Annotated in this window: 209 protein-coding genes, 1 tRNA gene, 2 pseudogenes and 3 riboswitches (1 of these 215 cut by a window edge); of the genes and pseudogenes, 121 read left to right on the forward strand and 91 right to left on the reverse strand. The window is 62.6% G+C overall.

The features are described 5' to 3' along the window. The 5 genes from ACR30Z_RS04705 to ACR30Z_RS04725 all read left to right on the forward strand — a co-directional run. On the forward strand, window positions 1-357 hold a 357-nt coding region (locus tag ACR30Z_RS04705), incomplete at its 5' end, for an L-serine ammonia-lyase, iron-sulfur-dependent, subunit alpha (RefSeq protein ID WP_434371395.1). Between the two features lie 38 nt (window positions 358-395). Then, window positions 396-1217 carry a DNA/RNA non-specific endonuclease gene (locus ACR30Z_RS04710; protein WP_144648061.1) on the forward strand — a complete coding sequence of 274 codons (822 nt, stop codon included), beginning with the start codon at window positions 396-398 and terminating at the stop codon, window positions 1215-1217. Between the two features lie 118 nt (window positions 1218-1335). After that, window positions 1336-2424, forward strand: a complete 1089-nt coding sequence (locus ACR30Z_RS04715) for a lipid II:glycine glycyltransferase FemX (protein ID WP_434371396.1) — start codon at window positions 1336-1338, stop codon at window positions 2422-2424. Window positions 2425-2534: 110 nt separating this feature from the next. After that, window positions 2535-3851 carry a peptidoglycan bridge formation glycyltransferase FemA/FemB family protein gene (locus ACR30Z_RS04720; RefSeq protein ID WP_434371397.1) on the forward strand — a complete coding sequence of 439 codons (1317 nt, stop codon included), beginning with the start codon at window positions 2535-2537 and terminating at the stop codon, window positions 3849-3851. Window positions 3852-3878: 27 nt separating this feature from the next. Next, window positions 3879-5366, forward strand: a complete 1488-nt coding sequence (locus ACR30Z_RS04725) for a threonine/serine ThrE exporter family protein (protein ID WP_144648059.1) — start codon at window positions 3879-3881, stop codon at window positions 5364-5366. 60 nt (window positions 5367-5426) lie between these two features. On the opposite strand, the gene ACR30Z_RS04730 is transcribed toward ACR30Z_RS04725, so the two are convergent. Together ACR30Z_RS04730 and ACR30Z_RS04735 are read right to left on the reverse strand one after the other, a co-directional pair. Then, window positions 5427-6266, reverse strand: coding sequence for a siderophore-interacting protein (locus tag ACR30Z_RS04730; protein WP_434371398.1), 840 nt, complete (start codon window positions 6264-6266; stop codon window positions 5427-5429). A 65-nt stretch (window positions 6267-6331) separates the two neighbouring features. Then, window positions 6332-7102 (reverse strand): uracil-DNA glycosylase, encoded by a 771-nt coding sequence (locus ACR30Z_RS04735; RefSeq protein WP_434371399.1) that lies wholly within the window; start codon window positions 7100-7102, stop codon window positions 6332-6334. 106 nt (window positions 7103-7208) lie between these two features. Between ACR30Z_RS04735 and ACR30Z_RS04740 the strand changes: the two genes are divergently transcribed. The 5 genes from ACR30Z_RS04740 (at window position 7209) to ACR30Z_RS04760 (ending at window position 11811) form a co-directional block, all read left to right on the forward strand. Then, window positions 7209-7544 carry a DUF3263 domain-containing protein gene (locus ACR30Z_RS04740; RefSeq protein WP_434371400.1) on the forward strand — a complete coding sequence of 112 codons (336 nt, stop codon included), beginning with the start codon at window positions 7209-7211 and terminating at the stop codon, window positions 7542-7544. Window positions 7545-7593: 49 nt separating this feature from the next. Beyond that, window positions 7594-8214 carry a LytR C-terminal domain-containing protein gene (locus ACR30Z_RS04745; RefSeq protein WP_434371401.1) on the forward strand — a complete coding sequence of 207 codons (621 nt, stop codon included), beginning with the start codon at window positions 7594-7596 and terminating at the stop codon, window positions 8212-8214. A 164-nt stretch (window positions 8215-8378) separates the two neighbouring features. Beyond that, complete coding sequence (locus ACR30Z_RS04750; protein WP_011773737.1) at window positions 8379-8582, forward strand: cold-shock protein; 204 nt, start codon at window positions 8379-8381, stop codon at window positions 8580-8582. A gap of 320 nt (window positions 8583-8902) precedes the next feature. Continuing rightward, window positions 8903-10528 (forward strand): chaperonin GroEL, encoded by a 1626-nt coding sequence (gene groL / locus ACR30Z_RS04755; protein WP_144648054.1) that lies wholly within the window; start codon window positions 8903-8905, stop codon window positions 10526-10528. Window positions 10529-10752: 224 nt separating this feature from the next. Further along, the gene (locus ACR30Z_RS04760; RefSeq protein ID WP_434371402.1) at window positions 10753-11811 is read left to right on the forward strand and encodes an RNase H family protein; all 1059 of its coding nucleotides are present in this window, start codon (window positions 10753-10755) and stop codon (window positions 11809-11811) included. Window positions 11812-11971: 160 nt separating this feature from the next. On the opposite strand, the gene ACR30Z_RS04765 is transcribed toward ACR30Z_RS04760, so the two are convergent. The 4 genes from ACR30Z_RS04765 to ACR30Z_RS04780 all read right to left on the reverse strand — a co-directional run bounded on the left by ACR30Z_RS04765 (window position 11972) and on the right by ACR30Z_RS04780 (window position 15354). After that, complete coding sequence (locus tag ACR30Z_RS04765; protein WP_144648052.1) at window positions 11972-12262, reverse strand: WXG100 family type VII secretion target; 291 nt, start codon at window positions 12260-12262, stop codon at window positions 11972-11974. Between the two features lie 155 nt (window positions 12263-12417). After that, window positions 12418-13908, reverse strand: a complete 1491-nt coding sequence (locus ACR30Z_RS04770; RefSeq protein ID WP_434371403.1) for an ATP-binding protein — start codon at window positions 13906-13908, stop codon at window positions 12418-12420. Between the two features lie 2 nt (window positions 13909-13910). Beyond that, the gene (locus tag ACR30Z_RS04775) at window positions 13911-14621 is read right to left on the reverse strand and encodes a response regulator transcription factor (protein ID WP_026543233.1); all 711 of its coding nucleotides are present in this window, start codon (window positions 14619-14621) and stop codon (window positions 13911-13913) included. Between the two features lie 100 nt (window positions 14622-14721). Next, window positions 14722-15354 (reverse strand): LysE/ArgO family amino acid transporter, encoded by a 633-nt coding sequence (locus ACR30Z_RS04780; protein WP_144648050.1) that lies wholly within the window; start codon window positions 15352-15354, stop codon window positions 14722-14724. Between the two features lie 68 nt (window positions 15355-15422). On the opposite strand from ACR30Z_RS04780, the gene ACR30Z_RS04785 reads away from it, so the two are divergent. Then, window positions 15423-16346, forward strand: coding sequence for a LysR family transcriptional regulator ArgP (locus tag ACR30Z_RS04785; protein ID WP_434371404.1), 924 nt, complete (start codon window positions 15423-15425; stop codon window positions 16344-16346). A 69-nt stretch (window positions 16347-16415) separates the two neighbouring features. Then, window positions 16416-16640: a hypothetical protein gene (locus ACR30Z_RS04790; RefSeq protein WP_434371405.1), complete on the forward strand. Its 225-nt coding sequence runs from the start codon at window positions 16416-16418 to the stop codon at window positions 16638-16640. A 5-nt stretch (window positions 16641-16645) separates the two neighbouring features. On the opposite strand, the gene ACR30Z_RS04795 is transcribed toward ACR30Z_RS04790, so the two are convergent. The 5 genes from ACR30Z_RS04795 to ACR30Z_RS04815 all read right to left on the reverse strand — a co-directional run bounded on the left by ACR30Z_RS04795 (window position 16646) and on the right by ACR30Z_RS04815 (window position 23864). Continuing rightward, a complete protein-coding gene (locus tag ACR30Z_RS04795; RefSeq protein ID WP_434371406.1) occupies window positions 16646-18736 on the reverse strand; it encodes a multicopper oxidase family protein in 2091 nt (696 codons plus the stop codon). 12 nt (window positions 18737-18748) lie between these two features. Further along, window positions 18749-19222 (reverse strand): hypothetical protein, encoded by a 474-nt coding sequence (locus tag ACR30Z_RS04800; protein ID WP_144648046.1) that lies wholly within the window; start codon window positions 19220-19222, stop codon window positions 18749-18751. 210 nt (window positions 19223-19432) lie between these two features. Beyond that, entirely contained in the window at window positions 19433-21091 is a 1659-nt protein-coding gene (locus ACR30Z_RS04805) for a DNA repair helicase XPB (protein WP_144648045.1), read from the reverse strand. Between the two features lie 38 nt (window positions 21092-21129). Further along, the gene (locus tag ACR30Z_RS04810) at window positions 21130-23595 is read right to left on the reverse strand and encodes a helicase-associated domain-containing protein (RefSeq protein WP_434371407.1); all 2466 of its coding nucleotides are present in this window, start codon (window positions 23593-23595) and stop codon (window positions 21130-21132) included. Between the two features lie 53 nt (window positions 23596-23648). Then, the gene (locus ACR30Z_RS04815; RefSeq protein WP_144648043.1) at window positions 23649-23864 is read right to left on the reverse strand and encodes a hypothetical protein; all 216 of its coding nucleotides are present in this window, start codon (window positions 23862-23864) and stop codon (window positions 23649-23651) included. Between the two features lie 215 nt (window positions 23865-24079). Here ACR30Z_RS04815 and ACR30Z_RS04820 point away from each other — a divergent pair, with 215 nt between their 5' ends. Next, window positions 24080-24463, forward strand: coding sequence for a cold-shock protein (locus tag ACR30Z_RS04820; RefSeq protein WP_011773749.1), 384 nt, complete (start codon window positions 24080-24082; stop codon window positions 24461-24463). Window positions 24464-24471: 8 nt separating this feature from the next. After that, entirely contained in the window at window positions 24472-25110 is a 639-nt protein-coding gene (locus ACR30Z_RS04825) for a DUF3027 domain-containing protein (RefSeq protein ID WP_434371408.1), read from the forward strand. 204 nt (window positions 25111-25314) lie between these two features. On the opposite strand, the gene serC is transcribed toward ACR30Z_RS04825, so the two are convergent. Continuing rightward, window positions 25315-26445, reverse strand: a complete 1131-nt coding sequence (serC, locus tag ACR30Z_RS04830; RefSeq protein ID WP_144648041.1) for a phosphoserine transaminase — start codon at window positions 26443-26445, stop codon at window positions 25315-25317. A 293-nt stretch (window positions 26446-26738) separates the two neighbouring features. On the opposite strand from serC, the gene ACR30Z_RS04835 reads away from it, so the two are divergent. From ACR30Z_RS04835 to ACR30Z_RS04880, 10 genes are all read left to right on the forward strand, one after another. Next, the gene (locus ACR30Z_RS04835) at window positions 26739-27434 is read left to right on the forward strand and encodes a metal-dependent transcriptional regulator (RefSeq protein ID WP_144648040.1); all 696 of its coding nucleotides are present in this window, start codon (window positions 26739-26741) and stop codon (window positions 27432-27434) included. A 230-nt stretch (window positions 27435-27664) separates the two neighbouring features. Continuing rightward, window positions 27665-27876, forward strand: a riboswitch (cyclic di-AMP (ydaO/yuaA leader). Between the two features lie 4 nt (window positions 27877-27880). After that, window positions 27881-28711, forward strand: a complete 831-nt coding sequence (locus ACR30Z_RS04840) for a M23 family metallopeptidase (protein WP_434371409.1) — start codon at window positions 27881-27883, stop codon at window positions 28709-28711. 145 nt (window positions 28712-28856) lie between these two features. Continuing rightward, window positions 28857-29018, forward strand: a riboswitch (cyclic di-AMP (ydaO/yuaA leader). Between the two features lie 4 nt (window positions 29019-29022). Next, on the forward strand, window positions 29023-29769 hold the full coding sequence (locus ACR30Z_RS04845; protein ID WP_434371410.1) for a C40 family peptidase: 747 nt from the start codon (window positions 29023-29025) through the stop codon (window positions 29767-29769). Window positions 29770-29868: 99 nt separating this feature from the next. Next, window positions 29869-30642, forward strand: a complete 774-nt coding sequence (locus tag ACR30Z_RS04850) for an NlpC/P60 family protein (protein WP_144648037.1) — start codon at window positions 29869-29871, stop codon at window positions 30640-30642. Between the two features lie 397 nt (window positions 30643-31039). Beyond that, on the forward strand, window positions 31040-31540 hold the full coding sequence (locus tag ACR30Z_RS04855; RefSeq protein ID WP_014920921.1) for an HNH endonuclease: 501 nt from the start codon (window positions 31040-31042) through the stop codon (window positions 31538-31540). A 42-nt stretch (window positions 31541-31582) separates the two neighbouring features. Continuing rightward, window positions 31583-32473: an NTP transferase domain-containing protein gene (locus ACR30Z_RS04860; RefSeq protein WP_434371411.1), complete on the forward strand. Its 891-nt coding sequence runs from the start codon at window positions 31583-31585 to the stop codon at window positions 32471-32473. Continuing rightward, on the forward strand, window positions 32470-33807 hold the full coding sequence (locus ACR30Z_RS04865) for a molybdopterin molybdotransferase MoeA (protein ID WP_434371412.1): 1338 nt from the start codon (window positions 32470-32472) through the stop codon (window positions 33805-33807). Before ACR30Z_RS04860 ends, ACR30Z_RS04865 begins: the two co-directional genes overlap by 4 nt. Before the next feature lie 52 nt (window positions 33808-33859). After that, complete coding sequence (locus ACR30Z_RS04870; RefSeq protein ID WP_144648034.1) at window positions 33860-36184, forward strand: FdhF/YdeP family oxidoreductase; 2325 nt, start codon at window positions 33860-33862, stop codon at window positions 36182-36184. Between the two features lies 1 nt (window position 36185). Further along, window positions 36186-37097 (forward strand): formate dehydrogenase accessory sulfurtransferase FdhD, encoded by a 912-nt coding sequence (fdhD, locus tag ACR30Z_RS04875; protein WP_434371413.1) that lies wholly within the window; start codon window positions 36186-36188, stop codon window positions 37095-37097. Between the two features lie 127 nt (window positions 37098-37224). Beyond that, complete coding sequence (locus ACR30Z_RS04880; RefSeq protein WP_434371414.1) at window positions 37225-40254, forward strand: alpha-mannosidase; 3030 nt, start codon at window positions 37225-37227, stop codon at window positions 40252-40254. A gap of 76 nt (window positions 40255-40330) precedes the next feature. Here the strand turns inward: ACR30Z_RS04880 and ACR30Z_RS04885 are convergent, their stop codons facing one another. The 7 genes from ACR30Z_RS04885 to ACR30Z_RS04915 form a co-directional block, all read right to left on the reverse strand. Then, the gene (locus ACR30Z_RS04885) at window positions 40331-41362 is read right to left on the reverse strand and encodes a hypothetical protein (protein WP_434371415.1); all 1032 of its coding nucleotides are present in this window, start codon (window positions 41360-41362) and stop codon (window positions 40331-40333) included. Between the two features lie 3 nt (window positions 41363-41365). Further along, the gene (locus ACR30Z_RS04890; protein WP_434371416.1) at window positions 41366-42262 is read right to left on the reverse strand and encodes a hypothetical protein; all 897 of its coding nucleotides are present in this window, start codon (window positions 42260-42262) and stop codon (window positions 41366-41368) included. A gap of 30 nt (window positions 42263-42292) precedes the next feature. Then, window positions 42293-43105, reverse strand: a complete 813-nt coding sequence (locus ACR30Z_RS04895) for an amino acid ABC transporter ATP-binding protein (protein WP_434371417.1) — start codon at window positions 43103-43105, stop codon at window positions 42293-42295. Further along, window positions 43092-43751, reverse strand: coding sequence for an amino acid ABC transporter permease (locus tag ACR30Z_RS04900; protein ID WP_090820407.1), 660 nt, complete (start codon window positions 43749-43751; stop codon window positions 43092-43094). The genes ACR30Z_RS04895 and ACR30Z_RS04900 overlap by 14 nt, the downstream gene beginning before the upstream one ends. Further along, a complete protein-coding gene (locus ACR30Z_RS04905) occupies window positions 43752-44567 on the reverse strand; it encodes an amino acid ABC transporter substrate-binding protein (protein ID WP_434371418.1) in 816 nt (271 codons plus the stop codon). 237 nt (window positions 44568-44804) lie between these two features. Further along, window positions 44805-45512 (reverse strand): hypothetical protein, encoded by a 708-nt coding sequence (locus ACR30Z_RS04910; RefSeq protein WP_434371419.1) that lies wholly within the window; start codon window positions 45510-45512, stop codon window positions 44805-44807. Continuing rightward, window positions 45509-46231, reverse strand: coding sequence for a hypothetical protein (locus ACR30Z_RS04915; protein WP_434371420.1), 723 nt, complete (start codon window positions 46229-46231; stop codon window positions 45509-45511). Before ACR30Z_RS04915 ends, ACR30Z_RS04910 begins: the two co-directional genes overlap by 4 nt. Before the next feature lie 208 nt (window positions 46232-46439). On the opposite strand from ACR30Z_RS04915, the gene ACR30Z_RS04920 reads away from it, so the two are divergent. Further along, window positions 46440-48101, forward strand: coding sequence for an ABC-F family ATP-binding cassette domain-containing protein (locus ACR30Z_RS04920; RefSeq protein ID WP_434371421.1), 1662 nt, complete (start codon window positions 46440-46442; stop codon window positions 48099-48101). 3 nt (window positions 48102-48104) lie between these two features. Beyond that, window positions 48105-50018 carry an ABC transporter ATP-binding protein gene (locus tag ACR30Z_RS04925; RefSeq protein WP_434371422.1) on the forward strand — a complete coding sequence of 638 codons (1914 nt, stop codon included), beginning with the start codon at window positions 48105-48107 and terminating at the stop codon, window positions 50016-50018. A gap of 2 nt (window positions 50019-50020) precedes the next feature. On the opposite strand, the gene ACR30Z_RS04930 is transcribed toward ACR30Z_RS04925, so the two are convergent. The 3 genes from ACR30Z_RS04930 to ACR30Z_RS04940 all read right to left on the reverse strand — a co-directional run bounded on the left by ACR30Z_RS04930 (window position 50021) and on the right by ACR30Z_RS04940 (window position 50948). After that, entirely contained in the window at window positions 50021-50419 is a 399-nt protein-coding gene (locus tag ACR30Z_RS04930) for an NUDIX hydrolase (protein ID WP_144648023.1), read from the reverse strand. Then, window positions 50416-50874, reverse strand: coding sequence for a DUF6314 family protein (locus ACR30Z_RS04935; protein WP_144648022.1), 459 nt, complete (start codon window positions 50872-50874; stop codon window positions 50416-50418). The genes ACR30Z_RS04930 and ACR30Z_RS04935 overlap by 4 nt, the downstream gene beginning before the upstream one ends. 1 nt (window position 50875) lies before the next feature. Next, window positions 50876-50948: transfer RNA gene (locus ACR30Z_RS04940), tRNA-Arg, on the reverse strand. A gap of 108 nt (window positions 50949-51056) precedes the next feature. Here ACR30Z_RS04940 and ACR30Z_RS04945 point away from each other — a divergent pair. Beyond that, window positions 51057-51842, forward strand: coding sequence for a DUF998 domain-containing protein (locus ACR30Z_RS04945; protein WP_144648021.1), 786 nt, complete (start codon window positions 51057-51059; stop codon window positions 51840-51842). Here the strand turns inward: ACR30Z_RS04945 and ACR30Z_RS04950 are convergent. The 4 genes from ACR30Z_RS04950 to ACR30Z_RS04965 all read right to left on the reverse strand — a co-directional run bounded on the left by ACR30Z_RS04950 (window position 51829) and on the right by ACR30Z_RS04965 (window position 55236). Next, window positions 51829-52119: a hypothetical protein gene (locus ACR30Z_RS04950; protein WP_244296432.1), complete on the reverse strand. Its 291-nt coding sequence runs from the start codon at window positions 52117-52119 to the stop codon at window positions 51829-51831. The genes ACR30Z_RS04945 and ACR30Z_RS04950 overlap by 14 nt on opposite strands. Before the next feature lie 131 nt (window positions 52120-52250). Next, a complete protein-coding gene (locus tag ACR30Z_RS04955) occupies window positions 52251-53717 on the reverse strand; it encodes a hypothetical protein (RefSeq protein WP_434371423.1) in 1467 nt (488 codons plus the stop codon). Beyond that, a complete protein-coding gene (locus ACR30Z_RS04960) occupies window positions 53714-54493 on the reverse strand; it encodes a hypothetical protein (protein ID WP_434371424.1) in 780 nt (259 codons plus the stop codon). Before ACR30Z_RS04960 ends, ACR30Z_RS04955 begins: the two co-directional genes overlap by 4 nt. Window positions 54494-54615: 122 nt before the next feature. Beyond that, entirely contained in the window at window positions 54616-55236 is a 621-nt protein-coding gene (locus ACR30Z_RS04965; RefSeq protein ID WP_144648017.1) for a hypothetical protein, read from the reverse strand. A 33-nt stretch (window positions 55237-55269) separates the two neighbouring features. On the opposite strand from ACR30Z_RS04965, the gene ACR30Z_RS04970 reads away from it, so the two are divergent. The 15 genes from ACR30Z_RS04970 to ACR30Z_RS05040 all read left to right on the forward strand — a co-directional run bounded on the left by ACR30Z_RS04970 (window position 55270) and on the right by ACR30Z_RS05040 (window position 74527). Further along, window positions 55270-56115, forward strand: coding sequence for an inositol monophosphatase family protein (locus ACR30Z_RS04970; RefSeq protein WP_434371425.1), 846 nt, complete (start codon window positions 55270-55272; stop codon window positions 56113-56115). Between the two features lie 64 nt (window positions 56116-56179). Next, window positions 56180-58723, forward strand: a complete 2544-nt coding sequence (gene pcrA / locus ACR30Z_RS04975; protein ID WP_144648015.1) for a DNA helicase PcrA — start codon at window positions 56180-56182, stop codon at window positions 58721-58723. A 203-nt stretch (window positions 58724-58926) separates the two neighbouring features. Then, complete coding sequence (locus tag ACR30Z_RS04980; protein WP_434371426.1) at window positions 58927-60276, forward strand: putative Ig domain-containing protein; 1350 nt, start codon at window positions 58927-58929, stop codon at window positions 60274-60276. 22 nt (window positions 60277-60298) lie between these two features. Continuing rightward, window positions 60299-60988, forward strand: coding sequence for a hypothetical protein (locus tag ACR30Z_RS04985; RefSeq protein WP_144648013.1), 690 nt, complete (start codon window positions 60299-60301; stop codon window positions 60986-60988). A 265-nt stretch (window positions 60989-61253) separates the two neighbouring features. Continuing rightward, window positions 61254-62423 carry an ADP-forming succinate--CoA ligase subunit beta gene (sucC, locus tag ACR30Z_RS04990; protein ID WP_089593935.1) on the forward strand — a complete coding sequence of 390 codons (1170 nt, stop codon included), beginning with the start codon at window positions 61254-61256 and terminating at the stop codon, window positions 62421-62423. Between the two features lie 12 nt (window positions 62424-62435). Then, window positions 62436-63338, forward strand: a complete 903-nt coding sequence (gene sucD, locus ACR30Z_RS04995; protein ID WP_144648012.1) for a succinate--CoA ligase subunit alpha — start codon at window positions 62436-62438, stop codon at window positions 63336-63338. 685 nt (window positions 63339-64023) lie between these two features. Further along, window positions 64024-64428: a tautomerase family protein gene (locus ACR30Z_RS05000; protein WP_434371427.1), complete on the forward strand. Its 405-nt coding sequence runs from the start codon at window positions 64024-64026 to the stop codon at window positions 64426-64428. Between the two features lie 162 nt (window positions 64429-64590). Then, complete coding sequence (gene iolC / locus ACR30Z_RS05005; protein ID WP_434371428.1) at window positions 64591-65667, forward strand: 5-dehydro-2-deoxygluconokinase; 1077 nt, start codon at window positions 64591-64593, stop codon at window positions 65665-65667. Beyond that, window positions 65664-66638: a Cgl0159 family (beta/alpha)8-fold protein gene (locus ACR30Z_RS05010; protein WP_144648009.1), complete on the forward strand. Its 975-nt coding sequence runs from the start codon at window positions 65664-65666 to the stop codon at window positions 66636-66638. The genes iolC and ACR30Z_RS05010 overlap by 4 nt, the downstream gene beginning before the upstream one ends. Window positions 66639-66646: 8 nt before the next feature. Further along, window positions 66647-68593, forward strand: coding sequence for a 3D-(3,5/4)-trihydroxycyclohexane-1,2-dione acylhydrolase (decyclizing) (gene iolD / locus ACR30Z_RS05015; RefSeq protein WP_208759907.1), 1947 nt, complete (start codon window positions 66647-66649; stop codon window positions 68591-68593). A gap of 46 nt (window positions 68594-68639) precedes the next feature. After that, entirely contained in the window at window positions 68640-70151 is a 1512-nt protein-coding gene (locus ACR30Z_RS05020; RefSeq protein WP_434371429.1) for a CoA-acylating methylmalonate-semialdehyde dehydrogenase, read from the forward strand. Between the two features lie 38 nt (window positions 70152-70189). Next, window positions 70190-71107, forward strand: a complete 918-nt coding sequence (locus ACR30Z_RS05025) for a sugar phosphate isomerase/epimerase family protein (protein WP_144648007.1) — start codon at window positions 70190-70192, stop codon at window positions 71105-71107. A gap of 49 nt (window positions 71108-71156) precedes the next feature. After that, window positions 71157-72170, forward strand: coding sequence for a Gfo/Idh/MocA family protein (locus tag ACR30Z_RS05030; RefSeq protein ID WP_434371430.1), 1014 nt, complete (start codon window positions 71157-71159; stop codon window positions 72168-72170). A gap of 10 nt (window positions 72171-72180) precedes the next feature. After that, window positions 72181-73053 (forward strand): sugar phosphate isomerase/epimerase family protein, encoded by an 873-nt coding sequence (locus tag ACR30Z_RS05035; protein ID WP_144648005.1) that lies wholly within the window; start codon window positions 72181-72183, stop codon window positions 73051-73053. A 25-nt stretch (window positions 73054-73078) separates the two neighbouring features. Continuing rightward, window positions 73079-74527 (forward strand): sugar porter family MFS transporter, encoded by a 1449-nt coding sequence (locus ACR30Z_RS05040; RefSeq protein WP_434371431.1) that lies wholly within the window; start codon window positions 73079-73081, stop codon window positions 74525-74527. An 84-nt stretch (window positions 74528-74611) separates the two neighbouring features. Here ACR30Z_RS05040 and iolB read toward each other — a convergent pair whose 3' ends face one another. Further along, complete coding sequence (gene iolB / locus ACR30Z_RS05045) at window positions 74612-75505, reverse strand: 5-deoxy-glucuronate isomerase (RefSeq protein WP_144648003.1); 894 nt, start codon at window positions 75503-75505, stop codon at window positions 74612-74614. A 17-nt stretch (window positions 75506-75522) separates the two neighbouring features. Next, window positions 75523-76263: a GntR family transcriptional regulator gene (locus tag ACR30Z_RS05050; RefSeq protein ID WP_144648002.1), complete on the reverse strand. Its 741-nt coding sequence runs from the start codon at window positions 76261-76263 to the stop codon at window positions 75523-75525. A gap of 319 nt (window positions 76264-76582) precedes the next feature. Between ACR30Z_RS05050 and ACR30Z_RS05055 the strand changes: the two genes are divergently transcribed. From ACR30Z_RS05055 to ACR30Z_RS05065, 3 genes are read left to right on the forward strand one after another with little or no spacing between them, the layout of a single operon-like run. Continuing rightward, window positions 76583-77578 (forward strand): substrate-binding domain-containing protein, encoded by a 996-nt coding sequence (locus ACR30Z_RS05055; RefSeq protein WP_144648001.1) that lies wholly within the window; start codon window positions 76583-76585, stop codon window positions 77576-77578. Between the two features lie 53 nt (window positions 77579-77631). Beyond that, entirely contained in the window at window positions 77632-78681 is a 1050-nt protein-coding gene (locus ACR30Z_RS05060; RefSeq protein ID WP_144648000.1) for an ABC transporter permease, read from the forward strand. A gap of 12 nt (window positions 78682-78693) precedes the next feature. Further along, on the forward strand, window positions 78694-79620 hold the full coding sequence (locus ACR30Z_RS05065; RefSeq protein WP_144647999.1) for an ATP-binding cassette domain-containing protein: 927 nt from the start codon (window positions 78694-78696) through the stop codon (window positions 79618-79620). Window positions 79621-79675: 55 nt separating this feature from the next. On the opposite strand, the gene ACR30Z_RS05070 is transcribed toward ACR30Z_RS05065, so the two are convergent. Further along, window positions 79676-80695, reverse strand: coding sequence for a LacI family DNA-binding transcriptional regulator (locus ACR30Z_RS05070; RefSeq protein WP_244296430.1), 1020 nt, complete (start codon window positions 80693-80695; stop codon window positions 79676-79678). A gap of 160 nt (window positions 80696-80855) precedes the next feature. Between ACR30Z_RS05070 and ACR30Z_RS05075 the strand changes: the two genes are divergently transcribed. The 3 genes from ACR30Z_RS05075 to ACR30Z_RS05085 all read left to right on the forward strand — a co-directional run bounded on the left by ACR30Z_RS05075 (window position 80856) and on the right by ACR30Z_RS05085 (window position 84290). After that, a complete protein-coding gene (locus ACR30Z_RS05075) occupies window positions 80856-82043 on the forward strand; it encodes a Gfo/Idh/MocA family protein (protein WP_144647997.1) in 1188 nt (395 codons plus the stop codon). After that, on the forward strand, window positions 82040-83062 hold the full coding sequence (locus ACR30Z_RS05080; RefSeq protein ID WP_144647996.1) for a sugar phosphate isomerase/epimerase family protein: 1023 nt from the start codon (window positions 82040-82042) through the stop codon (window positions 83060-83062). Before ACR30Z_RS05075 ends, ACR30Z_RS05080 begins: the two co-directional genes overlap by 4 nt. A 202-nt stretch (window positions 83063-83264) precedes the next feature. Beyond that, on the forward strand, window positions 83265-84290 hold the full coding sequence (locus ACR30Z_RS05085) for a Gfo/Idh/MocA family protein (protein ID WP_434371432.1): 1026 nt from the start codon (window positions 83265-83267) through the stop codon (window positions 84288-84290). A 76-nt stretch (window positions 84291-84366) separates the two neighbouring features. Here ACR30Z_RS05085 and ACR30Z_RS05090 read toward each other — a convergent pair whose 3' ends face one another. Next, a complete protein-coding gene (locus ACR30Z_RS05090; RefSeq protein ID WP_434371433.1) occupies window positions 84367-87306 on the reverse strand; it encodes a chitobiase/beta-hexosaminidase C-terminal domain-containing protein in 2940 nt (979 codons plus the stop codon). Between the two features lie 119 nt (window positions 87307-87425). Then, a complete protein-coding gene (locus ACR30Z_RS05095) occupies window positions 87426-88217 on the reverse strand; it encodes a gamma-glutamyl-gamma-aminobutyrate hydrolase family protein (RefSeq protein ID WP_434371434.1) in 792 nt (263 codons plus the stop codon). Window positions 88218-88278: 61 nt separating this feature from the next. Here ACR30Z_RS05095 and ACR30Z_RS05100 point away from each other — a divergent pair, with 61 nt between their 5' ends. Next, window positions 88279-89412, forward strand: a complete 1134-nt coding sequence (locus ACR30Z_RS05100) for an LOG family protein (protein ID WP_434371435.1) — start codon at window positions 88279-88281, stop codon at window positions 89410-89412. A gap of 11 nt (window positions 89413-89423) precedes the next feature. Here the strand turns inward: ACR30Z_RS05100 and ACR30Z_RS05105 are convergent, their stop codons facing one another. The 3 genes from ACR30Z_RS05105 to ACR30Z_RS05115 all read right to left on the reverse strand — a co-directional run bounded on the left by ACR30Z_RS05105 (window position 89424) and on the right by ACR30Z_RS05115 (window position 92629). Next, the gene (locus tag ACR30Z_RS05105; RefSeq protein WP_434371436.1) at window positions 89424-90425 is read right to left on the reverse strand and encodes a matrixin family metalloprotease; all 1002 of its coding nucleotides are present in this window, start codon (window positions 90423-90425) and stop codon (window positions 89424-89426) included. 67 nt (window positions 90426-90492) lie between these two features. Continuing rightward, on the reverse strand, window positions 90493-91386 hold the full coding sequence (locus ACR30Z_RS05110) for a matrixin family metalloprotease (RefSeq protein ID WP_434371437.1): 894 nt from the start codon (window positions 91384-91386) through the stop codon (window positions 90493-90495). Window positions 91387-91471: 85 nt separating this feature from the next. After that, complete coding sequence (locus ACR30Z_RS05115) at window positions 91472-92629, reverse strand: VIT1/CCC1 transporter family protein (RefSeq protein ID WP_144648082.1); 1158 nt, start codon at window positions 92627-92629, stop codon at window positions 91472-91474. A gap of 238 nt (window positions 92630-92867) precedes the next feature. Here ACR30Z_RS05115 and ACR30Z_RS05120 point away from each other — a divergent pair, with 238 nt between their 5' ends. Further along, complete coding sequence (locus tag ACR30Z_RS05120) at window positions 92868-93059, forward strand: hypothetical protein (protein WP_144647990.1); 192 nt, start codon at window positions 92868-92870, stop codon at window positions 93057-93059. Here the strand turns inward: ACR30Z_RS05120 and ACR30Z_RS05125 are convergent. Both ACR30Z_RS05125 and ACR30Z_RS05130 read right to left on the reverse strand, forming a co-directional pair. After that, a complete protein-coding gene (locus tag ACR30Z_RS05125) occupies window positions 93056-93391 on the reverse strand; it encodes a hypothetical protein (protein ID WP_434371438.1) in 336 nt (111 codons plus the stop codon). The genes ACR30Z_RS05120 and ACR30Z_RS05125 overlap by 4 nt on opposite strands. 16 nt (window positions 93392-93407) lie before the next feature. Continuing rightward, window positions 93408-93527: riboswitch (SAM riboswitch) on the reverse strand. A gap of 143 nt (window positions 93528-93670) precedes the next feature. Then, window positions 93671-95188, reverse strand: coding sequence for a sodium:solute symporter (locus ACR30Z_RS05130; RefSeq protein WP_434371439.1), 1518 nt, complete (start codon window positions 95186-95188; stop codon window positions 93671-93673). Window positions 95189-95454: 266 nt separating this feature from the next. On the opposite strand from ACR30Z_RS05130, the gene ACR30Z_RS05135 reads away from it, so the two are divergent. Next, window positions 95455-96030 carry a helix-turn-helix domain-containing protein gene (locus ACR30Z_RS05135; protein ID WP_024819844.1) on the forward strand — a complete coding sequence of 192 codons (576 nt, stop codon included), beginning with the start codon at window positions 95455-95457 and terminating at the stop codon, window positions 96028-96030. A gap of 76 nt (window positions 96031-96106) precedes the next feature. Here the strand turns inward: ACR30Z_RS05135 and ACR30Z_RS05140 are convergent, their stop codons facing one another. Beyond that, window positions 96107-98080: an amino acid transporter gene (locus tag ACR30Z_RS05140; protein ID WP_434371440.1), complete on the reverse strand. Its 1974-nt coding sequence runs from the start codon at window positions 98078-98080 to the stop codon at window positions 96107-96109. A 229-nt stretch (window positions 98081-98309) separates the two neighbouring features. On the opposite strand from ACR30Z_RS05140, the gene speB reads away from it, so the two are divergent. Together speB and ACR30Z_RS05150 are read left to right on the forward strand one after the other, a co-directional pair. Beyond that, on the forward strand, window positions 98310-99371 hold the full coding sequence (speB, locus tag ACR30Z_RS05145) for an agmatinase (protein WP_434371441.1): 1062 nt from the start codon (window positions 98310-98312) through the stop codon (window positions 99369-99371). Beyond that, window positions 99368-101068, forward strand: coding sequence for a thiamine pyrophosphate-binding protein (locus ACR30Z_RS05150; protein ID WP_434371442.1), 1701 nt, complete (start codon window positions 99368-99370; stop codon window positions 101066-101068). Before speB ends, ACR30Z_RS05150 begins: the two co-directional genes overlap by 4 nt. 59 nt (window positions 101069-101127) lie before the next feature. Here ACR30Z_RS05150 and ACR30Z_RS05155 read toward each other — a convergent pair whose 3' ends face one another. After that, on the reverse strand, window positions 101128-102456 hold the full coding sequence (locus ACR30Z_RS05155) for an MFS transporter (protein ID WP_434371443.1): 1329 nt from the start codon (window positions 102454-102456) through the stop codon (window positions 101128-101130). Between the two features lie 27 nt (window positions 102457-102483). Beyond that, window positions 102484-103512 carry an MBL fold metallo-hydrolase gene (locus tag ACR30Z_RS05160; RefSeq protein WP_434371444.1) on the reverse strand — a complete coding sequence of 343 codons (1029 nt, stop codon included), beginning with the start codon at window positions 103510-103512 and terminating at the stop codon, window positions 102484-102486. 95 nt (window positions 103513-103607) lie between these two features. Between ACR30Z_RS05160 and ACR30Z_RS05165 the strand changes: the two genes are divergently transcribed. The 13 genes from ACR30Z_RS05165 (at window position 103608) to ACR30Z_RS05225 (ending at window position 122212) form a co-directional block, all read left to right on the forward strand. Beyond that, on the forward strand, window positions 103608-104513 hold the full coding sequence (locus ACR30Z_RS05165) for a LysR family transcriptional regulator (RefSeq protein ID WP_434371445.1): 906 nt from the start codon (window positions 103608-103610) through the stop codon (window positions 104511-104513). A 74-nt stretch (window positions 104514-104587) separates the two neighbouring features. Further along, on the forward strand, window positions 104588-105070 hold the full coding sequence (locus tag ACR30Z_RS05170; RefSeq protein ID WP_144647981.1) for a MarR family winged helix-turn-helix transcriptional regulator: 483 nt from the start codon (window positions 104588-104590) through the stop codon (window positions 105068-105070). Between the two features lie 10 nt (window positions 105071-105080). Further along, entirely contained in the window at window positions 105081-107126 is a 2046-nt protein-coding gene (locus tag ACR30Z_RS05175; protein ID WP_144647980.1) for an MFS transporter, read from the forward strand. A 236-nt stretch (window positions 107127-107362) separates the two neighbouring features. Next, complete coding sequence (locus ACR30Z_RS05180) at window positions 107363-109096, forward strand: ABC transporter ATP-binding protein (protein WP_144647979.1); 1734 nt, start codon at window positions 107363-107365, stop codon at window positions 109094-109096. Continuing rightward, window positions 109093-111171 (forward strand): ABC transporter ATP-binding protein, encoded by a 2079-nt coding sequence (locus tag ACR30Z_RS05185; RefSeq protein WP_434371446.1) that lies wholly within the window; start codon window positions 109093-109095, stop codon window positions 111169-111171. The genes ACR30Z_RS05180 and ACR30Z_RS05185 overlap by 4 nt, the downstream gene beginning before the upstream one ends. 74 nt (window positions 111172-111245) lie before the next feature. After that, window positions 111246-111662 (forward strand): acyl-CoA thioesterase, encoded by a 417-nt coding sequence (locus ACR30Z_RS05190; RefSeq protein ID WP_434371740.1) that lies wholly within the window; start codon window positions 111246-111248, stop codon window positions 111660-111662. 80 nt (window positions 111663-111742) lie between these two features. Continuing rightward, entirely contained in the window at window positions 111743-112507 is a 765-nt protein-coding gene (locus ACR30Z_RS05195) for a copper homeostasis protein CutC (RefSeq protein WP_434371447.1), read from the forward strand. A 142-nt stretch (window positions 112508-112649) separates the two neighbouring features. Next, complete coding sequence (locus ACR30Z_RS05200; protein ID WP_434371448.1) at window positions 112650-115700, forward strand: glycoside hydrolase domain-containing protein; 3051 nt, start codon at window positions 112650-112652, stop codon at window positions 115698-115700. Window position 115701: 1 nt separating this feature from the next. Next, on the forward strand, window positions 115702-117639 hold the full coding sequence (locus ACR30Z_RS05205; RefSeq protein WP_434371449.1) for a DUF5107 domain-containing protein: 1938 nt from the start codon (window positions 115702-115704) through the stop codon (window positions 117637-117639). An 88-nt stretch (window positions 117640-117727) separates the two neighbouring features. Next, window positions 117728-118330: a DUF1349 domain-containing protein gene (locus ACR30Z_RS05210; protein ID WP_434371450.1), complete on the forward strand. Its 603-nt coding sequence runs from the start codon at window positions 117728-117730 to the stop codon at window positions 118328-118330. Window positions 118331-118405: 75 nt separating this feature from the next. Next, window positions 118406-120640 (forward strand): McrB family protein, encoded by a 2235-nt coding sequence (locus ACR30Z_RS05215; protein ID WP_434371451.1) that lies wholly within the window; start codon window positions 118406-118408, stop codon window positions 120638-120640. Window positions 120641-120713: 73 nt separating this feature from the next. After that, window positions 120714-121922 carry a 5-methylcytosine restriction system specificity protein McrC gene (locus tag ACR30Z_RS05220; protein ID WP_144648077.1) on the forward strand — a complete coding sequence of 403 codons (1209 nt, stop codon included), beginning with the start codon at window positions 120714-120716 and terminating at the stop codon, window positions 121920-121922. Window positions 121923-121957: 35 nt separating this feature from the next. Beyond that, window positions 121958-122212 carry a PLD nuclease N-terminal domain-containing protein gene (locus ACR30Z_RS05225; RefSeq protein WP_144647970.1) on the forward strand — a complete coding sequence of 85 codons (255 nt, stop codon included), beginning with the start codon at window positions 121958-121960 and terminating at the stop codon, window positions 122210-122212. A gap of 3 nt (window positions 122213-122215) precedes the next feature. On the opposite strand, the gene ACR30Z_RS05230 is transcribed toward ACR30Z_RS05225, so the two are convergent. Beyond that, window positions 122216-123886, reverse strand: coding sequence for a sensor histidine kinase (locus ACR30Z_RS05230; protein ID WP_434371452.1), 1671 nt, complete (start codon window positions 123884-123886; stop codon window positions 122216-122218). 99 nt (window positions 123887-123985) lie between these two features. On the opposite strand from ACR30Z_RS05230, the gene ACR30Z_RS05235 reads away from it, so the two are divergent. After that, window positions 123986-124723, forward strand: a complete 738-nt coding sequence (locus tag ACR30Z_RS05235; protein WP_144647968.1) for a response regulator transcription factor — start codon at window positions 123986-123988, stop codon at window positions 124721-124723. On the opposite strand, the gene fdxA is transcribed toward ACR30Z_RS05235, so the two are convergent. From fdxA to ACR30Z_RS05285, 10 genes are all read right to left on the reverse strand, one after another. Continuing rightward, window positions 124720-125004 (reverse strand): ferredoxin, encoded by a 285-nt coding sequence (fdxA, locus tag ACR30Z_RS05240; RefSeq protein WP_144647967.1) that lies wholly within the window; start codon window positions 125002-125004, stop codon window positions 124720-124722. The genes ACR30Z_RS05235 and fdxA overlap by 4 nt on opposite strands. Before the next feature lie 6 nt (window positions 125005-125010). Continuing rightward, entirely contained in the window at window positions 125011-126495 is a 1485-nt protein-coding gene (locus ACR30Z_RS05245) for an aldehyde dehydrogenase family protein (RefSeq protein ID WP_434371453.1), read from the reverse strand. 27 nt (window positions 126496-126522) lie between these two features. Further along, window positions 126523-127326: an SDR family oxidoreductase gene (locus tag ACR30Z_RS05250; protein ID WP_144647965.1), complete on the reverse strand. Its 804-nt coding sequence runs from the start codon at window positions 127324-127326 to the stop codon at window positions 126523-126525. After that, entirely contained in the window at window positions 127326-128294 is a 969-nt protein-coding gene (locus ACR30Z_RS05255) for a dihydrodipicolinate synthase family protein (protein ID WP_434371454.1), read from the reverse strand. The genes ACR30Z_RS05250 and ACR30Z_RS05255 overlap by 1 nt, the downstream gene beginning before the upstream one ends. After that, the gene (locus ACR30Z_RS05260; RefSeq protein WP_434371455.1) at window positions 128294-129100 is read right to left on the reverse strand and encodes an enoyl-CoA hydratase-related protein; all 807 of its coding nucleotides are present in this window, start codon (window positions 129098-129100) and stop codon (window positions 128294-128296) included. The genes ACR30Z_RS05255 and ACR30Z_RS05260 overlap by 1 nt, the downstream gene beginning before the upstream one ends. After that, window positions 129097-130365 carry a CaiB/BaiF CoA transferase family protein gene (locus ACR30Z_RS05265; protein WP_434371456.1) on the reverse strand — a complete coding sequence of 423 codons (1269 nt, stop codon included), beginning with the start codon at window positions 130363-130365 and terminating at the stop codon, window positions 129097-129099. Before ACR30Z_RS05265 ends, ACR30Z_RS05260 begins: the two co-directional genes overlap by 4 nt. After that, a complete protein-coding gene (locus ACR30Z_RS05270; protein ID WP_434371457.1) occupies window positions 130362-131744 on the reverse strand; it encodes an FAD-dependent oxidoreductase in 1383 nt (460 codons plus the stop codon). The genes ACR30Z_RS05265 and ACR30Z_RS05270 overlap by 4 nt, the downstream gene beginning before the upstream one ends. 9 nt (window positions 131745-131753) lie before the next feature. Beyond that, window positions 131754-133082 (reverse strand): MFS transporter, encoded by a 1329-nt coding sequence (locus ACR30Z_RS05275; RefSeq protein ID WP_144647958.1) that lies wholly within the window; start codon window positions 133080-133082, stop codon window positions 131754-131756. Window positions 133083-133246: 164 nt separating this feature from the next. Further along, entirely contained in the window at window positions 133247-133846 is a 600-nt protein-coding gene (locus ACR30Z_RS05280) for a helix-turn-helix domain-containing protein (protein ID WP_018777107.1), read from the reverse strand. A 90-nt stretch (window positions 133847-133936) separates the two neighbouring features. Next, window positions 133937-134317, reverse strand: coding sequence for an Hpt domain-containing protein (locus ACR30Z_RS05285; protein ID WP_144647957.1), 381 nt, complete (start codon window positions 134315-134317; stop codon window positions 133937-133939). A gap of 205 nt (window positions 134318-134522) precedes the next feature. Between ACR30Z_RS05285 and ACR30Z_RS05290 the strand changes: the two genes are divergently transcribed. Beyond that, window positions 134523-134690 carry a hypothetical protein gene (locus ACR30Z_RS05290; protein WP_167510391.1) on the forward strand — a complete coding sequence of 56 codons (168 nt, stop codon included), beginning with the start codon at window positions 134523-134525 and terminating at the stop codon, window positions 134688-134690. On the opposite strand, the gene ACR30Z_RS05295 is transcribed toward ACR30Z_RS05290, so the two are convergent. Then, complete coding sequence (locus tag ACR30Z_RS05295; RefSeq protein WP_144647955.1) at window positions 134654-135139, reverse strand: very short patch repair endonuclease; 486 nt, start codon at window positions 135137-135139, stop codon at window positions 134654-134656. The genes ACR30Z_RS05290 and ACR30Z_RS05295 overlap by 37 nt on opposite strands. A gap of 268 nt (window positions 135140-135407) precedes the next feature. Beyond that, window positions 135408-136442: a biotin synthase BioB gene (gene bioB / locus ACR30Z_RS05300; protein WP_434371458.1), complete on the reverse strand. Its 1035-nt coding sequence runs from the start codon at window positions 136440-136442 to the stop codon at window positions 135408-135410. 195 nt (window positions 136443-136637) lie between these two features. Between bioB and ACR30Z_RS05305 the strand changes: the two genes are divergently transcribed. Next, window positions 136638-138365, forward strand: coding sequence for a purine-cytosine permease family protein (locus ACR30Z_RS05305; protein ID WP_144647951.1), 1728 nt, complete (start codon window positions 136638-136640; stop codon window positions 138363-138365). An 82-nt stretch (window positions 138366-138447) separates the two neighbouring features. Here ACR30Z_RS05305 and ACR30Z_RS05310 read toward each other — a convergent pair whose 3' ends face one another. Beyond that, entirely contained in the window at window positions 138448-138633 is a 186-nt protein-coding gene (locus ACR30Z_RS05310; RefSeq protein ID WP_018777112.1) for a CsbD family protein, read from the reverse strand. A 122-nt stretch (window positions 138634-138755) separates the two neighbouring features. Here ACR30Z_RS05310 and ACR30Z_RS05315 point away from each other — a divergent pair, with 122 nt between their 5' ends. Beyond that, window positions 138756-139700 carry an SDR family oxidoreductase gene (locus tag ACR30Z_RS05315; protein ID WP_434371459.1) on the forward strand — a complete coding sequence of 315 codons (945 nt, stop codon included), beginning with the start codon at window positions 138756-138758 and terminating at the stop codon, window positions 139698-139700. 15 nt (window positions 139701-139715) lie between these two features. Here ACR30Z_RS05315 and ACR30Z_RS05320 read toward each other — a convergent pair. Beyond that, window positions 139716-140820: pseudogene (locus ACR30Z_RS05320) on the reverse strand (alcohol dehydrogenase catalytic domain-containing protein). 346 nt (window positions 140821-141166) lie between these two features. On the opposite strand from ACR30Z_RS05320, the gene ACR30Z_RS05325 reads away from it, so the two are divergent. From ACR30Z_RS05325 to ACR30Z_RS05380, 12 genes are all read left to right on the forward strand, one after another. Further along, complete coding sequence (locus tag ACR30Z_RS05325) at window positions 141167-141499, forward strand: hypothetical protein (RefSeq protein ID WP_434371460.1); 333 nt, start codon at window positions 141167-141169, stop codon at window positions 141497-141499. 110 nt (window positions 141500-141609) lie between these two features. Continuing rightward, entirely contained in the window at window positions 141610-142116 is a 507-nt protein-coding gene (locus tag ACR30Z_RS05330; RefSeq protein ID WP_434371461.1) for a hypothetical protein, read from the forward strand. 18 nt (window positions 142117-142134) lie between these two features. Beyond that, window positions 142135-142758 (forward strand): SIS domain-containing protein, encoded by a 624-nt coding sequence (locus tag ACR30Z_RS05335; protein WP_244296421.1) that lies wholly within the window; start codon window positions 142135-142137, stop codon window positions 142756-142758. Between the two features lie 176 nt (window positions 142759-142934). Next, on the forward strand, window positions 142935-144005 hold the full coding sequence (locus tag ACR30Z_RS05340) for an alkene reductase (RefSeq protein WP_144647941.1): 1071 nt from the start codon (window positions 142935-142937) through the stop codon (window positions 144003-144005). 196 nt (window positions 144006-144201) lie between these two features. Then, a complete protein-coding gene (locus tag ACR30Z_RS05345) occupies window positions 144202-144900 on the forward strand; it encodes a GntR family transcriptional regulator (protein WP_434371462.1) in 699 nt (232 codons plus the stop codon). A gap of 180 nt (window positions 144901-145080) precedes the next feature. Next, window positions 145081-146082 carry a sugar phosphate isomerase/epimerase family protein gene (locus ACR30Z_RS05350; RefSeq protein WP_434371463.1) on the forward strand — a complete coding sequence of 334 codons (1002 nt, stop codon included), beginning with the start codon at window positions 145081-145083 and terminating at the stop codon, window positions 146080-146082. Between the two features lie 3 nt (window positions 146083-146085). Further along, window positions 146086-147834 (forward strand): dihydroxyacetone kinase subunit DhaL, encoded by a 1749-nt coding sequence (gene dhaL / locus ACR30Z_RS05355; RefSeq protein ID WP_434371464.1) that lies wholly within the window; start codon window positions 146086-146088, stop codon window positions 147832-147834. A gap of 2 nt (window positions 147835-147836) precedes the next feature. Next, window positions 147837-148319: a ribose-5-phosphate isomerase gene (locus ACR30Z_RS05360; protein WP_434371465.1), complete on the forward strand. Its 483-nt coding sequence runs from the start codon at window positions 147837-147839 to the stop codon at window positions 148317-148319. A 2-nt stretch (window positions 148320-148321) separates the two neighbouring features. Beyond that, window positions 148322-149311, forward strand: a complete 990-nt coding sequence (locus ACR30Z_RS05365) for a 3-hydroxyacyl-CoA dehydrogenase family protein (protein WP_434371466.1) — start codon at window positions 148322-148324, stop codon at window positions 149309-149311. 20 nt (window positions 149312-149331) lie between these two features. Next, window positions 149332-150096: an SDR family NAD(P)-dependent oxidoreductase gene (locus ACR30Z_RS05370; protein ID WP_144647929.1), complete on the forward strand. Its 765-nt coding sequence runs from the start codon at window positions 149332-149334 to the stop codon at window positions 150094-150096. 144 nt (window positions 150097-150240) lie between these two features. Further along, window positions 150241-151590 (forward strand): MFS transporter, encoded by a 1350-nt coding sequence (locus ACR30Z_RS05375; protein ID WP_144647927.1) that lies wholly within the window; start codon window positions 150241-150243, stop codon window positions 151588-151590. 6 nt (window positions 151591-151596) lie between these two features. After that, on the forward strand, window positions 151597-152379 hold the full coding sequence (locus ACR30Z_RS05380; protein ID WP_434371467.1) for a triose-phosphate isomerase family protein: 783 nt from the start codon (window positions 151597-151599) through the stop codon (window positions 152377-152379). On the opposite strand, the gene ACR30Z_RS05385 is transcribed toward ACR30Z_RS05380, so the two are convergent. Next, complete coding sequence (locus ACR30Z_RS05385) at window positions 152376-155951, reverse strand: TM0106 family RecB-like putative nuclease (protein WP_434371742.1); 3576 nt, start codon at window positions 155949-155951, stop codon at window positions 152376-152378. The two genes, ACR30Z_RS05380 and ACR30Z_RS05385, sit on opposite strands and share 4 nt — an antisense overlap. Window positions 155952-156065: 114 nt before the next feature. Between ACR30Z_RS05385 and ACR30Z_RS05390 the strand changes: the two genes are divergently transcribed. Then, complete coding sequence (locus ACR30Z_RS05390) at window positions 156066-156518, forward strand: nucleoside deaminase (RefSeq protein ID WP_144647923.1); 453 nt, start codon at window positions 156066-156068, stop codon at window positions 156516-156518. Between the two features lie 76 nt (window positions 156519-156594). Here the strand turns inward: ACR30Z_RS05390 and ACR30Z_RS05395 are convergent, their stop codons facing one another. Continuing rightward, on the reverse strand, window positions 156595-158883 hold the full coding sequence (locus ACR30Z_RS05395; RefSeq protein ID WP_434371468.1) for a hypothetical protein: 2289 nt from the start codon (window positions 158881-158883) through the stop codon (window positions 156595-156597). A 326-nt stretch (window positions 158884-159209) separates the two neighbouring features. On the opposite strand from ACR30Z_RS05395, the gene ACR30Z_RS05400 reads away from it, so the two are divergent. Beyond that, a complete protein-coding gene (locus ACR30Z_RS05400) occupies window positions 159210-159644 on the forward strand; it encodes a CBS domain-containing protein (RefSeq protein ID WP_144647919.1) in 435 nt (144 codons plus the stop codon). 43 nt (window positions 159645-159687) lie between these two features. Here ACR30Z_RS05400 and ACR30Z_RS05405 read toward each other — a convergent pair whose 3' ends face one another. Further along, on the reverse strand, window positions 159688-159984 hold the full coding sequence (locus ACR30Z_RS05405; RefSeq protein WP_144647917.1) for a hypothetical protein: 297 nt from the start codon (window positions 159982-159984) through the stop codon (window positions 159688-159690). Window positions 159985-160071: 87 nt separating this feature from the next. On the opposite strand from ACR30Z_RS05405, the gene ACR30Z_RS05410 reads away from it, so the two are divergent. Then, window positions 160072-162468 (forward strand): Tex family protein, encoded by a 2397-nt coding sequence (locus tag ACR30Z_RS05410; protein WP_434371469.1) that lies wholly within the window; start codon window positions 160072-160074, stop codon window positions 162466-162468. A 3-nt stretch (window positions 162469-162471) separates the two neighbouring features. Here the strand turns inward: ACR30Z_RS05410 and ACR30Z_RS05415 are convergent, their stop codons facing one another. From ACR30Z_RS05415 to ACR30Z_RS05425, 3 genes are all read right to left on the reverse strand, one after another. Continuing rightward, window positions 162472-163491 (reverse strand): alpha/beta hydrolase, encoded by a 1020-nt coding sequence (locus tag ACR30Z_RS05415; RefSeq protein WP_144647912.1) that lies wholly within the window; start codon window positions 163489-163491, stop codon window positions 162472-162474. Further along, the gene (locus ACR30Z_RS05420; RefSeq protein WP_434371470.1) at window positions 163488-163880 is read right to left on the reverse strand and encodes a DUF1622 domain-containing protein; all 393 of its coding nucleotides are present in this window, start codon (window positions 163878-163880) and stop codon (window positions 163488-163490) included. Before ACR30Z_RS05420 ends, ACR30Z_RS05415 begins: the two co-directional genes overlap by 4 nt. 117 nt (window positions 163881-163997) lie before the next feature. Next, window positions 163998-164912, reverse strand: a complete 915-nt coding sequence (locus tag ACR30Z_RS05425; protein WP_144647909.1) for an MSMEG_6728 family protein — start codon at window positions 164910-164912, stop codon at window positions 163998-164000. Between the two features lie 82 nt (window positions 164913-164994). Here ACR30Z_RS05425 and ACR30Z_RS05430 point away from each other — a divergent pair, with 82 nt between their 5' ends. From ACR30Z_RS05430 to ACR30Z_RS05440, 3 genes are all read left to right on the forward strand, one after another. Beyond that, the gene (locus tag ACR30Z_RS05430; protein WP_144647907.1) at window positions 164995-166026 is read left to right on the forward strand and encodes an adenosine deaminase; all 1032 of its coding nucleotides are present in this window, start codon (window positions 164995-164997) and stop codon (window positions 166024-166026) included. 144 nt (window positions 166027-166170) lie between these two features. Continuing rightward, entirely contained in the window at window positions 166171-166974 is an 804-nt protein-coding gene (locus tag ACR30Z_RS05435; protein WP_434371471.1) for a pullulanase X25 domain-containing protein, read from the forward strand. A gap of 17 nt (window positions 166975-166991) precedes the next feature. Beyond that, window positions 166992-167276 carry an acylphosphatase gene (locus ACR30Z_RS05440; RefSeq protein WP_144647903.1) on the forward strand — a complete coding sequence of 95 codons (285 nt, stop codon included), beginning with the start codon at window positions 166992-166994 and terminating at the stop codon, window positions 167274-167276. On the opposite strand, the gene ACR30Z_RS05445 is transcribed toward ACR30Z_RS05440, so the two are convergent. Then, complete coding sequence (locus ACR30Z_RS05445; RefSeq protein ID WP_434371472.1) at window positions 167273-167674, reverse strand: type II toxin-antitoxin system VapC family toxin; 402 nt, start codon at window positions 167672-167674, stop codon at window positions 167273-167275. The genes ACR30Z_RS05440 and ACR30Z_RS05445 overlap by 4 nt on opposite strands. Next, window positions 167671-167937: a type II toxin-antitoxin system Phd/YefM family antitoxin gene (locus ACR30Z_RS05450; protein WP_434371473.1), complete on the reverse strand. Its 267-nt coding sequence runs from the start codon at window positions 167935-167937 to the stop codon at window positions 167671-167673. The genes ACR30Z_RS05445 and ACR30Z_RS05450 overlap by 4 nt, the downstream gene beginning before the upstream one ends. Before the next feature lie 83 nt (window positions 167938-168020). Here ACR30Z_RS05450 and ACR30Z_RS05455 point away from each other — a divergent pair, with 83 nt between their 5' ends. Together ACR30Z_RS05455 and ACR30Z_RS05460 are read left to right on the forward strand one after the other, a co-directional pair. Next, entirely contained in the window at window positions 168021-168623 is a 603-nt protein-coding gene (locus ACR30Z_RS05455; RefSeq protein ID WP_434371474.1) for a TetR/AcrR family transcriptional regulator, read from the forward strand. Beyond that, window positions 168620-169681 carry an SDR family oxidoreductase gene (locus ACR30Z_RS05460; RefSeq protein WP_434371475.1) on the forward strand — a complete coding sequence of 354 codons (1062 nt, stop codon included), beginning with the start codon at window positions 168620-168622 and terminating at the stop codon, window positions 169679-169681. The genes ACR30Z_RS05455 and ACR30Z_RS05460 overlap by 4 nt, the downstream gene beginning before the upstream one ends. Here ACR30Z_RS05460 and ACR30Z_RS05465 read toward each other — a convergent pair. Both ACR30Z_RS05465 and ACR30Z_RS05470 read right to left on the reverse strand, forming a co-directional pair. Further along, window positions 169627-170535, reverse strand: a complete 909-nt coding sequence (locus ACR30Z_RS05465; RefSeq protein WP_434371476.1) for a ribokinase — start codon at window positions 170533-170535, stop codon at window positions 169627-169629. The genes ACR30Z_RS05460 and ACR30Z_RS05465 overlap by 55 nt on opposite strands. 33 nt (window positions 170536-170568) lie before the next feature. Next, on the reverse strand, window positions 170569-171342 hold the full coding sequence (locus tag ACR30Z_RS05470; protein ID WP_434371477.1) for a GntR family transcriptional regulator: 774 nt from the start codon (window positions 171340-171342) through the stop codon (window positions 170569-170571). A gap of 135 nt (window positions 171343-171477) precedes the next feature. Between ACR30Z_RS05470 and ACR30Z_RS05475 the strand changes: the two genes are divergently transcribed. Both ACR30Z_RS05475 and ACR30Z_RS05480 read left to right on the forward strand, forming a co-directional pair. Beyond that, on the forward strand, window positions 171478-172938 hold the full coding sequence (locus ACR30Z_RS05475) for an MFS transporter (protein WP_434371478.1): 1461 nt from the start codon (window positions 171478-171480) through the stop codon (window positions 172936-172938). Window positions 172939-173031: 93 nt separating this feature from the next. After that, complete coding sequence (locus ACR30Z_RS05480; RefSeq protein ID WP_144647887.1) at window positions 173032-174030, forward strand: nucleoside hydrolase; 999 nt, start codon at window positions 173032-173034, stop codon at window positions 174028-174030. 70 nt (window positions 174031-174100) lie between these two features. Here ACR30Z_RS05480 and ACR30Z_RS05485 read toward each other — a convergent pair whose 3' ends face one another. After that, window positions 174101-174853: an ArsR/SmtB family transcription factor gene (locus tag ACR30Z_RS05485; protein ID WP_144647885.1), complete on the reverse strand. Its 753-nt coding sequence runs from the start codon at window positions 174851-174853 to the stop codon at window positions 174101-174103. A gap of 399 nt (window positions 174854-175252) precedes the next feature. Between ACR30Z_RS05485 and ACR30Z_RS05490 the strand changes: the two genes are divergently transcribed. Genes ACR30Z_RS05490 through ACR30Z_RS05510 form a run of 5 tightly spaced genes read left to right on the forward strand, consistent with a single transcriptional unit; the run spans window position 175253 to window position 181594 of the window. Beyond that, window positions 175253-177316 carry a beta-galactosidase gene (locus ACR30Z_RS05490; RefSeq protein ID WP_434371479.1) on the forward strand — a complete coding sequence of 688 codons (2064 nt, stop codon included), beginning with the start codon at window positions 175253-175255 and terminating at the stop codon, window positions 177314-177316. A gap of 9 nt (window positions 177317-177325) precedes the next feature. After that, the gene (locus ACR30Z_RS05495) at window positions 177326-178306 is read left to right on the forward strand and encodes an ABC transporter permease (protein ID WP_144647881.1); all 981 of its coding nucleotides are present in this window, start codon (window positions 177326-177328) and stop codon (window positions 178304-178306) included. Beyond that, entirely contained in the window at window positions 178300-179232 is a 933-nt protein-coding gene (locus ACR30Z_RS05500; protein ID WP_244296419.1) for a carbohydrate ABC transporter permease, read from the forward strand. Before ACR30Z_RS05495 ends, ACR30Z_RS05500 begins: the two co-directional genes overlap by 7 nt. A gap of 5 nt (window positions 179233-179237) precedes the next feature. Next, window positions 179238-180887, forward strand: coding sequence for an ABC transporter substrate-binding protein (locus ACR30Z_RS05505; RefSeq protein WP_434371480.1), 1650 nt, complete (start codon window positions 179238-179240; stop codon window positions 180885-180887). A 5-nt stretch (window positions 180888-180892) separates the two neighbouring features. Next, complete coding sequence (locus ACR30Z_RS05510; RefSeq protein ID WP_434371481.1) at window positions 180893-181594, forward strand: YesL family protein; 702 nt, start codon at window positions 180893-180895, stop codon at window positions 181592-181594. On the opposite strand, the gene ACR30Z_RS05515 is transcribed toward ACR30Z_RS05510, so the two are convergent. The 4 genes from ACR30Z_RS05515 to ACR30Z_RS05530 all read right to left on the reverse strand — a co-directional run bounded on the left by ACR30Z_RS05515 (window position 181591) and on the right by ACR30Z_RS05530 (window position 184810). Further along, window positions 181591-182928 (reverse strand): amidohydrolase family protein, encoded by a 1338-nt coding sequence (locus ACR30Z_RS05515; RefSeq protein ID WP_434371482.1) that lies wholly within the window; start codon window positions 182926-182928, stop codon window positions 181591-181593. The two genes, ACR30Z_RS05510 and ACR30Z_RS05515, sit on opposite strands and share 4 nt — an antisense overlap. Before the next feature lie 143 nt (window positions 182929-183071). Next, window positions 183072-183575: a DinB family protein gene (locus ACR30Z_RS05520; protein WP_434371483.1), complete on the reverse strand. Its 504-nt coding sequence runs from the start codon at window positions 183573-183575 to the stop codon at window positions 183072-183074. After that, window positions 183572-184003: a VOC family protein gene (locus ACR30Z_RS05525; protein WP_144647871.1), complete on the reverse strand. Its 432-nt coding sequence runs from the start codon at window positions 184001-184003 to the stop codon at window positions 183572-183574. The genes ACR30Z_RS05520 and ACR30Z_RS05525 overlap by 4 nt, the downstream gene beginning before the upstream one ends. A gap of 36 nt (window positions 184004-184039) precedes the next feature. After that, window positions 184040-184810: an SDR family oxidoreductase gene (locus tag ACR30Z_RS05530; RefSeq protein ID WP_434371484.1), complete on the reverse strand. Its 771-nt coding sequence runs from the start codon at window positions 184808-184810 to the stop codon at window positions 184040-184042. A gap of 160 nt (window positions 184811-184970) precedes the next feature. On the opposite strand from ACR30Z_RS05530, the gene ACR30Z_RS05535 reads away from it, so the two are divergent. Continuing rightward, a complete protein-coding gene (locus ACR30Z_RS05535) occupies window positions 184971-185660 on the forward strand; it encodes a hypothetical protein (RefSeq protein ID WP_144647867.1) in 690 nt (229 codons plus the stop codon). Window positions 185661-185709: 49 nt separating this feature from the next. Here the strand turns inward: ACR30Z_RS05535 and ACR30Z_RS05540 are convergent, their stop codons facing one another. Together ACR30Z_RS05540 and ACR30Z_RS05545 are read right to left on the reverse strand one after the other, a co-directional pair. After that, window positions 185710-186210 (reverse strand): GNAT family N-acetyltransferase, encoded by a 501-nt coding sequence (locus ACR30Z_RS05540; RefSeq protein ID WP_434371485.1) that lies wholly within the window; start codon window positions 186208-186210, stop codon window positions 185710-185712. Window positions 186211-186344: 134 nt separating this feature from the next. Beyond that, window positions 186345-188690: a glycoside hydrolase family 3 N-terminal domain-containing protein gene (locus tag ACR30Z_RS05545; protein ID WP_434371486.1), complete on the reverse strand. Its 2346-nt coding sequence runs from the start codon at window positions 188688-188690 to the stop codon at window positions 186345-186347. A 200-nt stretch (window positions 188691-188890) separates the two neighbouring features. On the opposite strand from ACR30Z_RS05545, the gene ACR30Z_RS05550 reads away from it, so the two are divergent. The 4 genes from ACR30Z_RS05550 to ACR30Z_RS05565 are packed head-to-tail and all read left to right on the forward strand — an operon-like array spanning window position 188891 to window position 192781. Further along, window positions 188891-189997 carry a Gfo/Idh/MocA family protein gene (locus ACR30Z_RS05550; RefSeq protein ID WP_434371487.1) on the forward strand — a complete coding sequence of 369 codons (1107 nt, stop codon included), beginning with the start codon at window positions 188891-188893 and terminating at the stop codon, window positions 189995-189997. 25 nt (window positions 189998-190022) lie between these two features. Continuing rightward, window positions 190023-190985, forward strand: a complete 963-nt coding sequence (locus tag ACR30Z_RS05555; protein ID WP_434371488.1) for a PmoA family protein — start codon at window positions 190023-190025, stop codon at window positions 190983-190985. Between the two features lies 1 nt (window position 190986). After that, window positions 190987-191733 (forward strand): cupin domain-containing protein, encoded by a 747-nt coding sequence (locus ACR30Z_RS05560; protein ID WP_434371489.1) that lies wholly within the window; start codon window positions 190987-190989, stop codon window positions 191731-191733. A 25-nt stretch (window positions 191734-191758) separates the two neighbouring features. Then, window positions 191759-192781: a LacI family DNA-binding transcriptional regulator gene (locus ACR30Z_RS05565; protein ID WP_434371490.1), complete on the forward strand. Its 1023-nt coding sequence runs from the start codon at window positions 191759-191761 to the stop codon at window positions 192779-192781. 18 nt (window positions 192782-192799) lie between these two features. Here ACR30Z_RS05565 and ACR30Z_RS05570 read toward each other — a convergent pair whose 3' ends face one another. Continuing rightward, window positions 192800-193207 carry a hypothetical protein gene (locus ACR30Z_RS05570; RefSeq protein ID WP_434371491.1) on the reverse strand — a complete coding sequence of 136 codons (408 nt, stop codon included), beginning with the start codon at window positions 193205-193207 and terminating at the stop codon, window positions 192800-192802. Window positions 193208-193474: 267 nt separating this feature from the next. On the opposite strand from ACR30Z_RS05570, the gene ACR30Z_RS05575 reads away from it, so the two are divergent. Beyond that, window positions 193475-194212: a GAF and ANTAR domain-containing protein gene (locus tag ACR30Z_RS05575; RefSeq protein WP_144647853.1), complete on the forward strand. Its 738-nt coding sequence runs from the start codon at window positions 193475-193477 to the stop codon at window positions 194210-194212. Window positions 194213-194302: 90 nt separating this feature from the next. Here the strand turns inward: ACR30Z_RS05575 and ACR30Z_RS05580 are convergent, their stop codons facing one another. Further along, window positions 194303-194908, reverse strand: a complete 606-nt coding sequence (locus ACR30Z_RS05580) for a hypothetical protein (RefSeq protein ID WP_434371492.1) — start codon at window positions 194906-194908, stop codon at window positions 194303-194305. 494 nt (window positions 194909-195402) lie between these two features. Here ACR30Z_RS05580 and ACR30Z_RS05585 point away from each other — a divergent pair, with 494 nt between their 5' ends. Continuing rightward, window positions 195403-196155, forward strand: a complete 753-nt coding sequence (locus tag ACR30Z_RS05585; RefSeq protein WP_434371493.1) for a hypothetical protein — start codon at window positions 195403-195405, stop codon at window positions 196153-196155. A 94-nt stretch (window positions 196156-196249) separates the two neighbouring features. Here the strand turns inward: ACR30Z_RS05585 and ACR30Z_RS05590 are convergent, their stop codons facing one another. Next, window positions 196250-196924 carry a TetR/AcrR family transcriptional regulator gene (locus tag ACR30Z_RS05590; protein ID WP_434371494.1) on the reverse strand — a complete coding sequence of 225 codons (675 nt, stop codon included), beginning with the start codon at window positions 196922-196924 and terminating at the stop codon, window positions 196250-196252. Between the two features lie 146 nt (window positions 196925-197070). Between ACR30Z_RS05590 and ACR30Z_RS05595 the strand changes: the two genes are divergently transcribed. From ACR30Z_RS05595 to ACR30Z_RS05610, 4 genes are all read left to right on the forward strand, one after another. Further along, on the forward strand, window positions 197071-198435 hold the full coding sequence (locus tag ACR30Z_RS05595; RefSeq protein ID WP_434371495.1) for an MFS transporter: 1365 nt from the start codon (window positions 197071-197073) through the stop codon (window positions 198433-198435). Window positions 198436-198697: 262 nt separating this feature from the next. Beyond that, window positions 198698-199693 (forward strand): NADP-dependent oxidoreductase, encoded by a 996-nt coding sequence (locus tag ACR30Z_RS05600; protein WP_434371496.1) that lies wholly within the window; start codon window positions 198698-198700, stop codon window positions 199691-199693. A 29-nt stretch (window positions 199694-199722) separates the two neighbouring features. Then, entirely contained in the window at window positions 199723-200577 is an 855-nt protein-coding gene (locus ACR30Z_RS05605; RefSeq protein ID WP_144647845.1) for an alpha/beta fold hydrolase, read from the forward strand. A gap of 12 nt (window positions 200578-200589) precedes the next feature. Further along, a complete protein-coding gene (locus ACR30Z_RS05610) occupies window positions 200590-201192 on the forward strand; it encodes a TetR/AcrR family transcriptional regulator (RefSeq protein WP_434371497.1) in 603 nt (200 codons plus the stop codon). Window positions 201193-201205: 13 nt separating this feature from the next. Here the strand turns inward: ACR30Z_RS05610 and ACR30Z_RS05615 are convergent, their stop codons facing one another. Then, window positions 201206-202393 carry a TerC family protein gene (locus tag ACR30Z_RS05615; protein ID WP_144647841.1) on the reverse strand — a complete coding sequence of 396 codons (1188 nt, stop codon included), beginning with the start codon at window positions 202391-202393 and terminating at the stop codon, window positions 201206-201208. A 182-nt stretch (window positions 202394-202575) separates the two neighbouring features. Here ACR30Z_RS05615 and ACR30Z_RS05620 point away from each other — a divergent pair, with 182 nt between their 5' ends. Further along, on the forward strand, window positions 202576-203019 hold the full coding sequence (locus tag ACR30Z_RS05620; protein ID WP_144647839.1) for a hypothetical protein: 444 nt from the start codon (window positions 202576-202578) through the stop codon (window positions 203017-203019). Next, window positions 203016-203321, forward strand: a complete 306-nt coding sequence (locus tag ACR30Z_RS05625) for a winged helix-turn-helix domain-containing protein (RefSeq protein WP_144647837.1) — start codon at window positions 203016-203018, stop codon at window positions 203319-203321. The genes ACR30Z_RS05620 and ACR30Z_RS05625 overlap by 4 nt, the downstream gene beginning before the upstream one ends. Before the next feature lie 52 nt (window positions 203322-203373). Here ACR30Z_RS05625 and ACR30Z_RS05630 read toward each other — a convergent pair whose 3' ends face one another. The 6 genes from ACR30Z_RS05630 to ACR30Z_RS05655 form a co-directional block, all read right to left on the reverse strand. After that, window positions 203374-204444 carry a hypothetical protein gene (locus tag ACR30Z_RS05630; RefSeq protein ID WP_434371498.1) on the reverse strand — a complete coding sequence of 357 codons (1071 nt, stop codon included), beginning with the start codon at window positions 204442-204444 and terminating at the stop codon, window positions 203374-203376. Window positions 204445-204547: 103 nt separating this feature from the next. Continuing rightward, window positions 204548-204952 carry a DUF6188 family protein gene (locus ACR30Z_RS05635; RefSeq protein ID WP_434371499.1) on the reverse strand — a complete coding sequence of 135 codons (405 nt, stop codon included), beginning with the start codon at window positions 204950-204952 and terminating at the stop codon, window positions 204548-204550. Next, a complete protein-coding gene (locus ACR30Z_RS05640) occupies window positions 204949-205230 on the reverse strand; it encodes a hypothetical protein (RefSeq protein WP_434371500.1) in 282 nt (93 codons plus the stop codon). The genes ACR30Z_RS05635 and ACR30Z_RS05640 overlap by 4 nt, the downstream gene beginning before the upstream one ends. Then, window positions 205227-205454, reverse strand: a complete 228-nt coding sequence (locus tag ACR30Z_RS05645; protein WP_434371501.1) for a hypothetical protein — start codon at window positions 205452-205454, stop codon at window positions 205227-205229. Before ACR30Z_RS05645 ends, ACR30Z_RS05640 begins: the two co-directional genes overlap by 4 nt. Further along, window positions 205455-205637: a PLD nuclease N-terminal domain-containing protein gene (locus ACR30Z_RS05650; protein WP_434371502.1), complete on the reverse strand. Its 183-nt coding sequence runs from the start codon at window positions 205635-205637 to the stop codon at window positions 205455-205457. It abuts the gene before it with no gap. Window positions 205638-205804: 167 nt separating this feature from the next. Further along, entirely contained in the window at window positions 205805-206671 is an 867-nt protein-coding gene (locus ACR30Z_RS05655) for a hypothetical protein (RefSeq protein WP_434371503.1), read from the reverse strand. 292 nt (window positions 206672-206963) lie between these two features. Between ACR30Z_RS05655 and ACR30Z_RS05660 the strand changes: the two genes are divergently transcribed. The 3 genes from ACR30Z_RS05660 to ACR30Z_RS05670 all read left to right on the forward strand — a co-directional run bounded on the left by ACR30Z_RS05660 (window position 206964) and on the right by ACR30Z_RS05670 (window position 210787). Beyond that, complete coding sequence (locus tag ACR30Z_RS05660) at window positions 206964-209858, forward strand: NPCBM/NEW2 domain-containing protein (protein WP_434371504.1); 2895 nt, start codon at window positions 206964-206966, stop codon at window positions 209856-209858. A 243-nt stretch (window positions 209859-210101) separates the two neighbouring features. Next, window positions 210102-210551 carry a hypothetical protein gene (locus tag ACR30Z_RS05665; RefSeq protein ID WP_434371505.1) on the forward strand — a complete coding sequence of 150 codons (450 nt, stop codon included), beginning with the start codon at window positions 210102-210104 and terminating at the stop codon, window positions 210549-210551. Window positions 210552-210589: 38 nt separating this feature from the next. Next, the gene (locus tag ACR30Z_RS05670; RefSeq protein WP_434371506.1) at window positions 210590-210787 is read left to right on the forward strand and encodes a hypothetical protein; all 198 of its coding nucleotides are present in this window, start codon (window positions 210590-210592) and stop codon (window positions 210785-210787) included. A 160-nt stretch (window positions 210788-210947) separates the two neighbouring features. Here ACR30Z_RS05670 and ACR30Z_RS05675 read toward each other — a convergent pair whose 3' ends face one another. Next, window positions 210948-211355 (reverse strand): very short patch repair endonuclease, encoded by a 408-nt coding sequence (locus ACR30Z_RS05675; RefSeq protein WP_434371507.1) that lies wholly within the window; start codon window positions 211353-211355, stop codon window positions 210948-210950. Between the two features lie 234 nt (window positions 211356-211589). On the opposite strand from ACR30Z_RS05675, the gene ACR30Z_RS05680 reads away from it, so the two are divergent. Together ACR30Z_RS05680 and ACR30Z_RS05685 are read left to right on the forward strand one after the other, a co-directional pair. Then, complete coding sequence (locus ACR30Z_RS05680) at window positions 211590-213023, forward strand: DNA cytosine methyltransferase (protein WP_434371743.1); 1434 nt, start codon at window positions 211590-211592, stop codon at window positions 213021-213023. Continuing rightward, a complete protein-coding gene (locus ACR30Z_RS05685) occupies window positions 212992-214134 on the forward strand; it encodes an MvaI/BcnI family restriction endonuclease (RefSeq protein ID WP_434371508.1) in 1143 nt (380 codons plus the stop codon). The genes ACR30Z_RS05680 and ACR30Z_RS05685 overlap by 32 nt, the downstream gene beginning before the upstream one ends. Before the next feature lie 923 nt (window positions 214135-215057). On the opposite strand, the gene ACR30Z_RS05690 is transcribed toward ACR30Z_RS05685, so the two are convergent. Further along, the gene (locus ACR30Z_RS05690; protein ID WP_434371509.1) at window positions 215058-215258 is read right to left on the reverse strand and encodes a hypothetical protein; all 201 of its coding nucleotides are present in this window, start codon (window positions 215256-215258) and stop codon (window positions 215058-215060) included. 892 nt (window positions 215259-216150) lie between these two features. On the opposite strand from ACR30Z_RS05690, the gene ACR30Z_RS05695 reads away from it, so the two are divergent. Together ACR30Z_RS05695 and ACR30Z_RS05700 are read left to right on the forward strand one after the other, a co-directional pair. After that, entirely contained in the window at window positions 216151-218238 is a 2088-nt protein-coding gene (locus tag ACR30Z_RS05695) for a hypothetical protein (RefSeq protein ID WP_434371510.1), read from the forward strand. Window positions 218239-218716: 478 nt separating this feature from the next. Beyond that, on the forward strand, window positions 218717-219277 hold the full coding sequence (locus ACR30Z_RS05700; protein ID WP_434371511.1) for a toll/interleukin-1 receptor domain-containing protein: 561 nt from the start codon (window positions 218717-218719) through the stop codon (window positions 219275-219277). 321 nt (window positions 219278-219598) lie between these two features. On the opposite strand, the gene ACR30Z_RS05705 is transcribed toward ACR30Z_RS05700, so the two are convergent. The 3 genes and pseudogenes from ACR30Z_RS05705 to ACR30Z_RS05715 form a co-directional block, all read right to left on the reverse strand. Beyond that, window positions 219599-219892: a hypothetical protein gene (locus ACR30Z_RS05705; RefSeq protein ID WP_434371512.1), complete on the reverse strand. Its 294-nt coding sequence runs from the start codon at window positions 219890-219892 to the stop codon at window positions 219599-219601. Window positions 219893-220040: 148 nt separating this feature from the next. Continuing rightward, window positions 220041-220202: pseudogene (locus ACR30Z_RS05710) on the reverse strand (IS3 family transposase); the annotation flags it as partial. A gap of 214 nt (window positions 220203-220416) precedes the next feature. Next, a complete protein-coding gene (locus tag ACR30Z_RS05715; protein ID WP_434371513.1) occupies window positions 220417-221211 on the reverse strand; it encodes a hypothetical protein in 795 nt (264 codons plus the stop codon). Between the two features lie 160 nt (window positions 221212-221371). Between ACR30Z_RS05715 and ACR30Z_RS05720 the strand changes: the two genes are divergently transcribed. Beyond that, a complete protein-coding gene (locus ACR30Z_RS05720; protein ID WP_434371514.1) occupies window positions 221372-222022 on the forward strand; it encodes a DUF6308 family protein in 651 nt (216 codons plus the stop codon). Window positions 222023-222215: 193 nt separating this feature from the next. Here the strand turns inward: ACR30Z_RS05720 and ACR30Z_RS05725 are convergent, their stop codons facing one another. The 3 genes from ACR30Z_RS05725 to ACR30Z_RS05735 all read right to left on the reverse strand — a co-directional run bounded on the left by ACR30Z_RS05725 (window position 222216) and on the right by ACR30Z_RS05735 (window position 224096). Continuing rightward, window positions 222216-223460: a flavin-containing monooxygenase gene (locus ACR30Z_RS05725; protein WP_434371515.1), complete on the reverse strand. Its 1245-nt coding sequence runs from the start codon at window positions 223458-223460 to the stop codon at window positions 222216-222218. 41 nt (window positions 223461-223501) lie between these two features. Further along, the gene (locus ACR30Z_RS05730; RefSeq protein WP_434371516.1) at window positions 223502-223657 is read right to left on the reverse strand and encodes a hypothetical protein; all 156 of its coding nucleotides are present in this window, start codon (window positions 223655-223657) and stop codon (window positions 223502-223504) included. A 94-nt stretch (window positions 223658-223751) separates the two neighbouring features. Next, window positions 223752-224096 (reverse strand): hypothetical protein, encoded by a 345-nt coding sequence (locus ACR30Z_RS05735; protein ID WP_434371517.1) that lies wholly within the window; start codon window positions 224094-224096, stop codon window positions 223752-223754. 63 nt (window positions 224097-224159) lie between these two features. Between ACR30Z_RS05735 and ACR30Z_RS05740 the strand changes: the two genes are divergently transcribed. Next, window positions 224160-224783: a hypothetical protein gene (locus ACR30Z_RS05740; protein WP_434371518.1), complete on the forward strand. Its 624-nt coding sequence runs from the start codon at window positions 224160-224162 to the stop codon at window positions 224781-224783. A gap of 257 nt (window positions 224784-225040) precedes the next feature. Then, complete coding sequence (cspE, locus tag ACR30Z_RS05745; protein ID WP_011773907.1) at window positions 225041-225244, forward strand: transcription antiterminator/RNA stability regulator CspE; 204 nt, start codon at window positions 225041-225043, stop codon at window positions 225242-225244. A 70-nt stretch (window positions 225245-225314) separates the two neighbouring features. On the opposite strand, the gene ACR30Z_RS05750 is transcribed toward cspE, so the two are convergent. Both ACR30Z_RS05750 and ACR30Z_RS05755 read right to left on the reverse strand, forming a co-directional pair. Next, window positions 225315-226118, reverse strand: coding sequence for a hypothetical protein (locus ACR30Z_RS05750; RefSeq protein ID WP_434371519.1), 804 nt, complete (start codon window positions 226116-226118; stop codon window positions 225315-225317). Between the two features lie 168 nt (window positions 226119-226286). Beyond that, window positions 226287-226886, reverse strand: coding sequence for an ABC transporter ATP-binding protein (locus tag ACR30Z_RS05755; RefSeq protein ID WP_434371520.1), 600 nt, complete (start codon window positions 226884-226886; stop codon window positions 226287-226289). 1372 nt (window positions 226887-228258) lie between these two features. Here ACR30Z_RS05755 and ACR30Z_RS05760 point away from each other — a divergent pair. Next, window positions 228259-229936, forward strand: partial view of a LuxR C-terminal-related transcriptional regulator gene (locus ACR30Z_RS05760; protein ID WP_434371521.1) — the 5' portion only. 881 nt of this gene lie beyond the right edge of the window; the window shows 1678 of its 2559 coding nt (coding positions 1-1678); its start codon is at window positions 228259-228261; its stop codon lies off the right edge, out of view.

Here is a 229936-nt window from a genome sequence, read left to right on the forward strand (position 1 = left end):
GTGGGGTGTCAGGGGGAGGTTGGTTCGGCGTCGTCGATGGCTGCTGCGGGGTTGGCTGAGGTGATGGGTGGTACGCCGGGTCAGGTGGAGAACGCTGCGGAGATCGCGATGGAACATAACCTGGGTTTGACGTGTGATCCGATCGGGGGGTTGGTGCAGATTCCGTGTATTGAGCGGAACGCGATCGCGGCGGCGAAGGCGATCAACGCGGCGAAGATGGCGTTGTGGGGCGACGGGACGCACCGGGTCTCCCTCGATGAGGTGATCGTGACCATGCGTGAGACGGGCAAGGACATGTCCGATAAGTACAAGGAAACCGCGATGGGCGGCCTCGCCGTCAACGTCGTCGAATGCTGAGTCTTTTTACTGTCTGTGCCTAGTGCCATGCTGTATCCATGAGCGGGGGATACGACAGGGATTTTTTGCGGGCACGCCTTGAACTGCCCAGTCCGTCGGCAACGACGATTCTTTTGGACTACATCCACTTCTCCGTGCGTTTCCGGGCTGCCCGGAAGCTCGCGGCGATCGTGGGGGTCAATATCAGCGGCGCGGAACTGAACCCACTGGCCCGCGAGGGGACCTGGCATTTCGATGACAGGATTCCGCGGGAACAGCAGGCAGGCCCGGACGTCTACAAGAACAACGCGTTCGACCGCGGACACTTGGTCAGGCGCCTTGACCCCGTCTGGGGTGATGCTGCCACGGCCAAGAAAGCCAATCAAGACACCTTTGCGTTCACCAACGCAGCACCGCAGGTTGATGACTTCAACCAAGGCAAGGAATTGTGGGTGGGGCTCGAGGACCATGTACTGGGGCATGCGGATGCCCATGACGCGAAGCTCAGCGTCTTTACGGGACCCGTCTTCCTTGATGACGACCAGCCATACCGTGGCGTGCAGATTCCGCGGAAGTTCTGGAAGATCGCCGCGTGGACCAATGATGCCAAGCTGGCCGCCGTCGGATTCGTCCTGGACCAGTCGCCGCTGTTGGGCAAGGTTGAACTGAAGAAAGCAATCGATCAACGGCTGCTGGAAGGCGAACCACCGCCGCTCGGGCCGTTCAGGACGTTCCAGGTTCCCATTGGGCAAATCGCGGACCTCACGGGATTAAGCCTCAGCAGGCTCACTACCGCGGATCGCCTTGTCAGCGGGCAGCGCGAACTCGGGAAACAACCGAAGGCCATCCAGCTGGAGAGCATGCAACAGATCCGTTTGTAGGATCCCGGAAGAGCGCGTTTCTGCTCGGAAACCAGCAGATTTTTCTCGGCCCGATAGACTTGGGGCTGCATGTCCGCATGCGCACCACGCTTTTGAACACTGCACCAAAACCCTGAGATTGGACACGGCCACCTTGCGAGAATTTACCGCCCGCTTTGCCACCGCCGAGGAAATCGATAACTGGGACAAACACGTCACGGCTAATCCGAACGGCGGCAACATGCTGCAGTCGGACGCCTACGCGGCAGTCAAGGACGGCAACGGTTGGTTGGTCCGCCGCTTGGTGGTGGAGACCGCCGATTACGCCAGCTACAACTTGCTCCTGGAGAAGAAGTTCCCAGTGATGGGCCGCCTCTGGTATCTCATCAAAGGCCCCGATGCCGCCGTCGTCGAAGACATCAGCCCCATGCTCAAGGCGATCGCCGCATTGGCCAAGGAACAGAAGATGAACGTCTTCACCATCAAGATCGAACCCGACGTAGTGGAGTCTGCCGAGGCAACGTCCCAGTTGACGGCTGCCGGTTTGGTGAAGGCCCCCAACATCCAGTCCAACGACTCCACCGCGCTACTGGACATCTCCGCGCCAGCCAATGAAGTGCTCCGCAGTATCTCCTCACGGGCCCGGAACGCGGTCCGCAGGGCAGAGCGGGAGGGGTGCGAGGTTCTCCCGGCTGAGCCCGGCGAAGACAGTTACCGCAAGCTCTACGCGCTCATGCAGAACACTGTAAACGCCAAGGGTGCCATGCCGCTGCGGAGCTACGAGTACTACTCGAAGTTCTGGGAAGAGTTCTGCAGCCGCGGCCAGGGGCATTTCTTCTTCGTCCACGAGGACGGCGCACCCAGCGTTGGCGCTTTCGTCATCAACTACGGTTCCAAGGCCACGTACAAGGACGGCGGTTCCACCCAGAACCGCAAGCAGTACGGTGACTCGCACCTCGCCCAGTGGGCGGCAATACAGCGCATGCAGGAACTTGGCTGCGTGGAGTACGACTTCTGCGGCACACCGCCTGCCGCGAGGATCAAGGACAAAACCCACCCCCTCTATGGAATGGGCCTGTTCAAGACGAGCTTCACCAAGACCGTCACGGACTTCGTGGGCTGCTACGACCTCGTGCTGGGGCCTGTCCGGCACAAGTTGTGGCTCAAAGGTGCGGAGCGCATCTTCCGTCGACTCGAGACCATGCGCACAGGCGGCCAGTTCTACTGACGGTCAACCACAGCCAGAACGCCAACTTCAGGCCCGCCCCGGCCACCAACGGGTGCAAATCTACTTTAGGTGAGGTATTTTCTTTGACTCCGATTGAGGCTGGAACCGACATGGAATTCGTGATTCTCAGTGACGCTGATTTCGAGACCTTCGCCAAGGGCCATCCGCAAGGCAGCTTCATCCAGTCCATGGACCTGACGCGGTTCCAGCGCGCCCGCGGGCAGGAAGTCGAGCTCTTCGGCGTGACCCGCAGCGGCACCCTGATTGCCGCAGGGAAGCTCGTCTACACTGCCAATCGCTTTGGCTACAAAGTGTGTGACTGCGCCAAGGGACCACTGATGGACTACAGCGACGCCGCCGCGGTGCGCTTCGTCGTCGAGCAGTTGAAGAAGCGCGCGGCCTCGAAAAAGGCCGCTGAGCTGCGCATCTCGCCCAACATCCGGTACATCGCGCGCGACGAAGAAGGCGCCGAGCACCCGGAGGTTGAGGACAATCGTCCGCTGCTGAAGGAGTTCGAAGGCCTGGGCTTCAGGCACCAGGGCTTCGACATGAACTTCGCGAACATCAACTGGATGTTCATCAAGCAGCTCGACGGGATTGCCGATTCCGAAGAGCTGATCATGGGCATGAACTACCGCACCCGCAAGGCCATCCGGAAAGCCGAGAAGAACGGCGTGTACCTGGAGCAGGCCACGCTGGAAACACTGGACGATTTCTACAGGGCGTTGAGCACCGCCGGCGACGAGAAGGGCTTCACGTACCGCGAGCGCGAGTACTACGAGCAACTTCTCCGCAACACCTCCGCTGAGTTCACCAAGCTCATGATGGCCAAGATCAACATCCCTGAGTACCGCGCGTCCATCACTGAGCGCCTGGATGCCGAGTCCAAGACCCTCGCGGACCTCAAACGGGAGGTAGAGGAGACTGGCAGCAAGAAGAAGGCCAACCGCGTCAAGGTGGTCCAGGACCTCGTCGACAGCTACGAGCGCAGCCTCAAGGACATCGAACGGTTCCCCGATTCCGTGGGCGTCGCGACTGTGGCAGCCATCCACTTCGCCTGCTCGGGCGACGAACTGGTGTGTGTCATTGGCGGCACCGTGCAGGACTACATCTACTTCAACGGCGCCACGTCCCTTTATTGGGGCATGATGCTGCACGCGCTCAACAACGGGTATTCCCGCTACAACTTCTACGGCACGTTCGGCATCCAGGGCCAGGACGAGACCGGACATGGCGGCTATGAGTTCAAGAAGGGCTTCGGAGGCGAGGTAGTGCAGTTGCTCGGCGACTTCGTCGCCCCCGTGAACCCCTTGGTGTTCAACGCCTACCGCGTGGTCAGGGAGCTCGCAGGAGCCGCCCAGACAGTACTGGGACGATTGCCACTTGAGAAATTGCCAGTAGTGCGAAAGCTTCGGGGGAACCGCTAATCAAACAAGCCAAAGGAGGATCACCGCGTGACTGAACGCCCCGAGGGGTCCGCCAGCCGGCCCCACACCGACGGTTTGCCCAAGACCCAACCGTTGCGTCCGTCGCAGGTCCGGCAGAACGTCAACGCCAAGCGCATGCTCATGCGCCTGGTCCAAGGTGATAGTCCGCCCACCGCCCCCATGAACATCGTGGACCGGCTTGCGGGGAGTCCTTACGCCAACCCCACCATCCAGGTGGTGGGGGTGGATGCCTCGGCCCGGAAGACCATCGACTTCGCCCTTCATCTGGCAGAGGTCATGTTCCGATACGGCGCTGGGGCCTTGGAAGTTGAAACCAGCATGATTGCGGTCACTGCTGCGCTTGGCCTGAAGAACATTGAAGTGGACATCACCAACCAGTCGGTGGCCATCAACTATGCTCCCAAGGACCAGACTCCCATCACGCTGCTTCGCGTGGTGCGCTCCTGGACCAACAACTACGCAGGCTTGGCTCAGGTGCACCAACTGGTCACGGACATCGTGGCCGGCGGAGTGGGCCGCGACGAAGCCGTACGCAGGTTGAACGAGATCATTCGCAGCGCCAAACCGTTCCCGCGGTGGATGGTCACCATGGCCTTCGGCATCTTTTCGGCGGTCTTTGTGGGCGTCCTGGGTGGCGGGCTGGGTGCATCGGCCGTGGCTTTTGGCTCTAACATCCTGATCAGCCTGCTCTCCCGTCAACTTGCCAGATGGCGGACGGCGGACTTCTTCAACACCATGGCGTGCGCGTTTCTGGTCACCTTCATCGCCCTGATGCTCGGCTGGGCGGGTGTGGACATCCCTCCGTCCATTGTGGTGGCGGGCGGGATCCTGCTGTTGCTCCCAACGGGCCGCCTCGTTTCGTCAGTGCAGGATGCCATCAACGGCTTCCCGGTCACAGCGGCCGGCCGGTTCCTCTCCACGGCGCTCACCTTCGGAGCCATCGTCGCGGGTATCGGCGTCGCCGTCGTGGTCGGAACGCTGATGGGCAGCGAAGTCCTGGACGTCACGCGAACATTCCCCGACGCGTATCCGCTGTGGGGCCAAGCGGTCCTGATCGCGATCGCGGTGGTGGCCATCGGAGTCACCGAACAAACGCAGATGCGTCTGTTACTTCCGACGGCGGCAGTCGGCATCGTGGGCTTCTTCGTTTTGTGGGGTGCCGGGGCAGCTGGTCTCGGCGATCGCCTGTCGCCGGCCGTCGCGGCGGTGGTGATCGGTCTCCTGGGCCGGGTTGTGGCGCTCAAGCTGGGTGCTCCGCAGCTGGTGGTGGCCGTCCCGGCGGCCCTGATCCTATTGCCCGGCCTCACTATATTCCGGTCGATGTATGTTTTGACCGTGGAAGAGGGAGACATCCTTGTGGGTGCTGGCGGCATGCTCAACGCCGCGGCCATCGTCATGGGGGTGGCAGCGGGCATCGTGCTCGGCGACAACCTCGCCAGGCCGCTGACCAAGGGCCTGTCCAGCAATGAACGTCGCCGGGTCAGGCGCCGCTAGGCATATCAGAGCAAACAGAAAGGGCGCCGCATCTTCGCGGCGCCCTTTCTGCACTAAAAGCTAGATCTGTCCTACGGGAAGTTTCTTCTCTGCCTGGAAGACTTCCTCAACGCGGCCTTGGGCCCAGTAACCGGACAGGGAGACCTGCGAACGCTCCAGCCCGCGCTGTGCGAAGAAGATCTCGCGCAGGCCCCTCATATAGCCACGCTCGCCGTGGGCGAAGACGTCGACCCGCCCGGGCAGCCATTCTGTGGTGCGCAGTGCCTCAAGCAGGAGATCGCTGGATCCGGCGGGAGTTCCCTTGCGGAGCAGCCAGTGCAGTTCCACGCCGGCCGGTGCTGAGATCGGCAGAATGTCGGCCTCGCTGTCCACCTCAAGGTAGGCCGTTCCACGGGCGTTAGCACCCAAAGCTTCAACGCAGGCGGCGATGGCCGGGATAGCGGCGTCGTCTCCGGCGAACAGGTACCAGTCCGCGTCAGGGGCGGGCTTGTAGGCCCCGCCCGGGCCTGTGAAGATCATGGAGTCGCCTGGTTCGGCTGCGGCTGCCCAGGGCCCGGCGAGACCTTCGTCGCCATGCACCACGAAGTCGATGGCCAGTTGCTGGGCTTCGAGGTCCACCCAACGGATGGTGTAGGTCCGGGTGTGCGGCCACTGCTCACGCGGCATGGTGTCCCGGATGGTCCATAGGTCCAGCGGATATTCGTAATCGACACCCGGCTGCGGGAAGACGATTTTCACGTAACGGTCCACGTACTCGTTGTTCGCGTAGTCGCTGAATCCTGGCCCGCCGGCAACGATCCGCACCATGTGCGGCGAAAGTCGTTCCTTCCGCAAGACGGTCAGATTGACCTGGGGGCGGGTTTTGCGTGAGGCGGACGAGGTGACGGGGAGAGCAGTCATGAAGGTAAGCCTAAGCTAATTCACTGAACGCCTGCTGGGTATGAGTCGAAGGTTACAGTTCCGGGCTAGAGCACGGGCAGTTCCCACTTGATGGGGTCGGCGCCCTGCGCCCGCAAAAGGTCATTCGTGCGGCTGAAGGGCTTGGAGCCGAAGAAGCCCCTGGACGCCGACAGGGGACTCGGATGTACCGAGACAACCGACGGCGCTCCCGCCAGCAGCGGCGCAACTCCTTCGGCATCCTTTCCCCACAAGATCGCCACCAGTGGCCTCTGTCGACCAGTCGCGTCGGTTCGATTGGCCACAGCGGTGACGGCCGCCGTCGTCAGGGCCTCCCAACCTTTGTTGCGGTGTGAGCCGGCATTCCGCGCTTCGACGCTGAGGACGCGGTTCAGCAGCAGGACGCCTTGGTCCGTCCAGGCGCTGAGGTCGCCGTGGACCCGGGGTGGCAGGCCGAGGTCGTCATGAAGTTCCCGGTAGATGTTGGCAAGGCTGCGGGGGATGGGGCGCGTTTGCCGTGACACGGCAAAGGAAAGCCCGACGGCGTGTCCCGGCGTCGGGTACGGGTCTTGGCCCAGAATGAGTACTTTGACGTCAGTAAGCGGCTGGCGAAAGGCGCGCAACAGATTGTCGGCGGCAGGAAGGACCTCGGCGCCGTTCCGGGCCTGGCGGGCCACGAAGGCCAGCGCGTCCCGGAGTTGTGGTTCAACAGGCCGCAAGGCCTCTGCCCAGTCGGGGGCCATCAGCTCCTCAAGCGGCAGATCAACCAGCGCGTCAAATCCGGGATCCGCCACGCCCGTGGGTTCAAGGTCAAACAGTGCATCCTCGCCAGTCACCACGCCATTGTCTCCCGCCTGGCGCCGGCAGGGCGAATGACAGCGTTGTTATTCGCCCGTAACATAGGGGTAGGACATTTTCACCCAACAAGCGTCGAAGGAGTGTGCCGTGGCAGAACCAGCACCGGAACCGATGGCGCCGCAGGCTACCGGGTTGGCCCTTGAAGATCTCGCGGCCGGGACCCGCAGCGACTCCCCGCTCAGTGAACGGGACCAGCAGATGCTGGCCCTGGAACGGCAGTGGTGGAAGTACGCCGGCGCCAAGGAACAGGCTATCCGCGAACTGTTCGATCTCTCCGCCACACACTATTACCAGATCCTGAACGCCTTGATCGATACCGAGGATGCGTTGGCCCACGATCCCATGCTGGTCAAGAGATTGCGTAGACTACGTACGTCCCGCCAACGTGCGCGGACGGCACGTCGCTTGGGGTCCGACGCGTAAATCGCCAGGCTGATCTGTCAGCAGCAACCAGCAAGGACAACGCTTCACCATGACCAAATTTGCCAGGGACGAATTCGACCAGGTCCCACAGAACACCAACCGGCAGGGCGTGCACCGCGACGCCCAGGAGACCGCCCGCCCCACCCTGTGGCCGGTCCTGACCGTAGGAGCCGTAGCTTTGGTGCTCGGCCTGGTGGCCTTCCTGATCCTTCCGAACCTCGGCTTGGTGGCCCCGAGCGCGTCCTCAAACGTTTCGACGCCGGCTCCCCAGCAAACTGGTGCCTCACCATCTGCCGAGCCCACCGAGGCAAGCAGCGACCCCGCCGCCTCCGGCGAACCCAGCCCGGAAACGACGCCATCGGACGTTCCGTCCGAGACGGCGTCCGCAGCGCCGGTGGACAAGACCACCCCGGTGGCGGTTTACAACGGGGCCGGTACCGCGGGCCTGGCCGGCCGAGTGGCAGGCTTGGTCGAAGGTGACGGCTGGACGTTAAGCACCGTAGGCAACTGGGGCGGCGTACCCCAGCAGACGTCCGTCATCTTCTTCAATGCTCCTGCGCAGAAGGCCAACGCCGAAGCCCTTGGCGCACTCCTGGGCATCCAGGCGATTGTGGAAACCCCCGACGTCCAGCAGCCCTTGGTGGTCGTGGCGGGACCCGGCTACCAGTAGCCGCGAAACGGTCCGAAAAGGCCCAACTCGGTTAAGCCTCAATAACAAAAGTGATGCCCTCCCCGTTCATGGCAGCGCCGGCATAGTGACAGTGGTTACAGTGGATTAATTCCGGTACGGAGATCCCGGCAACCGGTCTTGGCTACTGCGAAAGTGTGGGCATCATGGCATTGGGAACCGTCAAATGGTTCAACGCCGAAAAAGGCTACGGCTTCATCACTGTGGATGAATCCGGGGACGACGTCTTTGTACACTGGTCCGCCATCCAAATGGACGGCTTCCGCGCCCTGGAGGAGGGGCAGCGGGTGGAGTTCGAACTGGGGGAGGGCCAGAAGGGGCCGCAGGCCGAAGGGGTCCGGGTCGCGTAGCTCGCCGCGAGTTCAGCAGTTCCCGTCAGCTCATGGCTGAAACCCCTTTGTTTATAGCGTAAATTGGCATCCCTGCTTGCACTCTCCCCCGCCGAGTGCTAATTATTGATTTAGCACTCCTACGGTTCGACTGCTAAGTCCGGCCCGGTTAATCCCGGTGGCGGATGGCTTTGGGCCGCTGGAGGATCAAGAAAAAACCTTGGTGGGGTGAGGTTCGGAGCGCGGGGCATACATAGGCCGCAAGCAAAGGACCGTCCGTCGCGGGCACCCCATCTGACAGGTACCTTCTTAACGACTGTCCCGAAAGGACTACCGCCGTTATGGCCAAGATCATTGCATTTGATGAAGAGGCACGCCGCGGCCTCGAGCGGGGCCTGAACATCCTCGCTGACGCCGTCAAGGTTACCCTCGGCCCGCGTGGACGCAACGTCGTCCTCGAAAAGAAGTGGGGCGCCCCCACGATCACTAACGATGGCGTTTCCATCGCCAAGGAGATCGAGCTGGACGATCCTTACGAGAAGATCGGTGCAGAACTGGTCAAGGAAGTTGCCAAGAAGACGGATGACGTCGCTGGCGACGGTACTACCACTGCAACCGTGCTCGCCCAGGCACTGGTGAAGGAAGGCCTGCGCAACGTTGCCGCCGGCGCCGACCCGCTGTCCCTCAAGCGCGGTATCGAGAAGGCTGTCGAGGCAGTCATCAGCGAACTGCTGGCCTCCGCCAAGGAAATCGAAACCAAGGAAGAGATCGCAGCTACGGCTTCCATCTCCGCCGGTGACCCGGAAATCGGCAGCCTGATCGCCGAAGCCCTGGACAAGGTGGGCAAGGAAGGCGTCATCACTGTCGAGGAGTCCAACACCTTCGGCCTGGAGCTCGAGCTCACCGAGGGCATGCGCTTCGACAAGGGTTACATCTCCGCTTACTTCGTCACGGATGCTGAGCGCCAGGAAACGGTTCTCGAAGACCCGTACATCCTGATCGTCAACTCCAAGATCTCCAACGTGAAGGAACTCGTCACGGTTCTGGAGAAGGTCATGCAGTCCAACAAGCCGCTGCTGATCATCGCCGAAGACATCGAGGGCGAGGCTCTGGCCACCCTGATCGTCAACAAGATCCGTGGCACCTTCAAGTCCGTTGCCGTCAAGGCTCCGGGCTTCGGTGACCGCCGCAAGGCTCAGCTCGCCGACATCGCCATCCTCACCGGTGGCCAGGTCATCTCCGAAGAAGTTGGCCTCAAGCTCGAAAACGCTGGCCTGGAACTCCTCGGCACCGCCCGCAAGGTTGTTGTCACCAAGGACGAGACCACCATCGTTGAAGGTGCCGGCGACGCCGAGCAGATCGCCGGCCGTGTGGCCCAGATCCGCGCCGAGATCGAAAACTCCGACTCCGACTACGACCGCGAGAAGCTGCAGGAACGCCTGGCCAAGCTGGCCGGCGGCGTTGCAGTGATCAAGGCCGGTGCCGCAACCGAAGTTGAGCTCAAGGAACGCAAGCACCGCATTGAGGACGCAGTCCGCAACGCCAAGGCTGCTGTTGAAGAAGGCATCGTTGCCGGTGGTGGCGTTGCCCTCATCCAGGCCGGCGCCAAGGCATTCGCCAACCTCACCCTCCAGGGTGACGAGGCAACGGGTGCCAACATCGTCAAGGTTGCCATCGACGCTCCGCTGAAGCAGATCGCCTTCAACGCAGGCCTCGAGCCGGGCGTTGTTGTAGATAAGGTTCGCGGCCTGCCTTCCGGCCACGGCCTGAACGCTGCCACGGGCGTCTACGAAGACCTTCTGGCTGCCGGCGTCAACGACCCCGTAAAGGTCACCCGCTCGGCTCTCCAGAACGCTGCCTCCATCGCTGGTCTGTTCCTGACCACCGAGGCTGTAGTTGCCGACAAGCCTGAGAAGAACGCTCCGGCTGCCGGTGGCGACGAGATGGGCGGCATGGGCGGCTTCTAAGCCCCTAAGCTGTAGCGATACAGCGCCAAGCATCACGCTTTAGAGCAAACGACGGCGGTCCTCACCTACTGGTGGGGGCCGCCGTTTTGTGTTGGCTCCCGAGGGCCGGCTCCCCAAGGAGGTAGCAGCAGGGGCCCTTATGAACGCTCAAAACGGCATCCCGTGCTGCTTAGTGGAGTAATAGCACGGAATAAGTGTCAGTGCGTTCTGGCAGGATTAACGCTATGACGATTATTGCTGCCGCCGATGGGTCCGCCCTCGGTAATCCTGGACCGGCCGGCTGGGCCTGGTACGTTGATGACTCCTGTTGGCGCGCAGGAGGGTGGCCGCACGGCACCAACAACCAGGGCGAACTAATGGCTGTCCTGGACCTGTTCAGGTCCACTGCCCATGTACCCCAGGAAGAACTGCTGATCCTGTGCGACAGCCAGTACGTTATCAACTGCGTCACCAAGTGGATGCCGGGCTGGAAGCGGAAAGGCTGGCGGAAGGCCGACGGCAAGCCTGTGCTGAACGTGGACCTGCTCAAGGACATCGATCAAGCAATCGTTGGCCGGAAGTACACGTTCGAATGGGTCAAAGGCCACGCCGGCCACGACCTGAACGAAGCCGCGGACGAGCGCGCACGCGCCGTTGCCACGGCCTACCAGCAGGGCGTGGCGCCGAAGGTGGGTCCCGGCTTCCCTGGCGCTGGGCAAGGGGCGCAGGCCCAGCAGGAGAGCCATGTCCAGGCCGCCGAGCCGGTTGCTGCAGCAGCATCCGCCAGTGCTGGCATTCCTGCCGGTGCCAGCGCAGCAGCGGCAGTGAACGCAGCTTCGACGCTTGCCAAGGCGGGCCGGGCCATGAGGCCGCATTTCGAGCCAACCCTCTTTGGAGAGTCGGGCATCTTTGGCCAAGCAGATCTTTTCAGCGAGCTCGACGACGACGCTTCCGCTCAGGAGCTGTCCGCGGAAGATACAGTGCTCGCCCTGGAGCGTGAACTCCTCAGGCCTGATGTGCGGGCGGACATCGGCCGGATCGGCATCCTGTTGCACCCCGATTTCGCGGAAATCGGCAGCTCCGGACGGTTCTGGACACGGGATGCCATGATGATGGCGCTGGAAGAGGATCCGGGCGAACCTACCGAGTTGGAGCTTCTCAGTGCCGACCGTCTCAGCGACAACGCCATCCTGCTGAACTACCGCAGCTTCGCCCATACGGGCTCAGCGCTCCGGAGTTCCGTCTGGATCCTGGACCGCGGCCAATGGCGGCTGAGATTCCACCAAGGGACTGTAGAAAACTAAAGCAGCCATCGAAAACTAAAGCAGCCATCGAAAACTAAAGCAGCCGTCGAAAACTAAAGCAGCCGAGCTTCAGGGCCGTGGACTATCGACCTGCGAGGCCGGATGTACAAGGGGGAAGACACCCGGCCCCGCAGGAGTTCATTGGTGCGGGCGCCGGTCGCTAGTACATAAAGCGCTGGGTGTTGCCCTGCTCCACTTCCGAATAGCTGGTTGCTGCAGAGGCCAAAGCCATAGTGATGGACGCCAGTGAGGCTTCAACTTTGCTTTGAGTCGTTGACCACTCCAGGACGAGAGCCTGGAAGTTGGTGGCCGCTGTCCCTTTCCATGTGGCCTCGAGTTCCTCGAGGCCGCGTCTCATGGTCTGCACATCCGAACTGATGCGATCAACAGTTCCTTTGACGTTCGCAGACTTGAGCTGGAGCAACTCGGTGTCGACGGAGATGACGCTCATGGGTAATGCCTTTCGATGAGATGTTCCGCAGGTTGCGGCGGGAAGCGTGGGCCACAACAACGAGCCTAGGAAGCCGCGTGAAACCACGAAACAGAACATCGACGCTATGTGGACAACAGCGCTATGTGGACGAAAGCGCTATGTGAATGAAAGCGCTAGGTGGAGAGCAACTCGGCCGCTTCTTCGTGGAACGGCAGGCTGACCACCAAGGTGGCCCCGCCGCCGTCGGTCTCTGTGACCCTGACTGAACCACCGTGGGAGCCAACAATTGCGGCAACAATCGCGAGTCCGAGGCCGCTGCCGCCTGTTTCGCGGGTGCGCGAGGTGTCGGCCCGATAGAAGCGTTCGAAGATCTTGTTGGTTTCAGCGTCAGGGATGCCGGGCCCGTGATCGCGGATCTCGATGACCGAGACCGAGCCGGCAGGCGTCGTCCGGACACCCACGGCGAGTTCGATCGGACTTCCCTCGGGCGTGTACCGCAAGGCGTTGCCCACCAGGTTCCCGATGACCTGCCGAAGCTTGGCTTCATCTCCCTGGACGGGCGCAGCGGCGGGGGAGCCGCCGTCGAGTCCTGTGAGCGTAATGGTGCGGTCACCCGAAGAGGCTTTGGTGTCCACCATGGCGTCGTGCGCCAGAAGGTGGAGGTCAACGGGTTTGAGTTGGAGCGGCCGTTGCTCGTCCAAGCGGGCCAGCAGCAACAAGTCCTCCACCATGGAGCCCATGCGTTTGGCTTCGCTTTCGATCCTGCCCATGGCCATCGCGATGTCTTCCTCAGTGGTGAGGGCGCCGTGGCGGTAGAGCTCCGAGAATCCGCGAATGGTGACCAAGGGCGTACGGAGTTCGTGGGAAGCGTCGGCCGCGAAGCGCCGCATGCGCCCTTCTGAAGCAGCGCGTGCTGCGAAGGAAGCTTCAATGTGCGCAAGCATGGCGTTCAGCGAACCACCAAGACGCCCCACTTCGGTATGCGGGTTGTCGATTTCCACGCGTCGCGACAGGTCTCCCGCGGCGATGGCAGCAGCCGTCTTTTCCACCTTCGCCAAGGGGCGGAAGGACCGAGCCACCGTCCAGGTGGCGATGAAGAAGGCCAATACGAGGGTCAATAAGCCCACGCCGACCACCACCAAGACGGCATGCTCCATGACTTTGTCCACCGGTGTCAGCGGCAGACCGATGATGACCACGCCGTTTTGTCCATTGGCAACGACGCCCACGGCAACGACGCGCCAGTTGGTGCCTGCGGTGCCCCTGACCTGGAAGGGAGTGTTGCCGCGCTGCTTGGCCTCTGCTGCGGTGATGTTCGTGATCGCTGGACGATCGGTTTGGCTTCCGCCGAACGTGTAGGGTTCCAGCCCGGGAACGTACAGTGTCAGCGAGTAATCCGTGGGCACTGCAGAGTCGGAAGGGGCAGCATCGTTGGGGGCAGAGCCGGAAGGGGCGGAGTTGGGCCTGGTGAGGTCGTCGAAACCCTGCTGTTCCTGTGCCAAGGCGACGGCGGCCTTGAGTTTATCGTCCACTTGGCCCTGCAGGTAGCTCTTGACGAGCGTCAACGTGCCGGAGCCCGTCGCGGCCAGGGCCAGTAGGAGAAGGCCCATGATGATGGCGACGAGTTGCGACCGCAGGGACGCCGATTTCCAGCGTTGCAGCAAGGTCAGCGCTTCTCTGCCGTCCGCAGCACGTAGCCCACGCCGCGCTTGGTCTGGATGAGGGCTGCGGCATCGGGGTCGATATCCACTTTGCGGCGCAGGTAGGAAATGTAGGACTCCACGATCGAGGCATCACCGTTGAAGTCGTACTCCCACACGTGGTCCAGGATTTGGGCCTTGGACAAGACGCGGTTGGGGTTCAGCATGAGGTAGCGCAGGAGCTTGAACTCGGTGGGGGACAGCTCGATCACGGTGCCGCCGCGGCGGACCTCGTGGGCGTCGTCGTCGAGTTCAAGATCGTCAACACGGATCACGGCGTCGTCGTCTTCCAGCGGCTGGGTGCGGCGCAACACGGCGCGGATGCGGGCCACGACCTCGTCGAGACTGAACGGCTTGGTGACGTAGTCGTCGCCACCCACGGTGAGGCCGGTGACTTTGTCCTCGGTGTCGTCCTTCGCGGTGAGGAACAGGACGGGGAAATGCTTGCCGGCCGCACGGAGTCGGCGGGTGACCGTGAAGCCATCCATGTCCGGCAGCATCACGTCCAGGACAGCGAGGTCCGGGGCATGGAGATCGGCCGCGGCGAGGGCTTCGCGACCATTGGACGCGGCCACGACCTCGAACCCTGCGAAGCGCAGGGACGTGGAGAGCAGCTCGCGGATGTTGGGTTCGTCATCGACGACAAGGAGCTTGGCTTCGGGGCCGTTCTTTTTCATGACATCCATGATGCTCCCAGAAACTGGGAGTTGTCTGGATGCTGCATGTGAGCGAACTGCGCGGCCCGACCAAGCCTCCTGCCAAGAGCCACGAGGTCGCTCAGGCACCCAGCACCAAACCGGCCCCCAGCGCGATCATGGTCACGGCTATGCCGCCGTCCAGGAAGCGCCATGACAGTGGCTTGGCGAAGAAGCCCCGAAGGAAACGTGCCCCAAAGCCCAAAGAGCAGAACCAGAGAATACTGCCCAGCATGGCCCCGGCGCCGAACCACCACTGCAAGGGAGTGCCCTGCGCGCTGGCAAGCGAACCGATCAGCGCGATGTCCAGGTAGACATGCGGATTGAGCCAGGTCAGGGCCAGGACAGTGGTGACCGAGGCTGCGAGGCCCCGCTTCGCGCCGCCGTCGTTCCGGGGGCCTTCAGCCGTCAACGCCTGGGGCCGCAGCGCGCGCCGGGCGGCCATGACACCGTAGGTCACCAGGAATGCCGCGCCCACATAGCGGAGGACCACGACGGCGGCAGGGGCTGCCGTTATCAGGGCACCGGTGCCAAGGACACCGGCACCAATCAATACAGCATCGGACAGCGCGCACACTGCCACGATGGGGCCAATGTGCTCTCCGCGGATTCCCTGGCGGAGAACGAAGGCGTTTTGTGCCCCGATCGCGACGATCAGTGCGAGGCCTGTGGCAAGGCCGAGGCCCGTGGAATGGAAGAAGTCAGTAAAAGTCACTCTTTGAAACTACGGAGGGGAATATCTTTAGACCAGCTAAAGTTTCTCATGCCACGTAAGATCTGCTTATGCCACAGTTCCCCTCCGAGCAACTGCTCACCTTCGCCACCGTCCTCTCCGAAGGAACACTGGATGCCGCCGCGCGCCTGCTGCACATCACGCCGTCGGCGGTTTCGCAACGGCTGAAAGCGCTGGAACAATCGGCCGGCAGGGTGTTGCTGCAGCGAAGCAATCCTGCTCAACCCACCGAGGCGGGCGAGGTGGTGCTGCGACTGGCACGCCAGGTGGCACAGTTGGAGGCCGATGCGGGCAGGGAGCTTGGCTTGGGTTCCGATGGGGCGCAGCTTGCCGTCCCGATCGTGGTCAACGCGGATTCCCTGGCGGTGTGGTTCCTGCAAGCGCTGTCCCAGGTTCCCGTGGACCTCAATGTCACCTTCGATCTCCACCGCGACGACGAACAGCATTCCACCTCGCTGCTGCGCTCCGGTACCGTTATGGCCGCCGTCACCGCTACACCGGAGCCGGTGCAGGGGTGCCGGGTGGAAAGCCTCGGGGTCATGCGCTACCTGGCCGTTGCGGCGCCCCACTTTGTGGACCGCTGGTTCCCGGGCTTGCCGGATGGCTTGGAAGCGAAGGTGCTCAATGCAGCCCCCACCGTGGATTTCGACCGCAAGGACACGTATCAGTGGGCCTTCGTGCAGTCGCGTTCCCGCACCGGCGGAGAACCGCTCCCCGTACGGAAGGGCCCGCGCCACTATGTTCCGGCCTCACAGGACTTCGGCGATGCCATACGGTTGGGCCTCGGCTGGGGACTCATCCCGGAAGTCCAATGCGGGCCGGACATCGCTGATGGCCGGCTGATTGAGCTTGCCCCTGAACGGCCCTTCGACGTGCCACTGTACTGGCAGCGGTGGCGGACAGCATCAAGGGTGTTGGACGTGCTCAGCGAGACCGTTCGCAACGTATCGGGGCAGTACCTCAGGAAGCCTTAAGGGCTCCGAAATCCGAACACGCCCACGGATGCTTCCTAAATTGTCAGTGCCCCGTTCCACACTTGAAACATGGCAAATACAGCAGCTCCAGTCAGCATTCACCAGCACCGCAGCAGTGACGACGTCGAGTTCCATGTGACGTACTTGGATACGGATACAGGCCGGGTTCGGCGCGAAGACTTCCATGACCTCGCGGCGGCCGAACGCTTCGCCAGTGCCCAACTCCGCGATGAAGATTCCTGGGCCGTAGTGGATCAAGTCAAGGCCCACCACACCAGCCGCATGGTTGCCTGAGAGGGTCACTCCGGCCGGTTGTGGGAGTGACCGCCGTGGACGAACGGTGATGACACCCCTTCGTACTTCAACAGCATCATCATTCCCTCGGCTGCATGATCCAGGTTGTGGCAGTGGTCCATCCAGATGCCGGGGTTGTCGGCATGCAGCAGCAACTCCCACACTTCGCCCGGCAACACGTCCACCGTGTCCAGTACCAAGGGTGAACCGCTGGGTGCCACACCGTTCCGGCTGAGCACCTGCACGTGATGTCCGTGTGGATGCATTGGATGCGGCTCGGCTGTGCGGTTCACCACCGTTACTTTTACGGTGTCGCCCTCAGCCACGTCCATGGAGGGAACCAGCGGATACGCGGCCCCATTCACAGTGAACGCGTAACGCGGAATCCCATCCACAAAGCGGAACTGCCGGTCCAAAACCACCACCTCTTCCCGGGTGATCCTGCGGCTCCCCGCAGCAGCGCCCGTAGAGCCACCGGATGGTCCGACCAGGGGCTTGCCATACTCCAACAGGTCGAGCACGGGGGTGGTGGCGAACGCGCCCGCAGGGGCCTTTTCGGGGATCCCGGGCTCAGCGACGCCCGAACGTGACGGAGAGACCACCACTGCGGCGCTGGCAGCGGCGTCGGACCGCACGGTCACGGGCGCATCCGGCATGATGAAGGCGATGTCCACCCGGCCCCCTGCACCAAGACGGACCAGCTTGCCGTTCACTTCTTCGGGCTGGTTCACGTCGGTTCCGTCCACAGCCACAGCCTTGAAGGCAGTGCCCTCCACCAAGTAGCGCTGCGGCAGGGAATCGGTGTTGATGAGCCGCGCCCGCACCATCGAACCAGGTACGGCGGAGTGGCCACTTACACGGTCTGAGGAGCCCAGCAACCCCAGACCGCTAAGGTCGTGTCCGGCCACCACGATGTCCGTTTCAGCACGGGGCAACGAGGGGTGGTGCACGACGAATGTGCCGTAGAGGCCTTTGCGGACCCCTTCGGCCGAATCCTGATGAGTGTGGTACCAGTAGGTGCCCGCTTGGGCAGCAGTAAAGCGATAGGTCATGGACTGTCCGGGCATCACGGCATCCTGCGTGGCGCCGGCCACTCCGTCCATGGCATTGGGAACGTCGTACCCGTGCCAGTGCAGCGTCACGCCCGCAGTGACGTCGCGGTTCTTCAAAACCACCTCCATGACTTCACCCAGTTGAGCTTCCAACGCTGGGCCCGGAAGGCTGCCGAAGGTCCAGGCCTCCGTTGCCTGCCCGGATGGCAGCGTCACCTGTTCCACGCGGGCGGTCAGTTCGTAGTGCCGCACCACGGCGTCGGCGGGAGGGTCGCCCAGCAAGCTGGTCACCGGCGTCGGGTCCGTCACTGTGGTGGCTGTGCCGCCGTTGTGGTGGCCGACGGCGGCACTAATCACGGTGCCGTCGGCGGACCGGCTCCCAAGCCAAGCGAAGACTCCCGAGCCCAGAGCGGTGCATGCCATGAGGCCGGCAACCGCGGCAGCCGCCGTCGGACGCCTTCCTGCGGGGGAGGCGCCGCGTGTTCCTGTATGTCCTGCCTTTACGCCGCGCCCCGGTGTTAACAGGGCGAGCCGTGCCAGCAGCACCGTTCCGGCCACCATCAACAGCAGTAGCGCAATGCTCCACGGTGCCGGAAACGGACCAAGGATGAAGGTCAGTGCGAGTGATGCCACCGACGACGCTGCCGCGGCCACCATGGTGAGTACGGCCCATTCACGGGATCGACCACCACGTTCCCGGTCCTCTTCGGCAGGTTGTGAGCCGGTGTTCCGCCTCCTCAGCAAGTACGGAACACCGGCCATCGCGGCCCAAGCCGCGGGGATGGCGGTCAGGGGCAGGTTGATGGTTGTGCGTTCGCTTGCAAACCACCAACTGCCGGCCACCAAAGCAGGGAGTAACGCGTAGCGCGCCGCCGTCGCTACAACGGCGACACCGACGAAAAGGATCGCCAAGTGGATGTTTCCAGTCTTGGTTGTCCGCCCGTCACTACTCAATGAAACGGTCTTCCAGACGGCGGCGATCCAGGCGCCGGCCGCCAGGACGGACAGCACCAAGTCCACCGCCAGCAGCTGTGAGATGGTCACAGCTGCGGGTGGTCAGGCTGCGCTGGACGAGGCCGAAGCATCCGATGCCGCGGCCTTGGGAGGCAACGGTTGCGGGTTGAGTGCCGCAGCACGTGCACGGTTGAACAGCCAGTACGACATGAAAATCATCAGCACGCCAACGATCGGGTGGATGGAGACCACCCACGATCCCGCCGGGGTGATGAACTCCGGCGAAGAACCGGTGAGCATGCCGCCGATGATGAAGATGAACAGTTGCAGCCAGGTCAGCAGGAAGATGCCTGCGGCCAGCCAGATGGTGCGGGAGCCAACTTTGGCAATCGCCGCTACGATGGCAGCCAACAGGGCCCCGTACCGCAAGACGTACTGGCCGTTTACTGCATGGAAGACGCCCGCTTCACGCTGGGCTTCGATGGTGTTCTGGAAGTGGAAGTAGCCGGCAAAGAACAACTGGGCCAGTGCTGACAGCAGGACGATCGCCGACAGGACCAGGAGGGTCTTACGCATAGGGAATCCTCTGGTAAAAAATTCACAGATTCTTCAAGGCCTTCAAACCGTCGGCTCCCTGGCTGCGGGCTTCCCCCACCGCCGACGGCTGGCCGCCAAGTTGCCTGGACCAGGGGCAACCAAAAGGGCGGAGAGCTTCACTAGGAATCGTAAAGTCGCTGGAGATGATTGGCAAGGGGCCTGAGGTTCTTTGGTTCCATGGCCTGCTGCCTATTGTTCCTGTCCGACGTCCTTACCCACATCCTTGGCGTCCATGATCCGGTAGGCGTAGCCCTGTTCGGCAAGGAAGCGTTGGCGTTTGGCTGCGAAATCCTGGTCCAGTGTGTCCCTGGCAACCAGGGAGTAGAAGCGGGCGGCCCGGCCGTCCTGCTTGGGTCGCAGGAGACGTCCCAGCCGCTGGGCTTCCTCCTGACGCGATCCGAAGGAGCCTGAGACCTGGATGGCCACGGATGCTTCCGGAAGGTCGATGGAGAAGTTGGCCACTTTGGACACCACCAACGTGTGGATCTCGCCTTTACGGAAGGCATCGAAGAGTTTCTGCCGCGCCTTGACGCTGGTTTCGCCCTTGATCAAAGGAGCGTCCAACCGCTCGGCAATCTCGTCCAGCTGGTCGATGTACTGGCCGATCACCAACAGTTGCTCGCCCCTGTGAGCGGCCACGAGTTGCTCCACCAGCTGGGTCTTGGTTTCCGACGTTGCGCAGAGCCGGTACTTGTCAGCGTCATCGGCCATGGCATAGGCCACCCGTTCGTCCCGGGGGAGATCCACGCGCACCTCCACACAGTCGGCCGGCGCTATGTAGCCCTGTGCTTCGATGTCCTTCCACGGAGCGTCATACCGTTTAGGACCGATCAGGCTGAACACCTCGCCTTCGCGGCCATCCTCGCGGACAAGTGTTGCCGTCAGGCCAAGCCTGCGCCGTGCCTGCAGGTCCGCTGTCATTCGGAAGATCGGGGCAGGCAACAGGTGGACCTCGTCATAGATGATAAGTCCCCAGTCGTGGCCGTCCACGAGTTCCAAATGCGGGTAGAGGCCGCCGCGCTTGGTGGTGAGGACCTGGTAGGTGGCGATGGTAACGGGCCGGACTTCCTTGACCGCACCGGAGTATTCGCCGATTTCGTCCTCAGTCAGCGACGTCCGTTTGAGGAGTTCGTCCTTCCACTGCCGCGCCGACACAGTGTTGGTGACAAGGATCAGCGTGGTGGTGGATGATGTTGCCATCGCAGCAGCCCCCACCAACGTCTTTCCCGCACCACACGGAAGCACGACGACGCCGCTGCCGCCGGCCCAGAAGTTCTCCGTGGCCACCTTCTGGTATGGACGAAGCTGCCAGTCGCTTTCGTCCAGCATGATGAGGTGGGGCTGCCCGTCCACATAGCCGGCCAGGTCTTCCGCGGGCCACCCCAGCTTGAGCAACAGCTGCTTCAACTGTCCCCGCTGCGACGAGTGCACCACCACGGTCTCGCCGTCGATCCTTGGACCCAGCAACGGGGCGATCTTCTTGGCCCGGATGACTTCTTCCAGCACGGGGTAGTCATCAGTCCGCATCACCAGGCCATGTTGTGCGTCCTTCTCAAGCCGCAGGCGTCCGTAACGGGACATGGTCTCTTCGATGTCGATCAGCAGCGCATGCGGCACGGGGAAACGCGAATACTTCAGCAGGGTGTCCAACACCTGCTCGGCGTCCAGGCCGGCGGCGCGGGCGTTCCACAGGCCCAGCGGCGTGAGCCTGTAACTGTGCATGTGCTCGGGGGCGCGTTCCAGCTCAGCGAAGGCGGCGATGGCGTGCCGTGCCTCGGTAGCGAGTTCGTGGTCGACCTCAAGCAGTATGGTTTTGTCGCTTTGTACGATCAGCGGACCGTCGGTCACTGTTGAATCCTCACTTGCGCAGTTTCACGGCGCGGTTTTCATGAACGCAGTTCACCTGCGGGTTCCACATCGATGATCCGGTGGATGGACAACACCCGTTCGGTGTCCTTGGCGGGATCGAACACCCGGACGCGTCCCCCGGAGACGGAGACAGGAACAACGGTTTCGGTGTTGGCATTCCCCAGGCTGTCCACCACGTTCATGGTGACTGCCTGTTTGAGCCTTATTGCCGTCTGCAATGTCTCCAAGCCAAGCTGTGTGGACGCTTCGCCCGTCCCGCCGGCGGGAACCCCGCGGTGCTGCCGCAAGACCGAAAGCTGCGCCTCGACGTCGTCGTCCGGCGGAGCGGTCCGCGGTGCCGTGTAGACGGGCCGGGCGCTGCCCGGCACCGCTGTGGTCCGCTTGAAACGCACGACGGCGGGTTCGGCCTCCTGCACCGCCGGCGAAAGTCCCAGCTCGCGCAGGACACGGGCCGTTTCGCGGGGGCTCGCCGAGGAGGTCAGGACAGTCGGAGCGATGCGCACCAAGCTCAAGGCCGACGTCCGGGCCTCCTGCAGGAGATCGGTAATGGCGGTCTCGTCATCGCTCTGGATGAAGCTGGCACTCGTGCCGATCCGCAGGCGGCCATGCCTGGACGCCGTGTCCTGGATGAGGTACGCCAGCGGCTGGGGCACGTCCGTCGCGGAGTGCTCACGGAGGAACGCCAACAGCGACTCCGCATCCTGTCCGGCGTCGAGCGCCCTGCGGATGGTGACGGCAGAGAACCGGTAGATGGACGCCGGACCTTGCCCCTCGGCGTCGGCCATCAACAGCAGCGTTTCGCTGAGTTCGGGCGCAAGGTACCCAGGTGCCACGGCCGTCAGGTCCGCCTGCAGGAGGATGTGGTTCACGGCAGCGGGCAGGTGCTCGCCCAGAATAGTCATGGCCTGCTCAGGCTGGCCATCGGCAATGGCCGAACCCAGCTGGGTCAAAGCACCGGAGCCCATCAGTCCCAGAAGGGCGGCTTCTTCGAGGATCCCGCGGACCAGGGAACTGAAACGACGGGACATCCTCGGCTGGGACCACTCGGCGCGTTGAAGTACGGCACGGGCGTCCAGCACGGGAGCCTTGCCGTCCGGCGCTGCGGCCTCCACCGTAAGCTCATTCAGGATTTCCAGGACCCTCCGCCGAACCACTGGGGCGTCGGGCCGTTGGGCCTCCGCGGACAAAGCATTGATGGTGGTGCCGGCCGCCCCCTGATGGGATGCGGTGGATGAGGGACCCGTGAGCGGTTGCCCCACCAGCGACGGGGCGCGCTCGCTGGCCAGCCAGGCGTTGACCAGCCAAAGCCATTGCTCCTGCCGGGGCAGGTTGAGCCATTCCAGCGACGGCGGCTGGACCCAGGTGGAACTGTCCACATCCAGCCGCAGCAGTCCGGCCATGGCACATAGCTCAAGGAAAATGGCGGTCTCGTGCACGCCGCAGCGGATGGACTCGGCCAGGCGCCGGAGTTCCCGGACGCCCACCCCGCCGCTTCGGAGCGTCGCCAGGGGTTGCTCACGAACGGCGAACAACAGCTCGCCGGCCAGCCGCAAGGTTTCGGCGATTGCGCCCATGGCCGCATTGCGCCGCAAAGCAGCACTGGTATGGCCCAGCTCCGGGACGGGTGGGGCCAGCGTAAAGTCATCCACGATCGCCCCGCCACGGAGGGCGATACCCACGCTGTGGGGCAGTTCCACGTGGCCGGCGTCCAGGGGGACCAGTAGACCGCGCGCCAACAGCCAGTCGATAGGCCCGACGTCGGCGCTTTCGTGGGTGACGGACGCACGGCGTTGGGCTTGGGGTACGGCGCCCATGGCCCAGCTGCCGAACTTGTCCAGCAATCCAAGGGTGCGCTCCGGTGCTGTCGCCAGGATGGTGCGCAGGTTCTCCGGACTGGACGTCCACCGCTGCAGCGCGAGCGCCGCATCCATGGGAGTGCTGGCCAAGTGGATGCCCAGGCCACTGTGGTGGAGTTCGGCTACCAATTGCACCACGCGCTGGGCAAAAGCCGGCTGCAACCGGACGAGTTCCGTATAGCTCCTGCCCAGGCCTGCTGGATAGATGCCAATGACGTCCTTGAGGCTTCCCACGGGAAGGTAGAAACGTTGCCGTGAGCTGGTGGCCGGTGTTCCGGCGGGCGGATCGGCCCGATGGACCAAGGCAAGTTCCTGCAACTTGGCGAGGATGGGGTCCAGTGCTGAGAGCGTTGAGCCGGCAATGACCTTCTTCAGCCCGGCGGCGGAAACGCTGTGGCCGGTGTCGGCATTGGTGCAGAGGTGGAGAGTCTCCAGGACCTGCATCTCGGGCTTGTTCAAGCGTTCCAAAGCCCTCTGGACACTGACCCGGGCACTGGCTCGTGCGGCCAAGGCCGGGAAGTCCGGCGCCATGGGGGAGATCAGGTCCGGTCGCGCGGCAAACAAGGCCCGCAGCGAGTTGTCGCTGCGCGCTTCCAGTTCCTTGCTGAGCGCGCGAATAAGGGACATCAATCCAACGTTACCGCCCCCGGGCCGCTCGTGCCCGCCGACGGCGCCGATGGTTACTGTCGGCGGCGCTGGCGAACGGCGTCGAGGACCAGGATGACGGCCAGCATGAAGGCCACGGGAAGTCCATAGAGTGCGGTGGAGGTGACCCAGACCGGCGCCACGCCGCCGTTGTACGCCACTGCCATGACTGCGCCAACCGCGGCCAGGGAAACGATTGCGATGACGGCGGCGATGATCATGAGGGGGCGACGGTAACCCGGGGAAGTCATGCCATCAACGCTAGCAGCAGCATCCGTTCGGGATGGATTGCTGCTGATCGGGTACGGCGTGGACGCGACAAAGCGGGATTAGGGGGCTGGGCAGGATAACCTTGAAGGAACAGACCAACACGGACCGGGCTGCCACCCTCGATCCCGCAGAACCCTGCGGATGCGGTGTTTGGCCCGACGTGTCTCCCAAAGCAAGAACGAAGAAGGTTGATTACGTGCCTACCGGCAAGGTCAAGTGGTATGACAAGGAAAAAGGCTTCGGATTCCTCGCGGCTGAAGATGGCCAGGAAGTATTCCTGCCCAAGACGTCCCTGCCCGCGGGCGTGACGGAGCTCAAAGCCGGAACCCGCGTGGAGTTCGGTGTGGCCGACGGCCGCCGTGGAGCACAGGCTCTGGGACTGCGTGTCCTGGAGAAGACTCCGTCCATCGCCAAAGCCAAGCGGATGAACGCCAGGGACCTCGCACCGATGGTGCAGGACCTCGTCACGGTGCTGGACAACCTCTCCGGTTCCTTGTCATCCGGCAAGTACCCCGACGGCAACAAGGCCAAGGCCATCTCCATGGCGCTGCGCAAGGTTGCCGACGAGCTGGAAGCCTAGGACCCGCCATGACATCGGAATCCGCACAGGACACAAAGGCCGGAAGGGACGAACAGGCAAACCCTGTGGCCGGCCCTGACGCTGCCAAGGCTCCTGGAAACGGGGATGCCCCCGGGCGGAAGCCGGTTGCGGCGAAGTCGCGCGCCGGCTTGCCCGTGTGGCGCACCGGCAAGCCGGACGCATTCCTTGCCGCCGCCGTCGATACTGCCCGCGAAGCAGTAGAGAGCATTGCCAACCCTGGCGAAGTAGGGGCGCACCTCGGCGCGAAGTCGGAGGGTGACCGCGTGGTCACCCACCTGTTCGAATCCAAGCTTGCCGGCTATGGCGGCTGGCAGTGGTACGCCGTGGTGACCCGTAACTCACGTTCCAAGATCGTGACTGTGAGCGAGCTCGGGCTGCTGCCCTCCGAGGATTCCATCCTGGCACCCGAGTGGGTCCCGTGGGCCAAGCGTGTCCGTCCCGAGGACGAGACGCCCCTGGTGGAGGAGACCGTGGAGGACGTCACGGAGGAGTCGGTGCAGGCGGCCGAAGACGAAGCAACCGAACCCGCTGACTCGGATGCCGATTCGGACGAACCCGACGCCGATGCGTCGGATTCATCCGACGACGATGCGTCGGATGAATCCGACGACGTCGACCCTGAATAAGGGCTGTTGTCACCGGAACAAACAGAGCTAAAGGTGGACACTGATGTCCACCTTTAGCTGTTTAATCAGAGCCCGTCGTTAATCGGAGCCCCGTCGCCGTAACGTGGGAGCGCCTTCAACGGCGGCCCCTTAAACGGCGGCGGCGCCGTCCGGGAAATACCGGAACGACGCCGACCCTCACGTTGCGCGGAAACCGCGCCCGGGTTACTTCTTCAGTTCGCCCACCACATAGTCGATGCTGGCAAGCAGCGCTGAGATGTCGTCCGGCTCGATCGCCACGAACGTGGCAATGCGCAGCTGGTTGCGGCCGAGCTTGCGGTAAGGCTCGGTGTCCACAATGCCGTTGGCGCGCAGGATCTTGGCGATTGCCGCAGCGTCAATCGAATCGTCGAAATCGATGGTGGCGATGACGTTGGAGCGGTCTTCGGCGTTCGCGACGAACGGCGTGGCGTACTCGGAGGCTTCGGCCCAGGAGTAGATGCGGTTGGCTGAATCCGCCGTGCGCTTGCTGGCGAAGTCCAGGCCACCGTTGCTGTTGAGCCACTGCACCTGCGCGTCCAGGGTCACCAAGGTGGACAGTGACGGCGTGTTGTACGTCTGGTTCAGCTTGGAGTTGTCAATGGCGGTCTGAAGGTCCAGGAAGTCCGGGATCCAGCGGCCACTGGCCTTGATGCGAGCGGCGCGCTCCAACGCGGCGGGGGAGAACAGGCCAAGCCACAGGCCGCCGTCGGAGGCGAAGTTCTTCTGCGGGGCGAAGTAGTAGACATCCGACTCGGCGACATCCACGTCCAAACCGCCGGCTGCTGAAGTGGCGTCCACCAGTACCAGTGAGCCCTCGTCCGCGCCTTGGACGCGCTTGACGGGAGCGGCCACGCCGGTGGAGGTCTCATTCTGGGGCCAGGCGTAAACATCCACGCCTGCTTCCGCCTGTGACACCGGACGAGTGCCGGGTTCGGACTTAATGATGGAAGAAGCATCGAGGAACGGTGCCTTGTTGGTGGCCGCTGCGAACTTGGAGCCGAACTCACCGAACGAAAGGTGCTGTGCCTTCTTCTCAACCAGGCCAAACGCAGCAACGTCCCAGAACGCGGTGGAGCCGCCAACGCCGAGGACAACCTCGTAGCCTTCAGGAGCGCGGAAGAAGGAGCTGAGCCCTTCGCGGACCGAACCCACGAGGTTCTTGACTGGAGCCTGTCGGTGGGACGTGCCGAGGATGGTGGCCGATGCGGCAGACAACGCCTCGATCTGTTCCGGGCGGACCTTGGATGGTCCTGCACCGAAGCGTCCGTCCTTGGGGAGGAGGTCGGCGGGGATGGTGATGCTGTTGTCGCTCACGTGTGGCTCCAATGGGTATCGGCTCGAGATGGGTCGTGGCAGGTGGCATCAACTGCCCCTTCGACACCCCAATTCTGCCTGACGCCGCCCGGGCGCAGGAACCTGCGGTCGTCATAGTCCGCCACGTGGAATGCCGAGGAACCATATGCGACCGGAATTATCCAGAGTAATTCCAAATAAGCTAGGCTGGGGGTTGGCGTCCATGGGGCGGCAGAGCACACCGCACGCCCTGGCAGGGGACGCTGTACGGTGGAGATTACGCAAGAAACTGCGTTCGAGGAGAGCTGAGCTGGATGACGGATCTGATCGATACCACTGAGATGTATCTTCGGACCATTTTGGAGCTTGAAGAAGAGAACATTGTGGCTCTCAGGGCCCGCATCGCGGAGCGACTGCGGCACTCCGGGCCCACAGTCTCCCAAACCATCGGACGCATGGAGCGCGATGGCCTGGTGATCGTTTCCAACGACCGGCACCTGGAGTTGACCGAGGTCGGGCGGAAGCGCGCCACCGAGGTCATGCGCAAGCACCGCCTTGCCGAGCGCCTCCTGGCGGACGTGATCGGTCTTGACTGGGCCTACGTGCACGACGAAGCGTGCCGCTGGGAACATGTCATGAGTGAGCGCGTTGAGCGTCGGTTGTACGAGCTCCTGGAGCACCCCACCGAGTCTCCCTACGGCAACCCGATTCCAGGACTGGAAGCACTTGGCGGCCTGGCCGGCCAACCCCTCCCGCGGCTTGACGTCAACCTCCTGCAGGCCATGGACGGGTACGCTTCCGATTCCCGCGTCGTGGTCAGCCGCCTTGCTGAGCCCATCCAGGTGGAGCCCGAACTGCTCACCCAGCTGGACGAGGGCGGAATCCGTCCGGGGGCCTCGGTGTCCTTGGAGCGTGTGGGCGAGTACATCTCCGTCCGCGTGCCCGGGATCGAGGGCGCCTTGGAGCTGCCTCCCGAAGTTGCCGCGCACGTCTTTGTCTCCCTCAGCTGATCGCTGTCTCCCTTAGCTGATCGCTATCGGTTCCAGGTGTCAAACCTCACTTTCGCACGTTTCGCGGGCGTGTGACCTGCGGTTTTCCGCTATTGATGATAAGGGCCTCCCGGAACACGCGCGTTTCTGTTGATAACGAATTTATTACTACGGCGTTTAATCCCCTATAGTTATCTACTAGCGCTGATACCAAAGCGTTACCTGATCCGGAGCCGAGCTCTGCCAGCGGATCAGGTGTGTCACCCACCACTGGCAGAGGCGGGGGAACCACAAGCGGCTGTCTAAAGAAGCAGCCTTGGGGTGAAGTCCGCAGCAGAAGTGCCCACTTACGCAAGTCCCTCCGGGGATACCTGTGTGCCGTGAGCGCCTCGTGCGGGCCGGGTCTTGAAACTCTCTGACCCGAATCCGACAGCTAACTTCGCAGGCTTTTTAGAGAGGAACAGAGTTTGACATCGCAGAACGTCAGGGGCCGCCGCCGCGCGTCCGGCCCCGCTGTTGAGCTGCGGCCAGCCCGCGCCACTATGGACATCCGGCCCCGCGACACTGAGCGTCAGGTCCGCCGCCGTAAGAGCCCGTTGCGCCAGGTAGCCGATTTTGCCGCAGCCAGTGGCGTCGGGCAGAAAGCCGGTGTAGCGCTTGCCGCCACCGGACTTGCCCTGACTGTCGGTCTGCCGGCCACCAGCCCGGTCATGGCCACCTCGGAGTCCGGCCAGACTGAGGCCGCCCTCGCCGTCACCGGCGGGAGCCAGCCCGAGGTTTCCGCAGCCGCATCCGCCAAAATCGACTTCAGCCGCGCCGCCGTTGCCACTGCCGCGGATCCCGACGGAAAGCTGAAGCAGCTCCTCAGCGCCCAGTCCGCCGGAAGCATCCAGCGCGCCTCGTCCGTTGGCACCATGGCCAGCCCCTTGGATACGCTCACCACGGCGTCACCCTTTGGTTACCGCATCAGCCCCCTCACGGGCGGTTCCGGTGACTTCCACCGCGGCCAGGACTTCGTAGCCCAGTGCGGCACAGCCGTCCATGCTGCGGCCACCGGCAAGGTCACTTTCGCAGGTTGGCACGAGTACGGCGGAGGCAACCGCGTGGTAGTGGACCACGGCAACGGCCTTGAGACCACGTACAACCACCTGTCGTCCTTCACTGTCAAGGTGGGCCAGACGGTCAACCGTGGCGACACCGTAGCCCTGAGCGGCACCACAGGCGCTTCCACCGGATGCCACCTCCACTTCGAGGTTCAGGTCAACGGCGAAGTTGTCGACCCCATGGGCTGGCTCTGAGCTAGTTGATGGTTGTCTCTCGCATTCGTGACACGCCCCGTGACCTGAATGTGACATTCGCGTTCAACTGTTGTACCGTACAAAGCGCATCGGCTTTTTAGGGGGCCGGTGCACTTGAGTGGATTGCCTAGCTCTGCCACCACTCGAGGTCCGTTCGCATAAATCGTCTGGCAGGGGCGGGGGAACCACTTCTGGTCTTCGAGAGAAGGCCTTGGGGTTAAGTCGCAAAAGCTTCCTTGAAGCGGCGCGGCCGGATGACTCCCATCCGAATCCGACAGCTCACCTCGCAGGCATTGGGAGAGGCTACCTTCGTGTCATCACGCACTACCCCTGCGCGCCACCGCGCCGAATCGGTTCGAACGAACCCTTTGAACAACCTTTCCAAGGCTGTTTCATCCAACGCCGGAACTGTTGGTCGCCAGGCCGCCGTATGGGCAGCAGCCTCGGGCCTCGTCCTTAGCGTCGGCCTGCCGGCACAGGCAGCGGACACCGACGTCACCAAGTCGGAAGCCTCCAGCACCCAGCAGCTGGTCGCCACGGCAGTCGTCACCGCAGAGCCCACCGCCACCGTTTCCTTTGAGAGCCCCGTTGTGGTCACCAAGGAAGCCCCCAAGGTAGTCCAGCGTGCTTCGCAGACCACCCAGCGCACGGCGGCAAACAGCACACAGGAAACCGCGGGTGCCGTCACCGCGAAGTCCTCCGAAGCCAAGGACGCTGCTTCCAGCGCCGCCGCTTCCGGTCTCGCCGCTATTGCCTACACCGGCATTGGCCACCCCTATGTTTGGGGCGGCACCACTCCCAACGGCTGGGATTGCTCAGGCTTCACCCAGTGGGTTTACGCGCAGGCCGGCATCAGCATCCCCCGCGTCAACGCCTGGACGGCCATGAAGCCCACCAGCACCCCTGCTCCCGGCGACCTCGTCATGCAGAACGGCGGAGCCCACGTGGGCATCTACGTCGGCAACGGCATGATGATCAGCGCCTTGAACCCGGGCCAGGGCACGCTGCTGCACTCAGCGGCTTCCACAGGTACGTCCTCCTTCTTCACCCTCCGCTAGAAATCATCCGGTTCGGGGTAAGCCAGCATGCCCCCAAGTGCTGGCCTGCCCACTACCCGCGTGTACCCCAACTGCCCGCGGATACGAAAAGAGAAAATCATGACCAGTGCAAACAAGGTTGCACGGCATCGCGCTGAGGCCCCCAAGACCAGCTCGCTTGCCGTTATCGCCAAGGCCGTCAGCGACAACGCCGGTGGCGTTGGCCGCCAGGCAGCAGTTATTGCCGCAGCATCAGGCCTGGTCCTGACCAGCGGTGTGGCAGCCAACGCTGCCGACACCAATGTCGATCGCGAATCCACGTCGACGTCCACCCTTGACGTCCAGTCAGTGGTCCAGGCCACCATCGCTGCGGATTCCACGGTCGCCATCTCCTACGAGCGCCCCGTGGTCACCACGGTGGAAGCTCCGGCTCCGGTCGAGAAGAAGGCGCCCGCCAAGGCGGAGACCAAGAAGGCTGCGGAAAGCACGGCTACAGCCGGTAACGCTACCCTCGCGGTCAACACCGCAGCCCCGGCCGCCAAGGCTCCTGCAGCCTCGAGCGGGCTCGGTGCGGCTATTGCCGCCGCTGCCTACGCACAGCTCGGCGTGACCCAGGACTGCACCATGCTGGTGACCAACTCCCTGGCAGCCGTCGGCATCAACTTCCACGACTGGCCGGCCGGTTACCTCTCCCTGGGCCGCACCGTCAGTGCAGCAGAAGCCCAGCCGGGCGACCTCGCCTACTACGCCAATGGCGGCTTGGCCGGACAGGCCCACATCGCTGTATACGTCGGTAACGGCATGGCAGTCCACGGTGGATGGAACGGATCCACTACGGCACTGTTCAGCGCCAACGTTGGCTCCGGACCGGTTTTCATCCGCGTCAACGGCTGATCCAAGCACCTCCAAGAACACCCCGCAGGCTGAGGCCGGCGGGGTGTTCTGCTTTTAAGAGCAGCCCGATCCAGCGACCAGCATTGATGCGTCGGGCGGCCCGTACCGTCCGCACCAACTCTCAGCCTGCGGGTCACCCGACACGCCGTCATCCTTGGTGTGTCCTCTTCGGTCGCCGGTCAAAGTGGGTGGTGGAGGCCCGCCTTCGCAGCCCGGCGATGCCGCACATCCCTTAACCACGCATGAATTTTTGCCGACACCGCACGCGAAACGACAGAAAAATTCGTTGATACGGCATATAAGTGCTTACCCTTATGGTGTCGATCCACAGCCCGTACAAGCAGAGGGCAGCCGGCCCTCGTGCCCCTGACGGGTGCGGCCGTGAAGAGGTACGTGCATGCGCACACTCGTTCTGAATGCTGGATATGAACCGCTGGCGGTAATAACATTCCGCCGGGCGCTGGTCCTTGTGCTGACTGGGAAAGCAAGCGTAGTGGCCGAAGGCGACGAGCCTGTCGTCGGGCCACAGGAGATTCTTGGACGCCCCTCCGTGATCCTCCTTAACCGCTACATCCGCCCCAGGTACAACAGGATTACCGCCGTGAGTCGCCGCGGGGTCCTTCGCCGCGACGGTCACCGCTGCGCCTATTGCGGGAAAACAGCCCACACCATAGACCACGTCCACCCCAAATCCAGGGGCGGCGCGGATTCCTGGGAAAACCTGGTTGCGGCGTGCTTGAAATGCAACAACGCCAAGAGCGACCATACGTTGGCTGAAATGGGATGGAAGCTCCGTTTCAAGCCAGGCGTGCCCCAGGGAACCATGTGGCAGATCAAAGAACTCGAGAAACCTGCGCCGGACTGGGACCCGTTCCTGTTGCCGGAATCCGCTGCCTGATCGATTTCTGCTGAACTCCGCCCGCCCGGGTACTCTGGGCGGATGGAATTCAACGCCGTGATTCTGGCGGGTGGCAAGGCCACCCGCCTCGGGGGCGTGCCCAAGCCGGCGCTGAAGTACGACGGCGCCACTCTCCTTACGCATGCGCTGCAGGCGGCCCGGGGTGCTTCTGCCGTGGTGGTCGTAGGACCGGAGGCGGAGGCGTTGCCGGGAGAGATCCTGCGGGCACGCGAGGAGCCCGTGTTCGCAGGCCCTGCAGCTGCAATCGCCGCCGGCCTGGCCGCGCTGAAGACGAGCGCTTCGAGCCAGGCATGGACGCTGGTGCTGGCATGCGACATGCCACACGCTTCCCGTGGTGTCGAGCTCCTTTGGGCTGCGCTGGCGTCACATCCCGGCGTTGAAGGGGCCATGGCGGTCTCCACTGATGGCCGGAAGCAGCCTCTCCTGGGGGCCTACAGGACCGCCGCCCTGGAACGGGAAGTGGCGGCAGCTTCCGAGGGAGACGGGTTAACGAACTCTTCAGTGTTCCGACTGCTTGCTAGGCTGAACCTGCTGGACGTTGACGTCCCCGCGGGGTCCACTGATGACGTGGATACGTGGGAGGACGCTGCGGCCTTGGGCATTGACTACGAGTTGGAGGCGGACGTGAAGAGCCAGGAAGAGACGCTCGAGGAATGGTGCCGCACACTGCTGCAGGCGTTTGAGCTTGAGGGCGTTGACGTGGACGTCAACGAGGTCCTCGCGGTTGCAGGAGTCGCCGCGCATTCAGTGGTGCGCCCCGCAGCACCCCTGACTACGTTCATCGCCGGGTACGCCGCCGGCATGGCCCGGGGCATCGGCCAGGCCAGCGACGACGCGTCCATGAAGGCTGCCTTGGAGTTGGCCCGTAAAGTTGCCAAGGAATACGCGGAGCCAGGGACTGACACCGAATGACAGGGGCCCCCACCGAGGGCCACCACGCGGCACACACTTGGCATGAGGCCCGGCAACGCGCGTTTGATGTTGCCACTCCCATCCCGCCCGGGCCCGTGCCCCTCAGGTCCGCCCTTGGTCGCACACTCGCGTCGAATGCGCTGGCGCTTCAGGACATGCCGCACTATGCGTCCTCGGCCATGGACGGGTGGGCCGTTAATGGAAGCGGCCCCTGGATCCTCAGCGAACCAGGGCAGAGGCTGGCCCCGCATCAAGCCAGCCCCATCGTCACCGGCGGGCTGATACCCCCGGGTGCCAAAGCGGTGCTGCGCAGCGAGAGCGGCGTCATCTCCACGGACGACGACGGACTGCCGATCCTTGCCCTGGGCGGCGCGGCCAAACCAGGGGAGCCCCGCAACGGCCAACACATCCGCAAGGCTGCCGAGGAGGCAGCCGAGGGGGACATCCTGCTCAAGGCCGGAACGCTGCTGAACCCGGCCCATGTAGCACTCGCCGCGCTTGCCGGGTTGGACCACTTGGAGGTTCTGGGTAAGCCCCTGGTCAGGTTCCTTCTGACGGGATCCGAAGTCATAGCGCAGGGGGTTCCCCAGCCAGGACAGGTCCGTGACACGTTTGGTCCTCAATTGGGCGCCGTCGTGGAGCTTCTGGGCGGCATCGCAGGAGAACAACTCCGGGTAGGCGATAGCTACGAGGAGTGGGTTGCCGCGCTCCAGGATACAGAGCCCCTGCCTGGCGAACCGGAGACGGAAGCCCCTGCCGACGTCGTGATCACCACCGGAGGGACGGGACGGTCGGGGACGGACCATTTCCGCAAAGCGGTGGCAGAGCTGGGCGGCCGGTTGCTGATCGACGGCATTGCTATGCGCCCGGGCCACCCGGCAGTGTTGGCCGAGTTGCCCGATGGGCGCTTCGTTCTGGGACTGCCCGGAAATCCACTGGCGGCGATGATGGCCCTCTTCACCGTGGGGTCGCCGTTGCTTGCCGCTTTGGGGAACGGACAGCTGCAGGATGTGGCTGAAGTTCCCTGCGGAGCGATGATTGATGCGGATCCCGGACGAACCCGCCTGATGCCGTTCACGCTGGTGTACGGTCTGGCATCTCCGGCACAGCACACCGGCCCGGGAATGATGCGAGGGCTGGCCGGCGCCGACGGGGTCATGGTGGTGCCGCCGCACGGGGTCCAGTTGGGTGAGTTGGTGCCCGCTTTCGCGTTGCCGTGGGGCAAGCCCCTGCCAGCGCCCAAGAGCGCCGAGGACAAGCCCCGGAAGGCGACGGTGCGGCCACAGAAGAAGTCTCCGTCAGGGCCAGTGGACTGGAGCGCCCTGGACGCCTGAGGGCGGCGCCCCTGGCCGGTGGTCAGCGGCCACAAAGTGCAATGATGGACTCATGAACAGGCATGCTCCAGAACAGGACATCAACGAAGATGACCTGCAAGTCCACCCGCCCAAACGCGCCGCTGCAGGAGTCAAGGCCGTCACCGTCGCCCTGGAACGTGGCTACGCCCAGGCTGGCGTGGCCCGGACGGTCCGCTCCATGCTCAGGGTCAACCAGCACGATGGCTTTGACTGCCCGGGATGCGCGTGGCCGGAATCCATTACAGGACGGCGAAGCCCCGCAGAGTTTTGTGAGAACGGTGCCAAAGCGATCGCCGAGGAAAGCACCACCAGGACCGTAGGTGCAGAGTTCTGGGCGAAGCATTCGCTGGCCGACCTGGACCACAAGACCGAGTACTGGTTGGGAAGCCAGGGGAGGATCTCCGAGCCTGTGGTCGTCAGGCCGGGCGACACCCACTATTCACCGATCAGCTGGTCTGAGGCATTCGCCCTGATCGGGCAACACATCAACGCCACTACACCTGACAAGTGCGTCTTCTACACCTCCGGCCGGACAGCCAATGAGACGGCTTTCATGTATCAGTTGTTTGCCAGGAGCCTCGGCACCAACAACCTTCCGGACTGCTCCAACATGTGCCATGAATCCTCCGGCAGCGCCCTTAACCCCACCATTGGCATCGGCAAGGGCACTGTATCCCTGGAGGACATCCACCACGCCGAGCTTGTCCTGGTGGTGGGCCAGAACCCGGGAACCAACCACCCGCGCATGCTGTCCGCCCTGCGCGACTGCAAGAACAACGGCGGAAAGATCGTTGCCGTCAATCCCCTTCCCGAAGCCGGACTCTTGAACTTCAAGGACCCGCAGTCCCTTAACGGCGTCATCGGAGGCGGTACAACCATTGCCGACGAGTTCCTGCAGATCAAAGTGGGCGGCGACCTCGCACTGTTCCAGGCGCTGGGCCACCTCCTCCTGGAGGAAGAGCAGCGCAACCCGGGGACCGTCGTCGACCATTCCTTCATAGAGCAGCAGACCGAAGGGTTTGCTGCCTACAAAGAAGCACGTTCGGTACTGGACTGGGACGAAACCGAGCGGGCCACCGGCCTGACGCGTGAGGAAATCACCAAGGCGGCCGGGATGATGGCTGAGTCGAAGGCAACCATCATCTGCTGGGCGCTCGGACTGACGCAACAGCCGCACTCGGTGGATACCCTCCGGGAGATCATCAACCTGCTGCTGCTCCAAGGCAACTTCGGTAAGCGTGGGGCAGGGGCCTGCCCGGTCCGAGGTCACTCGAATGTTCAGGGCGACCGCACCATGGGCATCTGGGAGAAGCCCAAGGAGCAGTTCCTGGCCGCTTTGGACAAGGAATTCGGTTTCCACATGCCCCGTGACCACGGCTACGACTCCGTGGAAACCCAGCACGCCCTGGAAAAGGGTGACGTGGATGTTTTCGTATCCATGGGCGGAAACTTTGCTGCTGCGGGATCGGACACGGCAGCCCTTGAGGCAGGCCTGAAAAGGGCGGGTTTGACCGTCCATATTTCCACCAAGCCCAACCGCGCCCACATTGTGCACGGCAAGACATCGCTGATCCTGCCCACGCTCGGCCGGACAGACACCGACGACAAGCACCCCAAGGGCAAACAGTTCCTCTCTGTCGAAGACTCGATGTCCGTCATCCATAAAACGCAGGGAAGGCTGGAACCGGTCTCCGAACACCTGCTGAGTGAACCGGTGATCGTGGCCCGCATGGCGCAGGCAACGTTCGGTGACGACCATAGCGTGGACTGGCGGGCCATGGCCGAGGACTATGACGTGATCCGGGACCACATCTCCCGCGTGATTCCAGGATTCGAGGACTTCAATGCCAGGGTCCGCACCAAGAACGGCTTCGTGTTGCCCAACCCGCCACGCGATACCCGCACCTTCGCCACGGACATAGGCAAGGGACGGTTCTCTGTGCGTCCCTTGGAATATCTGGAAGCACCGGAGGGCCACCTGATCCTGCAGACAGTCCGCAGCCACGACCAATACAACACCACGTTCTACGGCTTGGACGACAGGTATCGCGGCGTCTCCGATGGGCGCCGGGTGATCCTGGTGCACCCTGAAGACCTTGAGGAGCTGGGCTTCCAGGACCGGGACCTGGTGGACGTTGTCTCCACGTTCTCAGGCACCGAACGGCGTGCCAACAAATTCAGGCTCATCGGCTACCCGACGGCCAAGGGATGTGCGGCAGCCTACTTCCCGGAAGCCAACGCCTTGGTGCACCGCGAGCTGGTGGCCCGCGAATCCAACACCCCTGGCTACAAGGCCATGATGGTGCGCTTCGTGAAGCATGACGATGCAAACCCCAACCAGACGAAGGGATCCTGACGTGGGACGCGTGACGCAACGCCGAAAGGTGCACAAGTTTGTCCTGGATGGTTCACCGCAGGCATTGGAACATCCCGTCCGGTTCAAGGAGGACGTGCTGGCCGTGGAGGAGCCTCTGGAGATCCGCCTGGGGGACATGTCCTTTTCAGTGACCATGCGTACCCCGGGAGACGACTTCGACCTCGTGGCGGGATTCCTTGTCTCGGAGGGGATCATCTGGGAGCCGTCCCAGCTGATTTCGGAGCGTTTCTGCTCGGGGGAGGACGAGAACGGCGTGCAGACCTTCAACGTGGTGGATGCGCAGCTTCGTCCGGATGTTGAACGCCCTGACACCGGGCGGAACGTCTACACGTCCAGTTCATGCGGGATCTGTGGAACGGACTCCATTGAGGCCGTCCGCAAGTCGTCCCGGCACAGCCCCAGGGAGGACGACGTCACCATCCCGGTGGGGGCGCTCGCAGCCCTGCCGGATCGCCTGCGGGAGGAGCAGGCGGTCTTCGCCAAGACGGGGGGCGTCCATGCTGCCGGACTCTTCAGGATTCACGACGACGGCACTGCGGAACTGCTCTGCCTCCGAGAGGATGTGGGGAGGCACAACGCGGTAGACAAAGTGGTGGGCTGGGCCTTGCGGGCCGGAATGCTGCCGCTGAAGGGCACGGTGCTGCAGGTTTCGGGCAGGGCATCGTTCGAGCTTGTCCAGAAGGCGGCAATGGCTGGAATCCCCGTGCTGGCCGCCGTCAGCGCGCCCTCCAGCCTGGCGGCGGAGTTGGCCGAGGAATCAGGCATCACGCTGGCTGGGTTCAGTCGTGGGTTGAGTCTCAACGTGTACGCGGGACGGGAAAGGATCGTGGCGGATCCTGCTGGCCAGGACTCGCAGACCGCCGGAGATAGCATCCAATCACTTGGCTATTGAGCTGGAACAACGTAGATTTTATCCATCGATTGGAAGCACGGTGATCCTGGAACCACCGTCCTCTCCCAGCACGATGAGGCCCGGCTCCCTGGCCTTATCACCCAGCCGAAGCCCAAAGGGGAATTAATTGCACGACGACCGCCGGATCACTGAACAGCGTCTCGATCGATTCGTTCGGGAACGACTTCTTCCGGCCATTTACGGCAGGGCAATCCCACTCCAGCTCAGCAGCTGGGAAGCTCCGGGCGAGCCGGTACCGGCCGCCGAAGCCCTGCGCCAGCTCTTCACCCCGCAGGAGCCAGGAGCACTTTGGGGGAAGGCCTGGAGCACCAAGTGGTTGCGCCTGCAGGGCGAAGTGCCCCAGGACTGGGGCATGGCCGATAACACCGCAGTGGAAATCATCGTTGATCTCGGGTTCAACAGTGACGTGCCGGGATTCCAGTGCGAAGGCACCGCTTGGCGTGCAGATGGCAGCATCATCAAGGCGATCTCGCCGAGGAACTACCATGTGCCACTCAAGCTTCTGGGTGGCGGGCTCTCCGTGGATTTCTACGTGGAGGCCGCAGCCAACCCTGACGTTGCCCAAGGCTGGTCGTTCGCCCCCACTCCGCTGGGAGATAAGGCCACCTCCGGAGAAGAACCCCGGTATCGCTTGGGCCGCATCGCCATAGCAGAGCTGAACGAAACGGTCTGGGAGCTCAACCAGGACATTTGGACCCTCACCGGCCTCATGCACGAGCTACCCACGGAGCTGCCTCGGCGCCACGAGATCCTGCGGGCGCTGGAACGCATGCTGGACATCATGGACCCGGACGACGTCGCTGGAACCGCCGCAGCGGGCCGTGAAGCCCTCAAGGAGGTGCTGAACCGCCCTGCGTACGCCTCTGCCCATGAGCTTCTGGCTACTGGTCACGCCCACATCGACTCGGCGTGGTTGTGGCCGGTTCGCGAGACCATCCGGAAATGCGCCCGTACATTTTCGAATGTGGTGGCCCTCATGGACGAGGACCCGGATTTCGTTTTCTCCTGTTCCTCAGCCCAACAGATGGCGTGGATCAAGGAGTACTTCCCGGAGCTTTTTGTCCGGATCAGGGAGAAGGTCAAAGCCGGCCAGTTCGTCCCCGTAGGCGGCATGTGGGTGGAATCCGACACCAACATGCCCGGCGGCGAGGCCATGGCCCGGCAGTTCGTGGAAGGAAAGAGCTTCTTCCTCAAGGAGTTCGACGTCGAATGCCAGGAAGCCTGGCTGCCCGATTCCTTCGGCTATTCCGGTGCCATCCCGCAGATCGTCAAGGAAGCCGGTTCCCGCTGGTTCCTCACGCAGAAGATTTCCTGGAACAAAGTCAACCGGATGCCGCACCACACCTTTACGTGGGAGGGCATCGACGGCACGCGGCTGTTTACGCACTTCCCGCCAGTGGACACCTACAACGCCGAATTGCACGGCCGCGAACTGGCCCACGCGGAGCGTAATTACCGCGACCATGGCCGCGGCACCATGTCGCTTGTGCCGTTCGGCTATGGCGACGGCGGTGGCGGACCTACGCGGGAAATGGTGGCTGCCGCGCACCGCACGGCAGACCTGGAAGGCTCGCCGAAGGTCCGTATGGGCACGGCCAAGGACTTCTTTACCAAGGCCGAGGCGGAGTACGCCAACCTGCCGGTCTGGGTGGGGGAGATGTACCTGGAGATGCACCGCGGTACTTATACCAGCCAGGCCAAGACCAAGAAGGGCAACCGACGCAGCGAACACCTCCTCCGCGAGGCAGAGCTGTGGTGCTCAACGGCCGCTGTCCGGCTGGGTGCGGACTACGCGTATCCCCAGGACGAACTCAAACGGCTCTGGCAGCTGGTCTTGCTCCAGCAGTTCCACGACATCCTGCCTGGCAGTTCCATTGCGTGGGTCCACCAGGATGCCGAGCGGAACTACGAGGCCATAGCCCGCGATGTGGAAGCGATCATCCAGGAGGCCTCCAGTGCCCTGGTGGGCTCCGGCGACAAGCAACTGCTGCTCAATGCCGCACCCCATGGGCGCGAGGGGGTACCGGCTTTGGGTATCGCCGAGCCCCGTGCAACGGCCTCCGGCGTCCAGGTGGACGATTCCGGCGATGGTTTCGTGCTGGACAATGGCGTCATCCGCGCGGTCCTGAACTCGGACGGGCTGGTGACGTCTTTGGTGGACCACGCCAGTGGCCGTGATGCCATTGCTCCGGGACACGCCGGCAACCTTCTGGAGTTGTTCCGGGATACCCCCAATGAGTGGGACGCCTGGGACATCGAAGAGTTCTATCGCAGGAACGTCACCCAGCTGACCCAGGCGGACGCCATCGACGTCGAGCGCACGCCGGCGGGCGCCGTCGTGGTGGTCAAACGCAAGGTTGGCGCTTCCACCATCACGCAGCGAATAACGCTCGACGCCGGTGCCAAGTCACTGGGCATCGCCACCACGGTGGACTGGCAGGAACGCGAGAAGATGCTGAAGATCGCCTTCCCGCTGGACGTGCGGGCAGACCGTTCAGCGTCGGAGACACAATTTGGCCATGTGTTCCGGCCGACCCACACCAACACGTCCTGGGAAGTGGCCAAGTTCGAAATTTGCGCGCACCGATGGATCCACGTCGCCGAACCCGGTTACGGCGTGGCAGTGAGCAACTCCTCCAGCTACGGGCACGATGTCACCAGGGCGGTCCGCGAAGACGGCGGAACCACGACGACGGTCCGCACCTCGCTGCTGCGTTCCGCCAGGTTCCCGGATCCGGAAGCGGATCGCGGTGAGCATACCCTGGAGCTGTCCATCAGGCCCGGCGCCGGTATTGCTGATGCCGTGGAGGAGGGCTACCGTACCAACCTGAAGCCGAGGTTCGTCACGGGTGGTCACGCAGTGGAACCGCTGCTGTCCGTGTCCAACCCCGCGATTGTGGTGGAAGCGGTGAAGCTGGCCGAGGACGGTTCCGGGGACGTCATTGTCCGGCTCTACGAATCATTGGGCCAGCGCTCAGCCGGTTCTGTAGCGGCCGGGTTCAAGGCCACCGGCGCCATGGCCACGGACCTGCTCGAACGCCCTGTGGAGGCGCCTGGGGTGGCTGTGGAGGAAGACTCCACCGTGAACCTCGTGCTCCGTCCGTTCCAGTTGGTCACGCTGCGCTTCTCCAGATAGTCCGGAGAGCCCAGGTTTGAGGGTCCTGCACAGGGTTGAGGGTCCTGCACAGAAGTGCGGGACCCTCAACCGTGAGCTAGTTAGCGGTCAGCTCCACGTCGATCGTGTCCTTGAGGATCTGTTCCCTGGCAGGGATCACTGAGTCGAAGTGCTTGATGTCGGCTGAGATTTCCTTGGCAAAGACGTTCTCCACCAGCGACGGCATTTCCTTCACTCCGGCCAGGTAGCGCTTGGCTGCGAAGTCGAACTCGGAGCGGTTGGCACGTATTTGGGCGTTGACGGCCTTGGCGTCGTCGGCAATTTTCTGCACTTCCGCGTCGGGGGCGTTGCGGGCTTCAGCATCGTCTGCTCTTTTGACGAAGTCATCCTTGAGCCGAACGAATTCAGCGTACTTTTCCTCGCCTTTGGCCGTGACCTCGGCGCGTTCCTCCAGCTCAGCCACCTTGTTGTTGAAGCTTCGAGCGAACTCCACGTAGGCATTGTTCTTTGACTGCAACAGCTCGCTTGCCGCTTTTCGGCACGGAGCAGCAGCCTGGGCCAGCAGGGTTTGGCGCTCCCGCAGACTGGCAGCTTTAGAGCCGACGAAAAGTCCGTTGCATCCGGCCGCATCATCACCGCGGAAGAGGCCCTCAAATTGAGGGTAGGACTCCACCAGGCCTTCCATGTAGTCGAAGTAGTCCTCATGGGATTCGACCAGCTGCTGAACTGCCACTCCTACGGGGTTGTCGCCGGAGTCATTCCCTGACTTCAGCTCCTGCAGGGCAGACCGGGCGGAGTTCGAGGCCTGCTGGAATTCTTCTTTTTCTTTTTGGCTGTCCTTCTGGGCCTGGTCCCGCGAGGCAGGGGCGTTCCGGGCCTTCTTGTAGGCGGCCAGGTACGCGTTGGCTGCCGGCTGGACCTTGCCCCTGGCATCGCCCAGTGCGTTGAGGCGGTCCCCCTTCAACGCGGAGAGGCTTTCAGACTTCTGCTGCCCGGCGAAGTTGTTGACGGCCACAACGGCACCGATGGCAATCACCAGAACGGCAAGGACGATGCTGGCCACCAGGATGACGGGGCGGCGCCGCGGGCGGGCAGCGGCGGGGGTGCTGCCGGGGTTCTCGTTGGTCATGGCTTATTTCCCCTCCTGGCCGGCGGCCCCAAATTGGTCCAGCCGTGATTTCAGGACACGTTCGAGCTCGGCATTGGAGGCATTCGCGTCATCGACGAGCTTGGTTGAGCTGGCCTTCACGGCGTCCTCATACGTGGTTCGAACCTTGTCCAGGGCATCGTTGATGTCCAGCATGGCAACCCCTGCCGTCGTGCGTTTGGCAAGGCGTGCGAGGTCGTCCGTGGTATCCAGGACTTCCTGCTGTTTGTCACGCTGTCCTCTGACGACGCCTTCGATACCCTCCAGGAGTTGCACGGTGTCCGCATCCGCCTTGTCCTTGGCGCTTGCCAGGGCCAGCAGGCAGGAATCAGCCGTCTCGACGTACTCCTGCGCATAGTTCTCGCCGCCGACATTCAGGTCTTTGTGGAGAGGGGCGCAAGGGCCGCCCATCGAACGGGTGATGTTGGCCGTATTGATGAGCCGCTGGTCGTTGTAGGCGATCACGGCCCCATAGTGTTCCTTGAACCGCCGGAACGCCTCAGCGATCTCCGCCTCCTGCGTCACAGGGGACTGGGCCATGGCATCGAGCCTGCCGGTGTTTACGTCCGACTCGCGTTTGATCAGATCGCTTTCCTGGTTGAACACCTGCTCTTTTTGCTGGTCCCCTTCCTCCTCTGCGACCACGTTCGTGTATCGTGCCGTGAACTCCTCCAGCAACGGGTCGTAGAGGTTCATGGACCGATCCACAATGCCCCGCTGCTTGTCCAGGCTCTCCACGTCCGCACGCTGCACTCCAGCCGGGCGGAAAAAGGCGAACCAGGCGCCGAAACCACCGGCAACCAACGCAATGACGACTGCCACCACAATGATTCCGGTACGCCGGGAGCTGCCCCGCCCGGATTCCTTGCTTGTCTCTTCCAAAGTCTGATCCCCCAAAGTTTTTCTGAAAGGCTAAACGTCGTGCTGCAACCGCTTGACGAAGAGCTTGGTCCGTTCCTGCCGGGGTGCTCGCAGCACTTCGGCGGCGGGCCCCCGCTCCACCACAACGCCGCCGTCCATGAAGATGACTTCGTCAGCCACGTGCTGGGCGAAGGCGAGCTCATGGGTCACGATGACCATGGTCCAGCCCTCTTCCGCGAGCTCCTTGATGACCCCCAGGACGTCTCCCACCAGTTCCGGATCCAAGGCGGACGTGGGCTCGTCGAACAGGAGCAACTGTGGCTTGAGGGCCAGTGCCCGCACGATTCCCACACGCTGCTGCTGGCCGCCTGAGAGCTCGAAGGGATAGGCATCGCGTTTGTCGGCCAGGCCCACCCGCTCCAGCAGGCGTTCGGCCTCTGCGATGGCCTCGGCCTTGGGGCGCTTCTGCACCTGCACCGGACCTTCGATGATGTTCTTGAGCACTGTCATGTGCGGGAACAGGTTGTAGTGCTGGAAGACCATGGCACTGCGGTCGCGCAGGGCGGCAATGTCCTTCTTCCCAACCTTGCTTCCGAAATCGATGGACAGGCCTCCGGAAGTGTCGCCATTGGTGCCGGTACCGCCAAAGGTGACCGTGCCGCCGTCGGGAACTTCAAGTCCGTTGAGTGAGCGCAGGACGGTGGTCTTGCCCGAACCCGAAGGCCCGATCAGGGCCACCACCTGGCCGCGGCGGATATCGATGTCGATGTCCCGCAGCACCTTGTTGCTGCCAAAGGCCTTGGCGAGATTCCTTGCCTTCAGGACCGAAGCTGCGCGGGGTTCCGGTTTGTTAGTGGGCGACATAGCGGTCCAATCTCCTCTCCACGGCGGACTGCGCTGTGGACAGGACGAGGCAGATGACCCAGTAGACCAAAGCTGCCTGCAGGTACAGGGCCATGAACTCCTGGCTGAACGCAGCGATCTGCTGGGCGTTACGGAACAGTTCGGTGACCAGGATGAGCGAAGCGAGGGAGGTGTCCTTCACCAGCGAGATAAACGTGTTGGACAGTGGAGGAACAGAGACGCGGGCGGCCTGGGGCAGGATGATGCGCACCAGCGTCTGCGGGCGGGACATGCCAATGGTGTGGCCCGCCTCCCACTGACCCTTGGGCACCGAAAGGATGGCAGCGCGGATGATCTCGGCCGCGTAGCCACCCACGTTCAGTGAAAAAGCAATGATGGCACTGGGCCACGGATCAAGCCGGATCCCGATGCTGGGAAGGCCGAAGAAGATCACGAACAACTGCACCAGCAGGGGAGTGCCGCGAATGACCGAGACGTAGAAACGGCCGATGCCCGAGAGCAGCCAGTTTGAACTGAGCCTCATCAAGGCAACCACCAGGGCCAGGATCAGGCCAAAGGCGAAGGAAGCGAGCGTCAGGGGGATGGTCCCCGTGACGGCCCCTGTGATGAGCGGTCCGAAGGAACTCCAGATGAGGTCCCAGTTCATCTACTTGGTGACGTCCGCGCCGAAGTACTTGTCCGAGATTTTTGCCAGGGTTCCATCCGCCTGGAGGTCGGCCAACGCCTTGTCCACGGCCGCTGTGAGCTCCGTGGAGCCCTTCCGGAACACCAGGGCACTCTCAGTCTTGTCCGGTGCCTCTGCAGCCACCTTCAAGCCCGAATCCGGGGTGGTCTTGGCGTAGTCGAGGTACGTGAGTTTGTCGTTCACGGTGGCATCCACGCGCCCCTGCTGCACCAAGGTGGCGGACTGGGCCCAGCCTTCGACGGCCTGGACGTTGGCGCCGGCTTCCACGGCCATCTTGTAGAAGTTGCTGGTCAGCGACTGGGCAGTGGTCTTGCCCTTGAGGTCGGCGAAGCTGTTGATGCTGCTGTTGTCCGACTTGGTGACCACGACGCCGGTGGAGATGGTGTACGGCGAGGAGAAATCGTACTTGGCCTTGCGCTCGTCATTGATGGAAATCTGATTGGCGATGGCATCGAAGCGCTTGGCGTCCAGGCCGGCAAAGATGCCATCGAACTGCGTTTCCTGGAAGGTTGCTTTGACGCCAAGTTTTCCGGCTACGGCCTGCGCAATCTCAACGTCGAATCCGGTGAGTTCCCCGGCCCCGTCTGCATGGAAACTGAAGGGGCGGTACGTGCCCTCAGTGGCGACGACCAGCTCACCCTTGGATTTCACCTCCGACAGGGAGGTGTCTCCGCCGGACTGCGCCGGTGCTGAGCCGCCGCCGCACGCAGAGAGGGCGAGGGCAGCGGAAGCCAAGGTGGCGGCAAGGATGGAACGTCGGGTGCGGAGGCTGTTCATGGAGCCATCTTAGTCACCGGAGGGAACGGGCACGGCGGTGGACACCGGCACCGGGTAAAGGTGCGTTAAAAAGGCTGAGTGGGGGCGGTCCCCAACAGCCCGCCACCACTCATCCCCCCAATTGTGATCCCGTGGGCGCCACATCCACCGGAAACCCGTTCTCTGATTCCGGTGTCAGGCTGCAGCCGCGTTCACACATTCATGATTGTGCCACGGTCTAATGGTTTTGTGAAAGTCTTACGCTGAAAGTCGTCGTTTTCGTCTCGCATAGGCCTTGGAGAACCAAATCCCGGCCAGACCGATGCATGTGGACATGGCGGCCGAATAATTGATGAGGACCCGAAGCCACGCCTCCGAAAAAGGGATCAAGGGGAAGAATTGGGACAGCAGGAGCAGGCACAGCCCCAAAAGCAGCAAGGCTGAAGCAACGCGGAGCAACACGGGTGCCGGGCTCACCACGGTGCGCCAGATGGCAGGCACCAGGCAAGCTGCAACGAAGCCTGGGTAGAAGCGGCCCATGAACGCATAGGCCTCCAAGGATGGCCCCCATCTCAATCCGCTCATGCCGGCCGATGAACCTTGTGTGTCCGTGATGACGAAGAAGTACACGGTCAGGACTGCCACGATTGCCGCCACGGTCAGACCGACAGGTCCTCGGATGGCTCGGACGGCTGATGGCGAGCCGAACGCGGTGGCGATCTTGATGCCCATCAGGAAGAACGTGGTGTACAGCAGGAAGCGCAGGATCAGGTTGCCGATGTTCATCCCACCCAGCCAGCTGTCCAGGACCAGGTACGGCGCCTCGATGCTGATGAAGATGCTGAGGGAGATCAGCGAGAAGATGTAGAACACCACCCGGTTCTCTCCGCGCAGTGCACTGGGGATCCGTGCAACGGTGACAGCAAGGCAAACAACCAGAGTTACCCAAGGCAGGACGGCCGTCATCCGAGGTTCTCCCAAATTCTTTCAGTTCGTTCGTGGTCTTGTTCCTGGCGGCGCAGCGTCTTTCCCAACGCCAGGAGCCGTTCGCCTGCCAGGGTTACCAGCGCGCTCTGGGACATCCTGTCGAGGGCTTCCTGACGGGCATTCGGTGGCCAACCGGCTTCGGCTTCTGTAATGAGTCCTCCGGCCACCAGGCCTCCTGCAGGGCCGACGCCGGCTGCACGGGAGGTGGCGATCGCCAGTTCGGGGGGGAGCCTGTTGGCGGTCAGGTGGGCCGAAAAGTTTTGGGGCGCGATCCCGGTGGCGCCACTGACCCGGTGCCGCAACTCGCCGTCGTCGATCGCGTCCACCCAGTTCCGCACAGACGTAGGGTGCGGTGGCTCGGAGAGGGGTGCAGCAGCGGCGGAACCGGGCTCGCTGCGTTCAACCACTGCCCGCAGCAGGTCGATGGTGGCGACCTGGCTCACCAGTTCGCAGCCTGTGGGTGGGACGGGGTCGCCGCGGAGTTCGGAGTAGAGATCGAAAGTGGAGAGGGCTTGGACGGGATTGATGTGGAAGCCCCGGCTGATGCTCACCAAGGTGGACTCGGCTACCTTGCCGCGGACCAGTTGCTGGGCCAGGGTTGTTCGTTTGATGCCCGCGATCCTGCAGACGTCAGCGGTGCTGGCATCGGGCGCAACGCCATGAAGCCAGCGCTGGAACGCCTTGGATTGCAAGGGCATGTGGAACCTTCTGGGACGGAGCACGGGGCAGGGCAGTGGTAGGCCGCAAGTGGGAGTACGAATCGATTTTACGCCGACGCCACATTGAATTATGCTTGATGCTTGAACCCGTTGGTCCGTACACCCCCCAAGTCCGGACCAACGGGTTTTTCCATGCCCGCGGGAATCGCGGCCTGATTTTCCGCGTTTCCCTGCTGGAGGATACACAATGACCGCAACCTTGGTGGCCAAGGATCTTGCCGGCGGCCACGGCCATCGCACTCTTTTTTCGGGCCTCTCCGTGACCGTGTCGCCCGGCGATGTGGTGGGCGTGGTGGGCGCCAACGGCGCGGGCAAATCAACGCTGCTCCGCATCCTGGCCGGCGTCGACCAGCCGCAGGAGGGAACCGTCAGCCTGGCTCCATCGGATGCTTTTGTGGGCTGGTTGCCGCAGGAACACGAGCGCAGGCCGGGCGAGACCATCGCAGCCTACATCGCACGCCGCACCGGCTGTGCTCAGGCAACATCGGAGATGGAGTCCACCGCCGAAGCCCTCGGCTCCGGGGCCCCGGGAGCGGATGACGCCTACTCCCTGGCTTTCGACCGCTGGATGGCGTCCGGCGCGGCGGACCTTGAGGAACGTGTTCCCGCTGTCCTGGCCGATCTCGGGTTGGACCTGGGCGCTGATGCGTTGATGACGGGACTCTCCGGCGGGCAGGCCGCGCGGGTGGCTTTGGCCGCGCTGCTGCTCAGCCGCTTCGACGTGGTTCTCCTTGACGAACCCACCAACGACCTTGACCTCGAGGGGCTGGCGCGCCTTGAGGCGTTCGTCCAGGGCCTGCGCGGCGGGGTGGTCCTGGTGTCCCACGACCGCGAGTTCCTGGCCCGCTGCGTCACCACAGTGGTGGAGTTGGACCTCGCCCAGAACTCCGTGGCCGTTTACGACGGCGGTTACGAGGCCTTCCTGGAAGAACGCGCGGTGGCCAAGCGGCATGCCCGGGAACGCTACGAAGAATTCGCCAACACCAAGGCCGACCTGGTGTCCCGTGCGCGCACCCAGCGGGAGTGGAGCTCCCAGGGTGTCCGGAACGCCATGAAGAAGAACCCGGACAACGACAAGATCCGTCGCGCTGCCAGCACCGAATCGTCCGAGAAACAGGCACAGAAAGTCCGCCAGATGGAGTCCCGCATTGCCCGGCTCACGGAGGTGGAGGAGCCCCGCAAGGAATGGCAGCTGCAGTTCAGCATCGGCCAGGCGCCGCGCTCAAGTGCCGTCGTCGCGACCTTGCGTGACGTCGTCGCGCGCCAGGGCGGCTTCACACTGGGACCGGTCAACCTCCAACTCAACGGGGGCGAGCGCATCGGCATCACCGGACCCAACGGCGCCGGCAAGTCGACGCTCCTGCGTCTGTTGTTGGGGACGCAGGAACCGGACGACGGCGAGGCTTCCATGGGTGCCTCCGTTGCCATTGGCGAAATAGACCAGGCGCGCGGACTGCTCGACGGCGGGCGGCAGCTTGGTGACGCAGTGGAAGCTGTGCTGGTGGACTGGAACAGCGCGGATGTCCGCACCCTCTTGGCCAAGTTCGGACTCAAGGCAGACCACACGTCGCGCACCGTGGATTCCTTGTCCCCGGGGGAGCGGACCCGGGCCGCACTCGCACTGCTGCAGGCCCGGGGCGTCAACCTGCTGGTGCTGGACGAGCCCACCAACCACTTGGACCTCCCGGCTATTGAACAACTGGAAGAAGCCCTGGAGAGCTACGAGGGCGCACTGTTGCTGGTCACCCACGACCGCCGACTGCTTGAAAACGTTCGTCTCGATTCGCGCTGGCACCTGGAAAACGGCCAGGTCCAGGAACTGCATCACACCCCAAGCCAGGAGAAGTAACGCATGAGCATGGACCGCGTGGCCTGGAGCTCGCTGTACAACATCACCACCGCCAAGAGCGGGTCGAAGCCGTTCTCCAAGGAGACGCTGAAACGCGTCATGGCCTTCGCGGCCCCGCACAAGGGCAAGTTGATTGCCTTCGTCATTGCTTCCATCGCGGGTGCATTCCTGGCTGTTGCCACGCCCGTGCTCGCAGGCCAGGTGGTTGACGCCATCATTGCCAACGCAGGTGTGGGCACGGTCATTTGGTTGGCCGTCCTGATCGCCATCGTGGCCGTAGGTGAAGCAGGCGTGGGCCTCGTGACGCGTTGGCTGTCCTCCATCATTGGTGAAGGCGTCATTGTGGACCTGCGGACCCGCGTGTTCGATCACGTGCAGCGCATGCCCATCGCCTTCTTCACCAGGACCCGGACGGGTGCCTTGGTCAGCCGCTTGAACAACGACGTCATCGGGGCACAGTCCGCGTTCGCCGGCACCTTGTCCGGTGTCGTCAGCAACGTGGTGGCCTTGGCCCTCACGCTGGTCGTCATGCTTAATACGTCCTGGCTGGTGACCGTCCTGGCCATGGTGCTGCTGCCGATCTTCCTGATACCAGCGAGGCGGATGGGCTCCAAGCTGGCGGACCTCCGCCGTGAAGCCGCGGCCCACAACGCCGCCATGGGCACGCAGATGACAGAGCGGTTCTCCGCGCCGGGTGCCACGCTGGTGAAGCTGTTCGGCCGCCCGGATGAGGAATCGCGTGAATTCGCGGCCCGCGCGGGCCGTGTCCGGGATATCGGAATCCGGACCGCCATGCTGCAGTTCACGTTCGTCACTGCCCTGACGCTGGTGTCGGCCCTGGCCCTCGCCTTGGTGTATGGATTGGGTGGTTGGCTGGCCATTGGCGGTCAACTTGCTCCGGGCGATGTAGTGGTGCTGGCGCTCCTGCTGACCCGCCTCTACGCGCCATTGACTGCGTTGTCCAACGCCCGCGTGGAGATCATGAGCGCGCTGGTCAGCTTCGAGCGCGTGTTTGAGATCCTGGACCTCAAGCCCCTCATTACGGAGAAGCCTGATGCGGCAGTTGTTCCTTCCGGTCCCGTGGCCGTTGAGTTCGACGACGTCCGTTTCTCGTACCCCTCGGCGGAAAAGGTATCGCTGGCTTCCTTGGAGGACGTAGCCACCTTGGACACCCGCGGTGGGGAGGAAGTCCTCCACGGGGTCAGTTTCCGGGTGGAACCCGGACAGACGGTTGCCCTGGTGGGCTCTTCCGGTGCGGGCAAGTCCACCGTGGCGCAGCTGCTTTCCCGTTTGTACGATGTTGATTCCGGAGCGGTGCGCCTTGGCGGCGACGGCCCTGGTGCAGGTACTGATGTACGTGATGTCAGCTTCGACTCACTGCGGGAGACGTTGGGCATGGTGACCCAGGACGGCCACCTGTTCCACGAAACCATCGCATCCAACCTGCGGCTGGCCCGGCCCGAAGCCACCGAAGAGGACATGTGGGATGTTCTCCGGCGGGCTCGCTTGGAGCCGATGATCCGGTCCTTGCCCGACGGCCTGGAAACTGTGGTGGGCGAGCGCGGTTACCGGCTTTCGGGTGGTGAACGCCAGCGGCTCACCATTGCGCGTTTGTTGATCAAGCAGCCGAAGGTGGTGATCCTCGACGAGGCGACGGCCGCGCTTGACTCCACCAACGAGGCCGCCGTCCAGGCGGCCTTGGGGGAGGCGCTCGAGGGGCGTACCGCCGTCGTGATTGCGCACCGGCTGTCAACCATCCGTGCCGCTGACGCCATTTTGGTGGTGGAGGACGGGCGGATCGTGGAGCGAGGCACGCATACCGAGCTGCTGGCCGCGGAGGGCCGCTACGCCGAGTTGTACCAAACCCAGTTCGCTGAAGCCACGGCTGTGGCGCAGGAAGCTGTCCCGGAGCTGTAGCGCTACTTGAGCGCTGGAAGGACGTGGTCCGTCAGTAGCGGCGCCAGGTCTGTGGGCAACGGCGCTTCAAGGTCCAGCCAGCGGATTTCCGCGATCTCGGCCGAAGGGTGCGCTTCCCAGGTTCCGGGCGCGGTGAAGACAGTTGCTTCGATGGTGGTGGCCGCTTCGTTGGCGGCCACGGCGAGCCAGACACCCAGTGGCTCCAGATGCTCCGGCGATACCTCGATGCCGACTTCCTCGGACAGCTCCCGTGCAGCAGCTTGGGCCGCGGTTTCGCCGGGTTCGGGTTTGCCGCCGGGGTGCATGAATTTGTCTGTGCCGCGCTTGCGGACGGTCAGGAGGTGCCCGTCGTTGTTGTAGACGCAGACGGCGCTGACCACAATAAGGTGCGTGGCTGTCACTCTTGCCTCCCGGCGTTGATTCGGACAAGGTGCGATTCAAGCAACAGATCCTTGGCGGGTCCACGGACATCCCAGGTGAAGCTGAATGAATCCGGGCCGTTGTACGTGTAGGTGACCCGGTAGTCGTCGGGATCGCACCAGTGCTTGTCCTCGTGGCCCTTTTCGGAGAAGGCCATGACGTGGAAAGGCCGGCCGTCGGGGAAAAACACCTCCAGGGAATCCGGCGCAGCACCCGGCGCGAGCACGTACTCGCGGAACGCCGGGCCTGTATGAGTAGGCCAATGCATGGTGCCGTCTTCGCGGTAGTCCAGGCCGCCGTCGGGGTTTTCGGTGTACAGCACGACGCCGGAAAAGCTTCCGCGGGTGCCTGAGGCCCGATCCAGGAGGGTTCGCTCCACAGCCCAGCTGCCGGCCAGATAGGCCCGCAAGTCCTGGATGGGCTGCTGGTGGTTCAAGTGCCCTCGATTGGAATCGAACCAACGACACCGGCTTTAGGAGAGCCGTGCTCTATCCACTGAGCTACGAGGGCCTGTGTGTCCATGGCTCAGAATCCCACTGCTGGAGCTCAAGGGCCCGGACACGACTACAAGCATACAAGCTGCCGGGGCGCTGCCCGAACACGGCTAGGCTGGCGATCATGAAAGGGCATTCAGCGGCGGCGGTTCAGGCCGGATCCTTCTTTCCCGATGTCCGCAGCGTCCGGGCAAACATTGGCGGCTGGGCGCAACTGAGCGTGGTCCAGTACTTCGTGGCGGAGGCCGCCGTCATCGAGGCATGGGCTGGGCCGGAACCCTATAGCAGGGCTACCGGATACATCAGCGACCTCGGAGCGGTGTCCTGCGGTGTGTACGAGGACAGGGCCGTTTGTTCGCCTTTGCATTGGCTGATGAACGCCTCGTTTGTGGTCCAGGGTCTGGGCATCCTCCTGGGCGCCGTATTCCTGACCGCGGGTCTCCTGTGCGTCGCGGCACGGCCGGGCGTGGCGGCCAGGCGTTTCCGCGCTGTAGCCCATGATTCGTTGCCCACCCGAGTGCTGACAGCGCCTTGGATGGTAGCGGTTGCCATCCGCATCCTTACCGCAGTGGCCGGCATTGGGACGGTCATTGTGGGGTTGGTGCCTGAAGACCTGGACTCACCCTGGCATTTTGCAGGAGCGCTGATGTTCTTCATCGGCGGAGGGTTTGCCCTGCTCCTGTTGGGCATCCTGTGGTTCCGTCAGACGCCCGTTAGCTGGTTCCTTTTTGCCTGCGGACTGAGCTGCCTCGTGGCGCTGGTGATCGGTGGCGCTACCGGAATGGACGTGCCCCAGCCGGGCACCTTGGAGCGGTTCATGGGATACCCGGTGACAATTGGGCTGGCAGCTGCGGGACTGGTGATTGCCCAGAGGCTCTACACAGAACGGAAGGGACTCAGGAACCGCTGAGGAAGTAATCGCGGAAGTTGCTCAGCGATTTTCCGCCGGTATAGCCAAGCGCGGATGCCCCTGCCGAGACTGAATCGTCCGGGGAGAAGATGCTGATGGCGAAGGACCCCGATTCCACGTCCTTGGTTTTCTCCAACATAGGTGGCAGGGCATTGCCCAGTACGTCCGCAAGGGCGGTTTGATCTGTGCTGTTCCCCACCAATTTGACGCTGATGAAGTTCCCGGACGTGTTCATATTGACGTTCACGCTGGCCGACTCCACACCAGGGACTGACATCGCTGCGTCCTTTATGTCCTTACCAAGACGTTCAGCTTTGGAAGCGCCTCCGGGTCCGCAAGCGCAAAGGCCAACAAGGAGCAGCCCCGCGAAAGCGGCAGACAGGACCGCCGTGAAGAGTGTGCGCACGTTTACTGCTTTCGGGAGATATTGGACACCGTGGAGGTGACCTGGCTGGCATTGCTGGTCAGAAATTGTTGTGTGGATTCTTGTTGACTGTACTGGGCAATCGGACCCCCGGCCTCCTGCTCCGCCACGGAGGCAACGTAACGATAGGAGTCGTGGTAGCTGATCCCGGCGATTCCCGGTTGGATGTCCGGATTGGGCAACGTCACGACCGTGGCGTTGTTGTCCCGGCTGGCAGTGACGCCTACGCCCGGCACCACGGTGGCATCTTCCAAATCCACCCGCGGAACAGGATCCCCACTGTGCTGGAGGGCCAGGACGTCGATGGACGGCGGAATCGGTGTGGAGTCAACGGGGGAGCCGAACGTGACCACGTTGGTGACATTAAACCGATCAGTGAAGCCACTGTCCGCCGCCAGGGCTGTGGCGATCATGCCACCTTGGGAGTGCCCGGACAACATGACGGGAGCGTCCTGGGGGATGCCGGCTTTCTCCATGGCAAGTTGAACGGCCTCGGCGGCGGTGGATAAGTTGCCGCCCGCAAGTTCGAGGTTCCCGGTGAGGTCGGTGGGATTTGCCGCACCGTCCGGCAACCATCGAGTGGTCCCGGGAATGCTGACGATGTAGGCGGGTGGCTCGCCTGGTTTCTCGACGGTGGTGATCCGGATGCCGGTATCCGGCGTCCCCGCCATTCCGGGGTCGCTGTAGGCGGCGTCGGTGGCGGCAAGGATGGCGCTGATGCTGGAAGGGGCGGGTGTGACTGTTCGCCCGTTCTGGTCTGTTTCGTCCTGGTTTCCTACACCCACGGGGATTGGCTCTCCGGCGACCGGCCTGCCGTCATCGAACAGGTGGGGGTTGAGGAAACCGAAACTGCCGGCAGTGGCGGCGGTGTTCCAGGTAGCAGCCAGGAACAGGACGCCGTTGGAAAAGAGTTCGGTGACGGACGGCGGTTCGCCCGTTGCGAGCCAACCCCACCCCATATTCACAAAATCACCGAACCGGGAGGCATGGTTCTCGCCGGCATCCATCAGGTTCCCCAACGGACCGGGCATCGCATCCTGGACCACGTGCCACGCGTTCAGCGCTGAATCCTCGAGCACTGACGTGACCACTCCGGCGGAGTCCCACAGGTCCTCCGCCGCGTCCGCTGCGGAGTCGAAGAGCCGATCAAGCAGTGATGTGCCGCTGGACCGGCCGGCGCCAGCAGACGTGCTGCTGCTGACAGTTGCCTGCTCCTCAACGTTCCGTTTCACAGCCTCGGACGCCGCAGCGAGGGCATGGGCCGCGGCGACCAGCTGGCGGCGGTACCCCATCCAGTCATTCGTGAAACGCTGACCGTCCTCGCCCCGCCATTCGACATTGCTGATGATGGGTGTCAGGTTGCCGCTCAGATCCAGGAGCCGATTGCTGCTGCGGGCAAACTCGTCGCTGAGGCGACGCCCACTTTCCACATCCATACCGTAGAGGCTCATGCGCGGGCCTTCCCGTCCGCAGCGCTGGCCAAGTACTCGCGGGCGCCCAGCAGGCGCCAAGCAAACTCGCGGCCGATGTCAGTGCCGGGAACGGCAGTCAAGGTGGGCGTGTTTCCGTCTGCCGGATCGGTTCCCACAGAATAGAGTCGGTCCGTCATTGACCACATGTGCCGGCTGGCAAAGGGGTGCCCGTTCCACCCTGGCCCTGCCTGGCTGGCCGAAACTTCAAGATGGATGGTGGTGCCGGTGGCAACGGCGTCGTGCGGCACCGTGCGATGTTCCGAGAGGTCGGGGAAATGGCGGCAAAGGGCCGCCCAGGCGTCTTCCTCCTGGAAGAAGGAAACCTCCACGGCGTTGCGGACTCCCGTCACCGCTGAACCGTCCGGCTGGTGCCGGATCCGGCGCCGATAGGTGACGCCGACACCCCGCCCTCCCGCCAGTCCTATTTCCGTATGGATGGACCGGTCCGGCCACTGCACCACGGTGGCGGCCTTCACGGGAGCCGTGGCGGCGATGCCCACGGCCAGAATCCACTGGGGTACGAGGACCCCTTGGGAGTCTACGATTCCAGCCCGGCGCAGTTCGGCCCTGACGTCCCGGTGATCCACGCCATCCAGTTCCCGGCCGATCCGGACCTGCGCCGACGCCCAGAGCCTGGACACGTCGGCATCCGGTTCAAACGGCATCGACTCCATGGCTCGGCGGACCGTTTCGGCCCAAGCGAGTCCGCTGACCTCAAGGATGTTGAGCGCTGCATCCGCCCGTGGTGCCCCCATGATTTCCCCCAATGTCGATTCGCCGGCACGCGACGCCGACGAGCTTCACCCTACTCAGGGGGTCGACGCGGGAGGAATGGGGAGATGTGCCCTTGGCGGAACCGCCCTGGGCAGCCGGCGGTTCAGCTGCGGTTTTTCCTCCCCAGGAACACAGCCACTACTCCGCAGACGAGGCTAAGCAGGAACAGCACCCACGACGCAACGGTGAGGCCGGAAGCCAAGGCCACCGAGCCGGCGTCGGGCGTTTCCGCTGCCAGCATCGAATCGATGGCGACGTTGGACCAGAGGTGGGCCACGGCGAACAGCAGGGGCGCCGCCCACATGGCCCAGCGCCAGGACTTCCGCGCTACGTTGGTGCCGATCAGCAGCAGCCAGCTGAACCCGAAGATCAACGGGAACAGCGTGCCGGCGGTCTTATGGACATAGTTCAGTTGGCCGCGCGCCGACTCGTCCATCGCATCGCGAAGCTGGGCCACGTAATCCTGCGAGAATCCGCCGATCAGCGAGTCCGGCATGGCCAAGCCGCCGGAGAGCTGAGTCATCTGATTCAGGGTCAGCAGGTGCAGATACCAAAAAAGGAACAGGCTGGCCACGACGCCGGCGATCACGATGAGCTTGGAGTTGCTCTGCGCCTTCTCAGGTGTGCGCTGCGTGGTGTTGTTGATCACGGGAGGCAGCGAGTGGTCCGGAACCACTGCCTTGGATCCGTGCTTCTTGATGCGCTGGGCTGGTGTCTTGGCCATGTCATTCATTATCCCGCCACCTAAGCTGGAACCATGACCACCGGCAGGCACACCGCAACTGAACTCGATCCTTCCCTTGATGACTACCAATTGGCCAGTGCGCTGGTCCGTGAAGCAGGCCAGCTGGCGCTGCTCATGCGGATGGGCGGCCTCCAGGGCGAACGCAAGACGTCCATTTCCGACGTCGTCACGGCCGCGGACCACGCGGCAGAGGCTTACGTCCTGGACCAGTTGCGGCGCTGCCGCCCGGAAGACGGCATCCTCGGCGAAGAAGGCGCCTCGGTGGCGGGCACCAGCGGACGCACCTGGGTGATCGATCCTGTTGACGGCACCTATAACTTCCTGCACGGCTCCACATACTGGTGCTCGGCCATCGCCCTCAAACGTGACGATTCCGACCACGGCGGCAACCCGGTGGTGGACCCTTCGGTGCTGTTGGGGGCCATCTACCAGCCTGAACTGGACAAGCTTTGGCTGGGTGGTGAGGACCATCCGGCCACTCTCAACGGCGACCCCATTTCCGGCGCGGGCGATGCTTCTGTTGCCGAAATCTGCGCTGCCACCTACATCCACCCCACCTGGCTTGCGGACCCTCGCACTGCCATGCCGTGGCACGCAGCGGCAGTCTCCGCCGCATCCCTGCGGATGTTTGGTTCCGGTTCCTGCGACCTCGGCCGCGTCGCCGACGGCGAACTCGGTTGCTGGTTCCAGCACAGCTGCCCTGAATGGGACTGGCTCCCGGGTAAGGCGATCGTCCGAGCGGCAGGCGGGGACACCGCCGTCGTCAAGGTCAACGGGATGAACTGGTTCGTGGCAGGAGGCCCGACGGCGGTCCGCGAGTTGAGTGCGGCCCTAACCTCCGTGCCCCAATTTGCCTAGGAGCCGCCGCGGCTGACCACCGCGCCCTATAGTGTCGGGGGCACCGCCTAGACTGGTAGGCACCATGGATATGTTGTTTGACCCCTACGCAGACGGACCCTTCAAAGCTGGCACCAAAGCCGCAGTCAAGGCTGCCCCGGAGCTTTCCCACTCCGGCGGTGGCGCGTCCGGCGCCCGGCTCCAGGACGGAAACGGCGCGTCTCCGGACAGTCCGCAGAGCCCGGCGTCGGGAGGGTGGGGCAACCAAGGTGGCTCCGGACTGCCAACTGCCGACGCCTTGCTTCAGGGGCTGAATCCACAGCAGGAAGAGGCAGTCAAGCACGCAGGCAGCCCCCTGCTGATCGTGGCCGGGGCCGGCTCCGGCAAGACCCGTGTGCTGAGTAACAGGATCGCCTACCTCATCGCTACCAAGCGGGCACACCACGGCGAAATCCTGGCCATTACCTTCACCAACAAGGCAGCGGCAGAAATGCGGGAACGCATCGAAGCCCTGGTGGGGGCCCGGGCCAAGGGTATGTGGATCTCCACCTTCCACTCCTCCTGCGTCCGGATTCTCCGCCGGGAAGCAGCCAACGTTGGACTCAACTCCAACTTCTCCATCTACGACTCCGCGGACTCGCTGCGCCTCATCACCTTGGTGGCCAAGAACCTGGACCTTGATCCCAAGAAGTTCGCGCCCAAGGCCATTCAACACAAGATTTCGGCCCTCAAGAACGAACTGATCGACGCCGATTCCTACGCTTCTTCCGCCAATTACAACGACCCCTTTGAAACCGCCGTGGCCGAGGTCTTCAAGGGCTACACGCAGCGACTCCGCCAGGCGAACGCCATGGACTTCGACGACCTCATTGCGGAAACCGTGTACATGTTCAGGGCTTTCCCGGCGCTCGCAGAGTCCTACCGCCGGCGTTTCCGGCACGTTCTGGTGGACGAGTACCAGGACACCAACCACGCCCAGTACGCCTTGGTCAGGGAAATCGTGGGCCTGGGGACGGATACGGACGTCCAACCCAGCGAACTGACGGTGGTGGGCGACTCCGACCAGTCCATCTATGCCTTCCGCGGGGCGGACATCCGCAACATCGTGGAGTTCGAGGCCGACTACCCCAACGCCCGCACCATCAAACTGGAGCAGAACTACCGGTCCACGCAGAACATCCTCAGCGCGGCCAACTCGGTGATTTCCCGCAACCCCAACCGCCAGGAAAAGCGATTGTGGACCGCGGAGGGCGACGGCGAGAAGATCGTCGGCTACGTGGGTGAGAACGAGCACGACGAAGCCCAGTTCATCGCCAAGGAGATTGACCGCCTGCAGGACGAGGAAGGCCTGCGTCCCGGCGATGTCGCCATCTTCTACCGGACCAACGCACAATCCCGATCCATCGAAGATGTCCTGGTCCGGGTTGGCCTGCCGTACAAAGTTGTTGGCGGCACCCGCTTCTACGAACGCAAGGAAATCAAGGATGCGCTGGCGTACCTGCGCGTCTTGGTGAACCCGGACGACGACGTCAACCTCCGCCGCGTGTTGAACGAACCCAAGCGGGGGATCGGCGACCGCGCCGAGGGAGCAGTAGCTGCCCTCGCGGAGCGTGAGCGCACATCCTTCATGGCTGCTGCGCGCCGGGCGGACCAGGCGCCTGGCATGGCTACGCGCTCGGTCAACGCTGTTTTGGGCTTCGTGAAGCTGCTCGACGACCTCGCTGAGGTAGCGTCCGGCTCGGGAGCCGCAGCGGCGCTCGAAGCCGTGCTGGAGCAAACCGGGTACCTTGCAGGATTGCGAGCGAGCAATGATCCGCAGGATGAATCCCGTGTGGAGAACCTTGCCGAATTGGTGGCCGTAGTCCGTGAGTATGAGCGCGACAACCCGGACGGATCGTTGGGCGAGTTCCTGGAACAGGTTTCGTTGGTGGCAGACGCCGACCAGATCCCCGACGCTCCCGGCGCGGACATTGATGCCGCGGTGGCAGAAGCCAAGCGCATGGGAGTCGTCACGCTCATGACGCTTCACACCGCAAAGGGCCTGGAGTTCCCTGTGGTCTTCTTGACCGGTATGGAGCACGGAATCTTCCCGCACCAACGCTCGGCCACGGATCCCAAGGAACTCGCAGAGGAACGTCGGCTGGCTTACGTTGGCCTGACGCGTGCACGCAAGCGTCTGTACGTCACCCGCTCGGAGGTCCGCAGCATGTGGGGCCAAAGCCAGTACAACCCTGCCAGCCAGTTCCTCGAAGAAATACCCTCCGAACTGGTGGAGTGGAAGCGCGAAGGCATGAGTCGCCAGGCGGGAGGCTGGGGCAGCGCACCCATAGGTTCCAACCGCTATGGCGGTTCCTTCTGGGGTGCGGGCACCTCCCGCGGAGTTGCCGCCAGCCCCACAGCAGGGTTCGACGCCGACGTTCCTGCCGCCGTCGCACGCAACAGGGTCCAGCCGCAGAAGGAAGTCATTTCCGTGGTGGTGGGGGACAAAGTCAACCACACGAGCTTTGGCAATGGCGTAGTGCTGGGCGTCGAGGGCGCTGGCGACAAGACAGTTGCCAAGGTGAAGTTCGACGTCGGCGAGAAGCGTCTGCTGTTGCGGTATGCGCCCCTGACCAAACTGGATGCTTGATCTTCGCCGGCATCCGTAGCCATTGTCCTGCTTTCCCTCCCGGCTTAGACTGACCGGGCGTTGCACAGGGGACGACGATTGTTTGCTGTCCCACCCTGCAACGCCCAAAGGTTGTATTCCTGTGGGGGAGGACGCGCGTGGGCGCTTTTGTGGGGGAACGTCGATTATTTGGTAAGGCCGCGAGGCTGCTGTTGGTTGGGGTCGTGGCGAGCGCCCTTGCGCTCCAGTTCGCTCCGCCTGGGATCGCCGATGCGGAGCCGTCAGCGTCGTCCAACGAGCCTGCAGCAACCGCGAGCCCGACGCCGACGGCCGGCGCCATCTCCGGGGCGCCCCAGCCGGCCGTCGTCGAACCAGTGGTGACCGAACCGCCCGCCACGAAACCCCCGACGAATCCGGCCGCCGAGACGCGGCACGAGGCCCGTGCACAAGCCGATGCGGACCTCTCTGATCCCTTGGCTGTGCGGTCTTACGTGGACAGGGGATACCTCACCAAGGCGTACGATGCACCGCTGGTGATCTCCGGCGGAACTGCTCCGTACACTGCTACTGTCAGTGACGTCCCGCCCGGTCTGACGTTTGACCCCGCGAGCCTCAGGTTCACCGGCATGCCCACTCAAGAGGGCTACTTCCGGATGAGCGTCACGGTGTCGGATTCGTCAGACCCCGCGCAAGCACTGGTCCAAGAGGTCACCGTGGACTTCTACGACTATGCACCTCCCCAATTCAGAACCGCGACAGGCACGGAGAAGTTCACTGACGGCGTCGTTGGAGCCTGGTACAGCGAGAGCATCCTGGTCTGGACAGTGGGTGCCCAGCCATACAGCACGGCTGTGGTTGCAGGTGCTCTTCCGCCGGGGATGTCGTGGGGGCAGAACGCCGCTTCCGGCACTCCGACTGCCGCGGGAACATACAAGTTCACCGTGCGGTTCTCCGATCTCCATGAATCCGTCGATGCGGAGTTTACGTTGACTGTTCGGGCCTCGAGGCCACAGCCGATGGGCTTCGCCGTTCCGCCGGCAGTCTTGGGTGAACCGTATTCGGCGAAGATCGCTTCCGTTACCGGGGGCGTGGCACCATATGATTTTTGGTGGGCGACGCCACGCCATATGGCTGGTAGTTTGTCGTGGCACGATCCGGGGCCGGACGGGCTCACCATTGATGACAACGGTGTGTTGCAGGGCATCCCTACCAGAGCTGGGTCTTTCCAGATCTTTGTGTACTTCAGTGACTCCGGTCTGTACAAACAGTGGGTCTTCTCTACAGTCGTGACCGTCCTCGAAAGCCGGCCACCCGTCGTTGCACAGCCTCCGGCGGCGAACACAACCGCGGCCCTGGAAGTTCCGGACGCCCCAGCACCTCCAACGACGGTGACTCCGGCAGGAGCAGTGGTCCCGGCGTCGGGCGCTGAACTTACCAGCGCTGAACTTGCGGCGACCGGTTCGGAGTCCGGAAGGCTGCACACCATGCTGTGGGCTGCCGCGGGTCTGCTGACCGCGGGCGCCACACTGGTGGTCTTGAACGGCCTCCGGCGCCGCCGAGGCAGTCCGGCATGAGGGTACCGGCATAATTAGTGGCATGCGACGGACTGTTCTGGGGATTTTTGCTGCCGCGCTCTTGGTCTTGACCACAGGGTGCTCCTTCGCCACCGAGGACCCGGACTACGTTCCGCCGGCCCCCCTGGCGCCCCTGGAGCAGTTGCAACAGGTTCCCGTCACCGAGCAGACTACCTTGTCCGCCGGCGAGGATGTCACCGCCTTCGTCACCACGGACCGGACCATCGTGTGCGCCCTGACATCCTCCAAGGGTGGACACCTGAACCTGCCCTACGAGGCCAACTCCTACTCGGACGCCGCCAACAACAAGTTCGCCGTGGTCCCGGTGGCTCATTGCGAACTGGCCAAGTATGCCAAGCCGGAGTTGGCCGACATTGCCGATGATTGTGCCGGAACGGGCCTGGGCTATCTCGGCGGCACAGTTCTCCTCTCACCGGACAAGGCCGTCTACGGCTCATGTCGTTCCGGCGTAACACAAATGGAGTCGGAGTTTGGGCCCAAAGGCAGCCGCAACGGGCCCATCTCCAAGCTGCGGGAGTTGGCCGAGGGGCAGAATATTGAGCGGAACGGTTTGCGCTGCTCTGCGTATAACGGCGGTGTTGCCTGCGGAAACGTCTCCGGTGGGGTGGCCTTCTTCGTGACTCCCGAGGGGTACCAGCTGATTTCCGACGGCGGCAAAACGGTCCGCGGGAGCCTGAAACAAGCGTCCTGATCGCCTCCGGACAGCCGTCGAAGAGCCCAAAAACCGCGTCATTATGCGGTTTTTCTACATCCGATAGAAGTGTAAGGTTACTCACTTAACAGGTAGTGTGTAGCTGGCGGGACTCCTCAAAGGGCTAAAGTTCCGAGAGGACCTTACGCAATGTGACCGGCTTCAATCCCGGTTGTTTACCGCGTACTTTCCGCAGCTGGCTATCGCGGTCATCGCGGTTCCCGGCTGAACAGAAAACTACTTCGACGTAGAAGGACACTAAACCGTGGACCTGTTTGAATATCAGGCGCGCGATATGTTCGAAGCGCACGGTGTACCCGTGCTCGCCGGCATCGTGGCGCACACTCCTGAAGAAGCGAAGGCAGCTGCCGAGAAGATCGGTGGCGTAACTGTCGTAAAGGCACAGGTTAAGGTTGGTGGCCGCGGCAAGGCTGGCGGCGTCAAGGTTGCCAAGACTGCCGAAGAGGCGCTTGAGCACTCCACCAACATCCTGGGCATGGACATCAAGGGCCACACCGTCAACAAGGTGATGATCGCCCAGGGTGCAGACATCGCCGAGGAATTCTACTTCTCGGTCCTCCTGGACCGTGCAAACCGCAACTACCTGGCCATGTGCTCGGTTGAAGGCGGCATGGAGATCGAGCAGCTTGCCGTTGAGCGTCCCGAGGCCTTGGCCAAGATCGCCATCGATCCCGCTGTGGGCATCGACCAGGCCAAGGCTGACGAGATCGTCGCAGCTGCAGGTTTCGCTGAAGAACTGCGCGGCAAGGTGGCCGACGTCATTCTGAAGCTCTGGGACGTCTTCAAGAAGGAAGACGCAACCCTGGTTGAGGTCAACCCGCTGGTCCGCACCGGCGCAGGCGAGATCGTTGCCCTCGACGGCAAGGTTTCCCTGGACGAGAACGCTGACTTCCGCCACGTGCACCACGCAACGTTGGAAGACAAGGACGCAGCTGACCCGCTCGAGGCCAAGGCCAAGGCGCAGGACCTCAACTACGTCAAGCTGGACGGCGAAGTGGGCATCATCGGCAACGGCGCCGGTCTTGTGATGTCGACGCTCGACGTCGTTGCTTACGCTGGCGAGAACCACGGCAACGTCAAGCCCGCCAACTTCCTGGACATCGGCGGTGGAGCTTCCGCTGAGGTCATGGCCAATGGCCTTGACGTCATCCTGGGCGACTCCCAGGTCAAGAGCGTGTTCGTGAACGTCTTCGGCGGCATCACCGCATGTGACGCCGTTGCCAAGGGCATCGTCGGTGCACTGGCTGAGCTGGGTTCCTCCGCGAACAAGCCGCTGGTGGTTCGCCTCGACGGTAACAACGTTGAGGAAGGCCGCCGCATCCTGACCGAGGCCAACCACCCGCTGGTTACCCTGGCCGCCACCATGGACGAGGGCGCCGACAAGGCCGCCGAGCTCGCCAACGCAGCTAAGTAAAGGGACGCGACAATGTCTATCTACCTCAACAAGGACTCCAAGGTCATCGTTCAGGGCATTACCGGCGGCGAGGGCACCAAGCACACCGCCCTGATGCTCAAGGCCGGCACCAACATTGTTGGTGGCGTCAACGCCCGCAAGGCCGGCACCACGGTCCTTCACGGCGACAAGGAGATCAACGTCTTCGGCACCGTCAAGGAAGCCATCGCTGAAACCGGCGCAGACGTTTCCATCGTCTTCGTTCCGCCTGCATTCACCAAGGACGCCGTGGTTGAAGCCATCGAAGCCGGCATCGGCCTCGTTGTGGTCATCACGGAAGGCGTGCCGGTTCAGGACTCCGCCGAATTCTGGGCCCTCGCCCAGTCCAAGGTGGACGCAGACGGCAAGCAGATCACCCGCATCATCGGCCCGAACTGCCCCGGCATCATCACCCCGGGCGAGGCCCTGGTTGGCATCACCCCGGCAAACATCACGGGCAAGGGCCCCATCGGCCTCGTGTCCAAGTCCGGTACCTTGACCTACCAGATGATGTACGAACTCCGTGACCTCGGCTTCTCCACCGCGATCGGCATCGGTGGCGACCCCATCATCGGCACCACGCACATCGACGCCCTGGCTGCGTTCGAAGCTGACCCCGAGACCAAGGCAATCGTCATGATCGGTGAAATCGGTGGCGACGCTGAAGAGCGCGCAGCCGACTTCATCAAGGCCAACGTCACCAAGCCGGTTGTCGGCTACGTTGCTGGCTTCACGGCTCCTGAGGGCAAGACCATGGGCCACGCAGGCGCCATTGTTTCCGGCTCCGCAGGTACGGCCCAGGCCAAGAAGGAAGCCCTCGAAGCCGCAGGCGTGAAGGTCGGCAAGACGCCGTCCGAGACCGCCACGCTGCTGCGCGAAGTTTTCGCAACGCTCTAGGGTTTACAAACAGTACGACGGCGGCCCGGTGCCTTCCCCACGGAAGGCGCCGGGCCGTCGTCGTTCTTTAAGCCAGTCCTCAGTGACGCGCATGTTCGCTGGTGACGCCCGGATGTGGGTGTCCTGTGTCGGGTTGGGTGTCGCGTACGTGTTTGTGTGTCATTTACGACGGCGGCACGGTGCCTTCCCGCGGAAGGTGCCGGGCCGCCGTCGTACTTTAAGCGTTCGTTGTGGGGCCGGCTGTGCGGGGTATTCGCGTGTTTTGGGGCGCAGAGCGGGCCTAGCAACGTGAGGTTCCCCGTTGTGGGGCCCACTGTGCGGGGTATTCGCGTGTTTGGGGGCGCAGCGCGGGGACGAGTGACGCGCAGGTTCGCTGGGGACGCGGATGTTCGCTGGTGACGCCCGGATGTGGGTGTCCTGTGTCGGGTTGGGTGTCGGGTAGGAGTTTGTGTGTCATTCTCGACGGCGGCACGGTGCCTTCCCGCGGAAGGTGCCGGGCCGCCGTCGTGCTTTGAGTGTTCGTTGTGGGGCCCGTTTTACGTGCTACTCGCGTTTTTTGGGGCGCAGAGTGGGCCTCGCAACGCTCGAGCAAAGTCCCGTTGGGTGTTTCCGATGGGACTTTGTTGTTTCGCCGAGCAAGTATATTTGTTAGTATGTCAGGACAAACTATTTCAGGAGGGTGACAATGCCACTTGTTCGAATCGACATCAACCAAGGCCGCTCGTCTGAGGAGCTGGCAGCCCTGAGTCGCGCCATCCACGACGCGATTCTTGCCGAGTACCAGATTCCCGAGCGGGACTACTTCCACATCCTCACCGAACATCCTCAGGGCCAGATTGTGGCGCAGGATGCAGGGCTCGGCTTTGAGCGCACGTCCGGCGTTGTGATGATCCAGATCTTCACTCAGGGCGGTCGCAGCCAGATGGCCAAAAGCTCGCTGTTCGAGGCCATTGCGAGCAGCCTGGCAGAACTGGGGATCGCCGGGGAGGACGTCTTCGTGGGATACGTGGAGAACACTCCAGGGGACTGGTCGTTCGGCTTCGGGCGCAGCCAGTATGTCACCGGAGAACTGGCTGTGCCACGCAAGTAATTGCTGTCCGTGTCATGTTGTAAATATGTCAGTACAAACCTTTGACAGGACATGAAATCTGGTGCAAAGTAGTCATGTGGCCCCGCTCACTGAGGGGTGGCAAGGCATTGGGGCCCAGCGCTCAAAGGTTCAGAGTTCACAAGAGAAAGGTCAACGATCACCGTGACCCACGAACTACTCACGATCGGGCGCATCAGCGTTGATATCTACCCGAATGACATCGGAGTGGACCTGGAGGACGTTACGTCCTTCGGCAAATACCTGGGAGGCTCGCCCTCCAACGTGGCTGTTGCGGCAGCCCGCCACGGCCGCCGCACCGGTGTCATCACCCGCACCGGCGATGACGCCTTTGGGAAGTACCTGCACCGCGAACTTCACAAGTTCAACGTTGACGATTCGTTCGTTTCTCCGGTTACGGAATACCCCACGGCAGTGACGTTCTGTGCGATCAAGCCCGCAACGGACGAGTTCCCGCTGTACTTCTACGGCCGCTTCCCCACGGCGCCTGACCTGCAGATCAAAGCCGAAGAGCTTGATCTGGAAGCCGTCCGCGAAGCAGGAATCTTCTGGTCCACCGTCACCGGCCTGTGCCAGGAGCCCAGCCGCAGCGCACACATCGCCGCACACCAGGCCCGTCCCCGGACCGGCTTGAAGCCGGGCCAATTCACCATTTTGGACCTGGATTACCGCCCCATGTTCTGGGCCTCGGAAGCCGAAGCCCGCGCCGAGGTTGCCAAGATCCTCCCGCACGTCACCGTCGCGATCGGCAACGACAAGGAATGCGCTGTGGCCGTCGGTGAGGGAACACCCGACGAGCAGGCAGACCGCCTACTGGCGGCCGGCGTTGAAATCGCCGTTGTGAAGCTTGGCGCTGAAGGCGTGATGGCCAAGACCCGCACGGAACGCGTGGTCTCGGCGCCTGTCCCGGTGGAAACCGTCAACGGCCTGGGCGCCGGCGACTCCTTCGGCGGCGCTTTCTGTCACGGACTGCTGTCCGGCTGGCCGCTGTCGGAAGTCCTCGACTACGCCAACGCTTCGGGCGCGATTGTCGCCTCCCGTGTGTCGTGCGCGGATGCGATGCCGACGCCGGACGAGGTCACCTCGCTGCTCGCGGAACGCGGCCGGCCCATCCCTGGTGCCACTCTCGCAGCCTCCTCGACTCTCGCAGCCTCCTCCACCCTCGCAGCCTCCTCCACCCTCGCAGCCTCCTCCACCCTCGCAGAAGGAGCAGTGCGTTGAGCCTCAACGATGACCCACGCCGTTATGAGCACCTGAGCCGGATCAGGCTCGAAGACCCCGAGGCTGTTGCCCGCGCTGCGGCCACCCGCCGCAAGCACCCGGGCTTGAAGCACGACACCCAGAACTTCATCGTCGCTGCCGACCACCCCGCCCGCGGCGCCCTTGCAGTTGGCACGGAGCCGATGGCCATGGCTGATCGCCGGGACCTCCTGGACCGCCTCCAGATTGCGTTGGCCAACCCCGCCGTGGACGGCATCCTTGCCTCGCCGGATATCATGGATGACCTTCTGCTCTTGGGGGCGTTGGACGGCAAACTCATCTTCGGCTCCATGAACCGCGGCGGCCTGGCCGGTTTGGTCAACGAGTTCGACGACCGCTTCACCGGGCACACCGCCGAAGCCCTGGAAGCACTCGGCGCTGATGGCGGCAAGATGCTGACCCGTATCTGCCTTGGCGATCCGGACACGGTGGCCACGCTTGAAGCCACAGCCAAGGCCATCGATTCGCTGGCCGCACGCAAGCTGATCGCCATGGTTGAACCCTTCCTGTCCGTTCGTGATGCGCACGGCAAGGTCCGCAACGACCTCCGCGCAGACGCTGTGATCAAGTCCGTTGGCATCGCCGAGGGCCTCGGCTCCACCAGCGCCTACACGTGGATGAAACTGCCGGTTGTAGCGGAGATGGAACGTGTCATGGCCTCCACCACGCTGCCCACGGTTTTGTTGGGCGGAGACCCCGATGGAACCCAGGACGAGGTGTTCGCCAGCTGGCAAGCGGCGCTGGCGCTTCCCGGTGTTCGCGGCCTGACTGTCGGCCGGACCCTTTTGTACCCGCACGACGGCGACGTTGCAGGCGCCGTTGCGACGGCCGCCTCGCTGCTGAACAACAGCGGGCCCGTCCCGGCAGTCGTCGAACCGGCCGCTGCAGAGCGCTCATCGTCCAACCGCATCCCCGTGAAAGTATCGGAGTAAAGAAAACCATGGGAACAGCAACCCGTCGGATGACCGTGGCGCAGGCCGTGGTCGAGTTCCTTTCCAAGCAGTACACCGTGGATTCCATTAATGGTGCGGAGTACCGTGAGCGCCTGATTCCGGGCACCTTCGGCATCTTCGGACACGGCAATGTTGCTGGTGTGGGACAGGCCTTGAAGCAGTATCAAGCCGCGGACCCCGCCATCATGCCGTACTACCAGGGTCGCAATGAGCAGGCCCAGGTGCACCAGGCTGTGGGCTACGCACGGCACACGCGTCGCCGCCAGACGTTCGCGATCAGCACTTCCATCGGCCCGGGTTCCTCGAACCTGCTGACCGGTGCTGCGTTGGCCACCACCAACCGCCTTCCCGTGCTGCTGCTGCCGAGTGACACCTTCGCCACCCGGGCTGCTGACCCTGTGCTCCAGCAGTTGGAACTCCCGTACGCCTACGACATCACGGTCAACGATGCTTTCCGTCCGTTGTCCAAGTTCTTCGACCGGGTCTCGCGTCCGGAACAGTTGTTCTCCGCGTTCCACCACGGGTTGCGTGTCCTGACGGATCCGGCCGAAACCGGCGCAGTCACCATTTCACTGCCGCAGGATGTCCAGGCAGAGGCCTTCGACGTCCCGGAAGAGTTCCTGGCCGAACGTGAATGGCGGATCCGCCGTCCCGAGGCCGAGGATGACGACATCCGCCGCGCCGTGGAGGCCATCCGCGCGGCCAAGCGCCCGCTGATCATCGCCGGCGGTGGAGTCCTCTACGCCTACGCCAACGAGGAACTCGCCACGTTCGCCGAACTAACCGGCATCCCGGTAGGCAACACTCAGGCTGGCGTCGGCGTCCTGCCGTGGGACCACAAGTTCTCCCTGGGTGCCATCGGTTCAACCGGCACGACGGCGGCCAACGCCATCGCTGCCGAAGCTGACCTCATCATCGGCATCGGGACCCGCTACGAGGACTTCACCACGGCGTCCCGCACGGCGTTCCAGAACCCTGACGTGAAGTTCGTGAACATCAACGTGGCTGCGATCGATGCCTACAAGCACGGCACCACACTGCCGATCGTCGCCGATGCGCGCAAGGCGCTGGTGAAACTCAACCAGGCCCTGGGTGGCTACCGCGTCGGTGCTGACCTCGAGGAGAAGGTCGCGGCGGAGAAGAAGCGCTGGAACGCGATCGTGGACGAGGCTTTCGAGACCCGTTACACACCGCTCCCGGCCCAGAACGAGATCATCGGCGCCACCAACAAGGCCATGGATGACCAGGACGTCGTCATCTGTGCCGCCGGTTCCCTGCCCGGTGACCTGCACAAGATGTGGCGTGTCCGTGACCCCTTCGGTTACCACGTGGAATACGCGTACTCCTGCATGGGCTACGAAATCCCCGGAGGGCTGGGCGTGAAGCGCGCAGCACTGGCCGAAGCCGCAGCAGGCGGCCCGGAACGGGATGTGGTGGTCATGGTGGGGGACGGCTCCTACCTGATGATGCACACCGAACTGGTCACCGCCGTCGCCGAACGCATCAAGCTGATCGTGGTCCTGATCCAGAACCACGGCTACGCCTCCATCGGTTCCCTGTCCGAATCCCTCGGCTCGCAGCGCTTCGGTACGCAGTACCGCGTCCTGGACAAGGAACAGCACAGCTTCGACGCCGGTGAAAACCTTCCCATCGACCTCGCCACCAACGCAGAATCCCTGGGCGCCAAGGTCATCCGGATCGAACCGGGGGAGAACGTCATCGAAGCCCTCGGCGCGGCCATCAAGGAAGCCAAGGCAGCCCCGGAGACCGGACCGATCGTGATTCATGTCGAGTCCGATCCTCTGCTGGACGCACCGAGTTCCGAGTCCTGGTGGGACGTTCCCGTCTCACAGGTCTCCGACCTCGAATCAACCCAGCAGGCCTACAAGACCTATACAGACCACAAGAACCGCCAGCGCAAGCTGCTCGGCTAGTCACAGCCCCGCCCTAAAAGCCACAGACCAAAAAGGAAGTCCGCACATGTCGACGACGACCACACTGACCACCATTCACCACTTCATTGACGGCGCTGAAACCACTGGTGAGGGCGACCGCACCCAGTCGGTGTACAACCCGGCCACCGGGCAGGTTTCGGCGGAGCTGCGCCTGGCCAGCGAAGCCGATTTGAACACCACGGTTGCTGCCGCGAAGAAGGCCGCCGAGTCCTGGGGCGATATTTCCCTGGCCAAACGCACTGCGGTGTTGTTCAAGTTCCGTGAGCTCGTCGCCGCCCATGTCGATGACCTCGCCGAGCTGATCACCGCCGAGCACGGCAAGGTCCTCTCCGATGCGAAGGGCGAGATCGGCCGTGGCCTGGAGGTCATCGAGTTCGCCTGTGGCATCCCGCAGCTGCTCAAGGGCGACTACTCGGACCAGGTCTCCACCGGCATCGATGTGTTCTCCTTCCGCGAACCCCTGGGCGTCGTTGCCGGGATCACCCCGTTCAACTTCCCGGTCATGGTGCCGCTGTGGATGGCCCCGATGGCCATCGCCACCGGCAACGCGTTCATCCTCAAGCCCTCCGAGCGTGACCCGTCCGCGCCGATGCTGCTGGCCAAGCTCTGGAAGCAGGCCGGCCTGCCCGATGGCGTGTTCCAGGTCCTGCACGGCGGCAAGGAAACCGTGGACGGGCTGCTGACCCACCCGGACGTGGACGGGATCTCCTTCGTCGGCTCCACCCCGATCGCCCAGTACGTCCACGAGACCGCCACCAAGCATGGCAAAAGGGTCCAGGCCCTGGGCGGGGCGAAGAACCACGCCATCGTGATGCCCGACGCCGACCTGGACAACGCCGCCGATCACCTCGCCGCCGCCGCGTTCGGTTCCGCCGGTGAGCGCTGCATGGCCATCTCCGTCGCCGTTGCCGTCGGTGACGCTGCGGACCTGATCGTCAAAAAGGTCCAAGAACGCGCCCTGGCCGTGAAGGTCAAGAACGGCACCGAACCCGACGCCGAGATGGGCCCGGTCATCACCCCGGCGTCCAAGGAACGCATTGTCAAGATCGTCACCGAAGCCGAAACCGCGGGAGCTGCCATGGTGGTGGACGGCCGCGATCTGGTGGTCCCCGGCCACGAAGACGGTTTCTGGGTGGGCCCCACCGTGATCGACCACGTCACAGCCGAAATGACCGCCTACACCGAGGAAATCTTCGGACCCGTCCTGGTGGTGGTCCGCGTGGCCGACCTAGAAGAAGGCATCGCCCTGATCAACTCCAACCCGTACGGCAACGGAACCGCGATCTTCACCTCCTCCGGCGCGAACGCCAGGAAGTTCCAGCGCTCGGTGACCGTGGGCATGGTAGGCATCAACGTGCCCCTGCCCGTCCCGGTGGCCTACCACTCCTTCGGCGGCTGGAAGAACTCCCTCTTCGGCGACAAGCACATCTACGGCCCCGAAGGCGTCTCTTTCTACACCCGGGGCAAGGTCATCACCTCCCGCTGGCCCGAGCCCACCCACGCCTCCGGCGCCTCCTACAACTTCCCCTCCAACTAACCGCCCGCTACACCGTCGCAAAGGAAGACAACGCTGTCATGACTGATGTCGAGAACAAGCTGATCATCGGCACCGCCCCCGACTCCTGGGGCGTGTGGTTTGCCGACGACCCCCAGCAGACCCCGTGGGAACGGTTCCTGGACGAAGTTGCTGAATCCGGCTACAAGTGGATCGAACTGGGTCCGTACGGTTACCTGCCGAACGACCCCACGCGCTTGGCCGAGGAACTAAAGCAGCGCGACCTCAAGGTCACCGCGGGAACGGTGTTCACGGCTTTCCACCGCGGCGCCAAGCAGTACGACGAGGCGTGGGAACCGGCCCGCAAGGTAGCCGAGCTGACCGCAGCCATGGGCGGCGAACACATCGTGGTCATCCCGGCGATGTGGCGTGACGACGTCACTGGAGAAGCCGTCGAAAACGGTGAACTCAGCGACGAGCAGTGGGCCGACCTCTTCGCCGGCCACAATCGCATGGGCAAGGTCCTGCTGGAGGACTTCGGTCTGCACCAGCAGTTCCACTCGCACGCCGACTCGCATGTCGGGGCGCAGCAGGACATTGAAACCCTCCTGGCCGCCACGGATCCGCAGTACTTGAACCTTTGTTTGGACACAGGGCACGCAGAATACTGCGGCGCTTCCAGCTTGGAGCTCATCAAGAACTATCCGGACCGCATCGGCTACCTGCACCTGAAGCAGATCAATCCCGAGGTGCTGGCTGAGGTCAACGAGAAGAACATGACCTGGGCTGCCGCCAACCTGGCCGGCGTCATGACCGAGCCGCCGAACGGCCTCCCGGATCTGCGCGCTGTGATCGAAGCGGTGGAAGCCCTCAACCGACCCATCTTCGGCATCGTGGAACAGGACATGTACCCGGTAGCGTTCGATGTGCCGATGCCTATCGCCAAGCGAACCCGCAACTACTTGCTTTCCTGCGGCTCCCGTACGCGAATCCAGTAGCAGCTCCCCGACACAGCACCCCAGAAGAACCTCACGAAGGACAGATACAGTGACACAGACTCTCCGCGTTGCCGTCATCGGCGCAGGCCGCATGGGTGCGGACCACATCAAACGCCTCAGTACCCGCATTCACGGCGCTGAGGTGGCCGCCGTCGTAGACGTTGACCTGGCCCGCGCGCAAGCCGCCATCGAGGGCATCGATGGCGCCGTGGCGCTGGCCAGTGCCGATGAGGCACTCAACAACGGTGACGTGAACGCCGTCCTGATCGCCACTCCGGGTTTCCTCCACGAGGAAATCCTTTACAAGGCGCTGGAGAAGGACTTCCCGATCCTCTGCGAGAAGCCGCTGACGCCGGACGCCGACAGCGCCTGGAAGGTTGTCCAGGCTGAACAATCGCTGGGCCATAAGCGCATCCAGGTGGGCTTTATGCGTCGCTTCGACGCCGAGTACTCGGCGTTGGGGGCAATCATCCGCAACAGCGAATTGGGGGAGCTGTTGATGTTGCACCACCAGCACCGCAACCCGACCACGCCCGAGGGCTTCACCAACGAGATGCTGATCAACGACTCCGTGGTCCATGAGTTCGACGCGATCCGCTACTTCGCGGGTGAGGAAATCACCTCAGTGCAGGTCCGCCTGGGCAAGCCCACACGCAGTGCGCCCAACGGCCAGCACGATCCCCAGCATGTACTGCTGGAGACCGAATCAGGTGTGCTGGCCGACGTCGAAATCTACGTCAATGCCAAGTTTGGCTATCAGGTGGCCACGCAGGCGTCCTTCGAGGACGGCATCGTGAGCATCGGCGGGGACAACGGCCCGTACGTCCAGTCCGCGGGCAAGTGGGGCGGCAACGTCACCCCCGGCTTTGAGGAGCGTTTCGGAGCGGCGTACGACGTCGAGGTGCAGGCTTGGGTGGACGCCGCCCTTCGCGGCGAAATTGGCGGTCCCACCGCGTGGGACGGTTACGCCACCGCAGCTTGTTGCGAGGCAGGCGTCGAGGCCCAGAAGTTCGGCGAGAAGGTCAAAGTCCAGCTGAACACCAAGCCGGATCTCTACAAGTAGGGGGTTGACCATGAAGATCGCACTTGATCCCACACCGTTCCACCACAGCCACAGCCTGCTGGAGTTCCCGCGTGTTGCGGCAGATCTCGGCTACAAGTACCTGCAGATGACCCCGCACGCGGACCTCATTCCGTTCTTCAACCACCCCAAGGCCGACGACGAGCTGGTGGGGAAGTTGAAGGCCGCGTGCAAGGACGCCGGCGTTGAAATCGCGTCGGTCCTGCCGGTCCTTCGCTGGTCAGGTCCGGACGAGGATGCCCGCGAGGCCGCTGTCCGCTACTGGAAGCGTGCCATCCAGATCGCGGTGGACCTGGGTGTCCAGACCATGAACACGGAGTTCAGCGGCCGCCCCGAGAAGGCAGAAGAGTCGGAGCGGGCGTTCTACCGCTCCATGGAAGAACTCCTGCCCATCATCGAACGTGAAGACATGGACGTGCTGATCGACCCGCACCCGGACGATTTCGTGGAGGATGGCCTGGCTGCACTGCGCGTCATCAGGGGCATCAACTCGCCCAACATCGGCATGGTCTATGTCGCTTCGCACACGTTCCACATGGGCAACAAACCCTTGGAGATCATGCGGGCAGCGGGAGACAAGCTCCGGCTGGTGCACGTCTCGGACACCATGAACCACCATGCTTCGCACGGCCTGCGCTACATCACCAATCCGCCCGGCAACGCCGTCCGCGTCCACCAACACCTGAAGATTGGCGACGGCGACGTCAACTGGGACGAGTTCTTCGGCGGACTGAAGGAGATCGGCTTCCTGGACAAGGCGAACACCGTGATGGTGTCGTCCGTGTTCGCCGAAGACGACAACGCGGAAGAAGTCTCCCGGTACCAGCTCAAGACGATGACCGACTACGTCGCCCGGACAAAGTAAGGACAGGTAGCGAGAAAAGGTACCTATGACAAAGTCTCCTTCATTCGAGACCGAAACCGGCCGGCTCCCAGCTCCACCTGCACCTTCCGGGAAACCCAGCAAGCCGGTCAATCCCAAGAAATTCCTCCGCAAAGTCGCGTTGTTCTCCACGTTCGGTGGGCTGCTGTTCGGCTATGACACCGGCGTGATCAACGGTGCCCTGCCGTTCATGCAGAAGGACCTTGGCCTGACGCCATTGACCGAAGGCCTGGTGACCTCCACCCTGCTCTTCGGCGCGGCATTCGGCGCGATCAGCGCAGGGCGGCTGTCCGACCGTTTCGGTCGCCGCAAGACCATCATGGGCCTCGCCCTGGTCTTCGCTTTTGCAACCATCGGCTGCTCCTTGGCGCCGACCACTGAGCTTCTGGTCCTTGCCCGCACAGTCCTGGGTCTCGCCGTCGGCGGTGCCTCGGTGATTGTTCCCGTGTACCTGGCGGAAATGTCTCCGGCGGCGCAGCGCGGCAGGATCGTCACGCAGAACGAACTCATGATCGTCACCGGGCAGTTCCTTGCCTTCACGTTCAACGCCGTGTTGGGCAACCTCTTCCCGGAGGAGCTGCACGTGTGGCGCTGGATGCTGGTGATTGCCACGCTTCCAGCCGTAATCCTATGGTTTGGCATGCTGATCCTCCCGGAGAGTCCGCGGTGGCTCGCGTCTTCAGGGCGATTCGGCGAAGTCATGGAGGTCCTGCGGCGCACCCGCGCTGCGGGCGAAGTTTCCGAGGAGTTCGACGACGTCCGGCGCGCCGCCCGCGAAGATTACCAATCCAAGATGGGGACGTTCAAGGACCTGACCGTTCCGTGGATTCGCAGGATCTTCGTGGTGGGACTGGGGCTTGCCGTGATCAACCAGATCAGCGGCGTGAACGCCATCATGTACTACGGCACATCCATCCTGTCTTCGTCCGGCTTCGGCGACCAAGGTGCATTGCTGGCCAATGTAGTCAATGGCGTGACGTCCGTGGTCGCCGTGATCGTGGGTATGTGGATGATGACCAGGCTTCCCCGTAAAGCCATGCTGATCGGTGGCCTGTGTGGCACGGCCGTGTCCCTTACCGCCATATCGGTGATCTCGTTCGCCGTGCCGGAAGGGACGCTCAGGGCCTACCTTGTGCTGCTGTTCATGGTGACGTTCCTGGCGTCCATGCAGTCGTGCATCGGCACTGTCACCTGGTTGACGTTGTCCGAGATCTTCCCCATGCATGTCCGCGGCGTGGGCATGGGTATCTGCGTGTTCGTGCTGTGGATCTTCAACTTCATGGTGGGCTTCTTCTTCCCGCAGATGGTGGCCTGGATGGGTGTTTCCGCCACGTTCCTGGTGTTTGTCGCGCTGCAGTTGGTGGCCATCGCCTGGGTGAAGCGCTCCATGCCGGAAACCAAGGGCAAGAGCCTGGAGGAACTGGAAACGTTCTTCAAAGCCCGCGCCAAGGCGTAGTCGCCCCCAGTTCAAGAGCAGACAGCGAAGGCCCCCTGGAAACCGCCGAAATCCAGGGGGCCTTCGCTGTTGGGGCTGTTGGGCTTATGCACCGAACGGGAGCCGCGGATCGATGTCCTGGTCCTCCCACGTCCGGCGGATCCAGCCGTGGTGGGGGTCGTCGCTGATCAGCCACTCGCGGACCCGGCCGGGGCCGGCCATCACGTTGAGGTAGTAGAGGTCGTAGCCGGGGGCTGCCATGGCCGGACCGTGCCAACCGTAGGGGACCAGGACGACGTCGCCCGTACGGACTTCGGCGGAGACGTCGATGGGCCGCTCGTCGGAGGCGTAGACGCGGGCGTAGCCGATGGCGTCGGAGTCTTCGGGGGCCGGGGATTCAGGCGTGACGCGGGTTTCGAAGTAGTAGATCTCCTCGAGACTGGTCTCGCCGTCTTTCTCCTCATCGTGCTTATGGGGAGGGTAGGAGGACCAGTTGCCGCCCGGCGTGATGACTTCGCACACGATAAAGCGGTCCGCTTCCAGCGCTGCAGGGGTGCCGAAGTTGTGCACTTGGCGTGAGCAGTTGCCTGCCCCGCGCAGTTCAACGGGAGTTTCCGCGGCCGTGACCAGCCTGGTGGGGTACCCGGCCTTTGCCGGTGCGGTAGCAACCGCAACCCTTCCGCCGTCGTTTGAACTGATGGTGACGGCCTTATCGATTCCCGTATACAGGACGTCGCTTGGCCCGTGGAAAACCGACTGCCGCCCCGCGAGGCTGTACTCGCCGTCGTCGACCGTTACGGTGAACGAGCCGCTCAGCGGCACCACGATCCGCTCTTCCGCAGCGGCGGGAAGCTCGACGGCGGCACCTGCGGCGAGCGTCGCGACCTTCAGGCCCGTATGGGCCCAGCCGTCGATGGCCAGGGTGGAATCGGAGGTCCCCAGCGAGATGTCCCATTTACCGTCATTGGCTGTTCCCAGTGGGTATACCCAGTTGGCCATAAGTGTTTGTCCTTGCGTTAGCGCTGTACGAGTGTCATTTCAAAGCTGTAGGAATCGGCGCGGTAGACGTGGTGGCCGGTTTCCACCATGCGTCCGGTGTCGTCCACCGCCGTGCGTTCCATGGTGACCAGTGCCGACCCCGCCTCGGTTTCCAAGAGGGGAGCCTGGTAGTCGTTGGCGATCATGGCGCCGATACGTTGGGATGCCAGCCTGAAGTTCACGCCACCCCGCCTAAGGATGGCGTAGAGGCCTTCGTTGGCAAGCTGGGCTTCATCCATGCTGGTGATGTCATCGCGGACCCAGTTCTCCATGAGCGCCAGCGGCTTGCCGCCCACTTTGCGCAGGCGCGTGAAGTGGTAGACCTTGGAGCCGGTGGGCAGCTGGAGGGCTGCGAGGGTGAGGGCGTCTGCCTCGACGTGGGAGAAGCTCAGGACCTCGGTGGTGGGCTTTTTGCCGTTGTTGCTGAGGTCGTCGTAGAGGCTGGACAGTTCCAGGGGGCGGCGGACCTGGCTGGAGACCACTTGGGTGCCCACGCCGCGTTTGCGGACCAGGAGTCCGGCACGGACAAGCTCGTCCATCGCCTTGCGCATGGTGGGACGGGACAGATTCAGCTGTGCTGCGAGGTCGATCTCGTTGTCCAAGCGGCTGCCGGGTTCAAGGATGCCGCTGTGAATCGCGGCCTCGATGCCTTGAACCACCTGGTGGTAAAGGGGCACAGGGGACGAACGATCGATGCTGAGACTGAGTTGGTTCGCCACTGGATTCTCCTAGACGCCTGCTGAAGGCCGGCCGGGGGAGCGGGTTGCGGCTCCTCTGCCGGATGGGATGGGTATGTCCGTTCATGTTCTCTTGATAGGACATACTGCCTATTTCCGATAATAGCAGCCGGGTTGCGACGGTCAAGGAAACCTCCTCGGGCCGAGTCGCCAAGCCTTCCACTCGAGGAGATTACGTAAAAACATCCTAATGTCAGGACAAACTATTGACAAAGTGTGAGGCGAGTCACCATGATCTGAGTAGTAGGTCATCCGGATACGAGTCTCCGGAGGCCCGAAGCTGAAATCAAAGGAGATAACGGTGGCAAAATTCTCATGGCGCACAGCGGCGGTCGTCGCAGCAGTGGTTCCCCTCGTGGCACTGAGCGCCTGTTCCAGCCAAGGTGGCAAGCCGGCAGATTCCGGCGGGGGAGCCGCTGCCGGCCAAGTGGCGAGCACCGACCGCATCAAGATCGCGCTGATCACCCACGCCCCTCCCGGTGACACCTTCTGGGACACCGTACGCAAGGGTGCGGAAGAAGCCGCGGCCAAGGACAACGTGGAGCTGCTGTACACCAGCGATGCCGAAGCGGGACGCCAGGCCCAGTTGATCCAGCAAGCGGTGGACCAAAAGGTTGATGGCATCGCGGTCACGCTGGCGACTCCCGACGCACTCAAGGATTCGCTCAAGAAGGCCACCGAAGCCGGAATCCCCATTGTCAGCCTGAATGCAGGCGAGTCCGTCTCCAAGCAGCTTGGCGCTTTCACGCACTTCGGTTCCAACGAGAAGCTTGCCGGCGAAGCTGTGGGTGAGCGGCTGGCCGCGGAAAACTTCAAGCACCCCATCTGCGTCATCCAGGCTCAAGGGCACGTAGGCCTGGAAGCCCGGTGCGCCGGTGTTAAGGCGAAGGTTCCTGGAACGGAAATCCTCTACGTCAACGGCGCGGACATGACCTCCGTGGAATCGACAGCAACCGCGAAGTTGCAGGCTTCCAAGGATGCCGACGTGATCATTGGCCTGGGTGCCCCGATCACCCTCACGCTCATCAAGTCCGTGTCCACCGCCGGAAGCTCCGCCAAGGTGGCCAGCTTCGACCTGAACAAGGAACTGGCGCAAAAGATCGCGGACGGCGGAGTGCTGTTCACCGTGGACCAGCAGCCGTGGCTGCAGGGCTACGGCGCCATCGATGCCATTTGGCAGAACAAGCGCGGTGGTTTCACCATCGGCGGCGGCCAGTCCGTCCTGACGGGCCCGGCCATCATCGACAAGGCCAATGCCACCGACGTCCTGAAGTTCGCTGAGCAGGGTATCCGCTAGCACTGACTCGCCGGGCCCGGTGGAAACCGGGCCCGGCAGCAAGGAACACCATCATGACTATGACCCCCACCGCCGCAAAACCAATCGCAGCTGACGAGCGCGTCGGACAACGCAACCCGCTCCAGAAGCTCCTTGGCCGTCCGGAAGTCGGCGCCCTCGTTGGTGCCGTCGTCCTCTTCATCTTCTTCGCATCCGTCTCGCAGACGTTCATCCAGCCGAACGCTTTCGCCACGGTCCTCTACGGAAGCTCCACCATCGGCATCATGGCTGTTGGCGTGTCCCTGCTGATGATCGGCGGTGAGTTCGACCTTTCCACGGGCGTTGCCGTCATCTCCTCGGCGCTCACGGCCTCGCTCTTCAGCTGGTACTTCACCACCAATGTCTGGGTGGGGGTCATCCTGGCCTTGGCCGTTTCGCTGGGGATCGGCCTGATCAACGGCTGGATCCTGGTCAAGACAAAACTGCCCAGTTTCATCGTCACCCTGGCGTCCTTCCTCATGCTCACCGGCCTCAACCTCGGCCTCACGCGACTCATCGGCGGATCCGTATCGTCGCCGTCGATCTCGAACATGGACGGCTTCGACTCGGCGCAGGCCGTGTTCGCCTCATCGGTGTCCATTGGCGGCGTGGACGTCAAGATCACGGTCTTCATTTGGATCGCCCTGGTGGCGGTAGCCTCTTGGATCCTGCTCCGCACTCGGGTAGGCAACTGGATCTTCGCAGTAGGCGGCGATGCCAACGCGGCCCGCGCAGTAGGCGTCCCGGTCACGAAGACCAAAATCGGCCTCTTCATGGCCGTTGGTTTCTGCGGCTGGATCCTGGGCATGCACAATCTCTTCGCCTTCGATTCGGTGCAGTCCGGTGAAGGCGTCGGCAACGAGTTCCTGTACATCATCGCTGCGGTCATCGGTGGCTGCCTCCTGACCGGCGGCTACGGCTCGGCAGTGGGTGGCGCGATCGGTGCCTTCATCTTCGGCATGGCCAACAAGGGCATCGTGTACGCACAATGGAATCCGGACTGGTTCAAGTTCTTCCTGGGCTTGATGCTCCTGCTGGCCACCATCGTGAACCTGATCGTCAAGCGCCGGGCAGAGCTCAAGTAAAGGACCCGAACCATGAATGCACAACAGATTGACCAACAGACCCTGCTAAAGGATGAGAAGGACCCGTTGACGCACACACCAGTGCACCTGCTCTCCCTGGAGAACGTGGGTAAGCACTACGGCAATATCATCGCCCTGCGCGATGTCACCATGGCCGTGGACAACGGCCGCGTCACCTGCGTCCTGGGCGACAACGGCGCCGGCAAGTCCACCCTGATCAAGATCATCGCCGGGCTCCACCAGCATGACGAAGGCACTTTGCATGTGATGGGCGATGCCAGGAAGTTCTCGTCGCCCAGGGAAGCCCTGGACGCCGGCATCGCCACGGTCTACCAGGACCTGGCCGTCGTCCCCTTGATGCCCATTTGGCGCAACTTCTTCCTTGGCTCTGAGCTGACCAGCGGGTTTGGCCCGTTCAAGAGCATGGATGTCCAGAAGATGAAGGACATCACCAAGAAGGAACTCGCGGACATGGGCATCGACCTCCGGGACGTAGAGCAGCCCATCGGCCAGCTCTCCGGTGGTGAACGCCAGTGTGTGGCGATTGCCCGCGCGGTGTACTTCGGCGCGAAGGTGCTGATCCTGGACGAGCCCACGGCTGCGCTGGGTGTCAAGCAGTCCGGCGTCGTGCTCCGCTACATCCTGCAGGCCCGAGACCGTGGACTCGGAGTCATTTTCATCACCCACAACCCGCACCATGCCTTCCCCGTGGGCGACCGGTTCCTGCTGCTCAAACGCGGCAAGTCAATCGGCTACTACGACAAGAAGGACATCACCCTGGATGAGCTGACGGCCCAGATGGCCGGCGGTGCCGAACTGGCTGAACTGGCCCACGAGCTGGAGCAGCTCGGTGGCCACTCCGACGCCCTTGAGGAAGTGAAGGCCGAAGTGGCGGGTGTGGCTGACGCTGCCCCCGAGAGCCCCAGCAAGAAACACTAGGCTTTCGCTGAAAGTACTCTGCCCGGAGCCCTGGTGGCTTCGGGCAGAGTCGTTTTTACCGGAGGGCGGACGTCGTGCCACGCAGGACCAGCGTCGGCTCGATCAGCTTCCGCTCCGGTTGCAGCGACGGGTCCTCGATCCGTGCCAACAGCCTGTGTGCTGCGTCGATCCCCACGACGTCGCTTCGGTTGTCCACGGACGTGAGGTCCAGGTAGCGAGACTTTGCCAAGGGGGAGTTGTCATAGCCGATCACCGAAACATCATGAGGCACTGAGAGCCCGCGGGCCTTGAGCGCAGCAAAGGCCCCCAGCGCCATGGTGTCGTTGGCCGCAAAGATCGCAGTAGTGTCCGGGTGGTGCTCCAGCAGCCAGCAGGCTGCCGTATAGCCGTCTTCTTCCGAGGTTCCGTCGGACTCGCTGATGATGGACTCGACGCCGGCCGTCTCCACAGCGCGGCGGAAACCCGCCCGCCGGTGTGCGGAGGCGCCGTCGGCACCGGAGAGGTGGCCTACGCGGACGTGCCCCAACTCCAGCAAGTGGCTGGCGGCCATGGCGCCCCCGCCGTCGTCGTCGTTGGTGATCAGGTCGGCACCTGCCGGGACACCCTTGCGCCAGCCGGCAACCACGGTAGGAACCCATGTTGTGGACAGCATGGCTTCGCTGGGCTCGGCTGCGAGCACCAGGGCGTCCACGTGCATGGCGAGCAGGCCGTCCGTGGCTTCCTTGATGCGGTTCTTGCCGGGCCGCGAGTCCGCGAGCATCACTTGGTAGCCGAGGTTTGAAAGGACAGATTCCATGCCGCGGAGGAGATCGACGAACCAGAGGTTCCGGTAGTCGTCGATGACCAGGCCGATGCTTTTGGTTCGGGTGCTGGCCAGTGTGGTGGCGGCGCGGCTGGGCCGGTAGCCCAACTCGGAGATGGCTTTTTGCACGGCTCCCCGCCGCTTTTCGCTGATCCTTTCCGGGTCCTTGAGAAACAGGGAAACCAGCGACGGCGAAACTCCGGCATGGGTGGCGACGTCGTACAGGGTGGGACGTCGGCCGAGGGGACTGTTCTGCGTTTCGGGGCTGTTCAAGGGGATCTTCGGTGCCTTTCGTATCTCTTCTTGAGGATAGTCGGTCTGCCATTGACAGGACATATAGACATAGTTACGATCAAACCCAGCGTAAAAATTGTAGCGCTACAAAATGCCGCACAGCGCCCCACGCGGCGGCGAAATTTCGAAGGAGAAATCAATGGCTGAAAGCCTCGGCGTCGCCGTCATCGGTGCAGGTATGGCCGGCAAGGCCCACGCTGCCGCATACCGCACGGCATCTGCCCTCTACAGCCCCGTCCTGCCCCCAGTCCGCCTGGTCTCCATTGGCGACGTCAATGCCGAATTCGGTTCGCTGGCCGCGCGCCGTTTCGGGTATGAGCGCAACGACACGTCCTGGCAGGCCATTGCCGAAGCTGACGACATTGACGTGGTCAGCGTGGTCATCGCCAACTCGCTGCACCGCGAAGTGGTTGAAGGATTGCTGGCGGCCGGCAAGCATGTCCTGTGCGAAAAGCCGCTCAGCGATACCCTGGACGATGCCCGCGCCATGGCCGACGCCGCCCGTGCGGCGGAGGCCCGGGGAACGCTCGCCCGCATCGGCTTCACGTTCCGCCGCACCCCGGGCATCGCCTACATCCGCGACCTGATCGGCAACGGCACGCTGGGCAACGTACTGCACTTCAGTGGCCGTTACTGGACCGACTATGGCTTCAGCCCCGCCGCACCCATGAGCTGGCGCTACAAGGGCGGGCCCGGCTCCGGTGCGCTGGCCGACGTCGGAAGCCATCTGACGTACGTCTCCGAATTCCTCTGCGGCGACATCAAGTCCATCAGCGGCGGCCGCCTGACCACCGCGATCGACAAGCGGCCCCTGCCGCTCAGCGCTGTCATGGGCCACGACCACGTGGCTGTCAGCGACACCTACGAGGCTGTGGAGAACGACGACTACGCGGCCTTCAACGCAGAATTCGCCAGCGGCGCGGGCAGCTTCGAAGTCTCCCGTGTTGCCGCTGGTCACGCCAACAGCCTCCAGTTCGAGGTCTTCTGCGAGAACGGTGCGGCCAAGTTCGACCAGCGCCGCCCGTCCGAGATCCAGTTGTTCCTGAACGACGGATCCGGGAACGACAACGGCTACCGCCAGGTCATCCTTGGCCCGGGCCACCCCTACATCGCCGGCGGACTCGCCATGGATGCCCCCGAAGTTGGGTTCGGCCAGAATGACGCGTTCGGCTACCAGGCGCGGGCATTCCTCGAAGAGGTCGCAGGCCTCGGCGCGGAGTCTTCCCTGCCTCGATGTGCCACGTTCGACGAAGGCGTCCGCAACATGGAGCTCCTCGGTGCCGTCACCGAGTCCGCCCTCAACAACGGAAAGAAGATCACGCTATGAAGCTCGGCGTCTACAACGCGATCCTGCACGACCGCCCGTTGCCCGAAGCGCTGAAGGTCATTGCCGACCTGGGGCTGACGGGCATTGAGATCAACACGGGCGGCTTCCTCCCGGCCGTGCACGTGCCCACCTTTGACCAGATCCTGGAAAGCGACGCGGCCCGCGATGACTACCTGGGAATCTTCGAGGGCACCGGCGTTTCCATCGCCGGGCTGAACTGCAACGGCAACCCGCTGCACCCCAAGCGTGAAATCGGTGAAAAGCATGCGGAGGACATTCGCCGCTCCATTCGCCTGGCCAGCCGCCTGGGCCAGAACCGTGTGGTCACCATGTCCGGCCTGCCCGGTGGTGAACCGGGCGCCACCACCGTCAACTGGGTGGTCAACGCCTGGAACTCGGCAGCATTGGACGTCCTGGATTACCAGTGGGGAGTGGCCGCGGAATTCTGGAAGGAAACCGACCGCCTCGCTGCTGATCACGGCGTCAAGGTGGCGCTGGAGCTGCACCCGCAGAACATCGTCTTCAACACGGCGGACGTCTACAAACTCATCGAGCTCACCGGCGCCACGCATGTGGGAGTGGAGCTGGACGCCTCCCACCTGTTCTGGCAGCAGATGGACCCGGTAGCCGTGGTCCGCGAACTGGGACCCCTGGTCTTCCAGGCGGCCGCCAAGGACGTGCGCGTCAACACGGAGAATGCCGCGCTCTACGGCGTGCTGGACAACAGTTTCCGCAGGCTCTCGGCCGACGAAAACCGCACCAATCTGGGCGGCGACGAATGGGCCAACGAGTGGCCCAGGAACTCAGCCTGGGACTTCGTTGCGCTCGGCCGAGGGCACGATACCGCCTTTTGGACCGAGTTCCTCCGGGCTCTCCACGAGGTGGATCCGAACATGTTGGTCAACATCGAGCATGAGGACGTGTCCCTGGGGCGCATCGAAGGGCTTGAGGTTGCCGCCCAGGTCCTGCGGGATGCCGACGCAGCATTGGAAGCGTCCCTGAACGTCACTGCTCGATAAAGGCGGCGTGAGGCAAGGCGGCGGCATTGGGCCGCCGCCTTGCTGTGTAGGAAGACCATTTGCGAAGGGGACCGTGGAACCCCCGGGCTGCCGGTATATGGCAAAGTTGACGGTGTTTGACAGGACAAACTAACAAGGTCTAGTCTCGCCTGAGGAATCCCTCCTATGAGACAACCTTCTGCTGCACTGACGGAGACAGAACATGACGAAGCACGTGACCCTCGGCCTGGTGGGTGTTGGCCGGATCGGCGTGATGCACGCGAACAACATCAGCGCGCTCAACAAAGCCTTGGACCAGGACGGTGTGCAGGTCCGGCTAAGGCTCACGGACGTGGCGGAGGAACACGCACGTTCGGTAGCCAGCGATCTCGGAGCTGAGTTCCTGGGCTCCGTGGACGAGCTGATCGCCTCCGGAGTGGACGGATTGGTGATCGCTACGGGCACGGCAACCCACCCGGACCTCATCCGGGCCGGCGTGGATGCGGGCATCCCTGTCTTCTGCGAAAAGCCAGTGGCCGTGAACGTGGCGGAGTCACTCCCTGTCCTTGAGTACATCCGCGAGAAAGCCGGTGTGGTGCAGATCGGCCATCAGCGCCGTTTTGATGCCGGCTACCTGGAGGCCAAGCGCGCCTATGAGGCCGGGGAACTTGGGTGGATTCACTCCTTGCGGGCAGTCACCTGCGACATGGCCCCGCCACCGGTACAGTTCCTCGCGACATCCGGTGGGTTGTTCCGTGACTGCTCCGTCCACGACTTCGATATCCTCCGCTGGCTCACCGGCAAGGAGATCGTGGAAGTCTACGCAAAGGGCTCCAATAACGGCGACCCCGCCATCGGCGAGGTGGGCGACGTCGATACCGCTTTGGCTTTGGTCACGTTCGACGACGGCACGGTGGGAACAGTGTCGGCCAGCCGATACAACGGGGCAGGGCACGATGTCCGGCTGGAACTCCAAGGCTCGGAGCGTTCTGTGCTGGTGGGAATGGACCAGCAGATGGCCTTGCGTTCGGCGGAGCCCGGAGTCGCCTTCCCCACCGGAACCGCGCACGCGACCTTTGCCGAGCGCTTCGATCAGGCATACCGCTCCGAGATGGCCGCCTTCGTGGAACTCGTGCTGGGCCAGCGCAAGAACCCTTGCACTCCCGAAGACGCCGTGGCGGCATCCAAGGTGGCGGATGCGGCTCAGGAATCTCTGGAGACGGGCGTACCCGTAAGGGTTGCCAAGTAGAAGAGGGTGGACATAGCTGACGCGGGCCGAAGAGTCTGGGGGAAAACTCCGACCCGCGCCAGGTCCTTGGGGCTGGCTAGCCGATGACTTTCATGGCCTGCCAGCCGGTGCCGAGGCTGATCGGCGGCACGTTGGTGAGCGTTCCGCCTCCCGATCCGGGATACAGCCACAAAGTGTCTCCGATGCGGCCCACGACGTCGTTCTTACCGTCGCCGTCAAGGTCCCGTGGTCCGGCGAGCGCAGTCCGGGTTCCCCAGCCCGCCCCAATCTGCGTCCACTGCAGCCAGCCCCCGGTTCCATTGCCCGGATATAGCCATAATGCGCCTGTGTCCGTACGCCGCGCCAGTACATCTCCCTTGCCGTCACCGTTGAAATCGCCGGTGCTGAAGATGGCGTTCATGACGTCCCAACCCCACCCCACCGTGTACGGCGTACGCTGCCCTCCGGTGCCGTTGCCTTCATACAATCGGAGCTCGCCATTGCTTCGGCGGCCGATGAAGTCAGGGATGCCGTCACCGCTGAAGTCGCCCGGGGAGAAGAGCTGTGTCATGGTGCTCCAGCCGGTGCTGACCTGTGTCCGCGCACCGAAGCTGCCGGCACCGTCACCAGGGTAGAACCACAGGATGTCGCCCGCCCGGGCCAACAGATCAGGCTTGCCGTCCCTGTTGAAGTCCCCGGGAGTAACTGTGTCCGTGATGGTTGACCAGGCCGGAGCGGCCAGGGCTACTTGGCGTGGAAGGAGCCCGCCCGTGCCGTTGCCGGGGTACAAGTACAGGTTGCCTGCCGTATCGGCCGCCAAGACATCAGCGCGGCCGTCCCCGTTGAAGTCATGGGCCGACGGCGGTCCGGCTGCGGGCACGGTATAGGTCTGGGTGCCTACGGCCGATGTGTTGCCGGCAGTATCCACGCCGATGTACTTGAGCACCAAGGTGGAGCTGCCCATGGTGATGGGTGCGGCAGCGTTGTACTTGAAGTTGGTGGCCGACTCCGTGGCCGTCGGTGCACTGCCGTTAGTGGTGTAGTAAATGGCGGCAGGTTCGTTGGCGGACAATGCAATGGTGGCGCCGCTGGCCAAGGCACGGCCAGTGGGGTTGGCCGTGACCGTGGGAGCAGCCGTATCCGGCGGGACGGTATAGGTCTGCGTCGCAACCTCGGAAACGTTTCCTGCAGTGTCCCGGGCAAAGTACTTCAACGTCATGGGTCCGGGACCGTTGAACGGTATGGCCGTGCTGTAAAGAAGGCCGGCGGTCAACGGGTCGGTGCCATCCGTGGTGTAGCGGATTTCCGCCGGTTCGTTGGCAGTCAACGTGATAGTGGTGCCGGGTGTATAGGCGCCGCTGACTGGATTGGCTGTGACCACGGGCTTGGTGACGTCCGGACCCGTGGAATAGGTCTGGGTGACCACGGAGGACGAGTTGTTCGCGGCGTCCACGGCGAAGTACTTCAGGGTCAGCGGACCGCTCAGGGTCAGTGGAGCGGTGTACTTGCTGCTGGCCGTGGTTGGAGTGCTGCCGTTGGTGGTGTAGTAGATCGTCGCGGTCTCGTTGGCTGTGAGGGTGACGGTCTGACCCACGGCGTAGGTTCCGCCTGGAGGAGCGGGCGTGACCACCGGTGCCACGTTATCCGTTCCGAGGTAGGCCTCGAACTCGGCCAAGCCCGCATTGGTGGTGCTGGAACTCACCGACGTGATGTTGAGCCTGACGGAGCTGACTGTCTTGGCAGGGAAGTTGATAGTGAGGCCGGAGCCGTTGTTGGGCAGGGCGGGCACGGGCACCGTGCTGCCATCGGAGAACTGCAGGTTGCCACCGGTGATCTGATCGGTGAGGAGCGGGCGATCGGACAGCGTGACGGCGTTGATGGTTCGTGTGGGGGAGAAGGTGTACTGGATCCAGCTTCCTGCTTTCTCGCCGGCTGAAACCCACTCACGGGTGGCGTCCATGGGAGCGCCCCAGTGGTAACCGTCCCGGACCTTCTCCGGACTCTGGGCTGTTGCCTTCTGCGATGATGCCGTGACGGTGGTGCCTGCCGATTTGGCGGCATTTCCCACCCATTCGATGGCTGTGATGTATTGCCGTTTCAGCCATTCGTCGTAGGGCGAATCAGGGCACCCTTCGCCCGGGCTGCTGCAAACGTACATGTCGAAATCGGCGAACCGGACAAACGTGTCCACTTTGGCCGTGAGTTCGGCCCCGGTCACGTTCTGGGCATACTCGTCAATGACGTAGGCGTCGTAGGCCAGGGACGTGTGGGGACCGGTGTAGCTGCGCGTCGCAAGCTGGGCGAACTTGGCGGTGGCCCAGTGGTCGCTGTGGTCGTAGGGGGTGTTGAAGTTGCCGGTCCAATCCTGGGTGCGGAACGTCGTTGGCTGGAAGTTGGCCACCAGGCGGTTGAGCGCGGACTGGAACTGGGATTTGGTGAACGTTGCTGCGTTATCCACCGGGCGGATGGAGGACAGGCGTCCGTCCCACAGCTTGAGGATGCTCTGGCTGTTGTAGGCGGCGCTGCCCAAGCCGTTGGGGAAGCCGTCCGGCAGTCGCATGTACACCACCGAAACGTTGGGGGCGCCCGTCAGTGTGCGCATGGTCAAGGGACGGCCCGGGACCCCGGCATCGGACGTCGTCCACGTATTGGCGACACCGGCCATTTTGGCGTAGCTGGCCTGGATTCCGGATTCAAGGCTCCGCCAGTAGGTGGCTCCCTCACCGGCCTCGCCCGCCGTAGCGAACACCGTTTGGACGCAGCGCTTGGCTTGGATGTCCCTCATGAAGTCCGGACTGAGGAAGAGCAGGTCATCATCCGTGTGGGCCACGATCTGCATGGCCCCGCCGGTTCCGGCGCAGGGCGGAACTGCGGCCGCTGCAGGGATTGCCGTAGAAGTGATGAGTCCGCCGGAAACCAAAGCTGTCCCAAGGAGAATGCCAAGGACGCGTTTGGAGAAGGATCGGATGCTGAAGAGCGGGGATCGGGTCTTATGACGAGGATGACGACGAACGTATTTTGGACGGTCCACAACCATGCTCCTTGAGCAGATGTTGGGCCCCCCAGCCGGCAAACTTACGACGCCCCCCGGACGTCATTTTGGAAAGAGTGATGCCCTGCAGTACTCCCAGACGGCTGAAAGCGATGCAGTGAGCGCTACTGTACTCCTCGGCCCACATCCTGGGTAGGGGGCTGGCACGCATTCACGAAATTCTTGAACGGCATCAACCGCTCGGAATCAGGAAGCTGGGCCGCCTCCGGATGCCACTGCACGGACACCACCCACCGCGAGGGGTCTTCCAGCGCCTCCACGGTCCCATCATCGGCAAGTGCAGTGACCCTGAGTCCTTCGCCCACCCTGGCCACTGCCTGATGGTGTCCCGAAGCGATCTTGATGGTGGTCCCGGCCGGCGAGTCGTACAGCGCGGCGGTCTTGGAACCGGCAGAGAGGAGCACGTCATGCCAGGCCCATTCGCTGGCGTTGGGGCGGTGCGGATCCAAGCCATTGTGGTTCACCACGGACGGTTGCATATCCTGGATCAGCGTTCCGCCGTACAGCACATTCAACAGTTGGTGGCCACGGCAGACGCCCAATAGCGGCAACCCGGCATCGATGGTTGCGCGGGCAACGTCCATGTCCAGGTGATCCTGCTCCGGGTTCACGTCGTACAGTGATTCGTCCGGGTCCTGCCCGTAGAGGCGGGGATCGAGGTCGCCTCCTCCCGGAAGCAGCACGCCGTCGAGCGCTTTCATCTCAGTGGCCAGCCGCCCGGCACTGTCCGCAGAAACCGGGGTCAGCAGCACTGGCCGCGCACCCGCTTCGCGGAGCAGGTCCACGATGAAGGTGAAGAGCTCGTTGGCTTCACCCACCCGGGCGTCCGGGGTATCCGAACTGCTCAGGCGGACCGGGACACCGATGCGCGGGCGTACATCATCTGAACTCTTCATGCTTCATGATGCACCGCTCCGATGCCCCGCACACAAACGGCCGCGCTACTACGCTGAAACCATGAATCGCACCGGAGCCTTGAACCCGAGTCCGCGGACGCTCGACGTCGAAACCGTGGTCCACTTTGACCAGCTGGTCACCGCCGGCGCCGATTCCATGAACGGGTGGCGTGCCCAGTCCCTGGACCTTCGCGGCCACTCAAGGGAACTGAAGGCCTTGGACGCCCAGGGTGCCATCTTCCTGGGGTGCACGTTCGACGACGGCGTGGAAGAGAGCCTGCGCCGCCGTGGTGCGCTCCTCTTTCCCACGCTGCACGGAATTCCCTTCAACCCGTACCGGGGCAGCCTGTACACCGCCGCCGAACTCTACCCGGACATCACTTCTACGGAGTACGAATCCACCCTCGACGCACAGGTCTACCAGTGGAGCATCCTGCCCGGCCAACGGGGCAACCTGGATGCCACCCTCGCAGCTGCGCTGCACGATCACGCAATCGGCGATGCCCTGGACGAACTGCTGGACCACGGCGCGCTCGCCGGGACAAAGATAGTGGGCGTCATGGGCGGACATGCCGCCCAGCGCGGTACACGAGAGTTCGCGGACGCCGCGCGCCTGGGCCGGTTGTTGGCGCGGTCCGGCTTCGCCGTAGCCACGGGCGGCGGACCAGGAGCCATGGAAGCGGCCAACATGGGCGCCTACTTAAGCGGACTGCCCGACGCCGGCTCCGCAGCCGCGCTGGAAGCGCTCGCCGCAGTGCCGGGGTTCAGGCCTTCGGTGACGGCCTGGGCGCGCCAGGCGGCGGCCGTCGTCGAAAGCCATCCGGAGGGTACCCCGACGCTCGGCATTCCCACGTGGTTCTACGGACACGAACCGCCCAACCTGTTCGCCACCCACATCGCCAAGTACTTCGCCAACGCCACCAGGGAAGCCATCCTGCTGGAGCTCTGCAAGGGCGGGATCGTCTTCCTGCCGGGTGCCGCCGGTACGGTGCAGGAGATCTTCCAGGACGCCTGCGAGAACTACTACGGGGCGCCTGAGACGATCACTCCCATGGTGTTGGTGGGGCGGGAACATTGGGAGCGGACGTTCCCGGCCTGGCCCATGCTGCAAAGCCTCGCCGCAGGAAAGCCCATGGCGGACAGGATTTTCCTGGTGGACAGTGTGGAGGAAGCGCTCGCTGTAGTGTCAGGGTAGTCCGGCGGCCGTCAGAAGTCCTTGCTGCAGGGACCCATGCCCAGCTGGGCCAGGCCGGTTCTGTCGCCGGCTGCGTATTCGCGGACCCATGAGGCTTCGCCGAACATCAGCTGCCGCGGATCATCCACATGGTCCAGGCCCAAGAGATGCCCCAACTCATGCATGATGACAGCCACGCCTACCTCTTCGCCGCTGGAGGTATCCACAATCCCGGCGAACTGGGGAGCATCCAAGGACACGGTGCCGGTCACGTAGGCCTTGTAGCCATTGCTCAGGCCAATCGAGGAGCTTCCACCCAGGCCCACGGTCTGGCCGGTCAAGCGGGGCACTTGTTCGGGGGTGCTCCAGGCTATGAGGACTGGAGCCCATCGATCCCCGTATCTGTCGGGTTGATAGCCGGACCTGTTGGTGGAGGGCACCTCGGACGTGGGTCCGTCATAGATGAACCTCAACCCCGTGGCCACGCTGGCCCGCCTGATGGCTTCGTCCACCAGGGGCTGCCATGACGGGGGAGCCAGATCCGAATTCACGACGTAGTGGATGGGCCTGCAAGGCGAGTACGCCAGCGGGGTTCCATCTTCCTTGACGGCAAGGAACTTGTACGAGCCACTGGTCCGGTTCAAAGGTGCCGGGGTTCCCAGTGGCGCGTCAGCTTCTTCAAGTCCGGGCAAGGGGTCCTGGCGCTGGCCGAACGGCACCAGCCCAGGCCGGGCCGGCTGGCTCTGTGCGGCCGATGATCCGGACATAAATTGTTGCAGTTCACCGCTGAAGTAGGCTCCGGCGCAGACCAGGCCAAGGATTCCCAGCAGGAACACGATGGCTGCGATGCTGCTGTGCTTGATGGGCTCCCGGGTGGGCGGGGGATCCGGTGGACGGGGGACGGCAGGCAGGTAATGAGGCCGAGGGGGATCAGGGTCTGGCCACTTGGACGACCCATAAGGTTCCATGGAACCCCCTGACGTGGCGGCTGCGACGGGAGGTGGGGCGCCGCCGTCGGCCGTATTCGCCAGCATAGGTCCGTCGCCGCTGCGAGTCCATGGCGCAACTGCTGGAAGGTGGGACTACCGGAAAGGGACGCGCCTAGATGTCTTTGCGGCAGGGCGCCGCGGAGAGGAGGTGCAGGCCGTTCAGGTCTCCCGCAGCGAGTCCGTCCGGCGCGCCAATTTCCGGATACATGAGTTGGACGGGGTCATCCACATGGTCCAATCCCATGACGTGTCCTAGCTCGTGCTGGATGACTGCCAGGACGTAGTCGGCGCCTTCCTCGTTGGCGAGCAACTCGGCCACCTGCGGGGTGTCGAGTTCCAGGCTGCCGCTGATGTAGCTTTTGGGCCCGTTGTTGAGGGAGTACATGGTGCTGCCGCCGGTACCGATCACCGAGTCGGCCAGCGCCGGGACTGCTTCCGGCGTGGTCCAGGAAATCAGCAACGGAGCCCAGCGGTCGCCGTACTTGGACGGTTGGTACGGCTCGCGCCTGTCCACGGGCAGCTCGTCCGTGGTGCCGTCGTCAACAAACTGGATTCCCGAAGCGGCGGAGACGTTGGCGATCGCCGTGGCCAGCAGGGCATCTGAACCTTCGGGCGCGGACGCTTTGTTCACCACGTAGTGAAGCGGCCGGCAAGGGGAGTACCCCACGGGAGTGCCGTCGTCGTTCGTGGCCAGGAACTTGTACGAATCGTTGGTTACCGTGGGAGCGGGCGGTGAGGCCAACGGGGCATCGGCTTCCTCCAGGCCCGGGGGTGGGGCGTCAGTGGCGCGCGCAGGTACCGGTTGGGGCTGCCCGCCCTGCGGGAGGCCCGGCGCGCTGACGCCCGGGAAGAGTGCGGTGATGCGAGGGTCGCCGTGCAGGAAACCGCTCACCAGGACGGCGATCACCGCAGCGATGCCGGCCATGAGGACGCCGCGGAGGACGCGCCAAGCGAATCCTGTGCGCCGGTGCTTTGGCGCACGCGTTGCTTCCCGCTCCGAGTCCACGGTTCTCCATTCCTCATGCCCCGGTCACGCGGGGCAGCGCGGAGGACGAACCAACATTACGGTCTGCGGACTGAGCCGACCAAACTCAGACGATTGCTGCGCCGAACGCCAGCCCAAGCCCATACGTGGCAGCGGCGGCTCCCAGCCCAATGGCCAGCTGCCGCAACCCGCGGCTCAGCGGTGAAGTTCCGGACAACAAGCCAACGACGGCGCCGGTCGCCAGCAGCGCGATTCCCACCAGAACGCCTGCCACCAGCAAGGCGGCCACACCCGTCATGCCGAAAATGAAGGGAAGGATGGGCACAATGGCGCCCGAGGCAAAGAAGCAGAAGCTGGACAGCGCAGCGCCCCACGCCGAGCCCACGGATTCGTGCTCATCGGCAGGCGGCTTCTCGGGCTGCAGGGAGAGGCTCGGGTCGCAGTCGCAGCTGAACAAGCCCATGCGCTCCGCGGCTCGGTGTTCGGCGGCTTCCCGGGTCATGCCGCGGGCCAGGTACACCAGGACCAGTTCGTTGTGTTCGATGTCCAGGGACGGCGCAGCCGTAAGAGTGGCCTGCGTGGGCAACGTGGCGTTCAGCAATTCCCTCTGCGAGCGGACGGAAACGTACTCGCCGGCGCCCATGGACAATGCACCCGCCAGGAGTCCTGCCACGCCACTCATGAGGACTACGGGGCTGGGTACGCCGGTTGCGGCCATGCCCATGACCAGCGACAGGTTGCTCACCAGGCCGTCGTTGGCACCGAAGACAGCTGCCCGGAAGGTGCCGGACAATCTGTTGCGTCCACGCGTGGCCAGGCCCCGGACTACTTCCTCATGGATTTGCTCATCGGCCACCATGGCCGGGGTTGCGGCAGGCTCGGTGCCGTAAGGGGAGCGGCCTTCGGCGCGCTGGGCCAACGCGAGGACAAAGACGGAGCCGAAGTTCCGGGCCAGGAACCCCAGGAATTGGCTGCGCGCAGAAGCTGCCTTGGGCATCCCGGCGTGTTCCCCCAGGAGCTTGAGCCAGTGGGCCTCGTGCCTGCCTTCGGCCTCGGCCAAGGCAAGCAGGATCTGGCGTTCTTCGCCGTCACGTCGCTGGGCGAGTTCGCGGTACACGGCGGCCTCGGCGCGCTCATCGGCAAGGTACTGCCGCCAGCGCCTGATGTCCGATGCCGTTGGTGAAGCTGCGGTGTTTTCGGGGGCTGCCGATTCAGGGGTGGGGTCCGGAGCGGGGCTCGACGAGTTATGGGATTCCTGGTGCATCTGCACTTTGTCTCCTGTGCTGGGTGGGGTAGTTACGGCCCCATTGCACGCCCCACACTACCGCTTATTGACGGGGATTTTCGGCTGGTATTCCTTAGCTGGAATGTTCGGTGCACCGTAATTTCAACCCCTCCTTGACCCTCGCGTGGGCCGGTGCTCAGATGGAAGGACAGGGGCGGGGACCCTCCCCGCAATCGGTTATCGGGCTTTCACCGGCCCACGAGACGGAGGTTGCACCATGGACACCACCGAATCACACGCCAAGCACCCGGAACGGACAACCATCGAGTCAGACCCGGCCTACGACTACGCCGAAGACCAGGAAGTAGATGAAGCCTGGGTGGAGGAAGTGGACGCCCCCGAAGACGACGAACGTGTGGTCCCGCTCGATGAAACCGAGGAATTCCGTGAGGAGGACGAGGAAATCTAGGCCTGACCGTCCTGGCGGAAGATGAAGTGCCGTTGCTGGCCTTCGCGTTTACCGACCGCGGCCACGGTCACCGTCAGCGTCCCTGACGCCTCACACCATTGTGTTGGTCGTACTGCCTGGGCAAGCGCCCGGGCGATGAGTCGTGCCTCCGGATGCCGGAACCGTGCCGTGCCCAGCTTGGACAGGATCGTCACCGTGCCGAGGTAAAGGTCGACGGCGGGAATCACCGTAACGGAGCGGGCGGCAGTTTGGGGTTGGGTGCCTTGGGCTTGGGCTTGGGCGTTGTGGGTTTGGGCGCTGTGGGTTTGGGCGGGATCGCCTTGGTACGGCAAGGGACTGCTCCTTGGGAGAGTGCTCTTGCCCGCTCGGTTGTCTCTGGTCCGGGGCGGGCCGCTTCCTCATCCGAACCACCCGTGAACATGGGGTTGGTGTGTGGCCAGTCGGAGCTTGGCACCACATCTCTTGAAGCTGGCACCACCCTACCCGACATTGCCTTACCCGACACATCCTTGTCGGATACATCGTTTCGTTGCCGGAAACAGCGCAACGGCGGCGCTGCCCCGGAAAGGGGGAGCGCCGCCGTCGACCATTGCTCGGTTCTTGATACCCGACTAGGAGGCGGGTGTGGTGAGCTCTTCCTCAGCCACGCGGGTGCCGGCCACGCGGTCGGTCCAAGCCTTCATGACTGCCGGATCGGTGGGCTTGCTCGCCAGCGAGACCACAATGTACACCAACGCCGAAGCGATCAAACCGAAGTAGATGGGCTCGTTGGCGTAGATGCCGTCGAGGGGAACCTCGGCATTGATCTCGAGGATGATCATGGTGCCGAGGGTTATCACTGAACCGGCCGCCATGGACCATGCTGCGGCGATGCCTGTTCCGCGCTTCCACACCAGGCCGCCGATGATGGCTACCAGCAGGCCACCCACCAGGATGTCGTAGGCGATGGTCAACGCGGCCACAACGTCCTTGGTGGAGATGGCGATGATGATGGCCACGATCCCCAGTCCCAGGACCCAGTAGCGGTTGGCCTTGACGTCGTGCTCCGGGTTGTCGGAATCGGACGTGTCCACCTTCTTGCCGAACCAGCTGGCAACGAAGGGCATGACGTCTGCACGGGCCACCGTGGCGGCAGCAATGAGCGCGCCGGAAGCCGTGGACATCATGGCGGCGACCGCAGCTGCGAGCACCAGGCCGCCGATGCCGATGGGCAGGAGGCGGGTAGCAACCTCTGCGTACACGTCGTCCTTCGCAGCGATCTCGACACCGGAGAGGGCAACGCTGGCGGCCATGCCGATCAGCGCACCGGCGAAACCGTAGAGGATGCAGTAGACGCCTGCAGTAGCGCCACCCCAACGGGCAACGGTGGGGGTCTTGGCGGTGAAGACACGCTGCCAAATGTCCTGGCCGATCAGGAGGCCAAGCGTGTACACCACGAAGTAGGTGATGATCGTCTGGAGGCCGATGCCGCCAATGTCAAAGAAGCTTTCGTCGACGCGGGCGCGGATACCGTCCAGGCCACCGGCAGCGTTCAGGGCGAACGGGAGCATCAGGAAGAAGATACCAACGGTCTTGATGACGAACTGGACCTGGTCGGCCAGGGTGATGGACCACATGCCGCCAATGGTGGAGTAGACCAGGACGATCGCGCCGCCGATCGCGATGGCGAGCCAGCGCTCCCAGCCGAAGAGGACCACGAAGATGGTGGCGTAGGCGCCCGTGGAGGTGGCGCACAGCATCAGCGTGTAGGCCAGCATGACGATGCCCGAGGTCTGCGTTGCCGTGCTGCCATAGCGAAGGGTCAGCATCTGCGAGACGGTGTAGATCTTAAGTTTCTGAATGGTCCCGGCAAACAGGAGGCTAAGGAGCAGCACACCGGATCCGATGGCCACAACCAGCCACATGCCTGAAATGCCGAACTTATAACCGAGGCCTACGCCGCCCACGGTGGATGCTCCACCGAGGACCACTGCAGCCATGGTTCCGGTGTAGAGGAACGGTCCCAGGCGGCGGCCGGCCACCAGGAAGTCGCTGTTGTTCTTGGTGCGGGACTTGCCCCACCAGCCGAATGCCAGCATGGCGAGCAGGTACACCACCACGATTGCGATGTTAATAGCCGAAGATTCCATGAACGGTCCTTGGAGCTGATGCACGGAGGTTGGGGGTTTCGACGATACTCCTGCGAAGCGTCGAAGTCTCTGTGCTGATGATTGGAGATTGGGGATGTGTTGTGTGCCTCACAGACAACACTTGTTGCCTATGAGGATATGTTGTGATCGGAGTAACAGTCAAGGCGCTTTGGTCATGGTTCGGCGGATTCTGGCCCTGTTGGCCTGTCTCCCGGCTACTATTGCTCCAATGACAGGGCCACATGACAGGCCTGAAAGGTTCGTGAATGAAGGCTCTCCCCGTTGAACCGAGCAATGTTCCCGTTGCCATCGGTTCCAGAATCCGCGCGGCCCGGCAGGCGCAGCGCCTCACCATCGAGCAAGTGGCGGACGCTACCGGGCTGACCAAAGGCTTCCTCAGCCGTGTCGAGAGGGACCTGACATCGCCGTCGGTCGCCTCGTTGGTCACTCTGTGCCAGGTCCTGTCCGTTTCGGTGGGCGACTTGTTTGCTGCACCTGAGACTCACCTGACCAAGCGTGACGACGGCCCCCGCATTTCCTTGGGTGGCCAAGGCATTGTGGAGCGATTGTTGACCGCGCGCTCGGAGCGTCGCCTGCAGATCCTCCAGGCCACCATCGAGCCCCGGGGCCGTGGTGAGAACGAGCTCTACGCCGTGGATTGCGATGTAGACGTCCTGCACGTCGTGAAGGGCCGCATCAAGCTCATCTTGACCAACGAGGAGTATGACCTTGAGGAGGGGGACACCCTTTCCTTCCCGGGGCGTGAACCCCATACCTGGATCAACCCCACGGATGAAACCGTAGAGGTGCTCTGGGTGCTGGTGCCCGCAGCGAGCCGGTAATTTGCCCCGCCGAAGTGACAGATAATGCCGATGTTTCGAGGAAACATCGGCATTATCTGTCACTTCGCGCAGGGTATCAGCCCACGTGGACCCAAGGGCGCCGGGTGATGTCGGGTTCGGCTTCCCGGAGCACTTCGCGGGTGACGGGTGCGATCTCCCCTTCGCCGAAGAACAGGAAGCGGCTCAGGTTCGAAATCGGGTTGCCTTCGGTCCAACGGAAGTAGATGTGCGGCATGAAGCCAGTGACGTCGCGGATGTGGAGGAGAACTGCGGCCAAGGTGTTCGGCACGTTATTGCTGTGCACTTCCAGGATCTTGAAACCATGCCTGAGCTTGCCCACTACGTGGAGTTCCTGCTCAAAGTCTGAGCTGTCGTCCACGATGATCTCGATGAACACGGCATCGCAGTCCACGGGCAAGTGGTTGGCCTGCTGGGCGTGCTGCAGCTTCTCCCGGTAGCGGCTGGCACTGAGGTGTTTAGGCTCATGGGCGATGATCCGGACCGGACCGTCCGTGTTGTCCGCCGTGAATTCCAAAGCTTTCTGGTCCATCTTGATGTGCGTGGCCCTCAGTTCGAAGGCTCTTCCCATGCGCGAGATGAAGCTGACCACCATGATCCCGAGGATGAAGAGCCCAGCGATCTTGAGGCCGTCCGGTCGCTCGATGGAATTGACCACAGTGGTGAAGATGAACACGACCGAGACAAGGCCGAAGGCAAGGACCTGCTTCCTTTGCTTCTTCCGGCGTGCTGAAAGGGTTACGGCGATCGATGCCGAAGTGATCAGGACAAGCACGCCTGTGGCATAGGCGCCGCTCTGGGCGGTGACATCGGCCTGGAAGATGATGGTGATGGCAAAGGCTATGACTGTGAAGACGAGGACCAAGGGTCGCAAGGCGCGGGCCCACGCGGGTGCCATACCGTAACGGGGCAGATACCTCGGGACGAGGTTCAGGAGGCCAGCCATGGCAGAAGCGCCGGCGAACCACAGGATGGCAATGGTGCTGATGTCATAGACCGTGCCGAATCCATCGCCCAGGAACTGGTGCGCCAGGTAGGCGAGCGCGCGGCCCTCTGCTTTACCGCCTGATTGGAATTCTGCGGCGGGGATCAGCATCACCGTGGCGAAGCTTGAAGTGATGAGGAAGGAACTCATGATGATGGCTGCGGTGGTCAGGAGCTTGTGGGCGCCCTTGATGCGTCCCGCAGGGTTGGCGTCCGTATCTGAGGGGTGGCCTTTGATTTGGGGCATGACCGCCACGCCCGTCTCGAAGCCAGAAAGGCCAAGGGCCAGTCGCGGGAAGACGATGAGTGCCACAGCGACCATGAGGAAAGGGTCGCCGTAGGAGGTGGTGAGTGCGGTCCACCAGTCGGAGATGACGCGGGCTTCAGTGAACAGGTGGCTGACGGATACCACCACCACCACGAGGTTCAATGCAAGGAAGGCACCAACCAGCACAACGGCCACATTGATGGCCTCCTTGAAGCCGCGAAGGAACACGATGCCCAGGCCTGCGATCAGGGCCAGGGTGATGACTACCTGTTGGCCTTCCAGGAAGTGGGGAGCGAAGGGGTTTTCAATGACGTGGGCGGTGGCGTCGGCTGCGGAGAGCGTCATGGTGATCATGAAGTCGGTAGCAGCGAAACCCAGGAGGGCAAGAACAAAGAGTTTGCCGCCCCAGCGCGGAAGCAGTCGTTCCAGCATGGCGATGGAGCCTTCGCCGCGAGGGCTCTCCTTGGCCACCCGGCGGTAGACCGGCAAGGCGCCGGCGAGCGTGACGATCACCAGCAGCAGCGTGGCCAGGGGAGACAACAGGCCTGCCGCTAGCGCTGCGATGGCGGGTTGGTATCCGAGTGTGGAGAAGTAGTCCAGCCCGGTCAAGCACATGACTTTCCACCACGCCTGCGGTTTGTGGGAGTCCGAGGGGCGTCCGTGGGGACCTTGCCTCTTGCCTGAAGTGTCCGGCATTCCTTCCAGCAACCAAGGTTTGAGCTTGAAAGAATTCTTTGGCCGGTTGGCCGGGTCGGCCGGAGGCCTCGACAGGGTGGTCACGGTGTCCTTTCGCGCAGCACGGTACTGCTTCCGCAAGGAGCGTATGGCGGCTTTCGACGCCGGGACCCCGGTTTTTATGGAATCTTTACGCCTGCTGTGACCGGCATCTCATGCGCGGAACCTCAAACCATACTTGTAAACAGGTGATGCATATTAGACAACTTCGAGTGTATGATGGGTGTCACAGCTAGTGATCCAATCCCCCAATGATGTTAAGGAGTGGCACATTTTGGAAGAGCTCCGTATTGAAGCCAACGGGAACCTCGGCCCCATCGACTCGTCCCGCATCCCGCGCTACGCCGGTGCCGCCACGTACGCCCGGCTGCCCCGTCTGGACCAGGTCTCCAGGGCCGACGTCACGGTAGTGGGCGTCCCCTTCGACTCCGGCGTTTCGTACCGTCCCGGCGCCCGCTTCGGCGCAAACCACGTGCGTGAGGCCAGCCGTCTGCTGCGCCCGTACAACCCGGCCTGGGATGTCAGCCCGTTCGAGAACATCCAGGTGGCCGACGCCGGCGACATGGCCGTGAACCCGTTCAACATCAATGAGGCCATTGAGACCATTCAGCAGAACGCGCTGGATCTTACGGCCAACGGCAGCAAGCTGGTCACCCTCGGTGGCGACCACACCATTGCCCTTCCGCTGCTCCGCGCTGCAGCTGAGCGCGCCGGTGAACCCATCGCCATGCTCCACTTTGACGCCCACCTGGACACCTGGGACACCTACTTCGGCGCCGAGTACACGCACGGCACCCCGTTCCGCCGGGCAGTCGAAGAGGGCATCCTGGATACGGAAGCCATCAGCCACGTAGGTACCCGCGGTCCGCTGTACGGCAAGAAAGACCTCGACGACGACCACCGCTTCGGCTTCGGAATCGTCACCTCCGCTGACGTCTACTACCAGGGCGTCCTGGAGACGGTGGCGAAGATTCGTGACCGCATCGGCAACCGCCCGCTGTACATCTCGGTGGACATCGACGTCCTGGATCCGGCCCACGCGCCCGGCACCGGCACCCCCGAAGCCGGCGGCATCACCAGCCGTGAACTCCTGGAGATCATCCGTGGCTTCCGCGGCATGAACCTCGTGGGCGCGGACGTGGTGGAAGTCGCCCCGGCCTACGACCACGCCGAAATCACCGGCGTCGCAGGCAGCCACGTGGCCTACGAACTGGTGACCCTCATGGCAGACAACGCCGTGGAAGGCGACCGTCTCGGCGCCCCGAACGGCTACGCTCAGCAGGCCCTCGGTGCCCGCATCCAGGAAGTCGCACAGGCAATCGGAGACCGGCGATGATCGATTTCGATCCCGGCACAGCAGCCCCCACCAAAGGGACCAACCAGCGCAACGGCGGGGACCTCGTCGTCGAGACCCTTGAAGCGCTGGGCGCGAAGACCGTCTTCGGTATCCCGGGCCAGCACGCCCTGGGTCTCTTCGATGCCATGGGTCGCGGCAACCTGCACTTCGTTTCCTCCCGTGTGGAGAACAACTCGGCCTTCGCAGCCGACGGCTACTCGCGCGCCACCGGCGAGGTGGGGGTTCTGTTCCTGTCCACCGGTCCCGGTGCGCTGACGTCCCTGGCGGGTTTGCAGGAGGCTTACGCTACGGGTGTTCCCATGGTGGTTGTCGCCAGCCAGATCCCGCTCGATGGCCTGGGTGCCCGCCGCAAGGGCATGTTGCACCAGCTTGATGACCAGAAGGCTTCGGCCGCGAACGTCACCAAGAGCCAGCGGCTGATCCAGCACGCCTCGGGCATCCCGTCGGCCATCCAGGACGCCTGGACCGAAGCTATCTCCTCGCCGCAAGGCCCGGTGTGGATCGAAATCCCGCAGAACGTCCTGCTGGATCCCATCATGGTCCCGCCGGTTGAAGACGCCCTCGCCGAAGCATTCGACAACCCCCCGCGTGTCGAGCTGATCCGCGAGGCCGTGAAGTGGCTTTCGACGGCGGAACGTCCGGCGATCATCGCAGGCGGCGGTACCCGCCGTGGCCGGGCCGAGAAGTCGCTGCTCTCGATTGCAGAGCAGCTGCGCGCGCCGGTTATTTGCACTCCCGGTGGAAACGGCGCGTTCCCGTGGACGCACGAGCTTTCCCTGCAGTCGTGGATCGAGGACCGGTATATGACCGATGTCCTCGAAGACGCCGACGTCCTGATCGTGATCGGATCGTCCCTGGGTGAGGTGACCTCCAACTACTTCACCTTCGAACCGCGGGGTCGGATCATCCAGATCGATGCCGAACCCCGTGTCCTTGAGTCCAACCGGCCGGGCCTGGGCATCCGTGCCGACGCCGGACAGGCACTCGCAGCCTTGGACGAAGCCCTCGCAGCAGCAGGTGCCGCGGACACAGTGACACGGTCCTGGCACGGCACCACTCCGGAGGACCTGGTCAAGGACTCCCTGGCCAAGGTCAAGGACCGCCTGGAGTCACAGGACCTCGCCAAGGAACTGAAGTTCATGGCCGACATCCGCGAGGCTGTCCCGGCTGACATGCAGACGTTCTGGGACATGACCATCTCCGCGTACTGGGGCTGGAGCTGCTGGGACGCCCGGCAGGGCCAGTTCCACTCAGCCCAGGGAGCCGGCGGCCTCGGCTACGGCTTCCCGGCGGCGATCGGCGGCGCCGTGGGATTGGAAACCACCGGAAAGCCCGGCAGAGTGCTCGCAGTTTCCGGTGACGGTTCCTCCATGTACTCCATCTCCGAACTCGCCACCGCAAAGCAGCACAACGTCCCGGTCACCTGGCTGATCGTGGACGACGGCGGCTACGGCATCCTGCGCGAATACATGGTGGGTGCTTTCGGCAAGGCCACGGCCACCGAACTCGCCCGCCCGGACTTCGTGAAGCTCGCTGAATCCTTTGGTGTCCCGGCCCGCCGGGTCGCCCCCGAGGAAGTGGGGGACGCACTCAAGGCGTCCTTCGAAGCGGACGGACCCAACGTCGTCGTGGTTGAAACGCTGCTCAAGATGTTCGGCCCAACGCACCTGGACTAGATCAAAAGCAGTCAGCCCCCGCACGGAAGACCGTGCGAGGGCTGACTGCTTTCAGGGCCTTAGTCGAGCTCTCGTTGGGTACCTTCCGGTGTGAGCCTCACGGCGACGGTCGAGGCCAAGAGCGCAACAATCCAGAAGATGGCGATCAACCACAATCCTCCGCCGGCGGCGAGGCTCAGTCCGGCGACGATCATGGGCGTGAAGCCGGCACCGATCATGGAAGCTCCCTGGTACGCCAAGGATGCGCCGGTGTAGCGGTTGCGGGTAGGGAACTGCTCGGCAACATACGCGGCAATGGGTCCATACAGGAATCCCTGGACCAGGCCATTGCCCAGGATGATGGCCATGGCAAAGCCCCACAGTTCCCCGTTGGTCATCAGCACCAAAATCGGGTAAACCAGCACGGCCCCCATGAGTGATGCGCCCATAAGGACACGACCGCGACCGATCCGGTCGCTGAGGCGGGCGGAGTAGAAGCAGATCACCAAGGTCAACAGTGCAGCGAGGGCCTTGATGTTCAGGACACCGTTCTTGTCCGCGCCGCTTTCAACAGCTACGGAAACACCCCACACCGTGGTCATCGACTGGCAGACGTAGAAAGAAGTAGTGGCCAGCAAGCCCAGGACCACAGCCTTGGGGTTGTTCTTCAGGACATCCAGCAAGGGCACCCGGCGCTTTTCGCCCGCAGCCTCAAGGCGCTGGAACGAAGGAGTCTCGGCCACCTTCAAACGGATCACCATGCCAACCACAATGAGCAAGGCGCTCAGCAGGAAGGGTACCCGCCAGCCCCACACCAGGAAGTCATCGCCGGAAACGGCGGCGAACAAGGACAAGGCGAGCGTGCCAAGGATGGCGCCCGCCGGTCCGCCGGCGTTGGCGAAGGCGGCTGCGAAGCCGCGGTGCTTCTTGGGAGCATGCTCGATGGCCATGAGTGCGGCGCCGCCCCACTCTCCGCCGACCGCAACGCCTTGGACCAGCCGGAGTACCACCAGCGCAATCGGTGCGGCCATGCCAATCTGGGCCGTGGGAGGAAGCAGCCCGATCGCGGTGGTACCGAGTCCCATGATCAACATGGACAGGACCAACATCTTCTTGCGGCCCAGGCGATCGCCGAAGTGCCCGAAGATGAGCCCGCCCAAGGGCCTGGCAAGGTAACCCACGGCGAGGGTGACAAACGAGGCGAACAGATCGAATCCGGGGCCAAGATTGGCGAAAAAGACCTTGTTGAAGACCAGGCTCGCCGCTGTGGCGTACAGGACAAAATCGTAATACTCGATGGCGCTGCCCACGAAGCTGGAGGCAAGAATGCGCCGCATGTCCTTGGTGTTCAGGGACGGTTCCGCAGTGGCCACGGCGCCTTTGTCCGCGGCTGTTGGTGCTGAGCTCATATGCTTCCTCGGTTGTTTCGGGCCTCGTCAGCGCTGACGGGCGAAGTTGATGGTGTCCAGATCGTTCGGGACGGTGAACTTTCCTGTGAAGTGTTCTCCGGCTTCCTCCCACACGGCTGCGGAGGCGGAACCGGGGACAAGGTGGTGCAGGGCGAGGTGGCCGACGCCTGCCGCTTCCGCCAATTTGGCAGCATCCCGGACACTCGTGTGGGACTTGTAATGGTGGTCCCGGGAGGCCCGGCTGGATTCATCCGTCTTGTCTGCGTACAGCGACTCCACCCAGCCGAAATCGATCGCTTCATGCAGGAGGAGGTCGGTGTCCTGCGCCAACGTGATCATGTTCTGCGTGTAGGCGGTGTCGCCGGAGATCGTCACTGAACCCTCGGCGGTGTCAAAACGGAAGGCGAAAGCCGGGGCCACGGGAGGGTGCTCCACCAGGATGGCCGTTACGGTCACCAGTTCGTCACGGTAAACCTCGAACGGCTCCATGTCCGGCGTCGGGTTGTTGTTGGGGTGGTAGCCGGTTTCGTCGGGAATCCGGATGTCCTCAGCCTTGAAGATGTCCAGCGGGTTGGGCCGGAGGCTGTCAAGGATGCGGTCGTTGAGGTCGGTCGCGTGCGCCTTCATGAGCTGTTCGAACATTTGGCGCGTGCCCGGCGTCGGATTCTCCGGCGCCAGCGGTTGGGGCTCGACGACGGCGCGGGGCGAGACCGCGGGCAGGTCGCCACGGTTACCCGGGCCAAGGATGCGGACGGGATTCTCTGTGCGGTCACTGAGGGCGTAAAGCCCGAAGATCCCCAGTCCAGCGAGGTCGTACACGTGGTCCGAATGCAGATGGGTGATGAAGAGCGCTCGCAGGTCCTTGAGTTGCAGCCCGGACTGGCTCAGGCGGCGTCCGGCACCTTGGCCGAAATCAACCAGGTAGAAGGCATCCCCGACCACTACGGCGGTTGCGATGCCGGTACGCTCGCCGCTGTCTGCCGCCGCCCACCATCGAGGTCCACCGGCTGTGCCCAGGGTGACGATGTGGGGTGTGAGGGATGACGTCGGCGTCATGGTGCTCCTTGGTCGGGATTGGCTTTCTTCCAGTGTGGTCCGCAGCACTTCACTTGTATAATCAATCAATTCAAAGAAGTTCATAAGGAGAACTGATGGGTGAGTTCACGCTGAGGCAACTGGAGTACTTTGTGGCCGTCCTGGATCACGGATCACTGACCAAAGCGGCCAGCGAGAGCAATATCTCCCAGGCTGCTGCCTCCATGGCCGTCGCCCAATTGGAAAAAAGCCTCGGCCTCGATTTGCTGATCCGAACGCGGGCCAAGCGCGTGGAGCCCACCCCGGCAGGCGTGGAATTGGGTGTTCGAGCCCGCCGGATCCTGAGGGAAACGGCCGAGCTGCAGGGCGCACTCCATGGGTCCCATGATGAGATGCGCGGCCGAGTATCGATCGGGTGCATGATCGCGATCTCGCCCCGGCTGATCCCCGAACTGATACGGCTCTTCGCCGCGATGTGGCCCGAGGTGGAGCTCGACTTCGTGGAAGGAAATGCGGAGCAACTGCAGCGGGCCGTGGGGGAGGGGGAGCTGGACATCGCGTTCATCTATTCCCTCCAGGCACTGCCCGGCGTCGAAGTTGTCACGGTGGCCGCATCCCGGCCGCAGTTCATGCTCTCCGCGGACCATCCACTGGCAGGCAGGGCGTCGCTGAGATTTGCCGACCTCGCCGAAGAGGACGTTGTTTTGTTTGACGTTCCTCCCAGTGCGGAGCGGGTCATTGCGATGTTCCACTCCGCGGGGATAGAGCCGAAAGTGCGGTGGCGGAGCGTGGTGGCCCAGACGATTCGCGGCATTGTGGCCAGTGGTCGGGCTTACTCGGTGACAAACGTGTGGCCCGGGATCGAATCGCTGTACACGGGGGCAAACGTGGCGCTGGTTCCCATCGAGGACAAATTGCCGGAGAACAAGCTGGTGGCAGTGGTTCCGCCCGGAGTGAGGAGGCCTCGACGCGTTGAGGAGGTCATTGCGGCTGCCCGGGAACTGACTCGGGAGACACCCTGACCCTTCTTTAGTTTCCCAAAGCAATCAATCTGCGTTATAGTTGCTTTAGGCAAACAAAAAGAGGGGTGTTTTCCATGTCCGTCGGTTCTGCCACGGCAACTGATCTTGTGCATCAAATCTTCGACCTCCAGCGCACCCTGCGCTGCGTGGTGACCGCCCACATGGCCCGCGTTCCCGACGTCGGAATGGCTGTGCAGGGAGTGATGCGATTCATCGGCGAGGGGGAGACCCGCGCCACACATTTGGCCACACGGCTGGGTGTCAGCGCTCCGGTCCTCAGCAGGCACATCACTGAACTCGAAGAGCTTGGCTTTGTGGTCAGGCGGCCGGACCCCGCGGACGGGAGGGCTCAACTCCTGGCCTTGACGGATGAAGGGGCAGCGAAACTGCGCGAATTCGAAGAACAACGCAGCGTGAGACTGCGGGATTACCTGGCGGATTGGAGCGAGGCCGACGCCCTCGAGGCCTCCCAGGTCATCAACAAACTCACTGTGTCCCTCAAGGACTCAATCCGGGCAACGGCGGCCGGCTCCATCACAACAAACCAGACAGCTTAGGAGCCCACGCATGGCTACACCAGCAGTACAACACCCGAAGGCGGTGGACGCCTCAGTTAACAGGGCCGCCGCGCCCATGACCCACCGGCAGATCATGGAAGCCCTCACAGGCCTCCTTGCGGCGTTCTTCACGGCGATCCTCAGCAGCACGATCGTGGCCAATGCGCTGCCCACCATCATGTCCGAACTCAAGGGCACGCAAACCGACTTCGCCTGGGTCATCACGGCAGCCTTGTTGGCGAACGCTGCCACCACGCCCATCTGGGGCAAGCTCGCGGACCTCTTCGACAAGAAGCTCCTGGTCCAGCTGAGCATCATCATCTTCGTGGCCGGCTCCGTTATGGCAGGCTTGTCCGAAACCATTCCGCTGCTGCTGACCGCACGCGTCATCCAAGGTATTGCCATGGGTGGCCTCACAGCCTTGGCACAGGCGATTATCGGGTCCATGATTCCGCCGCGCGACCGCGGCAAGTATTCCGGTTACATGGGTGCCGTGATGGCCGTTGGTACAGCCGGTGGCCCGCTGCTCGGCGGCTTCATCGTTGACAGCCCGCTCGGCTGGCGCTGGACCTTCTTCGTCTGCGTGCCGCTGGCCGTCGTTGCGCTCATCCTTCTCCAAGTGACCCTGAAGATCCAGCACATCAAGCGCCCGGCCAAGATCGACTGGCTCGGTTCCATCCTGCTGACCTCCGGTGTGAGCCTGCTCCTGATCTGGGTTTCCTTCGCCGGCAACCCGGATTACTACGACTGGTTCTCATGGCAGTCGGCCCTCATGGTGGGTGGCGGCGTCGCGCTGCTGGCCCTCCTGGTCTTCGTGGAAACCAAGGTGGCCCAGCCCATCATCCCGCTGAAGATCATCTCCGAGCGCACCACAGCACTGGCCATCGTTGCGTCGGTAGCTGTTGGTATCGCCATGTTCGGTTCGTCCACCTTCCTGGGCCAGTACTTCCAGGTGGCCCGGGGGGCCACCCCCACCGAGGCCGGCCTGCTGACGCTGCCGATGATCGCGGGCAACCTCATCGGTTCCGTGGCGTCGGGCATCCTGATCAGCCGCTTCGGTAAGTGGAAGAGGTTCCTGATCGCAGGCTCAGTCCTCCTCATTGGTGGGCTCGCGTTCGCCGGAACCATGGACCACACCACTGAACTGTGGATCGTTGCCATCTACACCGGCGTGTTCGGCCTCGGCCTCGGCATGCTGATGCAGAACCTGGTGCTGGCCGTGCAGAACACGGTCCAGGCAAAGGACATCGGAACCGCGAGTGCTTCCGTGGCGTTCTTCCGCTCGGTGGGTGGAGCGATCGGTGTCTCCGTGCTCGGTGCCATCATGTCCAACCACGTGAAGGACCTCGCGGTTGAAGGAATGGCTGCAGCTGGTATCCCGGTTCAAGGCGGCGCCTCCGGAGCCAGCATGGATCTCGCTGACATGCCCGCACCCATTGCCGACATCATGCGCGCCGCCTACGGTGACGCCACCGCGCAGATCTTCCTGATCTCGGCGATCATCAGCGTGGTTGCACTACTGGCCGTGCTTTTCATCAAGGAACGTCCCCTGCGCCGTACCGTGGATGCCGCTCCTGAGAAGGAACTGATGGCCACGGCCTCGGGAGATGCCGGAATGCCTCTGGACACCGCGTCCCTGGACGCAGTGAAAGTGGACGACGGCGGCAGCCGCCTGGGTGCCGAACGCAGCGTCGCCGGGGCAGAACGTCAGGTTCCGAACCAGGACTCCGGATCCGACCTGGATCTTGAGTTTGCCCGGATCCTTACCCAGGAGCGCCCGCACGCCACCGCTGACGTGAAGGAAGTGCAGGAGCAGTTGTCCCGTACCCAATACGTCCTGGCCGAACAGCAGTTGCAGCTCAGCCGGGCCAACGTGGAACTGCAAGCGCGGTTGCGGGAGCAGCAGACCATCGCGGAGCAGCAGGCCAGCACGGCTGAGGAACTTGCGGCGATCCGCAAGGAACTCAAGCGCGAACGTCGGCAGCAGGAACGGATGGCGTTGCTGCTTCTCCAAGGAGTTGAAGCCCGCCCGGACCACGGCAAGCACGCCGGCTAAGTCCGTGGACGGTGAAGCGCCGGTTGGGATTCCAACCGGCGCTTTGCTGTGTGTCGGCGTGTTCCTGCACCAGGGAAAGCAGCCGCGACACGGGAAATACTCCGCTGGGATGATCTTTTCCTTAAGTTGTTTCGCCAGGGCAACGGATTTCGTAGAGTAGGGAGGCTAATACTGTCAGCCCCTGCTGCGAAACTTCTCTTAACTCATTCACGCACTCTTTCTAAGGACCCGTGGGCATGCTTGTCACCCTTATACGGCGCTATTCCAAGCCGTATTTGCCGCAGATTGTGGCCGTGCTGATTTTTCAGTTGGCGTCCACCATCGCCACGCTCTACCTCCCCAGCCTGAACGCCAAAATCATTGATGAAGGAGTGTCCCGCGGAGACACCGACTTCATTTGGCAGACCGGTGCACTCATGCTCGCTGTCGCCCTTGGACAGGTGCTCACCGCCATCATCGCCGTGTACTTCGGCTCCCGCGTTGCCATGGCCATCGGACGGGACCTGCGCCGCAGCGTCTACCGGCAGGTCAGCAGCTTCTCAGCGCAGGACGTCAACCGCTTTGGCGCCCCCACCCTGATCACCCGCGGCACCAACGATGTCCAGCAGGTGCAGATGCTGGTACTCATGGGCCTTAACTTCATGGTTTCAACGCCCATCATGTGCGTGGGCGGCATCATCATGGCCCTCCGTGAAGACCTGAATCTTTCCTGGCTTGTCTGGGTCTCCGTGCCTGTCCTCGTGGCCGTGGTTGGCTACCTCGTAGTCCGTCTCATGCCGCTCTTCCGCTCCATGCAGACCAAGATCGACGCCATCAACGGCGTGCTGCGCGAGCAGATCATTGGTATCCGCGTGGTCCGCGCCTTTGTGCGTGAGCCCCACGAAGCCAAGCGCTTCGGCGACGCCAACGAAGACCTCACCGCCGTCTCCGTGAAGATCGGCAACCTGTTTGTCCTGATGTTCCCGGCAATCGGAATGATCCTGCACCTGTCCACGGCTGCCGTGCTGTGGTTCGGCGGGCAGCGCGTGGACTCCGGCGACATGCAGGTGGGCGCCCTCACGGCCTTCCTGCAGTACCTGCTCCAGATCCTGATGGCCGTCATGATGGGCACCTTCATGGCCATGATGATTCCCCGCGCCTCCGTCTGTGCCGACCGCATCGGCGAGGTACTCGACGTCGAGCCTTCCATTCACAACCCCACCTCACCGGTGGTGCCGGCGGAGAAGAAGGGACGCGTCGAATTCCGCGACGTCACCTTCAAGTACCCGGGTGCTGAGGCGCCGGTGCTGAGCAACATCTCCTTCACTGCCGAGCCCGGCAAGACCCTTGCCATCATCGGTTCCACCGGTGCCGGCAAGACCACCCTGGTGTCCCTGCTGCCGCGACTTTACGATGTCGCCTCCGGTGACGTCCTGCTCGACGGCGTGCCTGTCACCGAGATGGACGCATCGGAAATCACCAGCCGGGTCTCCGCTGTTCCGCAGAAGCCGTACCTGTTCTCCGGGACCATCGAGCACAACCTGCGCTTCGGCAAGCCCGACGCCACGGACGAAGAACTGTGGGATGCGCTGGAGACCGCGCAGGCCAAGGGGTTCGTGGAAGAGAAGTCGTCCGGCCTGAACCGGCGGATCGCCCAGGGCGGCACCAATGTCTCCGGTGGACAGCGCCAGCGGCTTTCCATCGCCCGGGCTTTGGTGACCAAGCCGAACGTGTACTTGTTTGACGATTCCTTCTCGGCACTGGACGTGGCTACCGACGCCCGGCTCCGGAAGGCCCTGAAGGGGAAGACCAAGGATGCCACGGTCATCATCGTGGCCCAGCGTGTCTCCACCATTGCCGATGCTGACGAAATCCTTGTCCTGGACAACGGCCGCATCGTTGACCGGGGAACGCATGACGAACTGCTGGAGACGTCACCCACGTACCAGGAAATCGTTGAATCCCAGCTGAGCGTGGAGGAAGTGGCATGAGCGAGCAGAACCAGCAAAAGAAACGCGGCTGGGCTGCCAAGGCAGAAGCCGCCAAGGATGCCAAGGCAACGGCCGAGGCCGAGGTGGCAACCGAAGCGCTCGATGACGACGAATTCGTCGAGGAGGAGTACGTCCCCTCTGAAGCCGACGGCGGCATGTTCGGAGACGTCCCTGCCAAGAAAGCCAAGGCTTTCTGGCCTTCGGCCAAGCGCCTGATGGGCCTGCTGAAGCCCGAGAGCGTTGGCGTGTACATCGTGATCGGCCTCGTCGTGGTCTCGGTGGTCCTCAACGTCATCGCGCCCAAGGTCCTGGGCAGTGCCATGGACGTCATCTTCGGTGGTGTCGTGGGCAGGCAGATCCCGCCCGGTGTTTCCCAGGAACAGTTCGTGGAGCTCATGCGCCAGCAGGGCCAGGGCAACTTCGCGGACATGGTGTCCAAGATGGAACTCACCAACGGAATCGACTTCCCCAAGCTGACGTTCCTGATTTCGATCGTGCTCCTGATGTACTTCGTGGCGAACATCTTCCTGTGGGCCCAAGGTTGGTTGCTCAACAGGATCGTCATGCGCGTCATCAAAAAGCTTCGTGATGATGTCCAGGCGAAGCTCAACCGGCTTCCGTTGAACTACTTCGACACCCGCCAGCGCGGCGACATTCTGTCCCGAGTAACCAACGATGTCGATAACGTCCAGCAAGGCCTCCAGCAGGCTTTCTCCCAGTTGGTCAGCTCCGTGCTCACTGTCCTGGGTATTACGGTCATGATGTTCATCGTGTCCTGGGAATTGGCACTGATCGCTTTGATCGCCCTGCCGTTGTCCGGGATTGTGGCAGGCGTCATCGGTGCCCGCAGCCAGAAGCTCTTCGCGGCGCAGTGGAAGAACACCGGCGCACTCAACGGCCAGATCGAGGAATCGTTCTCCGGCCACGATCTTGTGAAGGTGTTCGGCCGCGACGCCGACATGCTGGAACGGTTCGACGAGAAGAACGACGAACTGTACAAAGCATCGTTCGGCGCACAGTTCGTTTCCGGCGTGATCTTCCCGGCCATGAACTTTGTGTCGTACCTGTCCTACGTGGGCATCGCCGTTGTGGGTGGTCTGCGCGTTGCTTCGGGTTCCATGAGCCTGGGCGATGCCACGGCGTTCATCCAGTACTCTCGTGAGTTCACCCAGCCGCTGGGCCAGATCGCGGGCATGGCAAACATGCTTCAGTCCGGTGTGGCCTCCGCTGAGCGCGTCTTCGAGTTCCTTGATGCTGATGAAGAGGTGGAAGAGACCGGTACGCGCCACCTGCCCTCAAAGACCGATGGCCACGTTGAGTTCGAGCACGTCTCGTTCAGCTACGTAGAGGACAAACCGCTTATCGAGGACCTGTCCTTCAGCGCGGAACCGGGCCATACGGTGGCCATCGTCGGGCCCACGGGTGCCGGCAAGACCACCCTGGTGAACCTGGTGATGCGCTTCTACGAACTCAATGCCGGACGGATCACGCTTGACGGCGTGGACATCAAGGACCTCAGCCGTTCAGAGCTGCGATCCAAGGTGGGCATGGTGTTGCAGGATGCCTGGCTCTTCGGCGGGACCATCTACGACAACATCAAGTACGGCAAGCTGGACGCCACCGAAGAGCAGATCATGGAGGCGGCCAAGGCCACCTACGTGGACCGCTTCGTACGTGCCCTTCCTGACGGTTACCAGACGATCATTGACGAAGAAGGCAACAACGTCAGCGCAGGTGAGAAGCAGCTCATCACCATCGCCCGTGCCTTCGTTTCCGATCCGTCGCTGTTGATCCTGGACGAGGCCACGAGCTCCGTGGACACCCGTACCGAACTGTTGCTGCAGAAGGCCATGGCTGCCCTCCGCACGGACCGGACGAGCTTTGTGATCGCCCACCGCCTCTCCACCATCCGGGACGCCGACACCATCCTGGTAATGGAAAACGGCAAGATCGTGGAACAGGGCAACCACGCCCACCTGCTCACGCTCCAGGGCGCGTATTACCGGTTGTACATGTCCCAGTTCGCTGGTGAGGAAGAGACTGCTGTGGACGATTCGACGGCGGTGCACAGCTGAGCACGGATTCACTGGGTGCCGGTGTGAATGCCCAGGATTCCATGACACCCCAGCGCATAGAGGTCCTCGTACCCATGCGCTGGGGTGACATGGACGCCTACGGACACATCAACAATGTTCAGATTGTGCGCATGCTCGAGGAAGCCCGCATCGCAGCCTTCGGGCCACCCCGCGGTGCTGGCCTTCCCGGCGTGGAGCCACCGGCGGCCCTTTTCAACGACGTTGAAGAGGGCACCATGACCCTGGTGGTGGAGCATAAGGTCCGGTATGTCCGGACACTGGAATACCGGAACGTTCCGGCGGTCGTAGAGATCTGGGTGGGCGCTGTCAAAGGCGCAAGCTTCGATCTCCACTACGTCATCAAGGACCCCGTCACGCGGGAGGACTGCGTCAAAGCCACCACTCACTTGGCTTTCGTCGCCGAGGCCAGCGGGCGGGTGCTCAGGCTCACCCCGGAACAAAAGGAAAAGCTCGGGCGCCACCAAGCCTGACGAGTTTTTGTACAGGTGATGCCCTCAAGGAGCCATCTTAGGGGCATTACCTGTACAAAAACTCCGCGTAGAGTTTCAGCATGAAACTTGAAATCGCCGTGGTCAGCGCTGCCGGTGCCGGTACGGCCGCCGCTGAGGGAGCCAACCGTATTGAACTGTGCAGCAGCCTTGAGCTGGGCGGAATCACGCCCAGCCAAGGGTTGATGGAAGCCAGCAAGGAGCACGTTGACGGCCGACTGGAAATCCATCCGCTGATTCGTTCCAGGCCCGGTGATTTCCGGTACTCGGCCTCCGACGTGGACACCATGGTCCACGAAATCCGCCACCTGCTGGCCCAAGGGGCGCACGGCGTGGTGATCGGAGCCCTCACTGCGTCCGGCGACGTGGATGTGCGGGCCGTGAAGCGCCTTGTGGATTCAGCCCGGGAGACCAACGCGGACGCCCAGTTGACGTTTCATCGAGCGATCGACCAGTCCCGTGATCCGTTCGCGGCATTGGATGAACTACTGGACCTCGGCTTTACAAGGGTCCTCACTTCGGGTCACCAAGCCACCGCGGGCGCTGGACTGGAAACCCTGTCCGAGATGGTGGAAAGGGCCGGCGGTGCCCTGGAAATCATGGCAGGCGGGGGACTGTCATTGGACGACATCCCGGCAATGCATGCAGCAGGCCTGTCCGCCGTGCACCTTTCTGCCAAGAAGACCATCTCCACCCTCGGCGACGGGGCTATTTCCCTTGGCGCCCACGATGGTGCCGACCCCACGGCGTACACCGTCACCGACCGCGACGTTGTGCGCGCGGCCAAGGCAAAAGTCAACGCGCTGAATCTGGCCACCTCTCACTAGCCCCGCTGTCCAGTGAATGGACCGAAAATGCCAGTGAGTACGCATCGTAATGACCCTTTACGATTCCAAGTAACACCGGGATGATGTAAGGATTCACCAACTCGGTGAAAAGCCCCGGAAGCTACCTTCAGGAGTCCCAGCGATGCCGCTGCCCTCGCCGGTTTCATCGGCCACCATTTCCCCGCCAGTAACCACCTCCCATGGCAAACCCGGCATTGGCCACCCGGAGGTGGAATGCGGAACCGGGACGTGGGACAAACTGCTGTTGGGAAATCACCGGTTCGTCATGGAAGTCCATGCTGGAAGCACCGGTGCTGCCCCGGCCCACAGGGTGGTCCTGCCATGGCGTCGGCAGGACAAAGACCCGTCAGCGGTGGAGGTCATCGTTGTTTCGGAAAAAACGGCATTGAGGGTCCGGAACGTCGTGGTGGAACAGGCAACCCGGGAGTCTGGAACCTTGGTGTTCGAAGCCATCGACGGTGCGGGCATCTATTTCGCCTACTACCTGCCCTACGCGATGCTGGGTAAACCCCACTATCCCCAAGCCCAGTACCTCCCGCGTCGTCTGGCCGCGGAGCCGGCCTGGGCGGCCGCCGTCGTGCGCTCTGCCTGGGCGCCCGAAGAGCAACCCGAGTTGCCCCACGCCAGCGTCCTCCGCTACGAGGCCGCCAGTGAGCGTGACTCCTTCGCGCCGATGAACTTCACGGCCCGCACGGACGAGTTGGAGCGGCTCCGCAGCGGTCATGCGGGCGAAGCCTTCCTGGTGTTCCCGGAGGACCGGCTCAATCCCATCTCCATGCGTGGGGACCTGCCGGCGCACTGGGTGATCAACGGACCGGCCGGTACCTTCCAAGCGCAGGCTCACGCCGGGGAAGACTACGTGGTCCAACTGGGGCTCTACGCACAGGAGGACCTGGAGGGCGTCACCGTGGAGGTGAGATCCCCGGCCGGCGGGCACTGCATCAATACCCACGGCGTGGACCGTCATGGCGCGCCTTGGCACAGGACGCTGGCTGTACCGGCGGGGGAGGTACAAGCCCTGTACGTGATCCTTCCCGTTCCCAAGGATGCAGCGGGAACCACTCTTTCCGCGGTCCTGACCATCGAAGCGGCCGGGTGCCACGCCCAAAACGTCGCGGTCACGCTGGACGTGGCCCCGGAATCAGATTCGACGATCCTGTCGGGAGATTTCGGCGACCCACGTCTGCTGCGGCGCCTCGCATGGCTGGATTCGCCGATGGCCCAGGACACGGAGCTCGTAGCACCCTTCACGGCCGTCACGGTGGATGTACCAAACCGGTCTTTGGCGATTCTCGGCAGGTCCCTCCGGCTCTCGGAATCGGGGCTTCCGGCTCAGGTGACGTCCACGTTCACTGCCGCTATGACGTCAACGGATGGTCCCGCCGTCGAGCTGCTTGACGCTCCAGTGAGCCTGGAAATAGACGGGGTCGGCTGGGAGTTTTCGCCGATCGAGTTCACCGTGGACGGTCCGGGCCGGGTTACTTGGCGCTGCCATTGGGCAGGTCGGACGGATGGCAAGACTCCGGTAGCGCTGGAACTGAACGGCGTTCTCGACGCCGACGGCGCAGTCACGTACGCCCTGCGCCTGACGCCGGAGGACACTTTGGACGTGAACGACGTCGGCCTGCAGCTTGGTTTCCACGAGGCTGCGGTTCCGCTCGCCATGGGGTTGGGTGTCCCGGGCGGTCGGCGGCCGGAAAGCCTGGACTGGACCTGGGAGGTGTCGTCGAAGAACCAGGACGCGCTGTGGCTGGGAGGCGTCAATGCCGGGGTTCAGTTAGCCCTGAGGGACGGCAGCTACGAACGCCCCCTCAACACCAACTTCTACAGGGAGAAACCGCTGGTGGAGCCGGTGTCGTGGGCCAACCGGCAGGAGGACGGCAGCGAAAGCACGGTCCGAGGCGGTGTCACCCTTCGGACTGCCGAGGGGAGCGTATCTGTCCGCGCGTTCAGCGGTGCCCGTACCCTCAAGGAAGGTAAGCCGCACGACTTCAATTTCCGTCTGCTGCTGACGCCGTTCAAACCGATCGAACCCGGAAAGCATCTGTCCAAACGTTACTTCCACGAGCCCGCCAACCCGGCACATATCAAAGCCGCGGGAGCCACTGTGGTCAACGTCCACCACGCCACGGCTCCCGCGCCCTACATCAATGACCCCCTGCTGACCCACGAATCGCTGAGGGAGTACGTTGCGGGGTGCCATCGAAACGGACTCAAAGCCAAGATTTACAACACGGTCCGCGAGCTCACGTTCCACAGCCCGGAGTTGCTGCCGCTGTTGCACTTGGACCACGAGATCTTCAGCGATGGTCCCGGAGCAGGCCACATCTGGCTGCAGGAGCACGCCGGACGTGGTTACGTCTCCGCATGGTTCGCCCCGAACGTGGAGGACATCGCCGTGGTGACCACGGGCGAGTCACGGTGGGAGAACTTCTATGTGCGGAGCCTGGCGGAACTGGCCAAGGGCGAGGATGGCATTGACGGCATCTACCTGGACGACATCGCCTATGACCGGCACGCCATGGCGCGCGTCCGCAAGGTCCTGGAAAGGGCCTGCAGGGAGAGGGGAGTGGAGGGCCCGGAGATTGACCTCCACTCCGCGAACCAGTTCACGGCCCACGACGGATACGCGTCATCGGCCAATCTGTACATGGAGCAGTTGCCGTATGTGGACAGGCTATGGCTGGGGGAATACTTCGACTACGACACCACCGATCCCGACTATTGGCTGGTGGAGTTGTCCGGCATTCCCTTCGGCCTCATGGGCGAGATGCTGGAGGGCGGTGGCAACCCGTGGCGCGGAATGGTGTTCGGTATGACCGGCAGGGCGCCTGCAGTGGATAACCGTCCGCTCTGGGAGTTCTGGGCCCGGCATGGCCTGGAACAGGCCCACATGCGTGGGTTCTGGGACCCCCACGGGCCAGTTACGGTAAGCCACCCGGACGTCCGGGCCACCACGTGGCTGACGGACCGGGGAATGGTTGTAGCGCTGGCTTCGTGGGCCGAGCAAACTGAGCATGTGACCCTGGATTTCGACGCCGGTGCTGCCGCCACGGGTGCCGTAACCAAAGCTCCGGCGATCCACGGCTTCCAGTCAGCCCGCAGCTACGCGCCGGGCGAAGCCATCACCATTGAGCCGCAGCGCGGCCTCCTTCTCACGATCGGATACTGACGTGGCAGACACAGCAACCTCCACCCTCACCGTCACCACTATCTCCCTGACCATGGCTGACCTCGGTCCGTTGAACCCCTTGCCGGTGGTCGCGGCGGAACTCGACCAGCCCTACACCGTGGGCGAGGGCGTGCCTGAAGACCTCCAGGCCTCAGCACGGTACGGTGTGGTGCCCAACGTGTACCCGTACCTGATGCAGGACGGTTACAGCCGTGAGGCGGCACCCAGGGAACTGCCCGCCGTCGTGCTTGAAAACAGCAAAATCAAGGTGACGGTCATTCCATCGCTGGGCGGCCGCATCTGGGAGCTGCTCGACAAAGCGACAGGTAAGCAGCTCCTCCACACCCACGATGCCCCGCAATTGGCGAACATCGCGCTGCGAAAGGCCTGGTTCGCGGGCGGCTTGGAATGGAACATCGGTACCCGCGGCCATTCGCCCACCAGTTGCGATCCCCTGCACAGCGCGATCGTCCATACCCCCGATGGCAAGCACATCCTGCGGGTGTGGGAGTTCGAACGGCTCCGCGAAGTGGTGTTCCAAGTGGACATCTGGCTCCCAGCGGACTCGCCCGTGGTGTTCGCTGCGGTGCGGATCCGGAACCCCAATGACCACGACGTTCCGATGTACTGGTGGAGCAACGCGGCCATCCCGGAGACCGACCGCACCCGCGTCATCGCCCCGGCGGACGAGGCCTACGGCAGCGATTACACCACCGATATCACCCGCGTCAGGCCCACCGCCCACGAAGGCTATGACGGCACCTGGCCGGTCAACAGCCCGCACGCGGCGGACTTCTTCTTCGACATCGACCCTTCCGAGCGCCGCTGGGTCGTGGCAGCAGACGACGACGGCGACGGGTTGGCGATGCTGTCCACGGGACTCCTGCGGGGAAAGAAGCTCTTCGTGTGGGGCCAAGGTCAGGGCGGCAAACGATGGCAGGAATGGCTGAGCCCCGGCGCCGGTCCTTACGCTGAAATCCAGGCAGGCCTCGCCCAAACCCAGTTCGAACACCTCGCCATGCCCGCCGGAGCGGAATGGGCGTGGGTGGAGGCGTACGGCAACGGACACCTGGATCCCGCAACCTCGCACAGCACCGACTGGGAGGCCGCAGTGGCCCATGCCAGTGAGCGTTTGGAAGCGCTCCTGCCCCACGAGGATCTTGAGGCGATGCTGCCGGAAGCCATCACCAACGCCGACGTACCGCCGTCGAAAATGCTGCTGCGCGGAAGCGGCTGGGGCGTTGTTGAGCGCGCGCGGCGGCAGAAAAGCGGCCATGGCTGGGTGGACGAAAGTGGAACTCCCTTCGTGGACGAAAGCCTCACGGGGGAGCAGGAGCCGTGGCTTGGCCTGCTGCAGGGAAAAGCGTTCGACGGCGCGCCCAGCTTCGTCATGGGGGCGGATTGGGAGGAGTTGCTGGCGGGGCAGGACAGCCCGGGGGCCAAGTTCCAGCTGGCCACCATGAAGCATGCCCGGCAGGACCTGGATGGTGCCAAGGAGTTGTACCGCCAGGTCCTTGCTGCCGCCGAGACAGTTCCCGGCGTCAAGGCTCTTGCGCACCGCGGGCTGGCGCTGGCCTTGCTCGCCGCCGCGAAGGACGCAGAAGGACTGGCTGAACTCCGCAGGGGCGTCGAGGCCGACTCCTCCAACACAGCACTGCTCACGGAGGCCGTGACGCTCAGCATCCGCCACGGTGACCCCGCCATGGCTCTGGAACTGGCGGAGTCGGCACCCACGGATGGTGCCGCCGTCGGACGTTTGCGTTTCCTGAAGGCGCTGGCGCTGGCACGAACCGGAAACCCCGGTGAAGCAGCCACGATCCTGAAGGCCGGTGTGGAGGTTCCGGACCTTCGAGAGGGCGAGGACGCCATAGCGGCGCTGTGGCAAGAGGTGTGTCCTGACGAGCCGGTGCCGGCCGCGTACCAGTTCGGAATGCATTGACGGGTGCCCCGGTGTGGCCTCCCGCACATCCGGGGCAACCTCTGAAAGCGTGTTCTGGACGAGTAAGCGACGACGAACGGAGCACGGATTGATTCCCGACATAGCAGGACTCCCGCCTTTGGAGTGGACGGCGTCCCCCGGTCACGCGAGCTATGACGACGCCGAGGGAACCCTGACGCTCACGGCAGCGCCCGGCGTCGATTGGACCAATGACTCCCTCGGTGGAGAACCGCAGCACGGGGCCACGGCGCTGGGCTTCCGCGCTCCAGCGGCTTTCTCGCTCTCGGCCCGGGTTCTGGTGGCCTCACCACGGACAACGTTCGACGCCGGTGTGTTGACTTTGTGGGCGGACAGCGAGCACTGGGCCAAACTGTGCTTTGAGTACTCGCCGCAGGGGGAGGCCATGGTGGTCAGCGTGGTGACCAACCAGTATTCCGACGATGCGAACGGACCCGTGTGGACTGCGCCCTGGGTCTACCTGCGCGTGAGCAGGGTGGGTTCCGCGTGGGCGTTCCACTCGTCCGCCGACGGCCGGGAATGGTCCTTCGTCCGCTTGTTCAGGTTGGCTACGGAGAAGCCGGTGCACGTAGGTTTCATGTCGCAGGCGCCCATGGGGCAGAGCTGCGAAGCCCGGTTCGACACCATCGAATTGAAGGACGAACCTCCGGCCGACTTGCGCGATGGCAGCTAGGCCGGGACGGTCTCCGCAGAGCAGCGGAGCTGTGGATATTCAGATGCTTAGGTAAGCCAAACAAGGTAAGTTGGCATGGTGACCCCCTCCGTGAAGCCTGCCATTGACCGCGCCCCCGGAATCTCCAAGGAGATCGAGGACGCGGCCTGGTATGTGCTCGGTCCGGCGTTGCAGGGGAGACCTTCGGCGCTGGACGGCAGGACACTGACGTGGACCGCGGATGCCGCCGGTGAGCTGCTCGAGAGGCTCGACCGCGGGGTGGAAGACTCCAAGGCTCCCATGATGACCAACCTGCGGCAGAACCTGGACGGAGCGTCCCGGGAAGCCAAGCTGCTTGCTGTGGAGTTGCTGTTCCTGCAGTCGCTGCCGCTCGCACATGAGGTCAAGTCCCTCAGGGTGAAGCGCGCCCGTGTGGCCGAGGCGGCGTCCTGGGTTGAGCCATCCATTGAGCTCCCGGAAGAACTCTACGAGGGCATGACGGACCACGGAGTGATCCGCGACCGCACCGCCGAATTCAACTGGACCATCTGGGACCACTTGAAGTGGCTGTGCCGCTTTGTGGTCCACGTGGACAGCCAAAGCACCGCCACCATCAGCCACGCGCTCGCGGACCCCCTGATGTTCCACGAACTCGCCGCAGGTACTCCCGAGGACCAGCCCGCCCTGCGCCGCAGCATCGAATACTTGGTGTGGCCCAGTTACTTCGAGCCCGTAGTGGCAGACGTTGAACGCCAAGAGATCCGGGATGCTTTTGCTTCGCTCGTGGGCGGAGCCAAGGGCGACTCGGACGAGGACATCACCGCGGACATCCACCGCATCCGCCTCCATTTGGATGAGCAAGCCGGGCAGCGCATCGACTGGTACGCCCGGCAGTTGGTGAGCCAATGGCGCAAGGTGGGTGATCCTGGTCGCCGCTCATGGCTGCTGCGCACTCATCATGACAATGCGGACCTCCTGGCGGCCTGGGTCGCCGAAGAGAAAGCCACGCTTGATGTGGAGCATCTGCGCACGCTCACCGCCGGCGTCACTGCGGGCGTCGTCCAGCATGCGGTGGACGAGGATTACAAGCACCTTGGCTATGTGGAACGCGAAGACACCAAGACGGCCGTCTTTGCCTTCCTCACCGTGATGAAGCCCGGGGACCTCACTCTGTACCAGCACGCCGGGCGCGTCCGGGTGGGCGTGGTCCTCGGCGAGCCCGAACACCACGAGGACAACCGCCGCATCCGCCGCAAGGTCCGTTGGTTCGATGACAGCTACGCCATCCCCGAGCTTCCCCGCCACGCCCAGCGCCAGTTGTCCACGCCCGGCATCCTCGTGGATGTCACCAGGGTCATCCAGGCCTTGCAGGAACTGCTCCCGGTGGAAGCCGAAACCGACGGCGACGACGAGGCGCCGCCCACCGCCCTCGTCGAGGTTGTCCAGCAGGGCTTCCGCCCGCTAACGGAGGAGTTCGCAGCATCCCTCCACATGGACCTTGAGCCACTCAAGGAGATCGCGGAACTGCTCGAAGAGAACCGGCAGCTGGTCCTCTACGGCCCGCCAGGAACCGGTAAGACGTACCTTGCCAAGCACCTCGCCGCAGAGCTCGCCGGTGACCACACCGACGAACGCGTGAAGCTGGTGCAGTTCCACCCGTCCTACGCCTATGAGGACTTCTTTGAAGGCTACCGGCCGGACAAGACCGACGACGGACAGGTCTCCTTCAAGCTCGTCGCCGGACCGTTGCGCCGGCTCGCCGAGGAAGCTGCAAAGCCCGAAAACTCGCACAAGCCGTACTTCCTGATCATCGACGAAATGAACCGCGCCAACCTGGCCAAGGTCTTCGGTGAGCTGTACTTCCTGCTGGAATACCGCGACGACCGCATCTACCTGCAGTACAGCCCCAACGAGCCGTTCAGCCTGCCGGACAACCTCTACATCATCGGGACCATGAACACGGCAGACCGTTCCATCGCCATGATGGACGCCGCCATCCGGCGCCGTTTCGCGTTCATCGAACTGCACCCCAACGTGGAGCCGGTCCGTGGTTCACTGCGCCGCTTCCTCGAAGCACGCGGGCTGGACACGCTCAATGCCGACCTCCTGGATGCGCTCAACGCCGCAATCGACGATTGGGACCGGGACCTCATGATCGGGCCGTCCTACTTCATGAAGAGCGCAGCCCAGAACCCCACCGGGTTGCGCCGGATTTGGAAGTACGAGCTCATGCCGTTGCTGGAGGAGCACTACCACGGGCAGCTGAACCGCGCCCAATTGGAGGAACGCTTCGGCCTGGACCAGCTGCTGGGACGTCTTGCGGCCCGCTAACGCCATCCCGCCGAAGCCTGGCAGGGCGCCTGCCAGCGCCGGCCGGGCCACCGCGGGTCCCCGGCACATCGTCATGGACGAGCTCTCCGGCGGTGTGGTGGACAAGCTCGATCCCGAGTCGGCGGCGTTCATCAACTCCAGCGGCCTGGCCAAGGCGTCGCCCATGGGCATGGGCCTTTACCGGATTGAACCCGTAGGCAAAGTGGGCTCGGTGCGCACTGCCTCAGTGCAACTGGAGGTCCGGCCCAAGGACAGGCTTGGGCTCAGCCGCCTTCTCTTCCTGCTGAGCTACGCCGGGGACCAGGGCTTCCGGGACCATTCCGTGGAGGCCGTGGAGCATCCGGATCTGTGGAGCGCACTGGCGGAGTCGCTGGCCCAGTTGGCGGACAGGGCCCTCAGCCGAGGCGTCCTGCAGGGCTACCTCACGGTGGAGGAGTCGTTGCGCACCGTCAAAGGCCGCATCCGCATCTCGGACCAGATCTCACGCCGTCCCGGCATGATGGTGCCGTTGGAGGTGTCCTACGACGAATTCACGGAGGACATTGCCGAGAACCGAATCCTTCGGGCTGCCCTGGAACGGATGGGGCAGGTGCCAGGTGTTCGGCCGGACGTGCTGAGCCGCTTGCGGCAGCTGAAGGGAAAGCTCGACGCCGTCACCCGCCTTCAGTCCGGAGCGCCGCTGCCGCCGTGGCGGGCCAGCCGGATGAACCTCAGGTACCACGCCGTGTTGCGGCTGGCCGAAGTCATCCTCCGCAACGCTTCCGCGGAAGCCGGAATGGGGAAACAGCAGACCGCTTCCTTCGTGGTGGACATGGGGCAGGTTTTCGAAGAATTCGTGGGCACCGCGCTGCGCAGCGCCATGGCTGCCCACCCCGGGGAGATGCGGCTCCAGTATGGCGCGCTGCTCAATGAGGCCGTCCATGACTCGGACCGCCTCACCGTCCGTCCCGACGCCGTCCACTTCCTGGGCGGTCGGCCCGTGGTGGTCTATGACTCCAAGTACAAAGCAGCTTCCGACGCCGGCGCCTCGCTGAGTGCCGACCACTACCAATTGCTGGCGTACTGCACGGCGCTCCGGGTCCCCACCGCTTGGTTGGTGTACGCCGGTTCGGGGGACGTGAAGTTGCGGCGCATCCTCAACACAGACATAGACATCGTGGAGTATCCGCTGGACCTGTCCCTGCCGCCGTCGGAAATCCTCGCAGCAGTGGCGGACCTTGCAGAGCAATCGTGGGGTGAAGTAGTTCGCCAAGCTGTGGCGGGTCGCGCGGCGTCGGACTAGCCTGAGACATACACCGTTCGCTGATTGGAGGCATCATGGCCCGCAAGAAGACGTGGCGCGATATGGGGAAAGGCCAGCGCATCTCAGTCATGGTCAGCGGCGTGATGAACCTGGCGTTGCTGGTGGCTGCCCAGCGCAGCATCGCCAAGACCCCGGACTCGAACATCAGGGGCAAGAAAGCAGTGTGGCGCGCGGTCTCGTTCATCAACTTCTTCGGCCCCGTCAGCTATTTCCTGTTCGGCCGCCGTCGGGACGCCGTCACGCCCACACCGGCAAGCCAACAACGCTGAACTTCAAGCGGGCATCTTCACCGTAAAGGTGGTGCCTCGCCCGGGTTCGCTCTCCAGCGTGATGGTGCCACCGTGGGCTTCGACGATTGCCTTGCTGATGGGCAGCCCCAGGCCCACACCGGGAATGGTGCTGTTGCGCACTCCGCCGGCGCGGAAGAACTTGGTGAAGGCCTCTGCCTGTTCTTCCTCGTTCATGCCCATGCCCGTGTCCGTGACCCGGCAGAACACAAAGTCCTGGTCCTCCCAGGCAGCTACTTCCACATCCCCGCCGTCCGGGGAGTACTTGATCGCGTTGGACACCAGGTTGTCCAGGACCTGCGCAATGCGGGATGAGTCCACGTGCGCTTCCAGAGCATCGGGAAGGTCCATGGAGAGCCGGATGCCGGCTTTGGCTGCGCGGGGTTCGGCGGAGGTAACGCTGCCGCGTACCAGCTCTGCCACGTCCACGGCATGCGGCTGGATGGCGATCTGTCCCGAACGCACGGCCAGGAGGTCGGAGACCAGGGTGAGCAGGCGTTCGGCATTGCGCCTGACGATGTCCAGCTGCTTGCGTGACCGGCCGTCAAGGACGTCGGGATCGTCGAGGATGAGCTCGACGTAGCCCAGGATGGACGTCAACGGCGTGCGGAACTCGTGGGAGACGTTGGCTACGAAATCATCCTTGGCAGCCAACGCGTTCACCAGGTCCGTGACGTCACTGAACACCACCACGGAGCCGGCGAACTTTCCGGCATCGTCCACCATGGGCCTGGCGCTGGTGGTGAAGGCGCGCTGCTCCGGTCCTGCGCCGAGCCACACGAGTTGGTCGGTGAACCGTTCTCCCAGGACGGCACGCCGCACGGGCCGACGGTCCGCAGGCAAGGGGGTGGTCTTGTCCGTGTCGAAAACCAGCAGCTGGGATTCGTTGGGGTCGTCGTTGTCCGGGGGAGTGGCCAAAGTATGGGTCTGGCGCTGGCGCCGGTTCATGAGGATGTCATGCCCCTCGCCGTCGACGGCCACTACACCCAGCGGCAGGGCCTCCATGACAGTGTTCAGGAGTCGCTCCTGTTTGGTGCTGACGTCCAGTGCTTCCTTGAGGGCCTCGTCCTTTTGCTCCAAGGCTCGCTGCTGGCGGACCATGCTTAGGGTCAGGACGCTGACGGAAACGCCGATGCCCAGAATAAGTATGGGGAAGAGCAGGGGCTTGGTGAGGGCCTGTTCCGTGACGGCGCCCCCGAGGAAGAGCGGAACCCAGACGATGCCCAGCGGGCCCAGGAAGGACATGGCGATGGCCAGCCTCGGATACAGCCCCGACGCGCACAACCAGATGACAGGCAGGACCACCAGGACACTGAGGCCCGTGAGTGCCTCCTGACCTCCTTCCCGTCCGAAACCGATCGAGACCATGTCCAGTATGGGAATGACCAGGAAGCTGGCGAAGGGCAGCCGGTGCCACGGCACAACAATGCACACCGCCAACAAAAAAGCCTGACTCAGAAGGAAGATCAGGAACAAAGGATTTTCGAGCGTGGCCGGGAAAAACAGCCACACCAGAATGGCCGAAAGACAAACACACACGGACAACGGCAGTTGGCTGAGGACAACACGCATTCTCAAGGTATGTTCGTGGAACGAGCGCTGAAAGACCAACAGTTTCTTCTTGTCACCAATATCCCAAGTGGAGGGGTGGGTCATGGCAAAACCACCACGGATGCAGAAGAAAGTCGGTTCATGAGATCAGCCTAACCATAATGGATATACTTCTGAGGTTATCGAAGGGGCTGAGGGGCAGCGATGAGTGAAGTACGTGTGGGGCTGGTCATTGAAGATGACCAGGATATTCGCGAGCTGGTAAGGGTGGTTCTTTCCCAAGCGGGGTTCGACGTCCATACTGCGTCCACGGGATCCGCAGGCGTAACGTCGGCGCGCGAACTGAATCCGGACGTTATTACTTTGGACCTCGGCCTTCCGGACATCGACGGTTTTGAAGTAGCCCGCCAAATCCGTAAATCCTCGGACGCCTACATCATCATGTTGACGGCACGCGCCGAAGAGCTCGACACCCTCATGGGCCTTGAAGCCGGTGGTGACGATTACCTCACCAAGCCGTTCAGGCCGCGCGAGCTGCGCGCCCGTGTTGAGGCCATGATGCGGAGGCCCCGCACGTCGTCGGACTCCAAGAGCGTCGCGGAAGAAGTGGATCCTGAGGTGAGCCACAACGGCCTTGCCGTCTCTGCGGGTTCACGTACTGCTGTCCTGAACGGAACCGAACTGAAGCTCACCCGGACCGAATTCGACCTCCTGTTGGCCCTGCTGGAAACCGGGCGGATCGTCCGGACCAAGGCCGACCTCGCCCGCCGCCTCCGCAATGAACCATACGACGTCGGCAGTTACGTCAGTGACGCGGACGAGCGTGCCGTTGAGGTACACATGGGGAACCTGCGCAAGAAGCTCGGCGACAGCATCCAGGCACCGCGATGGCTGGAGACAGTTCGCGGCGTGGGATACCGGCTGGCCCCCTCCAACAACTAGCCAACCCGCAAGGGTTCGGCCGCGACCACAGGATGGTCGCGGGCCGAATCCTCGAAGAACTCCGCGTTCGCCCGCACGTAGTCTGCCCACTCGTCCGGGACGTCGTCCGCGTAGTAGATCGCCTCGACAGGACACACGGGATCGCACGCGCCGCAGTCCACGCACTCCGATGGGTGGATATAGAGCGAGCGTTCGCCCTCGTAGATGCAATCCACCGGGCATTCGTCAATGCACGCCTTGTCTTTGACATCCACGCAGGGCTGGGCGATCACGTAGCTCATGGCGTGCTAAATACCCGTGTATACGGTTTTGCCCCACGTGAAGAAGTCCAAGGCGGACCGTCCTTGTTCGCGGAACGTGTTGGTGGAGGAGTCCTTCACGCCGCCGAACGGGACGTTAAGGTCCAGACCCGCCGTGGGACGGTTGACCTTCACCACGCCGGCCTGTGCTCGGGCGGCAAAGTCCGTTGCGAGGGCCAGCGAGTCCGTGCAGATGCCGGCGGTGAGGCCGTAGCGGGAATCGTTGATGGCAGCGAGGCCTGCTTCATAGTCGGGCACCTCAAGCACGGCGACTACCGGCCCGAAGATCTCCTCCGTCACGGCCGCGTCATCAAACGGCAGGTCGGTGAGAATCGCCGCCGGGAAGAACAGCGGGCCGCTGGGATCGCCGTCGACATTACCGTGCAGCAGCGTCGCACCGCGTTCGACGGCGGTCCGCACCGCAGCCTGGTCCTGCTCGAACTGCTGCCTGCTCACCACGGCGCCCATACGGACAGCGGGATCAAGGCCATACCCGGTGGTGTAGGCCGCAGCCTCTTCGGTGAGCGCCTGAAGGAACGCTGCACGAATGCCCGGGGTGACGTACACACGGGAGGTCGCCGTGCAGGCTTGGCCGGTCAGTCCGAAAGCACCCGCAGCGACTACCTGCGCGGCGTTGCGGGCGTCGGCGTCATCGAGGACCAGGACGCCGTTCTTGCCACCCATTTCCAGTTGGACGCGGGCACGGCGGGCATTGAGGATGTCCTGCAGCCCAAGGCCCACGTTGGTGGAACCGGTGAAGGACAGCCCTGCGATGCGGGCGTCGCGGGCCAGGGCGTCGCCCACCACGCGGCCCTTGCCGTGCACGACGTTGAATACGCCCGCGGGCAACCCGGCATCCTGGAGGGCGCGCGCCAAGTGTGTCGCGGACAACGGGGTCAGCTCGGCAGGTTTGATGACTACCGCGTTCCCGCTGATCAGGGCCGGAGCGGTCTTCCACGCCGGGATGGCGATGGGGAAGTTCCACGGCGTAATCAGGCCCACCACGCCCAACGCCTCACGGCGAGTGGTGATGGTGGTGTCCGGCAGGCCGCTGGGCAGTACCTCACCGGTAGCAGCCCAGCCGAGGGAGCCGAAGAAGCGCAGCACGTCCGAGGCACGCTTGACCTCGCCCTTGGCCTCAGCCAGGGTTTTGCCTTCTTCGCGGACCAAGTCCTCGGCGATGGCAGCCTGGCGTTCCATGAGCAGGTTGCCGGCCGCTATGAGGATGGCGCCGCGGGACGGTGCGGGGAGGGTCGCCCACGCTGGCTGTGCTGCTGCCGCGGCGGTAATGGCCGCGTCAACGTCATCGGCTGTGCCGCTGGGGGAGAGGGCCGCGGCTTCGCCTGGCCGCGCCGGGTTCATCCGCTGGGTGTCAGGTTCACCGAGCCATTCGCCGTTGATGAGGTGTTGGGCAGTGATGTCCTGCTGGGAGGTGAGGCTCTTCGCTTCGGGGGCAAGGGCTGTGAACGTCATCGTTTTTCCTTTGAAGAATAGTGGGGGCTAGAGGCTGCGGATCAGGCCGCCGTCGCACCTGAGTGCGACGCCAGTGATGTACGACGCCGGGGCACTGCACAGGAAGGCGGCAGCGGCACCGAACTCGGCGGGTTCACCATAGCGGCGGGCAGGGATGGTCTTGCGCGATTCGAGCCGGATCTCTTCGGCCGTGGTGCCGCGCCGCTTGGCGGCGGCGTGATCCAGCTGGGCAACGCGGTCCGTCGCGATCCGGCCGGGGAGGAGCAGGTTCACGGTCACTTCGTCCAAGGCCACCTCGGCGGCGAGTGTCTTGAGGTAACCGGCCAAGGCGGCGCGACCGGTATTGGACACGGCCAGGTTGGGCAGTGGGGCTGTGACGCCGCTGGATCCGATGGCGAGGATGCGGCCCCAGCGCCTTTCCCTCATCCCGGGCAAGGTGTGGGAGACCAGCGCATGGTGGGGCTTGACCAGAAGGTCAAAGGCCGCAGCGATGTCGTCGGCGCTCAGTGTCGCGGCCGCACCCGGTTTGGGCCCGGGACCGTTGAGGACGAGGATGTCAATGGGTCCAAGGTCCGCTACGGTCTGGTCGACGGCGGATTCGATGCCCTCGTCCGTGGTGAGGTCGGCTTCGATGGCGATGGCGTCGAAACCTGTAGCGCTGGTTCCATAAGCAGCCTGCAATTCAGCCACGATTTCCTTGGCACGGTCCCGACGTCGGCCGACGATGGCCACCCGTACGCCTTCGGCCGCCAAAGCGCGGGCCACGGCCAAGCCCAGCCCACCCGTGGAAGCGGCTACCAAGGCTGTCTTTCCGGAGATTCCCAGATCCATCAGAAGCTCCCCACTGTGGTCTTCGCGGCATCGAGTGCCGCGGCGGCTTCGCGAAGGTGCGTGCCCATGCTGTTGCGGAGGCCTTCAGGGAAGCCTGCCGCGGGTGCCCGGACCCCGGAGTCCTTGATGAGGCCACGTTCGCGAAGGCATTCCTTGCGGATGGCCAACGCCACCTTGGCCTGCTGCTCGAAATTGATCAACGGCAGGTACGGAAGCAACTCGCGGTGGGCGGCCTCGTAGCCGTCCTCCTGCCACGCCTGAACACAGGCGATGAGTGCCTCCGGATAGGAGAAACCGGTCATGGCTCCCGCCGCGCCGGCCATGAGTTCGTCCAGCAGCCCCTGCCCGCCCAGGCCGCCGAAGATCGAAACCTCGACGGCGGCACTCAGTTCCGCGATCGCCACGCTGGTGGGCGGTGCTTCGGCCTTGACGGCAATAACGTACTCGCAGGCGTTCACCACTGAGATCAGGGCCTTGGTGGGGATGCTGACGCCACTGGCCAGCGGGTAGTCCTGCAAGACGACCTTGGCTCCGGTGGCGCGGTGGATGGCGTCCAGATGGGCGATCACCGTCTCTTGCTTGGCCGAGTTGGCCTGCACCATCACAGCTGCGAGCCTGGTTCCGGCCACGTCCTGTGCTGCGAGGACTTCTTCGATGGCCGTCCGGGTGGCCAGGGCGGTCACACCCACCACCAGCGGAAGGGAGGTGCACTCGACGACGGTTTCCAAGACCTGGCGGCGTTCCTCCACCGTCAAGGCGGCTGCTTCCCCGAAGACGCCCAAGACCGTGAGCCCGGTGGCCCCGATGGCTTGGTAATGTTCCACGAGCTCCGACAAGCTGTCCAAGTCCACATCCAATGTGCTGCCCTGGAACGGCGTGGCAACAACGCCCCACACGCCGGGGGCCAGGGATTCGCGCGCAGCAGTCTGCGTCACTGGTATCTCCTTCTGATCGTTCGTGTCTTGCATCAGCGGCCAGGCCAGACCGGCGGACGCTTTTCCTGGAAAGCCCGGACGCCTTCGGCTGAGTCCTCGCTGTCCAGGGCCGCCATCAGGGCGGGGAGGCGCAGCCCGCGAGCTTCCTTGGCCGTGAGATGGGTGGTCTGGGTGACCATCTGCTTCACGGTTCGGACTGACGTGGGGGCGCAGACGAGGATCTGGTCCACCCAGCGCTGCACCGCGGCGTCGAGCTCTTCAGCGGGAACTACCTCGTTGACCAAGCCCATGGACCGCATCTCGGCAGCGTCCGCTTTTCGGCCGGTCAGCAACATGCCCATGGCCTGTGTGTAGGGGATCCGCCGCACCAACTGGTGGATGCCGCCGTCGAGGGCCAATCGCCCAACCCGGGGCTCGGTCAGGCCGAACTTCGCGGTATCGGCCGCCACCACGATGTCTGCGCCGAGCACCATCTCCATGCCGCCGCCCAGGGCGTAGCCGTTGACACGGGCGATCACGGGGACATCCAGTGTGGTGCGAAGGCTCAGGCCGCCAAAGCCGTTGGGATCCAGGCCCGCCCAGTATTCCAACCCGGTCTTGTCCACGGCTGGCGCGGACATGTCCGCGCCCACCGAGAAAGCACGTGAACCGGCACCGGTAATAACCACGGCACGGACCGAAGAATCGCCCTCCAGCTGGTCCCAGATCTCATTGAGCTTGGCCTGGGCGGTGGCGTCCACGGCGTTGAGCACGTGCTGGCGGTCGATGACCACCGTTGCCACGTGGTTCTCGATAGTGAGGGTGACGGTGTCAACGCGCTCCTCAACCGAGGCGGTCATCGGAGGACCCCCAATTGCTGCAGGCGTTCGATGGTGTCCGCATCGAAGCCGTTCTCCAACAGGACCTCCACGTTATGCTCGCCAAGGCGGGGCGCGGCACGGCGGATCGTCGGAGGGGTCGCCGAGAGCCGGATGGGGGCGTTCAGCATGCGGACCGTACCCACGGAGGGGTGTTCCGCTTCCACGATCATGCCGTTGGCCTCCGTCTGTGCATCAGCAAGCGCCTGCTCCAGAGTGTGCACGGGAGCATTGAGCAGCCCCTGCTCCTCGAGCTGGTGAGTCCAGTATTCGGTGGAGTTGGTGGCGATGCGCTCGCGGAAGATCGCCTGCAAAGCGGGCTTGTTCTTGAACTGCTGCTCGAGGCTTGAGAACTCGGGACGCTGTGTCAGGTCTTCGTCCAGTCCCAGCGCGTCGGAGATCCTGGCCAGCGGGTCCGGGGTGAAACCGCCCACCATGCACACGGCGCCGTCGGTGGTTTCGAAGACGCCGCTCAGGGGCATGGCGCCCCAGTTGACCTCGTAGCCCCGGTTGAGCTGCATGCAGGCCTCCTGCATTTGCAGGTGCAGCATGGAGTCGTACATGGTCACTTCCACCTTTTGGCCGGTGCCTGACGTCTCCCGGGTTCGCAGCGCCAGCAGGATGCCCTGCATGAGGTGCATGCCGGTGATGTAGTCGCACAGTGTGGTGGGGTAGATGGCCGGTTTGGTGTCCTCGGACTCGCGGCGCCACATCACCCCTGAGTAGGCCTGGGCGATCGCGTCCTGGCCGCCCTTGTGCGAGTACGGTCCAGCGGGTCCGAAGCCGGTACCGGAGGCCCAGATGACACCGGGGTTGGTGGCCTTGAGTTCCTCGTAGCCGAAGCCCATGCGTTCCATGACGCCGGAGCGGAAGTTGCTGACAACCACGTCCGCGTCAGCCATGAGCCGGTGCAGCACCCCGCGGCCTTCTTCGGTGCGGGTATCCACGGAGACGCTGCGTTTGTTCCGGTTGATGGACAGGAAGATCGGGTTGTCCTGGCCGTCCTGGTCCGGGAACGAGTTGCGCGAAATGTCTCCGGCGCCCGGGCGTTCCACCTTGATGATGTCCGCGCCGTAATCGCCCAGCAGTTGCGTGCAGGACGGGCCCATGAACACCTGTGTGAAGTCCACGATCTTGATCCCGTCCAGAGGGAGCGGGGTAGTTGCCGGGGCAGCCGCGGCGAGTGCCGCCGTCGTGTTTTCCGTTGCCTGTTCCAGGGCCTCGGTATCCAAAGTCACGGTACTCATGCCGGCACCGCTGCGGTCGCGTCGACGGTGGCGTTCGACGACGGGACGTCGCCCGGGTCTGCACCGTGGCGGCGCATGCCTAGCTGGATGTCCGCTGCCGCGACGTCGCGGACCAGGACGTTGTTCTCGACGGCGAGTGCTGCCGCCACGCCGACGGCTTGGCCCATGGCCATGCAAGGCGGAATTTCACGGGACATCTTCTGCGCCTCCGGTGTTGCGGAGTAGTGGCGGCCGGCCACCAGGAGCTGGTCCACTTCCTTGGGCAGCAGCGAGCGGTACGGGTAGTAGTAATCGCGGCCGCGGGCCACGGTGTCCTCGAAGTGGCGGCGCTGCGTGACATCGTCCTTGGTCATGACGTACTCGCCCTGCAGGAGGCGGGTCTGGCGGACACCCATCTGGGAGGCGACGTCCAGCATGTAGCAGTTTTCGAAACCGGGGAGGTTGGCGCGAACGTAGTCCACGGCCTCGGAGATGCGGTCCCGGGCGGCGAATTCCGCAGCCGTCATGTCGGCGGGGTCGACGCCGTCGAATCCTGACATGTGCGGGGCGTTGCACCAGACCACACCGTCGATGGGGGTCTTGAGCCACCACAGTTCCCAGGCACCGCCGAGGAGACGCTTGATCTTGCGGTTGATGGCCCGGGCTTCCTTGGGGTTGGCCTGCTCGAAGGCTTCTGCGGCTTTGGTGTCTACGTTGCCCAGGCGGAAGACCAGCGTGGTGAGGTAGTTGTCCTTGGCGTAGCTGGCGCCGGCACGGGAAGCGACGTCGATGTCGCCGGTGGTGTCGATGACGACGTCGGCCATGAAGGCCTGCGGGCCAAGTTTTGTTTCGCAGATGACGCCCTTGATCACGCCGTTGTCCACGATGGGACGGGAGAACCAGGAGTGCAGGCGCAGGTCCACGCCGGCTTCGCGGACGAGGTCGTTGGACACTCGCTTCCAGCCGTCGGGATCGAACGCTGCGGCGTAGCAGATGGGCTTGGGGTTGGTGTGGGAGTGGAAGTCGAAGGTGCCGTAGCGGCCCCACTTGTTCCAGAGTTCCTCGGAGGTCCTCCGGTCATCGGCGGGCGGAACGATGGCCAGGCCCAGCTTCTGCAGGCGTTCCACATACTCGGAGACGATGCCGGTGACGGTGATTTCCTGGCCGTTGATCATGTCGTCGAGCACCAGGACCATGCCGCCGGAGGCAAGGCCACCCAAGGAGGAGTAGCGCTCCAGGAGCGTGACCTTGGCGCCTGAGCGGGCTGCGGTGACGGCGGCGGCGACGCCTGCGGGGCCACCACCAACCACCAGGACATCGGAACGGGAGATGACCGGGGCAGTGAGGTCCGCCGTCGAAGTGCTGAGTTCAATGGACGTGCTGTGTTCAAGCGTGTTCATGGGGAGTCCTTACTTTCCGACGAAGATGCCGTTGGAGCGGCGTGCGGCGAGGTAGAAAACGATGCTGAGGATGGAGAGGACGGCCACGTAGACCGGGAAGACCCAGGTGAGGTTCAAGGATTGGAACCAGACCAGCAGGTAGGAGGCCGTGCCGCCGAAGAGGGCGACGCCGATTCCGTAGCCAAGGGCCACTCCGGTGCCGCGGATGTTCTTGGGCATCAGGGATGAGCTGACCACGTTGTAGAGGGTCATGTTCAGGACCAGGACAATGGAGCCACCCAAGAGGACTGCGGCGAAGCCACCGATGCCTGGCTGGACGTACATCAGCATGAGGAACACGGACGGGATGGCCAGGATGCGGGTGACCAAGAACCATTTGGACATCGCCTTGCCGTCGGCCAGCTTGCCGATGATCCAGCTGCCCACCACCAGGATGACGCCCAGGATGGTGGTAAGCGCGAAGACGGCGGTGGGATCTTCCTTGAAACCGCTGCGGGCTGCGCTGGGGAGGCCAACGTTCCAGGCGTAGTTGTAGGCCTGTGCTGCTCCCACCACGAAGATGATGGCGAGGACGGACAGCCAGTGCTTTCCGACCCCCTTCCAGACTGCGCGGGGAGTGTTGCTGGCCATTTCCTCTTGTTTGAGGGTTTCGGGCAGGGAACGCCTGAGGTAGAGCACCACGAAGCCGAACAGGGCGCCGATGATGAACGGAACACGCCAGCCCCACTCGGCCATCGCTGCACCGCCAAGGACCAGGCTGCACAGGAAACTGATCAGCGAGGCGAGCAGGATGCCGATGTTCACATAGAAGGACATGATGCCTGCCACGTAGCCTTCGCGGCCTTCCGGTGCCAGTTCCACGGCGTGGGAGGTGGAGAGCGGAGCTTCGATGCCCGTTGAAATTCCCTGCAGGACGCGGCACACCAGGAGGATGATGCCAGCCGCAGGGCCGATGGTGGCGTAACTCGGGGTGATGGCAATGATGAGGGTGGTGCCGGCCATCAGCATGATGGAGAGGAGCATGACCCGCCGCCGACCGATCCGGTCGGCCAGGGTTCCCAGGAGGATGCCGCCCAAGGGACGGAATGCGAATCCGACGGCGAACACCGCCAGGGCGTTCAGCGTGGCTGAGAGGGGATCGGTGTTGGGGAAGAAGTTGGGCCCGATGAAGGCGGACAGGAGGCCGAAGACCATCCAGTCGTACCATTCCAGGGCGTTGCCGAGGCCCAGGCCTAGGAGGCCTTTCCGGACTTCGGGAGTGAATTTTGCGTTCTTTTGGGGCGATGCTTGGGTTTTGGGTGACGGGACTACGCTGTCCGTCGTTTGTGTGTCGAGCATGGAAGTGTCCTTACGCTGACGCCCCGGAGGGCGTGGGAGGGTATGACGCAGCAACGCCTGGTTGAGGAGGCGTTTGATGCGAAAGTGGCAAGGAGTGTCGGCGGCCACGGTGTCGTGTCCGGACAGTTAAGGGAAAACGCTGGCGCCGTACGGGGGCGGCAGGGTTACCACGCGTGTGGTGCGTTGACCCAGATGGCTACGCATACCTCTTCGTAGCTGTTCTTGTACCAGTGCGGGATCTCTGAGGAGTAGGTGATGGAGTCGCCCTCTTCGAGGCTGTAGCAGACGCCGTTCAAGTAGACGTCTTTACGGCCGGAGATGATGTAGCAGAACTCTTCACCGCTGTGCGTAAAAGGGGTGTCGCTGGTGTCATGCCCTGGGGGCGTGCTGATCCATTGTGCTTCGATGCTGCCATCGCGGTTGGGGGTCAGCAGTTCATGTACTGCCTCGCCCACGGACTCGCGGGTGACGTTCTTCAGGTTGCGTCGATCGGATCTGCGGACCACGGGGGACTTTGATTCATCCTGGCCAATGAAGAATCGCCCTACGGGGATGTCCAGGCCGTGGGCCAGCTGGGCCAACGTGGTGAAGGAAGGGTTGGCCATGCCGCGTTCGATCTGGCTGACGATCGCCTGGCTGAGGCCGGTGATGTCCGAGAGCTGGGCAAGGGTCATGCCCTTTGCCTTGCGCATGGTGCGCACCTTGTTTCCGACAGTCGCCAGCAGTTCGCTGGTGGCTGGTGGAGCAGGAGTCTCGGTGGTCATTGCCGCATCCTTCGTTGGTGAGCTAACTCACACAACTATAGTGAAGATCTTTAGCGAGTCAATGGTTTCTCTTCAATAAGGTGAAGAAATTTAGAGGATCGGTGTTTCCAGTTCCGAAATCGTGCCGAACACAAACTGGTCGATCTCCACCACCTGGGGCCTGAGCTCATCCAGATGGTCCGCGTTGGGAAGGAGTCGGATGCTGATCTCCAGCTCCGTAGCGCGGCGGTTCATGCAGACAGCCCCTACCATCTGGCTCGATGTCTTCAGGCTCAACACTGCGTCCATGGCGTCTTCCATGTCCAGGTTTTCCAAGGCTCGATGCAGCCGAGACACTCGCCACGGCAGCAAGGCTACATAGTTTCGGACGAAGGCGCAGATGATGGCTTGGTCGCCCCCAAGCTCGGCCTGGAGTTCGGTGAGGACGGTGCGATCCACCAGGGCATCGGTGCATTCGTCATACTCAGACACCAAACCCCTCCCGCCTCCAAACAATAGATTCACGATTCAACATTAGGACCCGTGGAACTACGCAAGCACCAGAAACCCAAAGCTTGATCCAATCTTGAGCGGACTCAGAGGGAGTCTTGATGGCCCGCCCTGAAAGTAGTGAAGAGCAGGTTGGGGATCACTGATCTGGGGGATGTCAGGCTTGAACCAAGGAGCGGAAAACAGTATGAACAGTGGTGCTCGCCCATCACCGGGCCTTATGGTCATCATCGTCGTCTGCATGGCAGTGCTGCTGGGAATCGGTGGGACAGCTGCCGTCGCGCTGTGGGAACAGGGCAGCCACAGCGCCGGCGTCGATCAGCCCGTCGAGTCTGCCGCAACGTCCGCGCCGTAACCGGCGCTCGCCCCAATACCCGCCTCAAGAAACGCCGTTAGTCTTTCTTCGAGCATCGACCGGTCCTTGAGTTCGCACTCCCATACCGTCAGCACCTCCCAGCCCGCAGCGCGCAGTTGCTCCCGCTGGAGCGCGTCCCGCTCGCGGGTGCGGCTTCTCTTGGCCTCCCAGAACTCCGCGTTGGCTGATGGAGCATTCCTGCCGACTCTGCAGTCGTGGAAGTGCCAGAAACAGCCGTTGACGAAGATGACCTTCTGCCTGCCGGCAAACACCAGGTCCGGCCGGCCGGGCAGCTTGGTACCGCCTGACTGTCCGTGCAGGCGGTACCTGTAACCCTTGGCATGGAGGAGCTTACGGACCAGCAGTTCAGGCTTGGTGTTTTTGCCGCGGATTTTGGACATGTTGCGGCTGCGTTGCTCCTGCGTCAGCAGATCCCGGCTCTCGCCCATAAGACCACCCTACCCAGAGAGTTTTTGTACAGGTAATGGCCTTATGGAGCGCTTTTAGGAGCATTATCTGTACAAAAACTCGTGAGGGGGTGGCGGGAACACTCGGCAGTCCACCCCAACGGCGTGACCTGGACTTTCATCCGCCTCCGGCACAGCGCGCAGTAGCGGGGCGGTTCCATCGCCAACTGCTGCCGACAGCTGTGGTGGGCGTCCGACGTCGGGCTGTCACCTCCGCAGTGTCCGCAATAGGCCGCCCCGGCTGCCATGGTCACAGCGATTTCTGGAATTCCTTGATGGGCATGTTGAGCTCCACCAGGAGGTTGAGGTCGGCATTGGCAGGGCGGCCGAGGGTGGTGAGGTAATTGCCAACGATGACGGCGTTGATTCCGCCCAGAAGGCCGTCGCGGGTGCCGAGATCGCCAAGTGTCAGTTCGCGACCGCCTGCGTAGCGGAGTACGGTGCGCGGCATGGCCAAGCGGAACGCGGCGATGGCGCGGAGGGCATCCTTGCCGTCCATGATTTCCTGGTTTTCCAGGGGCGTTCCCGGGCGTGGGTTGAGGAAGTTCAGTGGGACTTCGTGCGGTTCAAGGGCGGCGAGCTGAGCGGCCAGTTCTGCCCGTTGCGCCAACGACTCACCCATGCCGATCAGGGCGCCGCAGCACAGTTCCATCCCAGCAGCCTTGACCATGGCGCAGGTCTCGAGGCGTTCCTCATAGCTGTGCGTAGTGACGACCTCGGGGAAGTAGCTCCGGGCCGTTTCAAGGTTGTGGTTGTAGCGGTGAACGCCCCACTCAGCCAGCTGGTCCACTTGGCGCTGCGTGAGCATGCCCAGGGAACAGGCGATATTGATGTCCACTTCTTCGTTGATGCGGTCGATCGCGAACTTGATCTGGTTCATGAGCTTGATGTCGGGGCCACGGACTGCCGCGACGATGCAGAACTCCGTGGCACCCGTAGCGGCCGTTTCCTTCGCGGCCTTCACGAGTTCCGGAATGTCCAGCCACACGCCGCGGACGGGGGAGTCGAACAGGCCGGATTGGCTGCAGAAGTGGCAGTCCTCAGGGCATCCGCCGGTCTTGATGGAGATGATGCCTTCCACCTCCACGTCCTCGCCGCAGTGCTTGAGGCGAACTTCGTGGGCGAGTTGCAGGGCAGCTGGGATGGCGTCGTCCGGGAGTTCCAGGATCTCGAGGAGCTGGCCCTCGTCCAGGCCCTCGCCGTGTTCCAGGACCTGCTCCCGGGCGGTGTCGAGGATGGCGTAGGCAATACTTTCCCGGGTTGCCCGGGGTGCTTGGGTGGTCATGTCCTTGACGGTATCCGTGCTGGTGGCGGGCAATTTTGTGGGGTGCGCACAAACGGGGGCGCTGGATTTTGGTGGCGCGTGGGTGGGGGCGGCTGGTGCAGAAGTTACAGCTGTGAAACACGGACGTGACGGAATTGACGCGCTGCGTGACTAGCGTCGTGGGCGAGGCAAAGACCGCGACGAAAGCGACAACGAATGAGTGACGTAGAGACGAGTACCGCAACGCTGGAGCCGACGACGGCGGCCGGCACCGCCGTCGGAATCGGTGCTTCCGGTGTACCACCGGAAGGCAACGCCGACGCCATGAGTGCCGCGAAGGAGAGCCTGGAGGACTACACCCTCCGGTTCGCGCCGCGCTCGTACCGGAAGTGGAGCGCCGGCGTGGTGGCCACCAGCGCCTTGGGAGGCATCGCCTACCTGGCCGACTTCTCCATCGGCGCGAACATCGGCATTGCCTATGGAACTGTGAATGCGATTTTCGGCATCATCGTGGCAGCGGTGATCATCTTCGCGACGGGCTTCCCACTGGCGTACTACGCCGCCCGGTACAACATCGACCTCGACCTGATCACCCGAGGCTCGGGGTTTGGCTACTACGGCTCGGTGGTCACCAACATTATTTTCGCCACCTTCACGTTCATCTTCTTCGCCCTGGAGGGCTCCATCATGGCCCAGGGCCTGCAGCTGGGCCTCGGCATTCCGCAGTGGATTGGCTATGCCGTATCCACCATCATCATCATTCCGCTGGTGATCTACGGGATGAAGACGCTTGCCACGTTGCAGGTGTGGACCACACCCCTGTGGTTGCTGCTCATGGTGGTACCGGTGGGTTACCTGCTCCTGTCCCACCCCGAGAGCATCGACGCCTTCTTCGCGTTCACCGGTGCTTCCGGTGAGGGAGGCCCCAACCTGGCCTCGGTGATGCTGGCTGCCGGCGTGTGTTTGTCACTCATGGCGCAGATCGCCGAGCAGATCGACTACCTGCGCTTCATGCCGCCCAAGACCGCCGACAACAAGGGCGCCTGGTGGCGTGCAGTGATCCTCGCAGGGCCGGGCTGGGTGATCTTCGGCGCCATCAAGCAGATCATCGGCCTGTTCATCGCGATCTACCTCATCGCCAAGCTTGATCCCGCAGCTGCTTCTTCAGCCAATGAGCCGGTCCACCAGTTCCTGGGCGTCTACGAAGAGATGATGCCCGCCTGGCTCGCCATGACGCTCGCGGTGGTGCTGGTGGTCATTTCGCAAATCAAGATCAATGTCACCAACGCCTACTCCGGATCGCTGGCCTGGACCAACTCCTTCACCCGCATCACCAAGACCTACCCGGGCCGCATGGTGTTCGTGGTGGTCAATCTGGTCATCGCGCTGATCCTCATGGAGTCGAACATGTTCGAGTTCCTCAACACCATCCTGGGCTTCTATGCCAACTGCGCCATGGCCTGGGTGGTCACGGTGGCTTCCGACATCGCGATCAACAAGTACCTGCTGAAAATCTCACCCAAGGTTCCAGAGTTTCGCCGCGGCATGCTGTACGCCGTGAACCCGGTGGGCTTCGTGTCCATGCTGGTTTCCGCGGGTGTTTCCATCGCCGTGTTCTTCGGAGCTTTCGGTAGCTCTGTCCAGCCGTTTTCGCCGATCTTCGCCGTGGGCCTGGCGCTGGTCCTGCCGCCCGTGTTGGCTCTGGCGACCAAGGGCCGTTACTACCTGCGGCGCACCGACGACGGCATCGACCTGCCAATGTTCGACGCCGACGGCAATCCCAGCGACGCTAAACTCCTCTGCCACGTCACCGGCCTGGAGTTCGAACGACCGGACATGCTCAGGTCAGGTCAGGACGGGCCCGACGGCGAACCTCAGTTCATCTCGTCCCTCGCCTTGTCAACGGACAAGTCGGGCGAGTTGGTCCTCCCGGCCCAGAAGTAGCCATTCGGTCGTATTGACGCAAACGCCCCGGCCTCCCTTGGGGGAGCCGGGGCATTGTGCTGTGTGGTTAGTGCTGTAGGGCTTACTTGTCGAAGGCGTCCTTAGCGGCATCCTTGACGTTCTCGCCGGCCTGCTTGGTCTTGGCGGCCGCTTGGTCAGCGACACCTTCGGCCTGCAGCTTCTCGTTATTGGTGGCGTCTCCCAAAGCTTCCTTCGCCTTGCCGGTGACTTCCTGGGCCTTGTTGCTGATCTTGTCTCCGAGTCCCATGGGATCTCCTTCGATGTAGTCCAACACTGACAATCGCTAGGCTATCGAGCAATTCTGGGTACTTCCTGAACGTCGGCAGTGCACTCGTTCCCGGTGATAATCAGGATGCTTAGACTGGGCCCATGGCCGAGGATGATCGCAACGAAGAAGCCGGGTTGACTACGGATCTTGACGAGGACATCGCCATGGCCCTGGCCACCAACGTGATCGTCGGCAGGGAAGAGCCGGAAGAACCAGACTCGGATCCGCAGGCAAACCCGCCGTCAGGGGAAATAGCTCCCCAGAGGCAGGGGGACCCAGGCTGGGCTGAGGCCGGGACACCCCATCCGGACCACGGTGAGCAAAGCTACGTGGGGCACCATCGGATGGTGGGGATGCGGACCCTTATCACCGGCGGGAACGGCGGAATCGGCAAGGCCGTAGCCATAGCCTTCGCCCGCGAGGGTGCGGATGTCGCCTTCACCTATCTGCCCGATGCGGAGCAGGATGCGGAGAACACGGTCCAACTGATCGAGGCCGCCGGCAGCAGGGCGTTGGCACTTCCGGGGGACGTGCAGGATGAAGAGTTCTGCCAGGAGGCAGTTGCCCAGACAGCGGAGGAATTCGGCGGCCTTAACGTCCTGGTGAATGCCGAAGGCCGGATGAACACCAGTACAGGATTCGAAGACCTCAGCACGGAACAATTCGACCAGACGGTCAAGACGAACCTTTACGCCCTGTTCTGGATCGTCAGGGCAGCCCTTCCGCATCTGAACCCCGGAGCGGCGATCATCAACACGTCATCCATCCAGGGCTACCATCCGAGTCCGGCGATGATCGACTACGCTGCCACCCAGGCCGCCATCAACAGCATGACGTTCTCCTTGGCAGAGTCGCTCGGGCCGAGGGGAATCCGGGTTAACGCCGTAGCCCCGGGCGCCGACCAGGGCGCCGGCCAGGACATCCCGCTGGGCCGGACTGGGCAGCCTGCGGACGTTGCGGCAGTGTTCGTGCTGCTGGCCAGCGAGGACGCCAGTTACATCTCCGGTTCCGTTGTGGGCGTCACCGGCGGCAAGCACCTTGCTTAGCCTGGCATGAAGGCATCAGGGCTTCAGGACCACCTTGATACAGCCGTCCTGCTTCTTCTGGAATTTCTCGTAGAGCTCCGGAGCCTCGTCAAGGGATCCGGTGTGGGTGACCAACTGCATGACTCCCAGTGGATCGGCGTCGTCCTCTACCAAGGGCAGTAGCTGGTCAGTCCAGCTGCGCACGTTGCACTGGCCCATCCGCAACTGGATCTGCTTGTCGAACATGGTCATCAGGGGCATCGGGTCTGCTTGGCCGCCATAGACGCCACTGAGCGAGATCGTCCCACCGCGTCGCACCAGGTCAATGGCTGTGTGAAGCGCAGCGAGCCGATCGACGCTCATCGTCTCCATGGCCACCTGGGCCGGCTTATCGGGCAAGAGCGACACGGCTTTATGCAGGAAGGAAGCGACGGGCGAGCCGTGGGCTTCCATGCCCACCGCGTCCACCACGGAGTCCGGGCCCCGGCCCAAAGTTTCCTCGCGGATCTGGCCAGCCACGTCCGAGCTGTAGTCCAGGGTCTCAACTCCGTGCTTCTCGGCCATGGCCCTGCGCTCGGGAACAGGGTCAACGCCAATCACCCGGAAACCCTTGTGAACGCCAATCCTTGCGGCGAACTGGCCAACAGGTCCCAGACCGAGCACAGCAAGGGTGCCGCCGTTCGGCACGTTCGCGTACTCCACGGCTTGCCAGGCCGTAGGAAGGATGTCCGAGAGGAACAGGTACCGCTCATCGGGTGCATCGGAATCGATCTTGATGGGGCCGTAGTCTCCGAACGGAACCCGCAGGTACTGGGCCTGGCCACCGGGAACACTGCGACTGCAGGCCTTGGTTGCACATGTAGCAATGCCCACACGAAATGTTGAACGGAACCACCACGCGGTCGCCCTTCTTGAGCCGGTGGACTTCCGCGCCGACTTCCTCCACGATTCCCATGGGTTCGTGGCCAATGACATCGCCCTTATGCATGTAGGGGCCGAGTACTTCATAGAGATGCAGGTCCGACCCGCAAATAGCCGACGATGTGATCCTGACGATCACATCGGTTGGATCCTGGATGGTGGGATCGGGGACGTTTTCGACGCTTACCGAGCGCCGGCCTTGCCATGTCACGGCTTTCATACTGGTTCTCCCTGCGTTACGGCTGGGTTGTCCCGCGCTGCAGGAGACCCTCCCAGCGAAGCAGAGATGCCACCCCGGCACAAGGCCACCAAGCCTCGACACTGCAGGCGCCCAAGCCTGGATTATGCCTCTGAGCGAAGAGCCGAACGAAGCCGACAACCAAAACCAGTAAGTAATCTGACCATTGGTGTTAATATGATGGGCAAGGGAGAGAGTTTCGGCCAGAGTTGACCGAGGAGTGTCCGCGTTGTCGTCCATGAAAAACCCTCTGGTGCCAGGCGATGCTACCCGTCCCCACGCCGAACCCCTCCAATGCCCCCGATGCCGGTCCAACGAGCATCTGGACTTGGACACGATCGAATCCATCGAGCCGCACGCAGGCGAACTTTTGGTGTTCGTGTCCTACACCTGCTCGCGATGCGAAGTGTCCCACGCCCACACCGCCGCGTTCCATGACGTGGCAGGGGTCCTCAACCGCAACGGGACGGTGTCCGGGCTCTTGCAATTCGGCGGACAGTACTTCCACTGCGGAGAACCCATGCAGTTCGCCCAGTCCTCGGTGCGAAGCGTGTATGCCCCCATGTCCACAGAGGACGTGGACGACGGCCTGCTGGACGTCTATGTGAAAACCCGGGTGATCCAGTGCCGTTGCGGCTTCAGGATGGAGCTGCCGGCATGAGGGTCCAGCGTCGTTTGGAGGTGCCCTGATCGGGGTACACCCCCAGTAGTAACCACAGCGTGGGCAACGAGCGGCGCCCACAGAAGCCGCTCACCAGGGAGGTAATCCACATGGATACAGGACAACTGGTTTTGATCATCGTGTTGGCCGTAGTCGTCATCGCCGCTGTGATTTTTGCGGTAGTGATAGGGCGCAGGAAGAAGGCTGAAGTCAATCGCCACCGAGCCGGCGAATTGCGGGAGAAAGCCGCCGAAGAAGCCATCGACGCCCACCGGGCGAAAGCCGAATCTGCCCAGGCGGAAGCAAACGCGCTGCAGGCCGAAGTCGAAGCGAACCGACTCCGCCAGGAAGCCGAACGCCACGCCGAGAAGGCCAACGAAGCCCATGGACGTGTCGAAGAGCACCTCCGTCATGCGGACAAACTGGACCCGAATGTTGCGGACCGCTCGAATGGCGACCGCTCGAGCGTCCCGGATCGCGCCGGTGATGCCGATCGAGCCGGCACCACGGGTCGTTCGAATGCCTCTGACGGCTCCAATGCCGCCGAGGGCGAGCGTATGACGCGGGACCGTACTGGACGCGATGGATCCACTCGCGAGGGTGACAGGAACTTGTAGGTTCAGAGGAGGTAGGAAGTGAGCATCGTGGTGAGGCGAACAGGTGAGGCAGTGCGGTCGAACGAGTCGAAGGCCACACGACATGCGGTGGATGTAGTCCTGGGGCACTTGGGCGAGATCGGTCCGGCCGTTGCGGCCCTGCGCCGTGAATCTTCCAGGCTTGCCGAATGGGGCGAAGAACTGGCGCTCGTCAGGCTTCGCGGGGGAACTGTCTTCGCCGCGGGCAGTGACGGGTCTTCGCACGAAGCGCAGAGATTCACGTCGGAGCTCGCCGCCCACGATCCCGGAGACGGGTCCGGCTTCAAAGCGATCTACATTCCCAAAGGCGCCAGCGGATCGGACGGCGCCACGGCCAGCATCAGCACCCAGCTGACGGATCAGGTTCGCCGCGGCGACATTGTGGTCCTGCTGGCCGCGAAAGGCATCACCGACGAACTCAGGGATGCTGCCGCCGCTGCCAAAGCGGGTGGTGCTCGGGTGTGGGCTTTGACCGGCAAGGAGTCCAAAGAGCTGGCCGACTCGGTGAACGAGGCCATCTGCATCAACACTGATCCACCGCATGCAGAGGAAGCGCATCTGGTGGCAGTACTGGCGCTCTGTGAGTGCTTTGACGACGCACTGAAGAACCGTAAACGGGAGTAATCCGCCCAACTGACTGGCAGTAGTGGTTGTTTTGACGGCCCAGAACAACCACTACTGCCAGCTACATGCGCTTCCTCCCACTGCAGCTGCCATGTGATCCGCACCTCTTCCGGAATAGTTGCAGACGCCATGCAGTTGGGCAGAATGAACCTGTTTCATTCTGAAAGGAACTGCGCATGCTGTTTTCCCCCTTGGCCCTCGGCGAGCTTGAACTTTCCAACCGACTGGTGATGGCACCCCTGACGCGTCTCCGTGCGGGTGACCAGGGCGTTCCGGGTTCGTTGATCGCCGAGCATTACCGCCAGCGGGCTTCCCTTGGGCTGATTGTCAGCGAGGGAACCTACCCGACCCCGGCAGGCCAGTCATACCCGGGCCAGCCGGGCCTCGTTACCGAGGAGCAGATCGCCGGCTGGAAGCAGGTGACGGACGCCGTTCACGCTGAGGGTGGCCGCATGTTCGCTCAGATCATGCACGGTGGCCGTGTTTCGCACGCCGACATCACGGGAGGCCACGAGATCGTAGGCCCCAGCGCGGTCGCCATCGAAGGCGAGGTCCGCACGCCCAACGGCAAGCAGGCCTACCCCGTGCCGCGTGAACTCCGCACCGACGAACTGCCGGGCGTTATCCAGGAAATCGTCACCGCCTCCAAGAACGCCATTGAGGCTGGATTCGACGGCGTCGAACTTCACTCCGCCAACGGTTACCTGCTGCACGAGTTCCTTGCCCCGAACAGCAACGTCCGCACCGACAGCTACGGTGGCTCCCCGGAAAACCGCGCGCGCTTCGTGATCGAAACCGTTAACGCCGTGGTGGAAGCCCTCGGCGCCAACCGCGTGGGCATCAGGATTTCCCCGGAGCACAATGTACAGGGCATCGCCGAGGTTGATGCCGCGGATGTCCGGGCAACTTACGAGGTCTTGGTGGACACCATTGCCCCGCTCAACCTGGCGTACCTGAGCATCCTGCATCACGAGCCCAAGAGCTCACTGGTTCAGGACCTCCGCGAGCGCTTCAATGGAACGTTCCTGGTGAACACCGGCTTCAGCGAGATCACCACGCGTGACGAAGCGTTCGCCATCATCGAAGACGGCCTCGCAGACGCCGTGGTGGTTGGCCGCCCGGCCATCGCCAACCCGGACCTCGCCCGCCGCTGGCGCGACAGCCTGCCGCTCAACGAGCCGAACGCTGCCACGTTCTACGCCGACGGTGCCGAGGGGTACACGGACTACCCGTTCTACGCGAACTAAAGCGCAGCACCCCAAGATAGACCACGACGTCGGCACCCGCCTGGGGGCCGACGTCGTGGTTTAACACGTGGCCGCCCAAGTGAATGGCAGTAGTGGTTGTTCTGAGCCTCGATAACAACCACAACTGCGAGCGGGTTGGGGAATGTGACAGGGCGCTTACCTGGTCACGGGCCCGCGTTCCTATAGGATTTGGGGCATGGCTGAACCTTCCCCGACCGCTGGCCGTGCTGGCTTTCCCGTCAGCCGCCAAGTGCTGGCCGACCACGTCTACGAGGCCCTTTTGGAGTGGCTCATGGACGGACGGCTGGAACCCGGGGCGGCAGTGAGCATTGACGGGATGGCGCGGGAACTGGACGTTTCTCCAACTCCTGTTAGGGAAGCGTTGGCCCGACTGGAGCATACGGGGATGGTCCGCCGTGTTGCGCTCAAGGGCTATCGCGTGGCTCCTGTCTTCACTCGGGAGGACTTTGCCGAACTGATGGAGGCACGGCTGTCCATCGAGCCGGTCAATGCCCGTTTGGCCTGTTCGCGCATGACGCCCGACGGCTTGGAGGCGCTGAAGCAAGCGGTCGATGACCTCAAGACCGCGCCGCGCGGAGGCACGTTTGCCGAGTACCGCAACTACCTCGAGGCCGACGAGCGGTTCCATCAACTCATCGCCGCGCAGGCGAACAACCAATTCCTCCTCGCCGCATACAACACACTCGGCGGCCAGATACAACGGTTCCGGCTGTTCGGGGGAGTGGGCATCACCGACGCAGAGCAGGCTATTGCCGAGCATCAGGCCGTGCTTGACGCCATGGCCGGTGGTGACCCGGAGAAGGCCGCAGAAATGATGATCGACCACGTCCAAAAGGTGCGTGGCCGGGCGATGGCTGACGCTCCGGAGGAATAGGCCTGCGCTCATCCTTGGGCTCGCTGGCAGTGCTGGCGGGCCCTTTTTACTGAGATCCGTGACCCTCTTCACAGGCATATGTAAGACATATAGGATCTAGGAAGTTTCGCAAAAGGGTTGACAGCTTTGCTTGGTTCGTAAATCCTATAGGAAACAGGATTCCACGAAGGAGTGATCATCATGGCGTACACCGCCGAGAATTGGCCCATCACCGCGGCCCTCCTGCAGTTCCCCGGCACCGACGCTGCGGGGCAGCACGTCAACGACGCCGACGCTTCCGTTTGGGCTTCTGTCCTCCAGGAAGTGAAGGACGCAGGTTTCGCGAACGCGGACCTCACCGATAGCTGGGTTCGTCCCGGTGACCTCAGCAAGGACCGCCTCGCCGAGTTCAAGCAGACGGCGGACCAGGTAGGCATCGGTATTCCGGTCATCTCCGCCATTCGCCGCAGCGTCATCCACACCGCGGATTGGGCCGACAACTTGGCGTACAGCCACCGCACCATTGACGCCGCTGCGGAGCTCGGCTGCGAAGTGGTGTCGTTCGGGCTCCATCAGGCCATCACCCCGGAGCAGCAAAAGCAGCTGTGGTTCTGGACAGTCGAGGGCTACAAAGATCCGGTGGGGGACAAGGAAGCGTGGGGCAACGCCGTCTCCCGGATCCGAGAACTCGGCAAGCACGCAGCAGAGGCGGGCATCCTGCTCTCCCTGGAAATGTACGAGGATACGTACCTCGGCACGGCGGACTCATCGGTTCAACTGGTCCAGGACATCGGCCTGGACAATGTGGGCCTCAACCCCGACCTCGGCAACCTCATCCGCCTCCACCGACCCATCGAGGACTGGCGCGAGATGGTGGCCAAGACGCTGCCGTACTCCAACTACTGGCACATGAAGAACTACATCCGCGACGAAGACGTGGCCCGTGACAGCTACATCACCATGCCGGCCCCGATGGAAAGCGGACTGATCAACTACCGCGAGGCTTTCAAGCTCGCGCTGTCCGTGGGATTCCAGGGCATCCTTTGCACCGAGCACTACGGCGGCGACGGCCTGAGTGTTACGGCCAGCAACCAGGACTACCTCCGCAGGCACGTCCTGCCGAAGACGGACGGCTATGCCCTCGGACAGAGCCAGGTTGCCCAAGGACGCCAAAAGCCCGCGGCCGAATTCGCAGGAGTCTAGGAAATGACCCAAATTTTCGATAACCCGGCAGACTTTGCCGATGAAGCGCTGGACGGGTTCGTGGCCGCCAATCGCGGCTACGTGGCGCGCGTCGATGGTGGCGTGGTCCGGTCCACCGAGGTCCCCCACGGCCAGGTAGCGCTGGTGGTTGGCGGCGGCTCCGGGCACTACCCGGCCTTCGCGGGGCTGGTAGGCCCAGGTCTTGCAGCGGGATCGGCGTGCGGCAACATGTTCGCCTCGCCGGCCGCCGGCCAGGTCTACCGCGTAGCCAAGGCAGCCAACGCCGGTGGCGGTGTCCTGCTCAGCTACGGTAACTACGCCGGCGACGTCCTGCACTTCGGCCAGGCACAGCTCCGGCTGAACGCCGAGGGCATTGAAACCCGTACGGTCACCGTCACGGACGACATCGCCAGTGCACCCATCGAACAACTCGAAAAGCGCCGCGGCATCGCGGGCGACCTCACCGTTTTCAAGATCGCCGGCGCCGCCGCTGAAGCGGGACTTGACCTTGACGGCGTCGAGCGTTTGGCCATCAAGACCAATTACAGGACGCGTTCGCTGGGTGTGGCCTTTGACGGGTGCACGCTCCCCGGCGCAACCGACCCGCTGTTCCACGTACCGGCCGGGCAAATGTCGCTGGGCCTGGGGATCCACGGCGAACCCGGTATCTCCGAACACCCCATGCCCACCGCTTCCGAGCTGGCCGAACTCCTGGTGTCCAAGCTGCTCGCGGACAAGCCCGAAGACGCCGGGGACCGCGTGGTCGCCATCGTCAACGGCTTGGGCACTGTGAAATACGACGAACTGTTCCTGCTGTTCGGCAAAGTTGAGAAGCTGCTCACTGCCGCCGGACTCACTGTTGTTGAGCCCGAATGCGGCGAGCTGGTGACCAGCCTGGACATGTCGGGGTTGTCCCTGACCTTGCTGTGGTTGGACGAGGAACTCGAGCAGTACTGGGCTGCCCCCGCTGACACGCCTGCGTTCCGCAAGGGCAGCATGGCGCCCCGAGCACCTCGCGCCGAGGCAGCATTCGACGACGCCGAAACCGCCGACGTCGAACTTCCCACCCCGGCTGCCGCTGAACTTGGGCGGCAGGCCGTGGCGATTCTCGCCCAGGTGCGGGACGTCGTCGTCGAGCATGAAGCGGAGCTCGGCAAACTGGATGCGATCGCCGGCGATGGCGACCACGGTATCGGCATGCGCCGCGGCGTCGATGCTGCAGCGGCCGCCGGTGAGGCTGCGAGTGGTTCTTCAGTGGCACGTGTCCTGGCGACGGCTGGCGAAGCGTGGAGCGAGCGAGCCGGTGGGACGTCGGGAGCGTTGTGGGGTTCGGCAGTCATCGCGGCCGGGCAGTCGCTGGGAAACCGCGAAACATACAGCGCCGATGACGCAGCTGCCGCCGTGAAGGCCTTCGTTCGCGCCATCACGGAACTGGGCAAGGCCGATCCCGGGGACAAGACCATGGTGGACGCGCTCCTCCCGTTCCGGGACGCCTTCCTGGCGGAGCTCGACGGCGGTGCTCCCGTTGACCGGGCCCTGGCAGTTGCCGCTGCGGCCGCCGAGTCCGCTGCCGCCAGGACAGCGGAGCTGCGTCCGCTCAAGGGTCGTGCCCGTCCACTCGCCGAAAAGAGCCTCGGCCACCCCGATCCCGGTGCAGTCTCCTTTGGGCTGATCACCGCCAGGATTTCTCAATTCATCGATGCACAACTGGCCACCGCTTCTTCAGCGGCACCGGCCGGAAACGGAGCCTGAGCATGAGCAACACCCAAGGCTGGCGCATTATCGTCGGCAACGACGAAGCCGGCGTTGAATACAAACAGGCACTCGTTGCCCTGTTGGAAGCCGACCCGCGCGTGGCATCCGTAACGGACGTGGGCGTTGGGCCCAACGATTCCACCGCCTACCCGCACGTCGCCGTCGATGCCGCCCGCAAGGTGGCCCAGGGCGAAGCCGACCGGGCACTCCTGATCTGCGGAACCGGCCTTGGTGTGGCGATCGCAGCCAACAAAGTCCCCGGGATCCGCGCCGTCACCGCCCACGACAGCTACTCCGTGGAGCGGTCCGTCCTCAGCAACAACGCCCAGGTCCTCACGCTCGGCCAGCGGGTGATTGGCTTGGAACTGGCCAAAAAGCTCGTACGCGAGTGGCTCGACCACCGCTTCGACCAAAACTCATCCTCCGCCGCCAAGGTGGACGCCATCTGCTCCTACGAGCCCGACTACACAAAGGCAGTCTGATCATGACCATTTCTGAAGCAACCGAAGGTTCCGCGAACAACGCAGCCCGGAAGATCGCCGTCGTGGGTTCCGGCTATATGGGTGGCGGCATCGCGCAGGTACTGGCGCTCGGCGGCGCCCGCGTTGCGCTGGCCGATGTGTCGGCCGAAGTGGCGCAGAAGAACTACGACCGCCTGCTGGTGGAATCGGAGCAGTTCATCGCGGACGGACTTTTCCCGGAAGGCTCCACCGAGATCCTCAAGCAAAACCTGTGGGCTGCCAAGGACATCGAAGAGGCCGTTTCGGATGCGGACTTCATCGAGGAGTGCGTTCCCGAAGTTTTGGAGATCAAGCACCAGACCCTCGCCCGGATCAGCGCTGCGGCCCGCCCGGACGCCCTCATCGGCTCCAACACGTCCACCATTTCCATCGCTTCCCTGGCCGAAGCCGTGACCAACCCGGAGCGGTTCCTGGGCGTGCACTTCTCCAACCCCTCGCCGTTCATTCCGGGCGTCGAGGTCATCCCGCACGCCGGAACCTCCGCGGCAACGGTTGCAGCCTCCCGCGAGCTGGTCCACGCCGCCGGCAAGCAGACAGCCGTCGTCAAGGACGTCACCGGTTTCGTGCTCAACCGCCTGCAGTACGCGCTGTTCCACGAAGCGGCGCAGCTGGTGGAGCAGGGCATCGCAACAGCGGACGACGTCGACACCCTGGTGCGTACGACGTTCGGCTTCCGCTTGCCATTCTTTGGTCCGTTCGCCATTGCGGACATGGCCGGTTTGGACGTCTACAACTTCTGCTACAAGTCGCTGCAAACGGGCTTCCCGGAACGATTCGCTACGCCGAAGATCCTGTCGGACCTCGTCGAAGCAGGCAAGCTCGGCACCAAGACAGGCGCCGGCTTCCTCAATGTCCCCGCCGAGCGCACTCCCGAACTCATCGCCTACCGCAACAAGGCCTACGTCGCCATGCAGAAGCTCATTGAAGAGCTCGGCCCGGCACCCATCAACTGACTCTTACCAGGAGAACACACATGACTTTCCCTAGTGAACGTACCGCAATCGTCACCGGCGCCGTCTCTGAACGCGGCATTGGCCGCGCCACCGTCAACTACCTGGCCGCCCAAGGGTGGAACATCGGCATCATCGACCTCGACGACGCCGCCTGCAAGATCGCAGCCAAGGAAATCGCCGCGGAATACGGCGTCCAGGCCCACGGTGTTGGTGCCAACGTTGCCAGCGAAGCCGAGGTCCGTGCCGCGATCGACGAACTCGAAAACGAACTGCCGCAGATCGTCGCCCTGGCCAACGTGGCCGGAGTCAGCTCACCCGTCGGGTACCTCGAACTCGAACCCGCCGAGTGGGACCGCGTGCTCAACATCAACCTCAACGGCGTCCACTACGCCACCCGCCGTGTGGCCGAGTCCATGGTCAAGCACCGCATCGGCCGCATCGTGAACATCTCCTCCGTGTCCGCGCAGCGCGGTGGCGGCACGTTCTCCAAGACCCCGTACTCGGTAGCCAAGGCCGGCGTCATTGGCTTGACCCGCGCCACGGCCCGGGAACTCGGCGAATACGACATCACCGTCAACGCCATCTCACCTGGCCCCATCGACACAGACATCATGGGCGGCACCCTGAGCCAGGAACGCAAGGACGAACTCACCAAGGACCTCGTGGTGAACCGTGTGGGCTCCACCCGTGACATCGCCGCCGCTATCGCCTTCCTCATCAGCGAGGACTCCGGATACATCTCCGGCCAGACGCTGAATGTGGATGGCGGACTGTACATGCATTAGGCCGTCATGCGGACCTGGACACGAGAACGCAAGATCTACCTTGCCGTGGGCATCCTTGCCTGCGCAGTGGGCATGGTGCTCATTTTCTTCCCGCGCTGATCGCGGCTGCATTAGTCATTTCCTGTCACTCAAAGAGGAGTTTCAATGTCTGTTGCCACCAATTCCACTCGGGAGTTGCTGGACACGCCGGTCCTCAAATCGGCGATCTCCAAAGCGTCGCGGCGGCTCATGCCAATGCTCGTCATCCTGTACGTGGTGGCCTTCCTGGACCGCACCAACGTTGGCTTCGCCGAAGCCGCGCTGGAAGTGGACAGGGGTATCACCGCAGGCGCCTACGCCCTGGGCGCCGGCATCTTCTTCATCGGCTACGCACTGTTCGAGATCCCCAGCAACCTGCTGCTCACCAAGTTCGGCGCCAAGGTGTGGCTTGCCCGCATTGCGATCACGTGGGGCATTGTGTCCGCGTGCTTCGCCTTCGTACAGGGTGAGACGTCCTTCATCATCCTTCGCTTCCTGCTGGGTGTCACCGAAGCCGGCCTGTTCCCCGGCGTCATCATGTTCCTCGCAGCCTGGTTCCCCAACAAGGTCCGCGTGAAGATGTTCGCCATCTTCTACCTGGCCCAGCCGTTCTCGCAGATGATGGGTGCGCCGTTGTCCGGTTGGCTCATCAACATCGGCGATCAGGTTCCGGGCGTCGCAGGCTGGCAGGTCATGTTCTTCGTTGAGGGCATGCTCGCCGTCCTGGCCGGTATCGCGGCGTACTTCTTCCTCATCAACAGCCCCCAGGATGCCAAGTTCCTGACCAAGGAAGAGAAGACGGCGCTGTCCGACGTCATGGCGTTGGAGGACACCGTCAAGGAAGAGACCGGTCCCCGCGGAGTTCTGGCGTCCATGCGGAACGGCCGTGTCTGGTACTTCACCGTCATCTACTTCTGCCTTCAGGTAGCGGTGTACGGCGTGACGTTCTACCTGCCACAGCAGGTGGCGCAACTGACCGGTCAAAAGGTGGGCATCGCCGTCGGACTTCTGGCCGCCATCCCATGGTTCTTCGGCATCTTCGCCTGCTACTTCATTGGCAAGGCCGCCAACACGGTGGCTCGTCGTCGCCGCTGGGGTACGGCGCTGTTCATTTCCACCGGCCTCTGCATCTTCGGGTCCGCTTGGGCCGGGGCCAACCAGCTCCCGGCGCTCGGGATTATCTTCATCACCCTGGCGGTGTGCAGCTTCCTGTCCACAGGTCCCATTTGCTGGTCGTACCCGACGGCGTTCCTCACCGGAACTGCCGCCGCTGCGGGCATCGGATTGATCAACTCGCTGGGCAACCTGGGTGGGTTCGTGGCTCCGATCCTGCGCACCACGGTCAACCAGGTCACGGCCTCTGACACCGGCACCATGGGTGTCTACGCACTGGGTGTGTTGCCGTTCGTCGCGGCGCTGCTGATGTTCGGTACCAAGCGGTTCAGCAACAAGGCCGACGAACTGCTGGGAAAGTAAACCGTGATGCTGCCAGCTCCTGACGCAGGCCTGAACACTATGTTCATCGGTGTCAGCACCAAAATGTACATGGGCTACGCACAGTCCTTGGCGTGGTTGGAGCACTTGGTGGCGGAAGTGGACGCCCGTCCGGCCCTGGCGGCCGGGCGGGTGTTCCCGTTTGTGATTCCGTCGTTTCCCGTGTTGCCCGAAGCCGCGCAGTTGGTGAGCGGCACGCCCTTGGTGCTCGGCGCGCAGAACTGCAGCTGGGCCGATGGGCCGTGGACCGGGGAGGTTTCACCGGGGATGCTTGCTGAGCTCGGCGTTGGGCTCGTGGAGATCGGTCACGCGGAACGGCGTCGCTACTTTGCCGAAGACGAGGCGATGATCGCGCTGAAGGTGGGTGCCGCCGTTGATGCTGGATTGACCCCGTTGCTGTGTGTGGGGGAACTGGAAGTCAGTGAGGCCGCGACGGCGGCCGATACTGTGTTCCGGCAGATTAAGGCAGCGGTATCGGGTGATTGGTCCGTTGCCTCGCATCTGGTGGTTGCTTATGAACCGGTGTGGGCGATCGGTGCTCCGGAACCTGCCTCGGCCACGTATGTTTCGCGGGTCACGGCGGCGTTGCGGGACTCGTTGGGTCAGCACGGACTGGGCGGCCTGCCCATCATTTACGGGGGCTCCGCGAAGCCTGGCCTGTTGCCGCAGTTGGACGGGGTTTCGGGACTCTTCCTGGGCCGCTTCGCGCATGACCCGACCAACTTCGGCCGGGTCCTCGACGAAGCCCTCGCCCTGGCTGGCCGACGCTAACTCCCTGCGCGCTGGCACAGGGCCACGAAGCCGCCCAGGTTTTCCAGGCCTTCTGGATGGGTAGGCAGGTAGTTGGTCAGCTCCGGTGAACGTACGACGACGGCACGCCACTGCCCGCGCGAGACCGCCACGTTGATGCGGTTGCGTGAGAGCAGGAACTCCATGCCGCGGGGGACTTCCCCTGCTGCGGAGGCGGCCATGGACACAATCACCACGGGCGCTTCCTGGCCTTGGAACTTGTCCACGGTACCTACGCGAACCCCGCCCAGTCCGGCGGCCCGAAGCTGGTGCTTGATCAGCTGGACCTGCGCGTTGTAGGCGGCGACCACCAGGATGTCGGTCTCCTCCAGAGGGCGTGGTTCGGAGAACTTTGATTCAGCGGACTGGGAGGGGTCGAGCCAGAGCAGGCCGAGGTGGGCCTGGACCTGCCGCACCACCTCTGCCGCTTCCTCGGGTGAGTTGGTGGAGTTTCCCGTGTGGGGGACATAGACACAGGAAATTCCCGGACCGGCCCCTTCCAGATGGCGCTCCTTGGCTGCCGGTGCTGCCTCCAACCGGTTGTCGTAGGAGAGCCCTGAGACTGCGCTGCAGAGATCGGGATGCATGCGCCACGACAACGCCAGGAAATAGCCCAGTTCAGGTGGCAAGGTGTTGTAGCCATCGGACAGCCAGCCGAGTGCTGACTCATCCACGGGCTCCGGGTGCTTGCCCTGCGTGACCTGCGGCAGCTGCTGCGGATCACCGAGGAGGAGGAGGCGCTTGGCAGCGCGGCTCACGGCCATGGTGTTGGCCAGGGAGAACTGCCCGGCCTCGTCGATGACCAGCAGGTCCAGCGAGCCGGCGGGAACCGAACTGCCCACCATTGTCCAGGCGGTTCCACCAATAAGTGCGCCGCCGGGCTTGGACAACAGCTCTTCGACATCACCCTTTCCGCATTGTTTCCACGGCACGGGGTCGCCATGTTTGACCTCCTTTGCCACCCGCTGCGGATCAACGCCGGCCTTTTGCACTGCTGCGCAGAGCATGTTCTCCACCACAGCATGGGACTGGGCCACCACCCCCACTTTCCATCCCTCAGCGACAAGCCGGGCAATGACGTGCGAACCCACGAACGTCTTACCGCTGCCTGGAGGCCCCTGGACGGCAAGGTAGGAGTTGTCCAAATCCTTCACTGCGCCGGCGATGGCATCGATGTAGCCATCCGGCCCGGCCCCCACGGGAGGCAATGAGGCCAGGGTGCGAAGCTGCGGAGGCTGCCGACGCACCAAGTCCAATGAACAGTCCCGGGGCCAGGACGGCAACGAGGCACTGAGCTTTGTGGCCAAAGCTGCCAGTGCCGCCCGCTGGCCGTCCGTGGAAATGGGACTGTCCGGGGTCAGGGCCATGGGGAGTTCGCTGTACTCGGCTGCGCCGCGGGGGAGCCGTTCCGAGATGGTGACAGTCTCGGCGTCGTCCATTTCACCGACTTCGAGGACCTCCGTACCGCCCCAACCGGCGCGGCCGAGCACGGACGACTCCTTGGCGGCCAGGGCATCGGGCAGGGGAGAGTCGAACATCCGGAAGTATGTCTTGCCCGGTTCCAGTCCTGAGCCGTCGCCGGAGCGGCCCACCAGCCGGCTGACGCGCACCGGATTCTTGCGGGGAGTCGGTTTCGCCCAGTCCTGCAGTACCACGCCACGTTCCACGGTGAAGATGTCACGGCCGTCCTCCCATTGGGACACGGGCTTCTCCAAGCGGTCGAAATGCCCCCACCAATGCTGCTTGTCCTCGCGTCGGTGGTACCCGACACCAGCGGCGACAATCCCCACGGCACGGGCATCGGGCGTGGACCGTTCCGTCTCCGGCAGGCCGGCCAAATAATCCGTCAGGGCAGTCTCTTCGGGCGCGGCCTCGTACTTGGGCTGCGGCTCCCCGGAGGGCGGGACATCTTCAACCAATCCACCGGGCACGATGGATCGCTCTGCGGCCCGGGCGAGCAACCAGTTGCGCAGTTCCAGCGTGGACAAGCAGTCGTACTGGTTGTAGTCCCTGATGCCTTCCAAGATCGCAGCGGCTTCCTTGGGATGCCCGGTATCCCTGGCCGTGCAATAGTCCGCATAGGCAACCACGGAAGCGCCGGCGTCGGTCACATCACCGGAACGAAGATGCTGTCCCATGTAGAGGGGCTCGAGTTTCTTGATGCTGTAAGAATTCTCGGAGACCCGGATGCTGTGCCGGACGGTGTCGTAAAGGTCCACCAGGACTCCTTGGCGCAGGAGGTCGTCCACCGCGGTTTCGCCCACCACATGCGCCAAGGAAAGGTTTCTCAGCGCCGTCTTTTCGTAGGCAGCGTAGTGGTAAATGTGCATGCGGGGATAGGTGGCACGGCGTTTGGCCACGTAGTCCAGGAAGTCAACAAACGCTTGGCCTTCTTCGGCTCGGGAATGTGCCCAGAAGGGGCGGAAAACAGGTTCAGCCCCGGTTTCCACGGGGTTCTCGATGACGCCGAAGAGGTACTCAAGCCCCCACTTTCCTGTGGCCGGATCCTGCCACAGGGGATCGCCTTCGAAGTCGAAGAAGATATCGCCCGGGTCCGGCGCCGGGAGCCGGCCGAGGGTGTTGTCCGGGAGGACGTTGTAGCTGACGGCCTTGGCCTCGCCAGCTTTGTCCGTATACCTGACCGTGCCGTCAGGGGTACCGGTGCCGGTTTGAAGCCGGGCTTGCTCGCGGAGTCGCAGCATCATCGAATCGCCTGAAGCGGGCTGTGCCGCCAGTTGGTCGATGGTGGTGATGCCGGCCTCGATCAGCTTCTTGCGCCGGCTGATGCGCATACCAGCCACCATCAGGAGGTCCCGATGCAGCCGGACCTGTTCAGCGCAGTAGTCACAGCGGCCGCACGCAGAGTATCGGGCGTCGCCCCATTGAACCGGGCCATCCTCGGAAATATGGGTGGCCGTCATGCGGAGGAAGCGTTCGCGGCGTTCCTTGAACACCGGGAGGATTTGCGCGAGGGGATGGTGGCTGTGGACTCTGTTGCCGAGGACCAGCGTGACGGTGGGATCAGGCGTGATGCCGGCCTGCAGGAGCTGATCTCCATAGGCGGCCAATTGCAGAAGGGCTGTGACCTTGGCGTGCCTTGCGAGCTTGGTGTCGAAGACGGCGTACTGGCCGCCGGGGCGTTTCACCAGGAAGTCGGAGCGTCCGTGGAACTGGCCGTCGAAGAAAGCTGCCTGGAACACGATATCCGCCCCGGATCCCAAGGCTCTGATGGATTCCGCGTGCTTGGCCGAAAGGGCGGCGCGGTCCATCGCTGTGGCGGGGACGACGTCGTAAACGCCTTTTCCTGTCGCCGGATCCCACGGCCCGAACTCGGCCACGAACTCATCCAGCACGCGGTGCTCGTGGACGTCGCCCAGCTTGGCTGTGCGGTCCAGCATGGCGTCCGGTGCGAAATCCGGCTTGGTGGTGCGGTCGAGTTTTTCGTCGAGCTTCCGGAGAAGTTGGTATTCGCAGGTAGCAGCGATGACGAGGTCGCTGGCCGAGAAGACCAGGTCCTTGGGTGCGCCTGCAGTCTCCGGATCGAGAAAGAACACCGCGACCCACCTACCTTCCATGCTGTGGTTAAACCCTTGCAGCCAAGCTATCAGCGGGCTCTGACAATAGAGAGAGCAGGCAGCTTTGAGCGCCGTGCACTTTAGACTGCACCCATGACTGAAACAGCCCGCATCGCAGACCCCGCTTTCGAAGCCGCCTATCAAGCCGCGCAGAAGAGCCTCAGCGAGGGCGGGATTCCCATCGGGGCCGCACTCGCCCGCGGCGGCGTGGTCATCGCGAGTGGCCACAACGAGCGTGTGCAGCACGGTGACCCGATTGCCCACGGCGAGATGTCCGCACTGCGGGCCGCCGGGCGGCAGAAGAGCTACCGTGACACCACGCTGTACACCACCCTGGCACCGTGTGCGATGTGCACGGGGACCATCATCCAGTTCAAGATTCCGCGGGTAGTGGTTGGAGAGGCAGAGACCTTCCCGGGCGAATTCGAGCTGCTGCGTTCACGCGGGGTGGACGTGGTGGTCCTGGACGACTCCCGGTGCGTGGACATGATGCGCGCCTTCCAGGAGGAGCATCCGGAACTGTGGGCCGAGGACATCGCGGAATAGCCGCCGGGAGAGGAGCGACGGCGGCACCCAAGGGCAAGGTGCCGCCGACGCCGGCTACGGAGGAGCCATAGACCAACTAGCCATCCGACGGCTTTTTGGCAGGCTTCCTCGGAGCCGACCGGCGGGAACGGGCCGCCGGAGTTGAGGGGATCAGTTCTTTGACCTGGGCCAGCACCGAAGCGTTGGCGCCGCGTGCGCCCAGATCCTTGGCGAGGGTTTCCACCTCGGACTTTGCGGCCGCAGCGTCGTCCGCCTTGGCATGCAATTCAGTGCGCAGCTCCACGAGGCCGCGATAGGCCAAGTTGCTCGCCGCGCCCGCTCCTTGCTGATAACTGGCGAGGCCGGCATCCGTCAGCGCAAGCGCCCGCTCGGGGTCGGCGCTGTGGTGCTTGACCATCTTTTCGTCCTTGCGGCGGTAGAAGTCATCTCCCACGGATTGCGCGACGGCGGTGGCCGCCTTGATGCCCAAAGGCTCACCGCCGAAACGCTCGGCTGCTTCAGTGAGGGCATCCAACCCCTTGCTCAAGTGCGGCGACATGGACCCCTCGAAAGCCAAGGTCAGGCCCACCTCACGGGTAAAGAACTCGGGAGCAAACCTGTCCTCTTCCCGTGTGACCGGGAAGCCGACACGCACGGGCAGGGTGTTGGACGCCTGGACGATGCCGTCTGTGGAGTACACGGCCCGGATCAAGTACTGGCCGGGTTCATCGAATGCGAAGCCCTCCACTCCGTAGGCGAGTTGCACCAGCTGGCTGTACCGGTCGCTGCCATCGCTGTCGCCATCCGGAGCAGGGCCCAGCGTGACCATCTCAGGGAGGCCATAGAAGCACACCACCGATTCATGCAGCACGATGGTCCCGTTGGGTTTCTGGACGTAAACCGTGGTGTTTCCGTAGCGCGGATCCAACCTGGCGTCCACCATCACCGGAACGTCGCTGGTGTTGCGCAGCCGGAACTCTATGGAGACCGGCTCCATGTAGTCGAAGAGGCTCTTCGCTGACAGTGTCAGTTCAACGTCGCTGCCCGGCCCGGTCACGGTCATGGCGCCCGCAGGGGATTCCAGATGACCGCCGGATGCCCAGGGATCGCCGCCCATGATCACCGCCGCGCGGTCGCCGTGACGCATATGGAGTAGTTCGTCGTCGTCGAACCGGAAGCGGAAGTTGCCCCAAAAGGCGTCTGTGCCGTTGCGCTGATCGTATTTCCAGTCGTAATTCATCCAGGACAAGGAGTCCGGCCTGGCTTTGTCCCAAGCATGCAGGAAGTTGAAAGCGTGCCCTGCCTCGTGGACCCAGGTGTACAGGAAGTGGCGCATGGCCCACGCCTGGTCCTGGTTTGCGGGGTTGGAAACCAGGTTGGTGAACCATGAGTGGTTGCGGAAGACCGCGAAACCTTGGCGATCCGGTCCGCGACCAGCGCCGCCGAAGCCCGCAGCGGCGTCGAACATGATGCCACCCACACCGGCACTGTCGAAAATCCCGGCCTGTATGCCCCACATGTTCCAGGCTGGCCAGCCTGAGTTGAACTTGCCGAACGACGTTTCCATCGCGTCGTGCAGTTCGCCGACGTTCCACGAAGCGAACCCGGCGGCGCTGTCGTCAATCACCGTATGGACCGGATCAACGGTGACGGCGATCCCGGCATCCCGGTAGGACGATTCGATGGTGATGGTCCGGTTGGATAGATCGGCAGGACGGTTATTGTGCGAGTGGCTGTTATAGACCGGCACCTTTGGTTCCACATCCACCGATGAGCAGTAGTCCAGCTCCAGGGTGATGTCGCGGAAGGAATCCGAGCGGTAGGAACAGGCATACGGCTTGCCCGCCACGCCACCGGCCGTGAAAGTGGCGACGGCTCCAGTGATGGCACCGCCGGACCATGACACCAGGATGTCCACGGTGGTGGCCAGATGGGTTCCTTTCCAGTAACGCACGGTTCCGGAGATACGGGCGTTGCACCGGGTGATGGACACCGTGGGGTTGTCCACGATCCAGGACTCGACATACGTCTTCACCAGTTGGAAGCGGCCGCCGACCCGTACGAACCGCGTGCTGTAGAAGTCGCCGCTGACCTTGTTCAGGACGGGAGATTCAACGTTCCGGCGCGGATCAACGTCCAATCGGAGGTCAAGCGAACTTCCAATCAGGGCAGGTCCACCTTGAGTCCCTTCGTAGCGACCGCTGATGGCTGACGAACGCCAGCATTTCCACCAATCGTCGGGCGGCCAGGGGATCGGTACGGGATGCGGAACGGGCAGCGGCTCCGGAAACGGCGAAGGGCCCGGTGGGAATGGTGGGACGGGGACGGGCGTGGGGCCGTCCGGGACAGGGGTGAATTGGGAACTGGGGACGTTGGGGGTGTCCATGGGGGGATCTTTCTCGCTCTGCAAGCAACCAGTAAAACGTCCGCACCGGCGCGGTCGCGCAGGTGCGATATGACGGTTCGAGGCGTGGCGGGTGCGCGTGAGGAGAGCTCGAAAGGAGTCGATGTGGCCTATGCCCAGAAGCCGTATGTAACCCAAGTTGAGGATACTCCAGCGAATGGATTATATCTAGGGAATCCTTGGTGTTTTCTTGCTCCACAGGTGCCACGATCGTCTGGTCAGGGGTTCCCTCCGAGCGTAGGCTGACCTCATCGGCGTCGGTGCCGAGAGGCCCCTCGTCGATGACCCCAATCGATGAAGGAGTACCCATGAGTGCCGTACGTGAATTCATGACCACCAATGCCCAGTGCATAGAAGAGGACAAGACTCTTCAGGAAGCCGCCATGCTCATGAGGGACCTGGACTGCGGTTCACTTCCTATCTGCGGCCACGACGGCAAGCTCACCGGCTTCATCACCGACCGCGACATCGTGGTCAAGTGTTTGGCCGAAGGCAAGGACGCCCGCGAAGTCCGTGCCAGTGAGCTGGCCACCGGCAAACCGTACTGGGTTGATGCCGATGCCAGTGTTGACGAGGCCGTGGCCATGATGGAGGACCATCAAGTTCGCCGCCTGCCTGTCATCAGCGACCACAAGCTGGTTGGCATCATCAGCCAAGGCGACATCGCCCGCAACCATTACGCCGAGCAGCGCCTGGGCGAAATGGTGGAGCACATCTCCGCCAAGGAGCACATGGCCCACTAGGGCGCACCGTGACAACAACCGCCAGCCGCCGCGAGGCACTCCTCTAGAGGAACGCCTCGCGGCCCGTTCCTTCACGCAGCACGAGTTCGCCGTCTTCGATCGAGACGATCAAGCTTTTTGGCTTTCCTGCGAGCTTCTTCGTGGCGCTGAGTTTCCTGCTGCTGACCTCGACGCCCACGGTGGCACCTTTGGCCGGCAGTTCCACCGTGACTTCGTCAGCCATTCCCAACAGCATCTTGGTGGATACACCATGCTCGGACACGGCTTCCTTGCCGTTGACGGTCACAGTCACGTCATCGGAAACAAACCCGTCCTGAAGGATGATGAGCAGTTCCTGCATGGTCCAACTACAGCACTAACAGGGCCGCCGGGATAGGCCTGCCGGGTACCCGGACCTGAAAGTGTCAGCCGGGTGAGGCAAACTGTCATGGTGACTTCAAATCTCCAACACCAGTCAGCTGACTCTGCCATCCACGCCCTGATCGCCGAAGAACTCGGCGTCAAGGCCTGGCAGGTCAAGGCCGCAGTGGAACTGCTCGACGCCGGATCCACCGTTCCCTTCATCGCCCGCTACCGTAAGGAAGTCACCGGGACGCTCGATGACACCCAACTGCGCGACCTTGAGGAGCGGCTTCGCTACCTTCGTGAACTGGAGGAACGCCGCAAGACTGTCCTCGAGGCGATTGCCGCTCAAGGCAAACTAACCCCCGAACTGGAGGCCGCCGTCGTCGCGGCCGATACCAAGGCCCGGCTGGAAGACATCTACCTTCCCTTCAAGTCCAAGCGCCGCACCAAAGCCCAGATCGCCCGCGAGGCAGGGTTGGAGCCGCTGGCCGATGTCCTCCTCGCCGACCCGCAACGTGACCCCGCCACCGAAGCCGCCAAATACCTGAACGCCGAGCACTCCATCGAAGATGCAACCACGGCGCTCGCGGGTGCCCGCGCCATCCTGGTGGAGCGTGTGGGGCAAGACCCGGAGCTCGCGGAAGACCTGCGAGAACGACTGTGGAAGCAAGGGCGCATGGTGTCCCGCGTCAAGAAGGGCATGGAGGCCGAGGGCCAGAAGTTCAAGGACTACTTTGAGTTCACGCAGGTTCCATCCGGCATGCCGTCGCACCGTGTGCTTGCCCTCTTGCGTGGTGAGAAGGACGGCGTGCTTGAGTTGGATCTCGCCGAAGCGGACCCCGCCGACGACGACGCCCTGGCTGCCGCTCGCGGCAAGTACGAGAACGCTGTGGCCAAGTGCCTTGGGGTCGCCAACCAGGGGCGTCCCGCCGATACCTGGCTGATGCAGACCGCGCAGCTCGCCTGGCGTGGCCGGATACTGGACCGCCTCACCACGGACCTTCGCGGGCGCATGTTCGCCGATGCGGAAGATGAAGCGGTCCGTGTTTTCGCCGCCAACCTCCGGGACGTGCTGCTCGCCGCCCCCGCGGGTAACCGGGCCACCCTGGGCCTGGACCCGGGACTGCGCACCGGCGTGAAGGTGGCAGTGGTGGATGGCACCGGCAAGGTGGTCACCACTGACACTATTTATCCGCACGCGCCCGCCAAAAAGTGGGACGAAGCCTTGGCCACCCTCGGCCGGCTCGCCAAGCAGTACAACGTGGAACTTGTGGCGATCGGCAACGGAACGGCATCCCGCGAGACGGACAAGCTGGCCACGGAGCTCATCAAATCCCTGGAAGCCGCCGGCTCCAAGGGGATCCAGAAGCTCGTAGTCTCCGAGGCCGGAGCTTCGGTGTACTCCGCGTCTGCGCTCGCCGCCTCGGAACTGCCCGGCATGGACGTCTCGCTCCGCGGCGCTGTCTCCATTGCCCGTCGCCTGCAGGATCCCTTGGCCGAACTCGTGAAGATCGAACCAAAGTCCATCGGCGTGGGCCAGTATCAGCACGACGTCACCGCAGCGAAGCTGGATCGCTCCCTGGATGCCGTGGTGGAGGATTGTGTGAACGCCGTGGGCGTGGATGTGAACACCGCCTCGCCGGCGCTCCTGAGCCGAGTGGCCGGCGTAGGCCCGCTGCTGAGCGAGAACATTGTGGCCTACCGGAACGAGAATGGTCCGTTCGCCAAGCGCAGCGACCTCAAGAAGGTTCCCCGGCTGGGCGCCAAGGCGTTCGAACAGTGCGCCGGCTTCCTCCGGATCACCGGGGGAGCGGAGCCTCTGGACGCCTCCAGCGTGCACCCCGAAGCGTATTCCGTGGCCCGCAAAATCCTGGTGGCAGCGGGAGGCGGACCCGCCACGGCGTTGGATCCGCAGGCGTTCGTTGATGGCATCTTCGGCCTGCCAACGGTCAAGGACATCATGTCCGAGCTGGAGAAGCCCGGCCGCGATCCCCGTCCCGCGTTCAAGGCGGCGTCGTTTTCTGAAGGCATCGAGAAGATCTCCGACCTCAAGCCCGGAATGATCCTGGAAGGCACAGTGACCAACGTTGCCGCCTTTGGCGCCTTCGTGGACGTCGGAGTGCACCAGGACGGACTCGTCCACGTGTCGGCACTGTCCAACAAGTTCGTCTCGGATCCGCGGGAAATCGTGAAGTCCGGCCAAGTGGTTCGCGTCAAGGTGCTTGAGGCCGATCCTGAACGCAAGCGCATCTCCCTGACCCTGAGGCTCGACGACGAACCGGGCGCTGCCGGTGGGCGCACCTCCGGCGGTCGTGCCTCGGGAGCGCAGCGCTCAGGTGGACAGCAGGGCCAGCGTGGTGGAAACCAAGGCCGGCCCCCGCAGGGCAACCCCCGCCAGGGCAAGCCCCAGCAAGCGCCGGCCGCTCCCGCCAACACAGCCATGGCTGAGGCGCTGCGAAGGGCCGGACTCGGTAAGTAGCTCCTAGAGGCCCGCGGTCCTGGCTGCCCACTGCACTGCATCCGCCGGTTGCAGTGCAGTGGGCAGCCAGCGGCCTATGCGGGCGAAGGCATCCCGCCGAATGGGTTCGGGCGACAGGAAGATGTCGTGGAACGCGTTCGGCAACCGGCTCACTGTGACGGTGTCAGCCAACGACAGCGAGCGGTGGGCCACGGCGTCGACGTTCAGCGCGACGTCGGCCGTGAGGGCGTCCGCGGACCATTTTGGCTGAAGGTAGCTCTTGTCCGAGAGCAGCACCAGTACGGGTACGTCGATACCAAGGCCCGCTGCCACGGTGGCTTGGCCACGGAACACTGCGTCGAGGAAAGCCGGCGTGATAGGGAAACCTCTGTCCGGCCGCCACTCGAGGTTGTACTCCCATTCGCCGTCCAAAGCGGCGGACACGGCGCGGGTGTAGATGCCCGGATCCACCGGCGGCAGGGGGGCCAATGGATGGAGCTTGGCGTGGAGTCCCACCAGGGGCGCAATGGCACGCCGGCCAAGTTCGGTGGCTTGGAATTCCAGCCACGGGCTGTTGAGGATCAGGGCCGAAGCGACGCCGGGGTGACGATGGGCCCACAAGCTCAGGGTGAGACCACCCGTGGAGTGGCCCAGCAGAATGAGGGGCCTGTCCCGGCCAGGAACACCAGTACGACCCATGGCTTCGAGGGCTGCTTCGATGTCGGCGTCGTAGTCGGCCAGGTTGGTGACGAAACCTGGCACGAGCCCAGGAGCGAGACTGCGGCCGTAGTTGTGCAGATCCAAGGCGTAGAACTGTGCGCCGGCACGATGCCAGAATTCTGCAAGGTGGCGCTGGAAGAAGTAGTCGGACCAGCCGTGCACGTAGAGGACGTCAGCATCGATACGCATGCCTTCCGGCCCGTCCAACCATTGCGGACCGGAACCGACGTACCGCACCAAGGTGGCGACAGCGCCGTCGTCGAGTTTCAGCGTTTGCTGTTCAAAGCCTTCGCCAAGAATGTCCGGTCCCCACGGCTGCGTCATGAATTTGATCGTAGCCTCTCACCGGCGTCGGGCTTTTGTTCTTTCTGCCAGGGCCAGCGGCCGGTGATTTCCAGTTCGAGGGAGAAACTGAGGAACGTACGGATCAGCACAATGATCGCCAGGACCCCGACGCTCTCAAAGGTGGGGGTGACCGCGACGGTGCGGATGATGTCGGCGGCCACCAGGAGCTCAAGGCCCAAGAGAATGGACCGGCCCAGCAGTTGCCGGTACGAGCGGTAGGGGGAGAACGGCGCGAGGCCGGAGGCGCGCTTTGGCTGGTAGCCCCTGAGGGCCATGGGGATGGAGACCAGGGCCCCGATCACCATGACTGCCACGCCGGCGAAATCCATGTACCGGCCCACTGCTTCGATGATGTGCTGGAAATCCATGGCCCTCCCCGGGTAGGTGCGTGCACCCACCGTCTCACACAACAACCAACGACGGCGGCAGCCGGTTCCGTAGCTACGGAACCGGCTGCCGCCGTCGTTAGTCAGTGAAGAGTGCCGCTACAGCGCGGGCGCCGGGACCGGGAAGAACACCCGGGGATCCTGCAGCAGTGCCGGGTAGTCGAAGTCGGAGCGCTTGATCACGCTGGTGACCTCGAAGTTGCGGGCGAAGCGGCCATCAACCGTGATGGGTCGGCCCTGGATCAGGCCGACGGCGAAGGTCTGCCCACCGTCGAACGGAACGGCCAGCTCGGTCTTGCCAGGCAGGGTGTTGAACGCCTGCTCCTGTGCCTGGCGCTTCCGGGTGGGCTTCTTCTCGCGCTGCTGGACCGGACGCTTCTTGGGGCCGCCCACCTGCCGCCGGGACTTCTCCTCGGCATACACGAACTGGTATTCGTCGGGGTCTGCAGCAGGCGCAGCCTTGGCCTTGCCATGCGGCGGCATGCTGACGGTGGTGAGCTGCTCCGGGGTGAGGTCCTCCACGTTGGCACGCAGGATGAGCAGGCGGTCGTCCTCGGGGTCCTCCGGGTGGAATTCGTGCTTGGGCTCCGGCCAGACGTACTCGAGCTTTTCCTCGGTGCCCGGGAAGACCTGGGCGTAGTGCTTGGGGTCCTTGCCCATCAGCTTGGAACGGTGGCTGAGGTGCAGGTCCTCGTGTCCCAACCACGGCGGCATGATGATCCTGGAGGCGTAGTCCGGGTGTGCGGCCTGCGGGGCGAACTCCGCGATGTTGTCCCGGGTGTTGTCCGGGTGGCCGCGCTTCATCCACTCATCAGCCATCGCGAGGCCGTACAGGGTGAGCGCCGGGACGTGTCCCATCCACATTCGGACGGCCGGGTGCTGCTGCCAACCGTACTCCGGGATCACCAATGCGCGGAGGACCTGGAGTGCTTCGACGCGCTGTTTGCCGAGCCTTGAAGTGTCGAGCGCCGCGGCACTCTCACGGAAATCGGCGAAAGGGAGGAAAGTCTGCATCCTTTCAGTTTGAGGGTGCCGAGCTTGAGAACCAAGTTGAGTGCTCCGGGACACGTGCGCGGATGGGGCCTAGAGTTGTCGGGTGGAAACTTTTGGCGAGAAAACTACGACCACGGCGCCCCCGGTTGCCGAACTGCACCTGCACATCGAAGGGACTCTCCAGCCAGAGCTGATCTTTGCGCTGGCCGAACGCAACGGCATCGAACTGCCATACGAAGACATTGACGAACTGCGCGAAAAATACCAGTTCACGGACCTGCAGTCCTTCCTGGACCTCTACTACGCCAACATGGCGGTCCTGCAGACCGAGCAGGACTTCACCGACATGACGCGGGCCTACCTCAAGCGGGCAGCAGCTGGGGGAGTGCGCCACGCGGAAATCATGATGGATCCCCAGGCACATACCTCCCGGGGCGTGGCGCTGGAAACCTGCGTCAACGGTGTGGCCAACGCCCTGGCGACATCCGAGGAGGACTTCGGTGTTTCGACCCTCCTCATCGCGGCATTCCTGCGGGATATGTCCGAGGATTCCGCGCTGGAGGTGCTGGACCAGCTCCTGGCCATGCACGCTCCCATTGCGGGCATCGGGCTGGACTCCGCAGAGGTGGGCAACCCGCCGTCGAAATTTGAGCGCTTGTACCAGCGCGCCGGCGAGGCGGGCCTGCGAAGGATTGCCCACGCTGGTGAGGAAGGACCGGCCTCCTACATCACCGAGGCGCTGGACATCCTGCACGTGGAGCGGATCGATCACGGTATCCGGTGCATGGAAGACACCGATGTAGTGCAGCGGTTGGTGGCCGAGCAGGTGCCGCTCACCGTTTGCCCGCTGTCCAACGTCCGCCTCCGTGCCGTGGACACCTTGGCTGACCACCCCCTGCCCGAGATGCTCGCGATCGGTTTGAACGTTTGCGTGAATTCGGACGATCCCGCCTACTTCGGCGGTTACGTGGACGACAACTTCGAGCAACTGGTGAAGGTACTGGAATTCTCGGTGCCCGAACAGGCCACGCTTGCTGCCAACTCCATCCGGTCCTCCTTCGCCAGCGAAGCCCGAAAAGCGGTGCTGCTGGACGAGGTCACTGAGTGGGTCAAAGCTTCGGTGCCGCACGCCTGAAGCGGGCAGCCGAGACCCGTAGATCACTTGCGGCGCCTGGGATGTCACACTCGGTCACGACACACGGTGTTTACCTTCAGCAGTCGCGGGAATTAACAATTCATTGGCAAACTGCAAGGGAGTATCCACCGTAGAAGGAGAAGCATGGGCGCGAACACCGCCGAGAACACCAACCTTCGTCTGAAGGCCGTACTGGACATCCTCGCTGAAGGCGTGTGGTCCGGGGCAACGCTGAACGCCGGCGAAGTGCTGGCCGAAGCGACTGCGCGCGTTCCTTTCAACGATCACGAGGCCGAATTGCTCAGTGGCGGGATTCCGCGGGGGCACAAGACCTTGACCTCGGCGTCGGCCAAGTTGGTCAAGGCCGGCTGGCTGGTCAAGGGCCGTTCCGGCTGGACCATTCCGGAGGACGGTCTGCGTGCGACGGTTGCCTTCCCGGATGTCGCAACTTTTGCAGCAGCGCTCGACGCCGGAACGCCGGTTCCAGCCGATGTTCCGGTGCCCACGGCCCCGCCGGCAAAGGCCCAAACAAAGAAGGCAGCGACGACTAAACGCGCCGCGACGAAGAAAACTGCTGCTCCCACAAAGAAGCCCACCACACGCAAGGCGCCTGCCAAGAGCAAGGCGGCCTCCGCCGTCGAGACTTTGCCGCAGCCGGACGCCGTTGCGATCGCGGGAGACTTCAACAAGATCCTCGGTGCACCCGAGGACTGGGCTCCGCAGTACGACGAAGCCCAGATGACGTTCAACCCTCTGGTCCAGCTATGGACGCTGACGGCCGAACTGCCCGCTGGCTTCTACACGTACAAGATCGCATTGAACCGCTCGTGGGACGAGAACTACGGTGCGTTCGGCACCCGCGATGGCGCCAACCACGAGTTGAACCACGACGGCGGAACCGTCACCATCACGTACAGCCACGAAACGCGTGACATCGTGATCGGCTAGCGTGGTTAGGGTGATTCATGACTAACGAAGCCCTTCGCCTCACAGCCCGCATCACCGGCGTTGTCCAGGGCGTGGGTTTCCGCTACTGGACTGCCCGAAGAGCCGAGGAACTGGTGCTGAGGGGGACCGTCCGCAACAACCACGACGGGTCCGTGCAATTGATCGCCGAGGGTTCAGCGGCCGACGTTGACAGCCTTGTGAAGTGGCTGCACTCAACGCGGGCACCTGGCCGCGTTGAGAAGGTGGAATTCGAGGTCTCAGACGGAACAGGGGAGTTCGACGACTTCCAAATCGTCGATTAGGTGCCGCTGGGTCCGGGCGACGCAGTCATGAGTCCGGATTCCTTGGCTGCCAGCAGCAGTTCCTGGTCGTATGCCACCACGGCGTCCACTTGTAGTCTGATGGCGGTCGCCAGATGAATTGCGTCTGCGCTCCGAAGTTGCCTGGGCAGCGCTGAGGCATACATCAAGTCCGAGCGGGTGACGTCTACAAGGTTGAGGCCGGAAAGAACATCGTTGACCTGATCGAAGGGCAGGCTGCGGCGGCGTGCTGCGCAGTGAAGCTCGGTGTACAGGAGCATCGAAGCCACCAAGTGGCCTCCCGCGACCCTGACTTCTTGGAGATGGGTGGCCAGGGCGTCGGATTCGTGCTCTTCCACAACAAGCTTCAGGATCGCGGACGTGTCCGCGTAGACGATCACCGATCTCCACGTAGATCGGACAGGATCTCGGTTGTGGTCATGTCGCTGCTGACGCGCTGCAGGAGGCGGAAATCCACGGGCGACTCACTGGCTGGGCGGACGCTCCCTGCTTGGAGCAATCGCTCGAAGGGCGAAGCCGAAGGTGGAATGAGGGTGGCCGTCACCTCGCCGTTGTTCGTGACGTCGATGACCTCGCCATTCTTGACGCGTTCGAGGATCTTACTGCTCTGGTTGCGCAGTTCGCGGTGCGGAATAGTGGTCATGATCTACCTCCGTAGCAATCGTAGCACTTGCCGCCTTGGTTCGGACGTTGCCGTAAATATATAGACTGGTCTATTATTTAGCTATGCCCTCTTCATACCCCAAAGGACTCGCAACGCGGCAGCGCTTGGTCGACTCCATGCTCGCCCTCATTCAGCTGCACGGCTATCACGGCACAGGACTCAACACGGTGCTGGCGCGATCCGGTGCCCCGAAAGGCTCCCTGTACTTTCATTTCCCTGAGGGTAAGACCGAACTCGGGATTGCCGCTGTAGGGCTGGCCGGAGATCAATTCGGTGAGCTGATCGGCACGGCTGCCACGGCGGCCTCCTCGCCCAATACCGTGGTAGACGCCTTGGTCGCCGAACTCAAGGGCATCTTGGAAACCAGTGACTATCAGGCCGGTTGTCCGGTCTCCTCCGTTGCCTTGGACGCAGGTTCTGAGAACGAGCCGCTCAGGGAAGCGTGCAGCAAGGTGTATGACGCCTGGGTCGGCGCTGTGTCCAGTTACCTTTCCACCTTCGGGCTCAACAAAGAGCAGGCGCAACCTTTGGCGACGTCGATGATCTGCCTGGTGGAGGGTTCGCTCATTCTGTCCCGCGCCCACAAATCCACCCAACCCCTGGACGCTGCTGCCGGGACGCTCAAAATGCTGATGAAAGCAGTTCCCGGCGAGGTGGGCGCATGAGCTCCCGCCACGCTCTGGTGTTCGGGGCCACTGGCCACATCGGGCAATGGCTGGTCCGCGAACTCTTGCGGCAGGGTGTGGCCGTCACAGCTGCGGTGCGCACCGAACGTTCTTTCCGCCGGTTGGCTGACTGGTTGTCTCGCCACGACGCCAACGGAACCGCAACGCCGCTGCTGGTGGACTTCAGCGTGGGCGACCTAGGCCTCGATCCGGCGTCGGGCGCCTTTCGGTCCGTGACTGAGGTCCACAACGTCGCTGGCGCATTCGCCTTTGGGATGACTGCCGCGGATGCCCATTCTGCCAACGTGGCCAGCGCCGAACGCGTGGTTCGTTTCGCCGCGAAGTTGCCGGCGCTGACCAGGTTGGTGCATCTGTCCGGCTATCGGGTGGGCGGTCAGGATCCGGCCGAGGTTCCGTGGGCTGTAGAGCGCCGTGCCAGCGAGTACAAACGCCTGGGCGCCTATGAGGGATCCAAGGTGGAGTCCGACGCCGTCGTGCAGGCGGTCGCGCTTTCCTTGGGCGTTCCCTTCACCATGGTCAATCCGGCCACCGTGATAGGAGATTCCGTCAACGGCGAGTCCAGCCAGGTGCTGGGTCTCGCCAGCAGCGTCCTGGACCTCTTCCATGGAAAACTGCCCGCGCTGCCCGGGAACAACCGCACGTTCGTCCCGGTGGTGACGGCGGACTACCTGGCCGCATTCATGGCGCTGGCCCCCGTCACGTCCGAGGCGGAAAACGCCTCGTACTGGGTGCTCGATGACGCCACGCCGCCGTTGCCGGAGTTGCTGAGGATGCTCGGGAAGCACTTGAATGTTCGGGTGCCGTGGCTGAAAATCCCCAGCGGTCTGCTGAAGAGACTGCCACCCAAACTCACCGGCGCGGATCCGGAGACGCTGTCCTTCCTCTCGGAGGACCGGTATCCCACCATCCCCGCACTCTCCTTGGCGGAGCAACACGGACTGCACCATCCGCCCGTGGAGACGGCTTTGAGGCGATGGGCGGACTATCTGGTGGCGGCGGAACTCGCTGCGTCAAGCAATCGCGTGGCTTCGATGTAGTGTTCCAACGGCTGCAAAGCGGGCTGGGAAGACGCATCGCGCACAGCATCCGCGCCAACCGCATTGGCTACCGCAAGGGCATGGCTGTGCTCAAGGCCGGAACCAAGTGCCAGCACCAAGGCTGCGCAGAAGGCATCCCCGGCTCCAATGGTGTTGGCAATATCAGTGACGGGCACGGCCGGGGCTTCGGCCACGCGTTCGCCATCGACGAAGAGTGCCGAGCCATCGCCACCATAGGTGACGGCCACCAACGGAGCGTTCTTGAGGGCCGGAATCAGCTCATACTCGGTCTCATTCACGATCACCAGGTCGCAGCGTTCCAGGAGTTCAGGAATGATCGGCGCGGCCGGGGCGGCGTTGAGCGCAAAGAATCCCGGTGCGCGGCGGGCAGCTTCCAGCACCACGTCCTGGTCCACTTCGAGCTGGCAAAGCAGGGCCTCATCGTCACGGAAGGTGATGCCGTCCAAGGCCACCGAACCGTTGGCGCCCGGGCAGACGACAATTTGATTCTCGCCTTGGCCGTCCACCAGCACCAGCGCGGTTCCCGTTGCGCCTTCCACTTGGGCAATGTCCTGAACATCGACGCCGGCACCGGCCATGGCGCTGAGCAGTGTCCGTCCGGCTTCGTCCTGGCCCACGGCCCCCACCATGCGGGAATTGCTCGCTAGCCGGGCGGCGGCAACAGCCTGGTTGGCGCCCTTGCCGCCGGGCTGCTGTCGGAGGACGGCACCGCCCACGGTTTCACCCGGGGAGGGGAGCCGGCTGGCGGTCGCGGTGATGTCGAGGTTAATGCTGCCCACAACCGTGAGCGTGGAGGACAAAGTAGGCGCAGAAGGCTGAACGGGAGTGCTCATGGAAGGTCCTTTTTGGAAGAAATCAGCTGAATGTCAGGAGGACTGGATAACGGAGAGGTGGCCGGCTTTGGCAGCCACGAGGCACTTGGCGAGGTAGAACGGGGAGCCATTCCGGCGCACGTATTGCGTCAGGACCAGCACGGGATCGGAGGGACGGAGTCCAAGTAACTTCGCACGGCTGGGTCCGGCAGTGCTGAGGCTGATCTCGCACTCGCCGGGTCCTAGGTTTGCGCCGGGAAGCCCGCTGAGGACTTCCAAGAGAGTGGAAGCCGGGAGCGTGGGGGCCTCAGCTGCCTCGGCCAGTGCTTCGGCTTCAGGAATTCCCTGTGAGACGTTCTCCTGAAGGTGGGCCACGGGCTCCCCGTTCCGGATGAGCACGCTCTCCCAGAACCACACATCCTCATCGGGTTCCACCCCGATGCCCGGGGCCACGAACTCCGATGCCGGTTGCTTGATGGCGGCTACCCGCTTGACCTGGATGTCCTGGTCCGGCCCGCCAAGAAGTTGATCGAACGGACGGATGTGTTCGATGCCAATGCGGGGCAGTGAATCTGCCACGAAACGTCCAACTCCACGGCGTGCCCGGGTGAGGCCGTCTTCTTCGAGCAACATCAGGGCCTCCCGGATCACGGTACGGCTGACGTCCATCATGGTGCCCAGCTCGGTCTCCGTGGGGAGCAGCGAACCAGGCGGCAGGATCTTGGTCCGGATCGCTTCGGCGATGCGGGAGTAGGCCGCGACGCGCAAAGGCTGACCCGGTTGGGTGGCGATGGGTCTGGACAGGAATTGGACGGCGTTGTCGGTCAAGGGTGCCTCACTTGAGATGGGTTACCGACACTGTACCGGAAGACTGTGACAGGTTGCACAAGCTCGTAATACATGCTTGTATAACAACTCACATCTCGTGGCGCCGCCCCGCGCCCTCGGACAAAGGAGTTTGATGTGAACATCCCCACCGCCACAGGCCAGCAGACTGCAGACCCGCAGTCCCCAGCCTCACCTCAGGCCCCTGCAGCAACGGCAAACACGGACGAAGGCCGCTTCCACGGCAAGGCCGCCGCCCTGCTGATCACCACGTTGGTCCTGGCCGTGCTGGCCTTCCAGCTCAACGCCAGCATGATCACTCCAGCCCTGCCGCACATCGGTTCCTTCTTCGGTGAGACGCCGGAAGCCGTGGCCCAAGTGCAGTCGATGTTCTTCCTCGCCGGTGCCATCGCCGGTCCCGTGATCGGCCGCTGGAGTGACTTCATCGGCCGGCGCAATGCGCTCCTGCTGGTGCTGGCCATCATGGGTGCCGGTACGGTGCTGTGCATCTTCGCCCCGACCCTCCCGTTGCTGGTCACAGGACGCTTCATGCAGGGTGTCTCAAGCGCCATCTTCGCGCTCTCCTACATCGTCCTCAACGAGTACCTTCCCGCCCGCCTCTTCGGCACGTCCATCGGCATCATCGCCGCCATCAACGGCGGCGTCGGCGGCGTGGACGGCTACTTCGGCGGGCTCATGGCCGAGACGCTTGGCTTCCAATCGATCTTCGTTGCAGTGCTCGTCCTGGCCGCGATCGCCGTCGTCTGTGTCATCAAGGTTGTTCCGGGCGGTAGGTCCACCGTGGCTCCGGGCCGGATGGATTGGTGGGGAGCGGGTTCCCTGTCCGTGTTCCTGGTGTTCATCACCTACTTCGTGTCCACGGGTTCCTCTGCCGGCTGGACCTCTCCTGCCGCGCTTGGCCTGCTCGCCGGCAGCATTGCGTCCTTCACGGCCTTCTGGCTCATCGAGAAAAAGCGCGAAACCCCGTTGGTTGCAGTCCACCACCTCCGTTCACGCCAGGTGTGGCCCGTCATCGCCACCACCGTGCTGACACTTGCGGGCATCTTCGCCATCATCAACTTCACCGTGGTATTGCTCAGCCAGGACAAGGAAAACGGCTTCGGATTGACCGCATCACTGGCAGCCTTGCTGTTCCTCACCCCTGCCGCATTGATCGGCGTGTTCGCCGCTCCACTTGCCGGCTGGATCGCCGACCGCCGCGGCTGGATCAAGACCGTCCGCGTAGGCACCGCAACCAGCCTCGCCTGCGCGATCGTCGCCGCACTGTTCGCCCACAACCAGATCGCGGTCCTCATCGCGATCGCCGCCTTGGGTATCTTCTACAACGGCTTCTTCCTCACCGCCATCAACGGCCTGTCCGTCCTGCTTTCGCCCAAGGAAGCACCTGCGGCACTGCCGGGCATCAACGGTGCCTCCTTCGGCATCGGGGCGAGCCTCGGCGTCGTGGTTGTTGCGCCGTTCGCAGGCCAAGGCACCGCGGCCGGGTACTCTGCTGCCCTCTGGATTTCGGTGTCCATCACTGCCCTCGCGTTCATCGTCAGCCTGTTCATTGCCGCCCCGAAGGGCGAAAAGATCTAACGCACGACGCCGGCACGCGGCCCTGACTCGCCACCTGCCCCAGCTTCACCCCACCACAGAACCAGCAGTCCGCTACACCTGAAACGAGAGACCATGAACCAGCGCACCGCCGCCCCCTTCTTCCTTGACTGCGATACCGGCATCGACGACGCCCTTGCCCTCGCCTACCTCCTGGCCTCCCCGCGGGCGGACCTGGTGGGCATCGGCACGGTCAGTGGCAACGTCAGCGCAGCCGGAGGCGCCCGGAACACCCTGGACCTGCTGAACCTGGCCGGCCACCCGGACATACCCGTGGCGATCGGGGCGCACGATCCGCAGGTGGGCACCTTCCACGGCGGCGCGCCGCATGTCCATGGTGACAACGGCATCGGTGGAGTGGACCTGGTTCCGTCAGACCGCGAGCCGGTCAAGCAAACGGCAGCCGAACTCCTGGTCCAGTTGGCCCACCAGTACGCGGGGGAGCTGCGCCTGGTGGCCATCGGCCCGCTGACCAACATCGCCGAAGCCTTGCGCCTGGAACCCCAGCTGCCGCAACTCATCGCCGAAGTCACCATCATGGGTGGTGCCGCGCTGGCGCCGGGAAACATCTCTCCTGTGGCTGAAGCCAACATCGCCAACGACCCCGAAGCGGCAGCCGAGGTCCTGGCCGCCGACTGGAACGTGACGTTGGTACCCCTGGACGTCACCATGACCAACGTCCTGGAGGAACACCACCGCCAGGAACTGCTCGCCACCGAGCACCCGGTCTCGCAGGCCCTCGGCGAGATGCTGGGCTACTACTTCGGCTTCTATATCGACATTTTCGGACGTGCTTGCTCGGCGATGCATGATCCCCTCGCGGCCGCCATCGCGGTCAGGGGGGTGGAGCTCACCCTGGCTCCGACCGTTCGCGTCCAGGTGGACACTACCCACGGCCCCGGTCGCGGCCAGACCGTCTGCGATCTCCGCGGGCAGTACGCCGGCTTCCCGGAGCAGCGCGGTGCGCGTTGCCGCGTGGTGCTGGGTATCGGGGAAGACTTCGCCCCTCACCTGCTCGGCACCCTGCAGGCGGCTTGGCTCACTGAGGAACAGGCAGCGGCGCCCGTCGCCTGACTGGCGGGAAACCAAGGCCTGGACGACGACGGCGGCAGCGGCCCGCCGTCGTCGTCCTCGTTTAAGGCCTCTAGGCATACATGAGCGAGCCCGGCGTGGTGAGTTTCTCGCCGGTCTCGAGCCAGGTCTTGAGGCCGGAGAGGATCATGGGCCAGCCGCCGTAAAGCTGGTCGTTGGCGCCCTCGCGGAGCTGGTCGTGCGTGACGGTGAGGTGGCAGGAATCGCCGACTGGCTCGATCTCCCACGTGATCCGCGATGTTCCCTCGGCCTTCACGTCCTCGCCCCAGAGCGCCCGCATGGTTTGAACCAGCCGGCGCGGGGGATCGACTTCGATGTTCTCGCCCTCGCCCAGCGGTGCATCGGCTTTGACGTTGTGCATCTCGAAGCGGCTGCCCGGGGTCCAGTCCGAAGTGAACGTGTTCCCGAACTGGTACTTACTGCGGATGTCGCTGTCCGTGATGGCTTCCCAGAGCAGTTCCGGCGTGGTCTTGATGTAAATCTCGAAGATCTTTTCCATGGGACTTTCCAATCTGGATTTGAGGTCGCTGAGCGCAGCGGCCCATGGTTCTGCGTATTTACTCACCCAGCGATCGTGGATGAGGCGGATGGGAACCGGGTTCAGGAAGTGCAGCTTTTCGCGCCCCCGACGGCGGGTGACCACCAATCCTGCATCTTCCAGCAGCTTGAGGTGCTTGGCGATGCCAAAACGGGTCATCTCAAACCTTGCTCCGAGGGCGGTGGCGGACTGGCCATCCTCACGGAACAGCTCATCAAGCAGCTCTCTGCGGGTGGGGTCTGCCAAGGCCTTGAACACGGCGTCCATGGGCTCAGGATAGGTGACTGTTTGGTCACGTGTCAACGGATTGCAGCGAATCTGCCGGAGCGCTGCGAGACCGCCGGAACACTGCGACCTCGCCGTTCCTAGCCGGTGTTCTCGCACGCTTCCCGCGTTATCGGGGCGACCTGGAGAAACATCGTCCGATAGTTTCCAAGGCAATCCGGAAAGTTAACATCACCATCTGGCTCCCTCGCCCGTCAGTACAGTGATTCCGGGCTCGGAAACTCCCAGTCATGCGAGCAATTGCGCGGATTGGCTGACCTCTGGTTGCTCTGAAGTTTCCGATACCGACCTGTTGTTATTGCGTAAACTTTACGATAGTTTCTCTCTGTGATGTGAGTCGCACTGCGGTGCAGGGCGACGACGGCCGAGTGAAGGACAACGATGACCATCCACCCTGAGGATTTGCGGACTGCCGAGGCGCGGCTGCAGCAATTGCATCAACGAATAGGCGGCATTGCGTACGGCGGGGATTACAACCCCGAGCAATGGCCGCGCGAAGTATGGCTAGAGGACGCCAAGCTCATGCAGCAGGCGGGAGTGAACCTGGTGACCTTGGCGGTCTTCTCATGGAGCCGCTTGGAAACCAGCAACGGCGTTTTCGACTTTGGCTGGCTGGACGAGGTCATGGACCTGATGCACCAGCACGGCATCGGGGTGGACCTGGCAACGCCTGATGCTGTCCCTCCGGCTTGGCTGGTGGAACAGCACCCGGACATCATGCCCGAACGCCCGGACGGAAGTATCTTCGGATTCGGATCCCGCCAACACTTCGATGTCTCCCATCCTGTGTACCGCGCCAAGTCGCTGGTCCTCGCCGAGAAAATGGGGGAGCGCTACGCCAGCCATCCCGCACTCCGCATGTGGCACGTGGGCAACGAGTACGGACCCACGTCCTATGGACCGTGGGCGGAGAAGGCCTTCCGGGAATGGTTGCAGCGGAAGTACTCCACTTTGGATGAACTGAACGAAGCCTGGAGCACTACAGTCTGGGGCCAGCTCTACTCGGACTGGAGCCAAGTCCGAGTCCCCGCCCAGCCCCGCACATGGTCCAACCCGTCGCGTCGGCTGGATTTTCATCGCTTCACCTCAGACAGCATGCTGGAGCACTATAAGGCCGAGCGGGATATCCTCCGGCGCCACAGCCCGGACCTGCCGATCGTCACCAACTTCATGCGCTTCTACAAGACCAACGACTACTGGGCCTGGGCAGCCGAAGAAGACGCCGCCGCCCTGGATATCTACCCGGACCCGCGTGAAGAGGACGCGCATATCGCTGCTGCCTTGAACTTCGACCTCATGCGTTCCCTCCGCCAAGGCCAGCCGTGGATGGTGATGGAACAGGCCACCGGTGCCGTCAGCCAGTGGTCCGTGAACGTGTCCAAGCTTCCCGGCAAGATGCGCCTGGGTTCCTATCAAGCCATTGCGCAGGGCGCGGACTCGATCCTCTTCTTCCAATGGCGTCAGGCCAAGGGCGGGACTGAGCGCTACCACTCGGCCATGGTGAACCACGCCGGACCCAACACCCGCATCTTCCGCGAAGTTTGCGAGCTGGGGCAGGAGCTCAAGACGCTGGGCGACGTGACGGGCACCCGGTCCACAGCCAAAGTGGCCATCGTTTTCGACTGGGACTGCTGGTGGGCGCTGGAGTTGGGCAACTCGCCGCGCTCGGACCTGAACTACGCCCAAGAAGTCCTGCGCCTCTATCGCCCGCTTTTCGACGCCAACATCACCGTCGATTTCGTCAATGCCAACAGCGACTTGTCCGCGTACAGCCTGGTGATCATGCCGGCGTCGTACCTCCTCACGGACCAGGCCGCCGAGCGATTCGAAAGCTACGTGACCTACGGTGGTCGGCTGGTGGTCTCGTACCTGTCCGGGATCGTGGACCAGGACAACACCATCCGCTTGGGCGGTTACCCGGGTGCGCTGCGGAAAGTGCTGGGCGCCTGGAGCGAGGAAATGCACCCGCTCGCCGGGGATGGCGAGCAGGTGAAACTGTCAACGCTCGACGGCGGCACCTCCTCCGCGAGCTACTGGACCGAGCATCTGCACGCCGAAACGGCGGAAGTCCTGGCCAGCTACTCGTCCGGTCGGTTGGCGGGCGCGCCGGCCGTCACACGCAATTCATTCGGTCAAGGCATGGCACTGTACCTGTCGGCGCGCGTCGAGGACGGCCTGCTGGCGCAGCTCCTCCACGACGAACTCCGGAGCGCCGGTGTGGAGCCGGAACTGAACGCACCCACGGGAGTCCAGGTCCGCCGTCGTACTGGCTGCAGTGCCGACGGCACCAACAAGAGCTTCCTCATGGTGCTCAACCACAACGACGCGCCGTCCAGCGTGGACGTCCTCGACGGCGGCACGGACCGGATCAGTGGACGCACGGTTCAGGGGGCGGTCGAGCTCCCTGCGAACGGCGTCCTGATCCTCGACGAAACAGCAGGATAGGCGGGGACCATGGCACTACGACTGGATGTTCCACCCAAGGTGGTTCCGGGCACCGAGGCAAGCACAACGAAAAAACGTCGCGACAAGCCCGGGAGCTGGAAGCTGGCGATCAAACGCGACTGGCGTTTGTACACGCTGTTAGCGCTGCCACTGCTGTACCTTTTGATCTTCAGGTACCTGCCCATGGCCGGTAACGTCATTGCATTCCGCCAATTCCAGCCCGGCGGCAGTATTTTCGGCGAGAAGTGGGTTGGCCTCAAATACATCACCCTCTTCATCAACGATCCCAGCTTCTGGCAGGCATTCCAGAACACCATCATCCTGGGTGTCCTGACGTTGGTTTTCTGCTTCCCGATGCCCATCATCTTCGCGCTGATGCTCAACGAATTGAGGTCGCAGAAGTTCAAGAAATTCGTACAGACCGTGGCCTACCTGCCGCACTTCATGTCCGTGGTGATCATCGCCGGCATGATCCTGCAGAACTTCTCCATGACGGGCACCGTAAACCAGATCGCGGAGTCACTGTTCGGCACCACCGTGAACTTCACGCAGGACCCGGGATGGTTCCGGCCCATGTACATCAGCTCGGAGGTTTGGCAGACCATGGGCTGGGGAGCCATCCTCTACCTCGCCGCGCTGACGCGGGTGGACGAGTCCCTCTATGAGGCGGCCCGGATCGATGGTGCCAACCGCTGGCAGCAGACCTGGCACGTCACGCTTCCAGCCATCCGCCCCACCATCATCACGTTGCTGATCCTGAATATCGGCACGTTCATGGCGGTGGGCTTCGAGAAGATCCTCCTCATCTACAACCCGCTCAACTTCGCGACCTCAGACGTCATCTCCACCTACCTGTACCGGGTAGGCCTGGAATCCAGCAACTTCAGCTACGCGGCCGCCATCGGAATGTTCGAATCCGTCATTGGCCTCACGCTGATCCTCTCAGCGAACGCGGTTTCCAAGCGCCTCGCAGGAACGAGCCTGTGGTGAACAAGACAGCTACTGCCAACAAGGGTTCTGCAGCCCAAGGCGTCCTCCTGAAGGACATGCAGGTTTCGCGCGGCATGCGGATCTTCCGGGTCTTCAACCTGGTGTTCCTGCTGCTGGTGGTGTTCCTGACGGTGTATCCGTTCCTGAACATCATTGCCCAGTCCTTCTCCAGCGAAGGGTTCATCAACGCCGGGCAGGTGAACCTGTTCCCGATGGGCTTCAACACCGAGACGTACAAGTTGATCCTGGCCGACTCCACCTTCTGGAACAACTACGGAAACACCGTCCTGTACACGGTGGTGGCAACGGGCATTTCCATGGTCCTCACCACATCCTTCGCCTACGCGATCGCCAAGAAGGACCTCAAGGGACGCAGCCTGTTCATTGGCCTCGCCGTGTTCACCATGTTCTTCAACGGCGGGCTGATCCCCAACTACGTGCTCATCAGCTCCTTGGGCATGAGGGACTCCATCTGGGCCGTGGTGCTGCCGAATGCCATCAGCGTGTTCAACCTGCTCATCATGAAATCGTTCTTCGAGAACATGCCCCGCGAACTGGAGGAAGCAGCATCGATCGACGGGCTCACGCAGTACGGAATCCTCTTCCGGGTGGTGCTGCCGCTCAGCAAAGCAATCATGGCCACCATGGTGTTGTTCTACGCCGTGGCCAACTGGAACTCCTGGTTCCAGGCCTTCCTCTACCTCGATAACCCGGATCTCTTTCCGGTCACCATCTACCTGCGCAACATGATCGCCGGAGTCACCACAGCGGGCTCAGCCGGCGGCACAGCGGAAAACGTCGGTCAGATCGCCGCCAACATCCAGTCGGTCACCATCGTCCTGACCGTCATCCCCATCCTTTGTGTCTATCCCTTCGTCCAGAAGTACTTCTTCTCGGGCGTCATGCTCGGCTCCGTCAAGGAATAAGCCTTATGAAAGGAAACCCCATGATTCACACACGAGAGTTCCGCCGTCGGGACTTCCTGGGACTCGCCTCCGTTGTCACTATCGGACTGATGATGACCAGCTGCGACTCCGACACCTCCGAGAAGGTGGATACGTCCAAGTCCCGCAACGGTGCGATGGAAAGCTTCAAGGTAGGAGACACGTTCAAGGCGACGGTGCCGCTGACGTTCACCTTCTTGTTCTCCGACCAGCCCACGTATCCGTACAAGAAGGACTGGCTGCTGTTCACCAAGATGGCCAGCGACAACAACGTCACCCTGGAACCCACCATCGTTCCCAACAGCGATTATGAGCAGAAGCGCAGCCTGCTCATCAGCTCCGGCAGCGCCCCGGAGATCATCGCGAAGACCTACCCGGGCCAGGAGTCGGCGTTTGTGTCCGCCGGTGCCGTGTTGCCGGTCAGTGACTACGTGGACCTGATGCCGCACTTCCAGGAGAAAGTGAAGAAGTGGAAGCTCGAGCCTGAAATTGAAGCGTTGACCCAGGAAGACGGCAAGTACTACGTCCTTCCCGGTTTGCATGAGGAGCTGTGGCCCGACTACTCGCTCTGTATCCGGAAGGATGTGCTGAAGAAGGAAGGTTTGTCCGAGCCCGCAACGTGGGAGGAGTTCCGCGACGTGCTGCGCGCGCTGAAGAAGGCCTACCCGGACGTGGTTCCCTACTCCGACCGCTTCAAGGGCGATAGCGTCTTGAACATCGCCGGTGCGGCTTTCGGGACTGTGGCCGGCTGGGGCCTGGTGGATGGACTCCAGTTCGATGAGGACAAGAAGGAGTTCGGCTTCGCTGCAGGGTCGGGCAAGTTCAAGGACTTGGTGACGTACTTCAACTCGCTGGTGTCCGAGGGGTTGATGGACCCCGAAAGCTTCACCCAGACTGACGATTCCGCCATCCAGAAGTTCGTATCAGGCAAGTCGTTCGTCATCAGTGCCAACTCGCAGAACGTCATCACGTACCGCACCTCCATGGAACAGTCCCTGGGCAAGGGCAATTTCGAGATCGGCAAGATTACCGTCCCCGGAGGGCCTGCCGGCGATGTCATCGGCGGCACCCGGCTGGAGAACGGCATCATGCTGAACTCGTCCGTGAAGGACAAGGACAGTTTCGTGGCACTGATCCAGTACATCGACTGGTTGTTCTACAGCGATGCCGGGCAGGAATTCTCCAAGTGGGGCGTGGAAGGCACCACGTTCACCAAGGACGGCGGCAAGCGCAAACTCGCTGCCGACATCAACTTCCAAGGACTCAACCCGGCCGGTACCAAGGACCTGCGAGTGGACTACGGCTTCTCCGGCGGCAACTTCGCCTACGGCGGCGCCACGGAACTGCTCCACTCCACATTCAACGAGGAAGAGCTGGCGTTCCAAAAGGCCATGAAGTCCAAGAAGCCGCGCCCGGTCGCCCCGCCGGTGCCGTTCAACGACGTCGATCGCGAACAAGCCACGTTGGCGCTCACCCCGCTCAAGGACCACGTCAAGCAGAACACCCTGAAGTTCATCACCGGACAGCGCAGCCTCAGCGAGTTCGACGCCTACGTGAAGGAACTCGACAGCAAGGGCCGGACAAAATACGTTGAGCTGGCCAACAAGGCCTACAAGGCGTACGCGGACAAGAAGTAGTACTGATGGCAGGCAGGAAGCCGGAATACGGGTCCGGACCATTATTCAAAGCAGCCGGAATTGTCTACGGCGTCATGATCGGCGATGCATTGCTGGTACTTACCAACGTGGTGGTGGTTCTGGTGCCAGTGTTGGTTGGCGTGATCGGTCCTGTGGCGCTGCTGGGTTTTGTGCTGCTCGGACCCTCCGTTGTGGCTTCCTGCTACGCCTTCAATCGGCTCCTGTCAGGCGAGGACAGTGGGGTGTTCCACGACTTTGTGAAATCGTATCGGAGCAACTTCGGCCAAGCAGTGGTGGTGGGGTTGCCCTACCTGCTGTTGCTGGCCATCATCGGCTTCAACATGGCTGTCCTGCCTGGATCCTTGGACGCCGGTCTCCTGACCGCAGCACGAACAGGACTGGTGGGGCTCGCGCTCATGGTCTGCACCGCAGCCCTGAACGCGATGCTCCTCCTGTCCCGTTTCACCTTCAGGACACGTGACATCTACCGCTTGTCCGTTTACGCCCTGGGGGCCCAGAGGCGGGTGTCCCTGGGCAACGCCGGAATCCTGTTTGTCACTGCCTTCGGCTTGCTGATGACCACAGCGTGGTTAATCCTCTTTGCCGGCGGGCTGGTGGTGTACCTGTTCTGTCTGAATTCCCGGCCCTTGCTGGCGTTTGTTGAGGGCAAGTTCACGGTGCCCGCTGGGCCTGCAGCGGCCGGCTAGAGATTCGTCCGCACAACAGCTCCCTGTGCGATGACAGTGCTGACCTTCTCCAGCGCTGAACCATCGGTCAGGGGATCGGTGTCAACCACCACGACGTCGGCCATTGAGCCGCGGACCAAGCGTCCCACGTTGTCGCCGCGTCCAAGCAGGCGGGCGGCGTTGGTGGTGGCGGCCTGCAGTGCTTCCAGGGGTGTCAGCCCCGCTTCTGCGAGCAACCGGGCTTCTGTACCGATCGGTGTCACATCCGTTCCGAACGAATCGGTTCCGGCCACGATCGTGACACCGGCATCCTTGGCTGCCCGAACAGCGGCCTGCAGGATCGGTGTGTATTCCTTGCCGCGGGCGGCCAGGATGGGATTGGTGGAATTGGCCATGCTGGTGATCGCATCCATGGTGGGCGTGAAGAATGTACCCCGCCGGGCCATATCGTGGATGGTCTTCTCCGTCATGAAAACGCCGTGCTCGATGCTCCGCACACCGGCACGGACGGCGCCGTCAATGCCCTCTGCGCTATAGGCATGGCAGAGGACGCCGGCGCCCTTGGCTGCCTTGACGATGGCGCCGATCTGATCCACGTTGTACACCAGCTCGCGGGGGTCCTGCTCGGGAAGGCCTGCGCGTGGGTTGGCGCGGGTCTTGATGACCTGGGCACCCCGCTTCAGGTTCACTCGGGTGAGGTACGCCAGGTCCTGGGGCTCCTTGACGCCACCGCTCAGTGTCGCCAAAGGTGCCAGATCCGGATCGGCCAGGAGGGAGTCGCCCTGATCCGGCGAAATGAACAGGCCTGCTGGAGTCATCCTCGGTGAGAGGCCGGGCGCCCACGACGGCAGGGCGGCCAGGGCGATGTCCTGATAGAAGGTACTCGAACCGCTGCGGACGCTGGTGGCACCGCCTTGCAGGAGCGCGCGGGCGTCGGCCAGCGCATTGGCGTGGACGTGTGCATCGACGAGTCCTGGAAGCACCCATCTCCCCGAAGCGTTCAGCACCCGGGCACGTTTGGCGACCGCGGCCACGGCTTTTCGGGTCTCGTCCCGGCTTCCGACCGCGGTGACTTTGCCGCCATCGAGAACCACCACGGCGTCGGACACAGCGCCGCCAGTCTTCGGATCCACCACGGTTCCACCCTCGATGATCACTGCCTGGGTGGGCAGCGGCCTGCCGTGATAGTTCGGTCCTGACTGCGGGCTGTCCGCAAGGGCCGACGGCGCTGAGGCCAGTTGGGCAGCGATTCCGGCTACGGAGATTCCTGCCAGTGCGGCGGCTCCGGCGAGGATGCCGCGACGAGGCAGTTCACCTTGTGGTTTGGGGGTTGAGGCGTGGTCGTGAAGGCACATCTTTGTACTCCTGGGGAACGAACGGCTGGCGCCGTTGGGGACGAGCGTTCAGCTATTTGGTATTCCAGAATGCCCTATCACAAAGCCTTCAGGCAAGTATTTATAGACGTGAGGCTGGAACGCTTCTGTTTGGTATGCCAAAGCTAGGAATCTGTCGTTGTCACTTGTTCCCGCAGGATGTCCGCATGTCCGCAGTGCTGCGCCAGTTCACGCAACATATGGAGGTAGACCCATCGCAGGGGGAGTGGGCCGCGGCGGTTGCCCAGCACGAGGTCGTCGAGTCCCAAATGCGCGGCAGCCCGGCGCGAGGCCTCGCACGCCTCCACATGAGCCGCCTGGATGCTGGCAACAGTGTCATCGTCGTTGAGGATGAATGAATCGTCGGGCGTGGCTGGGATGCCAATCTCCGCACGGGACCTTTGGGTGATGGCTTCGTCGAACCAGACCTTCTCAACGAAGATGGCGTGCTTCACCAAGCCCAGGAGCGTCGTACGCGAGGCGACCAGCCGTCGTCGTGCCTGTTCTTCGGTGAGCCCGTCCAGGCTGGCGTTCAGAGCCCTCCGGTGCTCGTCCAGAAAAGTGTCGAATTGTGCATGTGCATCCTGGTTGATGACGTCGTCGGCGAAGGTCGGAGGGAAGCCGCTCATCCGAAAGCCACGGTCCCGTCGTCGTTGATCTTCCAACCGGGGTTGTGCGCAATTTCCCAGACGATGCCGTTCGGGTCCTTGACATGACCGTGGAAGATACCGCCGAAGGCGCCGGCCTGGGCGGGCTTCACCACAGTGGCACCCGCCGCCACCAGCTGATCGATGGTGCTGGACACTTCCGCGGCGCTTGCCACGTTGTGCGAGAGTGTCACCCCGCTGACGCCGGCCGTGGGCGTAACGCTGTTGAGGTCCTGATCGAACTTTTCGGCGTCGAACAACCCAAGCACCAGGCCCGGCGCGACGTGGAAGAAGATGATCTCGCCGGGCACGTCCATCAGCGGATCCCAGCCCAGCCCGTCCTTGTAGAAGGAACGGGCGTGGCCGAGATCCGCCGTGGCGAACGTGATGAAATGCAGTCGCTGGTCCATACCGGACATGCTAGCGACAAGGTACGACGGCGGCGCTCAGCTCAGGTGCTGACGCGCACCGTTAAGGTGGGTAGCCGGGGCATCGAACAGCGCCGAAACGTGATCACCCAGTTCGCTGACGTGGGTGTAGCCGGGGAACTTGCGGTGCGGTGCAGCTTCCCGCATGGCGTCGTCCAGGAGGGCCTTAACGACGAAGACCACGGCGGCGGAGGTCTGCTCCTTGGGTTCCGTTTTGTGGCCTGACTGGACCTGGTGGAAGCCATCAGCGACGCCGAGGACCCAAGCTTCGGAGGCGGCCTTAATGGCTGAGTAGCTGGCGCCGGAGGCCGTGGGGTTGGCTGCGGCAGTAGCCGAGACGATGGCCAAGCGTCCCCGGGGAGAGGATTCCAGATCGGTGTAGAACGCGCGGGACGTGTTCCGGAGGGTCGTCATGATGCTGGTGTGAAGCACCTCCCAGTCCTCGTCTTTCTGTCCAACGATGCCTTCGCCGCCGCGCCAACCACCCACAAGGTGGATCAGCCCGTCCACGCTTCCAAGCTCGGCGCGCACCGACTCAGCCAGATCCTGCACCGCTGCCGCGTCCGCCAGGTTGCAGGTGTAAGGCACCACGTGGTGGTGGTTCCCGGCCAGCGCTTGGAGGCGTTCGGCGTCGAGGTCCACTGCAGCAACGTGAGCGCCCAGTGCCGCAAGCGACGCCACCACGGCCTGGCCGGCAGCGCTTGTTGAGCCGGCAACCACAACGGTGAGGGGCCGGTTGGCAGGCGTGTTGGCAGATGCCACGTCATTGTGGTCAGTCGAAGTGGGCAAGGTGTGTCCTTCCAAACGGTGATCATGGTCAGAAGGAGCTTACCGAGCAGCCTCGAATGCTTATGCTCAGATTACCCGAGAGTAAGAATCTTTCATGCTGAGACTAGAGGTGGCGGGCTAAGGACTCCCGACAGTGGGGCTCAAGTGGGAGGATGGATCAGTGGATTCCCTCTTCGACTTCCTTGGCAGTTACTGGTGGCTCATCTTCCCCATCGGCGGTATGGCCGGCGGTTGGGCCAGGTCGTGGTCCAAGGCCAGCGAGGAACGCCACCGCCGCAAGGTTGAGCTGCTGAAATTGCGGAACCAATTGGCGGTGCACGAGGAAGCCAACCAGGCGGAGGTGGTCTCGCTGATGGCTGCGCACGACTCAGTGAATCACCGGTGGCTGGATTACGAGCTGGACGTAGGCAACCTCATTGATTTCCCGCTCATGACCGACGTCCGTGAGCCCCTCACGGTTGCCTTCCTGCGTGCCAAGAAAGAAGCCGATGGCCTGCGTCCCGAAGCGGCGGAAGACATTTCGACGCCGGCCCGCCTGGCTGAGTACCGGGCCGCCGTGCACAGCTACGAACTCGCTTTCGATGTTGCCGAGCGGGAGGCCAGGCGCATCAAGGACGGCAACTTCTCCGGCCCTGAGCGGCAACGGCTGGCAACAGCCAGGAAGCTGCTGCGCATCGCAGAGGATACCGCCGCCACCCCGGCCGAACGTCAGACGGCATATAAACGGGCCCGCAAGGAACTCGATGGTTTGATCGTCCTGCCGGAGGCCACGGTTGCCGCGCTGGAGAGCAAGATCATCAGCATGTTGGACACCCGCAAGGACCCGGACACGGACGTGAAGTTCGCTTGATGCGCAGCCGCGTACAAAGGTCCGTACCTTCGCATCCCGCTTTGGGTGGCTAGCGGAGCTTGACGCCCATCACGGTCCGCACCATCGTCCCCGCCACGTCGTCTTCGAGGTGCCGCATTCCGATCCGTTCAGCTACCCGTCGCGAAGCCATGTTGTCCGGGTGAATGATGGCCACCAGGCGACCCGCCCCCACTACATCCCGGGCGTACTCCAGGCAGGCCAAAGCCGCTTCCGTGGCATATCCGCGGCCCTGAAGCTCCACGCGCACGTGATAACCGACCTCCAGCTCCAACCGGCCATTGACGTTTTGCCACGTTAGCCCGCAGTCGCCCACGAATTCGCCGTCGTGCGTCTCCACGAGCCACAACCCGTATCCGTGGCGGCCATAGTTCGCCTGGTTCCACTCGATCCAGGCGGTTGCTTCATCCCGGGTTTTCGGCGCCGGGTAAAACGTCATCACCTCAGGATCTCCGAGCAAAGCGCTCAGCGCTCCGAGGTCGGGGAGCGTCATCTCGCGGAAGCGCAGCCGGTTCGTAGTGTGGGGAAGCATCTCCGAAGCCTACCTGCCGCTGAGCTGTGCCTTCACTACCTTCTTTGAACCCTGCCGGGCCACTTAGCAACCAAAATAGGCTGACTTCGGGCCTTGTGGAAGCCAAAGTGGGTGGTGGCGGCACAGGCCGGTGGTTAGCCCAAGCCGCGCACCTCCACCGGGGTCAGCATTTCCCGCTCGAACCCCACAACACGCCGAGGCCCGTGCAGGATGACCTCGTGGGAAGCAGCATCGGAAGCACTGGATGTGCAGACGTGCAGCTTCACCAGCCCGGGCGTCACCACGCGCTGAAGGTCCAGCCCAGTGAAGGACGTGCGGTCGGTGTGAACCACAAAATCGACGACAGCGGACGCGCCGGCTTCCAGCTCGACGCGTGCGTAGCCGATCAGCTCGCGGACCGGACGAACCACTTCGCCCACCGGATCTTCCAAGTACAACTGGACGATCTCGGCTCCGCTGCGGGATCCGGTGTTCGTGACCGTACAAGTGACGGTGACCGAGTCCGACGTCGACATCGTGGGAGTGCTGCATTGGTGATCCGACAGGTCGAACGTCGTGTAGGACAGGCCGTGCCCGAACCCGAACAGTGGCGAGGGGTCCAATGCGCTGACTCCGCTGGGCCCGGCGAGCTTCGAATGCAGGTACGTGCCTGGCTGGCCACCGGACGTTCGCGGCACCGAGACGGGCAGCTTCCCGGAAGGATTGACGACGCCGGTCAGTACGTCCCAGAGCGCCTCGCCGCCCTCTTCGCCCGGGAAGAATCCCTGAACGATCGCGTCGGCACGGTCCACGAAGTCGCCCAGCGCGTAGGGCCGGCCGCTGAGTACCACCACCACGGCACGGGTCCCGGAGTCGGCGCAGGCCTTCAACACACGGTCCAGCATCCGGTGCTGGTCGCCCGGAAGGCGGAGGTCGGCGGCGTCGTTCCCTTCGCCCGAGGTGCCCCGACCGAACAGTCCAGCATTGTCGCCCACCACCACCACGCACGTCTCCACAGCGGAAGCCACCTGGCAGGCCTCAGCAATCTGTTCCTCCGTGGCTGACTCACAATTGCCCGTGACGGACGTGGCCACGGAGCCGAACCGCTGAGCAGCAACCGCCGCCACCGAAGGAACAGAAATCCCCATGGGGACGTCAGGGTGCGACGCTCCCACGTGGGCATCGAAGGAGTAGCAACCCAGCATCGCGAACGGGTCGTCTGCCAGGGGCCCGACAACAGCAAGGGAGCCGGACGCGGGCAACGGCAGGGAGGGAGTTCCGTCAAAAGTCCGGTTGCTCAGCAAAACCAATGACTGCGCCGCCAGTTCACGAGCCAGCGCCCGGTTGTCCCACGGATCCAAGTCAATCGGGCCGGACAATGCCGGCGGAACAGCGGAGAAATCAGCGGACAACAGTCCCACTTGGGCCTTCTGCGTCAAGACCCGCCGCAACGCCTCGTCAACAACGGACTCGTCCAGCCCGCCTTCGTGGATGCGACGCAGCAGCGGCTCACCAAAGCAGTTCACGGTAGGCAGTTCAACGTCGACGCCGGCACTCAGGGCCAGCACGGCAGCGTCACCGGAGTCCGCGGCAACGCCGTGGGTGACGTCCAGGAACGCGACGCCGAAGTAGTCCGCCACTACCGTCCCGGCGAAGCCCCAGTCCTCACGAAGCAGCCCGGTCAGCAGTGCGCGGTTCGCGGCGGCCGGTACGCCGTCGACGTCGGTATAAGCGTGCATCACCGAACGGGCGCCGCCGTGGCGGAGCGCCATTTCAAACGGCGGCAGCATGACGTCGGCGAGTTCGCGGGGGCCCATGGAGACGGGTGCGTGGTTGCGGCCGGCCTGGGAGGCGGAGTAGCCGACGAAGTGCTTGAGCGTAGCGACGATTCCCGTGGACTCCAGGCCCTGGACGTAAGCGGTGGCTACGGTTCCCACCAAGTAGGGGTCCTCACCGATGGTTTCCTCCACGCGTCCCCAGCGGAGGTCGCGGACAACGTCCAGCACGGGAGCCAAGCCTTGATGCACGCCGAGGGACCGCATGCTGGTGCCAATCCTGGCGGCCATCTCCTGCACCAGTTGGGGGTTGAACGTGGCACCCCACGCCAGCGGCACGGGAAACGCCGTCGCCTTCCAGGCGGCCAGCCCGGCCAGGCATTCTTCGTGGACCTGTGCGGGAATGCCGAAGCGGGAGGCAGCCATGATTTGCTCCTGCGCGGCGGCCAAGCGTCGTGCGCCCTCGGCCGGTTCCACGGGAACGGTGCCATACATGCGGGTGATCTGGCCCAGTCCGTCGGCGATGATGTCGTCCCAGGAGCGCGTGTCTCCAGCCATCTGGCTTTGCAGGGGAGCAACGGAGTCGCCGTCCGTGGAAGCGTTGACCCAGACGCCCACCAACTGCGCGAGCTTCTCCTCGAGGGTCATTTCACGGATGAGGTGCTGGACGAGGTCCGACGCGGGAACGCGGGCAAGTGCTTGCTGATCGGCGGCGCCGGTGCTCACAGGCTTCTCCTTGGATTCTGTTGATGTTTTTTAGAAACTATCAGAAACTCACATTTACTTTCTAGCCTTGAAAAGTGTTGATTTACGAGCAGAATCTCCCTAGCGTTGACGGAGTGCCACGCAGAATCGGAAGAACGGCACCGAGATAAATCCGAAACTTTCGGAACTTTCTACTCAAGAGACCTAACGGAGAGACGCGCATGCAGACGTACAAAGTGGCCATCGTGGGAACGGGCGGCATCGCAGCCGTCCACGCATCCAACCTGGCCCGCACCGACAACCGTGCGGAGTTGGTGGCCGCGTGCGACGTTGACGACGCACGCCTGCAGGCCTTCGCCGACGAACACGGAATAGCCGGGCGGTATCAGAGCCTCACCGAGCTGCTGGCTGAGGCCAAGCCAGACATCGTGCACCTATGCACCCCGCCGATGATGCACATCGACCAAGCGATCGAGTGCCTTGAAGCCGGCGCGCACGTGCTGTCCGAGAAGCCGCCGGCTCTCAGCTTGGCCGATTTCGACCGCCTCAACAATGCTCAAGCAAAGGGCGGCGCGCAGTTCTCCTGCGTCTTCCAGCACCGGTTTGGCGATGCCTCAGCTGCGGCCCAAACCCTGATTGGTGGCACGGACTTCGGCCGCCCGTTGGTGGCCCGCTGCGACACCCTTTGGTACCGGCCCGACGAATACTTCGACCTCCCGTGGCGCGGAACCTGGAAAGCGGAAGGCGGCGGACCCACCATGGGCCACGGCATTCACCAGTTCGATCTCCTCCTCCACCTGCTGGGACCGTGGGAAGAGGTGAACGCCATCGCGTCACGGCAGGCCAGGGCCACGTCCACCGAGGACTTCTCCGCTGCGTTGGTCCGCTTCGAAAACGGTGCCGCAGCTACGGTCATCAACTCCTTGCTCTCGCCGCGCGAAACCTCGGACATCCGGGTGGACTGCGAATTCGCCACCATTGAACTCAGCCACCTCTACGGCTACGGCACCAAGGACTGGACCATCACCGCGGCACCCGGACACGAGGACACTGTGGCATCCGCATGGGCTGGACAGCCGTTGGAGCGGGGAAGCGGCCACTCCGCCCAGTTCCTGGCAATATATGACGCGCTCGACGCCGGATTGCCGCTCCCAGCCGGCGCGGACTCAGCGCGGCAAACACTGGAGCTCGCTGCCGCGATTTACGCCTCCGCCTTCACCGGCCAGCCCGTGCGTCGCGGAGAAATCGTCCCCGGCCACGCCTTCTACGAGGGAATGGACGGTGAGGGCCGCGGCACCCGCGTCCTGGCCTCCTCAGCCCGTGCCTGATTCCACACCCAACAGGAGAACCCCAATGACCACCACAGCGCAGCCCACTCTGACCGACACCATTACCTATGCCGACGACGGACGCTCCCTGACGTTCACCGTCGGAACCCGGGACATCGCCACCTATACGTACCTCCCCACCGATGACCAGTACGAAAGTCCTCGCCCGTTCTTCCACCCGCTCACCACCTTGGAAGGGGACGATGTCACCATTTCCAGGCCGTGGGACCATGTCTGGCACAAGGGACTTTCCTGGGCACTGCCCAACGTGGGCGAACACAACTTCTGGGGCGGAGCAACGTATACCCGCCAGACCGGCTACGCGAACCTGGACAACAACGGGGCCATGAACCACCAGGCCTTCACCAGCATCGATGACACCGGCAAAGGCATCACCGCTGCAGAAACACTGCTCTGGACCGGGCAACCCTCCGAAGCCGGGCAGGACGGCCGGCCCCTCATCGCCGAGAAGCGCAGGTTCGGCATCCAGCTCCTTCCCGCGGTCAACGCGTGGGCACTCCTCTTCGAAACAGAGATGAGCAACGTGTCCGGGGCCGAGATCGGCATCGGGAGCCCCACCACCGAGGGTCGGGACAACGCAGGCTACGGCGGACTGTTCTGGCGTGGGCCGCGTTCGTTTACGGGCGGTGAGTTCCGCTCCGCGGCCGGGACAGGCGCCGACGAATTCATGGGCACACGTTCAGAGTGGATCGCCTTCACCGGTCAGCACGATGTCACGTGCCGGAAGTCCAGCATCCTGTTCGTCGAGGACCAAGCCAACCCTGGTGCCTCCAACCAGTGGTTCGCCCGCTCCTCCATGTTCGCTTGCCTCGGGTCGGCTCCATTCTTCAGCGAAGTAGTCCCGCTCAAGGAGAACGAACCGCTCACGTACCGGTACGCCGTCGTGATTGCTGACGGTACTGTCCCGGAAGAGCGCGCCGCAGCGCTCGCGGACGCCGTCAAGGCTGCACTGGAGGGCTGGGCCTGACATGTGCACCTCATTCCCGGGAGCCACGGCCGTATCCGAGGTCAGTATCTACGACTGGCCGGGGGCGGATGGCGCAGCCGGCGGCTCACCGCACGTGCATACCGCGTCTACGGAGGCCTATGTGGTGCAGCAGGGGGCTGGTCGCTTGGAAACCCTGGACTCGCGAGGGTTCACCTCCACGCCGTTGGCGCCCGGAACGGTGGTCTGGTTCACGCCCGGTACCGTCCACCGCGCCATCAACGACTCCGGCGATTTGAAGGTGCTGATCGTCATGCAGAATGCCGGGCTTCCCGAGAACGGCGACGCGGTAATGACCTTCCCGCCCGAGCACCTGGCGGACGTCGACGCTTATGCGCGTGCTGCGTTTCTTCCGTCCCGGGATGCCGACGGCGGTGACGCGGCGGCGGAAGCAGCTGCGCGCCGTCGTCGGGACCTGGCTTTGGAGGGTTATCTGGCGCTGAAAGCCGCTGTGCAGGAGTCAGGTGTCGGGGCGCTCGCGGAATTTCATGCCGCGGCCGCGAAGCTGGTGAGCGGCAGGACCGGAACCTGGCGCGATTACTTGGCTGGGGGCGCCGAGCGGCAGGCGGACCTGACAGGGCGGCAGTTGGAGTCTCTCGAGTCCATGGAAAGTTTCTACTTGCAGGACGCTAGGACTACGATGGGCGAACGGAAAACCCGCAGGATCTACGGCATGTGCGGCCGGATCCAGGCGTGGGAACTTTCCGAAACTGTCGTCGCCGGGACCTGATTCCCGGCTTGAAAGGTGGGGACCCATGGTGACCAAGCAGGACTCGGGACGGGCTACGATCAGCGAGATAGCCCGGGAGGCCGGCGTCTCGGTGCCCACGGTGTCCAAAGTCCTCAACGGCCACGCCCACGTCGCCGCCGCCACCCGCGCGAGGGTTGAAGAAATCATCGCCAAGCGCGATTACGCCCGCCGGCCCGCCAAGCGGCGCCAGAAGGCCGGACTTATCGACCTCGTGTTCCCGGGTATGGGCTCGGAATGGGCATGCGAGATCATCGAAGGCGTGGAGCGCGTTGCCCAGGAAGCCGGGTATGGCACAGTGGTCAGCAGCCTCTCCCTGGACGGCTCGCGGATCCGCCCCTGGCTGGCGAACCTGGCAGAGCGAAAGTCCGACGGCGTGCTGCTGGCCGTGTACGAACTGGACTCGAAACAGATCCAACGCATCAAGTCGCTCGGCATACCGGTGATCCTGATCGATCCCGTGGGGCAGCCTGGGCCCGACCTCATGACCGTTGGTGCGGCCAACTGGGACGGAGCTTTCTCGGCCACGGAGCACCTCTTGAAGCTCGGCCACACGCGAATCGGCATGATCGGCGGCCGCGAGGATTTGCAGTGCAGCAGTGCCCGCGAAGACGGGTATCTTGCTGCGCTGCGCCGTGGCGGGGTTGAGGTTGATCCTTCGCTGATGGTGCCCGGCGACTTCTCCACCGAGTCGGGAGCGCGGGGGACCGAGGCTCTCTTGGCACTGTCCGAGCGGCCCTCTGCGATCTTCACCGGCAACGACGCTCAAGCGTTGGGCGCCTACCGGGCCGCTCGCTCCGCGGGGCTGCGGATCCCCGAGGATCTCTCGATCATCGGCTTCGACGATATCCCGGCCGCGGAGTGGATCGAGCCCGGCCTCACCACCATCCGTCAACCGGTGGTGCAGATGGCCGAAACCGCCATGCGCGCACTGCTCCGGCACCTTGAGGGTGATGAGGAGTTGCCGCAGCGGATCGAGTTGGGAACTGAGCTGGTGGTGAGGGGCTCGACGGCGGCGCCTGCTGCTTAGTCTGTTTTGGTGCGCCGCTTAGCTGCGGCCCATGCTCGTTGACGGGTCGCCGCCGCCTTCAGAGGGATCCGCGCGCAAGTCGTCCGGGTCGCCACTCGGAAGCCCAGCTGGACCCGCGACGTCGCCCTCGGCTTCGGGGGTGTCGTCGCTCCTGGGGCGAGTTCCGCCGTCGCCATCTTGCGCGCGGGTCTGTGTTCCGCCGTCGGGTTCTCCGGGCGCGCGGTGACGGCCAGCGGGCGGAGTGCGCTCCTGGGACGGGTCCTCGTTCATGGCGTTGGACCCTTCGCTGATGGACGAGTGGACTTGGATGTCGTCGTCCTTTTCGCCCGGCTCGGGGACGCGCCCGTCGTTCACGGGGTCCGAGGTGCCGGCAAGATCTTCCATGGCATTCTCGGTGGCCTTGCGGATGCTGTCTTCTACGCCCATCAGATGGCTCCTTTGCACGAATGGCCCGCACATCGGGCCCGGGTAACATAGTAAGCCTACTTAGTTATTGCCCCATGTGACACCCCATCGGGGTTTGACAACGCGGTGGTTTGCAGGTCTTGTTCCCGCAGGTCAACGCGTCCCGCGGCCAACTTTGTACCGTCGATCGTTGGGCGCTAAGGTATTTCCAGACCGTTTTGCAGAGGGCGGCAATCTTCGCTCCTTTGCTGTCTGCTGGGGACGCTTTTCAGTCAGTAGGAACGTGCCATGGTCAACCCCCGCCCCGAGCAGGAAGCTCTCCAAAATGGATACTTCCTGGATCTCGTTCTCGGCAGCGAAGATGTCGAGGCCTTTCTCAGCGACCTTGCTGCCTTCTCCGCAGAGAGTCTCTCCCACCCGGACGCCCCCATGTTTTGTGGCATTACCGTGCTGCGTAGGAAGAGGTCGGCCACGGCTGCCAGCAGCGATGAACGCGCCCGCGTGATGGATGAGCTGCAGAGTACCTACGAGGGGCCCTGTCTCACCGCCATGGACAAGCTCACATCCGTCCTGGTCCCGGACCTTCGTGGAGAATACCGCTGGCCGGATTACGTGGCGGCGGCAGCAGATCAGGGACTGCGATCCATCCTCAGTGTTCCGCTGCTCGTGGAAGGTGACACCCGTGCAGCGCTGAACCTGTATTCCGAGCAGACCAACGCGTTCAGCGACGACGATGTGGAGCGGGCCGAGGTCTTCGCCTCCCACGCTGCCAAGTCGCTTCGCCTCGCATTGAAGATCGCGCAGCTCAGCGACGCCAGGAACGACCTCGCGGCCGCCATGCAGTCACGCACCGTCATTGACCTCGCTGTCGGTGCGATCATGGCCCAGAACCACTGCAGCCAGGACGAAGCCTTCACCATCCTGCGCACGGCATCCAGCAACCGCAACATCAAGTTGCGGCATTTGGCGGAGTCGATCATCTCGGCGGTTTCCTCGGGGAAGATTACGACGCACTTCGAAGAGTAGGGGCGACTCCCACGGAGGGCCGTTACGGCCGGTTATTAAACGAAGAACGCCGGGGTGTTTGGCACCCCGGCGTACTTTGTATTTGGTGACCTACTTGGTTCCGGTAGTACCAGAGCAGCTGGCCATTGCGCCGGTGCCGGAACCTGTGTTCTTCGAGACACTGGCGCCATCGACAAGAATTTCGCAGGTGACCGAAGCTTCAGACGTGAAATCGCCGGTCACTGTCAATGAGGTTACGCCGAAACCTGCCACTGAAAGTTCCTTCTTCCAGTCAGCCGTAATGTCTTCGTTCGAGGAGCCATCGCCGTTCCAGAAGGTGACCTTTGCCGGACCCGTTGTCGTGACGACGTATTCGACTTTGTGTTCTTTGTTCAAAGACTCGCTGACACTATTGGCCGCTGCGGCAATAATCGACGTGACGATAATGGCGATGATCACCGAGACCGCACCCAGAATCAGGCCCGTAATGGAGGTGCCCTTTTTGCTGAACTTGCGGGTCAGGCCGATGATGCCGAAGATCACGGCGAGCGGGCCTAGGATAAATGCAACGAAGCCCAAGATCGGGATGATGGCAAAGACAACGGCAACGATGCCGAGAACCAGCGCCGTGGTGCCGAATCCATTGCTTTTCAAGGGCTGGTTGTAGCTGGGGTCTACGGGGCCTGGCGCCACCGGCGGGGAATACGGTTCACTCATGTCCATACCTTTGTTTGAAGCGATGCGAAGTGATGCGCCATTGTCAGGATTTGGTAGGAGTCAAATGAATGCTCGTTCCCCAACAACGGCGATCTCAGTGTAAGCAAAGGTAGAGGAGCTCTCTGGCATTTATCCTGTGGCGCACTGGATTGTGTCCAATCTGCAATTTCACGTCCTCGGTAGCGATAGAGGCGACTCAAATCAGCTAGGTGAATCGACCCGAAAGACTGCGTTGCCGAAACAATGTCAACTTCCGGATATGCTCCCTTGAAGGGCCCAGAATGGGGCTCTTGCGACTGGTCCTAAGGGGAACATTGAGGGTTTATAACTCACCGAAAAACTGGCCGACGCCGCCGCCAGGATGGCAACCCCATGAAGGATGGCATCCGGATCCTGCCTGGGGTCCCGCTCCTCCGGGTCATGAATTCTGGATTGACGTGTCGGCTCCGTCGCTGTCTCCCGAACCTCCCGGGAAGACGTTAACCACCACTGCGATGGTCCTCGCCGCGGTCGCTCTGGTCTTGTTTTGGATTCCCGTACTCAATATTTTGGGGCTGCTGCTCGGTTTGGCGGCAGTCGTCTTGGGAGTCATCGCGCTGGTATCCATCAAACGATCCGGCTCAGCATCGCAGGCTCTTGCAGTAGCAGCCGTCGCCATCGGCGGTTTGTCGATCATTGGCGCAGTTGTCACGTTGTCTGCCTACTCCGCGAGTTCTCCCAAGAGCGCGAGTGTCGCTGCAGACTTGAGCAGCCCTGCTCCGTCGGCTACCACTGCACCGTCGTCAACGCCCAGCGCCAATCCCACACCAGGGGCGGGTTCCGCCACAAATCCCCACCCGGTTGGAAAGGCGGCAGTTGTCGGACGGGAGTATCAGGTTGCAATTCTCGGTGTAAAGCTCAACGCAACCGATGAAGTTGTCTCGAATAATATGTTCAACGATCCGCCTAAGGGCCAGTATGTCTTGGTTGATGTGGCAGTAACCTACGCCGGAGATGATGAAGGGACACCGTGGATCGACCTTTCCACGACCTTCGTAGGTACTGACGCCCGACAATACGACGCGGGGTCGTGCGGCGCATCATTGACGAACGGGGCTATGAGGGTTCCCACGTTGGAACAAGGGGGAAGCGCCACCTATCAGGTGTGCATGGATGTACCCGTTGGCGCAGTTGACGGAGGCAAAATCTTCGTTGAGAGGAGTTTGTCGTTCAACAGCAAGGCCCGGACATATTGGGCGGTGCGCTAGGCGACTTTCTGCTGGATCATTCGCGTCAGCAATGCCCGGCAACGGCAAAAACGGGTGGGCGCCTCGGTATCACCCGGAATGATCCAGCACGAAGTCAACGCCGCAACGCACCCTCCCACACCAGTTTCACGGCGTGGCGCACGCGCTGTCGGGTTTCGGCCACCGAGGCTGTATCTGGACCTGGCGGCCGCACCACGAACTGGTAGTAATAGAGCCCATTGATCAGGTCGATCATTGCCTCGACATCAACGTCGGGAGAAAGTTCGCCAGCGGAGATGCCGCGACGGATTTCCGCAGCGATCGGTTCACGGCGTCGCGACACATGCCGATCCCATGACAGTGCGCGGAGTTGGTCGTTCTCCAGGCCCATGGCAACGCGCTTCTTCACCAGCACGCCCACCCGGCCGTCAACGTCGATTGCGGCCTCCTCGTAGGAATTGAGGATGGTCTCCAGGGTGGTGCCCGCGCGCTTCAGCATGATGCCTGTGCGAACACTGTCCAGGGCAGCCGCTAGAAGTTCCTCGCGGCTGCGCCACCGCCGGTACAAGGCGGCCCGGCTCACGCCTGAATCCTCGGTAATCGCGGACACCGTGACTTCCCGGGTGTCCCGTTCCAGCAACAGTTCCACCGTGGAAGATAGGACCGCGGACTCCAGTGCAGTGTCGCGGGGCCTGCCGGGGTGCCGTTCAACAACCCCTGCGGCTTCTTCGTCGAGAACCCGGTCCGGCATGAGCCCGTTTGGGATGGGATGCAAATTCTGCTGGATCATCGCTGGCCGCACTCCTCCGTGCCCGCGGAATTCCGGGGTTTGTTCCTGAGCCAACCCGGATGATCCAGCAAAATGTCTCGCCCCTGAAAGTCCGCACTGCGGGCCCGTTTCGTGACCCGAGGCAACAATGGACCAGACTGGGTTGGGTGACCGCCAACAAACCCCGTCCCGGCCTCGCAATCGCCGCGCTGAGCCTCGGGACGGCGCTGAACCCGCTGAACTCGTCCATGATCGCCGTCGCGCTGGTGGTTCTGCGGGAGCACTTCGAACTCGACGTCGCCACCGTTACCTGGGTGATCACCTCGTTCTACTTGGCGTCCGCTGCGGGGCAGCCCCTCATGGGCCGGCTGGCTGATCGCTTCGGCCCGCGTCGCTTGTTCATGTTCGGGATGGCGCTCGTTGCGGTCACGTGCGCGATCGCGCCGTTCCTGCCCAACTTCGCGCTGGTCTGCGTGGCCCGCGCACTCATGGCTGTGGGGACCGCGACGGCGTACCCGTCCGCGGTCGTCATGGTCACAGAACTGAGCCGGCTGGCTAACCTGCCGTCCACGCGACCGCTTGGCCGGATCCAGATGGCGAATACGTCCGCGGCCGCCGTTGGCCCGGTAGTGGGCGGCCTGTTGGTGAGCCTTGTTGGCTGGCAGGCCCTGTTCGCCATCAACGTTCCCATCGCGTTGCTCGCCATGATCGTGGTCTATAAGGCGGCGCCGGTGGATACAGGCCGGGAGACAGGTTCGCTTGGGACGCTGATCCGCGATTCCGACATTCCCGGCATCCTCGCGTTCGTCACCTCGCTCATGCTCGCCATGATGGCGCTGCTCAACGTGATGCCCGGCTACCGTTGGCACCTCCTGGGCGCGGCCACCGTGATCGGCGCGCTCTTCGCCTGGCGCGAGCTGCGCTTCCAGCCACCCTTCCTGGACCTCCGTCTACTCGGACGGAACCGGCCACTGCTGCTGGTCTATCTGCTGTTCGTCGTGTTCAGCGGCGTCTACTATTTCGCGTTCTTCGGCCTTCCGCAGTTGCTGCAGGAAGCAGGCCATTACGACGCCGGTGTGGTGGGCCTGCTGATGCTGCCCCTTGCGGCGTTGTCTGTGGTGGTGACGCCGCTGACCGTGCGGTTCATTGAGCGGTTCGGCGTGCGGTCCGTGCTGATCGCCGGGGTGCTGATTCTGACCATTGCTGCGGGGACGCTTGGCTTCCTGACGTGGACCTTGTGGGCACCGTTGGTGTTCGTGCTGACCGCGTTGATGGGTGTGCCCTATGGGGTAGTTAGTACTGCGTCGAACCAGGGTCTGTACGTTTCTGCCCGACCCGAGGAGAGGGGGGTGGCGGCCGGAATCTTCCAGACCTGCCGCTACCTCGGCGCAATCACGGCCACCGTGCTGATCGGTGTGCTCTACGGCCCTGGTGTGAACCAGGCGAACTGGGGGCTTATGGTCCTGGTGATGCTCGGGCTCAGTGCCGTGGTGCTGGTGCTCGCGGTGATGTGGCGTAAGCCTGCGGTTTAAGGCTCCAGCGGGATCAGTAGTCCCACGGCTCCGGTGATCGAAAGGGCCGCACGAGCATGATTGGCCGGTACCCGACCCCGCAGGAACTGATCCCAATCTTGACTCGGGCCGAGGGCCAACCGGTTATTGAGCTGCATATTGATTCCCATGGCTGAGGCGAATCCAACGGCCATTTGAAAACATGGCTTGAGACTACCTTGACCAAATAACTGAGTGCACTCATAATTGAGTTAAGTCAGAAATCTAGCAAGGGAGAATCGACATGAAAGCCTTCGTCCTCACCCAGTACAAGGAACAGCTGCGGCAGATCGACGTACCTGAGCCTGAGCTCGGGGATCACGATGTATTGGTGGAGGTCCACGCAGCAGGCCTGAACCAACTGGACGAGAAGATCAGGTTGGGGGAGTTCAAGCAGATCCTCCCGTACAAACTGCCGCAGGTCCTGGGGCACGATGTGGCAGGCGTGGTTCTGCAGGTCGGCCCAGAGGTGCGGGCCTTCAAGGCGGGCGATGAGGTCTTTGCGCGCCCCCGCAAAGACAGCATTGGCACGTTCGCTGAACGCATTGCCGTCCCCGAGGAAGACCTGGCCATCAAGCCGGCCACGATCAGCATGGAGGAGGCTGGCTCGCTCCCGCTCGTGGCCTTGACAGCATGGCAGGCGCTGGTGGAACGCGGAAACGTTGGCCCCGGCCAGAAAATACTCATCCATGCCGGCGCTGGGGGAGTGGGCTCCATCGCCATCCAGCTGGCCAAGTACTTGGGAGCCACGGTAGCCACCACGGTCAGCGCAGGGAACAAGGACTTCGTTCGTGAGCTCGGCGCTGACGTGGTGATTGACTACCGAACCGAGGACTTCGTGGAGATCCTTCACGACTACGACCTCGTTCTTGACAGCCTCGGCGGCGAAAATCTGGAGAGGTCCCTGAAGGTCTTGAAGAAGGGCGGCAAGGCCATCGGCATCGCGGGGCCGCCGGATGCCGGATTCGCCCGACAGCTGGGTGGAAATCCTGTGCTAGTGGGTGTGACCACCCTGCTGAGCTCGGGTATTCGCCGCAAGGCCCGCCGTCTGGGTGTGATCTACGAGTTCCTCTTCATGCGTGCCGACGGGAACCAGTTGAGGGAAATTGCGGCGCTCATCGATGCCGGGGACATCAAGCCGGTCGTTGGCCGTGTGGTGCCGTTCGACCAGACGGCCGATGTCCTTGCTGCCTTGGAAAAGGGCGGCGTCCGCGGCAAGACCGTCGTCAGCCATCAGTAGCCAAACCACAAACCGACAGGACAAACATCATGAGTGAGCAGAACATCCAGGCAAGCGGGTACCTGAACGTACCCGCTAAGACAGTGACGGCCGACGGCATCAGCTATGCGTACCGGGAGATGGGGCCCAAGGGCGGGGTTCCGGTGGTCTTCCTGATTCACCTCGCCGGGACCATGGACAACTGGGATCCGCGCATCATCGATCCCATCGCGGCGAAGCACCACGTGATCACCTTCAGCAACCGGGGAGTGGGCGCGTCCACTGGAAGCGTTCCGGACAGCATAGAAAGCATGGCCGACGACGCCTCCACCTTCATTCATGCACTCGGCTATCAGAAGGTGGATCTGTTCGGCTTCTCACTCGGTGGAATGATCGCCCAGTCGCTGGTCCTCAAGCACCCATCCTTGGTTCGCAAGCTGGTGCTGGCCGGTACGGGTCCTGCCGGTGGGGAAGGCATCCAGAAGATCATCGGAACCACCTACTACGACATGCTCCGCGCCACCCTTACCCGGCAGGATCCCAAGGAGTTCCTGTTCTTCAACCGGAACGCCGCCGGTAAGCCGGCCGCGCGAGCCTTTATCAATCGGCTCAAAGAACGCACCACCAACCGTGAGGCGCCCATCAAGCTCCAGGCGTTCCAGACGCAACTTAAGGCCATCAGACGGTGGGGGCTGTCGCCGTCGGCCGATCTGGGCGTCATCACCCAGCCGGCGCTGATCGCCAACGGGGATAACGATCGCATGGTGCCGTCAGTGCTTTCAAGTGATATGCACCGACGGATTCCCGGCAGCGAACTGGTCATTTACCCCGATTCCGGACACGGCGGCATCTTCCAGTTCCATGACAGGTTCGTCCCTGCAGTCCTCGAGTTCCTGGGCCGCTGATACGGTAGCTGAATGCAGCCTGCGCCCCAGACCCTTGGCCGACGCGAGCGGAACAAGCAGGAGAAGCTTGACCGCATCACCGCCGCCGCACGAGAGCTTTTCACCCAATACGGAGTGGACGAGGTCACCACCCAGCAAGTGGCGGAGAAGGCCGACGTCGGAACGGGAACCTTGTTCCTCTACGCCAAGACCAAGGCGGAACTGCTGCTGCTGGTGCACAACATGAAATACGCTGAGGCGCTCGCCTCGGGCGTCGATGCTGCTTCCACGGAAAAGGCTGTTCTCGACGCAGTGATGGCCATCGTCACTCCCATCGTTGAGTGCAATCGAGTCCAGATCGAGAACGGCCGAACCTACCTGAAGGAAATCGTCTTCGGAGATCCCGCCGAGCCGCACCATGCAGAGGCGCTGTCTCTCACCATTCGCACAGAAGAGGCCATCGCCGAGGTCCTTGGTAGGGACGAGGCTCTGGTTGCCCGCGATCCGTCGAAGCTGGCACGGATAGTCTCCTCCATCATGTTCGTCAGCATGTCGTCGTCGGCCACCATGGGACTCACGGACGCCCAGGTTGGCGACGAGATCCGGGATCAGATCAGCGTGCTCCTGGGCGCCTGACCTCGAACGGGGACTAGCGGTTGAGGAACGCCTCGTGCTGGCGGTGCGCTTCCTTCACCTGCTCGCGGATCTTCTCCACGTCCTTGGCCTTGTTCCGATACTTCAGCGGCATCTGGACGATCTGCGCCTCTTCCGCCGTCAGTGCGCGGTAGATACGCTCGCGCTCGTTGGCGTCGGCGGTGTAGTCGAGGTCGAGGTAGTCCACCGCGTGACGGCGGGCGTTGTTGATGGCCGTCTGCGCCTTGCCCGCTGGGCTGATCAGTGAGAGCACCACGGTGACGACCAGGACGCCGATGATGACACTCAGGGAGAGGCCGGTGGTGATCTCGATGACGTTGACGTGTTCGCCACCATTGATGAACGGAAGGTTGTTCTCGTGCAGGGCGTGGAGGATCAGCTTGACGCCAATGAAGGCGAGAATGGCTGCCAGGCCGTAGGAGAGGTAGATGAGGCGGTCCAGCAGTCCGTCGATCAGGAAGTAGAGCTGGCGCAGGCCCATCAAGGAGAACGCCGTCGCGGTGAAGACGATGAAGACGTTCTGGGTGAGGCCGAAAATTGCCGGGATGGAGTCGAGCGCGAACAGGATGTCCGTGCCGCCGATGGCCACCATCACCAGAAGCATGGGAGTCAGGGCCCGCTTGCCGTTGACGACGGTGAAGAGCTTGTCGCCGTCGTACTTGTCCGTGGTGTGGAAGAGCCTCTTGGCCAGACGGATGATGAAGTTGTTCGCTTGGTCGTCGCCATGGCCGTCCGGCTTGAGCAGGTTGCCTGCCGTGAGCAAGAGGATGAGTCCGAAGATGTAGAACACCCAGGCGAACGAGTTGATCAGCGCCGCACCAAGGAAAATGAAGCCAGTACGGGCAATCAGCGAGAACACGATGCCGAAGAGCAGGACCTTCTGCTGATCTTCACGCGGCACGCGGAAGCTCGCCATGATGATCAGGAACACGAACAGGTTGTCTACCGACAGGGCCTTCTCCGTGATGTAGCCGGCGAAGTATTCCGAGCCCATTTGGGCCCCGCCGAACACCAGGACCAAGATTCCGAAGACCACCGCCAGGCCAACGTAGATGGACGACCAGATGGCCGCTTCCTTCAGGGACGGGACGTGTGCCTTCCGGATGTGGAAGAAGTAGTCGAAGGCCAAGAGCGCCAAAATGACGACGATGGTAATACCCCAGATAAGGGGAGAAACGGTCATGTGATCCTGCTTTCGTGAGGCTGGGGCGTGTAACTCACCGAGGGTCAAAAACTCTTGGGTCCAAATTTACCGGGACTGGTGGGGTGGGTGGTAACTAGGTGGCCGTATGTTTGGAAAGTACTTGACAGCATGGAAAGTACTTTCTAGTGTTCATTTACTGATCATTCAACTTTGGGGGAACCATGAATGAGACCACAGGCAACTTGTCAGCAGCTGAAGCACGCGAACTCCTGGCCAAGGCAGACTCACTCGGCGCAACGTCAGTCAACGCGGCTGCCTGGCCTGTGGCCGTGATGTTCACCAGCCTCGCGATCATGGGTTCCCTGCTGATGATCGGGATGCACATCGTCCTCCACACGGGGTACGGCGCGGCCCTTCTGGCCTGCTCGGTGGGAGCTTGGGGTGCCATCACAGCGTGCGTCTGGCCCATGTTCCAAAGGTCAACAAAAGCCGGGTACACCAAACGGTTCCTAACGTCCCTGATCGCCTACTTCGGCCTGTACGTTGTGGCGCTCGTTTGCGGAGCGTACTTCTTCCCGAGCGGCAACCTCTGGTTCTTCATTCCGGCTGCTGTTGCCTTGGCTGCCATCGGCATGGGTGCCGCGTTCCGCGAGCTGCGCGCATGAGCACGCCGGCCGAACACCCGCGCCACAAGCTCAATGAGCTGGTCCATTCACCAGTGCGGTTTTCCATCATGGCCGCGCTCGCTAAGGCAGAGTCGCTGGACTTCAAGGACCTGCGCGATGCAATCCAGGTCAGCGACTCCGTTCTGAGCAAGCAGCTCGCGATCTTGGAGAAGGCCGAGTTCGTGAAGATCAAGAAGAGCTTCGCCGGTAAGATGCCCAGGACGTCCGCAAGCCTGACGGCCGCAGGGCGGGACGTGTGGGCAGCGCACCTGCAAACGCTGCGGGAAATTGCGGGCGGCTGACCTGCCGCACCCGCGCGAGGATGTACGACGGCGGCCGCGTCCGGTTTTGCGGTTAGTCGCCGGAGGCCAATTCCCACTCGTCCTGGTTGTGTTCCCGATGCCAGTGCTGGCGGGGCTCCCCGGATTCGCGGACAACGTCGTTGAGCCAGAACGTGGAGTCGGGGTTCCACCCGGCGATGACACTTGCCGTTCCTTCGTCCACTGTGAGCGCGCGGCCGGCCAAGCGAAGGTAGCCCGCGACAGTGAGGTGGACGGCGTCCCATCGTGAGCTTGCCCTTTCCCAGTCAGGGATGACCCAGCGGCCATGGCGGCCCGTGGTCCGGAACCAGTCGTGCCTGCGGGAGGCAGTGACCTCCAACGGGAATTGCCGGCATAGCTCAGTCCAGTCTCCGGCTGTGTAGATCTCCAGGATCCGTCCCGTTCCGGCAACTGGGATGGCGGTGGCGTTATCCCAGCCCAACGAGTCCTCCACCAGTTCCAATCCCTGCGGAACCTGCGCTGTCGTCTGGAGGAGGTTGTGGGGCATTGACCACCAGTCGCCGCCCACGTTGGCCCTAATGTCTGCAGGGCGTTCCCACGCAGCATGGACCTCCCCGGCCCGTTGGTTGCGCGCCCACTCTGCCAGCTTCTGGCGGGGATTTCCTGGGAGGGGCGCAGGGTCTTCCGATGAACGCCAATCGATGTTCCACTGCACGGGTTGCGCCTTCTGGTTCCACCACTGAGTTGCGGGTGAATCGACAAAGCTTTTCGCGACGTGTGCCAGACTCTCGGTGATTTCCTCGGTGGCGGCAAGAACGTCCTCGCCGTCCGGTTCCTGCCAATACCAGGCGGTGTCGACGGCGCGCTCCAAAGCTTTCTGAACCAGCTCTTTGGTGATGCCCTTGAGATCCAAGGATGTGATCATTGCTGCGAGTTCATTCACGGTCGGCTCTGGAGGGGGAGGTGGCGCCTCGCCGGACGGAGACATGGTCAACATCTTCCGTGATCTCCCGGCCCCAGGATCGAGTTTGTATCCGAGGTGGAAGACGGCGATCCGAATGTCCTGGTCCATTTCCATCGCGAGTTCAAGGCACAGGCGCCGCCCACGTGGTCCGCCTAACAGCTGCTCGACGTTTGGCTCCATGAAGTCATCCTTGCAGCTGAACTCCCAGCACGCTGAAGCACGACGCCGGAACGCGCCCTGGGTGCCTGCAGCGTGGCAAATAGTTGTGCAGGCTCCGCTGGGATTACTCTGTGTCGAGACCCCACCTTGCAAGGCTGCCGCCAGGAGTGGAAACCAACAGCAAGCCGTCAGGCCCATTGAGAGTCCACGCCTCGTATTGTTCATCGGCCGGGACAGCAATGGCGCTACCGTCGGCGAAATCCAGGTGAAGGGTTCCACGGTCGTCAGCGATCCCTGCCGTGACTGAGGAACGTGCGATCGAGAGCGCTGGACCCAACAGGGAAGGAACCCCGGCGGGGTCGAGACGATGAGTCAGGCCGGAAGCTGTCTCGTAAATGAATTCATTCTCGACCCTGAGGACAATGCCGCCTTGGGTCTCGATGCTGAAGGCATAATCGACCATGCAACGGACAATCTCGTCCGGCCCGAATGTCGTGGGCCACGTCCACAGCATGCGTGAGGGCTTCATTGGCTCGCCGCTCCTGGGCGCATCCACTTTTGAATCTCCGGCCCGGCTACGTCCATAAAATTAGTGACCACCTGCATGGCGTCGTCGGGTTGCCCACCCCATCCGTCATACGCATCATATGCGTCATCAAGTTCAACCAACTCTTGCGCTATTGGGTGTCCTTCGTGGCCGACAATCCGGTGCGCCCACGATGCGAGTTCCCTTAAGGGCAGGGTTCCATCGATGGTTTGGCTGGCGTAATGGTAAGCCGCCACAAGCTGGGCATCGTCCTTGCTCATGTCGCCCGTCGCCACGCCCAGCTCTCTGAGAGCATCGTCCATAGTACTCCGAGCTCGAAGACGTTGATGTTCGGCGAAGCGCCGGCAAGTTCGCGGAGGGCCGGACCGTCGAGCCCTTCGACCAGGGCGTCCGTCGCGGCCGCGATAGCCGCTGCTGCCGCATCTTGCCTGATAGCCCACAATGCTTGTGCGGCAATCAAGGCCACAGTGGCTGTACCCAACACCTAAAGAGTCTTCCGCAATCGCAGGCGACTACCCAAACCATTTAGACGCGGCTTGGCATAGAGCCACACCACAACCCCGAACAGCGGCATCACGAACAACAACAGCACCCAGATGACTCGGCTTGTTTGATCGAGGCGGTCCTCCCGCAGGACATCGAAGATTGCCCAAATGTTAGATCCCATGACGAAGACGGCGGACAGTCCCGCCAACATTGCCAAAAGCCACTGCCACGCTTCCGTGCCGTCCCCCTCAAACCAACTGGTTCGGTCCAAAATAGCACTCGCTTTATAGGAGCACGACGGCGGAACGCGCCTTCGTACCGAGGCTTCCGGCTCGCGCTTTGCTCGCTTCAGACCAGCGCGGTCATCACATTCCAGCCTTCGCCGATCTTCTTCCGTGGTTCAAGGAAGCGGCTGCCGACACCGGGGTAGAGCCAGAGGTCTCCGTTGGTGTCGCGGGCGATGATCTGCGAATAGCCGGGGTAGTTTCTGTCGAACCGTCCGGTGGCGATGATGGCCGTCATGGCGTTCCAGCCTTCGCCGACCTGCGAGCGGGGCAGCCACCCGCCCTTGCCGTCACCGGGGTAGAGCCAGAGCCGCCCGCTGGTGTCGCGCGCCATGACGTCCCGCTTGCCGTCTTCGTTGAAGTCGCCGCGACCGATCAGCGCGGTCATCACGTTCCAGCCGACACCGATTTGGACCCTTGGGTGCCAGCCTCCTTGGTGGTCGCCCGGGTACAACCAAAGGCGGCCCTCCACGTCGCGGGCGATGACGTCGGCACAGTAGTCGCCGTCGAAGTCGCCAGGTCCCATGATGGCGGTCATCGCGTTCCAGCCGACGCCTACTTTGGTTCGTGGTTTGAGGTACCCGTAACCACCGGGGTAGAGCCACAGATCGCCGTTGATATCGCGGGCAAGGAGGTCATCGTTGAACTCACTCTGGAATTTCCCCGCACCGATGATGGCGGTCATCACATTCCAGCCTTCGCCCATTTTGGAGCGGGGTTTCTTCCAGCCACCCAGACCATCGCCGGGGTAGACCCAGAGGTCGCCGGCTGCGTCGCGGGCGAGGACGTCGTCGTCATAGCCGGTGTTGATGTTGACGTAGTCCCAGTTGTTCGCAGGGACACTGAAAGCACGCGCGTTTGGCTGGTTCGCGTGTGCCGGAACCGCAGTTGGCCCGACGAGAAGAGCAGCCGCTGCGAGAGCGGTTCCCACGAGCAACGGGCGTCTCTGCTTTTCGGGCGTTTGCCGGCATGAATTCGAGGTCGATTTTGATCGGAACATCACTGTTACCCCCATTAGCAACATAGCCATCACGCGATGCACCGGAGCATAGTCTGATCGGGCGGATTTTGTTAGAGGCGGCGGCCAAGCACCCGAGCCGCCAGCGGTCTGGCGGCGATTCTCGCTGTTCATACCTGTGCATTTCGTTGCCCCCACCGCGCAAGGAACAGAAACTCCTTGAGGAAACCCACTCAATGAGGAGCCTCACTTGCACCCACAACCCATGGCCAGGCGTCTGGCAGCAACTACCGCTTCGGCGGCACTAACGGCAGCATTGCTGGTCACCGGAATCGCAACCAGCCCAAGCGCCACCGCAGCAGAACCACCAATGCCACCCACCGGCGTCGTCTATGCCAGCGACGTTCCGTGGGCAAGCATGACCAACGGTTGGGGGCCGGCGGAACTGGACATGAGCAACGGGGGCCAGGCCGCCGGTGACGCGAACCGCCGGCCGCTGACTATCGGTGGCACTGTCTACGCGAAGGGGATCGGCACCCACGCGGCGTCGTCCATTACGTACAACCTGGGGGGTCAGTGCAAGCAGTTCCTTGCGCAGGTGGGGGTGGATGACACTCAGGGCGACCGCGGGCGCGTGGACTTCAAGGTGTTGGTGGATGGCGTGGAGCGGTTCGCGGGGGAGCGGAAGGGGACCGATGGGTCGCTGCCCGTCAACGTGGACCTCAGCGGCGGCAACACGCTGCAGTTGAAAGTGGAGACCGGCCCGGAAGGGAATGGCAACGACCACGCCGACTGGGCAGATGCACGGATCAACTGCTCGGACGCGTTCATCGCAGCACCGCTGCGGGTCGAGGGCTCAGCCGGGACCAACCTCAACGGGCTGGTCCCGGGGACGCCGGCCACCGTCGTCGTGCGTGACCTCAAGCCGCTCAGTCCTGTTAGCTTGAGCCTTCGCGGCGAAAAGATGGCCGACGCCGTCGCTGACGCCACCGGCGCTGCCACCATCACCGTCGTGGTGCCTGCTGGAGCCGCGGGCGGGGCCACGGAAATCGTTGCCACCGGGACGGGCCCCTTTGATGTGGCCACGACAGGCAAGATCGGCGTGTTCATCGTGCAGCTCAGCGATGCGAAGTTTTATGTGGATTGCTCGGCCCCTGCGCCCGGTGACGGCAGCCAGGGAAGCCCCTTCAACGCGATCGCACAGGTCAACGGGCACGGGGCGTTCAACGCCGGCGAGTCGATCCTTTTCCGGGCGGGCACCGACTGTGCCGGCGCGCTGACCCCGGTAGGTACCGGCGTCGCAAACCATCCCATCACGCTCTCCAGTTACGGCGATGGCGAGAAGCCCACCATCAACGGTGGCGGCGCAGTGGCGGCCATCCAGATCACGAATGCCAGCCACTGGACGGTCAGTGGCCTGCGTGTGGTGAACCCTTCGGACACTCCGGTCCGCCGGGTGGGGATCCTGTTTGAGAACAGTGGAACGGCGCAGACAGCCGGAATTGTGGTCACGGGAAACCATGTGGAAGACGTGGCAGGGTGGCGCAATAAGGCCACGAACGGCGCTGGCTTTGCGCAGTCGGCCGGCATCATGGTGCGCACCTGGGGCAAGGGCTCAGTGGACGGCATCACCATCACCGATAACGAGGTCAACGACACCGCCGGCGGTGGTGTCAAGATCTCCGCGCCGGACACCACCGAGCGCTACAACACCAAGGTCTACGTTGCGCGGAACGAGATCCATGATGTGGGCGGCGATGCGATCGTGATCCATAACTCGGACGCGCCGCTGATCGAACACAACAGGGGCCTGAACCTCGGGCAGGGCGCCCACCCGTATGAAGGCGGCAACTTCGCGGGCATGTGGCCGTACAACTCCAAGAACCCGGTGTTCCAGTTCAACGTGGTGGGCAACAGCACCACCTCCACGTACGATTCCACCGCCTGGGACTGCGACATGAAGATCGTGGGAACGTGCCTCTTCCAGTACAACTACTCGTACGGGAACGCCGGCGGCTTCTACCTCAACTGTGTGTCCAATTGCGGCGGCGGCGCTACTGCGGCGAACGTGGTGCTGCGCTACAACATCGCCCAGGACGATTGCCGTCTGGGCGGCAGCAGCAGCGGCACCGGCAAGCACTACATCTACAACAACACGTTTTACTGCCCGTCGCGTGCGTTTTTGGATGACATGACCGGTCCGCGCGAGGTACGGAACAACCTGTTTGTGGCGCCGGGCGGCGTTCTTAAGCCCGCTGCTGCTGTGTATGCGAACAACGCGTACTTTGGCGGGATCCTGCCGCCTGCTGGAGAGACGGGGTCGGTGCTGGGTAATCCGCGGTTGGTTGCGGGTGGTTCGGGGCAGTCTTCGTTGGACGTTCCCGGGTACCGGTTGTCGTCAGGCTCGCCGCTGTTGGGTGCCGGCACTGTTGTGGCCGACGACGGCGGCAGGGACTTCTTCGGTAACGTCACCTCTGGCGGGGGTTCTGTTGGGGCTCTTGTCGGAGCGCCGAACATCGGTGCGTATCAAGGGCCGGGAGTTGCTGCTTCTGCGTTGCCGTTGGGCGCGTTGGTGAATCAGACGTCGGTGGCGAACGCGGCCAATCCGCGGAACGGAGCTGTTAGTTCGGATCGTCGGACGTTCTCGGAGGAGGCGCTGGCTGCGGCCGGGCTTGTCTCGGGCTCGTCGTATTCGGCCTTTGGTGTCTCGCCCGTGTGGCATCCGACGGCTGTGGGGACTCCGGACACTGTGAAGGCTGCCGGGCAGGAAGTGGCACTGTCAGGGCGCGGCCGGACTTTGCTGGTGACTGGCTTCTCCACCGGCAACGTGTCCTCCGGGGTGGCGACGGTGCATTTCACCAACGGGCAGAAACGCGACGTGGTGCTGTCGCTGCCGAACTGGCGCACCGGGGTTGCTACGGATACTTCGGTGGTTGTAGCTTCCTCGGCCTATCACCAGCGGCACACGCAGGCCTACATCGGTGGCCCGTCGACGGTGGTGCGGGTGGATGAACCGGCCCGGGTGTTTGCCACGAAGATCGACATTCCGCCGGCTTTCGAGGTCTCCAGTGTCACGCTGCCGCAGGGGAGCGCGCTGGTAGATGAGGGGCTGAACATCATGGGCGTTGCCGTGGGTAATGTTCCGCCGGGGTTGAAGTAATTCGTTGGTTGCTTGAGGTAGGCCAGGTGTGGGATCCGCAGCGGGCGGGTCCCACACTTGTTTGTGCGGGTGTTCCCAGGGTGTCATCACCTAGACGAGGGTCGATTAGTACTCATCCTTGGGCTTTCGACACCTATTTTCAGTGGAATCGCCACCTATATCGGCCATTGCGCGTCTGTGCGGGCATTTCGTGGGAGCAGGCTGTGCGGGTCAAAGCAAGATCGTTCTTCACTAGGAGCAGTCATGATCCTGAAGCACATCAGAAAGATCGTAGTCGTCCTGGCCGCAAGTGCTGGCCTTGCCCTAACCGGGTTGGCTCCCGCCAACGCAACTGAACCTGCCACCGCGCCGCAAGCGGCCGCCGTCGAGGTCTCGGCCGAGACGAACAGCCCAGCGCCGCCGGAGCCTGCCGGGCAGTATTACTCGTTCTGTACCAATCTGGGGGCTTCCTACACCTGGACCAATAACGACCCGATGACATGTCCCGGTTACCTCGATGTCTATATCGGTGGCCAGCAAACTGCGCACTTGAACATCGGAGGAAGCCCGGGGAGCTTGTTGTGGAGTTGCGCTCTGGGAGTGGGCCTGAGCATGGTCACCATTTTTGTTCCCGGGGGAGCACCCATTGGATGGGCCTTAGCGGGAGCGCTTTCCTCCATGGGAATCGCATTGGTCGGTTGCGCGGGTTGGTAGCCCGTACGACCGTCTAGTGACGACAAGGAGCAGCCGTTATGAAAAGCAAGGTTCCGCATCCGGTGCAAGTCGCTGCATTCTTCGCTCTGGCAGTTGTGTTCGCTACGTGGCAGCCGTTCGTCTGGTGGCGGGTGGGCGCTGCGGTTCTCATGCTGGGGTTTGGTTGCTACGGCCTTTATGTACTGCGGCGGAGCAAACGTGCGGAGTCTACACAGGAGCCCAGCGAGCTTGAGTGACCGGGAAGTTGATGATGGCCTGCGGACTAACGTCCGCGGGCCATCGCTCTGTTAACGGGTGTTTGGTCGGGGCGAGCGCTGACCGCCTCACAGGAACTGCAGCCGTTCTGCGGTTCTGTTACTTACTGCGCGATACCCAACGATGGTTCCGGTGTTTGAACTAGGCAAGAAAGTTCTTTACTGCTCCGAGATAGTCGTCTCCCGATTTAACTTGACATTCCCAAACGACCATAGCCTTCCAGCCCTTAGCTTCAAGGTGAGATTTCTGTTCAACGTCCCGCAGGTGGTTCCGCTCGCGTTTGTCGCGCCAGAACTCCGTATTGCTCTTTGGCAGCCTTACTCCAACGGGGCAGTCATGGCCATGCCAAAAGCAACCGTTGACGAAAATCACCTTCTTGCGCGACGGAAACACGATGTCTGGCTTGCCAGGCAACGATTTGTCGTGAAGTTTGTACCGGTAGCCCGCTCGGTGCAGGAGTGATCGGAGGGCAAGCTCTGGCTTTGTGTCCTTCGAACGAATCTTGGCCATGTGCGCACTCCGGTCCTCAGGTGTCATGAAGTCGGTCACATCTGAATTTTAGTACTTCGAAGACGATGGTCCGCATGAGCTTCGTGTGTGAGCAGCTAGACCGCCGTTCCACTGCGTGCCCGAGGTACGAGGCAGGGCCGACTGGGAAGGCTAGGTTAAATACACGAGCGAGTGCACGCCCGCTGCTGACACTATGCTGTCAGTCCCTCCGCCTAGACTTGAACCCATGTCCACCGGAAGACCGTCTTGGACATACGGCAGAATGGACTAGTGATGAAATATGTAGACCTGTTCTCCGGCTGCGGCGGCCTGTCCCTGGGCCTAGAGCGAGCTGGTGCAGAGTTGATTCTGGCCGTGGAGAAGTCGGATATGGCTGCCCGGACGTTCTACCACAATCTGGTGGGCGACATGTCTGACAGTCGTAAGTGGCAGAACTATGTTGGCCGATCCGTGCGCGAACAAGTCGAATCGCGCGTTTTGGTGAACGAGCTCGGTGTGCTGCTTGGGAGCGACGATACGATGGCGGAATTAGCAGCTGAGAGTCTTGACTTCGTCGTGGGTGGTCCTCCATGTCAAGGCTTCTCCCTCGCCGGACGTCGAAACCCTCAAGACATACGAAATCAATTGCCGTGGCAGTTCCTGGAGTTCGTTGAGCGAACAAGGCCGCGTGCGGTAGTTATCGAAAACGTGGTCGGTATGGGACGAAGGTTTAGTAGTGAGGAGGAGTCCTCATTCAATCAGTTGCGTTTGGCTTTAGCGGAGACGGAACCAGGTTACGTGGTTCAAGCCATGGAGGTAAATGCCGTCCACTACGGGGCACCGCAACATAGGCCCCGACTCTTAATCGTCGGCTTGAGACGAGACGTAGCCGATGGCGCCTTAGTCAAAACGTCATCCTCAATTTGGAAATCAAACTTTATTGACCTTATTGATGAGGTGCTTCCTGCCCTTGTCCCTGTGCCAACTTTGAAATCAAATGAGGTACGAACTGTCGGTGATGCCATTGCAGACTTGAACTTCTTGGGTAATAGCGAGTATGCGCGGAACCACGAAGAGTACGTTAAGACAATGTCTGACGAGCAATGGCGACTTTCTAAAAAGGCGAAGGGAGAGAAGCTGAACCATGTGCGGCGCCGCCATAATGAGCGAACCGTATCCCGTTTCAGACTCTATCAATATCTTGCCAACCAAGGTCTGAGTCCGAGAATTTTGAGTCAAACCGCCGATGGTAGTGACACCGAAGTGCAAAACAGAATAAGGTTGCAACTTCAGGGGGCTGATTTCCCTGCGTATGCTCCCGACGGAACGCATCTTGGCGACAATCTAGAAGAAATAGTTCAGATGGTTTTTGGGCTGAGAACAAAGAAGCACTCTCAGCGGGTGCTTGCTTGGGCCGAGCCAGCTCGGACGGTGGTGACTCTTCCGGACGACTACGTACATCCGCTGGACCCAAGAGTGTTTTCGGTGCGAGAGCTAGCCCGCTTTCAGGGCTTTCCTGATGACTTTGAGTTTCTCGGCAAGGAAACCACGGGCGCTCATCGCAGACGGGTTGAGGTTCCTCAATACTCTCAAGTAGGGAACGCCGTGTCTCCACATCTCTCCTGGGCGGTTGGTAAAATGCTTCGCCGAGTCCTCGAGGCGGTGCCGCCGTCCTGCGATGCCTTTGACTCTGGGAATGAGCGCAGCCTTGTCGATTCCATCTTCTAGGGTTGTCACGTTCCTCGCAGAGAGGGCCATTCCATTCAGTTATATTAGGACCACCGCTACAGGCCTTCGTAAGTCAATCCTGAATGCGCCAGTCGATTTCAGAGACTTGATGAAAACGTCGGGCCTCCACGAGTATGAGACGCAGGGCTTCGGCCCCAAATTCAAGGTCCTTTTACCAGTCGATGTGATCACAGGTTCTGGAGCGATGATCGAATCGACAATGTCGCTGTACCGTGCCAAGACTAGAGGCGATGAGCGTGTGTGGCTGCCTTCAATCGATGACGTACTCGAAGCCGGTGATGTTCTGATAGTAGCGATTGTCGGTGGCCGGCTTCGTTGCTTTAATGGCTCTCATTTGAGTAGCGAGAGTTTTCGGGAAATTTCTGAATTGCTTAAAGCGCAAAATGAGCCCTCGATATTCGAAGAGCTGTTAGCACGACTTCGTATTCTGGGGTCGAGGGGATACATCGCTGCGCCGCAAGCTGGCAGCAGCTCCGTAGGCCGCCTCCTCGAACAGGAGCTTGGAATACCAATGAATTCTTCCAAGAACCCTGATTACAGGGGAATCGAATTGAAGGCTGGACGCATAACAAATGCGCGCTCGAACCTTTTTGCTCAGGTCCCGGACTGGGAAATTAGTCCGCTCAAGTCCTCGGCCGCGATATTAGAGTCATTTGGTTATGACACTCCAGACGGTAAGAAACTCTCATCTACTCTCTCAATTCGATCTGCTAATTCTCAGTCTCTTTTCCTTCATCTTGATAGAGATACGCAGCGTCTGCATGCTCGATCTAATCCACTTGAGCCTGAAGATGTTGTTTCTTGGTCTTTGGAGAAGCTGGAGGAGCGATTGTTTCAAAAGCATTCGCAAACCATTTGGGTTGATGCTGTGAGTCGCATGGAAGGGGGAGTCGAGTATTTATGGTTTGTAGGACTTGAGCGGACTGCCAATCCGATTTTCCCCGAGTTTTTGAGGCTTTTGCGCCGCGGTAGAATAACCGTTGATTTTCTTATCAGAAGCGATGGTGATAAAGGATTTCTTTTCAAGATTAGCCCTCGAGACCGCTCCGCTCTTTTCGAAGGATCTAGGTACTTTAATTTGGTCGAGTAAGACGAAACAATGTCGTGGGCAAGTCCCTTGGTGATGTGATATGTGACGCAACGTTGGAAGCATTGAATGAGTGGTCGAGTGCAGCAACTGCGAGCAGTATGGTTTCCTTGGAAAAATTTGAGCTTTCTGAGCTTGTGCGTGGTTAGCCTTGCTTCACATTCTGTTCGTTGGGCCGGTTCCGCGGGCTCGCAGCGCATTGTTCCAGCTGACTGCGATCTCCGACTGGAAGACGTTCAGTCCCCCTCCGGCCGCCGGGTGCGTCCTAGAAGTTGGGAAATTGCCCGAGACGGAAGACCCAACTGAGGTTCTTGTTGGATTGAATGTTCGATTTATTGCCGCCGATTGAGGCCTATGAGTCCGTCTGTCAGGATCAGTACCTGGCCGGCTTAGCTGACGGCCGGACTTGTTTTCACTGCTCATCGCTGGATCATCGGAAAGCATGAACCTGAGGGAGCTGGTTGGTCCTTCTGCAGAGTTAGCACCACGCTGAATTTATGGTTCCGAACAACAACCACTCAATGACCACCATCCGTGACTCCGCGCCCCAACTGTAGTGCGGGCATCACTGGTCAACTCAGGTGACGTCCCGGTCAGTCGACGACCAGATCGTGGTGCATCATGTCCATGTGCGTGCGTGAGGGCGGCCAGATTGAGTGAGTCATGGACGTCTTGCAGCTCTTTGGCTGCTACGGGGTTTAGGATTCCTGCATCCAGAAGTGATGGTAACGGGGTGCGCGCTTCGTAATAAACCCGGCGGGTTTAACCGCTGGGCTGATCGTTCCAGCCGGCGGCCGTCTTCATGGGGTAGCAGGCGGTTCTTCCCTTAGTTCCCCAAGGGTGTAGAGCTCGTTGAGCAACACCAGTTTCTCGTGGTCTTCGTACCGGGAACGCTTGCCGGCGTCCTCAGTCGTTGTTGCGCTGCTCTACATGTGCGTTGTCGGTGTGCCGGTACGGCCGGCGCGGGTGAGCGGGATGTTCTCCTCGGCGGCCCAGACCGCGACCTGATGGTTGACGAATTGACGGCCGTTACCGAAGACGATGCCCGTGGCCGGTTTGGGCAGTTCCTCAAGGATGGCTTTGTTGGCATCAAGGACTAGCCGGTGTCCACAGCTTCTGATGTACACGGCGCTCGTCCACCCCAGAAACACGTCCGTCGCCGTAAGGGTTCACAGGTAGTTTAAGACCAGATTGCTGGCAATGGGATGCCGTTTTCGATATCCAGGGGCTCCGGCCGCTGTTCCAACGGAGTGCCCTTCCAACGCACCGGGATGTCTTGCCGGAGCGTGGTCCCGGCCTTGGTTGGCGAAGAAGGCTTTGGTGGTCTTGAGCGTGCGCTGATAACGGTCGTACGTCGCTCTCGACATCGACAGCAGTCCCCCGGATCTCACCGATGAACAGAGCAGCCGCGGGACCAAGTTTATGAAAACACCGCAGAGCCTCCAGTGAATACTGCATCACCACGGCCAGACTCTCCCCACACGGTTTCACAGCCGGTCCAGGGTCCGTCACCGCAGCAACCGAATACCTACGCTCCCGCTGTCTGGGAATCTTCGGCGGCACTCGATCCGCATCGCGGCGGGCGGCCGGCCGGTTACTTTCACCATCGCACCTAGGATCGCGCTCTTGTGCTTCTTATCCGCTCGCGGATACTCCATGTCCTGTTTCTGCGAGACCTCCGGACGCGTTGCGGGCGACGACTCGCCCATCCCTCAAGGACGTCGCGCCCGCACTGGACAATCATCACGGTCGGTTTGACAACGATCGATGTGTGTCCTAGGCTTTGCGGTGTATTGATTGTTGTGGCCGGTTGATAGGGTTTACCAGACAATACTCGAACCAATCGAAGTTCTTGATTTGGTTAGAGCAACGTCGAATATCGAAATCTGTGACAATCCCATACTCCCTTGTGGCGCTCCCGATGAGCGTTTGGGGACATGATGGGTGTACTCGCCTCTGGCGGGCAACCCAATTTCTGGATCATGGTGATCCGGAAGGAGCCCGAGGAGGCCAAACCCAATGACCGCTAAAAATTATCATGCTGCTGCTGCTCGCGCCTGGCAGGAAGCCAACGTCGATGACGATGAATCTGGCTATGTAACTCCTTACCTTGCGGTAACCGAGACACTCCGAACACAGAATAGCAAGGCCCGTGGCGCGGCTTCGGAAATGTTGCAAGACGCATTTGGTCTGCACGCTTTTGATGCTGCTACCGTCGCCAGGTCGGCGGCTGATCTTACACAGCTACGCGAGGCTATCCGTTCACCTCGTATCCGTCGCTTCGGTCAATTCAAGATCACCTACATTGAATTCGATGTCGTCACCTGGCGCGTCCTTCCGTCGGTGGAGAACATTCGTTTCGAGGGCGAACGCGCCTGGAAGTCCGGGAAAGCGCTTCGTTATGGGCCGATGACGCCAGGAGAACCCGTACTAGGCTTGAGTTGGCCAGATCCTGACGAGCTTATCTCTTCGTTGACTCAGCAAACCCAGAAGATCTGGAACCAGAACCCGCACTCCAAATCGATACCATTCCGTGGAATCGAAACCCCAGGCCTCTTGGCCGTAGCTCGTCTGGCTTTGGGGGACGGTCCCAAGATCGGTGTACTCGATGCCACCGACGGTTTTAGCCGCACCGTTGGCGCCCAGCGGGGATCGGGCATTGGCATCTCCGATGTTCTGTTTGACCTCCAAGAAGACGCGGCGGAAAATCGCTTACGTCAAGAGCTGATCGGCCTTCGCGACTCGGGTGAGGCGGATCTCGACAGCGAAGCTGCTGCTGTATCTGCCGCCCGCCTGCGTTCCAGCATCATGCCCCGAGCGCAGGTTATCGTCGCCTACTCCAAAATAGGTACGCCTGAAAAGCAGCAACCAAGCTTCGATGAGGTGCGTCGTTCCCTTGTAGGCCACATACACCTTGAGCCACCACTTACGTTTGCTGACACCACCAAGTTTGCTTTGAAGTCCAGGATCGCTCTGGATGAGGTGCACGCCAAGGGCCTCCTTCCCAAATTGGAGGGTTTCTCAACCGAGCGAATCTTGAGCATATTGCAGGCGGAAACTACGCAAGGGGGCGACCTCCTGGCGGACGAGGATTCTACAGTGCCTCCATTGTTCGCTGACGAAGTTCTGGCTCTGGCTTTCGAAACGCTAGTAGCGCAAGGGAATCGCAGAAGGGTGTTGGCGGTAAATTCCGCGGTCTACGGACTTACTGGGAAACGGCCGAGCCGGGAGGAGCGAGCGGCCCTTGCCGCTGACGCTGCGTTACGTGCGAATTGGATTATCGCCGGCAAGGAAGAAGACACGGCCTTTAAAGGGCGTCGGTCGACGATGCAGAAGGTGCTTGCTACTACAACTCTTTCAGGTGCACGGCTCAGCCGTCGACCTATTCTAGATCTTGTGAATGATGCGGTCGAAAAGCTGCAAATCAGGAATCAGAATCTGGACGATGTCAGTCGCGAAATTTCCAGCGATGCAGCGGAACTGGGCGTACTGGGTTTGTATTGTCTCGTCGAAGGAGGCGTAAGCCCTCTCTTGATTCGGTCCACGGCTAAAGTGGGTGGAGAGTATCTTCCTGAACCGCAGCAAATCGTTGAGCGCATGGTTACATCAATCAGTGGTATCCAGCAGCTGGGTCAAGTCATACTAGACGTCAGGGCGGGTTTCGAGCCGCGGCTTCTAAAGAAAGGACAGAACGCATCGGATCGGTATCTGTCTGACAATCAGCTCCTGACTCGTGAGGACCTCTTTCGTTATAAGAAAGATGGCTGGGCATCGTCGACTGACCTCGAAGCCGGTCCTGAATCTCGGCTTTTGGCCTACCGGCAACGTCTTATTGACTCTGTTGAAGCTCTGCAGTCTACTTTTGCAGCTATTCAACGTATTGAGTCTGAGGAGAACGTCATCCTCGTGGATTCGCTTGGGTTGGATGTCGATACGGAGTTCAAGGTTCTCTCGGAGATTGTTACAGAGCTAGGAATTTGGACCCGACTCGCGAGCCGACGAAGTGGGGGTTCAGCTGTCGAGCGGTCGATCGACTCATCAGAGCTGTTGGAGGAGCTCGAAGATGATCTTGAGTATCAGGAATACGACAGCGACAAGCCTTATTAGATCAGGCATAGTATATGACGCGTCGATGAATCTAGGACTTCTCGGAGATTACCTCACGCACCCCCGGCCTAGCGCCGGGGGTGCGTGATTGCCGCGATCTCGAGGCAGCGGGAACAATGCCGCGATTCCCGCAAAACCGAGACTTGACTCGAATGGCTCGACACCATTCCTAACCGAGCATCTTGCCGCCCAGATTGGTGAACTTGACCACTCAATTACGAATGATGTCCTGTGAGTCGCGGGTCCTGGAGTGCAGCCCGCCTATTGGACCATGCCGTCGTTTGCTGTTTAGAGGTGACCGATGCTTGGATTTGAGATAAAAATTCTTCGATGAGAAGGCGTTGGGGTTCGAACTGTCTTTTTACAGCGGAAGTGTGGGCCTCGGGAATCCGACGGCCAGCGCGGGCATAAATCAAGGTCGATATACGCTCTGAACGTTCATTCGAATAATTAGAATAAGTAGAGAGAATATATACATATGAATCATATTGACATCAGTGAAATCAGTCGCAAAGGGCAAGGCCGAGAGATTGAGGGATCCATTTTGTGGCCGTCAGCGCGGCAAACGCTTGCCCGCGTTAGTCGTCGCCCAAAGCGAAGCATGTCAGCGCAAGACTTGCCGAAAGCAGGCTGGGATGTTTTCATCTCGCACGCTAGTGAGGACAAATCCGCGGTGGCGCGTCCCCTGCACTCATCACTTACTCGTCGTGGTGCCAAGGTCTGGCTTGACGAGGTGCAGCTGGGCATCGGTGATGGCCTCCGCCGCAGTATAGATGCAGGCATCGCGCAAAGTCGTTTTTCTGTCGTCGTAATCTCTCCTAGCTTTTTTACTAAGAGCTGGACTCAGCATGAACTCGATGGAATTTTGGCTAAGTCAATCGCCAACGAGCAGCAAATCCTGCCAATCTGGCATGACGTTTCGCTTGCTGAGGTCTTGAAGTTTAGCCCTAGCCTCGCCGATAAGGTGGCACGATCTACAAACGATCGCTCCATCAATCAGATAGCTGCAGAAATATTCGAGATAGTCCAAAAGCCGTAGCTTTGACGTCTTGGCGCTCGTGAGTCTAGATGACGGCGTGAACGCCTTATCCGCGGGGCGTTCCGGCGACGATTGAAACTGCGAGCGGGCAGGACTGGCGAGGCGTGGAGTTCCTCGGCAATCTGTCCACCTGACTGAACGTTGCCGATAATCAGTACTGCACCTTCTGGCAGTTGCTCCACATCGTGTCAGACATGGATTTGAGGTTACGTCAGCACTCCGAGAGCTTGGCGGCTATTGCAGCGAACTTGAGGATTTGGGTGCGCGCCGCCAGCGAGACTACATTGATGGCCTCTAAACTATGGAGCGATGACTTCAGGCTCAATCCGCCTTCTGTGGTGGCGACAGCCGAGTCATTCCGACACCGGTACGGACCGGATCGGCGAGTGGCTCCGCGTGGCACCTGAGGAGGTTGACCACAGCGTCGCGGGAGCTGCACGAATCCCAGCCGTCGTCGTGCGGCATACCGGAAGGGTAAGGACCACGTTCGGGGTGCATGTAGGCCAGCCGGTCCCCGAATGTGCCGCCCCAGCCAACCACTTCGTTCCAGAAACTGATGCTCGACGCCGAATTGCGCGAGCCAGTAGCCTGCCGTGAGGCCGGTCTGACCTGCACCGATGTTGACCGTAGGTGGGGTTGGTCCAAGGGTGGGACTGCCCCGGCTTTCGTTGACTCGGGGTCTTAGGCCGTTGTGAGCGCGGTCCGGTTGATTGTTTCATATTCAATGGGCGTGAGCTTTCCCAGCCGTCGCTGCCGACGCCGGCTTCGACAGCTCCCGCATTTCGGCCGAATCACCGCTTGCCGGGGCGGCTCCGGATACCTTACGTTCGGCAATGGCAATCCACCGCTTGAGTGTCGTGACCGACAGCCCGAAATCCTTCGCAATCTGCGCCAGCGGCGCTTCGCCCTTGCGGGCCACATCAATAACACCTCATCCTGGGCGGAACTCCGCCCCATAACCCGTGGGCATGGTCAACATCCTTCCACGAGCACAGGCTCGCTAGGTCAAGGAGTCAACAAACCCCGGGGCAGTCCCAATCCCCGACATGCAGGCCCCGCTGTGTGCAGGGGGCGGTTCTGGGGAGAATCTAGGTGCTGTGAAAAGTCCTCGCAGGAATCTGAGGCCAAGAGTCGCTCGCTTAAGGCGCAGCTTCAGCGTTCGCGATGTCGTCCGCTACTTTACGGTGACTAGGCTTCGTCAGTTCCAAACTAGCTAGATGCTTCTGAAGCCGCTTAGACATTGGAAGAAATGTGCCCAGAGTGAGGCCCCCAGAGAACAGCGCACCGACCACGGGGATCGCTTTCGCCACCCCGCTCGCGAAAAGCTTCTTAGTCATCCCTATCCCAAGGTAACTGGCGACTTTCTTTACGATTGGATAAATGACACCCTTGGTGAGTGCTTGCTGCGGTAGCTTCTTAGCTAAATTAGCTGAGACCATGGCAGCGACTTTTGTCACGCCACTCTGGGCGATTTGCACGCCGAACATCACACCGACGAAGAGAATCAGCACGTTCTCGGTTGCCTCGTCTACGTCTTGATCTTCGTCTGCAAACAAATCCGGCCAGCTATAGATGTATGCGAGCTTCTGGGCAATCCGGAGCATATGGCCCATATATTGGGCGAGGTCGGCCGGCACTGTCCCGACCATCGCAAATCCGCCGGGGATGCCGGCCAAAGCAGACAATCCAGTAACCTTGCTCGTCTCGTACTTGATGGAGGCGTTCGCCACGTCACTGATGACTTTCAGCGGGATGCCCGCTGCCGCAGGGCTCTTGGCGATTGCTGTCTCGATCTGCTCCTCCGTGCAGTAGCGCTTGAGCGCTGTTCGGAGGTAGGCGGCCCTGCTGATTCTCACGCCTGGAAGCTTGGCCGCAGCCTCCAGGACTTGAGTGAAATTCGATCCAGCGTTTTCAATCTCACGTGTTTCTGCCATGTCTAGATCGTATAGGCGGAGTTCTACCTACATCGTTTTCTGCGATTTGTGTCAGTTTAAGATCGCCGGTCTTTATAAGCTCGCACAGTTCATGGAGACACGGTAGCTTGGGTTTCGTTCGCGGCCGTGCGCGAAGATGCACCTTACTTAGGATGGATCTATGGCTCAGTACTTGCATGTAGGAGGCGAGCGCATTGCTTTCGACAAAGCGGTGGCTTTCGCGTCTAGATACCTCAACGACGCAAGAGGACTCTGGGCTTACCCTGCCTATGACTCATATCCGGGCCATCCTGGCATCGATCTCGGCCGCGCAGACCTGCTGGCAGTGGCCCTCTTGCATGCTCATCAGAAGCCTGTTTCTACCTACTACAGCATGGAGGCCTTACTTCAGGTTTTGAATGCCAGGTTGGCAGACCCTGCGATCAGGGGAACATTGGCCAATGCCGGACCGGCCACTATGGACGCCTTGGCCGACCTGTTTGGAGTCCTTGAGGAGTACAAACCGAGACAGGTGGGCCTCACAAAGCTCACCAAAGTTCTTCACCGTAAAAGACCAGAGTTGATCCCGCTGTATGACGAGAACATACGAGTTTGCTACATGCGCAGTGGGGTGATTCCACGGGCTAAAAACCGTAGTTGGAAAGAGTTTTCACTACTTTTGCTCTCTGCGATGCAACGTGATCTGGTTAATCAGATGGACGGTTGGCGAGAAATTGCCGCTTTAGCTCATAGTCCTGCTATTACGCCTTTACGGGCGCTGGACATTATTGGCTGGCACCTTGGGGGACAAACGGCCAATGAAGAATCTTGAATGACTACCCAGAGCGTAGGGTGGGCATCTGGACTCTGGACCGACACATGCCGCAATACTCCGCGCGTCGGCCACGATTCGAATCAGCCTGCAGCATGTAGCGGGGAGTTCTTGTGAGCTAAGGTGCCTCCTCAGTTCATGTGTAGGATTCGGGATGCTGCCCACGGCCTTCTTCTGACTGAGAGCCTGGCGTTCATCGGCCTGAGATTCGCTCAGCGATATATCTGGCATCCAAGCTCACACCACCGACTATCGCCGAGTAGTGCCGGGTAAGCCATGGCAGACCCACCACGTAGATGCCAGGAACCTCTGTAACTCCTCGATCGTGCTTCGGGTAGCCCCATTCATCGACCAGAGGTATGTCGACCAACCCGAAGTCGAGTTTGTACCCGCTGGCCCATATGACCGACGTGACATTTGCATCTGCCAGATCCAGTTTCGCCGACCCTGATGGGAGCCAGCCATCGGCCGGTACGGGTTCCTGCTCGGGCGCATCAATGCGCGCCGCCGCGATATACGCATCAATCGCCTTGCTTGATCGCTGTCCAAACACGGACTCAACTGCCGCCAGACGTTCGGGGAGGTCATCGCTGAAGGTTATGTCGCCGTCGTCGATTGATTCCAGGTGACCGTGCAGGTGCATGCCGCGGCGGCCCAGCTCGCGGAGGTGAATGGCATGCCCGCCGTCGGTACCGGAGAGCAGGGGGTTTGGTGCGAAACGCGCCGCGGGGGAAGGGAGCGCCTCCGTAGTGAGGGCGTTGACGCCGAAGTCGGGGCCGTGTTTGCCGGTTTCGAGCATCCAGTAGATGAGGTCCTGGCCGCGGTATCTGCGGGGCGCTTCAGGGACGATTGAAACTGCGAGGTGGACTTCGCGGCCGGCGGCGTGGAGTTCCTCGGCGATCTGCCCGCCTGACTGGCCGGTGCCGACGATGAGCACGGAGCCGTCGGGCAGCTGACTGGGATTGCGGTAGTCGTTCGTGTGAAGTTGAGCGATGTCTTTGGGAACCATGGCGGCCAAGGCAGGGATCTTGGGGATCTGGTACGCACCGGTCGCGAGGACCACGTTCTTGGCCCGCAGATTTCCAGCAGAGGTCTCAAGATTGATGGCGCCGTCCGACGCGGGGGATAGCCGAGTCGCATCGACGCCCGTATGGACCGGAGCGGCGATCAGCTCTGCATAGCGCCTGAAGAGGTTCACCACAGCGTCGCGGGAAATGAACGCGTCCCGGTCGTCGCCGTCGTACGGCATTCCAGGGAGATCCAGCGAAAGGTTGGGCGTATTCATGTAGAAGCCGTCCCAACGATCCTGAAAAGCGCCACCCAAAGTGTCGCGCCGCTCCAGGAGCTGATGCTCCACGCCGAACTGCGTGAGCCAATAACTCGTCGTGAGGCCGGCTTGGCCTGCGCCGATGATGACCGTATCCGGGGTCGGTCCCATGAGGTGGAGTTTACGTCTGAGGGCGCCTGTGGGGGATGGGTTCAGCTGTCTGCTGCCTCGAAGAACGCGGCGAGTTCGAGGTCTGTTGGCTCTCGTATTTCCACGGGAGTTATTGCCGGGCTTGGCGGCAGGAAGTCATTTATGGACATTTGGCCCTCGAGGTGAGGGATGGCTTGTAACGCTGCGTCGTCTGGCATGAGCCACTCCTGATCTTGGTGTTGAAGCAACCATATTTCGATGGAGCCTCAACGCTCGGGAGGCAGCGCCTGCTGGAGGTACCCATGGCCACCCTCAGGCTCGGCGGCTTTGCTTCGGATTCCGGCCGCTCCACACTCCGGACTCGAAGAATTCAAGCAGGACCGTCTCGCCGCCATCTGAAATCCGGATCTCCCGCCCCAAAGCAACAAAGAGTGGCCGAAAGCCCTTCATCCGTGCCATGTGGTTAGCAACCTCCAGTGGCCCCCTGTCGTTTGGAGTGAGAGGTTCGCCCGCCAGGAGCCGTGCTACGGCGCCTTCGCAGCCGGCCATCTGCATGATGACCCGGAGCTCAAAATCCCGAAGTACGTGAGGTTCCCAGATGCTCTTCAGCTGTAGCGGACCGAACGTGGCCTCGCTGGCCCGCTGCTCCCTGGTCATGCCCTCGCTCCTTGTCGCCTGACGTGTGTCTCCGTTTGTATACGTGAGCCGTCTGGGAGGTTCGTGACGCGCATCCCCGTCATGCCGCCGTCGTTCGCGTCACTCACCTATGGGCAGGCACCTGCCCAGCAGATTGACGACGAAAGGTTGCATATGGATTTCTGGGCCGATCTAGGAGAGCTCATTGGGGCAGTCGCTGCGTGCGTGACACTGATCTTCGTGGTGAGAGCAACGCGGCACTCAGGCCAAGCGGTGCAGGATGCTCAACGGATGTTGGAGTTGGAAGGTGATCGCGACGAGCGTGCTGTCGCGTTGGAGGAGCGCCGACAGGCATCACAGCTGGCGTTCTGGCCAGTCAGGGGTGAGGTGGACGGAACCTTCCAATGGGGAATTGAACTGCTGAATTCAAGCGACGCTCCCGTCTTTTCAATGGAGCTCCGAAGGCCGGAAGGCAAGAGTGGCAACGGAACTCTGATCCCCGAGATTCGAGCGGCTGCCAAGATCCTTCCCCCAGGCCGTTACTTCTTTAGTGAACGAAAGCACTGGCCCGTTCACGTCGAATCACAGCGGGTGCTGGAACCGATCCCAGGGAACACGGACTACATGCCATCAGTCCGCTTCAAAGACAGCGACGGCAGGGAATGGAGCAGAGGCTCAAGCGGGAGACTGGAGCAACTGGTCGGCTGACGGGCGGCAAATTCCGCGTGCTCCGAGAGCCCGGTCTTCACGCTGGATTTAGGCACCGGATGGATAAATGTTTCCCTGCACTAGCTATCTGCTCAGAACTCTGTAGACTTGACGGTGTTGTTGTGTTTGGCATTTGGTAGTTCAGGCAGTCCCCACGGTCCCTCTGGATCGTGACCTTCTGAAGTAACGGTGGAGAACACCCCACACCGGAGACCCGAAAGTCGGGACAATCTCCACCTTCAGTAAGGACTGAAAAAATGGCTACAGGTACCGTGAAATGGTTCAACTCCGAAAAGGGCTTCGGCTTCATCTCTCCTGAAGATGGCAGCCAGGACGTTTTCGCTCACTACTCTGCGATCAACTCCTCGGGCTACCGCTCCCTCGAAGAGAACCAGAAGGTTTCCTTCGACGTCGAGCAGGGCCCCAAGGGTCCCCAGGCAGTAAACATCCAGGCTATCTAGTCTTCGGATAACTAAGAAGCAGGGCCGGTCACTGACCGGCCCTGCTTTTTTGTCTGTCCTCAGCAGACGGTTAGACGAATTTCGTCATCCGTGACCAGATAGCCACGGACACCAGGGCAACGAAGAACAAGCCCCCGGCCATGAGGGTCACGCCGATTTCGACCTGTACCGGAAATGGCGGGCGTGGACTGAACCCACCCCAGTAGTTGAAGACGCCCTCTCCGGCGGCCGTAAGAATATTTCGTGGATCGTAGGGCCCGGCAAAAGGTGCCACCATAAGGAGCCCGCCAGCGGCCAAGCTCGGTATCAGCATGCTTCTAGCCACCAATCCGACAAACAGACCTAGTAGTCCGAACATGATTGCCGTAGAAGCGCTGAACGCAATTTGGACGGAAGGGCTTCCAACGGCCTGTGCTGCCACAGGGTAAAGCAAACTGCGATCGACAGCAGGTAGAAAGGTGGCTCTGAGGATTGGCGCCGCAGCAAGGCTCAACGTCGCTGCGATCAGGACCGCAGCCACGGAAACGGCTACGACAGTAGCCGCCTTAGCAACGACGTACGACGCAGCGCCTTGCATTACTACCCGGTCCTTCAAAATCCGACGGCGAGCATCGCCGGCCGCCACTCCGCACCCGTAGATGAAGAAGAGCAGCGGGATGGCCAAAAAAGTGATCATCTCCAGCCCAGTACCGACTGCATTTGTTCCTTCGAGGGCTTGGACAGCAAAGTGGGCCCTTTCGTAGTCATAACGCAGTGGATTGTCCACCAGCTTCTGACCATCCTGGACCGCCAGGCCGATGGGCTGCTCCATGGCCTGAGCCAGGGACACTCCATTTGCTGATGCTTGCGCCTCCGTTGTCTGAAGGCGAGTCATGCTGGCGGCTACATTGCTGACGCTCCCGGTGAATGCGAATACGAGAGCCAACACGAGCCCCATGAAGGGAAGCAAAAGCACTCTACCCCAGAGCTGATATCTCAATTCGGTTCGTATGGAACGGAGTAAGTTATCGATCAAAATAGTCGCCTTTGAAAAGCTGCTTGTCTAGATTTCGATGAATCTTGCCATGCCGTATGGTGAACTCACACGAGGCAACGTTCCGGTAGAACGCGAATTCGTGATCAGAGATAAGAACACAGGTCGTGTCTGAGGTAAGTTCCAGCAATTCCAGCAAGCTCTTCCTGCCGGTACTGTCCAGCCCGGATAGCGGCTCATCCAGCAAAATGCACGGTTTCCGTGCTGCGAAGGCAGCTGCCAGTTTGATCTTTTCCGTTGTCCTAGAGAGTACGTTGCCGACCGTTTCAAAAGTAGCTCTGGCGCAACGAACTTCTTGACGTTGTAATCTCCCGGTATCTGATGTGCCGGCATATCCAGTAGGGCGCTCAGATTCTGCAATCCGGTGAGACTCCCATGCAAGGTGGAGTCATCAAAAGCTGCCGCGACGTTATTGGTCAAGGAATCATTGTGCCAAAGAACGCTCCCTTGATGCCGTTCCAGCCCCGCTAGACACTTGAGGAGAGTGGTTTTACCGTCCCCATTTTCTCCGCGAAGTATATGTATGCCGGTCGAAGGAATAGTAAGGGACGCCTTGCGGAATACGTTCTTGCGCCCGTACCGTTTGGAAAGATCTATTATGCGTAGCATGAGTCCTCGTGGATTGAGGTGGCCGGCCTTTAGAGGCCAGCCCCTATGGCTCAACAGCTAGTTGACTACCCCTGCCACGCATTCCAAGCACCGTCGCCATACACATTTGCACTTTGGACGATGGTTGAGTGGTAAACGTTGACATTGCCCCAAGGGGTCGGAGTGCCAACCCCCGCATCGGTCAGTGCTCTATAGGAGTGTTGCCAGTCACTCGCATAACTTCGATTAATTCCAAGTGCCTGGACCGTGTTGAACCCAAAAGCGCCAACGCGTTGATAGCCGTAACTACTTGTCACTCGGCTCCAGTCATAGTAGAAATCCACGTTTTCCTCCGTGAAGAGGACCCAATTTCCCGCGTACAGGCTGGCGCGGCGAGATCCGACAGCTGTTGTTGAGTATGTCGGTTCACCTTTCTTTGTCTTTGAGTGTCTGCGTGCTGTCGGGCTCATTGGCCGCATGGGCCGGAGTCGCTAGAGTTGCGATGAATGCTGACAGAACTACAGCTGTGATGCTGCTGCGAATTTTCATGATCGTGTTTCACTTTCACTATTGCGGCTACGGTTGCGTAAGTCGTTCGGGTGATTGAGGAATACTCTCAACGCAAGAATTGGATTTGTCAAGCTCTGCTATTGGACCCTTTTGGAGTGACGTCGATAATCCATGGGTGTTTCACGATAAATCACCCCTCTCTCAACTCGTCCACCACCTAGACGAAAGTCTCCCACTACCTATTTTGGCCAAAATCACCACCTAGATGGCCCCCGAAACATCTGTGCTAGGACGTTTTACCACCTAGTTCCTATTTCTCCTTCTACCTGAAGAGAGCCGCAAAGCGAGCATCGATAAAAATAGAAGTTAGGCCGAATGTTCGATTCTCAGGTTTCGGCGATTCGGGGACGTCGGTCCGAGCGCTATGCGATGCCTCGGTAGGTGTACCGGGCAGCGCCCACTCGAAGGGCTTCGGGTTCATCCTCCTTGCGGGTGGCAGTCAGGGCCGGTCGCTGAGCGGCCCTGCTTTTTGTCCGCCCTGTCATCGAAGATAGATTCTATTGCGGTGTGAAGTCATAGAACACATATCCACATAGCGAATTACACCAGTGTAATTCGCTTCCCGTGGCCTCTAGCGTGAAGAGCAAGCAACCACCACGGCAGGGGTCCTGATGAACAACTCGAGCACCTATCCAAACGACGAAGAACAAGCCCTCCACCACCTAGACGACGATCGCCATCACCTACTTTTGCCAAAATCACCACCTAGAAGGCCCAAAAAACGTCTGTGCAAGGCAGTTTTTCCACCTAGTCCCAATTTCTCGAACTAGCCTGCGAAGTGAGCCGCATGTCGGGCGTCCAGAGAAACAGAAGGTTGGGTCGAGTGTTCGATTCAGAGGTTCAGCGAATCCTCGACTTCGTTGCAGGCGGCATCGGAGTACGTGTGGTCGGTGCGCCGGGGAGCGGTAAGTCGTCCGTTGTCCGCGCCGTCATGGCCAGTCTTGAGAAGACCGGTGTTGCCGTGCACTTCATCAGCGGCCTCCGTACGCACCGCACCATCCCGTACTCGGCCATCAAAGGCCTCGGGTTGGATATGAGGCCTGGTCGCAGCGGCGTCTTCGACATCGCGGACGTATTCTCGAGCCAGCTGGCCATGTCCGGGAAACACTTGCTGGTAGTTGACGACCTCCACCTCGTCGACAATGAGTCGCTGGCTGTCCTGGAGACCGTGAGGCGGAGGTCCGATTGTCCAATGGTGGCCACGGCCCCCGAAACATGGGCATTCTCAAGAGGTCAGCTTGCCGTCCTCAACAACGGACGTGAAGCCCATCTGCAACTCAATCCGCTGCACTATGAGCAGGTTCACGTCCTCATCGCCCAAGTTCTAGGTGCCCCACCAAATGCGGACACGACGGCCCGCATACTGACCAAGTCGGCCGGCAACCCGCGGCTCATAGTCCGAATCGCAGAGACAGCCTCGCTCAGCAACCTCCTGGTAATGCAGGACAACCACTGGGGCATGGCCACCAACACGTTGTGGAACGAGCACCTGCGAGGCACCCTCGAGGCACTGCTTGCCGAGCTCAACGTCGAAGATTTCACGGCGCTGCAGACGATGGCGATCCTCGGCACAGCCCGGGTGGACGTGCTGCAAAAAGTGATTCCCTCCGACGCACTGGAGAGTCTTGAGCGACGGGGATTTCTTTCCGTTCTGGACGACCACCACAGAGGCTCAGTAGCTGTCATCACGCCACCAGTCATAGCGGACTACTTCCGTGAAAACGAAAAGCTCAGGGACCGGAAGTTGCTCCGCAGCAAGATCGCTGGATTGCTTGAGACGGTTCCGCAGATGCCACAAAGGAACAGCACCCCTGCAGATCGCCTCTCCTCAGTGCTGGCCATGCTGCGGCAGGAGAAGGGCGGCGACGACGCCATCAGTGCCCGCCACTTTCACGAGCACAGCGCCGACCGCGAACGCATACGCTTCGAGCGTTGGGAAGCTCACAAATCGGCGGCCAATGCTGCGGCCCTCCTCCGGATCTATTGGGGTGCGCCTGTAGACTTTCGGCGCGCCAGCCGCGTCTGTTCGGAAACGAGAACTTACGACGCCGACCCCAGCGATCTTCTGTTTGTCACCATCACCAAGGCCATGCTTGCGATCAATGCAGGACAGGGACCGGCTGCCGCCGTCGAAATTCTTCAAAGGCTCGCGGACGATATCCCGCAGCTCTCGACGGAAGCCGAAGATGCCATCACCTTCTTGAGTGCTTCCCACGGTCGGGTCCCAACGGACGCGCAAACCTGCCTCGGGGCGCCTGATGAGCAGCCATCCGGGATGAGAAGCCTGGTGCGGGGCCTGCTTGAGCTCTACCGCTTTCGACCGTCCGCGGCGCTCGAAGCCGTTGACGGCGAAGACGAGGATGATGCCTTCCCGCACCTGCGCCCGTTCATCCGAGGATTCGCAATGTTTGCCGAGGGCCGCATCGACGAGTCTCTGGTGTTCGCCTTGGAATGGCGCGCCGAAGCCCGGAAGAACCTCGACCATTTCGGTGTGGTGACCA

It is taken from the genome of Paenarthrobacter sp. FR1 (assembly GCF_051106045.1).
Taxonomy (GTDB): Bacteria; Actinomycetota; Actinomycetes; order Actinomycetales; family Micrococcaceae; genus Arthrobacter; species Arthrobacter nitroguajacolicus_A.

Coding starts and splice junctions, on each gene's coding strand:
- ACR30Z_RS04945 (WP_144648021.1), top strand. CDS start 51,057: ATGAAAGGGCATTCAGCGGCGGCGGTTCAGGCCGGATCCTTCTTTCCC.
- ACR30Z_RS05510 (WP_434371481.1), top strand. CDS start 180,893: ATGGCAGGCAGGAAGCCGGAATACGGGTCCGGACCATTATTCAAAGCA.
- ACR30Z_RS05640 (WP_434371500.1), bottom strand. CDS start 205,230: ATGAGCAAGGACGATGCCCAGCTTGTGGCGGCTTACCATTACGCCAGC.
- ACR30Z_RS05505 (WP_434371480.1), top strand. CDS start 179,238: ATGAAAGGAAACCCCATGATTCACACACGAGAGTTCCGCCGTCGGGAC.
- ACR30Z_RS05600 (WP_434371496.1), top strand. CDS start 198,698: ATGAAAGCCTTCGTCCTCACCCAGTACAAGGAACAGCTGCGGCAGATC.
- sucD (WP_144648012.1), top strand. CDS start 62,436: ATGTCTATCTACCTCAACAAGGACTCCAAGGTCATCGTTCAGGGCATT.
- ACR30Z_RS05725 (WP_434371515.1), bottom strand. CDS start 223,460: ATGGGACCGACCCCGGATACGGTCATCATCGGCGCAGGCCAAGCCGGC.
- ACR30Z_RS05060 (WP_144648000.1), top strand. CDS start 77,632: ATGACTATGACCCCCACCGCCGCAAAACCAATCGCAGCTGACGAGCGC.
- ACR30Z_RS05590 (WP_434371494.1), bottom strand. CDS start 196,924: ATGATCCAGCAGAATTTGCATCCCATCCCAAACGGGCTCATGCCGGAC.
- ACR30Z_RS05460 (WP_434371475.1), top strand. CDS start 168,620: ATGAGCTCCCGCCACGCTCTGGTGTTCGGGGCCACTGGCCACATCGGG.
- ACR30Z_RS05330 (WP_434371461.1), top strand. CDS start 141,610: ATGGATACAGGACAACTGGTTTTGATCATCGTGTTGGCCGTAGTCGTC.
- ACR30Z_RS05235 (WP_144647968.1), top strand. CDS start 123,986: ATGAGTGAAGTACGTGTGGGGCTGGTCATTGAAGATGACCAGGATATT.
- ACR30Z_RS05220 (WP_144648077.1), top strand. CDS start 120,714: ATGGACGAGCTCTCCGGCGGTGTGGTGGACAAGCTCGATCCCGAGTCG.
- ACR30Z_RS04900 (WP_090820407.1), bottom strand. CDS start 43,751: ATGAACTGGGACCTCATCTGGAGTTCCTTCGGACCGCTCATCACAGGG.
- ACR30Z_RS05305 (WP_144647951.1), top strand. CDS start 136,638: ATGAGTGACGTAGAGACGAGTACCGCAACGCTGGAGCCGACGACGGCG.
- ACR30Z_RS05735 (WP_434371517.1), bottom strand. CDS start 224,096: ATGACCAGGGAGCAGCGGGCCAGCGAGGCCACGTTCGGTCCGCTACAG.
- ACR30Z_RS05175 (WP_144647980.1), top strand. CDS start 105,081: ATGGCTACACCAGCAGTACAACACCCGAAGGCGGTGGACGCCTCAGTT.
- ACR30Z_RS05295 (WP_144647955.1), bottom strand. CDS start 135,139: ATGGGCGAGAGCCGGGATCTGCTGACGCAGGAGCAACGCAGCCGCAAC.
- ACR30Z_RS05150 (WP_434371442.1), top strand. CDS start 99,368: ATGATCGATTTCGATCCCGGCACAGCAGCCCCCACCAAAGGGACCAAC.
- ACR30Z_RS05115 (WP_144648082.1), bottom strand. CDS start 92,629: ATGCACCAGGAATCCCATAACTCGTCGAGCCCCGCTCCGGACCCCACC.
- ACR30Z_RS05280 (WP_018777107.1), bottom strand. CDS start 133,846: ATGACCACCGAGACTCCTGCTCCACCAGCCACCAGCGAACTGCTGGCG.
- ACR30Z_RS04965 (WP_144648017.1), bottom strand. CDS start 55,236: ATGGCCAAGACACCAGCCCAGCGCATCAAGAAGCACGGATCCAAGGCA.
- ACR30Z_RS04720 (WP_434371397.1), top strand. CDS start 2,535: ATGGAATTCGTGATTCTCAGTGACGCTGATTTCGAGACCTTCGCCAAG.
- ACR30Z_RS05635 (WP_434371499.1), bottom strand. CDS start 204,952: ATGAAGCCCTCACGCATGCTGTGGACGTGGCCCACGACATTCGGGCCG.
- ACR30Z_RS04950 (WP_244296432.1), bottom strand. CDS start 52,119: ATGTCAGTCCCTGGTGTGGAGTCGGCCAGCGTGAACGTCAATATGAAC.
- ACR30Z_RS05440 (WP_144647903.1), top strand. CDS start 166,992: ATGACTAACGAAGCCCTTCGCCTCACAGCCCGCATCACCGGCGTTGTC.
- ACR30Z_RS05625 (WP_144647837.1), top strand. CDS start 203,016: ATGAGCACGCCGGCCGAACACCCGCGCCACAAGCTCAATGAGCTGGTC.
- ACR30Z_RS05120 (WP_144647990.1), top strand. CDS start 92,868: ATGGACACCACCGAATCACACGCCAAGCACCCGGAACGGACAACCATC.
- ACR30Z_RS05135 (WP_024819844.1), top strand. CDS start 95,455: ATGAAGGCTCTCCCCGTTGAACCGAGCAATGTTCCCGTTGCCATCGGT.
- ACR30Z_RS05405 (WP_144647917.1), bottom strand. CDS start 159,984: ATGCAGGAACTGCTCATCATCCTTCAGGACGGGTTTGTTTCCGATGAC.
- ACR30Z_RS05400 (WP_144647919.1), top strand. CDS start 159,210: ATGAGTGCCGTACGTGAATTCATGACCACCAATGCCCAGTGCATAGAA.
- ACR30Z_RS04885 (WP_434371415.1), bottom strand. CDS start 41,362: ATGACCAACGAGAACCCCGGCAGCACCCCCGCCGCTGCCCGCCCGCGG.
- groL (WP_144648054.1), top strand. CDS start 8,903: ATGGCCAAGATCATTGCATTTGATGAAGAGGCACGCCGCGGCCTCGAG.
- ACR30Z_RS04765 (WP_144648052.1), bottom strand. CDS start 12,262: ATGAGCGTCATCTCCGTCGACACCGAGTTGCTCCAGCTCAAGTCTGCG.
- ACR30Z_RS05395 (WP_434371468.1), bottom strand. CDS start 158,883: ATGGACACCCCCAACGTCCCCAGTTCCCAATTCACCCCTGTCCCGGAC.
- ACR30Z_RS04710 (WP_144648061.1), top strand. CDS start 396: ATGAGCGGGGGATACGACAGGGATTTTTTGCGGGCACGCCTTGAACTG.
- iolD (WP_208759907.1), top strand. CDS start 66,647: ATGGGAACAGCAACCCGTCGGATGACCGTGGCGCAGGCCGTGGTCGAG.
- ACR30Z_RS05555 (WP_434371488.1), top strand. CDS start 190,023: ATGACCACCACAGCGCAGCCCACTCTGACCGACACCATTACCTATGCC.
- ACR30Z_RS05425 (WP_144647909.1), bottom strand. CDS start 164,912: ATGCAGACTTTCCTCCCTTTCGCCGATTTCCGTGAGAGTGCCGCGGCG.
- ACR30Z_RS05155 (WP_434371443.1), bottom strand. CDS start 102,456: ATGAGCTCAGCACCAACAGCCGCGGACAAAGGCGCCGTGGCCACTGCG.
- ACR30Z_RS05420 (WP_434371470.1), bottom strand. CDS start 163,880: ATGGATTTCCAGCACATCATCGAAGCAGTGGGCCGGTACATGGATTTC.
- ACR30Z_RS04870 (WP_144648034.1), top strand. CDS start 33,860: ATGAACAGGCATGCTCCAGAACAGGACATCAACGAAGATGACCTGCAA.
- ACR30Z_RS04905 (WP_434371418.1), bottom strand. CDS start 44,567: ATGAACAGCCTCCGCACCCGACGTTCCATCCTTGCCGCCACCTTGGCT.
- ACR30Z_RS05380 (WP_434371467.1), top strand. CDS start 151,597: ATGCTGCCAGCTCCTGACGCAGGCCTGAACACTATGTTCATCGGTGTC.
- ACR30Z_RS05435 (WP_434371471.1), top strand. CDS start 166,171: ATGGGCGCGAACACCGCCGAGAACACCAACCTTCGTCTGAAGGCCGTA.
- ACR30Z_RS05680 (WP_434371743.1), top strand. CDS start 211,590: ATGAAATATGTAGACCTGTTCTCCGGCTGCGGCGGCCTGTCCCTGGGC.
- ACR30Z_RS05040 (WP_434371431.1), top strand. CDS start 73,079: ATGACAAAGTCTCCTTCATTCGAGACCGAAACCGGCCGGCTCCCAGCT.
- ACR30Z_RS05670 (WP_434371506.1), top strand. CDS start 210,590: ATGAAAAGCAAGGTTCCGCATCCGGTGCAAGTCGCTGCATTCTTCGCT.
- ACR30Z_RS05160 (WP_434371444.1), bottom strand. CDS start 103,512: ATGACGCCGACGTCATCCCTCACACCCCACATCGTCACCCTGGGCACA.
- ACR30Z_RS04790 (WP_434371405.1), top strand. CDS start 16,416: ATGGCAAATACAGCAGCTCCAGTCAGCATTCACCAGCACCGCAGCAGT.
- ACR30Z_RS05350 (WP_434371463.1), top strand. CDS start 145,081: ATGGCGTACACCGCCGAGAATTGGCCCATCACCGCGGCCCTCCTGCAG.
- ACR30Z_RS04915 (WP_434371420.1), bottom strand. CDS start 46,231: ATGCCCTTGCAATCCAAGGCGTTCCAGCGCTGGCTTCATGGCGTTGCG.
- pcrA (WP_144648015.1), top strand. CDS start 56,180: ATGGATATGTTGTTTGACCCCTACGCAGACGGACCCTTCAAAGCTGGC.
- ACR30Z_RS05365 (WP_434371466.1), top strand. CDS start 148,322: ATGACCATTTCTGAAGCAACCGAAGGTTCCGCGAACAACGCAGCCCGG.
- ACR30Z_RS05250 (WP_144647965.1), bottom strand. CDS start 127,326: ATGGATCTGGGAATCTCCGGAAAGACAGCCTTGGTAGCCGCTTCCACG.
- ACR30Z_RS04850 (WP_144648037.1), top strand. CDS start 29,869: ATGACCAGTGCAAACAAGGTTGCACGGCATCGCGCTGAGGCCCCCAAG.
- ACR30Z_RS05665 (WP_434371505.1), top strand. CDS start 210,102: ATGATCCTGAAGCACATCAGAAAGATCGTAGTCGTCCTGGCCGCAAGT.
- ACR30Z_RS05565 (WP_434371490.1), top strand. CDS start 191,759: ATGGTGACCAAGCAGGACTCGGGACGGGCTACGATCAGCGAGATAGCC.
- ACR30Z_RS05260 (WP_434371455.1), bottom strand. CDS start 129,100: ATGACCGCCTCGGTTGAGGAGCGCGTTGACACCGTCACCCTCACTATC.
- cspE (WP_011773907.1), top strand. CDS start 225,041: ATGGCTACAGGTACCGTGAAATGGTTCAACTCCGAAAAGGGCTTCGGC.
- ACR30Z_RS04800 (WP_144648046.1), bottom strand. CDS start 19,222: ATGCGTAAGACCCTCCTGGTCCTGTCGGCGATCGTCCTGCTGTCAGCA.
- ACR30Z_RS05085 (WP_434371432.1), top strand. CDS start 83,265: ATGACGAAGCACGTGACCCTCGGCCTGGTGGGTGTTGGCCGGATCGGC.
- ACR30Z_RS05105 (WP_434371436.1), bottom strand. CDS start 90,425: ATGCTGGCGAATACGGCCGACGGCGGCGCCCCACCTCCCGTCGCAGCC.
- ACR30Z_RS05215 (WP_434371451.1), top strand. CDS start 118,406: ATGGTGACCCCCTCCGTGAAGCCTGCCATTGACCGCGCCCCCGGAATC.
- ACR30Z_RS04810 (WP_434371407.1), bottom strand. CDS start 23,595: ATGTCCCTTATTCGCGCGCTCAGCAAGGAACTGGAAGCGCGCAGCGAC.
- ACR30Z_RS05580 (WP_434371492.1), bottom strand. CDS start 194,908: ATGAGTGAACCGTATTCCCCGCCGGTGGCGCCAGGCCCCGTAGACCCC.
- ACR30Z_RS05000 (WP_434371427.1), top strand. CDS start 64,024: ATGCCACTTGTTCGAATCGACATCAACCAAGGCCGCTCGTCTGAGGAG.
- ACR30Z_RS05715 (WP_434371513.1), bottom strand. CDS start 221,211: ATGGCAGAAACACGTGAGATTGAAAACGCTGGATCGAATTTCACTCAA.
- fdxA (WP_144647967.1), bottom strand. CDS start 125,004: ATGAGCTACGTGATCGCCCAGCCCTGCGTGGATGTCAAAGACAAGGCG.
- ACR30Z_RS05035 (WP_144648005.1), top strand. CDS start 72,181: ATGAAGATCGCACTTGATCCCACACCGTTCCACCACAGCCACAGCCTG.
- ACR30Z_RS05245 (WP_434371453.1), bottom strand. CDS start 126,495: ATGACGTTCACAGCCCTTGCCCCCGAAGCGAAGAGCCTCACCTCCCAG.
- ACR30Z_RS05750 (WP_434371519.1), bottom strand. CDS start 226,118: ATGACTCGCCTTCAGACAACGGAGGCGCAAGCATCAGCAAATGGAGTG.
- ACR30Z_RS04750 (WP_011773737.1), top strand. CDS start 8,379: ATGGCATTGGGAACCGTCAAATGGTTCAACGCCGAAAAAGGCTACGGC.
- ACR30Z_RS05730 (WP_434371516.1), bottom strand. CDS start 223,657: ATGCCAGACGACGCAGCGTTACAAGCCATCCCTCACCTCGAGGGCCAA.
- ACR30Z_RS05695 (WP_434371510.1), top strand. CDS start 216,151: ATGACCGCTAAAAATTATCATGCTGCTGCTGCTCGCGCCTGGCAGGAA.
- ACR30Z_RS04925 (WP_434371422.1), top strand. CDS start 48,105: ATGAGCATGGACCGCGTGGCCTGGAGCTCGCTGTACAACATCACCACC.
- ACR30Z_RS05570 (WP_434371491.1), bottom strand. CDS start 193,207: ATGGGCGTAGAAGACAGCATCCGCAAGGCCACCGAGAATGCCATGGAA.
- ACR30Z_RS05265 (WP_434371456.1), bottom strand. CDS start 130,365: ATGAGTACCGTGACTTTGGATACCGAGGCCCTGGAACAGGCAACGGAA.
- ACR30Z_RS05255 (WP_434371454.1), bottom strand. CDS start 128,294: ATGCAAGACACGAACGATCAGAAGGAGATACCAGTGACGCAGACTGCT.
- ACR30Z_RS04825 (WP_434371408.1), top strand. CDS start 24,472: ATGACATCGGAATCCGCACAGGACACAAAGGCCGGAAGGGACGAACAG.
- ACR30Z_RS05020 (WP_434371429.1), top strand. CDS start 68,640: ATGTCGACGACGACCACACTGACCACCATTCACCACTTCATTGACGGC.
- ACR30Z_RS05080 (WP_144647996.1), top strand. CDS start 82,040: ATGAAGCTCGGCGTCTACAACGCGATCCTGCACGACCGCCCGTTGCCC.
- ACR30Z_RS05615 (WP_144647841.1), bottom strand. CDS start 202,393: ATGACCGTTTCTCCCCTTATCTGGGGTATTACCATCGTCGTCATTTTG.
- ACR30Z_RS05415 (WP_144647912.1), bottom strand. CDS start 163,491: ATGACGCAGCCGTGGGGACCGGACATTCTTGGCGAAGGCTTTGAACAG.
- ACR30Z_RS05520 (WP_434371483.1), bottom strand. CDS start 183,575: ATGAGCGGCTTCCCTCCGACCTTCGCCGACGACGTCATCAACCAGGAT.
- ACR30Z_RS04855 (WP_014920921.1), top strand. CDS start 31,040: ATGCGCACACTCGTTCTGAATGCTGGATATGAACCGCTGGCGGTAATA.
- ACR30Z_RS04860 (WP_434371411.1), top strand. CDS start 31,583: ATGGAATTCAACGCCGTGATTCTGGCGGGTGGCAAGGCCACCCGCCTC.
- ACR30Z_RS05495 (WP_144647881.1), top strand. CDS start 177,326: ATGGCACTACGACTGGATGTTCCACCCAAGGTGGTTCCGGGCACCGAG.
- ACR30Z_RS05275 (WP_144647958.1), bottom strand. CDS start 133,082: ATGCTCGACACACAAACGACGGACAGCGTAGTCCCGTCACCCAAAACC.
- ACR30Z_RS05630 (WP_434371498.1), bottom strand. CDS start 204,444: ATGGAGCCAAACGTCGAGCAGCTGTTAGGCGGACCACGTGGGCGGCGC.
- ACR30Z_RS05650 (WP_434371502.1), bottom strand. CDS start 205,637: ATGGGATCTAACATTTGGGCAATCTTCGATGTCCTGCGGGAGGACCGC.
- ACR30Z_RS05315 (WP_434371459.1), top strand. CDS start 138,756: ATGGCCGAGGATGATCGCAACGAAGAAGCCGGGTTGACTACGGATCTT.
- ACR30Z_RS04970 (WP_434371425.1), top strand. CDS start 55,270: ATGACCACCGGCAGGCACACCGCAACTGAACTCGATCCTTCCCTTGAT.
- ACR30Z_RS05095 (WP_434371434.1), bottom strand. CDS start 88,217: ATGAAGAGTTCAGATGATGTACGCCCGCGCATCGGTGTCCCGGTCCGC.
- dhaL (WP_434371464.1), top strand. CDS start 146,086: ATGACCCAAATTTTCGATAACCCGGCAGACTTTGCCGATGAAGCGCTG.
- ACR30Z_RS05410 (WP_434371469.1), top strand. CDS start 160,072: ATGGTGACTTCAAATCTCCAACACCAGTCAGCTGACTCTGCCATCCAC.
- ACR30Z_RS05340 (WP_144647941.1), top strand. CDS start 142,935: ATGCTGTTTTCCCCCTTGGCCCTCGGCGAGCTTGAACTTTCCAACCGA.
- ACR30Z_RS05700 (WP_434371511.1), top strand. CDS start 218,717: ATGAATCATATTGACATCAGTGAAATCAGTCGCAAAGGGCAAGGCCGA.
- ACR30Z_RS05345 (WP_434371462.1), top strand. CDS start 144,202: ATGGCTGAACCTTCCCCGACCGCTGGCCGTGCTGGCTTTCCCGTCAGC.
- ACR30Z_RS05075 (WP_144647997.1), top strand. CDS start 80,856: ATGGCTGAAAGCCTCGGCGTCGCCGTCATCGGTGCAGGTATGGCCGGC.
- ACR30Z_RS04835 (WP_144648040.1), top strand. CDS start 26,739: ATGACGGATCTGATCGATACCACTGAGATGTATCTTCGGACCATTTTG.
- ACR30Z_RS05170 (WP_144647981.1), top strand. CDS start 104,588: ATGTCCGTCGGTTCTGCCACGGCAACTGATCTTGTGCATCAAATCTTC.
- ACR30Z_RS05290 (WP_167510391.1), top strand. CDS start 134,523: ATGAACAGTGGTGCTCGCCCATCACCGGGCCTTATGGTCATCATCGTC.
- ACR30Z_RS04920 (WP_434371421.1), top strand. CDS start 46,440: ATGACCGCAACCTTGGTGGCCAAGGATCTTGCCGGCGGCCACGGCCAT.
- ACR30Z_RS04785 (WP_434371404.1), top strand. CDS start 15,423: ATGCCACAGTTCCCCTCCGAGCAACTGCTCACCTTCGCCACCGTCCTC.
- ACR30Z_RS05485 (WP_144647885.1), bottom strand. CDS start 174,853: ATGGACGCCGTGTTCAAGGCCTTGGCAGACCCCACCCGCAGAGAGCTG.
- ACR30Z_RS05225 (WP_144647970.1), top strand. CDS start 121,958: ATGGCCCGCAAGAAGACGTGGCGCGATATGGGGAAAGGCCAGCGCATC.
- ACR30Z_RS04730 (WP_434371398.1), bottom strand. CDS start 6,266: ATGACTGCTCTCCCCGTCACCTCGTCCGCCTCACGCAAAACCCGCCCC.
- ACR30Z_RS05575 (WP_144647853.1), top strand. CDS start 193,475: ATGGTCAACCCCCGCCCCGAGCAGGAAGCTCTCCAAAATGGATACTTC.
- ACR30Z_RS05375 (WP_144647927.1), top strand. CDS start 150,241: ATGTCTGTTGCCACCAATTCCACTCGGGAGTTGCTGGACACGCCGGTC.
- ACR30Z_RS05165 (WP_434371445.1), top strand. CDS start 103,608: ATGGGTGAGTTCACGCTGAGGCAACTGGAGTACTTTGTGGCCGTCCTG.
- ACR30Z_RS05390 (WP_144647923.1), top strand. CDS start 156,066: ATGACTGAAACAGCCCGCATCGCAGACCCCGCTTTCGAAGCCGCCTAT.
- ACR30Z_RS05065 (WP_144647999.1), top strand. CDS start 78,694: ATGAATGCACAACAGATTGACCAACAGACCCTGCTAAAGGATGAGAAG.
- ACR30Z_RS05230 (WP_434371452.1), bottom strand. CDS start 123,886: ATGACCCACCCCTCCACTTGGGATATTGGTGACAAGAAGAAACTGTTG.
- ACR30Z_RS05360 (WP_434371465.1), top strand. CDS start 147,837: ATGAGCAACACCCAAGGCTGGCGCATTATCGTCGGCAACGACGAAGCC.
- ACR30Z_RS05455 (WP_434371474.1), top strand. CDS start 168,021: ATGCCCTCTTCATACCCCAAAGGACTCGCAACGCGGCAGCGCTTGGTC.
- ACR30Z_RS05465 (WP_434371476.1), bottom strand. CDS start 170,535: ATGAGCACTCCCGTTCAGCCTTCTGCGCCTACTTTGTCCTCCACGCTC.
- ACR30Z_RS05270 (WP_434371457.1), bottom strand. CDS start 131,744: ATGAACACGCTTGAACACAGCACGTCCATTGAACTCAGCACTTCGACG.
- ACR30Z_RS05180 (WP_144647979.1), top strand. CDS start 107,363: ATGCTTGTCACCCTTATACGGCGCTATTCCAAGCCGTATTTGCCGCAG.
- ACR30Z_RS05480 (WP_144647887.1), top strand. CDS start 173,032: ATGAACCAGCGCACCGCCGCCCCCTTCTTCCTTGACTGCGATACCGGC.
- ACR30Z_RS04955 (WP_434371423.1), bottom strand. CDS start 53,717: ATGAGCCTCTACGGTATGGATGTGGAAAGTGGGCGTCGCCTCAGCGAC.
- ACR30Z_RS05310 (WP_018777112.1), bottom strand. CDS start 138,633: ATGGGACTCGGAGACAAGATCAGCAACAAGGCCCAGGAAGTCACCGGC.
- ACR30Z_RS05200 (WP_434371448.1), top strand. CDS start 112,650: ATGCCGCTGCCCTCGCCGGTTTCATCGGCCACCATTTCCCCGCCAGTA.
- ACR30Z_RS05130 (WP_434371439.1), bottom strand. CDS start 95,188: ATGGAATCTTCGGCTATTAACATCGCAATCGTGGTGGTGTACCTGCTC.
- ACR30Z_RS05450 (WP_434371473.1), bottom strand. CDS start 167,937: ATGACCACTATTCCGCACCGCGAACTGCGCAACCAGAGCAGTAAGATC.
- ACR30Z_RS05090 (WP_434371433.1), bottom strand. CDS start 87,306: ATGGTTGTGGACCGTCCAAAATACGTTCGTCGTCATCCTCGTCATAAG.
- ACR30Z_RS04815 (WP_144648043.1), bottom strand. CDS start 23,864: ATGACTTCCCCGGGTTACCGTCGCCCCCTCATGATCATCGCCGCCGTC.
- ACR30Z_RS05190 (WP_434371740.1), top strand. CDS start 111,246: ATGCGCTGGGGTGACATGGACGCCTACGGACACATCAACAATGTTCAG.
- ACR30Z_RS05660 (WP_434371504.1), top strand. CDS start 206,964: ATGGCCAGGCGTCTGGCAGCAACTACCGCTTCGGCGGCACTAACGGCA.
- ACR30Z_RS05685 (WP_434371508.1), top strand. CDS start 212,992: ATGAGCGCAGCCTTGTCGATTCCATCTTCTAGGGTTGTCACGTTCCTC.
- ACR30Z_RS04745 (WP_434371401.1), top strand. CDS start 7,594: ATGACCAAATTTGCCAGGGACGAATTCGACCAGGTCCCACAGAACACC.
- ACR30Z_RS05610 (WP_434371497.1), top strand. CDS start 200,590: ATGCAGCCTGCGCCCCAGACCCTTGGCCGACGCGAGCGGAACAAGCAG.
- bioB (WP_434371458.1), bottom strand. CDS start 136,442: ATGACCACCCAAGCACCCCGGGCAACCCGGGAAAGTATTGCCTACGCC.
- ACR30Z_RS05620 (WP_144647839.1), top strand. CDS start 202,576: ATGAATGAGACCACAGGCAACTTGTCAGCAGCTGAAGCACGCGAACTC.
- ACR30Z_RS04775 (WP_026543233.1), bottom strand. CDS start 14,621: ATGAAAAAGAACGGCCCCGAAGCCAAGCTCCTTGTCGTCGATGACGAA.
- iolB (WP_144648003.1), bottom strand. CDS start 75,505: ATGGCCAACTGGGTATACCCACTGGGAACAGCCAATGACGGTAAATGG.
- ACR30Z_RS05560 (WP_434371489.1), top strand. CDS start 190,987: ATGTGCACCTCATTCCCGGGAGCCACGGCCGTATCCGAGGTCAGTATC.
- ACR30Z_RS04865 (WP_434371412.1), top strand. CDS start 32,470: ATGACAGGGGCCCCCACCGAGGGCCACCACGCGGCACACACTTGGCAT.
- ACR30Z_RS05025 (WP_144648007.1), top strand. CDS start 70,190: ATGACTGATGTCGAGAACAAGCTGATCATCGGCACCGCCCCCGACTCC.
- ACR30Z_RS05755 (WP_434371520.1), bottom strand. CDS start 226,886: ATGCTACGCATAATAGATCTTTCCAAACGGTACGGGCGCAAGAACGTA.
- ACR30Z_RS05540 (WP_434371485.1), bottom strand. CDS start 186,210: ATGCTTCCCCACACTACGAACCGGCTGCGCTTCCGCGAGATGACGCTC.
- ACR30Z_RS04895 (WP_434371417.1), bottom strand. CDS start 43,105: ATGTCGCCCACTAACAAACCGGAACCCCGCGCAGCTTCGGTCCTGAAG.
- ACR30Z_RS05490 (WP_434371479.1), top strand. CDS start 175,253: ATGACCATCCACCCTGAGGATTTGCGGACTGCCGAGGCGCGGCTGCAG.
- ACR30Z_RS04960 (WP_434371424.1), bottom strand. CDS start 54,493: ATGGGGGCACCACGGGCGGATGCAGCGCTCAACATCCTTGAGGTCAGC.
- ACR30Z_RS05185 (WP_434371446.1), top strand. CDS start 109,093: ATGAGCGAGCAGAACCAGCAAAAGAAACGCGGCTGGGCTGCCAAGGCA.
- ACR30Z_RS05550 (WP_434371487.1), top strand. CDS start 188,891: ATGCAGACGTACAAAGTGGCCATCGTGGGAACGGGCGGCATCGCAGCC.
- ACR30Z_RS05720 (WP_434371514.1), top strand. CDS start 221,372: ATGGCTCAGTACTTGCATGTAGGAGGCGAGCGCATTGCTTTCGACAAA.
- ACR30Z_RS05515 (WP_434371482.1), bottom strand. CDS start 182,928: ATGTGCCTTCACGACCACGCCTCAACCCCCAAACCACAAGGTGAACTG.
- ACR30Z_RS04985 (WP_144648013.1), top strand. CDS start 60,299: ATGCGACGGACTGTTCTGGGGATTTTTGCTGCCGCGCTCTTGGTCTTG.
- ACR30Z_RS05605 (WP_144647845.1), top strand. CDS start 199,723: ATGAGTGAGCAGAACATCCAGGCAAGCGGGTACCTGAACGTACCCGCT.
- ACR30Z_RS04910 (WP_434371419.1), bottom strand. CDS start 45,512: ATGACGGCCGTCCTGCCTTGGGTAACTCTGGTTGTTTGCCTTGCTGTC.
- ACR30Z_RS04760 (WP_434371402.1), top strand. CDS start 10,753: ATGACGATTATTGCTGCCGCCGATGGGTCCGCCCTCGGTAATCCTGGA.
- ACR30Z_RS05100 (WP_434371435.1), top strand. CDS start 88,279: ATGAATCGCACCGGAGCCTTGAACCCGAGTCCGCGGACGCTCGACGTC.
- ACR30Z_RS05525 (WP_144647871.1), bottom strand. CDS start 184,003: ATGGACCAGCGACTGCATTTCATCACGTTCGCCACGGCGGATCTCGGC.
- ACR30Z_RS05195 (WP_434371447.1), top strand. CDS start 111,743: ATGAAACTTGAAATCGCCGTGGTCAGCGCTGCCGGTGCCGGTACGGCC.
- ACR30Z_RS05585 (WP_434371493.1), top strand. CDS start 195,403: ATGGTCCTCGCCGCGGTCGCTCTGGTCTTGTTTTGGATTCCCGTACTC.
- ACR30Z_RS05370 (WP_144647929.1), top strand. CDS start 149,332: ATGACTTTCCCTAGTGAACGTACCGCAATCGTCACCGGCGCCGTCTCT.